Here is a 228,847-nt window from a genome sequence, read left to right as displayed (position 1 = left end):
GAGGAAGGCCTTGAACTTGATTTCGGCGTTACAGAGCACGTCCGGATTCGGCGTGCGGCCGGCCGAGTATTCGCGCAGGAATTCGGCGAACACGCGGTCCTTGTATTCGGCGGCGAAGTTGACCGCTTCGACGTCGATGCCGATCAGATCGGCCACCGAGACGACATCGATCCAGTCCTGCCGCGTCGAGCAGTACTCGCCGTCGTCGTCGTCTTCCCAGTTCTTCATGAAAAGGCCGACGACATCGTAACCTTGCTCTTTGAGCAGCCATGCGGTAACCGACGAATCGACGCCGCCCGACATGCCTACTACGACTTTCTGCTTGCTCATGGGTTGCCTGACTTGCTTGATCGGGTGGGCCCGACCGAATGCGTATGCACGAAGTCGAGCGGGAAACGCTGGCCTGCGAGGTAATCGTCGATACAGCGCATCACGAGCGGCGTGCGGTGCCGCTCGGGGCACGCGCGCAACTCGTCGGCGCTCATCCACAATGTGCGGACGATATCGGGATCGAGCGCGCGGTTGGCCTCGGCCTCCCCGGCGCTGCCGCAATACGTGAAGCGCAAATAGGTGACGCCCGCTGAGGCCGGGCGCTCGAAATGCGTCATATAGACGCCCACCAGCGCCTCGGGCGTGAACGGATGCGCCGATTCTTCGAGCGTTTCGCGCACGACCGCCTCGGCGAGCGTTTCACCCGCCTCCAGATGGCCGGCGGGCTGGTTGAGACGCAGCCCGTCGTCGGTGTGCTCCTCGACGAGGAGAAAACGTCCCTCGCGCTCGACAATGGCGGCCACGGTGACGTGCGCAGCCCAAGTTTCCGGATTCATGGGGCGGTATTTTACCGTCTATGGCGGCTGGCTGCCCGGAAGCGGGCGAGTCGGCCGTGGCCGCGCTCCGTGCGCCGGGCTGGGGGGCGAGGGGCGCGCCGCCCGGCCACGCCCCCCCGGATTGTCCCTGATTTCTGTCAACCCCCCGGTTTCGGTTACAGTGCTGTGGTAGCCGTTGCAATTGCAAGCCGGCGTGCCTCGTCGGCAGCTCTGTCGTAACAACAGGAAGGCCGAGGAGGAGTCAAAGATGCACATCGGAGTGCCAGCCGAGACGCGAGCGCACGAAACACGCGTTGCCGCCACCCCCGAGACGGTGAAGAAATACGTGTCGCAGGGCCACCGGGTCACGATCCAGAGCGGTGCCGGAACCGGCGCCAGCTTTCCTGACGAAGCTTTCAGCGCAGTCGGCGCGGAGATCGTCGATGCAGCCACCGCATTCGACGCCGAGCTTGTTCTCAAAGTCCAATCGCCTACTGACGCCGAACTGCCGCATCTGAAACGCGGCGCGGTGCTGGTCGGCATGCTCGATCCTTTCAATGCCGACAACGCCGCGAAGCTCGCTTCTGCTGGCGTGACCGCCTTCGCGCTCGAAGCCGCGCCGCGCACGACGCGTGCGCAAAGTCTCGACGTGCTGTCGTCGCAGGCCAATATTGCCGGCTACAAGGCCGTGTTGCTTGCCGCGGACCTCTACCCGCGCTTCATGCCGATGCTGATGACGGCCGCGGGCACTGTAAAGGCGGCGCGGGTGCTGATTCTCGGCGCGGGCGTGGCGGGCTTGCAGGCGATTGCGACCGCCAAGCGCCTGGGCGCAGTGATCGAGGCCTCAGACGTCCGTCCGGCGGTAAAAGAGCAGATCGAGTCGCTCGGCGCGAAGTTTCTCGACGTGCCGTACGAAACCGATGAGGAGCGCGAGGCCGCGCAAGGTGTGGGTGGTTATGCACGGCCAATGCCGCCTTCCTGGCTCACGCGCCAGTCAGCGCTGGTCCACGAACGGGCCAAACAGGCCGATATCGTCATCTCGACCGCGCTGATTCCGGGCCGCCCCGCACCGACGCTGATCTCGGTCGACACCGTGCAGGCCATGAAACCGGGCTCCGTGCTGATCGATCTGGCCGCGGGCCGTGGCCCCGAGTACGAAGGCCGGCGCGGCGGCAACTGTCCGCTGACCGAGGCCGACAAGATCGTGACGAAAAACGGCGTGCAGATCGTGGGCTTCACGAACCTGGCGTCGATGGTGGCCGCCGACGCCTCCTCGCTCTACGCCCGCAACCTGCTCGACTTCCTGAAGCTGATCATCAACAAGGAAGGCGCACTCAACATCGATCTCGCGGACGACATCGTCGCGGCCACGCTGCTGGCCCGCGACGGCGAAGTCACGCGCAAGGCTTAGCAACTACGTTGCATGGGACCAGAGTAACGCGCTAAAGCGCGAACTCTGGTCGACAAGGGAGAAAGGCAATGGAAGTCATCAACCATACGGTGATCAACCTGATCATCTTCATCCTGGCGATTTACGTCGGCTACCACGTGGTCTGGAACGTGACGCCTGCACTGCACACGCCGCTGATGGCCGTGACCAACGCGATCTCGGCGATTGTCATCGTGGGCGCGATGCTGGCTGCGGGTCTCACCGTGGGCGACACGGGCAAGTTCTTCGGCACGCTGGCTGTGGCACTGGCTGCGGTCAACGTGTTCGGCGGATTCCTCGTCACCAGGCGAATGCTGGAGATGTTCAAGAAGAAAGAGCCGAAGAAGCTTCCCGCAGCGGCAAAGGAGAAGGCGCAATGAGTCTGAACCTGGTTACGCTGCTTTATCTCGTTGCTTCGGTCTGCTTCATCCAGGCGCTCAAGGGGCTGTCGAACCCGAAGACCGCGCGCATCGGCAACACGTTCGGCATGGCCGGGATGGCGATAGCGATCCTCACCACCATCGCGCTGATCCTCAAGCAGGCCGCAGGTTTGGGCTCGAATCTCGGGCTTGGCCTCGGACTGCTGTTCGCGGCACTGGTGGTCGGCGGCGCGATCGGGGCATTTGTCGCCGCGCGCGTCGAGATGACCAAGATGCCCGAACTGGTTGCGGCCATGCACTCGCTGATCGGTCTAGCGGCGGTGTGTATTGCCTACGCGGTGGTGTCGGAGCCGTCGGCGTTCGGCCTTGTCGATCCGGACAATCCGATCCCGGGTTTCCTGCCGTACGGCAACCGCATTGAGCTCTTTATCGGCACGTTCGTCGGCGCCATCACGTTCTCCGGTTCGGTGATCGCATTCGGCAAGCTCTCGGGCAAATACAAGTTCCGCCTGTTTCAGGGCGCGCCGGTGGTCTATGCAGGACAGCACCTGATCAACCTGTTCCTCGCGCTCGGGATGCTCGGCTTCGGCGTGATCTTCTTTCTCACGCAAGCGTGGCTGCCGTTCATCATCATGACGCTGATCGCGTTCGCGCTCGGGGTACTGATCATCATCCCGATCGGCGGCGCGGATATGCCGGTGGTCGTGTCGATGCTCAATTCGTACTCGGGCTGGGCGGCGGCGGGCATTGGCTTCTCGCTGAACAATCCGATGCTGATCATCGCCGGTTCGCTGGTGGGTTCGTCCGGTGCGATCCTCTCGTACATCATGTGCCACGCGATGAACCGCTCGTTCTTCAACGTGCTGCTGGGCGGCTTCGGTGCGGAACCCGGTGCGGCCGCTGCGGGCGGCGCGCAGGAGCAGCGGCCGGTCAAGTCGGGCTCAGCCGAAGATGCGTCGTTCATGCTCGGCAATGCGGAAACCGTGGTGATCGTGCCGGGCTATGGTCTGGCCGTGGCGCGGGCGCAGCATGCATTGAAGGAGCTCACCGACAAGCTGACGGAGAAAGGAATCGACGTGCGCTACGCGATTCACCCGGTGGCAGGGCGCATGCCGGGGCACATGAACGTGCTACTGGCCGAAGCCGAGGTGTCCTACGACATGGTCTACGAGATGGATGACATCAACAGCGAATTCGGTCAGGTGGACGTGGTGCTGGTGCTCGGCGCGAACGACGTGGTGAATCCGGCGGCGAAGACCGATCCGAAGTCACCGATTGCCGGCATGCCGATCATCGAGGCGTACAAGGCGCGCACGGTGATCGTCAACAAGCGTTCGATGGCGGCCGGCTACGCGGGTCTCGACAACGATCTCTTCTACATGGACAAGACCATGATGGTCTTCGGCGATGCGAAGAAGGTCATCGAGGATATGGTGAAGTCGGTGGAGTGAGGGGTTGGGGCCGCGGTGCGCGGCCCCGAAGTGGCCCAGAATTCACCGCTGTTTCACTTCGACGTGCCTTAGAAAATCCGCGAGCCGTCTGCCCTCCATATCGGGGAACGGCTCGAGCACCAGCAACTCGCGAATCTCTTCGACGTCGAAATTGCGGAAGTCTCCGCGCAATTCACACCACGCGCCGATGGTCCAGCGCGCACCCCAATACACCAGTCCGAGCGGCCAGACGCGCCGCTCCGTTTGCGCGCCTTTACGATCCCGATACGCAAAGCTCACGACCCGTTTGCCGTCGATGGCGAGATGCAGTGCATCGACCTTCTCTGCAAACTCGCCCTTGATATGAAACGACGGCGCGAAGATCGGTAGCCGGTCGAGGGTCGCGCGCTTGTCGGCGGGCATTGTCGAAGCGATCTTCGCCAGCGCGCCGCGCGCACCTTTTGCGAAGCTCGCGCCGCCCCAGGTTTCGAGCATGCGTGCGCCGGCGGCGAGCGCCGCGAGTTCGTCGACGGTGAAGGTGAGCGGCGGCAGGCTCGCCGAGCGGTTCAAGCGGTAGCCGATACCCGCTTCCCCCTCGATCGGCACGCCCGATAACTGCAGATCACGCACATCCCGGTAGACGGTGCGGGGCGAGATATGCAGCCAGTCGGCGAGTTGTTGCGCGGTCGTCAGACGCCGGCCGCGGAGCAGCTCGGCGATCTGGAACAGGCGGTCGGCACGGCGCGTCATCGTGGGCGTCTGGTTGAGGGGAGCAGGGCGGTCCCGCGATCATAGCGCTGCAGGATGCCCATGGGCGCTGCATGGGCACTGTGGGCGCCAGATCGCGCGTCGGCTAATCCGTCAGGCATTCTTCGGCGAATGCAGTCCGATGCGATTGCCTTCGGTATCGGTGAAGAAGCCGATATAGCCGATATCCTGCGGCAGCTCGATGACGGGCCCTTGCACCTTGCCGCCGGCCTTCTCGACACGTGCCAGCACGGCATCGACATTCGGCTGCGCGTTCAGATAGACCACCACGCCGTCGGTGGAAGGCTTGGCCGTGGGGCTGTGGATGACACAGCCGCCGGTGGCCGGCTCGGTGTACTGAAAAATCCCGATCGGCTGATCGCCTACATTCTCGCGCCGCAGCTCGGTGGCGAGCACGGTCTCGTAGAAGCGCACGGCGCGTTCGAAGTCGGTGGACGGAATTTCGAACCAGGAAATGATGTGGGTTGCGGCTGCTGACATGACACTCTCCTTGGGGCGGTGGGTAGGTCCAAGTCGCCTGGCATGGCGCGGGGGCGGCCCGGGGTGGTTCTTGTGACGCGCCGGATGGCGTGATCAGGAGTGTGCGGTGGCGCTACTGACAACGTTCTGTCAGTAGCCTTCGATTTTTCCGGATGTCCTTGACATGCAACCATAAGGTTGCATAATGAAGCACACCACAACGCCATCTGCATGGACACCGTATTCAAGGCGCTCGCCGATCCCACCCGCCGCCAGTTGCTCGACCTGCTCCACGCGCGGAACGGGCAGACGCTCGGTGATCTATGCGAGGGCCTGGCCATGAGCCGTCAGGCGGTCAGCAAACATCTGGCGCTGCTGGAGACGGCCAATCTGGTTGCGACGCTCTGGCACGGTCGCGAGAAATTGCATTACCTGAATCCGGTGCCGATTCATGAAATCAGCGAGCGTTGGATCGGCAAGTTCGAGCGCACACGCCTTGCCGCGCTCGCGGAACTCAAGCGGACGCTTGAGCGCGATGGCATGGGACCAGAGTAACGAGCTTTGCATGGGACCAGAGTAACGCGCTGAAGCGCGAACTCTGATCGACAGCTGAAGCGCGAACTCTGGTCGACAGGAGACGATCATGACTAACCCGGCCGCAAGCACGTTTGTTTATGTCACGTTCATTCGCACGACCCCCGAGCGCCTGTGGACGGCGCTGACTGACCCGCAGTTCACGAGGCAATACTGGTTCGGCGTGCATGCGGACAGTGACTGGAAGGCCGGCTCGCCATGGCAACTGGTCTTCGCCGATGGCCGGATTGCCGATACCGGCGAGATCGTCGAGGCTGATCCGCCAAGGCGCCTTGTCATCAAATGGCGCAACGAGTTTCGGCCTGAGCTGAAAGCCGAAGGCTACTCGCGCTGCACGATGTACCTCGAACCGCTCGGCGGCGTCGTCAAGCTGACCATCACCCATGTGATGGATCAACCGGAGTCGAAGCTTATCGAAGCCGTTTCCGGTGGCTGGCCGCACATCCTCTCCAATCTCAAGACGCTGCTCGAAACGGGTGAGGTGTTGCCGGAACCGAAAGCGTAAGAACGCCGCCAGGCGGCGTAGAACGCTTGTGCGGACGGGGCCGGCGGCGAATCGCGCCTGATTGGCCTGTGCAATGAAAAAGGCTGCGGACATGACATCCGCAGCCTCTCAATCAGTTGACGTACAACCCGCTTATATCAAGCCGCTGGCGTATCGTTCGCCGGACGTTGCCTGACGCTGCCGGCGATCAGATCGAAGCGGAACAGCCGGCATTCGAGCGCGCCGTTGAACAAGGGCGTCTTGGTTGACTCACGCAGCCGCAATTGACCGGGCAGCTTGCGATCCGAGGTCAGGATGAACGCGTGCCAGCCGGTGAAACGCTGCTTGAGCGCATCGCCGAGCGACTTGAAGAATTCGCTGTCCGGCGCCTCTTCCTGAGCACGGCGAAAACTGTCGTCTTCACGGTTCTCACGCGTCTCGCGGAGTTCGCCGCGCGCGTTGCGGCCGCGCACTTCGATCCGCTCGCCGTACGGCGGGTTGGCGACGAGGATGCCCGGCTCCGACGACGGCGGCGCCATGCCGCGTGCGTCTACCTGCTTAAGCGAGACCGACGGCAAACCCGCGCGCTCGAAGTTGGCGCGTGCCTTGATGAGCATGTCGCCGGAAATGTCGCTGCCGAAAATCTGCAGATCGGCACGCGACGCATGTGCTGCGTGCTTCGCATCCAAAGCAGCCGCTTTCAGCGTCTGCCACGTTTTGGCTTCGTATTGCTTGAGCTTCTCGAAGCCGAACCGACGCTCCGCACCCGGCGCGATATTCAACGCCACTTGCGCGGCTTCCGCGAGGAACGTGCCGCTGCCGCACATCGGATCGTACAAGGGCGTACCGGCTGTCCAGCCGGTCAGGCGCAGGATGCCCGCCGCGAGGTTCTCGCGCAGCGGCGCTGCACCCTTGTCGAGACGCCAGCCGCGCTTGAAGAGCGGCTCGCCCGAGGTGTCGAGGTACAGCGTGCAATCGGTGGCGGTGAGGAAGACAAATACGCGCACGTCCGGCGCGCTGGTGTCGATGTTGGGACGGTCGCCGCTCACTTCGCGCAGACGGTCGCAGATCGCGTCCTTGACGCGCAGCGTGGCAAATTCGAGGCTGCGCAGCGGCGACTTGATGGCCGTGACGTCGACGCGCAGGGTCTCACGCGCGGAGAACCATTGTTCCCAACGCTGCTCGAGCGCGAGTGCATAGATATCCTGCTCGCTGCGATACGGCCGGTGGGCGATTTTCAGCAGCACACGGCTGGCAATGCGCGAATGCAGGTTGGCCGCCATGCCGGCAGCCCAGCCGCCGCGGAAATGCACCCCACCCGGGACCTGCGCGCCCGCGGTGAACGGCGCACCATTCAGGTGGCGCGCGGCGATTTCGGCGAGTTCGGCCGCCAGCGCGGCTTCCAGGCCGCGAGGGCAGGGGATGAAAAAATCGAAGGACATTGAAGTTGCCGGGAGGCGTTGAATAAGGCGCTATTGTACGCGGTCGGGCTGTGTCGGCCGGGCATTCACCGGCCACACCAGATCCAGCGGTCGCTGGAACGCCCGCCGCCAGATTGCCCCGCGCAACGAGCGCACATAGTTACGCCGCAGGTCGCGCGAGCGCACGGCCATATGAAACGCGAGCGCGAAACTGACGGCGACGTTCAGGATGGCCATGCTGCATACGCCCGCTATCGCCCACCAGAACTCCGGCAAATCCAGTGCCCCTTTGCCGAGCACGCCGAGCGCCACACCGATCGACCCCGCGCTCAGCGTCACGTGCCGGACCTCGAAGGTGAAGGCGAGCGCAGTCAGGACGGCGGGCACGAGGCCGAGCATCAGGCCGAGGGTGATATTGCCCACCACACCGGCCACGTTCGAGCGGCAGAATCTCGCGAGACGCGCGGCGCCGGCCGGCCCGAGCGTCATGCGCAAGCGGCGGTTGTACGTGAGCGCATCGGCGACCCGGTGCAGGACGAACCAGTTGTCGGCCCAGCCGGCGAGCAGGCTCGACGACCACAGCAGCACGCCGGTCAGCGCCGCATAAAACGGCGTGGGCCCGATCAGCGAGAACGAATGCAATGTCGCGTGAGCTTTCTCCGGCGAAATGATGTTCGCGTGAAATATCATATGCCACAGCAACTGCACGCTCAGACACACCGGGAAGACCAGCATCACGTTGCCGAACACGGCCGCGGCCTGGGTGCGGATCAGCGCGACCACCGAGCTTACGAAACTGTCCACGCCTTCGGGCGTACCGGCGCCGTCGAGCTCACGGGCGATCGTCGGTGCCGTCATGGCCGGCTGTTTGGTGGCGAGCGAGAAATGCAGGAAGTGCATCAGCAGAAAACTGGCCGCATAGTTGATGCCGGCGAGCAGGCCCTCCAGCATCGACTGCAGATGCGCGCCGGTGATCGCGAACTTCAGGCACACCGTCACCACGGTGACGAGGCCTCCGCCCGCGGCCATACGCAGCATTTTCAGATACTCGGCGCGATCTCGCGCAATATAGTGCTCGCCGGTATCGGCGCTGTATTCGACCACCTTGCGCGCCAGCAGGGAGAAGTTGCTGCGCATCAGGTGCGCGACGCTCTGGCTAGCATGGTTGGCGCTCACCAGTTCGGCGACGAGACGCGAGCTGGCGTGCAGATCGTCGGACGCCATCCACGCGTCCAGCAGATGCTCGGCGCGCTGGATACGCATGCGCATACGTTCGACCTGAAACACGATGTCGACGCTCACGCCGTTGCGGTACAGATGGCTAAAGACGTTATCGGTGGCAATGCGGCATTCGTCGAGCAGCACGCGCAGATAGTTGACCTCGTGCAGCAGCTTGCCCGGCTCCGCACCTTCCTCTTCCACCTGATGGGCCGCCTCAACGGCCAGCATCGCGCGCGTGAGACGGTAGAACGGCTGCTTCTCCATGGCCATGCGCACGTCGGCGTCGCCCAGACGACTGCGCACCGTTTGCGACAGTCCGGTTGAGCTGATCTGGCAAGTCAGGTTATGCAGAGCTGCGAGCAGATCGAGCGAGAAGGGCACACCCTCGCGCGGGTTGCCGGTGTCCAGCTCATAAGTGAACAGATCGCGAATGCGGGCGAGCAGATCGGTGGGCAGCGCGGCGATCCAATCAGCATCTTGCGCGGCGGTGAACATCAGCGTGAAGATCGCCGACAGGTCGCGGCGGTTCGGAGCGGGCGGAATCAGTGAGGATTCCAGACGCTCGAACAGCGCGCCGAAAAAGGCCGAATGCACCGGCATGCCGGCGTCGCACAGCAGCGAGATGCCGTCGCTCTCGCGCAGCAGCGCACGCAAAATACCCGCCACGTTCGCCTTCCACGCCGGGTTGCGGTCCAGCACATGCAGCAGATAGCGCAGGCGCGTGTGCTCGGGCAGCCGGCGTGCCTCGTCGGCGAGCGGCTCCTGCGTCACGGCCTGGACGGTCCCACCGCGATGGATCCAGTGCGCCAGTTCGATCAGCCATTCGCTGCGTTCTGCATACGGCGCGTGCTGATCGGCGATGGCCAGCAACGCGTCGAGCTGGTGCCCGCTATTGCATGACGCGCGCCATTTCTTTACGAAGGTTTTGAGGGAACGAAACATGGAGTGTTCAATGCGTGACGAGTCGCGATCCTTGGGATTGAAGCACTCAGGATCGCTAAACAGAAAGGATCCGGCAAGCTGGCCGGATGGGATAGGTCGCTACAGCGCCCCGCGTTAGGCTCGCGACGCGGAAGCAGGTTCGTTGACGTCAAGAGGTACTGCTGCAGATGTCGCAGCAGAGAGTGCGGCAGACGCTCGATGCGCGTCCGCCGCAGCCATGCTGACAGATCAGCTGTTCGCGCCAGTACGCATGCTGGTCAGTCCAAGCGCAAGACTGGCAGCAAGACCGCCGGCACCGTCGAGCGCGGCGCTCGGACCGCCCGGCAGTGGACAAGGGATCGTCGCCGGAGACATCCGCGCCGGCGCGCCGGCAGCGGCTTTCGCAGACGCGCCAGTGGGCACTCGAGGCGCGGCAGCGGCCATCGCCTCTATGCCGGCGGCGATCTGCGTGGAGATCTGCTGCACGGCCTGGCGATGGCCGTCGACCAGCGCGTCATAGCCTGCCGTCACCGGTTCGGTGATGGTGCTGCGGCACGTCATGATGGTCTCGCTGCGCACCGCACGCACGCTCCAGACGGCGTCGATCAATGCATGGGAGCCTGGCCACGACTCGAAGCGTTGCACGTTGACGGTGACCCGGTACACCGGCGTGCCTTCCGGATACGCGGTGCCGTACACGTCGATCGTGCCCAACTGCTGCGTGAGATCGGACGACAACGCGCGGCGGATCTCGTCGCCCGGCAGCGAAGCCCAGCGTTCCTGCTCGAGGATCTGCACCTGGGTCGAACCCGCCTGTACTACGAGCTGATTTTTCGCGACCTGCGACGGCACGTCGACCGGCGACACTTCGATCAGCAGCGCCGAGGCGGCGGCGCTGCGCGTGGTAGCGGGCGCAGCGTCGGCGCCCAGGGTGTAGAAGTGGCTCGGCGGCGACGACGAGCACGCCGCGAGCATCAGCAGTCCGGCACATGCGGCGAGGCACGCGGCGGCGCGGGCAAGCCCACGCGGCGAACGGGGGAGCCGGGCAAACATCATGGTTTATCTCCTGGTTTTCCGCGTAACAGCGATTCCGGATGGCGCTCCAGATAGTCCGACAGCGCATTCAGCGATTGCAGCGTGCGGGTCAGTTCCTGCAGCGCCTGATGCACGTCCGATTGCAGCGGCGAGTCCTGCTGCAGCGTCGCCTGAGCCGAGCCGAAGGTCTGCTTGGCGGCCGCCAGCGTGTCGCGTGCCTGCGGCACCACCTCGTTGTTCAGGCGCGTGAACAACTGATCGGCGTTCTTCAGCGAGCTGTTCAGGTTGGCCCCGATCTGGTCGAACGGAACCTGATCGAGTTTCTTCGCGATATCGGCCACCTGCAATTGCAACTCGTCGAGCGTGTTCGGGATCGTCGGCAGCTCGAGCGGATCGCTGTGGACATCGACCGAGGCAGGCGCCGCCTTCGGGAAGATATCGAGCGCGACATACAACTGGCTCGTAATCAGATTGCCTGTGCGCAACTGGCCGCGCAATCCATTCTTGACGAGGCGTTCCAGCAGATCCTGCCCGGCTACGCTGCCCGGCTCCGGTGCCGAGTCGCGGAAACGCTTGCCGAGGCGGTCGGGGTACAGGTTCATCGTCACCGGCATCGTGAAGTTGCGGGTCTTCGGATCGTAGTCGATGCCGATGTTGGTCACCTGGCCCAGCACGATGCCGCGGAAATCGACCGGTGCTCCGACCGACAGCCCACGCAGCGACTGGTTGAAGTTCATCACCACGCGCAGCGGCACGCCGTCGGGTTCGCGCATCGCGTCGGTTTCATCCGAGCCGAGGCGGAAGGTCATGTTTTGCGGCGCCTGCGCACCGACCGGCTGCCCCGGCGGCGACTGGAACGACAGACCGCCCACCAGCACCGTGGCGAGCGACTGCGTGTTCAGTTTGAAGCCGCTCGAATCGAGCCGCAGATCGACGCCGCTCGCATGCCACCAACGCGTGTTGACGCCGACATACTGGTCGTAAGGCGCGGCGACGAACACCTGCATAGTCACTCCGGTGCCGTCCTTGTCGAGCGAGAAGCCCACGACCTGGCCGACCTGCACGCGGCGGTAGAAGATCGGCGAACCGATATCGATCGAGCCGAGCGAATCGCCATGCAGCGTGAAGCGGTGACCCTTCTGGTCGCCGGTAATGGGCGGCGGTGTTTCGAGCCCGACGAAATCCTTCTGCGTATCCTGCGAATGACCGGCATCGACGCCAATGTACGCACCCGACAGCAGCGTGGTGAGGCCGGTGACGCCGCTTGCGCCAACGCGCGGACGCACCACCCAGAAGCGCGTGTCCTTGACGGCGAAGTTTTCGGCTTCCTTGGTCAACTGGACCTGGATCAGGACGTGCGAGAGATCCTTCGACAGCGTGACGTTCTTCACGAGGCCGATATTGACGTCCTTGTACTTGACCTGGGTCTTGCCGGGTTCGAGCCCTTCGGCATTGCTGAAGCTGATACTGATTTCCGGTCCCTTTTCGGTGACCGATTTGATCACGAGCGCGATGCCGATCAGCGCGGCGATCAGCGGGATCACCCAGACGAGCGACGGCAACCAGTGGCTGCGCGGTTCGATCTCGGGATCGGGCAGGTTGGGCGGCAGCGTGGGTCCGTTCGAATCGTTGCGCGGCGCGCTGGGGGCGGGCGTCGGTCCTTGCGGGCTAGTCATGTTTGGGGTCCTGAGATTGTTGGATGCTGGCTTGCGTGCCTTCTTGCGGGCCTGTCACGCGCTTCGTCTTCTTTTTTACACTGTTGTCCGCGCCATCCACGGTGTCCCAGATGAGCCGTGGGTCGAACTGCATCGACGCGATCATGGTCAGAATCACCACCGAGCCGAACGCAATGGCGCCAGGGCCGGCTGTGATCACCGCGATTGACTTGAAGCGCACCAGCGCGACCGTCAGCGTGACGACGAACACGTCGAGCATTGACCAGCGCCCGATCCGCTCGACCATGCGGTACAGCATGGTGCGCTGCATCGGGCGCCAGCGCGAGCGGCGCTGGGCCGTGACGGTGAGGAGCACGAGCACGCTCAACTTGAGCATCGGCACCATGATGCTGGCGATAAACACAATGACCGCGAGCGGCCAGTCGCCCGAGGTCCAGAAGTAGACGACGCCGCTCATGATCGTGTCGTCTTCCGAGCCGAGCAGCGAGGAGGTGTGCATCACCGGCAACAGATTCGCCGGAATATACAGCAACGCAGCCGCAAGCAGTAGCGCCCAGGTGCGCATCAGGCTGTCCGGATTGCGCCGGTGCAACCTCGCGCCGCAGCGCGAGCAGTGCTGGGGGGTGATGGAACGGATGCGCGGTTCGACGCGGCCGCAGGCGTGACAGGAAACCAGGCCCGCGCGTAACGCGGTGACGTATTTCATCGTGCAGTCATCCCTGGTGGGGTACGGAGGGCTGGCCTGCGGTGTTCGTGAGCGTCGCGTTGACCGCTGCCGCCGCGCTGTCGGCGGTCGTGCGCGGCATCGGCCGGGCGCGCCGTGCGGTCAGCTCGTCGGCGATGTCCCACAAGGTGCGCGGGTCGAACATGAGCACCACCGCGAACATCAAGGTCAGCGCGCCGAATGCGAAGAGCGCCGCCTCGGGGATCACGCGAGCAAGGCTCACCATCTTCACGATGGTGATCAGCACGCCGAGCATAAACACCTCGATCATGCCCCATGGCCGCACGAACTGGATGGCCCGCAGCACCTGGTTGAAGGCTGGCGGCACATAGCCTGAACGGATCGGGATCAGCACGTAGAGCAGCGCAACGAGTTCGGTCAACGGGAACAGCGTGGTCGCGCAAAACACCATTACCGCGACGATCTGCATATCCTGGTCCCAAAGGGCGACGAGCGCGCCGAACAGGGTGGTTTGCGAGGTGATGCCATTGGCATCGAGTTCGAGAATCGGATAGCCCTGGGCGATCAGAAAGGTGAACAATGCGGCCAGCGTCATGGCGCTGATGCCGTCCAGCCGCCGCGACGCGCTCCGATACAGGGTCGCACCGCAACGTGGGCAGCGCGCCACGGAGCGGCTGCCGAGCAGGCGCGGCTTCTGGAAAAGGGTGTCGCACTCGTGGCACGCGATCAGGTTGTCATGTTCCATGCGGCTGAAGGGCAAAACGACGTGAGCGGGGGCGTGCAACGCAAGCTTGCACGGTGGGGACTGGCGAAAGCCTGGAGCAATAGTACCAAAGGCATCCTCCATGCGTGCTTTGCTCGGCGCGAGAAGCCCGTCAGACAAGCGTACCGCTTCCTTAAGATTTCCGACAGGTATCGGACATTTTCGGGCCCTAATTGTTCAATCGCTTTTATAGCGCCTGCTTGAGCGCGTGGGACGCTTCGCTGAACTACGCCTGCCGGCTTTTTCGGCTTGGGGTAGCATGGCGGCCTTGGCGTGTGTCGCGGCAGGCCGGCGATTCCGGCTGCAGCGACCCTACGCAATTCGCATATGGGACGACCCGCCTGCTTTGGACTGGATTGTCATCCGCTTGCGCCGCTAACCTTTCAGCTTGCGTTGACCTGTCATGGCAATCAAATCCACCTTCGGCGCTCGCGAGTCCTACACGCGAACAGCCATTGCATTTCACTGGCTGATCGCGCTCCTGATCGTGTGCGGCTTCGGGCTTGGCTGGGTGATGACCGATATCCCCGGCTTTACGCCTGCCAAGCTGCGCTATTTCTCCTGGCATAAATGGATCGGCGTGACGGTGTTCGCGCTGTCGGTGCTGCGCATCCTCTGGCGCGCCACCCACGGCGCCCCCCCGTTGCCTCGCCGCATGGCGTCGTGGCAACGCACCGCCGCGCATCTGACGCACCTGTTGCTCTACGTGCTGATGATTGCGATTCCTGTGTCCGGTTATCTTTACAGTTCCGCAGCCAATGTGCCGGTGGTGTACCTGGGCCTCGTGCCGCTGCCGCGCCTGATCGCACCCGATCCCGTTCTCAAGGTAGTGCTGAAGAATATCCACATCACGCTCAACTACACGCTACTCGTACTGTTCGTGTTGCACGTGGCCGCGGCGCTCAAGCATCAATGGCTGGACCGCGACGGTCTGCTGTCGCGCATGATCCCTTTCATCAAATAAGGAATAAACGACATGAAGGTTTCGTTTTATCGCTACATGCTGGCGGCGTTCGCTGCCGCGTCGCTGAGCGCGGCGGGCAGCGCGCTCGCTCAGGTCGATGTCTCGAAGAGCACGATTACCGCGACCTCGAAGCAGATGAACGTGCCGGTGGACGGCAAGTTCAACAAGTTCACCGCGCAGGTCTCCTTCGACCCGGCGAAACCGGCCGAAGGCAGCGCGCAGTTCAGCGTCGACGTGGGCAGCTATGATCTGGGTGACGACAGTTACAACGAGCAGGTGCGCGGCAAGGACTGGTTCGACGCGAAGACTTTCCCGCAGGCGACCTTCGTCTCGAGCGCGATCGCACCGGCGGGTGGCAACCAGTTCAAGGTGACCGGCAAGCTGACCATCAAGGGCAAGTCGCAGACGGTGGTGGTGCCTGTCACCGTGACCCAGCAGGGCGCCACCCAGGCCTTCGACGGTTCGCTGCCGATCAAGCGCACGCAGTTCGATATCGGCACCGGCGAGTGGAAAGACACCTCGGTGGTGGCCGACGACGTGGTCATCAAGTTTCATATCGTTGCAGCACATAAGTGACGTGACGCGTACTGCGGTGACACCTGCCGCAGCCGCACTGCGAACCCGCCGCGCGCCTCGCGCGCTGTGCTTTCCTGAAAGGAGCATGCCTTGAAAAAAACTCTGCTGATCGCTGCTGCCGCCCTGACGGCCTCTGTCTCGTTCAGTGCTGTGGCGGCTGACACGTATATGCTCGACCCGACTCACACCTATCCGAGCTTCGAGGCGGATCACTTCGGCGGCCTGTCGGTGTGGCGCGGCAAGTTCACGAAAAGCTCCGGCATGGTGACGCTCGACCGCGCGGCAAAAACCGGCACGGTCGACGTGACGGTCGACCCGGCTTCGGTCCAGACCGGCAACCCCAAGCTCGACGAGCATCTGCAATCCAACGAATTCTTCGACGTCACGAAATATCCTTCGGTAACCTACAAAGGCACGGACATCAAGTTTGACGGCGACAAGCCGGTCGAAGTAATCGGTAGCCTCACGATGCATGGCGTCACCAAGCCGCTGAATCTGACGATCGACACGTTCAAGTGCATGCAGCATCCGGTGCTTAAGCGCGAAGTGTGCGGCGTGGAAGCGAGCGCCCATTTCAACCGCGCGGATTACGGCATGGACTTCGGCAGCAGGTATGGTTTCAGCATGGACACCAAGCTGGATATACAGGCGGAAGGCATCAAGCAGTAAGAGGCGCTGGCGGCGCTGTCGTGCCATTGCAGAAGAAACCGCTTCGTTCGCTATGCGACGAAGCGGTTTTTTTAAAACGATAATTTCGCGCGCAACGGAGATCTGCATGAACGTAACGACGTCTGCAAGCCTGGCGGCGAGCCGCCCGGATTCCTGGCGCGTGGTGGTTGCCGCGTCGATCGGCAACGCGCTCGAATGGTTCGATCTGGTTGTCTACGGCTTTTTCGCGGTCGTGATCGCGAAGCTGTTCTTTCCCACCGGCAACGACACCGTTTCGTTGCTTCTGACGCTCGGCACTTTCGGGGTGTCGTTCTTCATGCGGCCACTCGGCGCCATATTGATTGGCGCCTACGCGGACCGTGCCGGGCGCAAGGCAGCGCTCACATTGTCAATCCTGCTGATGATGAGCGGCACGCTGATCATCGCCATCCTTCCCTCGTACCAGACCATCGGCCTCGCGGCGCCGCTGATCCTCGTGGCGGCGCGCCTGATGCAGGGCTTTTCCGCGGGTGGTGAGTTCGGCAGTGCGACGGCTTTTCTCGCCGAGCACGAGCCCGACCGCCGTGGGTTCTTCGCGAGCTGGCAGGTGGCAAGCCAAGGGCTGACCACGCTGCTGGCGGCAGTATTCGGCGTGGTGCTGACGGGCAAGCTGTCGGCTGAGCAGATGGCTTCATGGGGCTGGCGCGTGCCGTTTTTCTTCGGTCTGCTGATTGGGCCCGTGGCGTGGTACATCCGGACGCGCCTCGATGAGACGCCGGAATTCCTGGCTGCGGAGCCCACCGCCACACCGCTGCGCGACACTTTTACGAGTCAGAAGCTGCGTTTGCTGATTGCGATGGGCGTTGTGGTGCTCGGTACCGTGTCCACCTACCTCGTGCTGTTCATGCCGACTTACGGTGTGAAGCAACTAGGCTTGGCGCCTTCGGTCGCGTTTGCCGCGATCGCCTTGACCGGCGTGATTCAGATGCTGTTTGCGCCGCTAGTCGGGCGTCTGTCGGACCGGCATGGCCGCACGCGGATCATGCTCGTGTCGGCGGTCCTGCTGCTGGTGTTGATCTATCCGGCGTTCGTCTACCTGGTCGCTCATCCGAGCTTCGGGACCCTGATCGTCGTGCAGATCGTGCTTGGCTTCCTGATGACCGGTTATTTCGGCGCGTTGCCGGGTTTGCTGTCGGAGATTTTCCCGGTGCAAACACGCACAACCGGCATGTCACTCGCCTACAACATTGCGGTGACGATCTTCGGCGGGTTTGGCCCGTTCATCATCACGTGGCTGATCGGCGCCACGGGGTCGAAGGTCGCGCCCAGTTTCTACATGATGTTCGCCGCGGTGGTGAGCCTCGCTGCCTTGATTGCCGCGCGGCGTAAGCTTGGGTTTAGTTGAAGGGTTGAAGGACGCGTTCAGCGGCGGTAAACGAAAAAGGCCGGTTCGACTGAACCGGCCTTTGCATTTACGACTGGCAGTGCTTTGTTGACAATCCGCAACTGCTTCGAACCTCAGACCTGCGCGCCCGCGTTCGGGTCGTTCGGATCGTGGCGTTCCTTCTTGTCCTTCACCAGATCTTCGCGTTTCACGCCGAGCCACATTGCCAGCGCTGCCGCAACGAACACCGACGAATAGATACCGAACAAAATACCGACGGTCAGTGCCAATGCGAAGTAGTGCAGCGTCGGACCGCCGAACAGGAACATCGACAGCACCATCATCTGCGTACAGCCGTGGGTGATGATGGTCCGCGACATCGTGCTGGTAATCGCGTGGTTGATGACTTCGATGACCGTCATCTTGCGTTCGCGGCGGAAGGTTTCGCGAATCCGGTCGAAGATAACCACGGATTCGTTCACCGAGTAACCGAGCACCGCGAGCACGGCGGCCAGCACCGAGAGCGAGAACTCCCACTGGAAGAACGCGAAGAAGCCGAGAATGATCACCACGTCGTGCAGGTTGGCGATCACACCGGCGACGGCGTACTTCCATTCGAAGCGGAACGACAGATAGATCACGATGCCGGCCACCACGCAGGCAAGCGCGAGCAGGCCGTTGGTGACGAGTTCCTTGCCGACCTGCGGGCCGACGAACTCGACGCGTTGCAACTGCACCTGGGCATCTTCACCCTTCAGCGCGCCCATCACCTGATCGCTCTGCTGAGCGGAGGTCAGGCCGGCCTTGACCGGCAGACGGATCAGCACATCGCGCGAGGTGCCGAAATTCTGCACCTGGGCGTCCGGGTAACCGAGCTTGGCGAGCGTGCCGCGCACCGGCTCGAGGGGCACGGTGCCCGGATACTGGACTTCGATGACCGTACCGCCGGTGAACTCCACCGACAGATGCAGCCCGCGATGCAGCAGGAAAAACACAGCAGCGATAAACGTCAGCAGCGAGATCGCGTTGAACACCAACGCGCGCTGCATGAGCGGCAAATCTTTGCGAATGCGGAAAAATTCCATGGTCTTGTTCTCCGGGACTCAGCGGGATGAACCCGGTTTCTGCGGCGTGTTGCTGTTGCGGCGGCGCACCGTCGGCTTGCCGGCGGCGGCGCGAGTCTGGGCTGCGGCCTTCGGCTTGGCAGAGGCCGCGGCGACGGCGCGTGCCGTGTCCGTAGCGGCATCTTCGCTGCCAAGATACGCAGCAGCGCCTGCAGCCTCGACCGCTGCCGGCCTCCAGACCTGGCCAATCGCCAGCGACTTCAGCTTCTTCTTGCCGCCGTACCAGAGGTTCACGAGACCGCGCGAGAAGAACACCGCGGAGAACATCGAGGTCAGGATGCCGATACAGTGCACGATCGCGAATCCGCGGACCGGACCCGAGCCGAAGGCGAGCAGCGCCAGACCGGCGATCAGCGTGGTCACGTTCGAGTCGAGAATGGTTGCCCATGCATGCGCGTAGCCGTTCTGGATGGCCAGTTGGGCGGGCGCACCGTTACGCAGCTCTTCACGCACCCGCTCGTTGATCAGCACGTTCGCGTCAATGGCCATACCGAGCGCCAGTGCGATAGCGGCAATACCCGGCAAGGTCAGCGTGGCCTGCAGCATGGACAGCACGGCGACCAGCAGCAGCAGGTTGACCGACAGGCCGATCATCGAGATCACGCCGAACAGCATGTAGTACGCGATCATGAAGACGGCGATGGCGGTAAAGCCCCAGATCACCGAGTGGAAGCCCTTCTTGATGTTATCGGCGCCAAGGCTCGGGCCGATCGTGCGTTCTTCGATGATGTCCATCGGCGCCGCCAGCGAACCGGCGCGCAGCAGCAAGGCGAGGTCGGCGGCGGCTTGCGGCGTCGGCTGGCCGGTGATCTGGAAGCGGTCACCCAGTTCCGACTGGATCGTCGCGACCGTCAGCACCTGGCCCTTGCCCTTTTCGAACAGCACCATCGCCATCGGCTTGCCGATGTTGTCGCGCGACACGCTCGCCACGGCCCGGCCACCGGCCGAATCGAGACGGATGTTGACCGACGGACGTTGATGTTCGTCAAAGCCCGCCGACGCGTCGATGATGCGGTCGCCGGTGAAGATCACCTGTTTGCGCAACAGCACCGGTACCTGGTTGCCTTCGGTGAACAGTTCGTCACCCGGCGGCACCGGATCGCCCGGGTTCGGATGGAGGTTCACCGGATCCGCCAGACGCGCTTCGAGCGTCGCCGTGCGGCCGATGATGTCCTTCGCCTTCGCCGTGTCCTGCACGCCCGGCAATTCGACCACGATGCGGTCGGAGCCTTGCTGCTGGATCACCGGTTCGGCCACACCCAGTTCGTTGACCCGGTTATGCAGCGTTGTGATGTTCTGCTTGAGCGCCGCATCTTCGACGGTTCTCTGCACCGCCGGCGTGAACGTGCCGACCAGTTGCATGGTGCCGTCAGGCGCCGTCTGGGTCGCCCACTGGAGTTCGCTGATGCTGCGCGAGAGCTGCTTGCTCGCCGCGTCCGCCGTGTCCTTGTCGGCGAAATTGATCACCACGGTCTGGTTGACGCGGTTCACGCCGCCATCACGGATGTTGTTGTCGCGCAGCAAGGTGCGCGCGTCCGAGGCGTCGGAATCGAGCTTCTTGTTCAGCGCGCCTGCCATGTCCACCTGCAGCAGGAAGTGCACACCGCCACGCAGGTCGAGGCCGAGGTACATCGGCAGTGCGTGCAGGGCGGTCAGCCAGCGCGGTGACGCGCTTTGCAGGTTCAGGGCGACAACGAAGTTAGGATCGGTCGGGTCGCTGTTCAGCGTCTTCGACAGCAGGTCCTTCACGCGCAACTGCGTGTCGGTATCCGACAGACGCACGCGAATGTTCGCGTTGCTCGACGAGTTGTCGAACGTCACGTCGGAGGCGGTGATCTGATTGGCAGCCAGTGCGGCTTCGATTTGCGACAGTGTCGACGAATCGAGCTTGACCGTTGCCTTGCCGCTCAACACCTGCACCGCCGGCGCTTCGCCGAAGAAATTGGGCAATGTGTAGATGAGGCCGATGGCAAGCGCCACGACCATCACGACATATTTCCAGAGGGGGTAACGATTCATGGAGTGGTCCAACGGGAAGGTTGGCTTGGAAGCGATGCGTCCGGCGATGAGCGCGGGAGCCGCAGCGTACCTGTTGGCATGGATGACATGGCAGGCATTCTGGCTTCAGTTCCGCGAGGCCGCGCCGGACGCGAGAGAGCAGGCCTTACAGCGACTTGATCGTGCCCTTCGGGAGAATCGTCGTGACCGACGCCTTTTGCACGGTGATTTCCGTGCCTTCAGCGATTTCGACGCCGACATACGCGTCGCTAACCTTGGTCACCTTGCCGACGATGCCGCCGTTCGTGACCACTTCGTCGCCCTTCGCCATGGCGGAGAGCATGTTGCGGTGTTCTTTCTGGCGCTTCATTTGCGGGCGAATCATGATGAAGTACAGCACGCCGAACATCAGGATCAGCGGCAGGAAGCTCATCAGGCTCGATTCTGCACCACCTGAGCCTTGAGCGAAGGCGTTGGAAATGAACGACACGTTGGTCTCTCCGTTATAACGATCAAAAAAATCAGCCGATTATTCTACCACCGGCATTTGGTACGACGGCACGGCAAATGGGCTTTCCGATCAAGCTGTTAAAGCTTATTTGGGTGGTGTCGTAACGTAATTGTAATATTAAGGCTGTTGCACCGACGGTTTCTTCGGGGGAATCCGTCAGCGGGCGCTATTGTGCGCCTTCCTCGGGGCTTGTTTGTGCCCTTATCTTTGGTTGAGCACAGGCCTTCGGCGAAGCCCTTTCTGCGGGGCTATGGTAGGAACCCTCTAGGCGGCCTGCTCAACACCTCTTGCCCGGTTCTCGTGGAAGCGTTTGCGGAAGGCTTCGAACCCGTGCGCCTCGATGGACTCGCGGATTTCGCCCATCAGTTCGAGGTAGTAGTGCAGATTGTGAATCGTGTTGAGCTGCGCGCCAAGAATTTCGCCGACCCGATGCAGATGATGCAGGTAGCCGCGAGTGAAATTTCGGCAGGTGTAGCAGCCGCAAGTTTCGTCGAGCGGGCGCAGCGAGTTCTTGTGCGTCGCATTGCGGATCTTGATGTCGCCAAAGCGCGTGAACAGCCAGCCGTTGCGGGCGTTACGGGTCGGCATCACGCAGTCGAACATGTCGACGCCGGCCGCGACGCCGGCCACCAGATCTTCCGGCGTGCCCACGCCCATCAGGTAGTGAGGCTTGTCGGCTGGGAGCTTCGGACCGATGTGGTTGAGCACGCGCATCATGTCTTCCTTGGGCTCGCCGACCGACAAGCCGCCGATGGCGAGGCCGTGGAAGTCCATCTCCGCCAAACCGGCCAGCGATTCGTCGCGCAGGTCTTCGAACATGCCGCCCTGGACGATCCCGAACAGCGCGTTCGGGTTGCCGAGGCCGTTGAATTCGTTGATGGAACGCTGGGCCCAGCGCATCGACATGCGCATCGAGTCGGCGGCGTCCTTGTGCGAAGTGGGCACGTTGTTGGTCGCGTACGGCGTGCATTCGTCGAACTGCATGACGATGTCAGAGTTCAGCACCTTCTGGATCTGCATGGACACTTCAGGCGACAGGAACAGCTTGTCGCCGTTGATCGGCGATGCGAATGTGACGCCATCCTCGGTGATCTTGCGCAGATCGCCGAGCGAAAACACCTGAAAGCCGCCGGAGTCCGTGAGGATGGGTTTATTCCAGCCCATGAAACGGTGCAAGCCGCCGTGTGCGCCGATCGTCTCCAGCCCTGGACGCAGCCACAGGTGGAAGGTGTTGCCGAGGATGATCTGCGCGTGCATTTCCTCGAGCTCGCGCGGCTGAACCGCCTTCACTGTGCCGTAAGTGCCCACCGGCATGAAGATCGGCGTTTCGACCACGCCGTGATTCAGCGTCAGGCGACCGCGACGCGCCTGGCCGTCGGTGGTGAGTAGCTCGAATTTGAGGCCATTGGCGGGGCGTTCGGCGGTGTTGTCACCGTGATTGGCGCAAGTTGGGCAGGCCGCGCCTGCGGCGCTTGTATCGTGGGTATGACCGTCGGTCATGGAGACTCCTGTGCCACCGGAGAACAGTCCGGCGCAAATGAAATGCCGCCACGCGAGCCGCGGCGGCGGGGTAAAGAAAATAAGGACGTCAGGTCTTAGCCGTCGTTGCGCGTCAGCAGCATGGCGTCGCCATAGCTAAAGAAGCGGTAGCGCTCCTCGATCGCGTGCCGGTAAGCAGCGCGGATCGTCTCGATGCCCGCAAACGCCGACACCAGCATAAGCAATGTCGACTTCGGCAAATGGAAATTCGTCACCAGCCGGTCTACCACGCGGAACTTGTACCCGGGCGTGATGAAAATATCAGTCTCGGCGCTGGTCGCTGCGAGCGGCCGGCCGGCGGCCTCCGCGTCGCGGGCGGCGGCTTCGAGCGCGCGCATCGAGGTCGTGCCCACCGCGATCACGCGATTGCCACGCGCCTTCGTTGCCGCGATCCGGTCCACCAGCGTTTGCGGCAACTGATACCACTCGCTATGCATCTTGTGCTCGGAGAGCTTTTCCACCCGCACCGGCTGGAACGTGCCCGCGCCGACATGCAGCGTCAGCGTCGCGCGCTCCACGCCCCGTTCGTCGAGACGGGCGAGCAGCGCGTCGTCGAAGTGCAAGCCCGCGGTTGGCGCGGCCACCGCGCCCGGATTCTGCGCGAACACCGTCTGGTAGCGGTTTTCGTCGGTCGCGTCGGGGTCGTGCTCGATGTAGGGCGGCAGCGGCAGGCGGCCGAACTGCTCGATTAGCGTCAGGCAGTCTTCTGGAAAGTGCAGCGTATAGAACGGCTCGACGCGCTCGCCGACCGTCACGTCGAACGCGTCGGCGAGGCGCAGCGTCGTACCGGGCGCGGGGCTCTTGCTGGCGCGAATCTGCGCGAGCGCCGTGCGCTCGCCGGTCAGCCGCTCGACCAGCACCTCGATCTTGCCACCACTGGCCTTTTGGCCGAGGAAGCGCGCCCTCAGGACTTTGGTATCGTTGAACACCAGCAGATCGCCCGGCACGATGCATTCGGGCAGTTCCGCAAAGCGGCGGTCGGTGAGACGCGCGGGCGTAGCGAGGTTGTCCACTTCGAGCAGACGGCTCGCGCTGCGTTCTGGCAACGCGGTTTGCGCGATCAACTCGGGCGGCAGGTCGAAATCGAAATCGGAAAGCGTGAACATGCGGACTGGCTGGCTGCTGGACGTAAAACGAAACGGAATTGGGCCGAAGCCGGGCGGAATTGCACCGAAGCCTCACGGCGGGCGGCTATGATTGCGGGACGCCGCAGCGGCGCCTCATGGCTGGTTATAGCCGGTGCGCTGCGAGGCCGCGAAACCTTTGAAAGCCGATATTGTACTTGCGAAGCAACCCATGCCTTTGTCCGACCGCCGTTTGCCCTCTGCTACTGACGAAGTGAGCGCCGAGCCGAAGCGCCCCGCCGCCCGCGGCAAAGGGGGCGAACTGCTCAATTCCGGGCCGGGACAAGAAGCCAAATCGGCTAAGGTGACTAAAGCGGGCGAGGTGGGCAAGACACCGAAGACATCAAAAACGCCGAAGACCTCCAGGGCAGCAGATAAGGCTGCGCCGGCGCTCACCAAAACCGCGGACAAGCTCGCCAAACTCGGCCTCACGAGCGACATCAATCTGGTCCTGCATCTTCCGATGCGCTACGAGGACGAGACCTCGCTCACGCCGATCGCACATCTGCTGCCGGGCGGCATCGCGCAGACCGAAGGCGTGGTGTTCGACAACGAAATAGCCTATCGTCCGCGCCGTCAGTTGCTGGTCAAACTGCGTGACGAAGACGGCGACGAACTGGTGCTGCGCTTTCTGAATTTCTACGGCTCGCAGGTCAAGCAGATGGCGATCGGCGCGCGGCTTCGCGTGCGTGGCGATGTCCGCGGCGGCTTCTTCGGAATGGAGATGGTCCATCCGGCGGTGCGCGTCGTCGATGACGACACGCCCCTGCCGCAGGCGCTGACGCCCGTCTATCCGAGCACGGCCGGCGTGAGCCAGGCGTATCTGCGCAAAGCGATCGATAACGCGCTCTCGCGCACGGCATTGCCGGAATTGCTGCCGGAACCGGTCGCCAAGGCGTATCTGGAGCCGCTCGGCGTGCCGCCGCTGATGCAGGCGGTGCGCATGCTGCATCATCCGGGCGTGGATTCCGACGAAACCGCGCTGATGGACGGCACGCACCCGGCATGGGTGCGGATCAAGTTCGAGGAACTGCTCGCGCAACAGATGTCGCTCAAGCGCGCGCACGATGAGCGCCGCACCCGCGCAGCGCCGAGCATGTCGCGGCGCACAGCGGACGATCCCGCCTCGTTGGTGGCGCGTCTTCTGAAAGCGCTGCCGTTTTCGCTGACCCGTGCCCAGGAGCGCGTAGGCGGGGAAATTGCCCTGGATCTGACCCAGCCGCATCCGATGCAGCGCCTGCTGCAGGGCGATGTGGGTAGCGGCAAGACCATCGTCGCCGCGCTCGCCGCGGCGCAGGCCATCGACGCGGGCTATCAGGCCGCCCTGATGGCGCCCACCGAAATCCTCGCGGAACAGCACGCGCGCAAGCTGCGCGGCTGGCTGGAACCGCTCGGCGTGAGCGTCGCGTGGCTGGCGGGTAGTCTAAAGACGAAAGAAAAGCGCGCCGCAATCGAAGCCGCGGCGCTCGGCACCGCGCAACTGGTGATCGGCACGCACGCGATTATCCAGGATGCGGTGGAATTCGCGCGACTTGGGCTCGTGATCGTCGACGAACAGCACCGGTTCGGCGTCGCCCAGCGGCTCGCGCTGCGCGCGAAGGCGCAGAACGCGGCGGACGGCGCGAGCGATTTCCAGCCGCATCAATTGATGATGTCTGCCACGCCAATCCCGCGCACGCTGGCGATGACCTACTACGCAGATCTCGACGTCTCGACCATCGACGAACTGCCGCCCGGCCGCACGCCGATTCTGACCAAGCTTGTGTCCGACGCGCGCCGCGAGGAGGTGATCGGTCGCGTGCGCGAGGCGGCGCTGACGGGGCGTCAGGTCTACTGGGTATGTCCGCTGATCGAAGAGAGCGAGACGCTGCAACTCCAGACCGCCGTCGAAACCTACGAAACGCTAATCGCCGCGTTGCCCGAGCTGAACGTGGGTCTCGTGCACGGGCGGCTTGCTCCCGCCGAAAAAGCGGCGGTGATGGACGCGTTCACCCGCAACGAAGTGCAGTTGCTGGTCGCGACCACGGTGATCGAGGTGGGCGTGGATGTGCCGAACGCGTCGTTGATGGTGATCGAGCATGCGGAGCGCTTCGGCCTCGCGCAATTGCACCAGTTGCGCGGCCGGGTCGGACGGGGCAGTGCGGCGTCGGTTTGCGTGCTGCTCTACACCGGGCCACTGTCAATCACGGCTCGCGCCCGCCTGCAAACCATGCGCGAAACCACTGACGGCTTCGAAATTGCGCGCCGCGACCTCGAAATCCGCGGTCCCGGCGAGTTTCTCGGCGCGCGCCAGTCTGGCGCCGCCATGCTGCGGTTCGCCGACCTCGAGCAGGACGGCTGGTTGATCGAGCCGGCGCGCGAGGCGGCGGCGCACCTGCTGCAGGCACATCCGGATGTCGTGACCCAGCATCTGGCCCGATGGCTCGGTGCCCGCGAGCAATATCTGAAAGCCTGAAGATCTGAAGCAAGGCCTTGGTGACGGCGTCAATTGGAGCAAAGTTACGTTCGTAACCGTTTGCGGGCATTCCCTGTGCTGGGGGTGGTTGGCGAATTGGCCCCATAGGTGTATAACAGAAACCTATCGAATTCATCGCACTGATTGGTCCCCAATGACGCTCACTGAATTGAAATATATCGTCGCGGTTGCTCGCGAGCGGCATTTTGGCCGCGCGGCCGAGGCGTGTTTCGTCAGCCAGCCGACGCTGTCGGTGGCGATCAAGAAGCTTGAAGACGAACTGAATGTGCAGATTTTCGAGCGTGGTACGAGCGAAGTCAGCGTCACGCCGATCGGCGAGCAGATCGTCACGCAGGCGCAGCGGGTGTTGGAGCAGACGCTGGCTATCAAGGAAATCGCCAAGCAGGGCAAAGACCCGCTGGTTGGGCCGCTGCGGCTGGGCGTCATCTATACGATTGGACCGTACCTGCTGCCCACGCTGGTCAAGCAGATGATCAAGCGTGTCCCGCAAATGCCGCTGATGCTGCAGGAGAATTACACGCTCAAGCTGATCGAATTGCTCAAGCAGGGCGAAATCGACGTCGCGATCATGGCGCTGCCGTTCCCGGAAACGGGGCTGATGCTGCGCCCGCTTTACGACGAGCCGTTTGTCGTTGCGCTGCCGTCTGGTCATGCCTGGGAGCATCGCTCGAAGATCGATCCGGACGATCTGAAGCAGGAAACCATGCTGCTGCTCGGCAGCGGCCACTGCTTCCGCGATCACGTGCTGGGCGTGTGTCCTGAGCTTATGCGCTTCTCGCAGAATGCAGACGGCATCCAGAAGACCTTCGAAGGCTCGTCGCTGGAGACGATCCGCCATATGGTGGCGAGCGGCGTTGGTATCACGGTTCTGCCACGCATGTCGGTGCAGGAGGTGAAGCCGCACGCGGGTGGCGTCGATTCGGGGCTGCTTAGCTATGTGGCCTTCGACGAACCGGTGCCGGATCGCCGCGTCGTGCTGGCCTGGCGCAAGAGCTTCACGCGCATGCCCGCCATCGAGGCCATCTGCGATGCCATCAACGCCTGCGAATTGCCCGGCGTGAACAAGCTCGATCTGCCCGTCGCGGTGAACTGAGCGCGCCTTTAGAGGCAAGGCCGGCGCTGCCATGCGCGCCGGTCGGTAGTACCTGGGGTCAATAGCCTCGGCCCCTATCGAATAGATAAAATTAATCAAATATTAATTTTCGATAGCATTGTTATAGTCTCCTCCATGGATCAACCGATCCGACAAAACACGGAGGAAGTCATGAACCAGCCACAACCGCAGCAACCCCAGCAGGTTTCTTCCCAACGCGCCGTGCCGGCCCATCCGCTTGCAGCGTCGATGAACGGGATGCGGACCGCTGCGTTTTCGTTGCTGGTCGACCGCGCGCTCAGCGCTTAGGCCGTCGTTCGATCGCACTCTTTCCGAATCACCTTCCGCACAAAAAACCAACTCACCAGGAATACACGATGTCTGAAAGCAAACTCACTACAGCCGCCGGCTCGCCCGTCGCTGACAACCAGAATTCGATGACTGCCGGCGTCCGCGGCCCGGTGGTGTTGCAAGACGTATGGTTGCTCGAAAAGCTCGCGCACTTCGACCGTGAAGTGATTCCGGAGCGCCGCGTGCACGCCAAGGGTTCAGGCGCTTTCGGTACGCTGAAGGTGACGCAGGACATTTCGCGCTACACAAAGGCCAAAGTGTTTGCCGAAGGGGGCAAGGAAACACCGCTGTTCATGCGCTTTTCGACCGTCGCCGGGGAGCGTGGCGCTGCCGACGCGGAACGCGATGTGCGTGGCTTTTCGATCAAGTTCTACACGGAAGAGGGTAACTGGGACATCGTCGGCAACAACACGCCGGTGTTCTTCATCCGCGATCCGCTCAAGTTCCCGGACTTCATCCACACGCAAAAGCGCGATCCGTACACGAACCTGCGCAGCAACGTGGCGGCGTGGGACTTCTGGTCGCGTCATCCGGAATCGCTGCATCAGGTGACGATTTTGATGAGCGATCGCGGCATTCCGCAGAACTACCGGCAAATGCACGGCTTCGGCTCGCACACGTTCTCGTTCATCAACGCGAAGGATGAGCGCTTCTGGGTCAAGTTCCACTTCAAGTCGATGCAAGGCATCGAGAACTACACCGACGCCGAAGCAGCCCAGGTGGTTGCGCAAGACCGCGAAAGCGCGCAGCGCGATCTGGTCGACAACATCGATAGCGGCAACTTCCCGAAGTGGCGCTTCTGCATTCAGGTGATGCCGGAAGCGGATGCGGCCAAGTATCGCTACAACCCGTTCGATATCACCAAGGTGTGGCCGTACAAAGACTATCCGTTGATCGACGTCGGCACGATTGAACTGAATCGCAACGCGCAGAACTATTTCGCCGATGTCGAGCAGGCAGCCTTTACGCCAGCCAACGTGGTGCCGGGCATCGGCTTCTCGCCGGACCGTCTGTTGCAAGGGCGTCTGTTCTCGTACGGCGACACGCAGCGTTATCGCCTCGGGATCAACCATCATCAGATTCCGGTGAACGCCTCGCGCGTGCAGCGTCAGCATTCGTTCCATCGTGATGGGGGCATGCGCACGGACGGCAATCTGGGCGCGACGGTGAACTATGAGCCGAATCGCTTCGGCGACTTCGCGCAGGATCGCAACGCAGCCGAGCCGCCGCTCGCAGCAGGCGCCGTGGACCGTTACGACCATCGTGAAGACGAGGACTACTACAGCCAGCCGGCCGCGTTGTTCCGGCTGTTCGATGCGGCGCAACGCGAACGCTTCTTCGGCAACATCGCACGCCATATCAACGGCGTGCCGCAGGAGATCCTCGCGCGTCAGCTCGAGCATTTCCGCCGGATCGATCCGGCGTACGCAGAAGGCGTGGTCGCCGCGTTGGCGACGCTCAATGAGAAGGCGAAGTAAGTATCAAACGAAGTGCCACCATGCCGGCTTATGAGGTTGGCGGTGCAGCAGCTCAGGCGGCTAAAACAGACCGCCTGAGCCTCATCCGATAGTGATGGCGAGCGCGTGTGCGTCTTGCCGGTTCGAAGACGAAGCGAAGGAGAACGATCATGGTCCATATGTTGAGTATCGGCGGCGCACGGATCGCACGTGACGCACGCATGGTGTTCGGCGGCAACTTCTCGCGCAAGCTGGTTGGTCTCGCCATCCTGACGAGCGGCTACGCAGTGATAGCGTCGCACGCGCTGCAACACCTGTCAGGCCACTAGGACGGACTGGCGAAACGCTATTTCTGCACTTTTCATACGGAGATTGTCATGTCACTACATTCCACCCGCAATACTCTGCCAGAAGAGATTCGACGCAAGTCCGTGGATCTGCTTGGCCAGTCGCTCGCGACCGCGATCGACGTGCAGCGGCAAGCAAAGCAGGCACACTGGAACGTGAAGGGTCCCAATTTCATCGCGCTGCATCTGCTGTTCGACGAGGTTCACACAGCCGCTATCGAATGGGCCGATCTGTTCACGGAGATTTCCCGGGCAGTAGACGATTATCTGTGGAAGGTCGAAGCCCATAACTACGCAAAGTAGCGTGCGTGGGCGCACACCGGGGCCGCGCCCTCGTTGTGCGTGGCCAACCTCAGGTTGCTGACGGTCTGGCGTTAGTGTGCAATGCGGCTCGCGGCCAGCGGTCGCATAAAGTTCGCGTATTTGTACGATAAACTGGCGGACGTTCGCAGGTTCATGGTTTGCGCGCATTAGCGTGTCAAGCTCTGCCTGCTGCTTCACATCACTCTTCAAAGGAGTCGTCATGGCCAAGAAAGAAACCGTACAACACGTTAACATCGGTATCAGCGACAAGGATCGGAAGAAGATTGCAGACGGCCTGTCGCATCTGCTTGCCGACACGTACACGCTGTACCTGAAGACCCATAACTTCCACTGGAACGTCACGGGGCCGATGTTCAACACGCTGCACCTGATGTTCGAAACGCAGTACAACGAGCTGGCGCTGGCTGTCGATTCGATCGCTGAGCGTATCCGTGCGTTGGGTGTGCATGCGCCGGGCAGCTACAAGGAGTTTGCGAAGCTGTCGTCGATCCCGGAAGCGGACGGCGTGCCCGCAGCAGAAGAAATGATTCGCCAACTGGTGGAAGGCCAGGAAGCCGTGGTGCGCACCGCGCGCGGCATTTTCCCGGCCACCGAAGCCGCCAACGACGAGCCGACTGCCGACCTGCTGACGCAACGCATGCAGACGCACGAAAAGACGGCGTGGATGCTGCGTTCGATGCTGGCTTAAGCTCACGCAGCAGTATGATGCAGTGCCGGGCCTCCCTGAATGGGAGGCTTTGTTTTTTGTGGGCCAGACTTTGGGACTGGCGCGGCGCGCGACCGTGCTGCGCGCTTGCGCGGCCCTCCTCGCGCGCATACCTTAAAATGGCGTCACCGCCCGCACTTGACGACGCCTGCCCATGTTCGCCCGACTCCCTCTGTTTCTGCGCCTCGTCCGCATGGACAAGCCGATCGGCAGCCTGCTGCTGCTTTGGCCGACGCTCAACGCGCTGTGGATTGCGTCGGATGGACATCCTTCGCTGTCGCTGCTCGTTATCTTCACGCTTGGCACGTTCCTGATGCGCTCGGCCGGCTGCGCTGTCAACGACTACGCCGACCGCGATTTCGACCGCTACGTGAAGCGCACCGCGAATCGGCCTATCACGTCGGGCAAAATCAAGGCGTGGGAAGCGCTGGTGCTCGCCGCGGCGCTAGCACTGGTGTCGTTTCTGCTGATTTTGCCGCTTAATACGCTGACGAAAGAGCTGTCGGTGGCGGCGCTGTTCGTCGCGGGGTCGTATCCGTTCACCAAGCGTTTCTTTGCGATTCCGCAGGCGTATCTGGGGATCGCCTTCGGTTTCGGCATTCCGATGGCCTTCGCCGCCGTGCAGGGACATGTGCCGATGCTCGCGTGGCTGATGCTGCTCGCCAATGTGTTCTGGTCGGTGGCGTACGACACGGAATATGCCATGGTCGACCGCGATGACGACATCAAGATCGGCATCCGCACTTCGGCGCTGACCTTCGGCCGCTACGACGTCTTTGCGATCATGCTGTGCTACGCGTTCACGCTGGGCATCTACATTCGCGTCGGCCTGACGCTCGGGTTTGGCCCGCTGTATTGGCTGGGCTGGGCAGTGGCCGCAGGCTGCTCGATCTACCACTACACGCTCATCCGTAATCGCGAACGCATGCCGTGTTTCGCCGCCTTCCGCCATAACAACTGGCTGGGCGGGGCGTTGTTTGCGGGGATTGCGGCGCATTACGCGGCTGCGTCGTTCTGAGCGCCCCAAGCCTGACGCTTTGCGCCAAGCCCTCGTAGAAGGCAATCCGCAAGGGGACTTCCTGCGGATCGCCAAAAGTGCGGGCGGCCCGGCGTTTTCTTAAGAGGCCGGCGCAGCGCCTCGCAGGTTTAGGCCCGCCTTACTGCTTGCCGAACTCCTCGCCCATTTCCTTCGCCCGGGCATCGGCCGCCAGCACGCCACGCACGATCGCATCCTTGATGCCGCTCGCGTCGAACGAGGCGAGTGCGGCCGCCGTCGTGCCGCCCTTCGACGTCACGCGTTCGCGCAACACGCCCGGCGGCTCGTCGGATTGCGCGGCCAGTTGCGCCGCGCCGGTGAAGGTCGCGACGGCCAGCGCGCGACCCTGCGCTTCGTCCATGCCGAGCTGGCGTGCGGCCTCCTGCAGGGCCTCGACGAAGTAGAACACGTAGGCTGGTCCGCTACCCGAGATGGCGGTCACGGCGTCGATCTTTGCTTCGTCGTCGAACCAGACGGTCTCGCCCACGGCGCCCAGCACCTGGGTGGCAAGCGCACGGTCTGCTGCGTCGACACTGCCCGTCGCCGTCAGACCGGCCACGCCCATGCCGATCAGCGCAGGGGTATTCGGCATCACACGCACGATCCGTTGATGACCGTTGAGCCAACGCGACAGGTCGGCGGTGCGAATGCCGGCGACGATGCTGATTACCACCTGCTTGTCACCCAGATGCGGCGCCAGTCCTTCTGCTACCACCTTGAGGACCTGCGGCTTCACGGCCAGCACGATTGCGTCGAACGGCGCGAGGGCGGCATCCGCCCCGGCGCCGGTGCGCACGCCGAACTGCTGCTCGTTGCGCTTGCGGGCGTCTTCGTTGGGGTCGATTGCGTAAAGGTCGGCCGGCGCGACACCGTGCTTGATCAGGCCGCCGATGATTGCAGCGGCCATGTTGCCGCCGCCGATGAAGGCAATTTTCATGATGTTCCGGGAGAAGTCAGTTGGAGTAGTCGCGGTTGCCGAAAATCGCCGTGCCGATGCGCACGATGGTCGCGCCTTCGAGCACCGCGGCTTCGAGATCGCTCGACATGCCCATCGACAGCGTGTCCAGCGCGAATCCGTCGGCGCAGAGGCGCTCGAACAGTTCACGTAGCTGGCGATGTGGCGCGCGTTGTTCTTCGATGGTGTCAGCCGGCTCGGGAATCGACATGAGACCGCGCAGGCGCAGTTGCGGCAGAGCGGCGATGGCATGCGCCGCCTCGGCAGCTTCAGTCGGCGTCACACCGGCTTTCGATGCCTCGCCGCTCACGTTCACCTGCAGACACACGTTGAGCGGCGGCAAATGTGCGGGACGCTGTTCGGCGAGCCGTTGCGCAATCTTCAGGCGATCGACCGAATGCACCCAATCGAAATTTTCCGCAACCGGGCGAGTCTTGTTCGACTGCAGCGGCCCGATGAAATGCCATTCGAGCGACGCGCGCAAATCGGCCAAGGCTTCGATCTTCGTCAACGACTCCTGCACATAGTTCTCGCCGAACATACGCTGGCCGGCCGCATGCGCGGCACGGACATCTTCAGCGGGAAACGTCTTCGAGACCGCGAGGAGGGCGACCGAGCGTGGCTCGCGTCCGGTGAGTTGCTCGGCGAGGACAATACGCTGCGACACCGCGTGGAGGTTGTGTACGAGATCGGGCATGAGACGTCAGAAGAAATCTGCACAGGGGCGATGTACTGGATTATACGGACCCCTGCCGTGCCGCCTGATTGCTCATGCGTACAGCATATGCTCGACGAGTTCGATCCAGTGCGCCACCGGCGTCGACGTGCCGCTTTGCAGGTGCGCAATGCAGCCGACGTTGGCCGATACGATGACCTGCGGTTCCTGCGCCCGCAGCTTTTCGAGCTTCTGATCGCGCAACGCATATGAGAGCGTAGGCTGTGTCAGCGAATACGTTCCGGCCGAGCCACAGCACATATGGCTGTCGGCCGGCAGCCGCACCTCAATGCCGAGCGCGGCCAGCACGTGCTCGACCTGGCCGCGCAACTGCTGACCGTGCTGCAGCGTGCAGGGCGGATGGAACGCCACCGTATGGACGGCGCGGCGGCGCGTTACGGCGACGAGCGCCTCCTCGAACTCCGGCAGGATCTCGGAGATGTCGCGCGTCAGCCCGACAATGCGCTGCGCCTTCTCGGCGTAGACCGGATCGTTACGCAGCAGGTGCGCGTATTCCTTGACCGTGGCGCCACAGCCTGATGCGTTCATCACGATCGCTTCGACGCCCTGTTCAACGTACGGCCACCACGCGTCGATGTTGGCGCGGATATCGTTGAGCGCTTCGTCGTTGTAGCCCAGATGCAGGCGGATCGCGCCGCAACAGCCGGCCTCGGATGCGACGATCGTCTCGACTCCGAGCGCATCGAGCACGCGAGCGGTGGCGATGTTGACGTTCGGCATCATCGACGGCTGCACGCAACCGGCGAGCATCAGCATCTTGCGCTCGTGTTTCGCGACGGGCCATTCGAGCGGGCGCTGGCGCGCCGGCACCTTGTCGCGCAGCTTTTTCGGCAAGAACGCGCGCACGTGCTGGCCTAGGCGCATCGCAGGCGTGAACAGCGCGCTGTTCGGCACAAAGCTCGCCAGCACGCGGCGCAGCAGCCGTTGACCGAAGGGACGGTCAACCTTTTCTTCGGTGATCTTGCGGCCGATTTCCACCAGCCGCCCATACTGCACGCCCGATGGGCAGGTAGTTTCGCAATTGCGGCAGGTGAGGCAGCGGTCCAGATGGGTCTGGGTGCTGCGCGTCACCTCCGCGCCTTCGACCATCTGCTTGATCAGATAGATGCGCCCGCGCGGGCCGTCAAGCTCGTCGCCGAGCAACTGGTAGGTCGGGCAGGTGGCGGTACAGAAGCCGCAGTGCACGCATTTGCGCAGAATGGCGTCGGCTTCGGCGCCGTCGGCGGTGTGGCGAATGAATTCCGCGAGGTTGGTTTGCATCGCGCCGCTCAGAAGTCGGGGTACAGCCGGCCGCGATTGAAGATGCGGGCTGGGTCAAAAGCGGCCTTCAGGCCACGATGGATTTTCATCAGCGGTGCAGGCAACGGGGTAAACACGCCGGTACTGCGGTCATAGCCCTGGCCCGTGCGGAAGATGGTTGCGTGACCGCCAGCCTGTTTGGCGCTGATGCGCACGGTTTGCGCGTCGGTGTCGGTGATCCACCAGCGTTGGCCGCCGCCCCATTCCATCAACTGGGCGCCCGGCAGTTGCAGCGGTTCGGTGATCGACGGCAGCGCGAGGCGCCACAGGGCGTTCTTGGGTCCAATGGCCGCGAAGAACGGGTCGGTCTGCTCGCGCAAGCCGGCCCAGAAACGTTCGGCTTCGACAGCGTCGACCACCTCGCCGCCAAGCGACGAGCGCGCCGATTTGACGGCGGCTTCGGCGCCGCCGAGGCGCACCGCGAGCGTGCCGTGGCGCCACGCGCTCGCCGTGATCGGCAGCGGGCGGCCGCCCCATTCGTTGAGCTTGCGGACCGCATCGGTGCCGTTCATGTCGAATTTGAGCGTGGCTTCGGCCTTCGGGAACGGCAGCACCTTCACCGACAACTCGAGGACCAGACCGAGGGTGCCGAGCGAACCGGCCAACAGACGCGAGACGTCGTAGCCGGCCACGTTTTTCACCACCTGGCCGCCAAAGTGGAGCACCTGCCCGTGGCCGTTCATGATGACCGCGCCGAGCACGAAGTCGCGCGCAGCCCCGGCGGACGGGCGGCGCGGACCGGCGATACCGGCCGCGATGCAGCCGCCGAGGGTGGCGCTGGGGCCGAAATGGGGCGGCTCGAAGGCGAGCATCTGGGCATGGTCGGCCAGCGCGGCCTCGATTTCCAGCAGCGGTGTACCGGCGCGTGCGGTAATGACCAGTTCGGCTGGATCATAGGCGATGATGCCGCGATGCGCGCGCGTGTCGAGGATGTCTCCCTCCAGCGTCTGCCCGTACCAGTCCTTGGTGCCGCCGCCGCGAATGCGTAACGGGCGGCCTTCGGCGGTGGCCGAACGGATGCGTTCGGACCATACGGCGACGATGTCGTCCTCTTCCATGGTGTCCTGCTTCGTTGTGTTTCGCTTGATTGTACCTGGCAGGGGCGTGCTGACAACCCGGAGCGGACCCGCATCGGGTTGGTGGGTGGTAGGGCGGTTTTGAGGGGGCGGCGGTCTTTTGAATGCAGGCGCCGCCCGAAGGTGCCAAAAGCGGGCTAAAACCGCGGCAAGTCCGGATGCGGCAGCAAACCGCCGCGCACATGCATCTTGCCGTACTCGGCGCAGCGCGCCCGCGTCGGGATGCCTTTGTCCGGGTTCAGCAGGCCGGGTGGGTCGAAAGCCCGCTTGACGGCGTGAAACGCATCGCGTTCTTCGGGCGAGAACTGCACGCACATGGAATTGATCTTTTCGATGCCGACACCGTGCTCGCCCGTCACCGTGCCGCCCAATTCGACGCAGGTCTCAAGGATGTCGGAGCCGAACGCCTCCGCCCGGTGCCACTCGTCCAGATCGTTACCGTTGAAGAGGATCAGCGGGTGCATGTTGCCGTCGCCGGCATGGAAAACGTTGATACAGCGCAACTGATACTTCTTTTCCATCGCCTCGATGCGCGCGAGCAGCGGCCCGATACTGCGGCGCGGCACCGTGCCGTCCATGCAGTAGTAATCCGGTGAGATGCGGCCCGCGGCCGGGAACGCGTTCTTGCGTCCGGACCAGAACCGAAGGCGTTCGCTTTCGGAGCGCGAGATCTGAATGCGCGTCGCTCCGTGCTCGCGCAGCACGGCTGTCATGCGGACGATTTCATCGGCCACTTCCTCGGGCGTGCCGTCCGATTCGCATAACAGGATGGCTGCGGCGTCGAGGTCGTAACCGGCGTTGACGAACTCCTCGACGGCGCGCGTCGCGGGCTTGTCCATCATCTCCAGGCCGGCCGGAATGATGCCCGCGGCGATGATGCCGGCGACCGCATCGCCGCCTTTCACGACATCGTCGAAGCTCGCCATCACGACCTGCGCGGTCTGCGGCTTGGGGATCAGCTTGACGGTCACTTCGGTGACGATCGCAAACATGCCCTCGCTGCCAATCAGCACCGCCAGCAGGTCGAGCCCCGGCGCGTCGGGCGCCAGCGAGCCGAATTCGACCACCTCGCCTTCCATCGTAACGGCCCGCACCCGTAGCACGTTATGCACGGTCAGGCCGTACTTCAGGCAGTGCACGCCGCCGGAATTTTCCGACACGTTGCCGCCGATCGTGCAGGCAATCTGCGACGAAGGATCGGGGGCGTAGTAGAGCCCGTAGGGTGCGGCCGCTTCTGAGATCGCGAGGTTTCGCACGCCAGGTTGAACCGTTGCGGTACGGGCATACGAGTCCACTTCGACGATTTTTCTGAAGCGCGCCAGCGACACCACCACGCCGTGACGGATTGGCATGGCGCCGCCTGACAGGCCCGTGCCGGCGCCGCGCGGCACGATCGGCACGTCGAGCCGGTGGCAGATCTGCACGATGCGCTGCACCTGCGATTCGGTTTCCGGCAAGGCAACCGCCAGGGGCAGCCGGCGATAGGCGGCGAGACCGTCGCACTCGTAGGCGACCGTGTCTTCCTCCCGGTATAGCAGGCAATGGTTTGGCAGCACGGCCATCAGTGCCTGCACGACCTCGCGTTGGCGCTGCGCGAGCACTTCAGCCGACAATTCGGCGGGGGCATTCATTGTTCCTCTCCTCCTACTCCGTCCGTTGCGCCGGGTGCGCGGTCTTGCCGCGCGAGGTGATACAGGCATCGGTCAGCGGGCGCGGCCTAAGCTGCCCACGAGAAAATCTTGCCGGGGTTCATCAGATTGCGCGGGTCGAGCGCGTGTTTGATCGAGCGCATTGTGTCGACGGCGACTTCGCCATGTTCTTCCAGCAGGAAGCCCATCTTATGCAAGCCGACGCCGTGTTCGCCGGTGCAGGTACCGTCCATCCGCAGCGCGCGCTGCACGATGCGCTGGTTGAGACGCTCGGCTTCCACGAGTTCTTCCGGCTTGGCCGGGTCGATCAGGATCGCGACGTGGAAATTGCCGTCACCCACATGGCCAACGATCGGGCAGGGCAGCGGCGAGGCGAGCAGATCCTGTTCGGTCTCGACCACGCATTCCGCGAGCCGCGAGATCGGCACACACACGTCAGTGGTCACTGCACGGCAGCCCGGCTTCAGTTGCAGCATCGCGAAATAGGCGTTGTGCCGCGCGTTCCAAAGACGGCTGCGATCTTCCGGACGGGTGGCCCATTCGAAGCCTTCCCCTGAGTTCTGCGCGGTGATCTCCTGCACCGTTTCAGCCTGTTCCTTCACGCCGGCTTCGGTGCCGTGGAACTCGAAGAACAGCGTGGGGGCTTCACGCAACGTGAGGTTGGAATGGCGGTTGATGGAACGGATGGCGAGCGAATCAACAAACTCCACGCGCGCAATCGGTACGCCCATCTGAATGGTCTCGATGACGGCGCGCACTGCGTCGCCCATCGACGGAAACGTGCACACCGCCGCCGAGACGGCCTCCGGTTGCGGATAGAGCCGCAAGGTGATTTCGGTGATGACGCCAAGGGTGCCTTCGGAGCCTACAAAGAGGCGCGTCAGGTCATAGCCCGCCGACGACTTGCGGGCCCGTGTGCCGGTCTTGATGACGCGGCCGTCCGCCAGCACGACGGTGAGGCCGAGCACGTTCTCGCGCATCGTGCCGTAGCGTACGGCGTTGGTGCCCGAGGCGCGCGTCGCCGACATGCCGCCGATGCTCGCATCCGCACCAGGGTCGATCGGGAAGAAGAGGCCCGTGTCGCGTAGCGCTTCGTTCAGTTGCTTGCGTGAGATGCCCGGTTCGACGGTGACGGTGAGGTCTTCCGCGTTGATCGACAATACCTGGTTCATCTCGGACAGATCGATCGACACGCCGCCCTGTACCGCCAGCAGATGGCCTTCCAGCGACGAGCCGTTGCCATAAGGAATGATCGGCACATCGTGTTGCCCGCAGAGTCTGACGATGGTCTGCACGTCTTCCGTATTGCGCGCGAAAACCACGGCGTCAGGCAATTGCGGATCGAACGGCGATTCGTCGCGGCCATGGTGGGCGCGCACGGCTTCGGCGATCGAGACGCGCTCACCGAAGGCGGACTTGAGCGAGGTGAGCAACTCGGCGGGGAAGGGACGGCGCAACGGGGCCGGCGGCGCGGGATGATTCACACGTGTCTCCTGATGACGGGCTTGGCGTCTGTAGTTTCCAATCCATTTTACGCCGATCGTCCGGCGGCCGGCGCCTGGCCGGACGGCCGATCCTATAATGTCGGCGTTACGGGCAGACGCGGGGCAAACGAGCGGCGGACGAGCGGCGGACGCACGATCGCGCGGCAGACGCGCGATGGGCGCGGCTGGCACGGCGCAGTCGCACCCGACACTGAAAGGAAGGCACATATCATGGGCAATCGCTTGAACAAGATCGCCACCCGCACCGGCGACGACGGCACCACGGGCCTCGGCGACGGCCGCCGGGTGCGCAAGGACGATGCGCGGATCGCGGCGATCGGCGAGGTGGACGAGCTCAACTCGAATCTCGGCGTGCTGCTGTGCGAAACCTTGCCGGACAATGTGCGCGCGGCGCTCACCGCAATCCAGCACGACCTGTTCGATCTGGGCGGCGAGCTGTGCATTCCCGGCCACACGATGATTGCCGACAAGCATCTCGGCCAGCTCGACGGCTGGCTCGCCGAATACAACGCGACGCTGCCGCCGCTCAAGGAGTTCATTTTGCCCGGCGGCTCGCGGGCAGCCGCGCTTGCGCATGTGTGCCGGACGGTGTGCCGTCGGGCCGAACGGGCCATCGTGGCGCTTGGCCAGACCGAGACCATCAACGCGGCGCCGCGTCAATACGTCAACCGCCTGTCGGATCTGCTGTTTGTGCTGGCGCGCGTGCTCAATCGTGCGGACGGCGGTACAGACGTGCTCTGGCAGCACGAGCGCGGCGCGAAGTAAGGCGTCCGCCCAGCCGAAGCGTCGCCGCGTCAGCCGACGGCCAAGGTGACCGGCTTGCCGATCCGGCTCATCATCTCGACCAGTGTGTCGATAGTGAACTTGGCGGTTTTCTTGTTGACCACGTCGGATACCCGCGGGCGCGACACCATCAGGATCTCGGCCGCTTCGGCCTGCTTCAGATGGTGCTCGTCGATCCAGCTGGACAATTCGGTCATCAACTGTTCCTTCAAGAGCCGCGTGTCGTTGATCTGTTTCTGCGACGCCGCGTGCAGCCGCGCCGCTTCCTCAGCGGGAAATCCCAGGTCCAGGAACAGGTTGTCTCCCGGCTTCGTTACGTGACGGATTTTGGTGTCGATCGTCATTGCTATGCCTTTCTATCGTTGACTATGGCGCGATACCGCGCCTCTGCAATCTCACAGTCATGCCGGCTGGTGGCCTGCGTCTTTTTCTGGAAGCAGTGCAGTACATAAATGGCTTCCACGAACTTCGCCACGTACATCACCCGGTAGGCGCCGGTACTGTCCTTGAGGCGGATTTCACGCGTACCTGGGCCGACCGCCGCAAACGGTTTCCAGTCGTCCGGATCCAGACTTGCCTGGATTTTTCCCAGCTGAAAGCCGGCTTGCCGACGTGGCTCCTCGGGAAACGCCAGCAGATCGTCATAGCTGGAACCCACCCAGCGGATTTCTTTGTCTTGCCCCATGAGTACCTTGCACGTATAAAATTTTATACCAGACTTCCAGGGAAGGCAATATGCCTCCTATCCCGCCATGGGCAAGTACGGTACAGGGGCACGACACGGGCCACCATTCGTCCGTTCGGCTAACTAAACGATTCGCCGCGACGACCCGTGAGGACAAAAAAAAAAAAGCCCGGCTCACTGAGCCGGGCTTGCGTTGCTGCCAAAGGCTATCGCACAGCGTTACCGCTTAATTCCCGCTGCCACGCGCCACGCGGCGATGCTTGACGGCTTCGGCCAAACCTTCCAGCACGGCGATGCTTTCGTCCCACCCAATGCAGGCATCGGTCACGCTCTGGCCGTAGGTCAGCTCGCAGCCTTCCTTCAGATCCTGGCGGCCGGCGACGAGGTGCGACTCCACCATCACGCCGATAATCCGCTCGTCGCCGCCGGCAATCTGGCGGCCAATGTCCGCACATACCGGAATCTGGTTCTCGTGCTTCTTCGAGCTATTGGCATGGCTCGCATCGATCATCAGGCGTGCCGCGAGGCCCGCCTTGCCGATGTCGGCGCAAGCCGCGTTGACGCTCTCCGCATCGTAGTTCGGCGTTTTACCGCCGCGCAAAATGATGTGGCAGTCCTCATTGCCGGCCGTCGAGACGATCGCCGAGTGGCCGCCCTTCGTCACCGACAGGAAATGGTGCGGCTGCGACGCGGCCTTGATGGCATCGACGGCGATCTTCACGTTGCCGTCCGTGCCATTCTTGAAGCCTACCGGGCACGACAGTCCCGAAGCCAGTTCGCGGTGCACCTGCGACTCCGTCGTGCGTGCGCCGATTGCGCCCCACGAGATCAGGTCAGCGATGTATTGCGGGCTGATCATATCGAGGTATTCAGTGCCCGCCGGCAGGCCGAGTTCGTTGATGCGCAACAGCAGTTCGCGCGCGGTGCGCAGGCCTTCGTTGATCTTGAAGCTGTTATCCATGTGCGGGTCGTTGATGAGACCCTTCCAACCCACCGTCGTGCGCGGCTTTTCGAAGTACACCCGCATCACGATTTCGAGTTCGCCCGCGAAGCGCTTGCGCTGCTCGACGAGGCGTCCCGCGTATTCGACCGCCGCCTTGGTATCGTGGATCGAACACGGCCCGATGATCACGATCAACCGGTCTTCCATGCCGTGCAGGATACGGTGCATCGATTGGCGCGAATGGTAGATCAGGTCCGACACCGCTTCTTCACAGGCGAATTCGCGGATCAGGTGGGCAGGCGGCGTGAGTTCTTTCAATTCTCGAATACGGACATCGTCGGTGTTATGCGGGGGCATGGTGGTTCTCCAGGATTCGGTTCGTAGCGTGTGTTCGGTGTTCGCTCAGGGCGAAAAAAAACCGCCAGACTCGCTGGCGGTTTTTCGGGAATTTCGGGTGCCTTACGTGCACTAACACCCCTCTCGATCCGCCAGCGGTCTGAGATGCCAGAAAAAGTAAAAATAAAACTTGGCGGACATGGCGAAAGTAAGGTCGCTGGTGAAAAAGGGTGACTGACTTTATAACCCGGGCAGTCTCAGTTGACAACCAGGGGTCGGTAAAAATGCGGATAATCCGCATACTTCGTGAAAAACATGCACGAAGTATGCGTCAAGGTGGTAATCAGGCCGTGCCACCGACCGTCATCTTCTCGATGCGCAGCGTCGGCTGGCCGACGCCCACCGGCACGCTTTGGCCTTCCTTGCCGCATACGCCGACGCCCGAATCGAGCGACATATCGTTACCGATCATGGTGACGTACTTGAGCGATTCCGGGCCACTGCCGATCAGCGTCGCACCCTTGACCGGGTAGGTGACCTTGCCGTTTTCGATCATGTAGGCCTCGGAGGCCGAGAACACGAACTTGCCGTTGGTGATGTCCACCTGGCCGCCGCCGAAGTTCACCGCGTACAGGCCGTTCTTGACCGACGCGATGATTTCCTGCGGATCCTTGTCACCGTTCAGCATGTAGGTGTTGGTCATGCGCGGCATCGGCAGGGCGGCGTACGATTCGCGGCGCGCGTTGCCGGTCACCGGCATCTTCATCAGACGGGCGTTCAGCGTGTCCTGGATGTAGCCCTTCAGGATGCCGTCCTCGATCAGCGTGGTGCACTGGGTCGGGTTGCCTTCGTCGTCGATATTCAGCGAGCCGCGGCGGTTCGGCAGTGTGCCGTCGTCGACCACGGTGACGCCCTTGGCGGCAACCTGCTCGCCGATGCGTCCGGCGAATGCCGACGAGCCCTTGCGGTTGAAGTCGCCTTCGAGGCCGTGGCCGATCGCTTCGTGCAGCAGCACGCCGGGCCAGCCCGGTCCGAGCACGACCGTCATCGCGCCAGCCGGGGCCGGGCGGGCGTCGAGGTTGACCAGCGCGGCATGCACGGCGTCGTCGACGTACTTCGACAGCACGTCGTCAGTGAAATAGCCGTAATCGAAGCGGCCACCGCCGCCGCCGCTGCCGATTTCGCGGCGGCCGTTCTGCTCGGCGATCACCGTGACGGACACGCGCACGAGCGGCCGGATGTCGGCGGCCATCGCGCCGTCGCTGCGCGCAACCAGCACCACGTCGTATTCGCCGGCGAGGCCCGCCATCACCTGGGTGATGCGCGGATCGCGGCTGCGTGCCATCTGTTCGACGCGCTCGAGCAGCTTGACCTTGGCCGTCGCGTCGAGCGAGTGCAGCGGGTCGGACGGCAGATACAGGTCGCGCCCGGCAACGCCGGTCAGCGAAGAGGCCACCTTGATCTTCTGCTTGCCGCCGCCGGCCTTGGCGATGGAGCGGGTGGAGAGCGCCGCCTGGCGGATGGCTTCAGGCGACAGATCGTCCGAGTAGGCAAACGCGGTCCGGTCACCGGACACGGCGCGCACGCCGACCCCTTGATCGATGCTGAAGCTGCCTGATTTCACGATGCCCTCTTCAAGGCTCCACGCTTCGCTACGGGTGGCCTGGAAGTACAGGTCCGCGTAGTCGATGCGGTGCGTGAAGATTTCGGCGAGCGTGCGGGTGAGCACGGCTTCGTCGAGGCCGTAAGGCGTGAGGAGCACGTCCTTGGCGGTGGCGAGATTGCGGATACCGGGTTCGATGATATTCATGCGAGGTATGTTCTGCTCGATACAAAGGGGTTCGGTTGGCGCACGCGCATCCCATACATGGGTGGGCGGCGTCGTACTTTCAATGTCAGGTTCAGCTTTAGCTCGTTAGCACGCGGTGGCGCCACGCCGGCAGGCTTTGGCGGACCTCGTCGATGCGTGCGCGCTCCAGATTCCCGGCGACGACGCCGGCGCCTTCATCTCGGACCGCGACGATCTCGCCCCACGGGTCGATCAGCATGCTGTGTCCCCACGTGCGGCGGCCGTTCTCGTGCTTGCCGCCTTGCGCCGCGGCGAGCACATAGCACTGGTTCTCGACGGCGCGGGCACGCAGCAGCATTTCCCAGTGCGCGCGGCCAGTCGTATAGGTGAAGGCCGAGGGCACTACGATCAGCGCGCAATCGCCCATGCGGCGATACAGCTCCGGAAAGCGCAAATCGTAGCAGACCGACAGGCCGATCCGTCCGAACGGCGCGTCGAAGGTGCGAACCTCCTCGCCGGGGCGAATGGTGCGGGCCTCGTCGAACGATTCGTCACCTTTTTCGAAATTGAACAGGTGGATCTTGTCGTAGCGGGCCGCCTCCTCGCCCTGCGGGTTGAATACCAGCGTGGTATTGAGGACACGGGTGGCTTCCGGCGCGGTCAGCGGCAATGTGCCGCCGATCACCCAGACGCGGTGGCGGCGGGCGGCGTCCGCCAGAAAACGCTGGATCGGGCCGTCGCCGTAGGGTTCGCGCACACTGAGTTTGTCCGTGTCCTTGAAGCCCATGAAACAGAAGTATTCGGGCAGCAGGACGAGTTGCGCACCGTCGGCCGCGGCCTCGGCGATCAGGCGTTCCGCCTCGGCCAGGTTGCGCTCGCGGTCCGGCGTGCTCACCATTTGCAGGGCGGCGACGCGGAAGGACGGATCAGGGAATGTTGAGTGGGCGTGGTGTTCGCTCATGAGCGTTTCGAAAGACTCCCGGCAGTGAGCAGGCTGGCGCGAACTTGCAAGCGCCGCCTGCGTCGATCAAGGCTATACCGCTGCCGGTCCGGCACCGTGAGCGCGGTCAGACGGCACTCACTACGGGGCTCAATACTGGGGTCACTGCGCTTCCACGGTCGAAGCCGGCAGGTCCATCTTACCGCGATCGCTGCGGACCCGCTCGACATGCGGTTTCGACCATGAACCGGTGATGGCGTAGTCCAGCGCGAACGCCTTCGAAATCGACTTCGACAGCGCGAAATCGGCGACCAGCGCGGCCAAGCCGATCAGCGGATTGATCACGGTGGCGGCGACTACACCCGCGCCGGCGCTGATTGTCGGCACGATATGCACGTGCAGATCCTGAGTTTCCTGCGCGAGGTCGACTGAGCCGGTCATCTGGGCGCGGGCGGGCGCAGTGACCATCTGGAAATTCTCGGTGCGGCCGATGCCGTCGGTGATCTGTCCGGTGCCCTTCACGCTTTCGAACGGCAGGCCCTCGCCGATCACGTCGCGGAAATTCAGCGTCGCAAAGCGTGCGAGGCTTTGCAGGCTCAGCACGCCTAGCAGCTTGGCGACGGCCGGATCGACCTTGAGGATCTGGCCGTGCTCCAGGTCGACCGCCAGATTGCCGTTCAGCGTCGGATAGTCGATATGGGTGGGACCGCCGAGCCAGACCACCTTGCCCGACAGCGTCCCGCTGCCACCCTTGAGCGTGCGCGGCTTGCCGGCCCGCTCGAGCAGGGCGCCGGCATCCTTGATGTCGAGCTTGAAATCGAACACGGTGCGCTTTTGCAGCTCTTCGTCGGCGCTGGCGCCGAGTTGCGTCGCGGTGCGCCAGTTCGCGGTCGCGGTCAGCGTGGCGTCCGGGTTACTGATATTGAGCTTGTCCAGTTGCCAGACCGGCACGCCGTCTTCCTCGGAGTTATGCGCATCGACTTCCAGGCTGCCTATATTGTGGTCGCGCACGATCAGCTCGTTCACCACCAAATCGATTGACGGCATGTTCTGCGCCGGCGCCGACATCGCCTGGCCGAGCAGATCGTTTTCCGTGGCCGACGGAATCACCAGCCGGGCGAGGCGGGCCTGCAGCGTGCCCGGTGAGCCCTTGACCGGGCCAGGCAGCCACGCGATGTGCCCGGAAACCTGATTCGAGGCGATATTGGCCTGCCAGTTGCCGTTGTCACGCGACGCGCCGACGATCACGCTTTCCCAGTGGCGCTTGAGCAGCGTCAGGGTGCCGATGTGCACGGCAAAGCGGTTCGGCAGGAACTGCGTTAGCGTGGGGTTGGGCGCGCTTGCCGCCGATGCCGCTCCCACGGGCGCAGCGGCGGCTTCCTTGCTGCGCATCTGGTTGACGAATGCGCGCCATTGGTCGGCGTCGAAGGCGTCGATGTCGACCGCGGCGATCACCCCTTCGGTCGGCAGCTCGGCCGGCTTGTTGACGCCCACTGCGCCGACCACCACCGCCGGCGGCTGGCCCGGCGTGTGGCGCAGCAGATACGTCGCGGCGATCGGGCCAAACTGCAGATCGGCCCGCTGCAGGCCGGGGTCGCCTTCCGCGGCGGCTGGCTTGAAGCTGAAGTGCAGCGGCATCGGCGTGCCGACCGGCTTGTTGAACGGCGCGGGGAAGTCGAGCGCGAGGCTGCTCAGGTCGGAGTTCGCGGTGACGTCGGGCAGGCGACCTTTGACGCCGTTCACGCTCAGATCGTATGGCGCGCTGCCGCTCATGCGCGTGAGCACCTGCGCGGCGGGGCCGTGCAGATTCAAACCGCGCGCGGCGTCGACGGCAATGTGGCCGTTCAGATCGAGCGCGTAGGTGCCGTTGTTCTGCACGCCACCCTTGGCGTGGAGGTCGCCGCCGAGGAACTGGCCGTTCAGCCGGTCGAATTGCGCGGTGTGTTCGGTGAAGCGAACCTTGCCATTGAGTTGCGACAACGGCGGCACGTTTTCTATGCTCAGGCGGTTGTTCTGGAAGCCCAGTGCGCCCTCGACGGCGATATGCGGCTTCGGCGTGCGCGGCACGGTCAGCTTGAGCGCGAGTGACGCGGGTCCTTCGGCTTGCACCTTCTCGCCAACGTGCTTCGACAAGCCGCCGAGCGCACTCCCATTGACGTAGTCGATCATATCGGCGAGCGGGCCGTGACCGTCGCCGTTGATCACGAGGGGCGAGGCCTTGGTCCCCAGGTCGTCGATCTTGCCGCCGACCTTGGTGAGCGCGATGCGCTTGTAGTGAGCGCGATCGACGTCGAAGCGCAGCACGTTCTCCTTCAGCTCGAAGGTGCCGTCGATTCCGTCCAGCGCCGGCCACACGTTCGGCGTCACACCGTCTTTCATCACGCGCGGCGGAAACGGCGACGGGTCGAACTTGCCGCCCTTGAACGGCGCGACGATATGGAACACGCCGGCAGTCGGATCGCGCGAGTAGGGGAATTTGGTGAGGTCGCCGTGCACCTCGATCACCGCGCCACGCGACATGCCGGCCTGCAGCCCGTGACCGAGGTAATTGCGCAGCTTCTCGCTGATGCTGGTGGGCAGGTAGCGGACGATGCGCGTAACCTGGGCGTGATCGAACTGTGCCTTCAGGTCAAGCAAGCCGCGTCCATGGCCCGGATTACTGTAGTTGGCCGTGACCATCGCGGCGGTGTCCGCGTTGGCCACACGCAGTTCCGGGACGGTGATCGCAAACGCCTTATGCAGTTCGCCCGGTGCCGTCGTCGGCTTGACCGTCCAGTTACCGCGGCCCTGCAGGCGGTCGAACTTGAGGCGCGGATCGTCGAACACACCCGGCAGCGTGACTGCCACATTGTTGGTGTCGATGGTCATCGAGCCGTGGGTTTCGTCGGCATCGACGCTGCCCCACAGGTTTTCGACGCCAGGCAAGCCTGCCCGCGGGTGGCCGAGGGGGGTGAGTCCCGGTGGCGGCTCCTGGGCCGCCACGCTGATGCCCTGCAGGTCCGCCTTGAAGCGGTAGCGCACGATCGGTTCGGCGCCGTTCGCGCTATGTTCGACGGCCGCTTCGCCGGAGCTCGGCGTGGCCCGCTCGACCTCGATCAGGTAGTTCGACACCATCCCGCGCGGATTGAAGCGCACCAACTGGTTGAGCAGGCGCCCCGATAGCGGTAGAGCGCGGCTGAATTCGGCGAGGATCCCCAGGTCGACGTGGTCGCCGCCTACGCTGATCAACTGGCCGTGCTGCAGGGACGCCCTGCGGTAATGGGCGGTCAGCGTCGTCAGGGCTAGCGTCCGGGTGAGCGGTGTGCCGTCGTCGAGCGGCGGCTGACCAAGCTCGGCGTGCAGGTGGTTCAGTTGCAGCGTGTAGTCGCCAGATTCCGCCACCTCGACTTTCCACGAGAAGCTCGCAACCGGCACGTCGAGGCGCGGCTGGGTCGGACGTACGCGCATCGAGACATTGGTGCCGGCCAGCTCGCCGCTCGCCGATTTCATCCGGCCTTGGGCAAACTCGATCCAGATGGCGTTGTCAATCCGGCCCGCGAAGGTCTCGATCGGGAAATCCATGTATTGGGCGAGGGCGGGCAGGTCGACCGGGCCGGTGGACACGTAGGCCTGACCGGTCCAGTTGATCGGCTTGCCGATGTCCGACAGACGCGCGTGTTTGAAGTGGGCGCGGAAATCGAGCGGGCCGTGCAGCACCTTGCCGTCCGGCGGGGCCTGTAGCGCCAGATGGTGGTCGTCGCCGTCATTTAGGATGGCGAGGCGAATGTTCTGCAGCGCCAGTTCCGGCGCGTTATGACTCGCGTCCATCCAACGCAGGGTGCCGCCGCGCAGCACGATGGCCTGTTGACGCAGCAGCCACGTGGTGAAGGTGTCGTTGCCCGTATGCCTGCTCGGCATCGTGACGCCCGCGACCGAGAGCGAGCCGTCGCCGCGACGCCCGATCAGCACGTCGGGCTGATCGACGATCAGGCTCGAGAGGATCGGCTTGAGTCGCCATAGCGAGCTCCACGAAACCGTGGCGGTGGCGTGCGGAATGTTCAGCCCGACCTTGCCCTCACGGTCGCGAATGGTCAGATTGGTGACGTCGATGCCGGGTTGGAAACCGGTCCAGTGCGGCGCCAGTTTGCCGATGGTGAGCTGCGCGTGGATTTTCTCGGAGACCAGCGCTTCGATGCGCGGCCGGAACGCGTCGACCCGCGGCAGCAAGCCGTAGCGCAGTCCCATGAAGAGGACCGCCGCGATGAAATAGATGACGAGCGCAATTGCCGCCAGCACCCTCAAGGTGTGACGCAGCACCACGTGGTGGTCGCCGCTCACTGGCCTGACTTGTCCGGGTTCGTGTGGCGCGGCGGATTCGTTTCGCTCGGACATGCTGCGGCGGGGGTGGGCGTATGGTAGTTTTGCGGTCTGACGACGAAATGTAACACACGGGCCAGCCTCGACGAATATCCGTCAAGGCCTGTATTTACGGCGCCTCGCGACCTCAGCGACGCGGCACATGGCCCGGTGATGAGACGAATGAAGCAACCAGCGATCCAGACCTCTGATGACTGACGCCACACTCTTGAGTTCCAGCTTTTCACACTATGCGGCGCGCGCGCTGGCGGCACGTCCTGAACTCGCTGAGCGTATCGCGGCGCTGGCGGCGGAGCCGTTGACGCGCGAGTCGATCGAGGCCCGCTTCGATGAATTGTGCGCGGCGCAGGCCGGTGGTGCTGGCGGCCCAAGTGTTGCGTTGACCGAGGACGGCCTCAAGCGGGCGCTGCGCCAGTTGCGCACCGAGGTGTTTTGCGCCGTGATGGAGCGCGACCTGGCCGGCCGTGCGGACGTCGCCGAAGTGACCGGCGCGATGACCGATCTGGCTGAAACGACCATCCAGCGGCCGCTGGCGGTGTTGTCCGCCGATCTCGAAGTGTTGTACGGCGAGCCGCGCGGCCCAGAGGGCGAACGGCTGACGCTCGGCGTGGTCGGCATGGGCAAGCTGGGTGGACGCGAGCTGAACGTCTCGTCGGATATCGACCTGATCTTCATTTATGAAGAGGACGGCGAGACCGCCGGCGGTCAGCGTTCGCCGATTGCGACTCAGGATTTTTTTACCCGGCTGGGCAAACGGCTGATCGCGGCGCTTGCCGAAGTGACCGCCGACGGCTACGTCTTCCGCGTCGACATGCGGCTGCGGCCGAACGGCGATTCGGGACCGCTCGTGTGTAGTCTTGGCATGCTCGAAGAGTATTTTTACGTGCAGGGCCGTGAGTGGGAACGCTACGCCTGGATCAAGGGGCGGCTCGTGTCCGAAGGCGGCAGCGATGCCGCGCGCCGGCTGTCGAAGCAGCTCGATGCGATCGTCACGCCGTTCATCTACCGCCGCTATCTCGACTTCGGCGTGATCAGCGCGATCCGCGCGTTGCATCTGCAGATTCGCCAGGAGGCACAGCGCCGCGCATCGATGCGGCCTGACAAGGCCGACGACATCAAGCTCGGCCGCGGCGGCATTCGCGAGATCGAATTCAGCGCGCAGGTGTTCCAGTTGATTCGTGGCGGTCAGGATGCGGGTTTCCGCGTGCGGCCGACGCTCGCCGTGCTGCGTCACGCCGCGGCGCACGGCCTGATCGCGCCGACCGTGTGCGTGAAGCTCTCGCAGGCCTATCGTTTTTTGCGCGAACTCGAACACCGCTTGCAATATCGCAATGACGCGCAGACCCACGCGATGCCGGTCGACCCGGAAGAGCGTGCGGCGCTGGCGTATGCCATGGGCTTCGACGACTACGCGGCATTGATGGCCAAGCTCGATGCGCACCGCGAACTGGTCGAACAGCAGTTCGACCAGATCTTTGCCGACAAGGTGACCGGCCGCGACGGCTGCGGCGCGCCGGAAGACGGTGCGGCCGTGTGGGTATGGAGCAGCGCGCTGGCCGACGATAGCGCGGACGTTGCCCTGCAGGCGCGCCTCGTCGAGTTAGGCATTGCCGAGCCAGCTGAATTGCTCGCGCGACTGCGCGCGCTTTGGCAGTCGTCGCGCTACGCGGGGCTCGCCGAGCGTAGCCGGCAGCGCTTCGACATCGTTGCGCAGCGCGCTCTCGAAGCCGCGCGCACGCTGGAGCCGCCCGCGCGGCGCGGCGACACGGTGGCACGTTTCTTCGATCTGCTCGAAGCCGTGAGTCGGCGCGGCGCCTATCTGGCGTTGCTCACCGAGTATCCGCAGGCGCTGCACCGGGTGCTCTCAGTGCTGGGCGCTTCGCACTGGGCGGCCGGCTATCTGATCCGCCATCCTCAACTGCTCGACGAACTGCTCGATGACGAGGCGATCGCGAGCCCGTTCGACTGGGCCGAGTTCAAGCGCACCCTGCGCTTGCGCCTGGCCGCGGCCGACGGCGTCGAACAGCAGATGGATCTGTTGCGCCACGCCCACCAGGCCGAGGTATTCCGCATTCTGTTGATCGATCTGGCGGGCAAGCTGAGCGTCGAACATGTGAGCGACCGGCTCTCGGAACTCGCGGATGCCGTGCTCGATGTCACGCTCGAAGCGGTCTGGAATCAGTTGGCCAGACGTCACCGCGAGGTGCCGCGCTTTGCGGTCATCGCGTACGGGAAACTGGGCGGCAAGGAGCTGGGCTACGCGTCAGACCTCGACCTGATCTTCCTCTACGACGACCCGGACGAAAATGCGGCGGAGATCTACGCCATGTACACCCGGCGCCTGATCACCTGTCTGACGATGGCGACGGGCGCGGGCACGCTGTTCGACGTCGATCTGCGGCTGCGGCCAAACGGCGAATCGGGCCTGCTCGTCACGGATCTGGATGCGTTCAGGCGTTACCAACTGCGCGAGGGCGACGCGGCCAACACAGCGTGGGTCTGGGAACACCAGGCGCTGTCGCGGGCGCGCTATTGCGCGGGTGATGCCGAGATCGGCGCGAAGTTCGAGGCGATCCGCGTACAGGTGCTGACGACCCCGCGCGAGGCTGAACCGCTCGCGCGCGAGATCGTCGAGATGCGTGAGCGCGTGTGGGCCGGGCATCCCAACCGGACCCAGCTGTTCGATTTGAAGCACGATCGCGGCGGGATGGTGGATATCGAGTTCACCGTTCAGTACTGGGTGCTGCTGCACGCGGCGCGTGATCCGGAATTGATCCGCAACACCGGTAATATCGCGTTGCTGCGCGAGGTGTCGCGCTTCGGGATGATGAGCGAGGAGGAGGCCGAGACGGTTGGCGCCGCGTATCGCACTTACCGCAAGCTGCAGCACAAGCTGAGGCTCGACGGGATGGAGAAGGCGCGCGTCGAGCCGGCAGCCGTCGAGGCGGAGCGCCAGGCGGTGCTGGCGTTGTGGCAGCGGGTGTTTGGGTAGCGGTTTGGCTGGCGCAGGGCTTAAGACACCCAGGACTTTGAGCGTGCTGCACGGCCTTGCTCTATGAATACGGGTAAGGGGCCGCTCTGATGTTGGGACGGCCCGCAGACCCTGTACTGGCTTCCTTCTACGCTGCGAGCATTTCCTTGGCGTGCTTGCGCGTCGTGGCGGTGATCTCCAGGCCGCCGAGCATGCGCGCCACTTCTTCGATCCGGCTCGCCTTGTCGAGCGACGTGACGCTGCTGACCGTCCCGCCTTTGCCGTTCGTGGCCTTCGCCACCTGGAAGTGATGGTCGCCGCGCGCGGCGACCTGCGGCAAATGCGTCACGCACAGCACCTGGCGGGCCCGCCCGAGCTGATGCAGCAATCGTCCGACCACTTCCGCAACGCCACCGCCAATTCCGGTATCGACTTCGTCGAAGATCAGGGTGGGCGTCGGGCTGGCGGCGCTGGCGATCACGGCGAGCGCAAGGCTGATCCGCGCCAGTTCGCCGCCCGAAGCGACCTTTGCGAGCGGCCGCAGCGGCACGCCAGCATGGCCCGCAACCCGGAACTCCACCTGTTCCAGCCCGTGCGCGCCACCTTCCGGTAATGCCACGAGAGCGACTTCGAAGCTACCGCCTTTCATCGACAGTTCCTGCATGCCCGTGGTGACCGCTGAGCCGAGTGCCTTGGCGGCCTTGGCGCGCGCCTTCGAGAGTTGCCTGGCCTCGGCGAGATAGGCTTCCTTCGCTTTGGCTTCGGCAGCGTGCAGGGCGTCCAGATCCGCGGCGGCGTCGAGAGCGGCCAGTTGCGCGCGACGTGCGGCGTGTTCCTCGGGCAGCGTTTGCGGCTGCAAACGGAATTTGCGTGCGGCCGAATGGAGTGCGTCGACGCGCTTCTCGATCTGGGCGAGGCGCTCGGGGTCGAGCTCCAGCCGCTGCGCATAGTGGCTCAGCGAATACGCGGCTTCCTGCAACTGGATCTCGGCGGGTTCGAGTGCGGCGAGGGCGTCGTTCAGCGCCGGATCGATTTCCGCGAGATCGCGCAGTCTGGAGACGATCGACGCGAGATGCGTGATCATCGCCTCGTCCGATTCGGACAGCGCGGCAAGCGCACCTTGCACGCCTTCGATCAGATTAGCCGAATGCGACAGGCGGTTGTGTTCGGCGTTGACCTCTTCCCATTCGCCCGGCTGCGGGGCGAGCTTGTCGAGCTCGGCCAACTGCCATGCGAGGCGTTCGCGCTCGAGTTGCAGCTCGCGGTCACGAGATTTGGCGAGTTCGACCGCTTGCATCTTCTCCCGCCAGTTGCGCCAGGCGCGGCCCACGGCGCCTGCCTTGTCGATCAGCCCGGCATGGGTGTCGAACAGCTCGCGCTGGGCGTCCGGGCGCATCAGCAACCGGTGCGCATGCTGCCCGTGAATGTCGACCAGCATTTCGCCGACTTCGCGCAATTGCGCGAGCGTCGCCGCGGTGCCGTTGATGAAGGCACGCGAGCGGCCGTTCGCGTCGACCACGCGCCGCAGCATGACGGTGCTGCCGTGCGGGTCGTCGGCCGCTGCAGCGCCTGGCGAGGCGAGCGCCTGCTCGTCGAGCCACTGCTCGAGTTGCGCGTGGGTTTCGAATTCCGCGGTGATATCGGCACGGGCCTCGCCGGTGCGCACGACGCTTGCGTCGGCACGGGCGCCGAGCGCCAATGCCAGAGCGTCGATCAGGATCGACTTGCCGGCGCCTGTTTCACCTGAAAAAACCGTAAAGCCGCTATCGAATTCAAGATCGAGCGCGGCGACGATGACGAAGTCGCGTATCGAGAGGTGGCGAAGCATGGAGGTCGTCTGGTGGGCGTGGGTTACCGGCTGGGGCGATCCGCTCAGGGCTTGATGTCGTCTTCGTGCGACGGGTATTCGTTCCAGTGAAGTTTCTTGCGTAGGGTCGCGTAATAGCTATAGCCGACCGGATGCAGCAACGGCACGGTATGGCGCGAGCGGCGAACCTCGATAGTGTCGTTGTGTTCGAGTGCGGTGAACGACTGCATGTCGAAATTGACGTTCACGTCTCGTCCCGCGACGATCTGGATGCTGACCTTCGAGTCGTCCGGCAGCACGATAGGCCGGTTCGACAGCGCGTGCGGCGCGATCGGCACCAGCACGATGCCTTGCAACTGCGGATGCAGGATCGGCCCCGCCGATGACAGCGAATAGGCGGTCGAGCCGGTCGGCGTGGCGACGATCAGGCCGTCCGAGCGCTGGTTGTACATGAAGCGGCCGTCAACCGAGACGTGCAGTTCTGCCATCCCCGAGAAGCCGCTGCGGTTCACCACCACGTCGTTGAACGCGAGCGCGTGGTAAATCGGGCTGCCGTCGCGCATGATGCGCGCCTCGAGCAGCGTGCGTTCCTCGCGCTCGAAGTGGCCGCCAAGCATCTGCGGAACGATGACCTGCATGTCGGAAATCGGGATGTCGGTGATAAAGCCGACGCGCCCATGGTTGATGCCGATCAGCGGCGTGCGGTACGGCGCGAGCTGGCGGCCGATGCCGAGCATCGTGCCGTCGCCGCCGAGCACCACGGCGACGTCGGCGCGCGCGCCGATCTCCGCTGGACGCAGGGCCGGGTATTCGGTGATGCCGATCTCCGCAGCGGTGTCCGCTTCGAATACCACCTCGAAGCCGCGCTTCGCGATGCACGAGGCGAGCGCGGTCAGCGGCTCACCGATGCCTGGCGTATTGTTGCGCCCGACTAGCGCGACGGTCTTGAACTGGCTGGTAACTTGCATGCCGGCATTACACCATAGGTGGGGGCTGAAAAGAACCGTCCGCGGCCATACGGGCGGCCGACGCGGGGCGGGTGCGAAACGTGCTGCCGAGGATTATCGTTAGAATGGTTAAGTCATGATGACAGGGGGCGCCGGGTGCCTCGACGAACCAACGGACACGGGTCTCCGCGAGGCGCTGAGTCGCCGGCCGGATTCGCGGGCAGAGCTCGACGGAACCCAGGCAGATATTGACGGAACCCAGGCAGATATTGTTAGCGCTCGCGGTTGTTGCGTCATTAAGCTAAAATTTTCCGTCATGCTAGATCCCCGCGCACAAACCCTCCTCAAAACGCTGATCGAGCGCTACATCGCCGAAGGTCAGCCGGTCGGTTCGCGCACGTTGTCCCGCTATTCCGGCCTGGAATTGAGCCCGGCGACGATCCGCAATGTGATGTCCGATCTGGAGGAGCTGGGGCTCGTGATCAGCCCACACACCTCGGCGGGCCGCATTCCCACGCCGCGTGGCTACCGCCTCTTCGTCGACACGATGCTCACCGTCGAATCCGCCGCCGACGAAGAAGCCGTCACCCGTACTGTCAAGACCACCCTGCAGGCGGGCGAGCCGCAGAAGATCGTGGCGGCAGCGGCGAGCGTGCTGTCCAACCTGTCGCAGTTCGCCGGCGTGGTGCTGACGCCGCGGCGCAGCCATGTGTTCAAGCAGATCGAGTTCATGCGCCTGTCCGACAAGCGCATCCTGCTTATCATCGTCACGCCCGAGGGCGACGTACAGAACCGCATCATGGCGACGCAGCGCGACTTTTCGCCGTCGCAACTGGTGGAGGCGTCCAACTACATCAACGCCCACTTCGCCGGCCTGTCGTTCGACGAGGTGCGCCGGCGCCTGCGCGAAGAGATCGACGAACTGCGCGGCGATATGACCACCCTCATGCACGCTGCCGTCACCGCCAGCACCGACGAAACCGACGCCGGCGAGACCGTGCTGATATCCGGCGAGCGCAATCTGCTCGAAGTGGCCGACCTGTCCTCCGACATGGCGCGGCTGCGCAAGCTGTTTGATGTATTCGACCAAAAGACCAGCCTCCTTCAGTTGCTCGACGTGTCGAGTCACGCCCAAGGCGTGCAGATTTTCATTGGCGGCGAGTCGAACCTCGTGCCGATCGAAGAAATGAGCGTGGTGACCGCGCCATACGAAGTGAACGGCAAGATCGTTGGTACGCTCGGCGTGATCGGACCCACGCGGATGGCCTACAACCGTGTGATCCCGATCGTCGATATTACGGCGCGTCTGCTTTCGCTGACGCTTAGCCAGCAGTAACAACTGCACGTGGCTAAACGCGGCGGCCTGTGCCGCTGCCTGCAACCGGCCTCCCGGCCAACGCCCGAACTCATGCCGGTAATGATGCGGCGCGGCGCGGCGCTTGCCAATCGGCCGAATGGCCAGGTATGCGCGGCGGATCGCGCCGCTATAATGAGTTCCACCTGAAACGTTTTCCGCCGTAAGCGGCTAACCCTGTTGCCTATGCGTTTCGACCTCGAGCGGCCGTCTCAGCCCGCCACAGCCCACCGTGTGGCGGTGTTGCTGATCAATCTGGGCACGCCCGACGCACCAACGCCGAAGGCCGTGCGGCGCTATCTCGCGCAGTTTCTGTCCGACCCACGGGTGGTCGAGATTCCCGCCATCGCCTGGCAGGTCATCTTGCGGGTCCTGATCCTGCCTTTCCGCGGGCGCTCGTCGGCCAGGAAATATGCAGCCGTGTGGACGCCGGAAGGCTCGCCTTTGCGTGTGTTCACGGAGAAGCAGGTAGAAGGGCTGCGGCATCTCCTGCAGGTGAACGACTACACGGTGCTCGTGGACTACGCGATGCGCTATGGCATGCCGGGCATCCCGGACATGCTGAATCAGCTCAAGCTGGCCGGTGCCGAACGGGTGCTCCTCGTACCGATGTATCCGCAATACTCGTCGTCGACCACCGCTACGGCCTTCGACGCCGCATTTTCCGCGCTCAGGCGCATGCGCAACCAGCTCGAAATCCGCACCATCCGGCAATATGCCGACCATCCCGCGTATATCGCGGCGTTGGCTGCGCAGGTACACCACTACTGGCACGCTCATGGGCGTCCGGATTTCGCGGCGGGCGACAAGCTGGTGCTGAGCTTCCACGGCGTTCCCAAGCGCACGCTGGATCTGGGCGATCCCTATCACGACCAGTGTCAGCAAACCGGGGCGCTGCTGATGCAGGCGCTTGAACTGACATCGGTCGAATGCCGCGTTACGTTTCAATCGCGCTTCGGCAAGGCCGAATGGCTGCAGCCCTACACCGCGCCGACGCTCAAGGAACTGGGCGCGGCAGGCGTGCGCCGGGCCGACGTGTTCTGTCCGGGTTTCACGGCCGATTGCCTCGAAACAATCGAGGAAATCGGCATGGAGGTCCGCGATGAATTCGTCCACGCCGGCGGCAAGGAGTTTCACCGGATTCCTTGCTTGAACGCCTCGCAAGCGTGGATTGCCGCGCTTGGTGAGATCGTCGCGCAGAATCTGCAGGGCTGGCCGGTTCAGACGGCATCCGTGCAGGGCGTGGTGGAAGCGTGAGACATTGTTGCAACGCGCTTGGGGCGCCAGACTGACCGATGAACTACAAGATTTTCACCGAACCCGGTGCGCGTCTGCGCATCGACAAATGGCTGTGGGCCGCACGCTTCTTCAAGACGCGCTCGCTCGCGGCGGACGCGGTCGATAAAGGCCATGTGCGCATCGGCGGGGCCACGGTCAAGCCGGCCAAGGAAGTGCGGGTCGGCGACCTCGTTGAGATCGAGATTGAAAGGATAATCTGGCAGGTCGAGGTGCTAGGCGTCTGCGACGTGCGCGGGCCGGCTAGCGTGGCGCAGACGCTTTATGCGGAGACTGAGGACAGCAAGGTGAAGCGGCAGGAGGAGCAGGAGCGGCGCAAAACGTATCGCGAGCCGGCCGCCGCTTTGCACGGGCGTCCGACCAAGCGCGACCGGCGCATTATCGACAAATTTTCAGGTGGGGATTAAACAGCTGTTCCATCGTGGCGTGCACACCGCCATACTCCGTCGTGCTGTCGTTCACGGCCCCCGACATGCAGATGGTCGTGGTTCCCGCGACGAGCACCAAGGCGACCACGGCTATTGCGAAGGTCAGTTTCACGGTACGCCCCCGGAAGGATGCTGAACGAACACTCAGTTAGTTAATTGAGGTGGTATATATCGGGTTAGGGTAAACGTGCCTTTCCCGATGAATGTCTGCAGTTTAGGTCAGTCCTCGACCCCGCTCAATCTCATTCTGATGAAGTCAGGGTAATGGTTGTAACCAGGCATTTCTCCCGCACTGCTGCGGTGCAGAAAGGTCGTTTTGACCGCTTGAAATGGTGGTTTAGGTCCCCACCTTAAGCAGCGATGAACGGTGGCTCATGTGGTGTTTTTGCAACGCTCTTGCGAGCGCCATAAAGCCACAATGCGGCCGTCCTTGGCTTTAACTTTTTAACGACTTTCAGCGACATGGAAAACACGCAAGAGAACCCGACGAGCCAGAACCCCACGCCCGCCGAAGAAGCCGCGCGCCAGGCCGCCGAGGCCACCGCGGTTCAGCCCGACGCTAACCCGGCTGAAGGTGCGCCGGGCGCCGCCGCGCCGGCAGGCGTCGAAGCCGCCTTGGCTGAAGCGCAGGCCAAGATCGCCGAGCTGCAGGAGAGCTTCCTGCGTGCGAAGGCCGAGACCGAAAACGTGCGCCGCCGCGCGCAGGAAGACGTCTCCAAGGCCCATAAGTTTGCGATCGAAAGCTTTGCCGAGCACCTCTTGCCAGTGGTCGACAGTCTCGAGGCGGCCGTTGCGCACTCGTCCGACGACCTGCAGAAGGTCCGCGAAGGCGTCGAGCTGACGCTGCGTCAGTTGAACGGTGCGCTCGAGAAGGGTCGCGTCGTTGCGATCAATCCGCCGGCCGGCGAGAAGTTCGACCCACATCGTCACCAGGCCATCTCGATGGTGCCTGCCGAGCAGGAGCCGAACACGATCGTCTCCGTGCTGCAAAAGGGCTTTGTGATTGCCGATCGCGTGCTACGTCCGGCGCTCGTCACTGTCGCGCAGGCGAAGTAAGCGCCGGGTCTCACTGAAGAGCCTCCCGGGCCGACGCCGTCACCATGGCTAACCTTCCCGTCGACGCCACGGCTTTTGCCGTGTTCGAGATGCAGGAGTTGAGCGCGGAGTCGTTCGACGCCGGACTCGAAGCGGCCGGCGACGAGCTCGCTGTGGTGTTCTTCTGGGGGCTGGACTGTTTTAACTGTGAGATAGCGAAGAAGGCGATGCTGGCGCAGCCCGAGGCGATTCGCGCCCTCGGCCTTAAGTGGTTTCACAGCAACGTCTACGAGCATCGCGAACTGGGCCGCCGGTTCATGCTGCACGGCGTGCCGACGTGGTTTTTCTTTTACCGTGGCAAACGGCTTGGCCGGGCGACCGGCTGGCACGGCCTCGGGCAGTTCGAGGCAGCGGTGGCGGCCGCGCGGGAGAAGATACTGGCGAGGGCGGCCAGCAGCGCAACGGTCAACAGCGGGATCACCGGCGACTCCGGCAATCCCGAAGCGGCAGGCGATTGAAAAAAATTAAAGACCGCATTGCATTCAAGGTCTTGAAAACGATGCGGACGCACTTATGTTGAGTGCAGGTATGAATTGAAGGCGGGTTGCCTTGCCGCCAGATGGGCACAAGGCACCCTACCGCAGCGATCAAAGTCAGGAGATTAGTAAAAATGGGCAAAATCATCGGCATCGACCTCGGCACGACCAACTCGTGCGTGGCGATCATGGAAGGCAATTCGGTCAAGGTGATCGAGAACTCGGAAGGTGCGCGCACCACGCCGTCGATCATCGCTTACATGGAAGACGGCGAAATTCTGGTCGGCGCGCCTGCGAAGCGTCAGTCGGTCACGAACCCGCGCAACACGCTGTACGCGGTCAAGCGCCTGATCGGCCGCCGCTTTGAAGAAAAAGAAGTGCAGAAAGACATCGCTCTGATGCCGTACAAGATCGTCAAGGCCGACAACGGTGACGCCTGGGTCGAAGTGCGCGATCAGAAGCTAGCTCCGCCGCAAATCTCGGCTGAAGTCCTGCGCAAGATGAAGAAGACCGCTGAAGACTACCTCGGCGAGCCGGTCACCGAAGCGGTGATCACGGTTCCCGCGTACTTCAACGACAGCCAGCGTCAGGCTACCAAGGACGCCGGCCGCATCGCCGGTCTGGAAGTCAAGCGCATCATCAACGAACCGACCGCCGCCGCGCTCGCGTTCGGCCTCGACAAGGCAGAAAAGGGCGACCGCAAGATTGCCGTGTATGACCTGGGCGGCGGTACGTTTGACGTGTCGATCATCGAAATCGCCGACGTTGACGGCGAAATGCAGTTCGAAGTGCTCTCGACGAACGGCGATACGTTCCTCGGCGGTGAAGACTTCGACCAGCGCATCATCGATTACATCATCGGCGAGTTCAAGAAAGAGCAGGGCGTCGACCTGTCGAAGGACGTGCTCGCGCTGCAACGCCTGAAGGAATCGGCTGAAAAGGCGAAGATCGAACTGTCGTCGAGCCAGCAGACTGAAATCAACCTGCCGTACATCACGGCAGACGCGTCGGGTCCGAAGCACTTGAACCTGAAAATTACGCGTGCAAAGCTCGAAGCGTTGGTGGAAGAACTGATCGAACGCACCATCGAGCCGTGCCGTCTGGCTATCAAAGACGCAGGCGTGAAGGTTGGCGAAATCGACGACGTGATTCTCGTCGGCGGTATGACGCGTATGCCGAAGGTGCAGGACAAGGTCAAGGAATTCTTCGGCAAGGAACCGCGCCGTGACGTGAACCCGGACGAAGCCGTGGCCGTGGGCGCCGCGATCCAGGGCCAGGTTCTGTCGGGCGACCGCAAGGATGTGCTGCTGCTCGACGTGACCCCGCTGTCGCTCGGCATCGAAACGCTCGGCGGCGTGATGACGAAGATGATCAACAAGAACACCACGATCCCGACGAAGCACGCGCAAGTGTATTCGACGGCGGACGACAACCAGGGCGCCGTCACGATCAAGGTGTTCCAGGGCGAACGCGAAATGGCAGCCGGCAACAAGCTGCTGGGCGAGTTCAACCTCGAAGGCATTCCGCCGGCACCGCGCGGCGTGCCGCAGATCGAAGTGAGCTTCGACATCGACGCGAACGGTATTCTGCACGTCGGCGCCAAGGACAAGGCAACCGGCAAGGAAAACCGCATCACCATCAAGGCGAACTCGGGCCTGTCGGAAGGCGAAATCGAAAAGATGGTGAAGGACGCGGAAGCGAACGCGGAAGAAGATCACAAGCTGCGTGAACTGGCCGATGCCCGCAACCAGGGCGACGCGCTGGTCCACAGCACGAAGAAGGCGCTCACCGAATACGGCGACAAGCTGGAAGCGGCTGAGAAGGAAAAGATCGAAGCAGCGCTGAAGGACCTCGAAGAGACGCTGAAGAGCGGTTCGAGCGACAAGGCGGCGATCGAAGCCAAGATTGAAGTGGTCGCAACGGCGTCGCAGAAGCTCGGCGAAAAGATGTACGCCGACATGCAGGCTGCGCAAGGTGCAGCAGGCGCAGCGGCCGGTGCCGCGGGTGCAGCACCGGGCGGTGCCTCGGCCGGTGGCGCGAGCCAGCCGGAAGACGACGTGGTCGACGCTGAGTTCAAGGAAGTCAAGAAGGACTAAAGCCAGGTCGCAATTTGACCGTAAAGCCGCACACAGCAGTGTGTGCGGCTCGGCTGCAAAACGGTCTGCGCCCGTCTCCGGGAGCATGAACCTGCAAAGCGGTTATCGCGCCTGGTGAGCCTTTTGGGCTCTCCGGGCACATTTGTTTTATGGAGGGCGTTGCTCAGATCCTGTAAACGAGGGGTGAGCAGCGGCCGGACGAGTCGTGAGACTCCAGCATTCAAGAGGAGCCGCCGTGCCTTGCTGCGCGGAGGGCGTTGAACCGATATGGCGAAACGGGATTACTACGAGGTTCTGGGCGTCGCAAAGAACGCGAGCGACGACGAAATCAAGAAGGCTTATCGCAAGCTTGCGATGAAGCATCACCCCGACCGCAATCCGGGCAACAAGGATGCGGAAGAGCATTTCAAAGAGGTGAAGGAAGCCTATGAAATGCTGTCGGACTCGCAGAAGCGTGCAGCGTACGACCAGTACGGCCACGCTGGTGTCGACCCGAACATGGGCGGTGCCGGCGCGCAGGGATTCGGCGGGTTTGCCGATGCATTCGGCGATATTTTCGGCGACATCTTCGGCCAGGCGGCCGGTGGCGCCGCACGCGGCGGCGGCCGTGCCGGCCCGCAGGTATATCGCGGGGCCGATCTGCGCTACAGCATGGAAATCACGCTGGAACAGGCCGCGCACGGTTACGACACGCAGATCCGCGTGCCGAGCTGGGTGTCGTGTGAAATCTGTCACGGTTCGGGCGCGAAGCCTGGCACCAAGCCCGAAACCTGCCCGACCTGTAACGGCTCGGGTTCGGTGCGGATGTCGCAGGGCTTTTTCAGCATCCAGCAGACCTGCCCGAAGTGTCATGGCACTGGCAGCCACATTCCCGATCCCTGCTTGCACTGCCACGGCGCGGGCAAGGTGAAGGAAACCAAGACGCTGGAAGTCAAGATTCCGGCGGGCATAGACGACGGCATGCGGATCCGCTCGGCCGGCAACGGTGAGCCGGGCATCAACGGCGGTCCGTCAGGTGACCTGTACGTCGAGATTCATATCAAGCAGCACTCGGTGTTCGAGCGCGACGGCGACGACCTGCATTGCCAGATGCCGATTCCGTTCACCACGGCAGCACTCGGTGGCGAGATCGAAGTGCCTACTTTGGCGGGTCGTGCGAGCTTCACTGTCCCGGAAGGCACCCAGTCGGGCAAGACGTTCCGTCTGCGCGGCAAGGGCATCAAGGGACTGCGTTCGAGCACTGCCGGCGATCTGTACGTGCATGTTCAGGTCGAGACGCCGGTCAAGCTCACCGAACCGCAGCGCGAGTTGCTGCAGCAGTTCGAGAAGTCGCTGGTCGAGGGCGGTGCGCGTCATAGTCCGCAAAGCAAGAGCTGGTTCGATCGCGTGAAGAGCTTCTTCGATTAATGGCAGTCTGAAGTTGGTGGTAGATAGGATGGTGGATGATCGCGGCGCCGTGTTCGCATTGCTCGACGATTGCGACGCGACGGCGGCGCGCCGCTCGAGCCGCCTGTACACGCAGTTTGTGCACGAAAGGATCTGCTCCGACGCGGCGCAGTTCGATGCGGTGTGCGAGGCGGTAAGCGGCGATCTGCGTCGCGGGCTGCATGCTGTTGTGCTGGGCGATTTTGAGTTCGGCCGTCAGCTTGTACTGGAGCGTGGGGTTGGGGCGTCTCCACTGCGCATTCCCCAAGGGGCCGCGCTTCCGTCTTGCAGCCAGCAATCTACCCAGTTTGATCAAACGCAGCGCGGCGATGCCACGCTGCGTTTTTTATTGTTCGAACAGTGCGCGAAGCTTTCTCGTGACGAAGCCGATGCGTGGCTGATGCAACGAGACGGCGGCGCGGCACAACCGTCGGTGGCAGGTACGGCTGGTGTGCGCGCGAGCGTCGATCCGGCGCAATTCGAAGCGGCGATTGGCGCGATTCATGATGCGCTTCGTATTGGCGATTCATATCAGGTCAACTACACCTACCGGCTCGGGTTCGACGTGTTCGGCACGCCGGCTGCGCTATACCGGCGTTTGCGGGCACGGCAGCCCGTGCCGTACGGCGCGTTGATCGCGTTGCCGGGCGACCGCTGGGTGCTGTCGTGCTCGCCGGAATTGTTTGTCGAGAAAGGGGGGACGACGTTGCGCGCGCGGCCGATGAAGGGCACTGCGCCGCGGACGCCGGACGATCCCGTTGCCGACCGCCAGGGAGCGGAGTTTCTTGCCAACGACCCCAAGAACCGCGCCGAAAACGTCATGATCGTCGATCTGCTGCGCAACGATCTGTCGCGCGTCGCCGAAACCGGCTCGGTCAAGGTGCCGGCTCTGTTCTCGGTCGAGCCTTACGCGTCCGTCTGGCAGATGACGTCGACCGTGGAGGCGCGGTTACGCGCGCGGACGTCGTTCGCCGATGTACTGCGTGCGCTGTTCCCGTGTGGATCGATCACCGGCGCGCCGAAGCATCGGACCATGCAATTGATCGAGACGCTCGAAAGCACACCGCGCGGCCTGTACACCGGCGCGATCGGCTGGCTCGATGCGAGCTGGGTGGGCCGCAGTGCGGTGCCTGTTTCAGCCGCGGCCAGCGCGGCTACTTCGGCCATCGCAGACGCCGCAGACCCGTCAGGCACCTCAGGCACCTCAGCCACCTCAGCCACCTCAGCCACCTCAGCCACGCCGGATGCCTCAACCGCCCCAAGTCCTTCAACCCCCGCCCACGACGCTTGTGGTGATTTCTGCCTGTCCGTCGCGATCCGCACGTTGACGCTCGAAGCGCCCGCCACGGGCGAGCACACGCGTCACGGCAGCATGGGTGTCGGCGCAGGAATCGTGCTGGACAGCGTCGCCGCCGACGAATATGCGGAGTGCCAATTGAAAGCCCGTTTCCTGACCGAAGCCGATCCCGGTTTCGAGCTATTCGAGACCATGTACGCGACGCGCGAGGCCGGCGTGCGGCATCTTGCGCGCCACCTCGGGCGGCTCGCAGCGAGCGCCGCGTGGTTCGGTTTCAGATTCGATGAAGCTGCATTGCGTGCGTGTATCGATGCACAGTGCGATTCATTGCAGGCGGAGACGCCGCATCGCGTCAGGCTCGCTCTCGACAAAAGCGGCGCGGTGCAGATCGGCGCGGCGCTGCTGACACCGTTGCCGGACGGCGAAGTCGGTCTGCTGCTCGCACCGGATCACGGGTTCGCCGCGACCGAGGCGAGCGATGCGCTGCTACATCACAAAACCACCCGCCGGGCAGACTACGATCGTGGCTGGCGCAGCGCGGAGGCGCTCGGCGCCTTCGACACGCTGTTTTTCAACGAGCGCGGTGAGTTGACGGAAGGCGGTCGCTCGAACGTATTCGTCAAGCTGGCTGGACGGTGGTGGACCCCGCCGTTGTCGTCGGGCGTGCTGCCTGGCGTGATGCGAGGTTTGCTGCTGGAAGATAAGGTATTAAGTGCCGCAGAGCGCGTGCTGACGCGGGAAGACGTATTGAATGCTGATGCACTTCTCGTCTGCAACGCCTTACGGGGCGCCGTGCCGGCGCGTCTTCTGGGATGAGGCTGGTGGCCGCCACGCCTCCCGTTCGGCCCCGCCTAGTTGGGCGTAAGGCGAGATAGCGGCGAAAAGGGCGGTTTAGCCGCGGCCGAGGCGCAGCAAGCGCAGCACCCAGTCAGTCAGACGTGCATACAAGATGGGTTCCCGCAGATCAGGCGAGGTCGCAACAGCGTGATCGCGGATTTCCGCGACGTTGATCAGGCAAAAGGGGCTCATGGACGTCTCTCTTCGGTTTGCGGCAGGGCCGCATAGATGGATCGAAGAAGATAGACGTCCGGACTTTCTACGGAAATCGGACGGGTCCCAAAGCAGAAAGCGGCGCGCTAACAAGAACGCTCATACCCTGCCGTGGAACTGACCCGTCCCGCGCAGGCGACCGTTCCGGCCGCCCGGCCACACACCCGAAACACTCACATCAGAACGTGTGTTCCGCCCCCGGGAACGAGCTGTCTTTCACCGCACGCACATACGCCTCGACTGCCGCAAAAATACTCGGTTGGCCCTGCATAAAGTCCTTCACGAAGCGCGGCCGCTTGCCGGGGAAAATCCCAAGCATGTCGTGCAGCACGAGCACTTGTCCCGAACAATCCACGCCCGCGCCGATGCCGATGGTCGGGATCCGCAACTGCTTGGTGACTTCGGCGCCGAGCACCATCGGGATCGCTTCTATCACGATCAATTGGGCGCCCGCGTCCTGCACGGCGCGCGCGTCGCGCAGCAACTGGCTTGCGCCTGCTTCCGTCTTGCCCTGCACCTTGAAGCCGCCAAACGCATGCACCGATTGTGGCGTGAGACCCACGTGCGCGCACACCGGCACCGCCCGCTCAACCAGAAAGCGCACCGTATCGGCGAGCCATTCGCCGCCTTCCAGCTTGATCATCTGGGCGCCCGCGCGCATCAACTCCACGGAGCTGGCGAAGGCGGCCTCGGGCGTGCCATAGGTGCCGAACGGCAGATCGGCGATGACCAGCGCCGAGGGGCGTGCCCGTGCTACGCAGGCGGTGTGATAGGCGATCTCCGTGAGGGTGACCGGCAGCGTCGTCGTCTGACCTTGCAGCACGTTACCGAGCGAGTCGCCGATCAGCAGCACGTCGACGCCGGCGCGGTCCAGCAGCGCAGCGAAGCTCGCGTCGTAACAGGTGAGCATGGCGATCTTCTCGCCTGCATCGCGCATTGCCTGCAGTTTCGGGACGGTAATGGCGTTCCGGCTCGTTTCCTGCAAATAGCTCATGGGGTATTCCGTTGGAAAAAGAGGAGGGCGCCGTCGCTCAGAGCGACGTGCCTTTGACAAAGAACTCCTTGCGCCCGCGCATCGTTTCGATGCGTTCGACGAGCAGTGCAAGGTCCGCGTCCGAGTCGAGCGGGTTCAGATGTTCTGCATTGACCGTCAGCACCGGCGTGCGGTCGTAGTGATAGAAGAATTCGTTATACGCGTTGCACAGGGAGTGCAGGTACGCGTCGGAGATCTGCAATTCCATCGGCACGGCGCGCTTCTGGATGCGTGCGAACAGCACCTCCGGACTGGCTTGCAGGTACACAACAAAATCGGGTGCCGGCGCGGCGCCAGGACTTCCAGTGGTGCTGCCCTTCAAAGCTTGCGCATCGATCCGTGCAGAAAGCGTGCGGTACAGCTGCCACTCGTCTTCGGGCAGCGTCAGCCGCGCGAAGATCTCGTTTTTCTGCGTCATGAAATCGGCGATCAGCGGCGTGCCCGCGGCATGAAGCGCGGCGACTTCCTGCGCCTGTTGAGCACGCTGTAGCGCGAAGTGCAGTTGCGCGGGCAGCGCGTAACGGGCGGTGTCGCGATAGAAACGTTCGAGAAACGGGTTGTCTTGCGGCCGTTCGAACAGCGGATGCATCGACCATCGTTCAGCAAGGCGTCGCGCAAGCGAAGTCTTGCCTACACCGATCGGCCCTTCAATCGCGATATAGCGGAACGGCGGGCGTAACTGCGGCGCCGTGACCGTCAGCGGAGTGGCGCTCATGAGCAACGGCCTTTGGTTGTCTTCGCGGTCTCATTGCTGCCGCCGCCCAGCGCGCTGAGCACCGGGCATTGGCAGGGCGACTTCATCTTTTCGATGCGCTGATCGGCGACGGCGGCGAGGAAGGCGTCGGCGCGGCCATGCAGGGGAATTGTCAAATCCGGATCGAGCTCAGTCAGCGGCACCAGCGCAAAGGCGCGCTCGGTGAGTCGCGGATGCGGCACGATCAGATCGGGTTCGTCGATCAAGTGATCGCCGTACAGCAGGATGTCGAGATCGAGCGTGCGAGGTGCGTTGCGAAACGGCCGCTCCCGGCCGAAGTGCAATTCGATCTTGTGGCACAGCGCCAGAAGATGCCTGACCGGCAATGTCGTTTCGAGCTTCACGACACAGTTGTAGTAATCGTCACCACCGGCGTCGATCGGGGCGGTGCGATACAGGCTCGACTTGGCGAGCACGGTGATGGTGTGCTGTTGTGCCAGGCACACCACCGCGTCTTTCAGGGTCTGGCGCGCATCCCCGAGATTCGCGCCGAGGCCGAGATAAGCAACCGTCATGGCATAACTTCCTGCGACTATCGTTCGACGGCCAGCAGCCTGGCCGCGTCAGTCTTCGTGCGAGCCGCCTTGGCTCACGTCGTCTGCTGCGCGGTCGACTGTCGTGCCGCCCTCCATTCCCTCGCCCGGTTTGCGGTTCCTGGCGCCACTGCTGCGCCTCCGTCGTTTTTTGGGGCTCCGGTCCTTCCCGCCTTGCGTGAGCAACAGTTCGCGCGCGGCAGCGTCTCCTTCGATGAACTCCGTCCACCACGTACCGACCGACTCATCGAGTTCGCCCGATTCGCAGCGCAACAGGAGGAAATCATACCCCGCTCTAAATCTTTGGTGTTCCATCAGCTTCAGCGCGCTGCGGCCCGAGCGTTTTTCAAGGCGCAACTGCAGGCCCCAGATCTCGCGCATGTCCGACGAGAAACGCTTGTGGATGGCGAGTTTCTCGGTTTGCATATCGAGCACTTCGTCCATCGCGCGGTGCAGCGCGGGCACGGGGTACTCGCCCTGCGCCTCGAATGCCTGCCAGCGCTGCTGCACGTCGTGCCACAGCAACGTGGCGAACAGGAAGCCCGGCGAGACCGGCTTGCCGGCGCGCACGCGGTTATCCGTGTTGGTCAGCGCGAGCGTAATGAATTTCTCGCCGTGCGGCTGCTCGAGCACCACGTCGAGCAGCGGCAGCAGGCCGTGATGCAGGCCTTCCTGGCGCAGACGCTTCAGGCAGGCGAGCGCGTGGCCCGACAGCATCAGCTTGAGCATTTCGTCGAACAGACGCGCGGCCGGCACATTGTTGATGAGATCGGCCATCTCCTTGATCGGCGCGCGCGTGGCGTCTTCGATCTCGAAGTCGAGCTTGGCGGCAAAACGCACCACGCGCAGCATGCGCACCGGGTCTTCGCGGTAGCGCGTGGCCGGATCGCCGATCATTCGCAACAGGCGGGCACGCATGTCGGCCATGCCGTTGTGGTAGTCCAGCACGGTCTGCGTGGCCGGATCGTAGTACATCGCGTTGATCGTAAAGTCGCGGCGGGTGGCGTCTTCGTGCTGCTCGCCCCAGACGTTGTCGCGCAGCACGCGGCCGCTGGCGTCGACGGCGTGGGTGCGACGGTCGAGCTCGTCGCGCTTCAGGCGCCGCGGCGGCTCGGCGTCGGCCGCGGGCGGATCGACGAGGGCGCGGAACGTCGAGGTTTCGATGATTTCCTGGCCGAACTGCACGTGCACGATCTGGAAGCGCCGGCCGATGATGCGCGCGCGGCGAAACAGCTTCTGCACCTGGTCGGGGGTGGCGTCGGTGGCGACGTCGAAGTCTTTCGGCGCGATGCCGAGCAGCAGATCGCGCACGGCGCCGCCGACGATAAACGCCCGGTGGCCCGCCTGCTGTAGACCTTCGGTGACGCGAATGGCGTTCCGCGAGATCAGTGCGGGGTTGATGCCGTGCACGTCCGCTGGAATGATCACCGGCATGTCCGTAACCGGCACATCCGCGACCGGCATGTCTGGATCGCGCACAGCCTTGCCGGTGTCGCGCGCCGTCTTGCGGCGTGGTTTGGCGGCAGCGGCGTCGTCATGGCCGGCTCTCACCGGTGCGCGAGCGGCTTCATCTGCCTCGGATGGTGCGGTATCGTCAGCGGGTGCCGGATCCTGTCCGAACAGTTTGCGGATAAATTTTTTGATCACGTGGGTTGAAAGAGTTCGAGGATGCGCCAGCCGTTTGCCTGCGCGTGAGCGCGTAGCGTGTCGTCCGGGTTGGTCGCGATCGGGTCAGTGACCTTTTGGAGCAGCGGGATGTCGTTGTGCGAATCGCTGTAGAAATAGCTGCGCTCGAAATCCGACCATGTCTTGCCGAGCGAAGTGAGCCATGCTTCGGTACGGACTATCTTGCCTTCCTTGTAGCTGGGCGTGCCGGTGGGACGGCCGGTGTAGTCGGAGTGCGGCTGACCGTCCACGGTTTCAGCTTCGCAGGCGATCAGCTTCTCGACACCGAACACGGCGGCGATCGGGCCGGTGATGAACTCGTTGGTGGCGGTGACCATGCAGCACAGGTCGCCGGCGTCGCGGTGCTGGCGTACCAGCTCGAGCGCGGCCGGCACGATGGCGGGCTTGATCACCTCGTGCATGTACATCTGGTGGTACTCGGCGAGTTGCGCGCGCGAATACTTCGAGAGCGGCGTCAGCATGGCAACGAGATAGGCGTGGATGTCCAGCTTGCCGGCCTTGTAGTCGGCAAAGAAGCGATCGTTTTCACGCGCGAAATTTTCGGCGTCGACCATGCCGTGCTTCACCATGAAGCGGCCCCATTCGTGGTCGCTGTCGGTGGGGATGAGGGTGTGGTCGAGGTCGAAGAGAGCGAGATTAGCCATGGGGGCCTATTTTACTTGAAGCGGGTGAAACGGTTGCCGTTCTGAGTTCTTCGCTGCCTGCAGGGGATGCCAGCATGGTGCGCAACAGCGTCAAGGTGACCGCCCGTTTCTGTTCGAGCGAGAAGCGGTCGAGTGCGTCCAGCAAGCCCATCAGGCTCGGCATGTCGCGCCGGTAGCGCGTGAGCAGGTAAGCCGGCACGTCGTCGTCAAGCGCGATGCCGCGTTCACGGGCGGCGTGCTTGAGCACGGCGGCCTTGCCTTCGTCCGGCAGCGGCGCGAGGTGGAACACGAGACCCCAGCCGAGGCGCGTGCGCAGGTCTTCACGAACCGCCAGCCCGATCGGCGCGGCATTGCCTGCCGCCACCAAAGCGCAGGTCGGATGCGCACGCACTTCGTTGAAGAGGTTAAACGCGGCGATTTGCTGGGCGCCGGACAGGCCGTCGCAGTCGTCGATGGCGTACAGCGCGACGCGCGGGTCGAAGGCAAAGGCGGCGAGACTGCTTTGCGGGCTCACAAAGCGGGCGTGCCCGGGCTGCGCCTCGTGGATCAGCGCCTGCAGCAGATGGGTGCGGCCGCTGCCGCTTTCGCCCCACACGTAGAAGGTCCGGTCGGCCACCGGGCCGGCGGCGAGCGCGCTTTCCAGCTCGCGCAGCCTTGTCACCAGCTCGGCGTTGGCGCCGGCGAAGAAATTGTCGAATGTCGATGGCGGCGGGGTGCCGAGATCGAGCGTCAGTTGACGAAGCACAGTAGTAGAAGCCGAAAATGGGAGCTGCCAGGAGTCAGTGCACTCATGGTCAATTACTTGTAAAGCGTGCTCGACAGATAGCCTTGCCGCAATTCGCGCAGGGCTACCGAGAGGATCGCGCTGACGGGGAGCGCGAGCAGCACGCCGAAAAAGCCGAATAGTTGACCGAACGCGAGCAGGGCGAAGATCACGGCGAGCGGGTGCATGCCGATTCGTTCGCCGACGAGGCGTGGCGTCAGGAAGAAACTCTCGAGAATCTGCCCGACCCCGTAAATAATGGCGACGGCGCCGAAGCCGTACCAGTCGCCGAACTGCAGCAGCGCGGCGAGCAGGGCCAGCGCGAGGCCCGTGGCATAGCCGATGTATGGAATGAACACGGCCACGCCGGTAAAGATGCCGACCGGCAGCGCGATCTCGAAGCCGGCGATGGTCAGCGCGATGGCGTAAAACACGGCGAGCACGCCCATCACGAGTAACTGGCCGCGCAGGTATTGCGACAGCATCCGGTCCATATCACGAGCGAGCTGCAGGGTCTTGTCGAGCCAGCGGCGCGGCACGAAACCCTCGAGGCGCGCGAGCATCCGGTTCCAGTCGTATAGCAGATAGAACAGCACGAGCGGCACCATCACGACGTTGCCGATCAGGGTCATCATCACATTGCCGCTTGTGCGGATCGAGGTCCAGGCGTAGAGCGCGACGGTTTGCGCGCTGCCTTCGAGCTGACCGGTGACGAGGTCGCGAATGCTGGCGAAATCGAGCGAATCGGCGAGGCCCAGCATCGCGAGCTTGGGCTGCAGCCACGCGCTGACGTGCGCGAACAGCACGGGCACTTGCTGCTTGAGTTGCGGCCCTTCTTTCTGGATCACCACCAGCACGAGCAGGATCATGATCGTCAGGGCGAGGGTGAACAGCAGCATCATCAGAAGGGCGGCGAGGCTGCGCGGCACGCGCCGCTTCACCATCCACGCAACGCCCGGTTGCAGGATGTAGGCGAGGATTGCGCCGAGCAGGAACGGTGTGAGCACCGGACTGAGCAGCCAGAGCAGGATGCCGAGGACCAGCGCAATGGCGACCCAGATGAAGGCCTGGCGCTGATACGGCGTAAGAATCGACGAGTTTTGCTGCAAAATGAGTGTCCCAGATGGTTGGCGCAGGTGAAAGTCCAGCCAACCGGCCGGCATCGGGTAAAATCGCATTTTACCGACCTTCGAGCTCTTCCCCATGAATCAACCGAAATCCGCCCAGCATTCAACCGATTCGGCCCAAGGTCTGTCGTATCGCGACGCCGGCGTGGACATCGACGCGGGCGACGCCCTTGTCGACGCAATCAAGCCCTTTGCCAAAAAGACGTTGCGCGACGGTGTGCTGGGTGGCATCGGCGGGTTTGGCGCGCTCTTCGAGGTGCCGAAGAAATACCGCGAACCGGTGCTCGTTTCGGGCACGGACGGCGTCGGCACCAAGCTGAAGCTGGCCTTTCATCTGAACAAGCACGACACGGTGGGCCAGGATCTGGTGGCGATGAGCGTCAACGACATCCTGGTGCAAGGTGCCGAGCCGCTGTTCTTCCTCGATTACTTTGCTTGCGGCAAGCTCGACGTCGGCACGGCCTCGACGGTCGTGAAGGGCATCGCGCAGGGCTGCGAGCTGGCTGGCTGCGCGCTGATTGGCGGCGAGACGGCTGAAATGCCGGGTATGTACCCTGACGGCGAATATGATCTGGCCGGTTTTGCGGTGGGCGCGGTCGAGAAGAGCAAGATTATCGACGGTAGCACGATTACCCCGGGTGATGTTGTGTTGGGGCTGGCTTCGAGCGGGATTCATTCGAATGGGTTCTCGCTGGTGCGCAAGATTATTGAGCGGGCGCAGCCGGATTTGAACGCGGACTTTGATGGCCGCTCGCTGGCTGATGCTTTGATGGCGCCTACGCATATTTACGTTAAGCCTTTGCTTTCGCTGATGGAGCAGATCTCCGTGAAGGGGATGGCGCATATCACCGGCGGTGGGCTTGTTGAAAATATTCCGCGCGTTTTGCGGGCTGGCTTGACGGCTGAGCTTGATCATCGGGCCTGGCCGCTGCCGCCGTTGTTCTCGTGGTTGCAGAAGCATGGTGGTGTTGCTGACGCTGAAATGCATCGGGTGTTTAATTGCGGGATTGGCATGGCCGTGATTGTGGCTGCTGAAGATGCTGATAAGGCTATTGGCTTGTTGGCTGCCGCCGGGGAACAGGTCTGGAAGATCGGGGCTGTGCGGGATTCTCGTGATGGTGAGGCGCAGACTGTAGTGGTTTGAGGCGGGTTCTTTTTTTGGCTCGCGGCGCGGGGTGGTTTTGCTTGTGCCGTTGGGCTGTGGTTTTTATGAAAGGCTGTCTGGCGTTTTTCGCCAGATGGCCTTTTTGTTTTTATTGCCCATTCGGTCTTGTTTGCCTGCGGCGCCTCGCTTTGTTTGGTGTGCCTACGGTGTTGGCCTTTCCTTGCATTCTTAGTGGTCTATCTAGGTTCGCCCCTGTGCGGGGCGGCACCTACTTTTCTTTGCCGGCCGCAGAGAAAAGTAGGCAAAAGAAAGCGGGCTCACACCGTTAGCTCGTAGGGGTCCATCTCTGTCGTGAATCGGGAATGGCCCGAGACGAGACGTGTCCTCGCACCACACTCGTCAGTGACAAAGCATTCATCCGCTCCAGCGTCGCGCTTCGCGCCCCGCCGTCGGGCATAACGCTTTCTGCGAATTATGTAGGATTTCTAAGGTTATCGGGGGGCTCTTATTTGATAGCGGAACTGTTAGAGGTTCCCGCTTTGTTTGGTAAGTCGCCTCGGAGGCTCATTGCCCGCCAGCCTCGATTTTCGAGGCATCCCTCCGCCTTCCCAGGCATACCCATCCGCGACGCACGCAGTGCGGAGTGGGGTGGATGAGCCCTGTGTCGCTAACGCGGGAAATGCGAGTGACCGTCTCGTCTCGGACCACTCCGGGTTGGTTCAAGTGGTGGACACCTACAGGCTGGCGGTTTGAGCCCGCTTTCTTTTGCCTACTTTTCTTTGCGGCCGGCAAAGAAAAGTAGGTGCCGCCCCGCACAGGGGCGAAGCTAATAGACCGATAACAATGCAAGGAAAGGCCAACACCGTAGGCACACCAAACAAAGCGAGGCGCCGCAGGCAAACAGACCACTAAGAATGCAAGGAAAGGCCAGCACCGCAGGCACACCAAACAATACGAGGCGCCGCAGGCAAAAACTCCGCCTGAAGGGCAAAAAAAATCACCCCCCAATAACCTCTTCAACAGCCCGCAACGCCAATTCAGTAGCATCCCCCGCACAACAATCAACAACAACCCTCTCGGGCATGCTCCGCAACCACGTAAGCTGCCGCTTGCACAACTGCCTCGTAGCAAAAATTCCCTTATCCCGCATGGTCGAGAAATCGACAACCCCATCGAGATATTCCCAAACCTGCCGATACCCCACACACCGCATCGACGGCAACCCGGCACGCAAATCCCCGCGCGCCCGCAGTCGCTCAACCTCTTCCACGAATCCAGCCGCGAGCATGGCATCAAACCGCGCCGCAATCCGTGCATGCAACACGCCGCGATCCGAAGGCTCCAGCGCCACCGGTACAAACCGCCACGGCAACGCCGCTTCGTCGGTGCGTGCCGGCGCGGCCAATAGCGCCGACATCGGCTGCCCCGTCAACATGAACACCTCCAGCGCCCGCTGAATCCGCTGCGAGTCATTCGGAGCCAGCCGCGCAGCCGTCGCCGCATCAACAGCAGCAAGCCGCGCATGCAGAGCCGGCCAGCCGTCCCGCAACCCATCCGCATCGAGCGCCGCGCGGATCTCAGGATCGGCCGACGGCAGGTCGCTCAGGCCCTGCGTGAGCGCCTTGTAGTACAGCATCGTCCCGCCGACCAGCAATGGCACCCGTCCCCGCGTGGAAATCTCGCTTACCAACCGCAAGGTGTCCGTGCGGAATTCGGCCGCCGAGTAGGCATCGGCAGGGTCGACAATATCGATGAGATGGTGCCGCACCCGCGCCTGTTCTTCCACAGTCGGCTTGGCCGTGCCGATGTCCATCTCGCGATATACCAGCGCCGAATCCACGCTAATGATTTCGACCGGCCTGCGCGCGGCAAGCGCGAGCGCCGCCGCAGTCTTGCCCGAGGCAGTCGGGCCCAGCAGACAGGCAATCGGGGTGGCAGTACGTTGCGTCATGGTCGGCTTGTCCGCGGCGCGGGTGGCGCTGATGGCACGAGTGGCCGCGGCGGTACCCTGGCGATGCGCGTGATCATTGACCACGCATGAACAGTCGGTCGAGGTCGGAGAGCGTCAGTTGATACCACGTCGGCCGCCCGTGATTGCACTGGTCCGCGCGTTCGGTCGCTTCCATCTGGCGCAGCAGGGCGTTCATTTCGTCCAGCGTCAGACGCCGGTTCGCGCGCACTGCGTGGTGGCAGGCCAGCGTGCCGAGCAGTTCGTGCTGCCGTTCGGTCAGCACCCGCGAGCCGCCGTATGCGTGCAGATCGGTCAGCACCGCGCGGGCCAGCGCCTGCAGGTCGGCGTCCTTGAGCAGCGCCGGCACGGCGCGAATCGCCAGCGTAGTCGGGGACAGCACCGCAAGGTCGAAGCCGAGTGCGTCGAGCGTCTCACGTTCTTCCTCCACCGTGCCGATCTCGACCGGGTCGGCCGGCATCGACAGCGGAATCAGCAACGGTTGCACCGCAATCGCCCGATCGGCCAGCGCATTCTTGAACTGCTCGTACAGAATCCGCTCGTGCGCCGCGTGCATGTCGACAATCACCAAGCCTTGCGCGTTCTGCGCCAGCACATAGATGCCGTGAATCTGGCCGAGCGCGAAACCGAGCGGTTGTTCGTCCGTGCCATGAAACGGCGGGTTGGCCGACGCCGACCCAGGCGGGGCGAAGAACGATGGCGCCTCAGCGGCGGAATCGCGCGCCTCCAGCGTGGTTGTGCCCTGTGCCGTGCCGATGCCGCTATCCTTGCGGCCGAATAGCGCGTCGTAGAGCGCCAGCGGTTGCGCGACCGGCAGCGTGCCTTGCGTCATGCGTGCCTGACGCAGCCAGGTATTGCCCGCCTGGTTGCCGCCAAAACCACCGCCGCCGTTCCCGCCAACACCCGCCAAGCCGCCGGCGAATGCGCCATCACCCGCGCTTGCGCCACCCATGCCGCCAATGCCCCCAATACCGCCGAGCGGCGTGGCCGCGAACGACGACGGGTTGCCCGGGACGGGCTCGAGGTGCGCCGCGTGGCCGCCTGCCGTGGTTTCCGGGGAGGCGCCGGCGTGTCTCGCCAGTGCCCGCTGCACGGCATGGAAGACAAACTGATGGATCGAGCGCGAATCGCGGAAACGCACCTCGATCTTCGACGGGTGCACGTTGACGTCGACGCCCTCGGGCGGCAGATCGAGAAACAGCACATACGACGGATAGCGCTCGCCGTGCAGTACGTCCTCGTAAGCGGCGCGTACGGCATGCGTCAGCAGCTTGTCGCGCACGAAGCGCCCGTTGACGAAGAAATACTGCTGGTCGGCCCGGCCTCGGCTCGCGGTCGGCAGGCCGGCGCAGCCATACACCGCCAGCGGGCCGGCCGATTCGTCGAGTGGCAGATGGGCGGTGGCAAAGGTCTCGCCCATGATCTTGGCGACGCGGGTGGCCGGATCCGACGCGTTCCAGTGCTCGACCGCGCGGCCGTTATGCAGCACCGAAATCGCTACGTCCGGCCGCGCCAGCGCGGCGCGGCGGATCATCTCGAGGCAGTGCCCGAGTTCGGTCTGCTCGCTCTTCAGGAATTTACGGCGCGCGGGCGTGTTGAAGTACAGCTCGCGCACTTCGATCGTCGTCCCCTGCGTGCCGGCTGCCGGGCTCAGCACGCCGGTTTGCGCCTCGATACGCACCGCATGGCGCGCGTCGGTGGTGCGGCTCGTGATGAACATCTCCGACACCGAAGCAATCGACGCCAGCGCCTCGCCGCGAAACCCGAGCGTGCCGACCGCTTCGAGCTCGGCGAGCGAGCGGATCTTGCTGGTGGCGTGGCGCATCAGGGCAAGCGTGAGTTCGGCCTCGGGGATGCCGCAACCGTCGTCGGTGATCGAGATACGTTTGACCCCGCCCTCGTCGAGCAGGATCCGCAGCGTTTGCGCGCCGGCGTCCAGCGCGTTCTCCAGCAACTCCTTAACGACCGAGGCCGGCCGTTCGACCACCTCGCCGGCGGCGATCTGGCTGATCAGCAGGTCGGGCAGGGGCTGGATGGCCCGCAATGGACGTAGGGCAGGCGCCACAGGCTGGCTGGTGGCGTCGACAGGCGGTTCGGAGAATTCGGACATGGCGAAATTATAGCGACTCGCGGCGAACCGGCTGGTGAGCGGCTGTGTGTCGCGCGCGGCGCACGTCCTCCGTGCGCTCAACTCGCGCCGGGTGGGCGCCCATGGATGCAGATTTTTTATCGCAGCCGGGCACTTTCGGTATCATGGCGCGGTCAATTTCGACGCCTTCGGGCGCTCGAATTGTTGCCCATTTCACCATGCCATGACGGCCCGCCAGTTCGGCCGTTCACGCCATTCGCTCAATAAGGGACGCTTTTGGACACGCTTCTGCAGTTCGTGAATCTTGTTTTGCATATCGACAAGTTTCTTGGGGTATTCATTCAACAGTATGGCGTGTGGGTCTACGCGGTGCTGTTTCTGATCGTGTTTTGCGAAACCGGGCTGGTCGTGCTGCCGTTTCTGCCGGGCGACTCGCTGCTGTTCATCGGCGGCGCGTTTTGCGCGAGCGGCGAAATGAATCTCGGTCTGCTGATCCTGCTGCTGCTCGTGGCCGCGGTTGGGGGCAATACGCTCAACTATCTGATCGGCAAGGCGATCGGGCCCAAGGTGTTCAGTACGCATATTCCGGTGCTCGAGCGCTTCCTCGATCGCGAAGCGCTGCAGAAGACCCACAACTTCTACGAAAAGCACGGTGGCAAGACCATCGTGCTGGCGCGTTTTATCCCGGTGGTGCGCACGTTCGCGCCGTTCGTCGCCGGCGCTTCGCAGATGACCGTCAGCCGCTTCCAGCTGTTCAACTTCGTGGGCGCGCTGTTCTGGGTGCTGCTGCTGGTGCTGCTGGGCTACTTCTTCGGCAACATCCCGTTCATTCGCCAGTACCTGAACGTGATCGTACTGGTCGGTATCGGCGCGGCAATCGTGCCGCTGCTGCTCGGCGCCTTGTGGAAGATGCTGCGCAAGCCGGCTGCTGCCAAGCCTGGACCTGGCAGCAGCCGGTAAGCCTGGCTAGCAACCGTCTGGGATAGGCTTGCTCAAACCCAGGCAGACAAAAACGGCGCAGCGAAATTTTCGCTGCGCCGTTTTTTTGTGTTCGAGGATCAGCTGGCTCGATGGTCTCGCCTGGCTGCAGCGTATCGCTGTGCGTCGCCGGCCTCTGCCCAGGGTGATGCGTGCGCTTGCTAGTTCGCAGCGCGTCGCACCAGCGGCGTTTCCGGAGTCGGAAAGCCCGCTTCGCGAAAGGTCTCGATGACGGCGCGGTTGGTGTCGAAATAGACCTGCCAATAGTTGTCGGTATGCGCGTAGGGACGCACACACAGCAAAGGTCCCTCCGGCGTGAACGACAGAACTTCGATATCCGGCGCCGGGCTATCCGCGACGTTAGGAATCTTGACGACGGCGGCTCGCAGCCGGTTGGCCGCGTCGATCGGGTCCACTCCGTTGGCGATCTTCGCTGTCAGTTCGACGCGGCGCACCGGCAGCGTGCTGTAGTTCGAGATCGTGTCGGAGAAGATCTTGTTGTTGCCGACGATCGTCGTGACATTGTCCGGCGTGATGATCGTGGTGCCGAACAGGCCCAGTTCCTGGACGGTGCCGGTCACGCCGCCGGCCATCACGTAGTCGCCGACCTTGAAGGGGCGCAGCACCTGCATGAAGATGCCGGCTGCGAAGTGAGCGAGCAGACCGCCCCAAGCGGTGCCGATGGCGAGACCGAGGCCCGCGAGCAGCGCGGCGAACGAGGTGGTCTGGACTCCGAAGACCTGCAGGATCGCGAGGATCAGCAGCAGGTTCAGCAACGCACCGAGGATCGAGCCGAGGTAGTGCGCGAGGGTGGGGTCGACCCGACCGTTACGCGAGAGCAGCTTGCGCAGCAGACCGGTGATCACCCCGATCACCCAGCGGCCGATAATCCATAGGACGATCGCGCCGAGGACTTTGGTGCCGAGGTCGAAGCCTCGCGTCATGAGGAAGATGCGTACGGTTTCGAGATTCAAGATGGCCTCGCTCAAGTCGGTTGCGTGTGACTGATGACGAACTGCTTCGATTCAACACAGCGGCTGCAATGCCTGACGGCGGGCGCGATCTCTCCCTCTCGGTCTTCGCAAGTTATAGGTGACGGCTCGCGCGTGTGCAAGGACCATTCCAGAACCTATGCAAAATGGTTGACGGCTATTAACGGAGTGGCTGATTCGCGCTATTGTTTTCGCGCTAGTTTGATTTAACGATTTGATGAGGCAGACCATGGTCCCGAATAGAGACATTCATTTCATCCCGGCAAAACTCACGGCATTGCGACCCACTCAGATGACGGTGGGCTATCGTGAGGTGGCGCTCAAGCGCGCGCATTGGAAGACGCTGAACAAGAAGCAGCGCAGCGCCGCGATCGATGCACACTCGTTTCCTGCGGTGCTGGGGCCGGAGGACCGTTACTACATCGTCGACCATCACCACCTTGGGCGGGCGCTACTCGAAGAGGGTGTCAAGGAAGTCAAGATCATGGTGCTGAAAGACCTGTCGTGGCTCGATTACACGATCTTTTGGCGCATGATGGAACACAACCAGTGGGTCCATCCGTTTGGCGCAGACGGCTCGCGTTACGACTATGAACACTTGCCGAAAGTGGTCACCGAAATGAGCGACGATCCTTATCGCAGTCTCGCCGGCGAACTGCGCAACGCAGGCGGCTATGCGAAGGATGCGACGCCGTTCAGCGAGTTTCTGTGGGCTGACTTCTTGCGGCCACGGGTGTCCGTGAGCAAGATTACGAAGAGTTTTGCGAAAGCGCTCGACCAGGCGAAGACTCTCGCGCATACACCGGAGGCACGTTACCTGCCTGGCTGGTCGGGGATAATCAAGGCGACTTAACGAAGGGCCGGCGGCATAGCGCCGCCGCCGCATATGCGGGAGGGGAAGCGGTGACGTGTCGATGCCGTGGATGACTCAATGGCGGGTCGTCACATCGGCAGATGCGACTCGCTGTACGGGGAGGTGCGGATCACCAGCGCGTGGCTGGCTCTGGCCTTTTCCATGCGGATGCGCAAACACCGCGCGCAGTAAAGCGCGAGCGCGCAGACGAGGGTATAAGCGCAGGCGCGCTCGACGAACGCGTCAGGTGTGCTGAATTTTCCATAGCGGCTCAGCGCATCCGCGAACACGCAAAAGGTCAGCGTGGCATCGAACACCAAGGCCGTCGCTGCCAGCAGCAGGTAGGTATAGCCACCGTTTAACGCGAGATCGGGCCTGGCGAGGTTGCACAAATGGCAAGCGATCAGCAGCGAGGCAAGAATCGCGAGGTTCGTGGCCAGGTCGAACAGAAAGTTACTCATGATGTCGGAATGAAAGCGCGGGTGTTTTGGTTTCGCTCGTGCGTGTTTCAGCAGACTTGGTGCAACACGCAGTTAGCGATCCGGCGCGATCATCACATGTCTTTGCGTCTCAATAAATGAGAATGTTCGGACTCCGATTGAGTGTATTGAAGGATGGTTGTAGGTGTTTGTGCTGGCGAATCAGGGTAGTCGGACTGGAGGGTTCCCGTATTCTGTCGGCGCGGCGATGCTGGCGGGGTGGCTTGGGTGATTCGACCGCTAGAGGAACCCAGTGGATCGGATGAAGTTCGGATCGATTCCGGACCGATGTGAGGCAAGGGTGTGAGTAGTGCGCCTAATAAGCTTCGTTAAACTACCGAACGAAGCTTCGATCGCGTGCGTGATGGATCGGATCGTTCGGGAAGTCATGTTCAACGACGGGGCGTGGCCGGCTACTGACCGCTCGAGACGGCTCGTGTTCGACCTGAAGGGCCGCTTGTGCAAATGCCTGCACGCGCGCCTGGAAAGAAAAAGGGCTTACATGCATTCGCATGTAAGCCCTTTAAATCTTTGGTAGGCCGTACGGGATTCGAACCTGTGACCAACGGATTAAAAGTCCGCTGCTCTACCAGCTGAGCTAACGACCCAAAAGAGAAGCGGGATTATAGCGATAAGCTGTGAATATTGTCAACCCTATTCACCCTATTCACTTGGCATTCCACAAAACGAAAAGCCCAAGGCATCGACTGCCCTGGGCTTTCCGGCGAGAGGCGCGCGTGGCGTTTCATCCGACACTACGCGTTTGCTGCAACCTGCGAAACTACTTGATTTGCGACAACTTGCTTTGTGCCGACTGTGCGACGTCCGAGCTGCCGTATTGCGCGACGATCTGCTCGAGGGTCTTCTTGGCCGCAGCCTTTTGACCTTGTTCGAGCTGATTGTTGGCAATCGCAAGCATCGCTTCCGGCGCACGCGGATGCTGCGGGTAGTTCTTCACAACGCCTTCCCAGGTTGCCGTCGAACCCTTGTAGTCGCGCAGTGCATACAGCGCGTTGCCGAGCCAGTACTGCGCGGTCGGCTGATAGGGGCTCTGCGGATACTTGGCGATGAAGCTGCGGAACGAAGCCGCCGCGTTCTTGAAGTCGCCGTTGCGGAACTGTGTTGAGGCCGCATTGAACGCATCCGTCTCACCAGGCTGCACCGTGCCTTCTACACCGTCGACCGTCTGCTGCTGCGGCTCGAACTTCTTGAGCCGCGTATCCAGATCGGTGTAGTAGTCTTTCTGCTGCTTCTGCAGCGTGGCAAGCTGGTTCGCCATGTCCTCGTTCTGCCCGCGCAGCGTCGCGACCTGCTGGTTCAGCTGGTCGAGGCGGTTGGACTGATCGAGGATGGTCCGCTGCGCGGCCGACAGTTGGGTCGACAAGCTATCGGTCTTGGTACGCAGATCGAGAATCGCCTGACGGGCCTGGTCGTCGTCGAACATGCCGGCGTGAGCCGGCACGGCCATCAAGGCCGAGCCCGCCACGCAGGCGGCTGCAGCAAAGCGCAGCCAGGAGAAACGTTGCGTCATACGGCTCATCACCTATTACTGTTGGTAGACGAGATCGGCGCGGCGGTTTTGTGCCCACGACGCTTCGTCATGACCGTCGGCCATCGGCTTTTCCTTGCCCAGGCTCACGGCTTCCATTTGCGAATCCGGCACGCCAAGCAGCGACAGCGCGCGACGCACAGCTTCAGCACGTTTCTGGCCGAGTGCCAGGTTGTACTCGCTCGTGCCGCGTTCGTCGGTGTTGCCCTGGATCAGCACGTGACGTTCCGGATGTGCCTTCAGGTAACGTGCGTGTTGTGCCAGCAGCGACTGGTATTCGTCCTTGACCGAGTAGCTGTCGAAGTCGAAGTAGACACTTCGCTTGGCAAGCGGGCTGTTCGGATCGTTCAGCTCGTCGACGTTCACCTGTGCGACTGCATTCGGGTTCGGTTGGGTGGCAACTGCACCGCCCTTGTTAGCATTTTCGTCGAGCTTGACGCCCGAGTGACATGCGGCGAGTGCACCGACCAGCAATGCGGCAAATACGATACGAAGTTTAGACATCATTGTTACTCTCCTTGTGTGTTATTGCATAAACGTTATTGCATAAACGGGCCCCAGGACGGCTCGCGAACGATGCCGCCCTGAACGGACAGGACCTGCCGAGTGCGACCATCGGTCGATACTGCGGCCAACACGCCACGGCCGTTCACCTGTGTGGCGTAAAGAATGTACTGACCATTCGCCGCGAAGCTCGGCGATTCGTCATGTGTTGTATCGGTCAAACCGGTAGCAGAACCGGACTGCAGGTCCTGAATGTACAGCTTGAACGCGCCGCCCACACGTGAGATGTAGGCCAGTTCCTTGCCGTCTGGGCTCACGCGCGGGCTGGTGTTGTAGTTGCCCGTGAACGTGACGCGCTGAGCTGCACCGGCGCTTTCGCCCTGCGCCGGCATCTTGTAGATCTGCGGTTGACCGCCGCGGTCGCTGGTGAAATAGATCCACTGTCCGTCAGGAGAGTAGTTCGGTTCGGTGTCGATCGAGGTGCCTTGAGTCAACCGGCGCAAACCGCTGCCGTCAGCGTTGACGGCGAAAATCTGCGTGTTGCCGGTGCGCGAAAGCGCCACTGCCAGCGTGCGTCCATCCGGCGACCAGGCGGGCGCGCTGTTGTTGCCCTTCTGGTCCGATACGACGATGCGACGGCCGGTGGGCAGATCGTGGATGTAGACGATCGGCTTCTTCTTTTCGAACGATACGTAAGCGACCTTCGTGCCGTCAGGCGACCAGGCCGGCGAGATGATCGGCTCGGGGCTCGACAACGCGATGTGCGCGTCCTGGCCATCCGAATCGGAAATCTGCAACTGGTACCGGTTGCCGGTCTTGATGACATAAGACAAACGGGTGGCGAAGACGCCGCGATCGCCCAGCAGTTTGGCGTAGATGTAATCGGCCACCTTGTGCGCGCTCATCCGCAAGCCGCTTTCGGGGCTGACCAGCACGAGGCCGCCGAGGCTTTCGCCCTTGACCGTATCGTACAGCTTGAAGCGCACTTCGTACTGGCCGTTGGGCAGACGGTTCACGCTGCCGGACACGAACGCGTTGGCGCCTTTGGCCTTCCAGCTGCCGAGGTCCACCGAATCGGTTTCCGACACGGGCGTGCTGCCGGCGTCGATGTTCGTGAATTTCCCGCTACGCTGCAGATCCTGACGCACGATTGTGCTGACCTGTTGCGGAGAGTTCGCTTCATTGGCGAAATTCGCCGTTGCGATGGGGAATTGGGTGGACCCGACGCCCGTGACGAGGACGTTGAGTTGCGCGTGCGCAGCGCCGCCGGCCGCAATCAGGCACGACGCTACCAAAGTCCGCAGGCCTAGCTTGGTCATCAAACTCATGCTGTATGGATTCCCAAAAAATCAGATTTCTAACACTCTATGACAGCAGACAGACCCGGAAACGTTCAATTCGTTCCCGGGGCCGCCGCGCTGGGCGGGAGGCCCCGGCGTCGCTGTCAACCGGCTGGTCGCAAAGTAATCAAGAAGCTTCCAGGTGCTTTACCGTCTGTGTCGACAGGCATCGGATCGGTGAGCTGAACGGCCCGAAGCGCGGCGTCGTCCCACTGCTGGTTGCCACTGCTGCGCGTGACCGTCGCGCTCAACAGCGTGCCGGAAGGCGAGCAATGGACCGAAACTACGGTTTCCAGACCTTGCGTGTCGCCAGACCACACGATCTTCGGGCGCACCATTCGCCTGACCTTGTCTGCATACCCCGGCGACGTCGACGTGCCGCCCGAGCCACTACCTGTGCCGCTCTTGGCCAGACCGTTGCCCGTTGAGCCTTCGCCGCCCGCCAGACCCTGCATCTGCGCAAGCCGCGCCCGACGCTCCTGATCGAGCTTCTTCGCTTGCGCCGCATCTGCCGCTGCTTTCGCGGCCTTCACCGCCTTCTGCGCATCAGCCTTCTTCTGCGCGTCAGCCTGCGCCTGCTTTTGCTGGTCTTCGAGTTGCTGTTGCTTTAACTGATCCTGCTTTTGCTGCTCAGCCAGTTGCTGCTGCTTGAGCTTGTCAGCCTGCTGCTGTTGCTGCTTCAGCTTCGCTGCCGCGGCTTTCTGGGCGGCCAGTTGCGCAGCCTGGTCGGCTGCCAGTTGCTGCTGGCGCTTTGCCTCGGCTTCCTGCTGGGCCTGCAACTGTTGCTGCCGTTGTTGCTCGGCGAGCTGCGCCTGACGTGCGGCTTCCTGTTGCTGACGCTTCTTTTCCTGCAGCGCAATATCAGCTTGCTCGTCAGGCAACGGTGGAGGCGGGGCTACCCGCACCGGGGGAGGTGGGGGCGGCTGCGGCGTTGTCACGTCAGGTACGTCCGTCCACAATTCGGCTTCGGCGCCTGCGGGCGTGCTGTTCTGCCATTGAATGCCGTGGTACAGGAAGAATCCGAGCAGCACGTGCATCACCAGCGCGAGCGCAAAGGCTCGCCAGGTGCCGCGTTCACGCGGTGGCTGGAGCGGGCGGGCGGAATTCTTGCGGATCATTGTGATTTGACGAGCAAGCCAACGCGCTTGACGCCGCGAGCCTTCAGGTCGGACATCACGTTCATCACGGCTTCGTACTTCACCGTCTTGTCAGCGGCGATTACCACCGGTTGATCCGGATGCGACTGCTCGCGGTCGGTGACGAAGCTGTCCAGATCCTGCCGCGTCATGCTTTCCTGCTGCATGGCGCCATTGTCGTCTTTATATTTGACGTTCATGTTGCCATCTGCGCGGATATTGACCACGACCGGCGGTGTTTGCTGTTGCGGCGAGGCACCGCCGACGGTGGGCAGATTGACGATCGACGGTGCGACGAGCGGCGCGGTCACCATGAAGATCACGAGCAGCACGAGCATCACGTCGATATACGGCACGACGTTGATATCGGCCATCGCGCGGCGCGAACGGCCGCCACGCATACTGGAAGAGCGACTTGAGGAACCGGCCATCGTGGACTCCTTAGTGCGCCTGACGCTGCAGGATGTTCGAGAATTCTTCGATGAAGGTCTCGAAGCGGATCGCCAGACGGTCGATGTCGTGCGCGTAACGGTTGTAGGCGACCACTGCCGGAATGGCGGCGAACAGGCCGATTGCCGTCGCGGTCAGCGCTTCGGCGATGCCGGGCGCGACGTTGGCGAGCGTGGCTTGCTGGACGTTAGCGAGGCCGCGAAACGCGTTCATGATCCCCCACACGGTGCCGAACAGACCGATGTACGGGCTGACCGAACCTACCGAGGCGAGGAACGCAAGATTGGCCTCAAGCACGTCCATTTCACGCTGGAACGCTGCGCGCATGGCGCGGCGTGCACCGTCGAGGATCAGGCCCGGGTCGTTGAGACGCTTTTCCTTACCCTTCAGGAATTCGCGCATGCCGGATTCGAAAATCCGTTCGAGTGCGCCGATCGTATGGCGGTTGTTCGCCGCGCTTTGATAGAGCGCCTGCAGGTCGCCGCCGGACCAGAAATCGCGTTCGAAGCGTTCAGTTTGCGCGCGTGCACGGCGGATCGCAAACCACTTGCGGAAGATAAAAGTCCACGACAGCAGCGACAGCAGCAGCAACAGTGCCATCACTGCCTGGGCCAGCAGGCTCGCATTAAGAACGAGAGAAATGATCGACAGATCTTGTGTAGTGTTCATATAGGTTCGCTGTAACGTCCCGAAAGGGGGCGTCCGGCTGCAAGGTCCGTCGAAGCTTGCCGTGGGGAAACCGGAAGCATCGGCAAACCGCGGGCCGAACCATGCTTTGTGTTGCTTGATCGATACGAGTTCACTGGCCCCGTAACAACGATGTTCAGGCGTTGTCCGTTGACACGCGGGGTGCAGTAACCTTCGGCCCGCGCCGCAATGCGGCGAGAACCGGTGCCGGAATGGCGGCAGGACGCAGCGCTACCCGGTCGACACAGCCGACCCGAATGGTCCCGGTAGCAAGCAGCGTGCCGTCGCGCCAGGCCTCCTGGGAGAAATCGACCGACGCGCGGCCAATTCGTTCAGGGCGGCTGACAATTTTGATGAGATCGTCAAGCCTGGCGGGCGCACGATAATCGACCGCGGTGCTGCGCACGATGAACAGAACACCCGTTTCTTCCGCGAGACGATCCTGTTCAATGCCGCACGCGCGGAGCCACTCGGTGCGCGCCCGTTCGAAAAACTTCAGATAGTTCGCGTAGAACACAATGCCGCCGGCATCGGTATCTTCGTAGTACACGCGAACGGGCCAGGTGAAGCCGATTTCGGCGCCGGATTCTCTGGGGGACATATTCATGCCGCGCATTTTACCGGAACGCACACGCCGACGTGATTTTGAGGGGTGGCGCTCCGGGCGAAAGCGTTCAACCGCGATGCACCGACAGCCCAGCGAACGACTGCGCAACCGGCATCAGTTCGATCGTGTTGACGTTGACGTGTGCCGGGCGCGTTGCAGTCCAGTAGATCGCGTCGGCGATGTCCTCGGCCGTCAGCGGCTGCACGTTCTGATAGACGTTCGCCGCTTTCTCATCGTCGCCGCGAAAGCGCACGTTCGAAAACTCCGTGCCGCCGCACAGGCCCGGCTCGACATCAGTCACACGCAGCGGCGTGCCGGCCAGATCGGCGCGCAGGTTCAGGCTGAACTGGCGCACGAATGCCTTGGTGGCGCCGTACACGTTGCCGCCCGCGTATGGCCAGTTGGCGGCCGCTGAGCCGAGATTGAAGACATGGCCGCGCTGACGCTCGACCATACCCGGCAGCAGCGCATGGGTGACCTGCACGAGCCCCGTGCAGTTGGTATCGATCATGGTCTGCCAGTCATCGAGGTTCGCCCGCTGCGCCGGCTCAAGACCGAGCGCGAGGCCTGCGTTATTGACCAGCACGTCGATGGCGGCGAATGCTTCCGGCAGCGTGGCGGGCACGGCCGCGACGGCCGCGCGGTCACGCACGTCGAGTTCGAAGGGCAGAAGGGCCTCGCCCAGTTCGTCGGCAAGCGCCTGCAAACGATCCTTGCGGCGCGCGGTGGCGACGACGCGATGGCCGCCCTTGACGAAAGTACGGGCGATGGCGGCGCCGAATCCGGCGGACGCTCCGGTAACGAAGACGATCATTGCGGGTTCCTGGTGGGGAGAGAGGAAAGGTGCCAAGCCTACTTCCAATGCGGCGCTGCGGCAAGAATGACCTTGGTCCCAGCGAACTACCTTTAGGCGTGCGGAAGTGCCGGAGGTGGCTGATGAGCGGACCGTGGCCGGATGGTACGCGTCGGCATGAGCGGCGGGCGTGTCGGCGGCTGCCGCTTGCGCGACGCTTTCATCGGACGTTTGCCACCGGGTGGTGAGTATGCCTACGTCTGATGAAATCGCGGCGGCGGGAACATGGCGAGTGGCGCCGACGCTTGTGGCAACGGCTTTCGCCGCGCGGGCGGGCCGGGCGGCGACCCGGTTGCCTATTCGAGGCGCTTCCAATACACTAACGCGCTCATCCCTGCGTGACTGGCGATAGAACCAAACAGGTTCAAGGTGGAGCGACCCACCGTGAAGCGCAGGGTGCCGTTTTGCCGTTCGCCTGGGCAGCCGTGATCCGCGCGCATTCATCTGCGCCGCCGGTGGCTGTCCTGCCTCGCGTGTGCGGCTTATCTTCATCCGCCACGTCAGGGCTGGCCCGGCCGCCAGCAGCGCCGCGTACCTACTACGCTTTCTGCACGAAATTCGGCGCACGATCCGGTCAACCTGAATACACTCAACGGAACCCGTATGTTTGACAGAGCCCAAAGCACCATCGCCAACGTCGATCCTGAACTCTGGAAGGCGATTGAGCAGGAAAATCGCCGTCAGGAAGACCACATCGAACTGATCGCGTCGGAAAACTACACGAGCCCGGCCGTCATGGCGGCACAAGGCTCGCAGCTCACCAACAAGTACGCGGAAGGTTATCCGGGCAAGCGCTACTACGGCGGCTGCGAATACGTGGACATCGTCGAGCAGCTCGCGATCGACCGCGTGAAGGAACTCTTCGGCGCTGAAGCGGCAAACGTGCAGCCGAACTCGGGTTCGCAAGCGAATCAGGGCGTATTCTTCGCCATGCTCAAGCCGGGCGACACGATCATGGGCATGAGCCTCGCCCACGGCGGTCACCTGACGCACGGCTCGCCCGTGAACATGTCGGGCAAGTGGTTCAACGTCGTCAGCTATGGCCTGAACGAAGCGGAAGACATCGACTACGACGCGGCTGAAAAGCTGGCTCAGGAACACAAGCCGAAGCTGATCGTGGCGGGCGCGTCGGCCTTCGCGCTGCGCATCGACTTCGAGCGTCTGTCGAAGATTGCGAAGTCGGTCGGTGCTTACTTCATGGTCGACATGGCGCACTACGCGGGTCTCGTCGCCGCCGGCGTTTATCCGAACCCGGTGCCGCACTCCGACTTCGTGACCACTACGACCCACAAGAGCCTGCGCGGTCCGCGCGGCGGCGTAATCCTGATGAAGGCCGAGTTCGAGAAGCAGATCAACTCGGCCATCTTCCCGGGCATCCAGGGTGGTCCGCTGATGCACGTGATCGCCGGCAAGGCCGTTGCGTTCAAGGAAGCGCTCTCGCCGGAATTCAAGGAATACCAGCAAAAGGTCGTGGACAACGCCCGTGTGCTGGCAGAAACGCTCGTCAAGCGCGGTCTGCGCATCGTCTCGGGCCGTACCGAAAGCCACGTGATGCTGGTCGACCTGCGTGCGAAGCACATCACCGGTAAGGCCGCTGAAGCGGCGCTTGGCGCGGCGCACATCACGGTCAACAAGAACGCGATTCCGAACGATCCGGAAAAGCCGTTCGTCACGAGCGGTGTGCGTTTGGGCTCGCCCGCCATGACCACGCGCGGTTTCGGCGTGAAGGAAGCGGAGCAGGTAGGTAACCTGATCGCCGACGTGCTGGACAACCCGGAAGATGCCGCCACGATCGAACGCGTGCGTGCGCAGGTTTCCGAGTTGACCAAGCGCTTCCCGGTCTACAAGTAAGCGACGATGCGCTGCCCCTTCTGCCGGCACGACGATACGCAGGTCGTGGACTCCCGCGTATCCGAGGACGGCGCCGCGATTCGCCGGCGCCGCCGCTGTCCGGCCTGCGACAAACGTTTTACGACGTATGAGCGGGTCGAGCTGGCGTTGCCGTCGGTCGTCAAGAAGGATGGCAGCCGCACCGAATTCGATCGCCGCAAAATCGTTGCGAGCATGCAACTGGCGCTGAGAAAGCGTCCGGTTGCTGCGGACGCGATCGACGCGGCTGTCGCCCGCATCGAATATCAATTGCTGGGCAGTGGCGAGCGCGAGGTGCGCAGCGAGCGCCTCGGCGAACTCGTGATGAACGAGCTGCGCGAGCTCGACACGATTGCCTACGTCCGCTTCGCCTCTGTGTACCGTCGTTTTGAAGACGTGTCTGAATTCGAAGACGTCATCGAAGAATTTCGGCGCGCGGCCACGCCTCCCAAGCCGCCCCGCAAGCGCTGAATGTTCTCGTAATCGCATCGATATTCCCTTTCTGTATCCGTCACACCGACATTGTTGCGGGTGATGTCCCACGCTCGCCACCTGGCCATTCGGCCGATTGTTGACGCACTTCCGTCTGGGTAAATTGTTTGCATTCTTTCGAAGCTAAGGAATGCAGATGAAGCAGGATGCCGATTTACCGCGCGTGTGCTACCGCGGTTTCACGTTGATCGAAACGCTTGTCGTAGTTGCCGTTCTGGGGATGATCGCGGTAATGGCGACGCCGTCGTTCGTTGCCTGGCACGTGCGCGACCAGGTCGATGCGCGAGCCCGGGCGCTGCTTTCAACGCTGTCCTACGCGCGCAGCGAGGCAGTCCGGCGAGGCGTGCGCGTGACCGTGTGCCGGGTCGATGCGGCGCGCCGCTGTCTTGCCTCGGGGCAGGCTTGCCGTGTTGGGGTGGCGGACTGGTCGTGCGGTTGGGCGGTGATGGTCGAGCGCAGCGGGATGCCCACGCCCACAGTGTTGCGCGCGCAGACCGAACTCGCGGCAGTGAGTATTGCCGGCACACAGACGAACCTCACCTTTACGCCGCCCGCGGGGCAGTTGATCGGCAGCTTTCGCAGCTTCGACATTGCGCCGCAATTCCCATCACGGGCCACACAAGGCCAACCTTGGCGGCGCTGCATACGTATCGCTGCGGGTGGACGGCCGCGCATCGCGGATGGCGCTTGTGGAGCGACGTCATGAAAAGCATACGAGTCAGCAGGTCATGCGGCGCATCGTTGATCGAGGTCATGCTCGCGGTCGCGCTGACCGCAGTGACGGCTCTCGGCCTGATCGCCTCGCAGTTGTGGATTGCGCGTGAGGCTCGCGCCGCAGCGCTGCGCGAACACGCGGTATTCGTGGCCGATGCCGTCGCCGAAGCCTCGCGCGTGCCGACGGGCGGCGACGCTGCCGTGCGGCAATGGAGCGCCCGCGCGGCGAGTCTATTGCCACAGGGCGATGCGTCGACCAGCCAGCATGGCGGCGGGGTCTCATTCGCTCGCGTGACGTGGTCGGCCGTGGCCGCTTTGCGAACGCCGGGCGAGGTGATCGACAAGCCCGAATCGTGCGGCGATCTCGCGGTTGCCGCTGGCCTCGCGTGCGTTGCCCTGGCGTTCGTGAAATGAAGCAGCGTACGTTTCTTCCGCTGGGGCATACGCTCGTCGAACTGGTCATTGCCGTGGCGCTGGGGCTCGTTGTCACCACTGGTGCCGTCTCCCTGTACCGTTCGCAACGCGCGGCGTTCGGCCGTGCTGGCGACGCGATCCAGATTCGCGAAGCCGGCCTGACGGCGCTCACATTGATCGGCCAGCAAATTCAGATGACCGGCTTTGTGCCGGCGGACCTGCCTCAGCCACAACAGAAGCCCACCCTGTTCGGATGCTCTGCCGCGAGGCCCACAGGGGCCGACGACAACCTTGCCTGCGAAGCGCTGACGAGTCGATCGGACGGGGTCGCGATTCGTTACGTCGGCGATAACGTGTCCACATGGCCGTCGTCCACGGGGCAGTCGACCGATTGTCTGGGCCAGGCCGTGAGCGCTGGGCATACGGCCTTCGGTGTGGGACGCGTGTTGATCGTCAATCGCTTCTACGCGAAGCTCAGCGCCTCGACGGGCGAGTCTGAGCTGTATTGCGACGGCAATGGTAAATCCGGTTCTGCGCAGCCGTTGGTGGAGGGCATTGAGCGACTGCGGGTCAAATACTGGCTAACCGGCGCGCAGACTGCGCTCGATGCATCGGCGCTCGCGCCGGGCCAATGGGCGGATATCGTCGCAGTGGACTTGTGCGTGCTGGTGCGCGGCGCGCCTCAGGGGCGGCGCTCGCGCTACGTCGACTGCGACGGGGTGAATGTCACAGGAACCGACATGCGCGTGCGGCAGGCATTCTGGCGGCGTGTGGCAATCCGCAACAACGAGATGAGCACGTCTTGAAGACCGAGCCCGCCCCGCGCACCCGTGGCGCCGCCTTACCGATCGTTCTGTTGATTTCTTCGATGATGCTGATCACTTCCGCCGCGTGGTTCGAAACCTCCCTGGCGGCGGCGCGCGCATCGGCCAATCTCCGCGACGCGCTGCAGGCCTTCCATGCCGCCGATTCGGCACTGACCTTGTGCGCTCGAGCCGTCGCAGCCGGTACGGCACCGGTCACAACCGCAGTCGCTACCGAGCCAACCGGATGGAAACTTGAACAGACATTCGCATCCGGCGCCTTCGCGCCCGTCGCATCGTGGCCAGGTTCCGCCTCGGCGCCCCATGCCTGGCAGAAGCCTGGCGCCTGAGCATGCGTCCGGAGGTCAGAGCCTATCTGCTGACGGCGCGCGGCTTCGGCCGCACCCTGGAGTCGCAGGCCTGGGTGCAACTGGAACTGGTCGTGGATGGCGACAAGACCGAACAGCACTGGCGGCGGGTCACCGCCCGGCCGTTTTGAGGGCCCACCGACATGAAGTCTCATGCATCGGCGTTCACGCTGCTTGAATTGATCATTGCGTTGGCGATCGGCGCAATACTGGTGGTGTACGCGGTCCCTTCGTATCGCAGTCATGTGGCGCGTTCGCACCGGATCGACGCGGCGTCGGCGCTCTATCGCGCGACCCAGTTTATCGAAGCGGGTGCCCCGGGGGAGGTCAGTTCACTGCCAACGGGACTTGATCAGGCGCCGCCGTTCGGCACACCCGTCTACGGCTTGCGCGCGCTACCCGCTGACGAAGCGAACGGCGGCTATGCAGTGGAAGCGCGGCCTTTAGAGGCCGGGCCGATGCGCGACGATCCCTGCGGCACCTTCATCCTGGACGCGACCGGCTTGCGTACCAATCGCACAGCGGACGGCGCCGCGGGGCGCGATTCAGACATGTGCTGGAACACGCGTTAGACGGCGTCAGACTCAATGACAGAGTCCAGCGTCACCAGACCCAGTCACGTCACTCAGTAGCCGCTATCCTGCTTCGCCGCCTCGCCCTTCGTCCGGCCCGACTCATCCTTCATCTGCTTCCAGATGCGGTAGGCTTCCCATGCGGCGAGTCCGAGACTGCCCCATTTCAGCGCCGGCTTGGCGGTGGCCGCAACGGTGGCCCGTAACGGTTTGGCGAGCAGCATCGAAACGATCGAGCTGATCAGCGGATATTCCTTCAGCAGCGCGCCGACCCCCGCAGTCGCGCCGCGGGCCTTGTTCCAGCGCATGCCGCCGACAAAGCCAGGCACGATAAACTTGAGCCAGCTGAAGTGCGTGACCGCCTGACGCAATTCAACGGTGGCTTGCGCGAGCTCCATGCGCTCGACATCCGCGCGCACCATCAGCAATTCCTTGCGCAGTGCGCGCAGATGCGGCGCGCTCAGGTCTCGAGAGGGCGGGCGCTTGTTGCGGAAGGCGGTATCGGGGCGGCTAGAACTCATGGTGTCGGGCGCAAGAGGTGGTCGGGAGGGCAAGCGGCGCTAGCGGCTGTGCCCGGGCCTGTGTCACTGTTTGCGAAATATCTCGCGGTCCTTCTCGAACTCAGCCAAGGTGGCTTCGAACACCATAGGCGCACTGTGCAAACCACTGCGCGCCTTGACCGCGCAAACCAGTGCCGCAATCGCGTAGACCGCCGTGATGCCGGCCAGCGACTGCCACCGGTAGGTATCCCAAAAGACGATGGCGACCAGCGCCGTCAGCGCGATCAATGCCATGGTGGCGAGCATCATCGCCGCGAGTCCGAGAAACAGCACGCCGAACAGGCGGTCTTTTTCCTCGGCCAGTTCGATTCCCACCAGTTCGAGCCGCGTTTGCAGGATCGAAAAGACGGAACTGAGGATGCGGCGCAAGGGACTGTGATCCGCGCGCTGCGATTGATTGTCGATCGTCATGGCTTGGGCGCGTTGCGCGTGAGATGCGCCAGAAGAAGCAGACCGGTCGGGCACGCACCGGTCAACCCGTGTCAGCGGCGAGCCGGAAAAACGGCCCGGCAACGCCAGCTGTTTTTACTTGCGATTGATCAGCAGGCCGACCACTACGCCGACACCTGCGGCAATGCCGATCGACGCCCAAGGATGCTCGTGCACGTAGTCATCCGTTGCCCGGGCAGCCTTTTTGCCTTTCTCGACTACGACGACCTGAACATCCGCAGCCTTCTCCTTGGCCTGTTTCAGGCGCGAGAGCGCCGTTTCACGCAGTTCGGAAGCGCGTTCGCCGGTGGCGCTCGCGGCCTGTTTCAGCAGGTCCTCAGCGTCCGCGAGGACGGTTTTGATATCCGACATCAATCTCTCCTTGTTGACTTCCGACATTTACAGCTCCCATCTTGTATGGCATGCGTGAATCGTAACCAAAGAAACGTCACGTGGCGAGCGCAGCAGGTACGCGCAAACGTTCGCACGATCCGTTCCCGGGCAATTCGCTGCCGGTTAGAGAGGCTCTCTTCCCCATCAGTCGCATGGCAAACCCAACCCTGATCATGATGGAGTTGATCTGTCCCGCAAAGTTTCCTCCATTCCAATGAAAATTACAAAAACTCATAAAGTTGTGACGCGATGTTGGTTCGTGGTGTACTCGCGCTCCCGTATGCTCTAAATTTTGGGGGTTCCGCAGGCGCCAGCCTGAACGGACCTTCCGAACATACAAAGAAAGGAGCTGCATCATGAGTCTACGTCTTGGCGACACCGCACCGGATTTCGAACAGGAGTCGAGCATTGGCCGCATCAAGTTCCACGAATGGCTGGGCGATAGCTGGGGCGTGTTGTTCTCTCATCCGGCGGACTTCACGCCCGTGTGCACGACCGAGCTTGGCCTGACGGCAAAACTTGCCAGCGAGTTCGAAAAGCGCAATGTCAAGACGATCGCCCTGTCGGTGGACAGCGCGGAGTCGCACAAGGAATGGATCAAGGACATCAACGAGACGCAAGCCGCGAGCGTCGGCTTTCCGATTCTTGCCGATGGCGACCGCAAGGTCTCGGAGTTGTACGACATGATTCATCCGAACGCGAACGAGACCTTCACGGTCCGCTCGCTCTTCGTCATCGACCCGAAGAAGAAGGTACGTCTGACCATTACGTACCCGGCCAGCACCGGCCGCAACTTCGACGAAGTACTGCGCGTAATCGACTCGCTCCAGCTCACCGATAACTACCAGGTCGCGACGCCCGGCAACTGGAAGCAGGGCGATGACGTGGTGATCGTGCCGTCGCTGAAGGACGAGGAAGTGATCAAGCAGAAATTCCCGAAGGGCTACAAGGCGCTGCGTCCGTATCTGCGCCTCACGCCGCAGCCGAACAAGTAAGCGAAAGCAGCAAGCCGAAGCGCTGCCGCAATGCAAAAGGCCAACCGCGTGGGTTGGCCTTTTCCTTTCATCGTTCCGGTACGTCAGGAATTCAGCAGTTCAGCACTGAAGCCGCGCAGCAAAACAACCCCGCAGCGCCTTGACGGCCTGCGGGGTTAAGTTTTTGCGGAATCAGAAAAACGCCTGAATGCCGGTTTGCGCACGTCCGAGAATCAGCGCGTGAATGTCGTGCGTGCCTTCGTACGTGTTGACGACCTCGAGGTTTACGAGGTGCCGCGCAATCCCGAACTCGTCCGAGATACCGTTGCCGCCGAGCATATCGCGGGCAAGCCGGGCGATCTCGAGCGACTTGCCGCATGAGTTGCGCTTCATGATCGAGGTGATTTCGACCGCGGCGGTGCCTTCGTCTTTCATACGGCCGAGGCGCAGCACGCCTTGCAGCCCGAGGGTGATTTCGGTCTGCATGTCGGCGAGCTTCTTCTGGATCAACTGGTTGGCGGCGAGCGGGCGGCCAAACTGCTTACGGTCGAGCACGTATTGACGCGCCGTATGCCAGCACGCCTCGGCCGCGCCGAGCGCGCCCCACGCAATGCCATAGCGCGCCGAGTTCAGACAGGTGAACGGGCCTTTGAGGCCGCTCACCTTCGGCAGCATGTTCTCTTCCGGCACAAACACTTCGTCCATCACGATTTCGCCGGTGATCGAGGCGCGCAGGCCCACCTTGCTGTGAATCGTCGGCGCGGACAGGCCTTTCCAGCCCTTTTCCAGAATGAAGCCGCGAATCGCGTCCTTGCCGTTTTCCTCGAGCTTGGCCCAGACGACGAACACGTCGGCGATAGGCGAGTTGGTGATCCACATCTTCGCGCCCGACAGCGAAAAGCCGCCGTTGACCTTCTTCGCCCGCGTGACCATGCTGCCCGGGTCGGAGCCATGATTCGGTTCGGTCAGACCGAAGCAGCCGATCCACTCGCCGGTGGCGAGCTTCGGCAGGTACTTCTCTTTTTGCGCATCCGAACCGAATTCGTAGATCGGCACCATGACCAGCGACGACTGCACGGACATCATCGACCGGTAGCCCGAATCGACGCGTTCCACTTCGCGCGCGATCAGCCCGTAGGCCACGTAGTTCAGACCGGGTCCGCCGTACTGCTCAGGGATCGTCGGCCCTAGCAGGCCGAGTTCGCCCATTTCGCGGAAGATCTCGATGTCGGTCTTCTCATGCCGGAACGCCTCGAGCACGCGCGGTTGCAGCCGGTCTTGCGAGTAGGCCGCGGCGGCGTCGCGCACCATGCGCTCATCTTCGGTGAGTTGCTGATCGAGCAACAACGGGTCTTCCCAGTGAAACTGCGCGGCGTCGGCCATGATGCGTATCTCCTGAATCGAATCGGGTGTGACGTAAAACTCTTGACTTGAGTTCCGCTATGCGAAACAATGTTTTGCAAATGAGACTCGAGTGTAGCACCCCATGACGCCTGCATCTACTCCCCTCGAACCCCTGGATGAACGCAAATTCGTCGTTGCGCTGGCGCGTGGTCTTGATCTGCTGCGCGCCTTCCGGCCCGGCGAGACGATGCTCGGCAACCGCGATTTCGTCGAACGCACGGGCCTGCCGAAGGCCACCGTCAATCGTCTGGCTTACACGCTGACGGTGCTCGGATACCTGCGCCTCGACGAGACGCTAGGCAAATATGCGCTCGATGCGGGGGTGCTGTCACTCGGCTTCGCGCTGCTCTCGGGCACCGATACGCTCGAGCTCGCGCGGCCGCATATGCGCACTTTCGCGCGCGAGGTGGGGGCGGCGGTATCGCTGGGATGCCGCGACGGGCTCGATATGATTTATCTGGACACAATCCGCAGCGAGACCGCGCTCACGCTCGGCCTTGCGTCGGGCTCGAAGCTGTCCATGCTCACGAGTTCGATGGGGCGCGCGTATCTCGCGGTGCAACCGCTCGACATGCGTGCTGCCTTGATGGCCGAGTTGAAGAAGGCGGCCGGCAAGGAGGGCGCCGCGCTGGTGGCGGACGCAGAGAAGGAGATCGCGGCGTTCGCGCTGGAACGGTGCTGCTATTCGTTTCGCGACTGGAACGACGACGTGAACGCGGTCGCGGTGCCGTTTCGCGAGCCGCGCGAAGGGCGGTGGCTCGTGCTCAGTTGCAGCGGGCCGGCGTCATCGATGGGGGAGGATGTGTTCCGCGAAAGCGTCGGGCCTCGTCTGAAGGCGCTGGCGCGGCGCCTTGGCGACACAGGTTGAGCCGCGGTTGACTGACTGGTTGAAGGGCGGCGAACCCCGCCACACGTTTCAGACCGCGCCGTTGTGGCTATGCACCGCAAACAGCGGCCCCTGCACGAAACGCACGTCGTACTGCTGCAGCAAGTCGAACTGTGATTCGCTCTCGACCCGGTTGAAGATCAACGGTATCCGCAGCCGGTTCGCATAACCCACTAGCGGCTTCACCATGGCGTCGCGCAACGCGAGACCCGCATCCATCTTGATGAAGTCGAGCCGCGCCATGTCGGAGACCGAGAGGATCTGACCGGCGTTCGGCAGATTCCCCGCCACCTTGAACCCATAGCGCTGATAACTCTTCGTCAGATAGCCGAGGAAGGTGCGGTGCGCGACCGCGGCCGCCGGCAACTCGATGACGATGCGCGACGGATTGAGCCCGAACGACACCAGCACGGTCGAGAAGTGCCGGCCATGGTCGTACTTCACGCTCTTCAGCAAGCGTTCGTGGACCCGCAGGAACAACAGCCCGTGGCGTTGCGCGCCAAAAAAATTGAAGGCATGCAGCGCGCGCGACATGCGGTCCAGCGCGACCAGTTGCGGGTCGTCCTCGATCCGCTCGAACGGGTCGAACGGTTCGCCGTCGAGGCGCAGCGTCACCGCCTGAAAACCCAGTTCATCGCCGAAACGATCGACGCTCTCCGGTGCGGAGGACAGCGACTGGGCAAGCGCATGCACACTGATGTCAAAGATCGGCTCGTAGGCGCTGGCGAGTTCAAGCCCGTCGAAGCGGGCCAGCGCGGTGTCGTGATAGATGCCTTCACCCAACGTCAGGTGCTGGCCGAGAAACGGATGGTCGGCAGCACGGGCGACGAGTTCGGGAACGGTCTGCGGGATCATGTGGTTGTGGTGGCGCGTCGTGCGCATCGAAAGGCGGGCTTGGACCGCATTTATCGATGGTAGCAGTCCGCACCGCCGCCATATGAACAAAATGCTGATAACCATATCGGGGTTCCTACGGATGATTCAGGGTTAACGTTAATTTCACTATTCGTAATTCGTTTTACCATTCGTAAATCGCAGAATGGCTGCGGTGGCGGATTCGTTTGCGCCACTAGCGGCCACCAGTGGCCACTAAAGAATCCAGTCAGGATGAGGAGACGCCCCGATGAACACCCAACCAGGGTCTGCCAATGTGATCGAAGTCGAGCGCGTGCTCGGCGAGACGCATCACCCGGCCTTTCAGTGGATGCTGCTCGTGCTGTGCGGCTTGTGTCTGGTGATCGACGGCTTTGACGCGCAAGCGATGGGCTATGTCGCGCCGAGCGTGATCCGCGAATGGCATGTGTCGAAGGGCGCGCTCGGGCCGGTGTTCAGCGCGAGCCTGTTTGGCATGCTGCTGGGTGCGCTCGGCTTGTCGGTGCTGGCCGATCGGATCGGCCGGCGCCCGGTGCTGATCGGCTCGACGCTGTTCTTCGCGTTAGCGATGCTGGCGACGCCGCTGGTGACGACGATTCCCGCGCTGCTCACGCTGCGTTTCATCACGGGCCTCGGGCTCGGCTGCATCATGCCGAACGCAATGGCGCTGGTCGGCGAGTTCTCGAGCGCCGCGCACCGCGTGAAGCGGATGATGCTGGTCTCCTGCGGCTTCACGCTCGGCGCGGCGCTAGGCGGCTTCATCAGCGCGGCGCTGATTCCTTCTTACGGCTGGCGCGCGGTGTTCTGGGTGGGTGGCACCGTGCCGTTGCTGCTCGCGTTCGCCATGCTGGCCGCGCTGCCGGAATCGCTGCAGTTTCTCGTGCTCAAAGGCCGCGAGGCGCGCGCGTTGCGCTGGCTTGCCCGCTTCGATCCGCGTCTTCCGATTCATGCCGGTACGCGCCTCGTCGTGCGCGAAAAGGACAATGGCGGCGCGCCGGTGGCCGAGTTGTTCCGCGCCGGGCGCGGGCCCGTTACGCTGATCCTGTGGGCCATCAGCTTCATGAACCTGATCGACCTGTATTTCCTGTCGAACTGGCTGCCCACCGTGATGCGCGATGCCGGCTATACGGCTGCCACGGCGGTGATCGTCGGCACCGTCCTGCAAACCGGCGGGGTGGTGGGCACGCTGCTGCTCGGCTGGTTTATCGAACGCTTTGGCTTTGTGCGCGTGCTGTTCGTGTGCTTCGCGGGCGCTGCATTGACGGTCGGCATGATCGGCACTGTTGCCCACGCGCTGCCCTGGCTGCTGATTGTGGTGTTCGCCGGCGGTTTCTGCGTGGTCGGTGGCCAGCCCGCCGTCAATGCACTTGCCGGACACTTTTACCCGACCACGCTGCGCTCGACCGGCATTGGCTGGAGTCTCGGCATCGGCCGGATCGGCTCGGTGATCGGTCCGCTCGTCGGCGGTCAACTGATTGCGCTCAACTGGTCGAACGCATCGCTCTTTCACGCGGCTGCTGTGCCGGTGCTGTGCTCGGCGCTGCTGGTGATCGCGCTGGCCGGCGCGACCCGGCAACGTGGCGAGTCCAAGCCGCAGACGGCCTGAACACGGCCTGAGAATGACCTGAGTTTCAACGGAGAATCTGGATGGACAAGAGTACTCGCAACCCCGCGAGCCTGGCGGCTGGCGGCAGCGCAGACAACCCCACTGGCAACCCCGCGCGGCCCGATATCGAGCCGGGCTATCAGTCGGGCTTTGCCAACGAGTTCGCAACCGAAGCGCTGCCGGGCGCGCTGCCGCAAGGCCGCAACTCGCCGCAGCGCGCTGCGTACGGGCTGTACGCGGAGCAGCTGTCGGGCACGGCCTTCACCGCGCCGCGCAGCCACAATCGCCGCTCCTGGCTCTACCGGATCCGTCCGGCGGCGGTGCATCAGCCGTTCACGGCGCTGCCGTCACATCGTCTGGTGGCGAACTTCCATGATGTGCCGCCAACCCCGCCGAACCAGTTGCGCTGGGATCCGCTGCCGATGCCCGCCGAGCCGACCGATTTCATCGACGGCTGGGTGACCATGGCCGGCAACGGTTCGGCCGAAGCCATGAATGGCTGCGCGATCCATCTGTATGCCGCCAACCGTTCGATGCAGGACCGCTTTTTCTACAGCGCGGACGGCGAACTGCTGATCGTGCCGCAGGAAGGCCGCCTGAACATCGCAACCGAGTTCGGGCGGATCGACGTGGACCCGTTCGAGATCGTGGTAATCCCGCGTGGCGTTCGTTTTGCCGTGACGCTGCCCGACGGCGCCGCGCGCGGCTATATCTGCGAGAACTTCGGCGCCTTGCTGCGGCTGCCCGACCTCGGGCCGATCGGCTCGAACGGGCTCGCCAATCCGCGCGACTTCTTGACGCCGCATGCCGCCTATGAAGACCGCGAAGGCGCGTTCGAACTGGTCGCGAAGCTCAACGGCAATCTGTGGCGCGCGGACATCGGCCATTCGCCGCTGGACGTGGTCGCGTGGCACGGCAACTACGCGCCGTACAAATACGACCTGCGCCGCTTCAATACGATCGGCTCGATCAGTTTCGATCATCCCGATCCGTCCATCTTCCTCGTGCTGCACTCGCCAAGCGACACGCCGGGCGTCGACACGATCGACTTCGTGATCTTCCCGCCGCGCTGGCTCGCCGCCGAAGATACCTTCCGGCCGCCCTGGTTCCACCGCAACGTGGCGAGCGAATTCATGGGGCTGGTGCACGGCGTGTATGACGCGAAGGCCGAGGGTTTTGTGCCCGGTGGCGCAAGCCTGCACAACTGCATGTCAGGCCACGGCCCGGACGCGGATACCTTCGAGAAGGCGTCGCACAGCGACACCTCTAAGCCGCACAGGGTCGGCGACACGATGGCCTTCATGTTCGAAACCCGCACGCTGATCAAACCGACCCGCTTCGCGCTGGAAACGGCGCAATTGCAGGCGCATTACTACGAGTGCTGGCAAGGCCTCAAGAAACACTTCAACCCGGAGCAACGATGAACGCATCGAGCGATCTTCTGGCGACGCTCGACGCGTCGCGCAAAAGCTGGATCGAAGCAGCGAACGATCCCGCCTGTGATTTTTCGATCCAGAACCTGCCGTTCGGCATTTTCAGTGACGCGCGTAGTAGTGTGCGGCGCGCGGGTGTGGCGATCGGCGACAGCATTGTCGACCTTGCGGTTCTGCAGGCGAGCGGCCTGCTGCGTCTACCTGGCACAGGCACAGGCCTAAACGCACGCGTGGCAGCAAGCGAACAGGTCTTCTCTCGCGACACGCTCAACGATTTCATCGCCCTCGGGCGCGATGCCTGGCGCAGCGTGCGGATCCAGTTGAGCGGTCTGCTTTCCCGCGAAACCTCCACACTGCGCGATGACGTCGCGCTGCGGGAACGTACGCTGGTGCCGCAGGCAAGCGCCACGCTGCACCTGCCGGTGCAGATTCCCGGCTACACCGATTTCTATTCGTCGAAGGAACATGCGACGAACGTCGGCTCAATGTTCCGTGATCCTAAGAATGCGTTGCTGCCGAACTGGTCCGAGATGCCGATTGGCTACAACGGCCGGGCGTCGTCGGTGGTGGTGAGCGGCACGCCCGTGCGGCGGCCGAACGGCCAGCTCAAGCTGCCTGACCAGGAACGCCCGGTGTTCGGCGCGTGCCGCAAGCTGGATATCGAACTGGAGACCGGCTTTGTCGTCGGGCGCGGCAATGCGCTCGGCGAGCCGATTGCCTGTGCCGATGCCGAGGCGCATATCTTCGGCATGGTGCTGCTCAACGACTGGAGCGCGCGCGATATCCAGCAGTGGGAGTACGTGCCGCTCGGGCCGTTCAACGCAAAGACCTTCGCGACGACGATCTCGCCGTGGATTGTCACGCTCGATGCCCTGGAGCCGTTCCGCGTCGCGCAACCGGTGCAGGAGCCGCAGCCGCTCGAGTATCTGCGGCACGACGGAGCGCATGCGTTCGACATTGCGCTCGAAGTCAAGCTACGCCCGCAGCGCGCGCAACAGGCGACGACTATCTCACGCACCAATTTCCGCCACATGTACTGGACGATGGCGCAGCAGCTTACGCACCACACAGCGTCCGGCTGCAATACGCGGGTGGGCGACCTGATGGGTTCGGGGACGATCAGCGGCCCGGCTGAAGATTCGTACGGCAGCCTGCTGGAGCTGACATGGAACGGCAAGAATCCGCTGGAACTGAAGGAAGGCGGAACGCGTGCCTTCATCGAGGACGGCGATGAACTGACACTTGCCGGATGGTGCCAGGGCGAGGGCTATCGGGTCGGGTTCGGCATGTGCGTCGGGGAGATTCTTCCGGCGCAGCGCTAAAGTAGGCGCGCTGGCAGCGTCAATGCGAGGCTTAGCCGGTGACGGCGACACCTTGCGTGCGGCGCCCCAGTTGCACCGACCACAGCGTCAAACCGAGCGCCGCCGCGGCCGCCGCGACGCCGACCCACGGCAGCGTGGTGAGCGGCGCGCCCGCGCCGATTGCCATGCCGCCCAGCCATGCGCCGGTGGCGTTGCCGAGGTTGAACGCACCCTGATTGAGCGTGGAGGCGAGGTTCGGCGCATGGCTTGCGCGATCGACAATCAGCATTTGCAGCGGCGGCACGATCGCAAAGGCGAGCACGCCCCACATGAAGATCGTGATCATTGCGGGCACGGGCGAGTGCATGGTGCCGGCAAAGATGGTGAGGATTGCGACGATAGCGAGCAGAAAAGCGACCAGCGACCGCATCAGACGCCAGTCGGCCAGCTTGCCGCCGAGCGTGCTGCCCACAGTCAGGCCGAGGCCGAACAGCAGCAGCACCAGCGTCACGGCATGCGGCGTGAAACCGGTGACGTCTTCGAGGATCGGCGTGATGTAGGTGAAGGTGGAGAAGAGGCTGGTGGACGCCAGCACGCTGATGCCGAGCACCATCAACACCTGCGGATTCTTCAGCACGGTGAACTCGTGCACGAGACTGGCCTTCTGCATCTCGATCTTCGCGGGCAGGCACGCCGCCAGCGCCGCTGCCGCCAGCACGCCGATGACGGTGACAGCCCAGAACGTGGCGCGCCAGCCGACTGCCTGACCGAGCGCGGTGCCAAGCGGCACGCCAAGCACATTGGCAAGCGTGAGGCCGGTAAACATCAGGGCGATTGCCTGCGCGCGCCGGTTCGGCGCCACGAGGCCTGCCGCCACGACCGAGCCGATCCCGAAGAACGCGCCGTGGCAAAACGCCGTGACGATGCGTGCGATCATCAGTACGCCATAGTTCGGCGCGACCGCACAGAGCAGATTGCCGACGATAAACACACCGATCAGGCTCATCAGCGCCTTCTTGCGCGGCATGTTCGCCACCGCGATTGCGACGATCGGCGCGCCGATCGTGACGCCCAGCGCGTAAGCCGACACCAGCATGCCGGCCGCGGGAATCGAGACGGCCAGATCGCGAGCCACATCGGGCAGCAAACCCATGATGACGAATTCACTGGTACCGATTCCAAACGCGGCTACGGCAAGGGCAAGCAGAGGCAAAGGCATGATGGGGGAGATCGGTACGAAGTCCGCGCGATGGGCGCGTGGCCGGCGCGCGTTTCGGAACGAGAGCGCGGGCGCCAGCAGGGCAAGCAAGTAAGGGATTGTACCTAAGCCGAAACTGCGTTGCTGGAGACTGTTCAGGGTGTTGTTTTTCGCTGAACAAAACGCCGCGCACCTGCCACGCCTTCAGCGAAGACCGCCTCATAGCCGCCCGCGCCCTCGCGGCGCAACGCTTCCGCCAGGCCGTCGAGCGGGCTGTTTTCGAGCGCGGAACGGCGGTCTGCCAGCAGGGCGGCCTGTGGAAACCGGGCGAGCTCGTTGGCGAGCTGCTCGGCCGCCGCGCGCACAGTACCCTGCGGCACGACCCGGTTGGCGAGTCCGAACGCAAGGGCTTCCTGCGCGTCGAGCGCGCGGCCGGTGAGTATCAGGTCCAGCGCGCGGGACAGGCCGATCAGTCGCGGCAGCCGGATCGTGCCGCCGTCGATCAACGGAATGCCGATCCGCCGGCAGAAGACGCCGAGGACCGCATCCTCCTCGACCACCCTCAGGTCGCACATCGCGGCCAGTTCGAGACCACCCGCCACTGCGAAGCCGGCTATCGCGGCGATCACCGGCTTGGTGAACGGCATGCGCGTCGGACCCATCGGACCCGGGCCGCTGCCGTCGGCGTGCAGTTCGTTGCGGCGAGCCTCGTCGGTGAGCGCGGTAAGATCGGCGCCCGCGCAGAAGGTGCCGCCCGCGCCGAACAGTACGGCCGCGTGCCAGCGAGGCTCCGCTTCGAAGCGCCGGAACGCCGCAGAGAGCGCATCGGCAGTCGGACGGTCGACTGCGTTACGGCACGCCGGCCGTTCGAGCACGATCGTCGCTACGGTTTCGCTTGCTTCAATTCTCACGTGCTCGCCAAAATGTTCGGCTGTCATTGCCGTCTCCGAGGCTGTCCAAAGTCGCCAGGTATTTTGTATGCACGCTATGCGCGTCGATTAATGCGCGGTGCTGTCACATATACTTCACGACGGGACCGTAGCGTAAGCGCTTTTTTAGCATGCCGGCTTCTAACACCGGCACATCGAGTCTGCACTAGTTACTGCCCATGTCATCACCCACGCCGACTCTCGAATCGCCTTTGGCGGAGCCCATCTGGATCGTGCCGCTGCACGAGCATCCGTGGTACGACCACGTTCGTCTGAAGCGCGTCTTCATTGCCGACGGCACGCGTCATCAGGTCGTGCTGGTCGACGCCCGCAAACTGCTCGACTGCGCGAATCGCGACAATACCGACTACGTCCTGAAACCCGTCAATGAGTGGCATACGGGTAAGGTACGCGGCATTCGCGAGTTTCTCGATCCGGCCAACCCGCGCATCCCGCAGATGCCGTATGTGACGGTCTCGAAACGCCGTGGGCCCGGCCTGATGGGTTGGCTGGGACTCGAACACGAGGGCGTGGTGGCGTTCCGCAACGGCCAGCATCGCGCACGCTATCTGGCCGATGCCGGAGCGCGCTGGTTTCCAGTTGAAGTCCACGAGCGCGAAGTGGCCTTGCTGCGTGAAGTCTGCGGTGCGGTCGACGATGCGCGGACCGCAATTCGTCAGACAATGGGCGGCGGGGCGCCCTAGCCGCTGGGTTGCCTTTTGGTTGTTTGCTGGTCGCTTCCAGCCCGGCTGATTTCCTGACCTCTAGCCGCGCACCGACACCACGTTGCGCGGCGTACCGTCGTGCCACGCAGCCACATTGCCAAGCGTGGTCTGAGCGATCTCGTTCATCGCCTCGCGGGTAAAGAACGCCTGGTGCGCGGTGACGATCACGTTCGGGAACATCAGGAGGCGCGCCAGCACGTCGTCCTGCAGCGGCCGGTTTGAATGGTCTTCGAAGAACAGGCCGCCTTCTTCTTCGTAGACGTCGAGCCCCAAGTTGCCGAGCTGACCGCTCTTGAGTGCGCCGATCAGCGCATTGCTTTCGACCAGCCCGCCGCGTCCCGTATTGATCAGCATCGCGCCGCGCTTCATTTTGGCGAGCGCGCGCTCGTCGATCAGATGGTACGTGTCCGGCACTAGCGGACAATGCAGGCTGACGACGTCGCTTTCGGCGAGCAGCGTATCAAGCGGGACGTAGCGTGCGCCGAGCGAGAGGAGATCCTCCGCGGGCGTGCCGGGATCGTAGGCGAGGACGTGCATGCCGAATCCCGCCATGATGCGGCCGAACACACGGCCGATCATCCCGGTACCGATCACGCCCACCGTCCTGCCGTGCAGATCGAAGCCGAGCAACCCGTTGAGCGAAAAGTCCCCTTCGCGTGTGCGCGCGGCCGCCCTCGGCAGGCGGCGGTTCAGCGCGAGGATCAGCCCCACTGCATGTTCAGCCACCGCGTGCGGCGAATACGCCGGCACGCGCACCACAGTCACGCCCAGCCGCTGGGCGGCGGCCAGATCGACGTGATTGAAGCCGGCCGATCGCAGTGCGATCAGGCGCGTGCCGCCCGCGTGCAGCCGCTCGAGAACGGCAGCGTCCGCGCAGTCGTTGACGAACGGGCAGACCACCTCGAAGCCGTCCGCCAGGACTGCAGTTTCGGCGTCGAGGTGCGATTCCTGAAAGTGCAGGTCGTAACGGTAAGCCCCGTTTGCTTCGTTAAACGTCTCGCTGTCGTACTGACGGCTACTGAACAGGATCATGCGCATGAGGTGCTCCACGGACGGTATGCCGATAGTTTAAGCGTCCCGTGCTGCAATATTGAAGCGCTGACGCCGCTGCACGTTCTGCGAGCGTGGGCACGAACCCCGGACGGCGAGCCGTGCGAAGGTCGCGCGCATCCTCGGTATCCGTGCAATGTTCCCGTACACAACGGCTCTTATGGCGAGCGCCCGCCCTGGCGCGCGATCGAAAAGCTACTCAGCAACGACAACTACGATTGACGGGCGACGTCGCCGTGAACAGCCTTGGAGCGAAGTGGGATTCTCGTCGTCTTGGCGTCGCGGTGAGTATCGTCGGCATGCGCGATGCGCAGAGTGTCTGCCTCCTCTATCGAGCATATCGTCGGCGATTTGTGCAATGGGGGTGAGTTGCTTGGGTAAGGCGCTGCATCTGTTGTGATAGCGATGGGATGTGGGACGAAGCCTTGCTCTCCGACACGCAGGAATTCCTTGGTTTTGCGGCGGTGCGGACGAATTCGCTTTTTGGGGCGCTTTCGCGTGTGGGCGTTGATACGCTGTTTCCGGGGGCGAGATCTCACGTGGGGCTAGGCGATGTCGGTATAGCCAAAAAACTTGCACAATCGGGCGGATCGGTGAATGATCGTCCGGCGGCCTCGTCAGCGTCACAGTTGGCGAGGCCGCTTGCACCTCAAGCAGCTTGACTTCCTCCGTACCGACCATGCCAACTACTTCTACACCCGTGCCTTGCCCGGACGTCGAATCGCTCGACGCCATCCTCCCCGAAGAACCGTTGCTGATGATGGGCGCCGGCCCCGTTCCGATTCCCGCTGCCGTCGCCAAGGCCAATACCGTGGTGATCAATCACCTTGGTAACACGATGGTGAAGGTGATCGGGCAGGTGAAGACCATGGCGCGCTACGTATTCCAGACGCACTCCAAGTGGGTGCTGGGGGTGGCGGGCCCGGGTTCGGCCGCGATGGAAATGGCCATCTCCAATCTGGCCTGGACGGGCACGCGCGTGCTCAGCATCAAGAACGGCTTTTTCAGCGAGCGGATGGCGGAGATGGGACGGCGCGTGGGCGCCGAGGTGACGACGCTCGACGTGGCGGATCGCGCAGTGGCGAGTCTCGACCAGGTGGCCGAGGCGATCCGTCGCGAGCGGCCGGAGATCGTCACGATCGTGCAGGGCGAGACCTCGAACACGGTGGTGAACCATCATCTGAAAGACATCGCGGCGCTTGCCAAGGCCGCCGGCGCGCTGGTGATCGTCGACGCAGTGTGCACGTTAAGCACGATGCCGCTCGAGATGGACGCGTGGGGTATCGACGCGGTGATTACTGGCGGCCAGAAAGGGCTGTCGTCGATCCCCGGCGTCTCCCTGATTGCATTCTCAGACGCAGCGTGGGAGCGGGTGAAGGGCCGCACAGCGCCGAACGCGCACTGGTGTCTGGACGCGTCGCTCGCGGAGAATTTCTGGCACAACGCGGGCTATCACTACACCGCGCCGGTGTCGGGCGTGCTGGCCCTGCACGAGGCTTTACGCCTCGTGTGCGCGGAGACGCTTGAGAAGCGCTTTGCGCGGCATCTGAAATGTTCGGTGGCGCTGCAGGAAGGCATCATGGCGCTGGGTCTTCAACTCTATACACCGCAGGAGTACAGACTGAACTCGGTGGTCGGCATCGAGGTCCCGCAGGGCCTCAGCCCCGGCGATATCTGCGGCCACATCTCCAGGCATCATCAGGTGGAAATTTCAGGGTCGTTCGGCTTGCCGATCGTGCGGATCGGGCAGATGGGCGAGCAATGCCGTGAGCACAACCTGTTCCGGACGCTGCACGCGCTGGGCCGGACCGTGCTGGATCTGGGGGTGGCCGTCGACCTGCCCGCGGGTGTGGCGGCGTTGGAAAAGTCCCTGTCGGGCGGTGCCCGTGGCGTGACGGCGCGCTAGTTTTGCGTGGCCGTGCGAGTCAGCAGCGTGGGCTGACTCGCTGACTCGCGGGTTCGCCGCGCTTCGTGGCTGATTTTGGCCGTTCGGTCCTGCCCGCGCTTTTGCCCTATTTTTTGCGTCTGATTGCTGCAGATGCCGTCACTTTTTTGGAATAGAGCCTCGGTCTGCGACTGCAGGTCACGTGCCCAGGCCGCCTTTCCTTACCATTATTACAACTGAAAGGTGATGTAAATAAAAGGCTAACAGGGCAACGGTGATTTCTCATGTGAGGTGTCACGCCCCGCCTGTAAAGGGGGTACGAAATGAGCAATACCATCTACGACGAGCGTCTCGAGTTATTGCGGACGATCTCCGCCGACGTCCTCGGCATCGATCAGCTTGAGCAGACTGGCAAGCTGACGAAGGACCTGCGCATTATCCACGTCGAGGATCTGGCCCATGCGCTCGAGGCCGCCTACGACGCAGGACTGATGGTGGGGCATCGCGTGGCCCGTGGTGGCAACGACGACGCCCGGTCAGTCGGCGAGGTTCTCTTTCCTTGAGCGGCGACAGGCCGGTCGCAACGCCGGCCTAATAGCCCGTCAAGTCGCTGCGGGCGCGTTCGGCACGCGAGCGTTACGCAGATACATCATGGTCGACAGCGCCACCGCAGCCGCGGCGGCCGCGGCCGCAAACAGGAACACCGACCCGTAGCCGAATTCACCGGCAATATAGCCCGCGAGCGGTCCGGTAATCCCCAGCGACAGATCGAGAAATACCGAGTACGCCGACAACGCCGCGCCGCGGCTGGCCGGCGGCACGAGTCCGACCGCTTCGACGCCGAGCGCCGGAAACACCAGTGCAAAGCCGAAGCCGGTCAACGCGGCGCCGGCAAGAGCAAAGTGAGGCTCGGGCGCGAGCCAGAGCATCAGCAAGCCCACGCATTCAAGCGAAAACGACGCAATAGCCACCCGAAAGCCGCCATACGTCTTGATCGTATTGGCGAACAGCAGGCGTGCGCCGATAAACAGCGTGCCGAACACGGTCAGTGAGAGGGCCGCATTCGGCCAATGCCGCGCGGCGTAGAACAGCGTGATGAAAGTGGCGATCGAGCCGAAGCCGGCCGAGCCGAGCGCGAGGCCAATGCCATGCGGCAGCACCCGCATGAACACGCTGCGATACGACATCCGCTCGCCGTGCACGACAGGCACGGGTGCGATGTGCCGCGCGAGATAGTAGCCGAGGGCCGCCAGCACGATCACCACGATGCCGAGCGCCGCATAGCCGATCAAATGCGCAATCGCCACGCCGAGCGGCGCACCGATCGCCAGCGCGCCGTAGGTGGCAATGCCGTTCCACGAGATCACGCGCGCGTTGTGCGACACGCCTACGCGGCCGATCCCCCACAGAATCGCCCCAGTCCCGCACAGGCTTTCGCCGAAACCGAGCACCAGCCGGCTCAACACCAGCAGCGCCAGGCTGAGCCCCGCCCAGTGTCCGCATAACACGGCGATCAGCAGCATCACACCGCTCGTGCCGCAGCCGATCAGCCCGATTGCCACGGTCCGTTTCGGGCCGAGCGTGTCGGCCGAGCGGCCCGCCAGGGCGCGTGAGGCGAGGGTCGCCAGGTACTGCACGCTGATCGCCGCCCCGGCGATGATCGCGCTGAAGCCGAGATCGTCGTGGACGTAGCCTGGCAGCACCGCCAGCGGAATCCCGATGGTCAGGTAGCAAATAAACGTGAAAAAAACGACCGGAATGATCTGCAGGGTCGTCGCAAATTCGCTGCGCGGTATGGCTGAGTGAGCGGACATGGGGAAAACGATACTTGAAAACGGCGGGAAGCCGTGATTTTCCCATGGAACCGATTCCCTTGCAGGGATTGCTCAATATTATTCGCGGCAGAAATACAGTGTCGGATCGATATAAAGGGTGGATTTCGACGCGATTCCGTCCCTTGGACTCACCGGGAGCTTGAGCGAGATGGCCGAAATAGCGTATTTAGATGGAAAAGTCATCGATTTAACGTCCTCGATATAAGCGTCATACGCGCCAAACTCATCTCTTTATCGTCCCAACGATATGTCCCGCATGCGCCTCTCGCTATGGGTTGCAGATATTGACGGTGATAGCGTTCGAATCGTCACTGCAGCATTGTCCCCACGGACAGAGAACAACCGAAGAGTACGAGACATGACCCAGCCGATTCGCTTCTACCACCGCAACGCGATCCGCGAGATCACGAATGCGCCCGTCACCCGCACCGTGTTGCAATACCTGCGTGAAGATGCGCACTGCACCGGCACCAAGGAAGGGTGCGCCGAAGGCGACTGCGGCGCGTGCACCGTCGTGGTCGGCGAGCGCGACGAAGCAGGCGGTGTCAACTTCAAGGCGGTTAACGCCTGCATCCAGTTCCTGCCTACTCTGGACGGCAAGGCCCTCTTCACGGTCGAGGACCTGCGCCAGCCCGACGGCTCGCTGCATCCGGTGCAGGAGGCGATGGTCGAATGCCACGGCTCGCAGTGCGGGTTCTGCACGCCGGGCTTCGTGATGTCGATGTGGTCGCTGTACGAAAAGCATGGCCACGAACATAGCTGTGCCAACAAGACGGTGCCCTCGCGCGACGACATCAGCAACGCGCTGACCGGCAACCTGTGCCGTTGCACCGGCTATCGGCCGATCGTCGACGCGGCTGTGCGCATGTTCGAAGCGCCGGCTCCGAAGGCGCCCGTGGACCTAGCCGCGCTGTCGGCAAAGCTCGCCACGCTCAAACGCGGCGAGACCTTCCACTACGAATTCGCCGGCCAGCAGTTCGACGCGCCGCGCACGGTCGCAGCGCTTGCTCAGATCAAGGCCGCCCAACCGGCCACGCGTATCCTCGCCGGCAGCACCGACATCGGCCTGTGGGTCACCAAGCAGATGCGCGAGCTGGGCAACATCGTCTATGTCGGGCAGATCGAAGCCTTGCAGCGCATCGAGGTCTCCAGCGACTGGATTGAGATCGGCGCGGGCGTGAGCGTCGAGGCGGCCTACGAAGAGCTCGCGAAGCACTATCCGGAACTCACCGAGATGTGGAAACGTTTCGCCTCGCTGCCGATTCGCAACGCCGGCACGCTCGGCGGCAACATTGCGAATGGCTCGCCGATCGGCGACTCGATGCCTGGCCTGATCGCACTCGGCGCGCACGTGGTGGTGCGTGGCGGCGAGATCGAACGTGAAATGCCGCTCGAAGACCTGTACCTCGCGTACCAGAAGAAGGACATGGCCGAGCATGAGTTTGTCGTCGGCCTGAAGGTGCCGACCCGCACCGGCGTGCGCCAGAACCTGCAGTTCCGCACTTACAAGCTCTCCAAGCGCTTCGATTCGGACATCTCGGCGGTCTGCGCGGCGTTCTCGTTCATTGCCGACGGCGACACAATCCGCGAACCGCGCATTGCCTTCGGCGGTATGGCCGCGACCTCAAAACGTGCCACGTACGCCGAAGCCGTGCTGCGCGACGCCGAATGGCACGAAGCCACCGCGCAGGCGGCAATGATCGCGCTGGGCAACGACTACGCGCCGCTCTCCGACATGCGCGCCACCAGCAACTACCGTCTCGACGCGGCGAAGAACACGTTGTATCGCTTCTGGCTCGAAACCCGTCCGCACAATCCGCTGCCCAAATCCGCGCTTGATGTACGCGCAGTGGAACCCGCCGGCGCGAACGCCTGAACCCGTCACGGATACGGAGAATTACCAGAATGAATCAGCAAGCAGAACCGTTCCTGAAAGACGTTCAGGACATCGACGATCGCATTGACAATTTCACCCAGGTGCATATCTCGCGGCCGCATGAATCCGCGCATCTGCATGTGAGCGGTCGCGCCACCTACACCGACGACATCCCGGTGCTCGCCGGCACGCTGCACGCCGCGCTGGGCCTGTCGTCGAAAGCGCACGCGAAGATCGTCTCGATGTCGCTCGACAAGGTGCGTGCGACCCCGGGCGTGGTCGCCGTCTTCACGGCGCAGGACATTCCTGGCGTGAACGATGTGGGCCCGATCATTCATGGCGACGATCCGATCCTTGCGGACGGTGTGGTGCAGTATGTCGGTCAGCCGATGTTCATTGTCGTGGCGATTTCGCATGAAGTGGCCCGGCTTGCCGCGCGCCGCGGCGACGTTGTCTACGAAGAACTGCCGGCGATCCTCACCGCGCAACAGGCACGCGCCGCGAATCAGCACGTACTGCCGCCCATGAAGCTCGCCCGCGGCGATGCCGGCGCGAAGATCGCGCGTGCGACGCACCACGACTCAGGCGAAATGCTGCTCGGCGGTCAGGAGCAGTTCTATCTGGAAGGCCAGATTTCGTATGCGGTGCCGAAGGACGATGACGGCATGCACGTCTACTGTTCGACCCAGCACCCGACCGAAATGCAGCACCTGGTAGCGCACGCCCTGCACGTGCCGTCGCACAACGTGCTGGTGGAATGCCGCCGGATGGGCGGCGGCTTCGGCGGCAAGGAATCGCAATCTGGCCTGTTCGCCTGCTGTGCCGCGATTGCCGCGTGGAAGCTGCTGTGTCCGGTGAAGCTGCGTCCGGACCGCGACGACGACATGATGGTCACGGGCAAGCGCCACGATTTCCACTATACGTATGAAGTCGGCTACGACGACAAGGGCGTGATCGACGGCGTGAGCGTGGACATGACCTCGCGCTGCGGCTTTTCCGCCGACCTGTCCGGTCCCGTGATGACGCGTGCGCTGTGCCACTTCGACAACGCGTACTGGCTGTCAGACGTGACGATCGACGGCTTCTGCGGCAAGACCAACACGCAGTCGAACACCGCGTTCCGCGGCTTCGGCGGCCCCCAAGGTGCGTTCGCGATCGAATACATCATGGACAACATCGCGCGCTCGCTGGGCGAAGATTCGCTCGACGTGCGCCGCCGCAATCTGTACGGCAAGACCGAGCGGAATCAGACGCCGTACGGGCAGGTGGTCGAAGACAACGTAATCCACGAACTGATCGACGAGCTGGAAGCGACGAGCGATTACCGTGCGCGTCGCGCTGAGATCCAGGAGTTCAACGCGAACAACGAAGTGCTGAAGAAGGGCATGGCGCTCACGCCGGTGAAGTTCGGCATCGCGTTCAACGTGACCCACTTCAACCAGGCCGGCGCGCTGGTGCACATCTATACCGACGGCTCGGTGCTGGTGAACCACGGCGGCACGGAGATGGGCCAGGGGCTCAACACGAAGGTCGCCCAGGTCGTCGCGCACGAACTCGGCATCAGCTTTAACCGCGTGCGCGTCACGGCAACCGACACCAGCAAGGTGGCGAATACGTCAGCGACGGCCGCCTCGACCGGCTCCGATCTGAACGGCAAGGCTGCGCAGGACGCCGCGCGCCAGTTGCGCGAGCGCCTCGCCGCTTTTGCCGCGGTTCATTACGGCGCGGGTGGGGTGAGCGCCGCAAGCGTGCGCTTTGGTCACGACCGCGTGGCGGTGGGCGACGCCGTCGTGCCGTTCGAAGAGATCATCGCGAAGGCGTATCTCGCCCGCGTGCAGTTGTGGTCGGACGGCTTCTACGCGACGCCCAAGCTGTACTGGGATCAGTCGAAGCTCCAGGGTCGGCCGTTCTACTACTACTCGTATGGCGCAGCGGTGTCGGAAGTCGTGATCGACACGCTGACCGGCGAAATGCGCGTGCTGCGCGCCGATGCGCTGCACGACGTGGGCGATTCGCTGAATCCGGCGCTCGATGTCGGCCAGGTGGAAGGGGCCTTTATCCAGGGCATGGGCTGGCTGACGACCGAAGAGCTGTGGTGGAACCCCGGCGGCAAGCTGATGACGCATGCACCGTCCACCTACAAGATTCCGACCGTCAACGATACGCCGCCGGATTTCCGCGTGAGGCTCTTCAAGAACCGGAATGCGGAGGACAGCATTCACCGCTCGAAGGCCACCGGCGAGCCGCCGCTGCTGCTGCCGTTCTCGGTGTTCTTCGCGGTCCGTGACGCGGTGGCGAGCGTGGGTGACTACAAGGTCAATCCGCCGCTGAACGCGCCCGCGACGAGCGAAGAGATCCTGAAGGCCGTCGTGGCCGTGCGTGCCGCCACCGCCGCACCCCGTCAATAACCGAAGCGCTACCGGAATGCTCGCGATGGACTTGCCTTCTTTCGTTCAGATCGGCCGGCGCAGCAGCCATGCTGTGTCGCGCCCGACACCAATGCACATCGTGCTGTTCGGCGCTGGCCACGTCGGGCATGCGCTTATCACCTTGCTGGGGAGCCTGCCGTGCGTCGTGCAGTGGGTCGACGAGCGTGACGAACTGTTCCCTGACGAAGTCCCCGCCAACGTGCAGGTCGAGGCCACCGACACGCCCGACGCAATCGTCGACACCGCACCGGCCGGCGCGTACTTCCTCGTCATGACACACAATCACGCGCTCGATTTTTCGCTCGCCGCGCGCATCATGCGGCGGCGCGATTTCACCTACTTCGGCATGATCGGCTCGAAGACCAAGCGCGTGAAGTTCGAGCGGCGGCTGCTCGAGCGCGGCGTGGATCCGGAACGGCTGGAGGAGATGACTTGTCCGATCGGCGTGGGCGGCATCGTCGACAAGGCGCCGCAGTCGATCGCGGTGGCCGTGTGCGCCGAGTTGTTGCAGGTGCGCTCGCGGCAGACGGTGCGGCCCGTGGCGGCGCTGATATCGCGTGAGGTTTGCGTGAGCGTTTGAATGGGCGTTTGAGCGGACGTCCGCATGGGCGTTTGCTCGAAAGCTTGATCGGAGTTGACGCGGCTCCGTCCGTGGCGTGCTTACGCCGAAACTTTCTCCACCGCGGCAGCCCGCTTCACCCGCCGTGTCTTCTGCGCCACCAGCCGTTCCGATACCTGCGACATCAACGTTCGCAACCAGCCAACATCGCTCGGGCGGTCCGGCTGCGGGTGCCACAACTGATAGCACTTGATGCGCGGAAACGGAATCGGCACGTCGACCACCGCGAGCGGCAGGATGTTCGCGTAGTGCGTCGCAAAGCGGCGCGTCGTCGTGAAGATCAGATCCGATTGCAGCAGCGTTTGCGGCACGAGGCCGAAGTAGGGCAACGTCGTCACGATGCGCCGCTCGGCGCGGGCCCGCGCAAAGCCGGTATCGATCGCACCGCCGCTGGCGCCGCTGTAGGGCGTCGGCGCAAGATGCGGGGCCGCCAGGTAGGTTTCCCGCGTCATCGGAGCCTGCGCGAGCGGATGGTCCGCACGCATCAGACACACCACGGTATCCGCGAACAGATCGCTTTTCTCAAAGCGCGTATCGGGCTTCGGCCAGTTGCCGATCACGAGATCCAGTTCACCGGCATCGAGCGCGGCCGAGTGGTCGAGCGTAGGGGTCAGCGATTCGATTTCCAGACGCGCGTGCGGCGCCGCCTCGCGGAATTGCGCGATCACGGTCGGCATGAAGAAATCGTTCAGATAGTCGGGCGCTGCGACCCGAAAGGTGCGGCGCGAGCGGCCCGCATCAAAGTCGCCGTGGGGCGTCGCGACAAAATCGACTTCGCGCAGCACCTGTTGCGCGGATGGCAGCAGCGATGCGCCGTATTCCGTGGGCACCATGCCGGATTTGCCGCGCACGAGGATCGGGTCGTTCAGCGTCTCGCGCAGCTTGCGCAGCGCGGTGCTGATCGCGGGCTGGGTCTGGTTCAGGCGCAGCGCGGTCTGCGTGACGCTGCGCTCGACGAGCAGCGTACGCAGCACGCGCACGAGCCAGATATCGAGGGAAGTGGCAGTGTCGTCCATGGATCAGGTGCGCGGATCAGACTCAGGAGGTGCCTTGTTCGGAGCCCCCACCCGGGCGGCTCGCGAAGCGGGGCGTGAAGTCTATAACCTTAGGCCCGTTTGGCGTGCGCCCGCCATAGCAGGCGCGGTATGGCCGGAATCACACGCCGGACAGGGGCATGCGCGGGCAGCGTGGCCCTAACACGCCGCTTCGATGCACTGCGAGCGGGCTAACATCCAGCTTTCAGCTTGCCAGACGGATCAGTCCTTTGGTCTTCAGCTCTTCAGCCCGGACGGCAGCGAACTGATCCGCTTCACTTCCTTCGACTCCAGCCAGTTCGGCGTGCGCGCACAGTACAGCACCATCGGCAGCGCGTCTTCGCCCCAGAACAACTGATCGTTGAGCCAGAAGGTCGGCACACCGAACACACCCAGCGCGATCGCATCGGCCGTGTTGCGGCGCAATTGCGCCTTGACCTCTTCATGCTGGATCAGCTCGGGGCCGTCCGGAAAACCGACCCGTTCGCACAACTCGGCAAAGTTTTCGTCGCTCGACGGGTCGCGCCCCTCGCGCCAGATAAAGCGAAAGATCTCCCGCACGCAGTTGATGTCCGCCTTGGCCGCGACGGCGAGCAACAAAGCCTTAGTCGAATCGAACGGATGGGCCGGCGGCATCTTGAACGGAATGCCAAGCTGATCCGCGCGAAACAGCGCGTGACGGTACATGAACACGCGCTTGGCGGGCACGCCGTAAGAGGCGCGCTGGCCCCAATGCTGATACAGATCGCTCAGTACAACCGGCGTGACGCCGAACGGAAAGCCCGGCCATTTGTCATGTTGCTCGAGCAACAGGTATGTGAACGGCGAGACGAAGTCGTAAAACCACAACGGTTGCGTGGCGTCGATGCCATCGGTCATAAATGTCTCCCGGATTGCTCGGATCTGGATGGAGCGGTAGCTGATGCGGGGCTGCTGCGCGTCGGTCAGGCGCGTCTTTCACACGCGTCTGCTAAACCATCCAGTTTGTCGTGATCTTACGCGGAGCCGGAGCCCTGTGCAGTACCGGATCGTCCTCAGCGCTTGCTGAAATGCGCTGATATCAGGCGCCCCGGAATCGTTGCCGGCTTGTTAAGCGACTGTTGCGTGGCGGCTTCGCCGCACCTTCGTTCCTGTCATGCGGCGTGATGCGTTGTGGTGGACGGCTCGTCCGGGGCAGCGAGGTCCTGCGGACTTTCTGCCTGCACCGACGGACGTGCCTCCTCCACGGGATGTTCACCCCCGTGCGTCAGCCGATCGCGCACGAAGCCGATATGCTCGCGCAGCACATAAAACTGGTCAGCGTAGGCGAGCGGCATTTTCAGTCCGTTGACCGATTCCTCGATCACATCGAGCTGTTCGATCAGCGACTGGCGCTCCTCGGCCGAGGTGTCGCTGAGCGCGCTGCGTTCGATGGCGATCAGCGCGCCATACCAGCGGTAGATCCGCGATTTCACGCGCCACGCATACAGCGCCGGCACCAACCGCAGCGCCGGCACCAGCAGCACGATCAGCGGCACCACGACCACCAGCAGGCGGTCGGCGAGGCTCGCGAGCCAGAACGGCAGGATCCGGTACAGGAAACTCTTGCCGGACTTGTAGTAGCGTGCGGCGTCGTCGCTGATCGGAAAGTCGTGCGCGAGCGGCGCCGGGAACTCGCCCGCATGCTGCATCACGTTGGCCTTGCCGTGTACTTCGCGGGCCGCTTCGATCAGCAGATCGGAGAGCGCCGGATGCAGCGAGTCGCGTGCCACCAGTTCCTCGGTCGGCGCGACCATCTGGATCGGCGCCGGCGGCAGGTTCTTGCCGAGATCGAAGGCGCCCATCGGCAGCTGGATCTGCGTCAGGTACGGAAAGCGCCGGGCATACGCTTCGGCCTGGGTGAAATTGTAGAACTGCACGTTGGGCGTGCGGTAAAGCTTGCCCATCACCGGCGGCTGCGCGGAATCGCCGGTCAGGAAGGCCGCATCGACCTGGCCCGAAACCAGCGCCTTAGCGGCATCGTCACCGGATAGCGGCAGCAGTTTGGTGCTGCCGCCCGGTTCGATGCCGTTGGCCTTCAGGAGCGCCAACGCCAGCTCGCGCGTGCCGCTGCCCTCAGCGCCGATCGCAAGGCGCAGGCCTTTGAATTCGGACAGCCGCGTGACGGTGGGGCCGTGATAGAAGATGGCGAGCGGCACATAGGCCACGCTGCCGAGCGACATCAGGCCGGCCGGCACCGGGCCAGGCGCCACGCCATCCTGCACGAAGCCCACGTCGACCTTGCTGTTCGGGTTGGCGAGGCGCTGGAGGTTGTCGGCGGAGCCCTCCGAGGGCAGCACCTTGAGCGTGATGCGATTGCGCGCGAGAATCGCCTTGTATTTCTGCGCGGCATTCCAGAACGAACTGCCTTCGGGACCGGTGGTGATCGTCAGGGTATCGGGCGGAGCAGGCTGGATCAGGCGCACGGCGACCCAGATGGCGGCGGCGCTGATCAACAGGATCGGACCGAACGACACTGCCAGATCGCGCCAGGATATCGCCACGAAACGGGCGACGAGGCGGGCAGGTTTGCGGCCGGTGGGAGGCTTCATTGGATTGGCGTGACGGCTACGGTCGTTCGGTGAATGGAGTGGACTCAGGCCGGCGGCAGACCGCGTTGCGGCGCGCGGCGGCGGCCCGGTTTGCCCGACGGGGCACCGCTTGGCCCTCTGGGAGGCGGGGCTGCCGCGCCAGGCGGCGTACTCGCGCCGATGGTACATGAGATTGATGCCGCGGCGGCAGGTACGGCGCGGGTGCGGTTCCACAAACCCGTAACAAAACGTGAATCAGGGGGCCAAGGCGCGAATCGAGTGTGGGCCGGACGCATCGGGTGGCCGGTGTCCTTCGCTAAACCCTTTGCGCTTCTGGCGCGTGTAGATTAAATTGTGCATCGCTGCCGCGATTCAACGTTTGCGCAGCGCGACCCGGCGCGACAAAGTAGAACCGGGCGCGTTGGCGGACTTCGCGGCTCGCCGGCTGGTGCATCGCAATGCGATGGCCCAGCCCAGCATCTCTCGCCTCTCGCACCCGTGTCGAAGCCCCAATCGGCCGTGGCCCAGCCGCGCGTATGCGCGCGCCGCGACGGCCGCCCGAAGTCGTAACGAAGCCGCTTGTTAGATGCGGTCATAACCGAAGTAAACAGGAGAAATCATGAAATCGGTCGATTTTCTGAAGGCGCTGGGTGGTGTGGTGGCGGTGGTTATCGCGTGCAACACGTACGCACAGTCAAGCGATGCAATGGCTAGCGGTGCAATGGCCGCTCCGAGCGCCAAGGCGATGAAGAAAGAGAACCGCCAACTGGGTCGCAAAGTACGCGGCGCGCTGGCCAAGGCTCAGGGTATCGACGTGTCGAGCATCTCTGTGCGTGCTCGCGGTGGCGCGGTGACACTGACGGGTTCGGTGCCTGACCAAAGCCAGATCGACAAGGCCGGCGACGTCGCCAAGGGTGTCGACGGCGTGACGTCGGTGTCGAACAAGCTGACGGTGGTGCTGCCGAACGGTGGCGGTAACTAACTGACGGATGCCGCGCGCATCATCGTCGCGGCCGGGCTGACCGGCCGTGGCGCGCGTGCCGCACTACCCGGCGCCGGTCTGCAGACGAGCGAGACTCCTGCGGACCCGGGCTCCGGCGTCCTGAAGATGACAAGCTACTGAGCGCGTCCGTGCTCCCAGGAAAACGCCGGGCCGCCCCAAGTTTTCTTGCTCCCCCTCGGGGGGGCCTGGTGCGGAGCGCCAGGTAAGGGGGCTCAGTATGCCCAAAGCGGGCCCCGGCAATGCGCCGGGGCCCGCTTTGTTTCTGGGCAGCCTCGACGCTGCGGATGGCGCCACGAGGCTGGCCGACGCGAGCTATACGCGTAGTGCGTTGTGACACACAAATTTCCCAGGTTCAGGCGTACTGTGAAGGCTGAGAACCGGAGTGAACCCGGGGGAACCGAAATGGACACGACCTTTCAGCGCTATGCGGACCTGCCGATCGGCGATCGGGCAGCCTTCGAACTGGTATGCGCACGGCACGGCTTCGCGCCGGCGCACTTTGAAATCACCGGGTCGCCCGATCCGGACGATATCGATCATCTCCGCCGGATCGTGACGGTGCGGCGCGGCCGCTGGGCGCAGTCTTATCGTGCCGACGACGCCGGCTATTGGGTGCGGCAGTTCGAAGCCGACTTGACCTGCCGGTTCTTCAAATAGCGGTCTGCGCGGGCTGGCCGCGCCGGCGGCCTGTACGGTGCGGTTTGCGCAGGCGCCCAGCCTGCGCGTCAGGACATCACCAGCTTCACGCCGACCAGCGTTAGCGTGGCGGCGAGGACATTGCGCAGCAGCGCGTCGGGTGCGCGGGCGGACAGGTAGCTGCCAATCGCGATGCCCGGCAGCGAGCCCACCAGCAAAGACAGCAGCATCGACCAGTCGATCGAGCCGAGCAGCCAATGGCCGGCACCGGCGAGCAGCGTGAGCGGCACGGCATGGGCGATGTCCGAGCCGACGATACGCGTGGTCGGCAGCCGCGGGTACAGCAGCAACAGCACCGTCACGCCGATCGCCCCCGCGCCCACCGAAGTCAGCGACACCAATACCCCCAGCACCGCGCCGGTCAGCACGGTCAGGCCGAGCGTGCGGCCCTGGGTGAGCGAGCTTTGACGGCCCGCCCCAAGCTTGGCGAGCTGCGGCCGGAACACCAGCGCCAACGACGTAATCAGCAAGGCTGCGCCGAGCACGATCTGGATCAACCGGCCCGCGCCCGGCGTATCCATTCCGTAGCGGTGCAACAGGATCAGCGTCACGGTTGCGGCGGGGACGCTGCCGGCGGCAAGCCGCATGGTCACCTGCCAGTCCACCGAACCCTTCAGGCCGTGCACCAGCGTGCCGGTCGCCTTGGTGGTGGCGGCGTACAGCAGATCGGTGCCGACGGCGGTGGCGGGGTGGACCTTGAACAGCAGGACCAGGATAGGCGTCATCAGCGAGCCGCCGCCGACGCCCGTCAGTCCGACGAGGAAGCCGACGAACAGGCCGGAAAAGGAATACAGGGGTTCGATATGGGGGAGTGCCATGGAGCGGACCGCGGTCGGTCGTATGGGGTTGCGAACCGCATCCTTGACCTCGGCGCGTCCCAAGGCCTACCTGGGATCAGCGGCGCGAGCTGGCGCGGCAAAGGCGCTATTGTCGCAAAAACTGGCGAGTTCGCGTGTCAGGCGCGTCAACGGGCTGCGGGAACAAGCGCCCAGTGCGGCGAAGCGGTGCGCCTTCGCCCGCGACCGGTAAAGTTTGCCCGCGGAATCCATCTGTCCGACGCCGATCGCTTTTCCGAACTGTCAACGTAAGTACTACTTCACATCATGGTCTCACTGCCTGCAAGATTTCGCATCGCCATAGCACCGAAGAAGGGGGGCTTTCCTCTCGCGCCCGAGGGCACACCAACTGTATCTCAAAGGCTTGGCCTGTCGCCCGGGTATACCCGGACACGATACGTTGGACCCTTCAGGACCTGCGAAAAAACGTCGATATCCTGGAGATGCGGCTCAGAGTCCTGTTCGGAAATTGGCGAACCCGGACGGCGTGTCGCAAGGAATTCCGAGGTGAAGTATGGAAAAAAAATTGTTTGTAGCGATGGCAGCCGCTCTGATGTCCTCTACGAGCTTGCTGCATTCGGATCCTGTCCGTGCCGATGATCTTCAATCGGCGTACGACGACGCCACCGTTGATGCGTCCCTCGATCGCGGCGAAGAGCGCATCACGGCTGATGCAGACAACCGGACGCACCTGAAAGACCTGCGCTACGCGTATTTCATCGGCTATAACGCGCGGGCGAGGGAAGACTCAAAACCGTATGCTACGTTGGATGACGAGGTGAGGCATCCGTCGAAGCAGGTTTTCACCCAGGTCATGCCTGCGCCGCAGAAGCCGGAACCAGCGCACTTCACGCCAACGAAACGGGCTTCTGCGCCAGCCACGCCGCTAAGGCAGGTTTCTGCGCCAGCCACGCCGCCGAAGCGCGTTAATGTGCAAGCCACGCCACTAAGGGAGGTTTCCGCGCCAGTTATGCCGCTAAAGCGGGTTTCTGCACGAATCACTCCGCCGAAGCAGGATTCCGTACGAGTCGCGCCGCTGAAGCAGGTTTCCGTACGAGTCACGCCGCCGAAGCAGGCTTCCTTACAAGTCGCGTCGCTGAAGCAGCCTTCCTTACAAGTCGCACCGCTGAAGCAGGTTTCCGCGCCAGTCATGCCGCTGAAGCGGGTCTCTGCGCGAGTCACGCCGCCCAAGCAGATTTCCGCACAAGTCCCGCTACCCAGGCAAGTTTCCGCAGACGTCGCGCCGCCCAAGCAAGTCCCTGAGCAAGTCATGGCGCCGCTACCGGAAGGAAGCCAAAGTCATGACGATGCGCAGGCGGCGGAGATCCAGAAGCCACAGGTCGCTCAACGCGCACTGCCAGTCCAACCGCAGCAGCGGCAGGCCTCTGAGGAACCACCGTATTTACCGGTCCAGCCGGTGCAGAACCAGCAATCTCAGCAATACGCGGCGGCGCCGGCCTATCGCCAGATGCCGGCAGAGTCCCAGGAGCCTGAGTACGGGCAGGCCTACGCGCCGCCGCCCCCTCCTCGACCCGCTCAGGCTACCCAGTACGCGCCGGCGCAGTACCCTCCCGGTTACGCGCAGTCCACCTACGTACCGCGGCCGCCCGCACAAGCCACGGCGCAACCGGTCATCATCGTCGCCCGCCCCCCTGCCTATCCGGCGTATAGCCAGCCTTACACGCCGCCTGAATATCGGCGCCCATATCCCCCCGGTTATGGCAATCCGGTGCAGCCAGCCGGGTATCAGGGGTGGGAGTAGGCGGCCTTACCCGCATGCTTCTCGAAGTGTAAAAGCTCACATACGTCACGGGCCGCTGAAAAGCGGCCCTTTGCATCCATGAAGCTGCCTTCATGACGCGATCCCCCATCGGGGTGATATCTGCTCATAAGGCCTCCATGCAAAATGAAAATTCGTCCAACCGTTGGAATGAGCGCGACTGAGAGCGACCGACTCGGGGCCCGCAACTCACGGTGGTCGATCACTGCATGCATGGATCACCCTCAGGAGCGCGGACATGAGCAAGAAAGTTGCCGAGATTATTGTGGACACACTCGCCGCGGCAGGCGTCAAGCACTGCTACGGAATCGTAGGCGACACGCTGAATCTCATCGCTCATCACATCAACGAGAGCGACATCGAGTGGGTCCATGTGCGCCACGAGGAGGCGGGCGCGTTCGCTGCCGAAGGCGAAGCCATGTTGACCGGCAACCTGACGGCCGTTGCGGGAAGCTGCGGCCCCGGCAGTCTTCACTTCATTAACGGCCTGGTGGACGCCAACCGTAATCGGGCGCCGGTCATTCTGATCGCAACCCAGGTGGCGAGCGAGGAAATCGGCTTTAACTTTCCGCAGGAAGTCGACTTCAAGGCGATCTACGGGTCGTGCAGCGTGTTCTGCGACATGATCATCACGCCGGAGCAAGCCCGGCGCAAAACGGTGATTGCCTGTCAGACCGCTATTGCAAAGGGTGGCGTGGCCGTGCTGATCGTGCCAGTCGATATCGCCCATGCCAGTGCGAGCGATGACGTCCCGTATTCGGTCCACACGAACGTGCCCCTCGTCCGGCCAAATGACGCAGACCTCGACCGTGTCGCTGAAATTCTTAATTCAGGCGACAGGATCGCAATCTATGGCGGGTCAGGATGTCGCGGCGCCCATGCGGAAATCCTCGCGGTAGCCGAGCAACTCAGGGCGCCTATTGCCCACACGTCCCGCGCCAAGGACGTGCTTGAGCACGACAATCCGTACAACGTCGGCATGACCGGCATTATCGGAGGGGAGGCCGGCTATTTGGCGGTATCCGAATGCGATACCTTGCTGATGCTAGGCGCCGACTTCGCGTGGCGGCAGTTCTACCCGGAGAAGGCCAAGATCGTTCAGATCGACCTCGCACCCGACCATCTCGGCCGCCGTCATCCGGTCACGCTAGGGCTGGTTGGAGATATCAAGTCCACCATGGCGGCGTTGCTGCCACGCCTTAAACCGCGTACGTCAACCGAGTTCCGCGACAAGCTCGTCGCGCGGCATGCCGATGCGCTCGAAACCCACCGGTCGAAGGCCGTGGCGTCCGATCGCGGGACGATTCCTCCCATTTATCTGACCGAGTTGATCAACCGGCACGCCGCGAGCGATGCCATCTTCTGCGCCGACGACGGGACGCCCACTGTGTGGCTTTATCGGCATATCCAGACGAATGGACAACGCCGGGTGTTTTCGAGTCTGCTGCACGGCACGATGGCAGCGGCCCTGCCTATGTCATTGGGGCTGCAGAAGTGCCAGCCTGGACGCCAGGTGATTTCCATGTCCGGCGATGGTGGTCTCGCCATGCTGTTCGGTGAACTGATGACGGCAGTGCAGGAGAAGTTGCCCATCAAGGTGGTTGTGTTCGATAACGGCAAGCTGGGATTTATCGACATCGAGCAGAAGTCCGAAGGCATGCTGCCACTCTATACAGGTCTGCAAAACCCGGACTTCGGTAAGGTCGCCGAGGTGATTGGATTCTGGGGGCGCACGGTGTCGAAATCCGATGAACTCGAAGAGGCCGTCATCACCTGGTTGAACCAGCCTGGGCCCGCGCTTCTGAACGTCAAGGTAGACACAATGACGCTCGTGATGCCGCCCAAGATCGAGTGGGGGTCTGCGTACGGAATGGTCCTGTATTCAGCAAAAGCGATGCTGCAAGGACAGTCCGCTGATGTGTTCGCGATGATCCGCGAGAATATGTAGGACTTCTGCGCAATGAGGAGGCGAGACCATGGACATGGGACACATGGGCCGCAGTGCGGACGATCAACGGTGGCTGCAAATGCTGGCCTCGCTTGCTCCAATGTCATTGCTTTTGGCCGTTAAGGATGCCGAAGTCCGTTGGGCTTCGGCGGTATCGGATTACAAACCTCGGAACTCCATACGAAACTCCGTATGCGTTGAGATACTGGAGCGTCTTTCACCCACCTCTATCGTGGTTTCCTGGGCCGACGCGACTTCAGGCAGATATGGCGAGCAGACCTGGACTTTGCGCTCAGCCCGCCGCAAGGGTGTCTGTTCATTGAGTGGCGAACCTTTTACGCAGGGCACCCCGGTCTATCGCCCGAACGTGCGGCGAGGCAGTGCGACCAACACCAATCAGTCGATTTCGGCCGCTGCGATCGCACGCCTGGAAAGAGGGGAACCTGCTCGCCCAATCGCGGATGCAGTGCGTGCCAGGCAGCCTGGTTGAGCGCGATTGAATGGACTTGTTGGTGGATCGCGTGTGGCACCCATTTCCGCCGGTCGCCACACGCATTACCGGACTGTAATTAGCCTGAGTCCTGATCGACCTTGGCTTAATGCTTCTTCGTAGTTGCTGACGAAGCCGGCGTCACCCGGATGGGCGGCGCGCCCGTGGGCGAAGTGGCCGGAGCGGACTTCTTGTCCTGCTTCGGTTTCTTGACTTCCCGATTGCTGCGCATTTGACCTTTTGCCATGACAGGACTCCCTTTTGCGTGTGTGCCCGGCGAAATGTCCGAGCCTCCACTCAGTGTGCGCTGAATTGTCCGCGCTGTCTCGCAACATTTGCGCCAGGAGCCGGATAACGCGGATGTAGTGTCGTGGACGCAACCAATATATATCGTGCCGCGTCGTCCCGCCTTAAGGCTTCTGCTCTTCCGACTCTTCCGCCGGCTTCTCGGGGAGCGGTTGGTCAAGGCCGGGCTCGACAGGCGTGGGAATGGCGTCGCCAATCGGTATCGATAGCGGCGGCGCAGGTTCGTCAGCGGGCGGATTTGACGCTTGGTCTGTGTCGCGGGGCGGGCTCGTCATGTTGATCTCCCTAACAGGAGTGGAGGTATAGAGCAGGCAGCAATCGCTGTTCCACCATCCTCAGCAATATGACAAACGTAACCTAAGCCCGGCCGCCCAAACCCTGCCACACCTTGGTCGGCCGACCCCCCGGCTATTCCTCTTTCTGCGCAACCTGCAATTCACCCCACATCACAAGGATCTTCTGAATGCTTCGCGCATAAGCGTCGCGCAGCCTCGGGGATTCCGAGTGGTACGCACCGATCGCGCGCCAGGTGTTGCCGTATTTCACCATCTTCTGCTTGAGGAGCCATGCCGCCACGTACACGTTGATGCAAGGATCGGTGAGGGCGCGGTGGGGGACGCCCTGGCGGGCTAGATCGCCGAAATGGATCGAGTTGATCTGCAACTGGCCGACATCGATCGAGCCGTTCGCGTTGCGGTTGATGGCGCTCGCGTCGCCCTTCGATTCGAACCATGCGACGGCGCGCAGCACGGAAGGATTGACCCCCTGGTACGCGGCGGCCTGATTAAAGCAATCGTCCGCATACGCGGCGCCGCAGAACAGCGACAGGACGAGGGCTGCGAACGCATGCCGCACGGCATGGCTCGCATAGGTGGCGTGACGGCGTACAGCCGTCACGGCGACAGGTTTTTCGTTCGACACGGCTTGGACCTCCGCGTACTGGCGATGAGTGATGGAGCCCGGTGCGGCGTGGGCGTTGTGCAGATACTCGGGAATGACGGTTAGTGCTGACGTGCTGAAGCGCTGGCGTTACTTGGCCAGCGCAAGATCGAGCTGCTTTTCGATGTCGCCGAGGTACGCATGCGATGCGTCCGACACGACGAGACGCGCGACCGGCTGCATCCATTTTTGGCTCTGGGCGCGGGCCTTCTTTTTTCGGCTCGACGGCTTGGCCGGCGGTTCGTCGTCGTCGTCGGTTGCCGGCGGCAGCATGGAGAGGGTCGGCAGCGGCGGATACACCTTGTCCGCCGCTGCGGGCGCCGGTGGTATGGCCGCCACGGTTACGGCTGCCCCAGGTTGTGCCGCGCTGCCCGGCTGGCCTGCAAATGCAGACGTAGCCAGCAGCAGGCTCGTTGCCAGTACGGCCAGTACGCTTAGGCGATACATAAACTCGGCTTCCTTATTGCGTTGGCTTGATCGATACGCTGTACGGCTGGCTCGGGCCGGCCGTCAGGTTATCGAGGCTCAGCCGTACCGCATGTTGCGCAGGCACGCCTCTCCAGATGGCCTGGTTGAGGTAGGAGAAGTCCTGCCCAAGCGCAGTCACGAGAATGGTCGTCGGTTGTTTTTGCGCTGCAGCAAGCGCGCCCGCTTTGGCGAGCACGGCAGTCAGTTGCGGATCGCGCGCGCCGAGTGCATCCGGCGGGATCGTGAAGCTCATGATCTCGTTGCTGACCGGCGGCTTCTGCGGCTGCGTCGCGGTCACCGCGGGCACCTGCGCGCATCCGGCCAACGTGAGAAGGGCCACGAAAAACAAAAGCTGCTTCACAAAAGGCTCCCCTAAGTGTCGTCGACGCTATGAATGCGTTTTCGGCAGACTGAAGAGGGAACTTGATATGCAAGACGCAAACGTTTGGCAAAAAAGAAAACGTATCTCAAGATCGGCTGCGCGGCGGGGGCAACGGCTTGCCAGCGTCAGTCCAGAAGTAAAGTTGCCCTGTGCGGCCGCGCGGGCGAGCGGACATTTTTACCCGGCGGACAGATCGCAAACATCAGACAATAGTGGCGTAGTCATTGCGCCCGCAACGTTTTTAACGCAACTTCGACCGGAGGAGACGTGAACGACACCGTAAAAGAGCTGGCGGCCAAGCTCATCAGAAATTTTGACGACGTCGAGTTGAATGCCGAAGTCCGGACCCCGCTCTACGAAACGCTGTGTACCCGGCTCGCGTCGGGGACGGCGGCACAGAAGCTTGGCGCCTCGATCGATATCGTCGCGCCGGGCAAGCGCTCATGCCCCTATCACTTTCATTACGCGCAGGAGGAGATGTTCGTGATCCTCGATGGCGAAGGCACCTTGCGGGTGGCCGGGGAGCTACTGCCGATCCGCGGCGGTGACGTCATTTTCATTCCCCCCGGTCCGCAATATCCGCATCAGATCATCAACTCATCCACGGCGCCGTTGAAGTATCTGTCCATTAGCACGCGCGACGATCCGGAGGTGGTTGAGTATCCGGATTCCGGCAAGTACCAGGCAATTGTGCGCGGCGCGAGCTCAGCCCGCGCGTTCGTCGGAATCCAGCGCAAGGAAAATTCGCTCGATTACTGGGACGCCGAGCCTTGAGCAGTGCGGATCGTTGAACGCGCAACCATCGCGCGTCGAGCCAACCTTGCGTGGGAATATTGATCACGCCAACACGATACGGGGATCGCCTATAGAATGCGCCGTCCGTGCCATCCCGGCGCAGCCAGGCAGACGCGTGATCTTCCGCCAAAGGAGTGCGGCTTGAATCTGAAACATACAGTTAGAAAGGCGCGGCCAACGGATCTGCCGATGGTCTACAAGGGCGAGCTCAATTACATCCAGACCATCGAGCCCGAGCACGAAGCGCGCTGGAAGGATGCGATGCATGGCCATCTGCGGCAGTGGACCTCTGCGCTCGATCGCATGTTCGTCGTGGAGCAAGACGGCGTGCCGGTGGGCTATTGCTTCTGGGAGGTGATGGACGGCGCAGCGTGTCTCGCCTCGATTTACGTGATGACCGAGTTGCGTCAACGGGGTCTGGGCCGGGTGCTGCTCGATGAATACATCAGCGACGCGCGTGCGCGAGGCTTTGCGAAACTGACGTTGAACGTGTTCCATGGCAACCCGGCTTGCTTCCTTTACGAGTCAGCAGGTTTTCAATGCGTAAGGGAAGGGGCGGAGTACCGTGACTACGAATATCCGGATGTCGTTTCAACGAAGGCTGCACCTTAACGCGCGCTTACAAAGGGTGTGTCTGGCACAGCGCCGCAGCGCCTTGCCCGGCCGCAGGTCGCTCCGAGCCCGACCTCTATGGGATAGATGCAAGCGCCTCGCGACGAGGAATAGAATGGTGACCCCGCGTTAAGGAAACCATCCATGTCCCTCTCGCACGAAGCCAATCCTCTACTCGAAGATTGGCAAACACCTTACGGCTTACCGCCGTTCGATCGTATTCTCCCCGAGCATTTCTCACCCGCCTTCGACGTCGCGATGCTTGAGCATCAGCGCGAAATCGACGCCATTGCGACTGTCGCTGAAGCGCCGAGCTTCGATAATTGCGTGGCGGCGCTCGATGCGTGCGGCCAGTTGCTGGGCCGCATCGAAATGCTGTTCTACAACCTGTCATCTAGCGAGACCTCGCCCGCGTTGCAGGCGATCGAGCGCGAGTTGTCGCCGCGTCTGGCGGCGCATTCGAGCGCGATCTATCAGAACGAAGGCTTGTTTGCGCGACTCCACGCTCTCTACGAAAAACGCAATGATCTCGGCCTGACGACCGAGCAACTGCGTTTGCTGGAACGTCTGCATCTGGACTTCGAGCGGGCCGGCGCCAAGCTCGCGAAGCAGGACAAAGCGCGTTTCGCGGCGATCGTCGAGGAGCTGGCCGCGCTATCCACGCAGTTCTCCCAGAACGTGCTCGCCGACGAGTCGTCTTTTGCCTTGACGCTGGCTACGGCTGACAAGCGTGCCGGCCTGCCGTCGTTCGTTCTGGACGCGGCATTGCAGGCGGCGCGTGAACGCGGTTTGCCGGAAGGCACCTACGTGATCACGCTGTCGCCGTCGCTGGCGGAGCCGTTTCTGACGTTCTCCGAGCGGCGCGAGCTGCGCGAGCAGGTCTGGCGCGCGCGCCGCGCACGCGGTGCCCACGCAGGCGAGCACGACAACCGTCCGCTGGCTGCGCGGATCGTGGGGCTGCGCCAGGAGCAGGCGGCGCTGTTGGGCTACGCGACCTATGCCGACTACAAGCTGGCCGATCGCATGGCGCCTTCCGTTGCGGCTGTCGATGAACTGCTGCAGCGTGCCTGGAAGCCTGCCATCAACAAGGCAAAACATGACCGTGAGCGCTTAAATGCGCTGGCCGCCGAACTCGGCCAGCCGACGCCGATTGCTGCATGGGACTGGCGCTATCTGTCGGAGAAGGTACGCCAAAAAAGCTTTGCCATCGACGATGCGCAGGTCAAGCCGTATTTCTCGCTCGACGCCATGCAGGCCGCGATGTTCGATTGCGCCTCGCGGCTCTTCGGCGTGCGTTTCAACGAACGTCACGGCATTCCGCTCTATCACCCCGACGCTCGTTTGTGGGAAGTGATGGACTCCGAAGGAAAAATGATCGGCGTGTTCATCGCCGACAACTTCGCGCGGCAGACCAAGCGCAGTGGTGCGTGGATGAGCATCTTGCGTTCGCAGTCGGGCCGCAACGGCGGCACGTTGCCGATCGTGTTGAACAACAATAACTTCGCGAAGGGCTCGCCGACGCTCTTGAGCTTCGACGATATCCGCACGCTGTTTCACGAGTTCGGTCACGGGCTGCATGGCCTGATGTCGAACGTGCGCTATGAGCGGCTGGCGGGCACCAACGTGCTCGCAGACTTCGTGGAACTGCCGTCGCAACTGTTCGAGAACTGGGCGCGGGAGCGTGAAGTATTGTTGCGCCATGCGCGTCACGTAGAAACCGGCGAACCGATTCCGGCTGCGCTGCTCGAGCGCCTGCAGGCGGCGAGCCGCTTCAATCAGGCCTTTACGACCGTGCAGTATGTGGGGCCGGCCCTGATCGATATGGCTTTGCACGCACGCAGCGACAACGCGCCCGTGGATATCGCGCAGTTCGAAGCGGAACAGGCTGTCCGGCTCGGCGTGCCAGAAGATATCGGCATGCGTCATTACCTGTCGCATTTCCAGCATCTGTTCTCAGGCGACAGCTACGCGGCCGGTTACTACGTTTACATGTGGGCGGAGGTGCTGGAGGCAGATGGTTACGCCACCTTCGAGGAGGCCGGCGATCCGTTCGACCGCGCCACCGCCGAGCGTCTGCTGAAATGGATCTACAGCGTGGGCAATTCGATCGATCCGGCCACGGCCTTCAAGACGTTCCGCGGGCGCGATGCGTCGGTCGAGCCAATGCTGGAAAAACGCGGCTTGCTGGAAACGTCCGCCCTGGACTGATTCAGCGCGTGGTATGAGCCTGGAACTGTCGGGTGCATCTGCCAAGTGCGCCCGACAGCCGTCACGGCCGCAGCTATAGTCACACTCGCACGGCGAAATTTGTCGTGTCCAAATCCATATCCATTTGCCTCTTATATAGTGCGGCTCATGTGCGATTGTTGGCATGGCGAGCAAAGATATGTTTCGGCGCTTGACGAAGCGTCGGTCTTTCCCGCCAAGCCATGAGCGATCGGGACGTGCCGAATGCCCCCGAACGCCCAGTTACCGCCAAAAGCCCCGCTGCACGGCACTTTCCCCGCTGTGGCGAGACGAATTCGGCGGCCGGAAAGGCGCCGGATCGGCGCGTCCGACCTCACCCGAATCCCGGCCGTTATGTCAAGGTCTGGAGGCGTATTCTGGTAAACACGCCTATACTCACGGTCTCGCGGCCTAGAAGTTGGTCAGCGCTACCCACGCTCTGTCTTTCATTTCATCAAGCAACGCATCAGATATGTCTACAACGCCGAAGATCATCTACACCCTTACCGACGAAGCGCCGGCTCTGGCGACTTACTCGCTGCTCCCGATTGTGAAGGCTTTCACGCGCTCATCGGACGTCGCCGTCGAAACGCGCGACATCTCGCTGGCCGGCCGCATCATCGCCGCGTTCCCTGATTATCTGACTGCGGAACAAAAAGGGTCCGACGATCTCGCCGAACTCGGTGCGCTGACCACCCGCCCGGAAGCGAACATCATCAAGCTGCCGAACATCAGCGCGTCGGTGCCGCAACTGAAGGCCGCGATCGCCGAACTGCGCGACCAGGGCTACAAGCTGCCGTCCTATCCGGATGTCGCGACGACCGACGAAGAGAAAGACGTCAAGGCTCGCTACGACAAGATCAAGGGCAGCGCGGTGAACCCGGTGCTGCGCGAAGGTAATTCGGATCGCCGCGCGCCGCTGTCGGTCAAGAACTACGCCCGCAAGCATCCGCACAAAATGGGTGCGTGGAGCGCGGAGTCGAAGTCGCACGTGGCGCACATGAGCGGCGGCGATTTCTACGGCAGCGAAAAATCCGCGTTGATCGGCGCAGCCGGCAACGTGAAGATCGAACTGACGGCCGCTGACGGCACGAAGACCGTCCTGAAAGAAAAGACGGCAGTGAAGGCCGGCGAAATCATCGACGCGTCGGTGCTGAGCAAGAAGGCGCTGAGCAGCTTTATCGAAGCGCAGATCGCCGATGCGAAGGCCAACAACGTGCTGTTCTCGGTGCACCTGAAGGCCACCATGATGAAGGTCTCGGACCCGATCATCTTCGGTATCGTGGTCTCGGTGTTCTACAAGGACGTGCTGGCGAAGCATGCGGATGCGCTGGCAAAGGTCGGCTTCAATCCGAACAACGGTATCGGCGACCTGTATGCACGCCTGAAGGATCTGCCGGCCGAGACGCGCGAAGCAATCGAAGCCGACATCAAGGCCGAATACGAGCAGCGCCCGCATCTGGCGATGGTCAACTCGGACAAGGGCATCACGAGCTTGCACGTGCCGAGCGACGTGATCGTCGACGCGTCGATGCCCGCCATGATCCGCGAGTCCGGCAAGATGTGGGGCGCCGACGGCGCGCTGCACGATGCCAAGGCGGTGATTCCCGACCGTTGCTATGCAGGCGTTTATCAGGCTGTGATCGAAGACTGCAAGAAGCACGGCGCGTTCGATCCGGTCACGATGGGCAGCGTGCCCAACGTCGGCCTGATGGCGCAAGCCGCAGAAGAATACGGTTCACACGACAAGACGTTCCAGATCAAGGCGAACGGCGTGGTCCGCGTGACCGATGAAGCCGGCAAGGTTCTGCTCGAGCAGAACGTCGAAGAAGGCGACATCTGGCGTATGTGCCAGACCAAGGATGCGCCGGTACAGGACTGGGTCAAGCTGGCCGTGAACCGTGCCCGCGCAACCAACACGCCAGCGGTGTTCTGGCTGGATGCCGCTCGTGCGCACGACGCCCAGATCATCAAGAAGGTCGAGCAGTACCTGCAGGACCACGATACGAGCGGTCTGGATATCCGCATCATGACGCCGGTCGAAGCGACGAAGTTCTCGATTGAACGCATTCGTGCAGGCAAGGACACGATCTCGGTCACCGGCAACGTGCTGCGCGACTACCTGACCGACCTGTTCCCGATCATGGAACTGGGCACGAGCGCGAAGATGCTGTCGATCGTTCCGCTGATGGAAGGTGGCGGCTTGTTCGAAACGGGTGCGGGCGGTTCGGCGCCGAAGCACGTTCAGCAGCTCGTCGAAGAAGGCTTCCTGCGTTGGGACTCACTGGGTGAATTCCTGGCACTGGCTGCCTCGCTCGAACATCTGAGCAACGCGTATCACAACCCGAAGGCGCAGGTTCTGGCCAAGACACTGGATCAGGCAACGGGCAAGTTCCTCGACAACGACAAGTCGCCGGCACGCAAGGTTGGCGGTATCGACAACCGTGGCAGCCATTTCTACCTCGCGCTGTACTGGGCTGAAGCACTGGCCGCTCAAACCGAAGACGCTGCGTTGCAGGCGCAGTTCGCCGGTGTGGCAAAGGCGCTGGCCGAGAACGAAGCGAAGATCGTTGAAGAACTGGCTGCAGCGCAAGGCAAGCCGGCCGATATCGGCGGTTACTACCGTCCGAATGTCGACCTGACGAGCAAGGCCATGCGTCCGAGCGCCACGCTCAACAAGATCGTGGACGCGATTGCATAAGCTTTAAATCAGCAGGGCACGCAGCGGGCGGGCTGCGCGGTAGCGTCATTCATGACGTGCCGTGCAGCCCGCCCGCTGCGCTTTTGCGAGCTTGAAGACCGCGCCCTCAGATATGAACGATTTCCCAATCGGCGATCTTCTCGGGAATTTCAAGCGTCGAAGTATCGGATTCGGACAAGTGCGGGCAGCAAACGCCCCGTGCGAGGTCGTCAGCGGCCTGCTGAGGGCTGGCAAATGCGCCAAGCGTCTCGTTACCGAACGATGCTTCCCAGCCGTCCTTGCCGGGCAAAATGTAGAACGATCCTTCCGTCGAGCCAAAGCGAAAGCCTTCCATTTTTTCTCTCCCGATCATCGTAAATAAAGCGATTCCGTGGCTGACCTGCGTACGAGACGCGGGTCGGTTCACAAGCAGCCGTTGCGGATCGGTTGCGGTATGTCGCTTGATCCAGCCGCTCAGAACGCCAGCTCATGTAAAAGAGTCTACGCCGGCAAGCGGCCGCAGAAGCGCTAGTAGTGGGATCGTTAGGATAAAAAATATCATTCAAAAACAATGATTTGTGTGCTTTGTTCCGGATCGTGGAATGTGGGACGGCATGGTGAAACGGGTGCTTTGTGCCATGCACCACGATTTTTTGTAGTGCAATGGATCGTTCCACATTGTGAAATTTCCCGATATTTGGTCGTCTACTGCGGCGGGGCGTTAGGGGCGTTGGGATCCGCCGTCTCAATGAGCCACGTTTTTAGCGTCCTGGCCCCGGCCTGTAGCTCGGCCGTCCGCGGATGCACGAGGTAATAACCGCTTGCCAGCGGGAGCGCCAGATCGAAGGGTTCGATCAGCGAGCCGGCCGCTACCTCAGCCTTGATCAGCAGCGCACTGGTGAGCACGACGCCTTGCTCGCGCACGGCGGCTTCGACGGCAATCAATGACTGATCCACGTGGAGCCCACCGATGCCCTCGATCTGCGCCTCTGTGAGCGTGCTGAACTGTTTGAGCCACGCGGTCCAGTGCGGATGCAAGGTGTTGTGCAGCAGCGTGGCGCGTTGCAGATCGTCGGGGCGCTTCAGCTTCAATCGCTTTGCGTAGGCCGGGCTGCAATAGATCCGCGCCGAGTCGGCGTACAGCAGATGGACCGAGAGCGCCGGATCGACGCCGTTGAAATAGCGGATGGCCAGGTCTACCGCATCCAGTTCGAAGTCGACGAACGCGGTCGATGTGCTCAGATTCAGCGCAATCCCCGGATGCGCGATCAGGAAGTCCGCCATGCGCGGCGCAAACCATTTGGCGGCGAGGCTCGGCGGCATCGACAGCCGCACTCCTGTGGAACGCCCTTCGCGCACGCGCCGGCTCGCCTCGACGATCTGGGCGATGGCCGGCTGGATCTGCGCGAAGTAGGCGCGGCCCTCGGACGTGGGCGTGACCTGGCGGATCTGCCGTACGAATAGCGGTATTCCCAGCCACTCTTCCAGCTTTTGAATCTGCTGGCCGACCGCGCCGGGAGTCACGCTCAGCTCCTTGGCAGCTGAAGTAAAGCTGCCAAGGCGCATGGCCGACTCTAGTGCTATCAAGGCTTTCAGGGGAGGAATGGCACGCATGGAAGAGTTTTTCTATCCTATCGGCGAAATTTAATCATTTGTACCGCATCGGCGGCGTCGCGACAATCCGGGCATTGAAATGTCCTCCGAGGCCCTCGCCATGAATCCCGCCTATCTCGCCTTCGCCTTGCTCGGCCTTATCTGGGGCAGCAATTTTCTGTTCATGAAAGAGGCCAGCGTGTGGATTTCGCCGGCCCAGATCGTGTTTCTGCGCGTGCTGTTCGGCTTCGTTCCGATTCTCGCGTTCGCGCTGGCGACACGGGCGCTCAAGTGGCGCCATCTGCGGCATGCGCATCACTTCATCGTGATGTCCTTGCTGGCGACCACCGTCTATTACTACGCCTTCGCGAAGGGCGCGGCGCTGCTTTTGTCGAGCGTGGCGGGCATGTTGAGCGGGGCAATTCCGCTCTTCTCATTCCTGTGCGTCTGGGCGCTATTGCGCGACGAACGTCCCAGCGGCCGGATGATTGCGGGCGTGCTGTGCGGCTTTCTCGGCGTGTCGCTGATTGCGCATCCGTGGACGGGTGCGGCCTCAGGCGTCAATCTGCAAGGCGTGCTGTACATGGTCGCGGGTTCGCTGAGCGTGGGTTGCTCGTTCGCTTATGCGCGCCGCTTTCTCACGGGCCTGGAGCTTTCGCCGTTGGCGCTTTCCACCTGGCAGATCGGCTTTGCGCTGCTGACGATCAGCTGCGTGACGGACTTTCAGGGCATCACCCGGATCGCCCCTCATATGGGTGCGCTCGCCGGACTGGTGTTGGGGCTGGGACTGTTCGGGACGGGTGTCGCTTACATGCTCTATTACTTCATCGTTCAGCGGCTCGGCGCGCTCGCGGCATCGAGCGTGACCTATATTCCGCCCGTCGTTGCGTTGCTGATGGGTTTGGTGTTTGCCGGCGAGCCGCTTAAACCGCTTCATCTGTTAGCCATGGCCTGCATACTGGGCGGTGTTTATCTGCTGCAAAGCGGACGGCAACCGAAACCGGCGCAAGCGCATATGAGGCGCTCGGCCAAGCCGCTCCAGGCGGATGCCCGGCTCTAGTCCGTAGTACACCTGCACGCGATCGCGCGCATGCGCGGCGCAGCGGCGTCGGATCGCCCGCCGCATGCAGATGCGCCGCACGGTGTATGCAGATCAGCCTGCAGCGCCATAGAACACATCCAAAGTTGGAAACGCCGCTTTGCCGCGCAAACAGTCCCACAGGTAGATAGCGAAGCCGAGATCGCCCGTCCACAACGAGTAGCGCAATTGTCCATGCGCCGCCTCATCAGCCTCGGTCTGTGCGATGCCATGCATCGCGAAAGCCTGGGCGCGCTTGAGCCACTTGATATCGCCTGTGCGCTGATATAGCACCAGAAAAGCGTAACCATTCCCGCCCGTGCCGTGACACAGATTGGATCCCTTGGTGAGCGGACCCGCAGCCCAGATTGCCTCGCCTCCCGCGAGCAGCAGCGGATCCAGCTCGTGGCTCGGCAAATGCGCCAGACAGACGACGAACCCCGGCGCGCCGTGACACAACTGCATGAGCATCTTTGGCTCGCGGCCCTCAGGTGGAGTAAGAAACGCGCGCCAGTTCGCCATGCCGTCCTCGAGGGTCACGGTACGTTGCAGCGTGTTGACAATACGGCCTTCCCATTCGCTCCAACTGGATGCGTCGAGCAGATGTCGGCTGCGTATCAACGGCAACGCGTTGCCGACGAAACCGTGTACGCCGTCGAGAAAGGTGTACTGCCCGCCGTACAGATCCTGAGTCCAATAGTGACAGCCGTGTTCTTCCGACCACTTCAGTTCGGACGCGAGCTGACTGGCCGTCTGGCGAAACAGATCGGCCCAGCGTTCGTCATGGGTGCGTTCATGAAGAAACGAAGCGGCCAGCAGTGTGCCGGGTGAACCCCACATGAGTTCACGGGTGGGGTTGTCGATATTATTGGCGATGAGTTCGGCGAGCCGATCGGCAAGCGCTTTGCTAGGAGTTTGTCCGAACTCGAGCATCAGCCACGGTGTTTCGCCCATCATCCAGGCGCTGAAGAAGCCGTTGTCATTTTCTTCGAGCCAGGCGCGATTCATCGCACGTAACGACGTGGCATGTGCCAACGGATCGCGCTGAAGTTTGACGGCACCGACGGCTTCGAGGTAGCCGAGCGCCCAGGCAACGCCGCATGCGCCATGGTAGAGCGGTGTCAGCGGCGAGCGTGGATTATCTTCTCCGCCCCCGTCGTTTGGATGCACAGGCCACAGCCCATCCGCGTTCATCTGCGCCTCGGTCTGGCTGACGATCCGCGCAATGAACTGCCGCACCCGGGTCTCATCCCATTCGAGTGATTGCAGTGGTTCATGACGGGCCGGATCGAAAAGCATGCATACCTCGCGTTGGAATGGGGGAGTGGGTACAGCGTAAGTAAGGGCATCGTTCGACGTTATGCGCGACGAATCGATCGTTGCATTGCGAGCTTGATGACTTCGCAAATCCGCTTGCACAACGCGTAATGCTGTCCGATCATCTAGCCCTTGTGTCGCTGGCCGATCCCGATGATGCCTCAGGACGCAGGCGTTGTCGAAAGGCACTTTAGACGAATTGTTCCGGGCATGGTGACGATGTCGCCGCATACAGAACACAGGAGACGAGAGATGACCTACACGCTCTATTACTCGCCAGGTGCGGCAAGCATGGCCGTTCACTGGATGCTGATCGAGGCACAAATTCCCTTCGAGACACGCCTCGTCGACATCGACACGGGAGCGCAGCACAGCGCCGAGTATCTGCGCCTGAATCCGGCTGGACGTGTGCCGACGCTGATCGTCGACGGCGTGCCGCGCCACGAGTGCGCCGCCTTGTTGATGCTGCTGGCCGAGCGTCATCCTGCTGCCGGCCTTGCGCCGGTACCTGGCTCCTCCGATCGCGCAGAGTGGCTCGAGTTGATGGTGTTCTTTGCCAACACGGTGCTGCCGGCGATGCGCGACTGGTTTTACGCCGATAGCGACGGCGATCCTGCAGGCGCGCAAGCGGTTCAGGCGCTTGCGACGCGCCGGATCGAAGACGCATGGGACCGCCTCGGTGCACTGCTTGCCGACGGCCGTCCTTACCTCGTGGGCGGAAAACTCAGCACCGCAGATTTTCTCGCGGTGATGCTCATGCGCTGGACGCGCAACATGCCTCGCAAGGCAACCAACCGGGAGAGCCTGATGCCCTATATCAGCCGCTTGCGCGCGTTGCCGTCGTTTATCGAACTCAATGCAAGAGAAGGACTAAGCGACTGGAGCAATCCGGCAAGCTAAGGTCAGCGGCATGTCTCGCGCGCTGCATTCATCCCGCTGTGCCGGTCACGCTGTAGCCATCCTCTAACCGGTCAGGCCTGACTCGCGGTAACCTTGCGGCGCCTCGTTCCTCTGGAAGCGCGCATGAAACCAACAAAGTCTTTCCTGGTCATTACAATCGCAGTTGCATTGCTCGCTTCATCCGCTGCCTCACAGGCGTCGGAAGGGCCACCCATCGCCCCGGTGCGTCCCGTTACGGATACCTACTTCGGTACGTCGGTCGTAGACAACTACCGTTACATGGAGAACCTGAAGGACCCAGAAGTCCAGCGCTGGATGAAAGCGCAGGCGCGCTACACGCGCAAGGTGCTCGATGCGATTCCCGGTCGTGCGGCACTGGCGCAGCGCATCCTTGCTCTAGGCGGCAAGGATCTGCATCGCGATCAATTTACCCGCCGCGGCGAGCGCCTCTTTTACGAAGTGATGGAGCCGGGCGCCAATCTGCCCAAGCTTGCGTATCGCGACGGCATCGATGGTGAGGAGCACATTCTGGTGGACCCGGCGAAGCTGGCCAAAGACAGCGGGCATCATTTCGCGCTCGACTGGTTTTCGCCCTCGTGGGACGGCCGTTACGTGGCCTATGGAGTCTCGGAAGGCGGCTCCGAACAAAGCGTCTTGCATATCGTCGATCTGAACACCGGTCTGCAACTCGCCGAAAGCATCGACCGCACGAGTGACTGCGTCGTCTCCTGGCGCAACGACAACCGCTCGTTCTTCTACCTGCGCTATCCGAAGGCCGGCCCCGATACGCCGCCGTCGCAGACCGAGTACAACGCGGTGACGTTTGTCCACGTGCTCGGCCAGAACCCTGACGGCAATGCAGATGAGGCGGTGTTCGGCAAGGGCGTGTCCGCCAGCCTCGATGTACCGGAGGGGCAGGGCACTTACGTGCTGCTTTCGCCTGACTCGCCATACGCGGTGGCTGTCGCGAACCGCAACATGGACAATGCGCCCAATACGTTTTACGTCGTGCCGCTCGCGCAGATCAACGGCGCGCAGACACCGTGGCAAAAAATCGCCGCGCCTGCAGATGGCGTGACGGATGTGCGTCTGCATGGCGACCGGCTTTACTTCATGTCGGAAAAGGGCGCGTCACGTTTTCAGATCCTCTCGACGCCGCTTGATCATCCCGATGTCGCACAGGCCGTGGTTATCGTGCCGGAAGGCGCGAATGTGATCGACTCGTTCGATCTCGCCAGCGACGCCATCTACATCGGCGAGCGTGCGGGTGCGAGCTTCCAGCTTCAGCGGGTCTCGTTCGACGGCAAGGAGAGCGAAGCAATCGGTTTGCCGTTTGCAGGCACCGTTGCCAGTTTGACGACAGATCCGCGACAGCCTGGCGTCATGTTCAACCTGCAGGGCTGGGTCAACGCGCCGCGCGAGCTCGCCTACGATCCGAACACCCACGTTGCGACCGATACCGGCCTGATCCCGCCGGCGAAGACGGAGTCCGACGCGATCGAGGCGCACGACGAATTCGCCATCAGTTACGACGGCACGCGCATTCCGGTGTCGATCATCGCGCAGAAGGGCGTGACGCGTGACGGTTCGCATCCGGCCATGGTGGTCGGCTACGGCAGCTATGGCACCTCCATGGATCCGTACTACGACGCGACGTGGCAAGCGTGGCTCGCGCATGGCGGCATCATCGCGGTGGCGCATACGCGCGGCGGCGGCGAGTACGGCGATGCGTGGCACCGCGCCGGTCAGAAGCTCACCAAGATCAACACGATGCTCGATTTCAACGCCGCCGCGCAATACCTGATCGACCAGCACTACACACAATCGAAGTACCTGGCTGCGAACAGTGCCAGCGCCGGCGGCATCGTGATGGGCGGCGCGCTGGAGATTGATCCGGGGCTGTTCCACGTGATCCTCGATGACGTCGGCGATTCCGACACCCTGCGCGACGAAACGGAGCCCAACGGGCCGCCGAACGTGCCGGAGTTCGGGTCGACCTCGACGCAAAGCGGCTTTCACGGCCTGTACTCGATGAGCGCCTATGCCCACGTTCATGACGGCACGCCCTATCCGGCTGTGATGTTTACCACCGGCGCCAACGATCCGCGCGTGGCGTCGTGGCACATGCTGAAGATGGCGGCGCGCGTGCAGGCGGCGACGAGCAGCGGGCGTCCGGTGCTGTTGCGGATCGACTATGACGCGGGCCATGGGATCGGCTCCAGCCTGTCGCAAGCCGCACAGGAACTCGCCGATGAGTGGTCGTTCGCGCTGTGGCAGATGGGCGAGCCTGGCTTTCAGCCGAAGCCGTAGCACCGATAGCTCGTTCAACGGGCGTGGCCGCTTGCTCACGTCCGCGATTTTTTGATTCTCTAGTCGTCGGGCCGCAAGTCGCGGTAATCTTGCGGCGCCTCATTCCTTTGGAAGCTCGAATGAAATCAAACAAGTCTTTTACGGCCGTAACATTTGCTGTTGCCTTGCTTGCCGCCGCCTCCGCGGCGCAGGCTGCTGATGGTCCGCCGGTAGCGCCCGTGCGCCCGGTAACGGATACCTACTTCGGTACACCGGTAGTCGACAATTACCGTTACATGGAAAACCTGAAGGACCCGGAAGTCCAGAGCTGGATGAAAGCGCAGGCGGGTTACACGCGCAAGGTGCTCGATGCGATTCCCGGACGCGCCGCGCTGGCGAAGAGCATCGACGCGCTGATGGGTAACGACCTGCATCGCAGCGACTTCGTGCGTCGCGGCGAGCGCATTTTCTACGAAGTGATGGACCCGGGCGCCAACCTGCCCAAGCTTGCCTATCGCGACGGCGTGAGCGGCGAGGAACACGTTCTGGTTGACCCGGCGAAGCTCGCTAAAGACAGCGCGCATCACGTCGCGCTTGACTGGTATTCGCCTTCCTGGGATGGAAGATACGTCGCGTATGGCATCTCCGAAGGCGGCTCGGAAAAGAGCGTGCTGCACGTGATCGATCTGCAGACCGGCAGCGATCTCGCCGAGACCATCGACCGCACGTCCGACTGCGTCGTCTCCTGGCGCAATGACAACCACTCGTTCTTCTATCTGCGCTATCCGAAACCGGGTCCCGACACGCCGCTGTCGAAGACCGAGTACAACGCGGTGACCTATATCCACGTGCTCGGCCAGAACACCAACGGTGATGGCGACGAGGCCGTGTTTGGCCGCGGCGTGTCGCCGAAGCTCGATGTGGCCGAAGGCCAGGGGACCTATGTGCTGCTGGCGCCGGATTCGCCGTATGCAGTCGCGGTGGTGAATCACAACATGGACAACAACCCCAACATCTTCTACGTCGCGCGGCTCGACCAGATCCATGGTGCGGATACCCCCTGGAAAAAAATCGCGGACACGGATGATGGCGTGACCGATGTGCAACTGCACGGCGATCGCCTGTATCTGCTGACTGAGAAGGGTGCCTCGCGCTTCCAGATTCTGTCGTTACCGGCGGCGCATCCGGATCTCGCGCTGGCCGACGTGGTCGTGCCGCAAGGCCCGAACGTGATCGACGCGTTCACGCTGGGTAGCGACGCGATGTATATCGGTGAGCGTGCAGGTGCGAGCTTTGAGCTGAAACGCGTATCGTTCGACGGCAGCGCAACCCAGACGATCGATTTGCCTTTTGCGGGCAGGGTGACAGACCTGACGGCCGATCCGCGCGAGCCGGGCGCGATGTTCAACCTGCAGGGCTGGGTCAAGGCGCCGCGCGAATTCGCTTACGATCCGAAGAACAACGCGGCGACCGATACCGGCCTGATTCCGCCTTCGAAGACGGAATCGGACGATGTCGAAGCGCACGACGAGTTCGCCACCAGCTATGACGGCACGCGTATTCCGGTCTCGATCATCGCGAAGAAGGGCGTGAAGCGCGACCGCTCGCATCCGACCATTGTGTTCGGCTACGGCAGCTATGGGCTGTCGATGGATCCGGTGTACCGTCCGCAATGGCAAGCGTGGATCGCGCATGGCGGCATCGTCGCGGTGTCGCATATGCGCGGCGGTGGCGAGTACGGCGATGCATGGCACCGTGCTGGGCAGAAGCTTACCAAGATCAACACGATGCTCGACTTCAATGCAAGCGCGCAGTACATGATCGACCAGCACTACACGCAGTCGAAGTACTTGGCGGCGAACAGTGCCAGTGCCGGCGGTATTGTGATGGGCGGTGCGATGGAGATCAACCCGGCTCTCTTCCACGTGGTGATGGACGATGTGGGCGTGTCCGATGCGCTGCGCTTTGAGACGGAGCCGAATGGGCCGCCTAACGTGCCTGAAATGGGTTCGACCTCGGATGAGGCGGGTTTTCACGGTCTCTATGCAATGAGCGCTTATGCACACATTCATGACGGCACGCCGTATCCCGCGATCATCTTTACGACGGGCGCCAACGATCCGCGCGTATCGTCGTGGCACATGCTGAAGATGGCCGCGCGCATGCAGGCGGCGACCAGCAGCGGACGGCCGGTGCTGTTGCGCATCGACTACGACGCGGGCCATGGGATGGGTTCGAGCGTCTCGCAGCGCGCCAACATGTTGGCTGACGAGTGGTCGTTCGCACTGTGGCAGATGGGTGAGCCGGGCTTCCAGCCGAAGCATTAAGCTGGCGGGCGACTGGGCGTCGGAGGGTCGACGCCCAGTCCAGTCAGTCAGACATTCAGACAGCGTCTTAGGCGCTAACGCTTACCCGCTTCGGCGTCACCACCGACACTACGAACGTCACCACAATATTCGCTGCCAGCGCAATCAGGCCGATATACAGCGGATACGTCGTATCGCCCAGATGCAGCGCGAACACCGGCTTCAGGCCTTGCGAAATCGCCAGCCCCGTACCTAGCACGATCCCTACCAGCCAGCCGAGGAACAGACCCGACGTATTCAACCTGCGCGTGTACAACGAGAACACGATGGCCGGGAAAATCTGCAGAATCCACACGCCACCGAGCAACTGCAGATCGATCGCGTACTGCGTGGGCAGGAACACGATGAACAGCAGCGCGCCGAACTTCACCGCCAGCGAGACGATCTTCGCCGTCGATGCTTCGGAAGCGGAGGACATATTCGGCGAGACGATCGGGCGCCACAGATTGCGCGTGAACAGATTGGCCGCGCCAATCGACATGATGGCTGCCGGCACCAGCGCGCTTATCGCAATCGCCGCCGCCGCGAAGCCGACGAACCACGAAGGGAACAGCGTGCCGAACAGCGCCGGCACGACATCCGAAGCCGACTTCACTTGCACACCCGCAGCAATCGCCATATAGCCGAGCAGTGCGATCAGGCCGAGCAGCAGCGTGTACGCCGGCAGGAAGATGGCGTTCTTGCGCACGGTCGCCGCGGACGACGACGACAGCACCGCCGTCATCGTATGCGGATACATGAACGCCGCCAGCGCCGAGCCGAGCGCGAGCGATGCATACGCCGTGAACTGGGTCGGCTTGAGGATGATGCCGGTGGCGCCACCCTTGGCCTTGAAGTACGTATCGGCTGCGTCGAATACATGCGCATAGCCGCCGAGCTTGGCCGGAATCAGCCACACTGCCGCAATCACGACAATGTAGATCATGATGTCCTTGACGAAGGCGATCATCGCCGGCGCTCGCAGACCGCTGGTGTACGTATAGAGCGCGAGGATCACAAAGGCGACGATCAACGGCAGTTCGCCATCCACGCCAAGGCCCTTGATCACCACCTGCATGCCCACCAGTTGCAGCGCGATATACGGCATCGTCGCGACAATGCCGGTCAGCGCCACCGCAGCCGGGAACCACTTGCCGCCGTACTCGCCCTGCACATAGTCGGCTGCCGTGATGTGATTCTTCGCCTTCGCGACCTGCCACAGCTTGGGCATCACCGCGAACACGAACGGATACACGATGATCGTATAGGGCAGCGCAAAGAAGCCGTACGCACCCACCGAATACACCAGCGCCGGCACGGCGATCACGGTATAGGCGGTGTAGAAATCGCCGCCCACCAGGAACCACGAAATGACTACGCCGAATTGCCGGCCGCCAAGGCCCCACTCATGCAATTGCGTAAGGTCGCCCGCTTTCCAGCGCGCAGCAAAAAAGCCCACCACCGTGACCAGCAGGAAGAAGAAAATGAAAACGGCCATTGCGACCGGGTTGACTGGAATCGATCCGCTCATTTGAGACCCCGGTACACGACGTAGATCAGCAGCGACGTGAGCGGAACCCACAGGAACTGATACCAGTAAAAGAACGGAAACCCGGCGAACGAAGGACGCGTGTCGTTATAGAACGGCAACCACAACAGCGCGATGTACGGAATCAGCAAGAGCAGCCATAGCCAGGATCGGCCGGCCGGATGAGTCGTCTCCAAGAGTTTCTCCATATGTATTATTGAAACTGAATACGCGATGCCGCAGACGTGACCCTCGCCGGCGCCTGAAAGGCCGGCTCAGGAAATCTCCTGTTTATTGATAGGAAGATAGGTCGTGTCCGGATGCGCAGCAACGCGCTGTACGACGTGGCATAGGACGGAATGCGTGCTATGCCTTGGGCGTGTAGTATTCGCTTTCGGCCGTACCCTTACAAGCGCACAACTACGTAAGCAAGCTACGTAAAAGTACGTAGGCTATCCATCGGTCCTTTCGTCGATGAAACTCAAAGCGAAGATATTCCTGCTCGCCATCGTGCCGTTTCTGGCGGCGATTGCCGGTATCGAAATCGGTGTCCGCCAGGAGGCAACGGCGCTCGCCGGCACGCAGCACGCGACGATGCAGGCGGCGTATCTGGCGAGCAAGGAAATCGAACTCAAGCACTACGTCGAACTGGCGACGAGCGCGATCGAGCCGCTTTACGACGCCTCACGCGACAACGCGCGAGACGACGCAATGTTGCGCAGCCGCGCGCTTGCCGCGCTTGAGAAGATGGATTTCGGTAAGGACGGCTATTTCTTCGTCTACGACATGCATGGCCGCTCGCTGATGCATCCGCGCGAGCCCGATCTGGTCGGCCGCGATCTGTGGACGATGCGCGACCCGCAAGGCGCGTTGGTGATCCAGCAGTTGATCGCCGCGGCAGCGCGAGGCGGCGGCTATGTGCGCTACGTGTGGCATCGGCCGTCGACGGGCAAGCTCGCGCCGAAGCTCGGTTATGTCGTGCCGCTCGAACGCTGGGGCTGGCTGGTCGGCACCGGGATTTATCTGGATGACGTCGACACGACGCTGGCGAACATCGATCAGCGTGCGTCAGCCAATATCGAGCGCACGATGATGTGGATCGACGCCATTGCGCTGACCGGGCTCGGCGTGATCGCGCTGTGCGCGCTGGTGCTGAACGTCAGCGAGTCACGCAGCGCCGACGTGAAATTGAAGCGCCTCGCGCAGCAAGTGGTCGAGTCGCAAGAAAAGGAGCGGGCGCGGCTGTCGCGCGAATTGCATGATGGCATCAGCCAGATGATGGTGTCGGTGAAGCTTCTGCTGGAGTCGGCGCTGATGCGCTTCGAACGCGGCGAGGCGCGCGTGCCGGCGGCGGAGGCCGCGCTGTCCACGAGTCTTGCGCGCCTGTCTGACACGCTGCGCGAAGTACGCCGCATCTCGCACGCGCTGCGGCCGGCGATGCTCGATGACCTGGGGCTCGCCGCCGCGCTCCAGCAACTCACGCGCGAATTGAGCGAGCAGGCCGGGATCGAAATCGGCTTCACGCAGATTGCCCATACCCATGCCACATTGTTGCCCGATGCCGTCAACACGGTTGTGTTCCGGATTGCCCAGGAAGCGCTGACGAATATCGTGCGGCATGCCCAGGCATCGCGCGCGTCGGTTTCGCTTGACGTATCTTCCAACGCCGTCACCTTGTCGATCGCCGATAATGGCCGCGGCTTCGACGTGGAGCGGGCGCTTGCCGATCCGCGTGCCGGTGTGGGCCTGCGTAACATGCGCGAGCGAGTCGATTCGTTGGGCGGCAGCCTGACGCTGGCGTCGCAGCCGGGTCACACAAATGTGACGGCGCATGTGCCAGTCGGAGCACGTTCATCTGGTTCGGATATTTTGTAGGAAAGCTAACTATGAACGACGTCCCATCCCCTGTGGCCCGCCTGATTCTGGTCGACGATCATCCGTTGGTGCGCGACGGCTTGCGTGCACGGCTTGAAGCGGTGCCGAATCTCGAAGTGGTCGGTGAGGCCGGCGACGCGGATGAAGCACTGGCGCTCGCTGCCGAACTAAGCCCCGATCTGGCGCTGATGGATATCGGCATGAGCGGGATGAACGGTATCGCGCTCGCGGGTGTGTTCCATGAGCACTTTCCGGCAATCCGGGTGCTGATGCTTTCGATGCACGACAACATCGAATATTTGACGCAAGCGGTACGGGCCGGGGCGAGTGGCTATGTGCTAAAGGATTCGCCCGCGACAGAAATCGTTCAGGCGATTGCCGCAGTGCTCGATGGACGGACGTTTTTTAGTGCGGGGCTTGGGGCGAGAATGATTCAGGCTTCCGCAATGCGGACACCGGTTGAGCAACTGACGCCGCGAGAGCGGGATATTCTCGATGCGCTTGCGGAAGGGCTTTCCAGTAAACAGATTGCACAACGTAATGGCTTGTCGGTGCGAACGGTGGAGACGCACCGGCTCAATATGAAGCGCAAACTCGATATCGAAGGGCAGGCGGAGTTGATCAAGTTCGCCGTGGAAAATCGGCGAAAGAGCTGAATCAGCGTTGGTCCGATTTATTCGTCATGTCAATGCTTCGCCTGCGTGCCGTCGATTCGTGAAACCCTTGTGACAAAACAACACAAATATAGACGAACGATCCACAGATCGGTCACGTCATTACGCTTACGATCCGTCATTGCCGGTTCCAAACCTCGCGCGAAACGCGCCGTGTCTTCCTGAGGAGACGGGTGAAGTCGCGCCCGCGCCTGCTGTGCGACCGGTTAGATCACATGTGCAGGTAATTAGGCATCCATATAGAGAAAATTCGATGTTTCCGCAACTATTAAAGGATGGGATGTGAGTCGGAATCTGTCATCCAGGAGCCTCGCCTACACGGCTCGCGAAATCCGGCAGGGTGTGCCGCTCAGCTATGTCAGCGAAAAGTTGTCGCACGCCATCATCGATACGCACGCGGCCGGCGTGGCTCACCCGGAATCGCGCAAGCGCCTCGCCCACGTGATGTATTCGCAAACCAAAGCGTTTCTAGCGTTGCATAACGTGCTGGCTGCAGCCGATACCCCCGGTCTGCCGGAACTACTGCTGGAGATGGACCGGCACGAGTTGCATAGCTGGATCGCCACGGTCGTCACGCATGGGGACGTGCTGGGAACCGGCGAGGTCTGAAGACGTCTCAGATAAGGCGGCTAAACAAACGGTCGCATTCCCGTTTGACCACGCCGTAACACTCGCAGGCGTGGGCTTCGAGTGCGCGCCTGTCGAGCACCTCGATGATGCCGTGCCGGTATCGGATGATGGCTTCGCTCTGCAGCCTGGCAGCGGCTTCGGCGACGCCCGCGCGCCGCACACCCAGCATGTTCGCAATCAATTCCTGCGTCATGCGAATCTCATTCGTGTCGATCCGGTCGAGCGTCAGCAGCAGCCAGCGCCAGAATTGCTGCGCAATCGAATGGTGGCGGTTGCAGACGGCGGTCTGCGCAATCTGGGTAATCAGCGTTTGCGTGTAGCGCAGAAACAGATGCTGGACCGGGCCCCCGCGCGCAAATTCCTGACGCACGATATCACCGCTCAGTTTGTAAGCTTCGCCCGCGCTTTGCACAATGGCGCGGCTCGGTATGGTTTCGCCGCCCATGAACATGGCGATGCCGAGCAGACCGTCTTTGCCGACCACCGCGATTTCTGCCGACGCGCCATTTTCCATGACGTGCAGCATGGACACGACCGCCGTGGTCGGCAGGTAGATATGGCTCAGACGATCCCCCGACTCGTAGACGACATGCCCCAAGGGCAGCGAAACGGGTGACAGGTGCGGGGTGAGACGCTCACGCTCGTCGGCAGGCAGGGCCGCCAGCAACTGATTGGCCTCGGGCTTGTGCTGACCCACCTGGGCGGATTGCACTTCTTCACCCACTCGCGAGCTACGGGCGACCCGTTGCGCGAGAAGCAGGTGCTGCGCTATCAGATGATCGCGACTCTTTTCCGGCAGCAGGCTCAGCACGGCCGAGCGCAGGTCGGCATAGCCGAGCACGTCGAGCAGCTTTAGCTTGGTCAGCGTGCCGAGGTCGCTCTTGCCGGTCCGCCAGGCGGATATCTGCGCGCGCGTCAGACCGAGACCGTCCGCCAGTTGGGCGTCGCTACCGAACTGGCCCTTCGCTTTTACTTCATCGAATAGGGCGTTCCAATCATTCATGGTGTTCGATAGTTAGAATGGTGTCAAATTCACTTGACGCGCGCTGAGCCGAATGAAAGAATGAAAAACCAGCTGAATCTGTCAAATTTATTCGACATTTATAACATAGCTGCGCAAATCTCGCGGCGACGCGATAGGGCTCACCATTTTCAATAGGCGCCTGCGCCACCGCGGCGTGCCATATGAGCGAATTCTCCTCCATCCGTCTGCCCATCGCATTACATTCCCATGCGCCGGAAGTCCACGCTTCCGAAGCACTGGATGACGAGCAATTTGCAGTCCAGCAGGTCGCGTTTATCAAAGTACTGTTCGGCTACGTCGCCTATCTGCGCGGGTGCTCGCGTGAAACGCCGGTTGCCGATGCTTTCCTTTCCACCTTCGTGAATCTTCTGGAGACGCTCGAGGCAAACGGGCCCGGCGAGGCACACGGGTGCGCCACGAAACTCCAGCAGATCATTCCCGTCATCTTTCCAGGTTCGACGGTTGCAGCCGTGTTCGCCTCCAATGGCGCCATTCAGGTGGTTGACGCCGCCAGCGCGGAGAAGTCGGGAGAACCCGCTTCGTAATTGCGTGCTGAACGCGAGCGAGGTCGCGCGCCGCGGCGAGTGCTCTGCTTGATTTGATACGGAGTGCGAAGATTGTGCGTTTGATGTCTCTCTCGGTCCTGGAGATTATTTCGACTTCCGCAAAGCTGTATTTCGCACCCGCGTCGTCAAATAAATTTGACGCTGTCCGTGCTGCTAGTGCTGCTAGAGCGAATGAACCACGCTCAGTCACCCAGATGTAAACATCCGTAATCGATTCTGTAACTCTAATAATATGCACCGGTTCTAGACTGCTGCTGGTTCAGAAGGCACGGATGCATTTCTGAACGGGCAAGCGTTCTCCCCGTCATTGGGCGCGTTATCCGGATTGACCTATGTGGCCGGCCGTCCCGCCAATCTCTCGCGTAGCGTTGGTTCTTTCGCCAGCAATCGGTGACTCACTGCTGATGATGACGATTGCGCGAAACCTGCAAAAAAACGGTATCGCAGTAACGGTATTCGGCAGGCAGATACATTCATTGCGCGACTGGTTTCCGGACGTCGAAACGCAAGACGATCTGGATGCCGGAGATCTCGCGGCAAAGCTATCCGGTTTCGACCGGGTCATCCAGATGCATCGAAACAAGCCGTTTGCCGGCCTTGAATACGCTCATCCGCGAGTGATTCTGCTCGATCACATTTGCCGGGTCCGGTCTTCGCACTCAATGGCGGACCGGCTCGCACGCTTCTGTCAGGATGAATTTGGTTTGGTGAGTGCGCACAAGAGTAACGGCATGACGGCGCCGGCAGGGCTGCACCACAGGAAGTACCCGCTTCGCGTAGCGATTCATCCGACTGCCAGCACGGTCGACAAGTGCTGGCTGCCTGCGCGGTTCATCCGGCTTGCCATCAAACTGCGCGAACTGGGGTTCAGTCCGGGATTCGTCGTTGCACCGCAGGAGCGTGCGGACTGGATTCACATCGAACGTCTCGGCCTGGCGCTGCCCGATCTGGGTTCGCTCGACAATGTTGCCAAGTGGGTCTTCGAGTCCGGCTGGTTTATCGGCAACGACTCAGGGATCGGACACCTGGCGTCAAGCCTGCATATTCCCACCCTGTCATTGTTCATGCGCCGCGGCATCGCCCATACATGGCGGCCAGACTGGGGGGCGGGGCAGGTGCTGATCGGCAGCACCTATCTGCCAACAGGGTTCCTGAAAGAGCGTTACTGGAAATACATGTTGTCCGTCAGGCAAGTCTCCCGCGCGTTCGATGAGATGCGCGCCAATCCAAGCTTCGCATGACCCCCCCCACGCATCCTCAAGCAGCTGGCCCGGACCCGTTCCGGGCCAGCTGCATTCCTCCTTGCACCGATTCCATGAACTCATCATGCCAGGCCGTTTTTCTCCATACCGGCTATAGAACCGCCGGGACGTGGCTATGGTCATGCTTTCGCAAGCTCGACAACGTCACCGCCTACTACGAGCCGTTGCACGAAATGCTGGCGACGATCGATCCGGAGAAGCTGGCGAGCAGCACCGCCAACAGCTGGCGTTCGGGCCATCCCACGCTCGACGCCCCGTACTTTGCAGAGTTCGCTCATCTGCTTGGACCGGGGGCGCGCGGCATTCCCGGCTATGACCCAGTCTTTTCGATCGACCGCCTCGACGGACAAACGCCGGAAGCCGCCGATCAACTCGAGGCCTATGTTCGCGGGCTAATGCGCACCGCGCACGAACAGGGCCGCGCGCCGGTCCTCAAGTTCTGCCGGTCGCTAGGCCGGCTGCAGTGGTTCCGCGCCACCTTTCCCGACGCCGTGCATATCGTCGTCGAGAAAAATCCGATTTCGCAATGGCAGTCCTGCTGGCAGCTTTACGCCGCGCATCGCAATCCGCACTTTGTCGCCGTGCCGTTTGTGGTGCTGGCGTTGAACCGGCACGTGCCGCTCGTCCAGCAGACGATGGACGCGCTGGGTGTGGTGCTGCCGCCCCAGACTGACGGCGCGGACATGCAGACGGTCGAGGCGTGTCTGGCCGTCTATAAAGCACACGTTGCGGCGATTACGCCGCTAGAGGCGTATCGGGCCTTTCTCGCGCACTGGCTGTTGACGTTAAGAGACGCGGCGACGCACGCCAATGCGATTTTCGACTGCGACCTGGCGGGCCATTCACCCGCGTATATCGAGGGCGCCGAACAGTGGATCAGCGATCTCACCGGCCTCAAGCCGTCGTTCGGCAGCGCGCGCCGCGAAGAGCGGACCGAACGCGATCATGGTTTCGATGCCGTCGAAGGGTTGCAGGTCCATCTTGAAGCTTTGAATTTTGCGCGGACCCTTGCGAGTAGCGGGAGCGTCGCGGCGGATGCACTGGTGCTCTGGACCAGCAAGCTGGCTCAGGCCACCCAGGTGATGGCGTTCGGCGCGGCGGCGAACTGGCCGCAGCCGCAGGTGTCCGCAGGCCGCGCAACCCGGATGCTGGATGTCGCGCTGATCGACGGTTCCGGCGTTGATGAGATACTGCTCAGTGAACTCGCGTCGACCCGCGCAGCGCTGGCCGAGGTCAGGAGCGAGCTTGCACGGCTGCAGCGCTCGCCGCTGTTGCGGCTGATCAAACGCGTACGCAAGCTGCGTGCGCCGAAGCTGTTACGCCGCATGCGCCGCGACGGCAAGCCGCGCGGGAGGGCCGACTATCCAACTTGAGAGAGCGCGCAATGATAGAACGTCACATGGTGTCGACCGCATTCGAGATCCCCGGATACACGGTAGAGAGGTCGCTTGGTATCGCACGGGGGATCATCGTCCGCTCGCGCTCGGTGGTCGGTTCGATAGGCGCGTCGCTGCAGACGATCTTCGGCGGAAACATCTCGCTCTATACATCCCTGTGCGAGCGCGCACGAGAAGACGCCTATGAGCGGATGGTGGCGCAGGCGGCCGGATTTGGCGGCAACGGCATTGTGGGGATGCGTTACGACGCGACCGAAATTGCCCCGGGCGTGACCGAAGTGCTGTGCTATGGGACGGCGGTTTATGTGAGGGTGGGTGCCTGAAAAACGGCATGAAATGCCCGAACTCAGGTTGCCCCACCCGGTATCAGACGCGGCTTGGTCAGCGTGTACGTAATCTGTTTGAAGATCGTGCTGAGGCTGGCGGTACCGCCCGTCGCATTGGAGCAGGTGTCCGAGTAGAAGTAGGCAGTGCTGGTCGCGATCGACGCCATCGTGGCGCATGGCGACGCATTGTCCGAACCGTCGCTGCATGTCGCGGACGCCGACTCGCCGCCGATATAGGCGACCGTGTAGATGAGCGTCCCCGAGGCCTTCGCTACGCCCGCATCGGTGACGGCCGCCTTGCATTCCTGGTTATAGGTATTGCTAAAGGTGCTGCCCAGCTGTTTCTGGCTCGAACTCGCGTCGCCATCGCTTAGCAGTACGATGACATTTTGCCCCGGGGGACTCTGCGAAGCCGACAAAGTGCTCAAGGCGCTCTGCGCCTGGGTGATCGCATCGCCGTAGAATGTGCCGAGACCACCAATCGCGGAAAGACCGCTGCAACTGCCGCCGCCCAGTGCCTGCACCACGCCGGAGCTGGTATTCGCTGCGCCGGTGCTGGTCAGAAAGGCCGAAGCGGGCGAGGCGATCTCATACCCGCCCAGCGTCGAGCTGGCACCCGAAGGGACGGCGGAATAACTGCTGGCCGTTTGGGGTTGGGTCTTCGAGCACGAGAAATTGTAGGTGGACGTCATAGGCGGGAACACCAACAGGCCGACGTTATCCCCGGCGTTGCTCAGGCCCGTCAGCAGCTGGAGGGCGCCAGCCTTGGCGCAAGCTTCGCGGGTCTGCGCGACGCCCTTGGAGTTCTTGCAGTTGCTGTCCGTCGTATTCATCGACGCGGTCGTGTCGAGAATGATCATTACGTTGTATTGAGCCGCCTGGGTGCCGCCGCCGGCGGCCGCCTTCGAGGTCGCCGTGATCGTGGATGAGTTGATGCCGATTGCCCGGGCGAAGAACGTCGGCACGCTGGCCTGTTGTGTGACCTCAATGCCGTTGTAGTGCGAGACCGCCTGCGCAAAAGGCAAGGTCACGCTCGCCAGCTGGAGCCCCTGAATCGACGTACTGGTGACCGTGACGTTGCCCGGCAGCGTGTTGCTCGTGCTAGTGCTTTGCCCCGCCGCGTAATTTTGGGCATCAGCCGATGCGGTCGTCCAGCTCTGGCCCCACAGATCGGTCGCACCGGCTAGCGCGGCCGCGTCAGTTGCGGCTTGCAGGCGCCGCTGGCTGAACATGAGGTAGCCAACATCGACGGCGATGGCCGTGAACGCCAGCAGCGCGATCAGCGACAGGGCGACGATGACGGAGACGGAGCCGCGTTGTCCAGCGCGCGCGTGGCGCCGTGCAAGAGTCTTGTTCATGATGGTCCTCCGGCGAGGCGAATGGTTTGTTGTTGTATTCATTGCACGCGCTCCACCATCGTCGAGTTCAACGAGGCGGGCATGCTGACCAGCCCCGCCAACTTGCCCTTGAAGAGCGGAGAAAACGAGCTGTAGGTGACGGTGACCGTCGCCGGGGAGTTCGCGGCGGCCGACAGGTCGGTCGCGCAATCCGAATCGCTCGTGCACTGCGTCCCGTTGACGTAGGTGGTGATCGAAAGATTGCCCGTGGCCAGGTAAGCGGCCGATGTCACCACCTGGGTCTTCGTCGACGTGTACGGGGTGGCTGTGCCGCGCTGCGATGCGAAGTAGCGTGCGGCTGACGATGCGGCGTTTGTCACCATCACGTAGTTCGCCATGAGCCAGCCGAATTGCGCAATGCCGAGCACGATGACGAGCAGCGGGGGCGCGAGAAGTGCGAATTCGACAGCGGCAATGCCGCTTTGTCGATGCCGCAGCGTCGCCTTGCGTGAGCGTGCCGGCACAGCCGCGGCTAGCCGGGTTGAGGTCCACTTCCTGATACGTACTGTGCCGGTGTTCATTGCACGAGCTCCGACATGGTTGCACTCAACGACGACGGCATCATCGACTTGAGGCTGTATAAGGCGCCCTTGTACGGCGCGGCAAACGCATAGCTGAGCGACACGCTCGCCTGGGTTCCCGTCGCGGGCGGCTGGGTTTCCGTGCCGAGCGCGCTGGCGCAGGTGGAATCGCTTGTACAGGTGGTGCCGCCAATCTGTACGGTGATCGCCAACGTGTTCTTCAGGATAGAGGTCGCAGCGTGCACGGCCGCCGTGGTATCGCTGTAGGGTGTGGCATAGCCGCGTTCTGAAGCGAGCAGACGCGCGCCCACCGAAGCAGCTTGCGTGAGCAGCAGGTAGTTGTTCATCAACCAGCCGAACTGGACCGCGCCGAACAGCACGAGGAACAAGACCGGCAAGACGAGCGCGAACTCAACCACTGCCGCACCGCTTTGACGTTCACGTTTCATAGGTCCTCCGTGTCTTTTCGTGCCGTTTGATCGGGTATGCGAAATAGCTATAGCGCTTCAGGATCCCGCCATGCCAGGCAGCAGAATCCGATAGATGTGAATGAACGCCGGTCCAAGCAACACCAGGAGAAGTGCAGGAAAGATGCAGAACATCAGCGGGAACAGCAGCTTCGTTCCGATCTTGGCGGCCTGCTCTTCGGCGCGCATGCGACGCCGGGTGCGCAGCGTGTCGGACAGGACGCGGAGCGACGCGCCGATACCCGTACCGAAGCGCTCGGACTGAATCAGCAGCGTGCAGAACGTGTCGATGTCCTCGACGCCCGTGCGCAGCGAGAAGTTGCGCAGTGCCTTGTCTTTGGTAAAGCCCGAGCGCATCTCTAGCAACATCAGATCAAGTTCGCTCGCCACGACTGGGCTGTTGATACGGATTTCTCCAGACACCTTCATCAGCGCGGCGTCGAGACCTAAACCCGCTTCGACGCACACGGTCAGCAAGTCGACGGAATCGGGAAAGTCCTCAAACAGCTTGCGTTTGCGCCACGCGATCCGGCGCGCCAACACGAGGCTCGGCAGGTAATAGCCAAAGCCGCCCAACGTGAACAGCACCACGGAGAATTCGTAGGTGTCTTGTGCTACCGAGGTGTGAAGCAGCCAGAGCATGGATGAAAGCGGCAATACGATTGCGAGTGCGGTCTTGGCGGCGAAATAGACGGGCGCGGCACCCGGCGTGCGCCAGCCTGCGTTCATCAGCCGCACACGCAGTGACGAGCGTTCCCAGCCCTCCTTCGGAATCGATAGCTTCGAAATGGGCCGCGAGATATCCGCGAGCTTTTCGAGCCAATCGCTGCCTGACGGCTCGTCGCGCTCGGGCGTCGCGGATGTGGGCGTCGCATTGACACCACCGGCCTGCTCGATCCGTTGGCGCATGTCGCGCGGCGCAAAGGCATGCATCACGAAGAAAGCCGCGCCGCACACGACGGCGAACACGCCGAACAGCAGCAACATGTGCATCGTATCTGGCGTTTGCATGGTGTCCCCGCTTTCAATGTTAAGTACTGCGTTTTAGTCCGCACGTGTGCTAAACACGCATCTTGATGATGTGACGCATCCACAACAGGCCGAACATCATTGAGCCGAGCACGGCATAAAGCAGGTTCAGGCCGGTCGGGTCTTGCCACAGCACGTCGAGGAAGCCTGGATTCAGGACCATCATGATGGCGGCGGTGCCGAAGGGCAGCAGCCCCAGTATCCATGCTGACAGCTTGCCCTCCGCTGACAACACGCGAACCTTGTCGAACAGCTTGAAGCGCTCAAGAATCAATGCGCTGATGCTGTCGAGCAGTTCGGCCAGATTGCCGCCGGTTTCACGCTGGATCAGCACGGCGATTACCAGGTAGCGCAGGTCGCGAATGGGTACTCGAGTGGCGAGATTCAGCAATGCGTCGTTAAGCGAGATGCCATAGTTGATTTCATCGAAGGTGATGCGGAACTCACTACTCATCGGCTCGGCGAATTCAGTACCGACCATGCCGATTGCGCCGGTGAACGCATTCCCCGAGCGCAGGGCGCGAGCGAGCATGTCACACACGTTCGGGAACTGGCGATCCAGCTTGCGCAGCCGACTGGCGCGGCGGCGGCGGATATACAGCAGCGGCATTACGGCGCTCAGCAATGCTGCCGCGAGCGCGAAGATGAGCGGCACGCCGGCGAACAGCAGAATCGCGAACACCACGGGCGGGATGATGGCGCAGGTGCCCACCAGCCGCCCGACCGTCCATGCGACACCGGACTGCTGCAGGTAGAGGTCGAGCGCGTGTACGCGCGGCAGGTACATCAAGCCCTTGTCGAGCAGCGACGACTCGCTCAGCAGACGATCCTTGAGGATCGAGATGCGTGCACTGTCGAGTTGCCCGCCGGCAGACACGGCGCGAATCCGCGATTCGATCCGCCGGGCTGCGGGCCCGTGACGGCTGTTCCACCATTCGTACACGCCTTCGATTGACAGCACGATGGCGGCGAACAGCAAAACGATGGATGCATAGAAGATCGGGGCCATGCCAGTCTCCAGACACTAAGGGTGCGGGCGCTATTGCCGCCCGCGCGATTCAGGCGGTTTCGAATTGCCGCGCCGGGTCGTAAATGCGTTCCGGCAGGACCACGCCGAACGCGTGCAAGCGCTCGGAGAATTTCGGCCGCACCCCCGTCGCGCAGAAATGCCCCTGCACGTTGCCTTTCGAATCGACGCCGGAGCGGCGGAACGTGAAGATTTCCTGCATGTTGATCATGTCGCCCTCCATGCCGGTCAGCTCCGAGATGCTGATGATCTTGCGGCGCCCATCGGTGAGGCGAGTGGCTTGCACGACCACCGAGATCGCCGACGCGATCTGCTGGCGCATCGTCTTGGTCGGCAACGACAGGCCGCCCATGCTGATCATGTTTTCGAGGCGCGTGAGGGCGTCGCGCGGCGAGTTCGCGTGGATCGTGGCGAGCGAGCCTTCGTGACCGGTGTTCATGGCGTTGAGCATGTCGAGGGCTTCATCGCCGCGCACTTCGCCGAGGATGATCCGGTCGGGCCGCATGCGCAGCGCGTTGCGCACCAACGTGCGCTGGGTGATCTCGCCGCGACCTTCGATATTCGGCGGACGTGTTTCCAGCCGCAGCACATGTTCCTGGCGCAGTTGCAGCTCTGCGGCATCTTCGATTGTGACGATGCGTTCATCGGCGGGAATGAAACCGGACAGGATGTTGAGAAGCGTGGTCTTGCCGCTGCCGGTGCCGCCTGAGACCAGAATGTTGACCTTGGCGCGGGCGAGACCGTCGAGCACCTCAGCCATCGGAGGAGTCAGCGTCTTTAGTTCGATCAGGTCCGACACCTGCAGTGGGGTGACCGCGAAACGCCGGATCGACAGCAGGGGCCCGTCGACTGCCGACGGCGGAATGATGGCGTTGACCCGCGAGCCGTCGGGCAGGCGCGCGTCGACCATTGGGCACGATTCATCGATGCGCCGCCCGACGCGCGAGACGATCTTCTCGATCACCTTCATCAGGTGGGCGTCGTCGTAAAACGTCACTTCGGTCGGCTCGAGGCGGCCCCGCCGCTCGACGTAGGTGTGGCGGTAAGTGTTGACCAGAATGTCGGAGACGGTCGGGTCGCGCAGCAGCAGTTCGAGAGGACCGAAGCCGAACATTTCGTCATGTACGTCGACCACGAGTTGCTTGCGCTCCAGATCGTTGGCCGGCGCCTTCTGGTCGTCGAGGATACGGCCGATCAGCGCGGCGATTTCCTGGCGCACCTGGTCGGGCGGCAAGCGCGAAAGGCGTTCCAGTTCCACGCGTTCGAGCACGGCCAGATGGATCTCACGTTTGAGCTTCTGGTAGGCGGCCCGCATCATGCTGCCCTGGGCGCCGCTCATCTCGGAGCGCTCGACGAAGGGCTGGACACGTTGGGCGGTGATCTGCTCACGAAGCGACATGATGATTCCCCTGTTGGTCTTATTGCATTTCAAGTTTCGGCGTCGGCTGACGGCCGAGCATTCGCGCGAACAGCGAATCGCTCTTTGACCGTTCAGACCTGGCCGTCGAAGCGGGGCCGGCGATGTTGTCCGCCAGCGTCTGCAAGCTACGCGACACGCCACTCCTGCGGCCTGTCTTCGAGATCGGCACGCCCTGGTTGATGGCTTCGGACACGGCCGCGACGTCGTCCGGAATCACCTGATAGGGGCGCATGCCGAGCACCTGTTCCATGGCGGCACGAGCCCGCTCTTCGTGACGCGAGTAGCGGTTGAGCAGCAGCCGCGTGCGTTCCGATGCATAGCCGAGCGAGCCGAGAATTTCCAGCAGCCGTCGGCCCGCGCGCACGTGCGGCATGGTGGCCTGCAGGACGATGTGGATCTGGTTGCTGCGGTCGAGCGCCAGCATTGAGATCGGATTGATGGTCTGGCCGAGGTCGAAGATCACGAAGTCGTAGCGGGGCGCGGCGATGCCGAGAATCCATTCGAGCCGGTCTTCCTTGATCTCGGCCGCCTTCACCGGATCGCCGGCGCCGGCCAGGATATGAAACGTGTCGCTAACGTGCAGCACGCTGGCGTCGAAGAATGCGATGTCCATCCGGTCGATCTGCGAACACAGTTGCGGCAGCGTCGACGGTGGCGTCTCTCCTGTCACGAGGAAGGCGGCGTCGGCGAACAACTGGTTGAGGTCGATCATCAGCACGCGTTTTTGCCGCGTGCTGGCGATCATCTCGGCGATATTAGCGGCGATGAAGCTGGTACCCACGCCGCCCTTGCACGACACGAACGAGACGATCTCGGTGGTATGCGTGTTGGTTTTCAGGCGCTGGGCTTCGAGGCGCACGAGTGCGTCGCCGAGCGCGCGGCGCTCCAGTGGCCAGTTGAGCACGTCGCGAAAGCCGGCGCGCATCGCGGCGATCAAGGTTTCCGGCGAGGCATCGGGCGTGAGCAGAATGCATGCGAGATGCTTGTGCTTTTGACACAACTGCGCCACCACAGGCAGCTCTGCGTCCTGCATCGACGTCGCATCGACGATCAGTACATCGAAGGCATCGAGACTGTCGCCACGCTCAACCAGCAGCGAAGGACTGTCTGCGGCGCGAGTGGTGCGGTAGTCGCCGCATTCGCCTAGCACGTGCACGACCTGGGACAGGCGTGCCGCGTCTTTCGAGGTGATGAGAATGTCGATCATGATCGTCTGCGCCACGCTGTCTGGGGTTATTGGCCGCTGCCACTGCCGCTGCTGCCGCTGCTTACGCCGATCACAAACGGATTGGCGTTAGTGGAGGGTTGCGAGAACGACTTGTCGTACTGGGTCATCGCAGAGGCAGCCGATTTGCCGTCGATGCCGTCGGGCGACGCGGTGTGCTCGGCGGCCAGCGGATCGATGATCTGCGCCTGGGTGGCGGCCTTTTCGGCCTCGCCGAAGTGAGCATCCCAGATCGGCGAGCTGGACATGCAGCCGCCGAGTGCGGCGAACACCGGCACGATGAGCGCGGCGCGGGCGGCGAAGAGGATGGTTGCGAGTTTCATGGGATTCCCCTTTACATCACATCAGTGAGCGAGCGCGGCGTTGCTGCTGCCGGCGTTGGCAAGGTCCTGCGGCGCAGCGAGTGCGGTCTGCGCCACAACGTGCTTATCCGGTACCACGGTGGCCGCCGAACTGCCCGGTGGCGGGTCGGCCGGTGCGTGTGCCGGCTGCGTCGCCGCAGCGGGCGTTGCCACTGTGGGAGCCTGCGGCGCCGCGGGCACCGGGGGCGCCGCTTCGGTCGTGCTGACCGGCGTTTGCGGTGCCGGAGCGGCGGGCGTTACGTTCGTTGGAGCGGCCGCCGGCGCCGGCGCCGGCACGGGTGCGCTGCCAGCCGCAGGTGTGCCATCCGTGTGCGCCGCTGCGCGGCCTTCCATGTTGCCGGTCGCGTAGACGTCGACGTCCTTGGGCTGCGTGAAGCTGTCGGTCGGCAGCGGCACGTTCGCGGTGCGTTGCGGCCGGACCAGATGCGGCGTGATGATGAACACCAGCTCCGTACGGTCCTGCTGGAACGACGTGCTGCGAAACAGCGCGCCGAGCACGGGCACCTCGCCGATACCTGGCAGCGCCTTCAGCGCGCCGCTGATGTTGTTGCTGATGAGCCCGCCGATCGCGAAGGTCTCGCCGTCGCTCATCTGCACGGTGGTCGATGCACGGCGCGTGGTAATGAGCGGCAGGATCGTTGCGCCGCTCACATTGGTGGCGGTGAGCGTCACGCCGGTGGGCGAGAGTTCGGACACTTCAGGTGCGACCCTCAGGTTGATGCGGCCGTTGCTCATTACTGTGGGGGTGAATTTGAGGCCGACACCGAAGTCCTCCTGTTGCAGCACGATCGACGTGGCGCCCGTGCTGCTGCTCTGCGGTACCGGGATGAACACTTCGCCGCCGGCGAGGAAGGTGGCTTCCTGACCGCTGATCGTCACCAGATTCGGTTCGGCGAGAATCTTCACGAGGTTGTCGGTCTTTTGCGCATCCACCGCCACCTGGAACGGCAGCTTGTTATTCTTGTTCACCGCAATACCGCTCGACACGCCTGCGAGCAGGCTGCTCACCAGCGCACCGGTCCATGAGCCGAAGCCGCCCTGGATGTTGAGCGCCGAGCCCAGCTGGTTGATCAGCGTCTTGTCGACTTCGGCCACTTTCACTTCGAGCATGACCTGCTGCGGCGAATCGACCGTCAGCATATTGAGCACGCCGCCGGATTTGCCCAGGCCTGCGTTGGCACCTGTGCCGTCTGCGCTGGTATGGCTGCTGTAGACGGTTGCGATCTCAACCGCTTCCTGGGCTGCCTGTGCGCTAGACACATGGCCCGCCAGCACGAGATTGTCGGCTGCGGTGGAGACGCGAATGCCGCGTTCTTCCGGCATCAGTTGCGTGAGCGACGCTTGCAGGCCGCCCGAATCCACATTGACGACTACATCGATGATCTGGCATGCGCCGCTGCGTCCCTGCACGATCATATTGGTCGTGCCGACCGATTCGCCCAGCACATAGAGGGTTTGCGGCGAGACCATGGTGGCCTGCGCGACCGCGGGATTGCCGAGCGTGCGATTGCGCACTGGTTCGTCGACCGGCACCAGCGTCGATTTGCCCACCGACACGAACACGGTGCTTTCGCCGCGGATCGAGCCGGTGCAGTTCGGTCCATGCAGCGGGGCGGTGGCGGCAGCTGCGCCTGCGGCGCTGGCGGGAGCGGGCGCCATGCTGATGGTCATCTGCAGCGGTTGGCGGCTCGTCGGAAGCGGGGCGGTCGCGCTCGCCTTGGCCGGCGCGCCGTCGTCCGGGGCCCCTGCGACTGCGGCCTGTCCGAGCAACAGTCCCGCGCTCAGCCACGCGACGCATGCCGCGCGGCTCGCTCTGGTGCGTCGCGGCGCCTGGCCGGACGAGAAATCAGGTTTCGTAGTCATTTTTGTCGTGCCCCCGTTACTGGATGCTGTAGATCGCGGTCGTTGTTTGGTGTGGTTGTTCGTGCGGGTTGCGGTTGGCACGCACGGCTTCAGGCCGTTGCGGCGTGGTCCCCGTACCCGTCAAAAGCATTCCTGACTGCCGCTTACGCCGGAGAGCACGCCAATGCAGTCACGCTTGACCGGCGCGCGGCTGACATACTTCACGCGTGTCGGTTGCGGTGCCGCGACCGGAGCGGAAGCCGGCACGGGGGCCGAAGCACCGAGCAGGGTCAGCTTGGTGGCGCCGGCGGTGGCGAGGGTGTCGGCATCCACCTGATTGCGCAGCACGAGCGAGAGCGTGCCCACGCTGCGGGCCAGATCCAGCTTCTCCGCCTGATCGGGCGTGACCTCGAGCGTGACGGCGTTGACCACCTTCGGCGCGGTGTCGTCGCGATTGACCTGTTGGGCCACCGCCAGCACGAGGATCTTTTCGAGGACGGTCTTCGAAATGCTTTGCTGCGTGTCGCTCTTGTTGTACTGATCCTGCTGGGTATTGACAATCACGTCGACATAGTTGCCTGGCAGTGCGAAGCCCGCCACGCCGACTACGTCGTTCACGCGTACCGTAATGGCCCGATGGCCTTCGCCAATCACCGCGGACAGACCGCCTTTGGTGCCGACCGGCGCGAGCTTCGATTCGAGTACCGGTTCGCCGCGCTGCAGGCTGGTTCGCAGCACGCGTCCGTCGAGCGACTTGGGGTCGGTGAAAGCACCGGGCGGGATGCTATTGGTCGGCCAGCTGACGGTGTGAATCATGGCACCGCTGATCGGTTCGCCGAGGTTGAGGTCGTCGGTTGCGACGGCGACCTGGGTCACCGCGCCCGACGAGGTTTGCACCAACCATCGGGAGGCGAACACCACGGCGGCCAATCCCGCCAGCATGGCGACCGCCAGCATGATGAATGCGCGACTGTTCTTCATGACGTGACTCCTCGTAAAGCGGGTGAAACTCGACGGTCGTCCGGCGTTGTAGCGCCTGTGTGACGTCCGGCCAGCGTGTCGGTAAAGACGGTGGTGGTGATGGCGGCGGGGCCATCGTTACCACTGCCTGCTTGGTGTTCGTGATGCCCGGTACCGATCTCCGACCGGTGCCGCTTTTGATTCAAATCCGGCCGGCGATCTGCCCGGCTGGCGCAGTGCAACTTGCTCATGCGACGGTCGTGAACAACACGCCCAGGGTTCCTGCTGCAATCGCGACGCCGTAGGGCAGCGAGCCAACCGACTCGAGCGGAGCCGGTTCACCTGCCGCGGAACTCGGGCCGGGTTGCGTTGCGCTCGTCATCAGGCACTGCAGGTTGGTGAAGAGATGTCCGACCCGCCTGCGCCGTGCGGCCACCGCCAGCGACCAGATGCCGCCGATGACGAAGGTGGCGAGCGCGATACGGAAGGCCATGGACGCCCCCACCCACGCGCCCACCATCATCAGTAACTTGACGTCTCCCGCCGCCATGCCGCGCACCAGATAAAACGGCAGCAGTAGCGCGAAGCCAGTGAGTGCACCTGCGAGCCAGGTGGCGCTGCCCGCGAGTGGGCCGTGCAACCAGCCTTGAACCAGCAGGGCGGCGACCAGCCCCGCCAGGATGATCGGGTTGGGGATGCGGCGGCTCACGATGTCCGTGCTCGCCGTGACGATTACCAGCAGCGCGACGCATGCCGGAATCGGGTAAGGGAGAAGCGGGAAGCCTGGCATCATGAGCCTCGTGAATGAATGGGTTCAGGCGGGTTCAAACCGACGCTGCAATGTCGCTGAACACCGAATTCAGGTTGGTGCCGAGTGAGCTGACGGAACCGATAATCACGAGGGCAATCAGCGCAGCGATCAGGCCGTACTCGATGGCAGTGACGCCGTCTTCGTCGCGGATAAATGCTTGCGCTGCACTGCCGGCGCGGAACCAACCGGTACGCGCGACGGGCTTCGACTGGGCGATTCTGAAAACGAAACGGGCTGTGTTCACGATTGACTCCTGGTTGCTGGGCCGGCGCGGCCACCAATCAAAGGAAACAGGCGGGACGGACGACGCTAGGCATAGGGTCGTCCGCCGCCGGAAGGCTCAAACCGAAGCGGCGACGTCGCTGAACACGAGGTTCAGGTGCGTACCCAAGGTCGTCACCGAACCGATGATGATGAGGGCGATCAGCGCTGCGATCAGGCCGTACTCGATGGCGGTGACGCCGTCTTCATCGCGGAGGAAACGCTTTGCGTGGATGAGGATGTTTTGCATGACAATCTCCAAGAGGACTACTACGGATGTAACCCTGCGCCGAAATTGGCGTCAGGAAGGCACTGCGGGTACAGCGAAAGAATCCGGATTGGCTTAGCTAATCTCGCGCGGCGGATCTGTATCGTCAGATACGGAGAGCCGTTGGCAAGCGGCATTGCAATCGAGGGGAGTCGAGGTGCGGGCTTCGTGGTAGCCCGGCCATGCGGGCAACGAAACAAACACATCGCTGCCGGCTTGCTCGCCGTGAAGCTTCGACGAGGCTGCGACAGGCTTCCAGTTCAACGGCTCGCGTTGAAGGCGGTTGGTCTTCCGCGTGAATGCATCGTTGTTCATTTTGTTTCCCCGCTTCGGTTGCTTATGTATGGCACTGGGGGTGGTCAGATCCCCTGTCTGCGGTGCCCGGTCTGTTTCTGGACAGTACCTGTTCGACTTCCGCGCTCATCCCTATGCAAGGGGTGGGCCAGCTCGCGCAAAACCGCGAAAACATTGGGGGTGCCCGGTGTTCCAGGCGCGCGGCGGGTCGTCCGTGCCCGGGTTGTCGCAACCTTGAGACGAATCGAGGGGGGAGGCTGTCCGTCCAACGTCGTTGGAACCCCCGTGGCGCCTGCATTGCGGCTTTCGACCAGGGACTTTCCATGAGTTCGCCACGACGACGATTTCACGAAAAACGACGGGATTTCAAATGGCCCAACTGGACAAGATGTCTCAAGGTTGAGGCAAATCGTGAGCGTCGAGCCCGCGAGCGCATGGATTTCGCCCATCCAGAGGGGTGAGGGGTGTCAGCCATCGTCCACTACGCTAACGCGGGGCTTGAAAGTTAGATTGTTTTCCTACAACAATGAACCCAACGCAGGCGCGCGATACGCCAGATCGTATGCTTAGGAATCGAAACAAAATCAAAAGTGACCGGATGGGCCGGATTGTTTTCCGGCGCATAAATAAGGCGGGGATGATGGATATCTTTCTTCGGGGATTGGGCCGCACCGAGCGCCGCGTTGGTGACTGGGTGACACGCGAGCGGATGGTCGTGTATAGCGTGGCGGCACTCCTCGTTCACGCAACGATCCTGGGTTTGTGGGCCTGGAGTAGCGCGGGCTTTACTTCGAACAGCAGTTATCGGCCCGGAACAGACTTCTCGGTATTCTGGGTCGCCTCTCACGTTATGTTGCATGGCGTGCCTGCACAGGTCTACGACTACCTCGCATTTGGCAAGCTCGAGCAACTCCTGCTGAGTGGGTATCAGCACGGCGGCTTTCTGCCGTGGCTTTATCCACCCATGTTCCTGCTGCTCGTTACGCCGCTCGGGCTGTTGCCGTTCTGGCTGGCGTTCTTTACTTTCGTAGGTGCAAGTGTGGCTGTCTTCGTGGCTGGCGTGTTGCGCGTGTCGGGTCTCGGTCACGCGCTGGGCAAGGCGAAGCTGGCCCGACTCGTGGTGGCGGCATCTCCTTGCGTGTTCGTGTGTGCGACCTTTGGACAGAACTCGCTGCTGACGGCGGCGCTGGCGGCGTTCGCGGTGGGCTGGGTCGAGCGCAAGCCGGTTCTCGCTGGCATCTGCATTGGTTTGCTGGCCGCAAAGCCGCAGATGGCGCTGCTGTTCCCGCTGGTGTTGATTGCGGCGCAGGCATGGCGCGTGATAGCGGTCGCCGCGGTGACGGCGGTTCTGTTCACGGTACTGAGCCTGCTGGTGTGCGGACCACAGTCGCTGCATCTGTTTCTCGCTAGCGCCGACCTTGCGCGCGATATCACGCTTGAGCATGGTTACCGTTTCTGGCTGGCTTCTCCTACGCCGTTCGCCGCGTTCCGGCTTGCCGCCATGGATCTGACGCTGGCCTATATCGCGCAAGCCTGTGTGGCACTCGTCGCGGCTGCTGCTGCCTGCTATGTGTGGCAGCGCACACACGAGACCGGGTCACGCGCGGCGGTTCTGGCAGTGGCGACATTGATCGCCAATCCCTACGTTTGGCACTACGAGCTGGCATGGCTCGGGATCGCGCTGGCATGCATGGCCGCGACGGGACTGCAGCGCGGATGGGCCCGCGGTGAGCAGACGATACTCGTGCTTGCCTGGATCCTGCCGCTGTACGAATTCTTCAACCGCGTCGCTGAATGGCCACAGGTTGGGCCGATCATCCTGCTGCTGATGCTCCTGATGATCCTGCAGCGCGTGCGCACCGACACTGGAAGCGTGCAATGAATCCGATCTCATCGAATCCTCCGCATACGGTGCGACGCTCGCCACTGACCTCGTTCGAGGCCGCCCATGTCCGGCGCGGGCAACACTGGCTCAACGGCGAGCGTCTGCGTACTTATTCGCTAGTGGCACTGGTCTGTTACGGAGTGTTCCTGCTTGTCTACCTGTATCGGACCGAGTGGCAGCACCGGCCCGATTTCGGCCCGCTGGCGATGGACTTTCTGCCGTTCTGGAGCGCATCGTTCCTGGCCTTGCATCACCACGCAATCGACGCGTACAACGTTGTCGCGCTGACCGCCGTGGAAACGGACGCAATCGCTCGCGACCCTGGCGTCTTGCCCTGGCTCTATCCGCCCACCTTCCTGCTGGCGGTGTATCCACTGGCGCTGCTGCCGTTCAAATTTGCTGCAGTGGTGTTTCTGGGCGGTACGCTGGCGCTCTTTGTCAGGGTCATGTGCGCGATCGTTCCGGGCAGGCAAACGGTTCTGCTCGTGCTTGCGTTTCCGGGGGCGGCCCTGGTGCTCGTGTCTGGGCAGAATGGTCTTCTGACCGCCTCCATCGCGGGAATTGGTCTGGTGTTGTTGCGGCGTCAACCCGTGCTCGCCGGCATCTGTTTGGGATTGCTATGCATCAAGCCACATCTGGCCGTGCTGTTTCCGCTTGCGTTGTTGTGTTCGCGGTCCTGGCGCGTGCTTGCTGCGATGGCGGCGACGGCAGCGGTCCTGCTTGTGGTGTCCGTACTGGCGTTCGGCACGGGGACGCTGGCGGCCTTTCTGCACAACGCGGGCATGATTGCCGGTTTCGTCGAGTCAGGCCGTGCGGCGCTTGCACGGATCCCGACCGTGTTCGCGCTGGCAACGCTAGCGCACGTTCCTGCCGCATGGGCCTATACAGCACAGGGCGCAGCCGCATTGATTGGCGCAGCGGCAGTGTGCAACGCATGGGGCCGCGAGTGTTCCTATGAGCTGCGCGCCGCAGTGTTGATCTGCGCGAGTCTGCTCGTCAGCCCCTATCTGTTCGACTACGACCTCACCTGGTTAGGCATGCTGATCGCATGGTGCGTGCGGCACGGACTCGCCCGCGGCTGGAAGCGCTATGAGCGCGAGTGGCTGGTGGGGCTGTGGTTTGTGCCCATTGCGGGCGTCTTCGTGGTGATGCAACTGAAATTTCAATTCATGCCGCTCGTGGTTGCGGCGACGCTCTGGATGTTGATGCGGCGGATCGCGCAGGAGCGGCGGGAACCCGCGGTGCTGGAAGGCGGTGACGTGCAATCCGAGCCGTCGCTCGTACCGTTTCAAGGATTGCAGCGTTAAGTGCCAGTAAAAACAATTGATTTAACGGGGAAGGGGGGCATCATGTCCACACATAACACTAGAAATCTGATTTCGCTGGTTGTGCCGTTCTACAACGAAGGCGAAGCCGTCGATCATTTCTTTGCACAGATCGTGCCGGTGCTGGAAGCGATCGAAGGGATTCGCTTCGAGATCGTCTGCGTGAACGACGGCAGCAGCGATACAACGCTCGACAAGCTGATCGCAGCCAGCGCGAAAGACGCGCGGGTGCGGGTGGTGGACCTCACGCGCAACTTCGGCAAGGAGGCGGCGCTGACGGCGGGCCTCGACGAGGCGCTCGGCGACGCGGTGATCCCGATCGACGCTGATCTGCAGGATCCGCCCAGCCTGATTCCTGTGATGATCGAACACTGGCGCGCAGGCGCCGAAGTGGTCGCGGCAAAACGGACTAACCGCGCATGCGATTCGTTTGCCAAGCGCACTGCGGCCGCGCTGTACTACCGCGTCCACAATGCGCTGTCCGATCTGAAGGTACCGGAGAACGTCGGTGACTTCCGGCTGATGGACCGCCAGGTGGTCAACGCGCTGAAGCGCCTGCCGGAGCGGCGCCGCTTCATGAAGGGGCTGTTCGCGTGGGTGGGCTATCGCACCGTGATCGTCGAGTATCAACGTGAAGCACGCAGCGCCGGTCATTCGAAATTCTCGGGATGGCGGCTGTGGAATTTCGCGCTCGAAGGCATCACAAGCTTCAGCACGGTGCCGCTGCGGTGCTGGACGTATATTGGCCTCGCGATCGCCGCGTTGTCTTTCGTCTATGGTGGCTTCATGATCGGGCGCACGCTGCTGCTCGGCAATCCGGTACCGGGCTATGCGTCGCTGCTGTGCGTGTTGCTCTTCATGGGCGGCATCGAGCTGATCGGGATCGGTGTGATCGGCGAATACATTGGGCGCATCTACTACGAGTCAAAAGAGCGGCCGGTATATCTCGTGCGGCGCCGCTATCAGGCCCGCAGCAAGGTGAGCGCGCTGCCGGTGCGTGAAAACGTGGCGGGTGCAGCTGCGTCACTGCGCTTCGAGCATGCGCGCAAGCGGATTGCGCCGCGTATGCGTGTGGCTGGGCGATAGGGGGCAGCGGCTTGCTTCCTGGTGTTGCGCGGCATACACTGAAATCTGATGTGGAGATGGCATTCCTCCAAAACCGCCCCTAGGGGCTAATGATGCCTACAGGCCTGGACTCGGGCACTGTGGGCATACTTCGACTCGCTTCGCTTCCCGCAAGCGTGCGCCATTGCCAAGCAGGCACCCCTCCCAGTCCGATTCGCCGTACCGACCACGTTTGCCCGCTTCGTAGATTGCGGTCGAATGCGTGGCCGTGCACGCAGGGAGAGGGTAGGCATGGCCTTTCACAGCATCCTTTTCGAAACGCCGCAGGACGGTCCAAAACGCGATGACGCGCTGGAACCGGATTTCTTTGGCGATCTCAACCTCGATCAGATTGTCTCGGCCGTCACACTCGGCCGAAATAACTACAACCTGAAGCCGTTCTTTTATGCCGAGTTATCGCGCGAGGAAGCGATCGCATACCGCCATGAGGTCATGCAAGACCTCGACAACGCGGACGTACTCGACAGTATCGAAGCCTTCGCTCAAGGTATGCGCAAAGTGCGTGAATACCTTGCTCAAGCGGAGAAGCTCTACTATCGGCTCCAGAAAACCTGGTGGTTCATGGAAGCCGTGGCGGTCTACGGCGAAACGCTTCTGAACTTCGATCGCGCGTTGCCGGCGGCCTCGCCGCGGTCGAAAGGGCTGCGTGGATTCCAGCTCTATCTGGCCGGGTACGTCGCGTCGGAGCGCTTCCGGTTGCTGATACATGAGGCTGCCGAAATCAGGAGACGCCTCTCGGCGATCCGATATTGCGTGCGCATCAAGGGCAGCGCGGTGACGGTGCAAGACTACGACGGGGAAGCCGACTACAGCGCCGAAGTGCTGGGCATCTTCGAGCGATTCAAGCAGAGTGCTGTCAAGGACCACCGCGTTGAGCTGCGCGACTGGCTGGAAATGAACCACGTCGAGGCACATGTACTCGATTTCGTTGCGCAACTGCATCCGCAGGTGTTCACGGAGGCCGTAACGTTTTGCTCGAATCACGCCAACTATCTCGATGCCACGATCCAGACATTCGACCGTGAAGTCCAGTTCTATCTTGCCTACCGCGACTACATAGGCGTCTGCAAAGCGGCGGGCCTGAACTTTTGCTACCCGCGTGTCTCGTCCGGCAGTAAAGCAGTGCATGGCAATGAGACGTTCGATCTGGCGCTCGCGCACAAGCTCGTGACCGAACACCGGCAGGTCGTATGCAACGACTTTCGTCTCGATGGCGAAGAGCGTCTCATCGTCGTATCGGGTCCCAACAACGGTGGCAAGACGACCTTTGCGCGTCTGTTCGGCCAACTGCACTATCTGGCAAAGGTTGGCTGTCCTATCCCCGGTCGAAGCGCTGCACTCTTTCTCTACGACCGGCTTTTCACGCATTTCGAGCACGAAGAAAATACGAAAGACTTGCGCGGCGAGCTGCAAGACGACCTGATGCGGGTCCATCAGATCGTGGCGAACGCAAGCTCGCGCAGCGTCGTCATCATGAACGAGATATTCAGTTCAACGACGCTGACGGATGCACTTTTCCTGAGCAAGAAGATCATCGGTGAGATATTGGAACGCGGCGCATTGTGCGTTTGCGTGACTTTCATCGATGAGCTTGCGAATCTGGGTGCGCAGGCGGTGAGCATGGCGAGCGAAATCAAGCCTGGAGATCCGGCTTCCCGCACGTATCGGGTAAGGAGGAGGGCGGCCGACGGTCGCGCTTATGCGGCGTCGATTGCCGAGCACTACGGCCTGAGCTATGACCGTCTGAAGGAGCGGCTTGGGCTATGAAGGCACATCTCCTGTACAAAGACCGCGATTTGAACTTGCACCGCGAGCCTGGCTGGAACGAGGAAGCGCTGGTGCGGGACCTTGGGCTGAACACGCTATATCAGTCAATGGCCAGCGGGGACGCGTTTATTCTCGAGATCGTCAGGCGTGTCGTTGTGGTGAGCTCAGTCGAGCCGGACGAAATCGCCTGGCGCCAGGCGATCCTCAACGACTGCATCATCAACGAAGCCGTGGTGCGGCAGCTCCACGCCATCGCGCTCGAAGCGATCGAAATCGAAAAGAAGAGCTACTACAGCTTCTTTACCGCGTCGCCCAGTTCGGTGTTGCATGGTTCCCGGGAGTTGATCCAGCAATTCGTTGGCGTGCTGAAGAAACTGAGGAGTCTGGCTGACCTGCAAACAGCGAGCTTTCAGTCGGAAGGATTTGTGCGGTTTTTCTCGATGATCCAGGGCGAGTTGACGGACGACTATTTCTCGACGATCCAGCGCTGTCTCAAGGAGCTTAAGTTCAACGGAGGCGTGTTGATCAGCGCGGGCCTGGGCAGCGGTAACAAGGGAACCCAGTACATTTTGCGCAAACCCCGCGATAAGGATCCTAACTTTCTGAAGCGTCTGCTCGTGAAACGGCCGCCTTCGCTGACGTTTCGTATTGCTGATCGCGATGAGAACGGCGCCCGGGCGCTGGCGGATCTGGAGGCGCGCGGCATCAATCTCGTTGCCAACGCGCTTGCGCAATCGGTCGACCACATACTCAGCTTCTTCACGATGCTGCGTACCGAACTCGCCTTTTACATCGGTTGCATCAACTTGCATGCTGACTTGAAGCGGCGCTGCCTCCGCGTGTGCGTTCCCGTTCCACTGCCACGCAACGACAGGCAACTGGCTTGTGACGGTTTGTATGACGCGAGTCTGGCGCTGCGTATGGAGCACGCGCCAGTCGGCAATGACGTACGCGGGGACGGCATGGAGCTGCTCATCATCACTGGTGCCAATCAGGGCGGCAAGTCGACGTTCCTGTGCGCTGTCGGGTTGGCGCAGGTCATGATGCAATGCGGGATGTTCGTTGCGGCTGAGTCGTTCTCCGCGAACGTGTGCGACGGAATCTATACGCACTATAAACGCGAAGAAGATGCGTCGATGCAAAGCGGCAAGCTCGACGAGGAACTCCGGCGCATGAGTGAGATCGTTGAGCGCATCCAGGAACACTCGCTGCTATTGAGTAATGAGTCGTTCGCCGCCACCAACGAGCGCGAGGGGTCCGAGATCGCGCGACAGATCATCGCGGCATTGCTGGAAAAGCACGTAAAGATCGTGTTCGTGACGCATCTGTACACGCTGGCTCACGCACTATACGAGCGAAGAACGCAAGACATGATGTTCCTGAGAGCGCAGCGAGAGCCTGACGGCGAGCGCACCTTTAAGCTGACCGAGGCCGAGCCTCTTCAAACCAGTTATGGGGAAGACTTGTACAGGCAGATATTTTTGTCGCAGCGAGGCGGTCAAACGGACGTTGCGTCTGCCCCAGTGCCCGATTGCCTGGCGAAAGCCGGGTAGCGCGCGAGGCGGGAAACTGCGATGGCGCTATATTGCACCGCACAAAGAAACATCGCGACACCCATGAACTAGAATGAATCAAGCGGCGACCATTGCGCGGCGGAGGTGCACCATGAACGGCTATCAACTCACTTTTTATACCGAGAAGAACCGTAAGCACGGCCATCAGACGGTATGCGAGTGGCTGCTGCATGAGGTCCCCAAACTGGGCATTCGTGGCGCAACCGTCATCAATTGCGCTGAGGGCATCGGCCACGCCGGTGCGCATCATGCTGCGCATGTGCTCAAGCTCACCGATCAGCCGGTACAGATCATCCTTGCCGTCACTGAAGAAGAGGCCGAGCGGTTACTGGATCTCGTGCGCACCGAACAGGTACACGTCTTTTATATGCGCTTTCCCATTGAGTTCGGTCTGATTGGCGAGGACATCCCGCACAAGCCATCAAAGCACTTTTCCCTCTTCGGTCGCTCGACAGGATAAGTGGCAATACTGACTTTGCATGCGCCGGAGCGTCTCCTATACTCGAAACTGACTTTTGTGGAGATGGCATTCCTCCCTAACCGCCGCTAGTGGTCTTCGCGGCTAATGATGCCTACAGGGTCCCCGGGCGCTTCGGGGCCGGTAGGCATTTTTCAGCCGGCTCGCCATTTCGAGCTTCTCGGGGCATATCGTTGCCTACAAGAATGCAAAAACATGAGATGCGCAAGCGAGTCGCCGTGCAGCTATCGTTGCCGCTCCCGTTCGCACGCTTTGCCGGGTTTTCCCTTGGCGGCTCGCGCGTGCTCTGAGACGCCGCATACCCTGGTTCGGCCGCCTTCCGTTTTCACGGAGGCGGGATGAGCGCGCGCGACGTTGCACTCCAGATCGCCCAGGTGGTGACCGTCATTGCGCTGTCACCGCTTCTGCAGGGCGTCATTCTCCAGTGGGAGGAGCGCGTGCAGCGCGCACGCGGTCCGGGCATCTTCCAACCGTATCGCGACTTGTGGAAGCTTTTCCACAAGCAGCTCGTCGTACCGAACACCGCCTCCTGGATTTACTGGACTGCACCGGTCGTCGCCTTCACCTGCATGCTCACGGTACCGATCCTTATCCCGGTGCTCACCGACTTCCCCCTGCCGCTTTCCGATATGGGCGACATCCTTGGCGGCGGCCTGATCCTCACGCTGGGGTCGTTTGCGGTGGTGTTGGCGGGGCTGGACTCGGGTAGTGCCTATGGCGGCATCGGATCGAGCCGCTCGGTGATGCTCGGCATTCTCGCGGAGCCGACGCTGATCCTCGTGCTGGTCGGCATCACGCTGCTCGCAAAGGCCATGTTGCCGTTCGTCGTGAACCACCTGCTGGTGGCGCAGCCTTCCGTCTACTGGAGTCCGGCGCACCTGTTGCTCGTTTTCGCCTTTTTCGTCCTGCTCCTCGTCGAAACGGACCGCCTGCCGATTCACTCGAGTACGCATATCGAGGTGTACATGATCGAGGAGGCACGGATTCTCGAGTATTCCGGACCGCTGCTTGCGTTGCTCAAATGGGCGTCGATGATGAAGCAGTTCATTCTCTACACCATCTTTTGCAACGTGCTGACGTTGCCATGGGGGCTGTCACAGAAGGGGACTGCGCTCGGTGCACTCGGTGCCGCGGTGGGGCTTTTCCTGCGCATGCTGCTGGTCGCGCTCGTGGTTGTGCTCGTCGAAACGGCGCAATCGAGGTTGCGCTTCTTCCGGTATCAGGAGCCGCTTGCCGCTTCGTTCATGCTGGCGGTGCTTGCGATCGCCGCCAACCAGCTTCGGTGACACGAGATGCTGCTCGCCCACCTGAGTCCGCTCGCCGCGTCCCTGTTCAGCCTGCTGTCGATCGGCAGTCTCCTGCTGGCGTTCGTGATGCTGGGCTCGCGCTGGCTGAAGGACTATCTGCTCGCGTTCATGGCCGAGTCGTGGCTGATTGCAGCGCTCTCAGGCGCGGTGGGCTACTACGGCAATTATCACGAGCTGTATCTGATTGCACTGCTGACCGCATTCTTTCGCGGCCTGGTGCTGCCGTATCTCATCTGGCGAATCATCATCAGGCTCGCGGTCGAGCGGGAATTGCACGTGATCCTTCAGCCGAGTTCAAGCCTGGTTCTGGGTGCGCTGCTGGTGCTGTTCGCCTTTGTCGTGTCGAACCATCTGGGCAACGCGCTGGGTCTCGGCGGTACCGTTGTCGTGCTGGCACTCACGGTAATGCTTTCGATGAAACTCATCGGCTTTCTGATGCTGGCGGTCCGTCATGAGGCGATCAGCCAGGTGCTTGGCCTGCTGATTCTGGAGAACGGCATTTTTCTCGGTTCCCAGATACTCGTACCTGGCATGCCCATGCTGATCGAACTGGTGTTGCTGTTCGATCTCCTCGTCATCGTTGTGAGCTTTGGGGTATTGGTCCGTTACCTGGTGGCGCACGTCGGCAGTACGAGCAGCCGTGAACTCAGACGGCTGGTGGGGTAGCCATGATCGAAACGTGGAGCGTCACGATCGTTGCTGCGCCGCTTGTGGTCGCCGCGATTTGCGCTGTCAGCCGGCACGCGCGCATCGCTGAGTACGCGAATCTGGCCGCTTCGGTCGTCTGCGTGGTTGCGGCAATTTCACTGGCGTGTATCGTCAGGAATCCACATCGATTTATGCACGGCTACGTGATGGTGGATGCGCTGGCCGCCTGGACGCTGCTCTGTACCGCGCTGGTATATTGCCTCGCCTCTATCTACGCGGTGGGCTACATGCGCCTGCTCGCCGAGGAGCGGCCGCGGCTGCCGAACTTCTATGCGCTCTTTGCGCTTTTTGCGGCGACGATGGTCTGCGGGCCGATCATGAACAATATCGGCGTCTACTGGATTGCGATTGAATTGACCACGCTCGTCAGCACTTTCCTCGTGGGTTTCGAGCGCGGTCAGGCGGCGATCGAAGCGGCGTGGAAGTACATCATCGTGGTGTCCGCAGGGATCAGTCTCGCACTGCTTGGAACGGTGCTTTTCTATTGGGCCGGCAGTCTGGTCATTGGTCCCACTTACGACATGACGTGGGACGTGCTGCGCCGGGCGGCTCCCAGCATGAATCCCGCGTTGACCCAAATGGCGTTCCTGCTTGTGCTGGTGGGCTACGGCACGAAGGCCGGGCTGGCGCCGATGCACACCTGGCTGCCGGACGCGCACAGCGAAGGGCCCGCACCGGTGTCCGCGATGCTCTCCGGCGCGCTGCTGAATACGGCGATGCTGGGCGTTGCACGCTTCCTGACGATCGAAGACGCCGCCGGTACGTCATTGCTGCCGCGTACCGTGCTCGTTGCATTCGGCGCCTTTTCGCTGTTTGTCGCCGCGCTCTTTATCGTCCGTCAGCAGGGCATCAAACGATTGATGGCGTATTCCAGCGTCGAGCACATGGGCGTGCTGGCGCTTGGCTTCGGATTTGGCGGTCCGCTCGCCATTGCTGCCGTGCTGTATCACATGCTGAACCATTCACTAGGCAAGTCGCTCATGTTCTTCGGCGCTGGAAATGTGATGCGCGTGTTCGGCACCACGCAGATGGATGAAATTCGCGGCGTATGGGATCGCTTTCCGGTCAGCGGCGCGCTGTGGCTGGCCGGCGCGGTGGCGATGACTGGCGCACCGCCATTTGGCCTCTTTCTGAGTGAGTTGACCTTGATGCGCGCTGGTATGGCAAGCGCGAATGTCTGGGCCGTCATCGTTATGTTGTTGTTGCTGATCGTCATCTTCATAGGCTTTCTCAACCACTTCAGGGCCATGTATTGGGAGTCCGGACCATTGGGGCAGGCTAAGGCGGCAGAGCGGGCGATCGACGTGAACGTCTGGATGACACTGCCGATGTGGCTTGCGCTGGTACCGGTGTTAGTCCTGGGACTGTGGTGGCCGCAGGACCTGTGGCGCTTCTTCGAAACGGTGGCAGCCGATCTGGGAGGGGCCGTGCGATGAACAACTGCGTGCTCAGGAACGTTGCACCGGGCGAGCTCGGTGCGGCGGCGGACCATCTGCTTTCCGCTGGTGGGCGCCTGCAGGCCGTGTACGCCTGGTTTCCGAAGCCGGACGCGCCGCAATTACGCTATATCGCGACGCTGCCCGGCCGACGGGCGTTCGAGAGTTGGCGCGTGGAAGCTGGCACGCAGCCGGTGCCGAGTCTGGCCGGCAAGTGTCCGCTGCTCGGCTGGTATGAACGTGAGGCGATGGAGATGAGCGGCGTCGCGTTTGCCGGTCATCCGGAACCTGAGCGGCTGGTGACGGCCTTTTTCCCGTCGATGGAGCGTGGCCCGCTCGAACCAGCTGAGGCGACGCATGCAAGCGTTGCGGCTTCGCTCGCGGCGCCGACGCTGCCCCAGGTCTCCGGAAAGCACGTCCAGCTATTGCCGTTCGGTCCTGTGCGAGCCGACGTCGTCGAGTCGGCGCAATTCATCTTCTACTACGTTGGCGAAGGCATTCTGCACTACCACCCGAATCTGTTTCTCAAGCATCGCGGGATGGAAAAGCAGTTCGAGGGGATGGACCTTGAAGCCGGTGCCTTGCTCGCTGAGCGCGTGTCGGGTGTGGATAGCGTCGCGCACGCGCTTGCGTATGTCCAGGCGATCGAGGACGCTACGGATTGCGTCGTGCCGCCCCGCGCACGGTGGCTGCGTGTCATCGCAGCGGAACTCGAGCGCATCTACAACCATTTGCACTATCTCGGCCACTTGTGCCACACAACCACGCTGAAGGTTGGCGAGGCGCAGGGCAAGCTTCTGGAGGAGCGCGCCAAGCAAATGAACGCGCTGGCGTCGGGCAGCCGGTTTTTGCGCAGTATTGTCTGGCCGGGCGGAGTGCGTCGCGATCTCGACGTCGTCGCAATCGCCCAGAGCGTGACGATCCTCGACCGCGATCTGCAACGGTATGTCGATCTCATCGAGCGGACCACCAGCCATCTCGACCGGCTCATTGCCACGGCGCCGCTCAGTCAACAGATTGCCTACGATCAAGGGGCGACTGGCCCCGTCGAACGGGCCTCCGGTATCGACCGCGACCTCAGACGGGATCGCCCGTATGCCGCTTATGATGAATTGCCACCTGCTGTCGCGACCCGCAGCGAAGGTGATGCGTACGCCAGGATGATGGTGCGCATCGCAGAGCTAAGGGCGAGCTTCGGACTGCTAGATGATGCGCTTGCTCGCGGCATCCCCGCCGGTCCATTGCTCGAACCTTGCCCGCGCGCGCCGAATTCAGAAGGACTCGGATGGGCGGAGTCACCGCGCGGCACGGTGATATATGCGCTGCACCTGGACGATCGCTCACGCATTTTACGAGCGAAGATCAAGTCCCCTTCGTTTTCGAACTGGCGGGTTTTTCCCTTCACCGTACACGACAGCAACATGATGGACTATGCGATCAACGAGGCGAGTTTCGGCTTGACCATTGCGGGTTGCGCGCGATAGCACGGAGGAACGATGTCTCTATGGACCTGGTTTGGGCTGACGAACGGCAATGTGAGCACCGAGTGGCCGCTCAAGGGCGACGCGCATGGCCAGCAGGGTGTGCTCGGCATGCCACGATATGACCCGGCCAAATGTCAGGATGCCTGTGACGCCTGCGCTCAGGCGTGCGTGACTCATGCCATCACGTTTGCTCCCGGCAGCGGCGCGCAGGTTCGTGCGGAGGTGGATTGGGGGCGCTGCATCGTCTGCCAGCGCTGCACGGAGGTGTGCCCCACCGGAGCGTTTTCTCCCTCCGCGGAGTGGGCGGTAGGCGTCACCGGGCGGGACGATCTGGTGTGGGCTGAAGCGCCTGCATCGGGCGCCGCTAGCGTGGCGGCTGGCGGAACCGGGCGAGCGCCGCGCCCGTTTCGTCGCAGTCTGCACATTCGCCATGTCGACGCGGGGTCGTGCAATGGCTGCGAATCGGAACTTCAGGCGTTGAACAATCCGTTCTACAACCTGCACCGGCTTGGCATCTTCTTTACCGCGTCGCCGCGTTTTGCCGACGTCCTGCTTGTCACCGGCCCGGTGACGCAGGCGATGCGCGGCCCGCTGCTGGCAACCTATGAGGCCATGCCGGATCCGAAGTGGGTCATCGCGACCGGCACATGCGCGGTCTCCGGCGGCGTCACGGGCGGCAATTACGCCTCTGGCAACGGGCTCGATGGCGTGTTGCCGGTTGACGTTTACCTGCCTGGCTGTCCGCCGAATCCCGCGGCAATCATGCACGCGCTGCTACTGATTCTCGGCCGCACCGAGCAGCGGATACGAGGAGGACGGCTTGAGCGTTGACCTGATTCTGGCCGCGAGTGTCCTATGGCTCGCCGGTGCCGTGCTGTCGCCGTTGGCCGCTTTGCGTGGGCTAGTCCGCTATCTGCTGAGCGCGGGTTGCACGTTGTGCGTCCTCGCGTGCCTGGCCGCGCTACCGACGGCGACGGAACGTGTCGAATTGCCGCTCGCACTCGCATCCCATGCAGTCGCGTTCGAGCTCGAACCGTCGGCCCTATGGCTGCTCGGCTTTGGCCTCGTACCGGCTATCTTCGCCTGCTGGCTGGGTTCGCCTCTGGCTGGCCGGTCGCGCGCCTGGGAGGCTGGCGCGGCGCTGAGCCTGCTTGGCGCACTGGGTATGTTCGGCTTGCAGGATGGCATGTCGATGCTCATCGCCTGGGAAGTCATGAGCCTGGGCGGGGCGCTCATGCTCGCAGGCGAGCGTGCGGGCGCCGCGGATGGCAAACCGCTCCTGTTCATGCTCGGGCTGCTGGAAGTGGGTGCCATTGCGCTGGTCTTCGCGATTCTGCTGCTGGATCGCAGCTCGGCGGATATTGGCTTCGATGCGTTCGGCTCGCACGCGTCGCGCCTATCCCCGCAGGCATCCTGGATGATTGGGATCGCACTGCTGGTGGGTTTCGGCGCAAAGTTGGGCCTCATTCCATTCTATGAGTGGTTTCCACGCGCCTATGCCTGCGGAAGCGGTGCGACGGGTGTGCTGTTTTCCGGCGTGGTGCTGAACGCGGCCTATTTCGCGTTGAGCCGCGGCTGGAATGGCTGGCTTGGCGTCGCCAGCGATAGCGCCACCGCGTTTGGCCTGGGCGGGGTGGCGGTGGCGATCGGTGTCGTGAGTGCTGTGCTGGCCATCCTGTTCGCGTTCCAGCAGGATGACTGGCGAACGCTGCTCAGTTACTCATCTGCGGAGAACGCGTCGATCGCGGTCGCCATGCTTGGCGTGACACAACTGTTTCGCAGCGACCATTTGAGCGAACTCGCGGGTCTCGCCTGGACGGTCGCCTTGCTGCATCTCGCTGGCCATTCACTTGCCAAAGGGGCGCTTTTCCTGGCGGCCGACGGAATCCATGCGTCGACAGGCAGCTACGACATCGTGCCACGCGGATGGATCAGGAAGGGCGGCTTCATGCTGGGCCTGGGCGCGCTCTTCGCAACGATGAGTCTTGCGTCTGTTCCACCGCAAGCGGGGTTCGTGAGCGAATGGTATGTCTTTCAAGCGGTATTTCAGGGGTTTCATTTGTCTGCGTTTACCGGGCGCCTTGTGCTGGTATTGGCTGGGGCAGGTCTCGCACTTGCGGCGGCCGTGGCACTCGCAACGTTCGTCAAACTGTTCGGCCTGGGACTGCTCGGCATGCCTGATCTCGACTACCAGCAGCCTGTGCCACGGCGCAACGCAGTAGCCGTTGGCGTGCTGGGTCTCTGTGTGCTGGCGGTGGCGGTGGGTGCGCCGCTTTGGCTCAACGCGCTGGTCAGCGGGGCTCAGGTGCTGTTCCGGGCCAACAGTCCCGAGGCGATGGTCGACGGATGGCTGCTCGTGCCGCTCACCGATAAGTTCGCATTTATCTCACCGTCGAAGCTCGTCATTGTGATGCCGTTGCTGGCGCTTCTGCCACTCATGGTCCTGTGGTTCGCAAAGACGCGCCCGGTGCGGCGCACGGCGGTATGGTTTGGCGGCATGACGACGGATGGCCATGAAGCGAGCACGACGCCGTTGACGTTTTCCAATGCCATGCGCACGTTCTACAGTTTCGTCTATCAGCCGACAATGACCACTGAACGCGAGCATGAGCAACGCGAATACTTTATCAAGCGACTGGTGTTCTCCGAGGGCGTGACGGACCTGTTCGGGCGGCATCTGTTCGAGCCGGTGACGCGCATCGTGATTGGGTGCGCCGAGCGGTTACGCGCGCTGCAGTCAGGCAATCTGAATTTCTATCTTGCGCTCATTGGCGGACTGCTTGTGGCGATACTCGCGTTGACGCTGGTGTAGGGGTTGCGCGCATCTCGTTGCTTGAACCGTTATCCTAAGCGTTATACAACCGCCTACATAACGACGCATCAAATGCGATCTGCTCGACCATTTAGTGGCGCTCACTCTCGCGCACCGCAAGACTTCTCGATACACTTGATCACTGACCTTTAACAGAGCGCCCCCAGTTCATTTGGGAGCGGTCATCATCAGGAGATCAAGAATGCGAACCAGTGCCCGGAATCACTTTGAGGGTGAAGTCGTTGAAGTCAAGCATGGTACTGTCAACGACGAGATCACGCTGCGGACCAAGGACGGTCTCGACATCGTGGCAATCATCACGCATGGCAGCGCCACGTCGCTTGGGCTGGCTCAAGGCAAGCCGGCATTCGCGCTAGTGAAGGCGTCGTCGGTGATCGTGATGGTGGATGTCACCAGCAGCCAGGTGTCGGCGCGCAACTGCATCGCCGGGAAGGTAACGGCCGTGACCAAAGGCGCAGTGAATGCCGAGATCACGATTGCTGGGGCCAGCGGTGCGCAGATCGCGGCCATCATCACCAATGAAAGCGCAGACCGGCTCGGCCTCGCCAGTGGCAAAGCCGCTACCGCCATTTTCAAGGCATCGAGCGTGATCGTAGGCGTCGATCAGTAAGCGGGCTTTGCCGAGGACCGCTATCGCGAAGCACCTTTATCGTCACTTGATGGCAAAGGTGCGCACGTAACTGGTCCCGCTTGCGGGGCTCGCGCGGTCCACCGCATACAGCTCATGGTGTATGGCGTCGATCGCGACGCCGCGGGCATCCTGGAAGTCGTTGGCGAGCACGCTGATCGTGCCGTCCGGTGCGATCTCGCAGAGACCGGTTTTGTTGCACTTCGTATAGAGTCGCCCCTCAGCATCCACCGCCATCAAATCGGGGCTGTCGATTCGTGCGGCCACCGTGGACGTCACCATTCCGTTCGAACTCAAAAGATCGCTCAGACTCGCCTTCACAATGTTGTTGTTGGCCTGATCCGATACGAACACGCTCCCCCCTGATACGGCGACACCGACCGGTTTGCCGAGCCCCGTTAGCAGGTCGCGCTCGCTAGCGGCGTGGGTTGCCACGTCGTACGTCACCAGACTCAGCCCACCCTGCGGCGGATTGCTGCCAGTCTTGATAAACCACGTGGACAGCAGTTGGCCAGGGGCGAGTTCGACCAGTCCCAGCCTGCGCCGGGCCGGATTGGTACCGACCAGTGCGGACACTGTGCCGTTGCCGGTGACTTCGAATATCGCGCTGGCCGTGCCAAAGCCGAAGCGCTCGACGAGCAACGCGCCCGAGCGCGCGAAGCTCAGCTGGCTGAGACTCTTGCCTTGGCCCGCTTCGAGCGGGATCGAAGCGTAGGGCGTGAAAGCACCGCCGGTCGAAGCGAGCACGCTGTTGGTGCGGTCATCGGTAATGAACACTGCGCCGTCGGCCGGTCGTACCGCAATCCCGTTCGGCAATGCATCGACCGCGGTCTTTTGCGGTTGGACGGCGGCTTCTGGCGTGCTGCAGCCAATCAACGCCGCAGCGAGGCTCCAGGTTGCGAAAGCCGCTGCGACTCTGCGCAGAACAACATGCGATACGGGCATGCTTCCTCCAGACGGGATTCAGGCTGACTCAACGGGGGACCAGAAGGTGGTGTTGCGTACGGTCGCAGGGCAGGTAGCCCCCGCCACGCCATGGATTCGTAATATACACACAACCGGCGGACGGCATCCTCGCTGGGCAGCGGGTATGACGCAATAGGCGGTGCTTTACCGCGCTGCGGCCGGCGTGCAAAACGCCCACCGCTATATCCGATGGTATATTACGATTTTGCCCTTCCATGATGTCGCGCGGGATGTGTCCCCGAGCCGAAACGGAATTCCGCCCATGTTGAACACCAGCCACGCCGAACAACCCAAGGCGAACGTAAAGGTGGTGAAGCTGTATGAGAAGCTGGCTAGCCGGATCGAAGATCAGGTCCGCAGCGGCGTTTTCCGCCCAGGCGAGCGCATTCCTTCGGTCAGGCAGTCCAGCCAGCAGCATCGGTTGAGCATCAAGACCGTGCTTCACGCCTACCTCCTGCTCGAAAGTAAGGGCGTCATCCAGAGCCGTCCCAAGTCGGGCTATTTCGTGCAGCCTGGACGACTGCCTGGCGCACCTGCCGCAAGCGAATTGCGTCCGTCGCGGCCGATTGCCGTGTCGGCACAGGTCGACGTCAGCCGCCTCGTTCTCTCCACGCTGCGCTCGATTCGAGGCGACGATGCGGTACCGTTGGGTTCGCCTTATCCTGACCCGTCGATGTTCCCTGTACAAAAGATCAACACGTACGGCTATTCCTTTGCGCGTCGCAATCCGCCCGGTGGTACGGGCGATGAATTACCGCCGGGCAATCCGGAACTGATCAGGCAGATCGCACGGCGCTACCTCGAAAACGGCCAGTCGGTCGATCCGAACGAGATCATCGTTACCATTGGCGCGACGGAAGCGATCAATCTGTGTCTGCAGGCGGTCGCGAAACCGGGTGACACGATTGCGGTTGAGTCACCCACTTTTTACGCGATGCTGCATGCAATCGAGCGGATGGGCATGCGGGCGATCGAGGTGGTGACGCACCCCGAGGAAGGCATGGACATTGACGCGCTGAAGCAGATACTCGCGCGCGAGCAGATTGCTGCGTGCATGGTGATGCCGAACTTCCAAAACCCGCTGGGCTTTTGCATGCCTGAAGCAAACAAGCAGCGGTTGGTGGATCTCCTCGCGCGTCACGATGTCCCAATCATTGAAAACGACGTGTATCACGAGCTATATTTTGGCGCGGTGCATCCCGGTTCGCTGAAGGCGCTCGACAAGAAAGGACTCGTGTTGCATTGCTCGTCGTTTTCGAAAAGCCTCTCCACCGGACACCGGATTGGCTGGGCTATTCCCGGGCGTTACAGGGACCAGGTCGAGAAGCTCAAGTTTCTCAACACGCTGACCACGCCGTCTATTCCGCAACGGGCCATCGCCGAGTATCTGAAGAACGATCGCTACGAGAATCATCTGCGCCGCTTGCGCAAGGTGTATCAGCAGAACGCGAATCTGATGCGGGCCATGATCGAGCGATACTTTCCCGAGGGCACACGTACGTCGCGTCCGATGGGTGGGTATGTGCTGTGGGTAGAACTGCCGCCCGAGGTCGACTCGCTCAGACTGTATGAACTCGCGCTTGAAAAGCGGATTACGGTGGGGCCGGGATATATGTTTTCGACGTCCAATGCCTACGGCAACTTTATCCGTCTGAACTACAGTTATGCGTGGTCGTCGTCGATAGAGAAGGCGTTGATCACGCTCGGTAAGCTGAGCGCCATGCTAATGCGCGAGGCTCGCTGACGCCCGGTCGCCGGCGTTGCTGTTCAGATCAGAGCGGCAGAAACAGATTGATTCCCGGTGACGCTTGCGGCGCATAGACAACCGGCGGCGCCTTGTACCCATAGCCTTGATTGCCGTAATCGTGGCCATGGCGATGATCGTCATGCCCGTATGACTGCCGTGGTGCGGGATGTCCCTGGCTATGCTGCTGGCCTCCTCCGTGACGATTGTCTTCGGCTCGCAGTGGGGACGTTGCGAGGAGGCAGGCGAAAATCACATCCCTGATGCGGGGCCGGTAACCACTGCTCTAACAAACGAAAAGCTTCTGACGTCTGGACGGCACAGGCGCATGCCGGTTCGTGCCTCATAAGCCCGGATTGAACGAACGGTAGGGCAGGGCGCGGCGCAGCGCAATGATTAGCAGCATGGGCAGCAAGACGGCGCCCCACTGCCCGATCGACGGCTTGAATACGGCGAGAAACGACGGGATCGGCAAGAGCCACACGAGGCCAAGCATCAGGCACTCAACATGAGTCAATGCGCCTTGGGTCCTGCCGTCAACGCACAGGAAGATGATCGGCAAGATCAACCACGTCAGATCATAGTAAACAAGGTAGGGCTGGGCGAGCAATGTCGTGACTATGAGCGCTGCGGAACGCACTTCGATGCGGACCCTTCGTGCCCACAGGATCGCGGTCACCAATACTGCGGGCACAACGATCGCAGCATGGATTGCGTAGGCTATCGACAAACTGGCGCCCATTCGTCGTGCGAGCGCAAAGGCAGTCGGCATCGCACTCCAGATGCCCCCCTCGCCGTTTTGCACAACGACGGTGTTGAACCACGAAAGCATGTCAAAGAACCTGAGCCAGAGCGGTAGTCCAAATACAAGTGCGCTCACCGTACAGAACAAACCCGCTGTCACTGCCATCGCACCGAGTGCCCGGAAATGTCGGCCACAAAGAAACATCAACGGAAAAAGCACTGCCAATTGCGGTTTAATCGCCAGCAAACCGGCGCACGCTCCGGCCAGGATCGGGCGACGCTCCAGCAGTCCGAGCGCGCCAGCGGCGAGAGCCAACGTCAGGAGCGAGTTTTGGCCACATAAAGTGGCAACCCAGATGCCTGGAAAGGCCGCGACCGATACCCACGGCAATGCGCCCGCTCTCACCGCCGGCGCGCACACAAGCAGGCAACACGCGATACCGAGGCACACAAACAATGAATACGACGCAAGGTACGGCAGCAGCGCCAGAGGATAGATCAATAGCTGAAACGTCGGCGGATAAACCCACGGCGCATAGACTTGCCCCAGTGGCGTGTCGGGGAGCAATTTGGCTTCTACGGCGAGCAACTGCTGCGGATTGAAAGCCTGGATGGCGCCGTTATGCAGAGAGACGTAAGAGGCACTCCAGTACACCCGGAAATCGAGGCCGAGTGGTGGCACGCCGCGCAGATGCAATCCCCAGTGACCGATCGCCCAGGCGCCGAGAAGAACGAGTTGACAGATCAGTAGCGCAAGACTGTAGACCACCACTCGTTTGCGAGTCAGCCACGGTTGGCGAACCGGAAGCACCTTGCTCACTGCCTCGTCGGTCGCTATTTGCATAGTGGTCTCGGCGGATTTTTGGGGCAGTCTGCCACAACCTAAACGCACTCGACAAGGTTGGCATTGCCGAAAAGTAGGACTGCCTTCAAACCTGTATCGCCTCTTCGACAAAAAAAGAGCCGAGGCAAAACTGCCTCGGCTCCCGCATCACCCTCATCCATCCTTGCAACAGACCCTGCCGCCCCTCAATGCTTGAGACAGGTGTCGGCGTTCTTCCAGGTGCAGGTATCAAGGCCGGTGTGGATCACTGGCGGCACCGTCTTGCCTTCCGCGAGGTCACGCATCACCATCGCTGACCTGTAGCCCATTTCCTCCGGCCGCTGCCCGACAAGCACATTCACCTTATGCTCCTTGAGGGCCTGCAGTTCGGGTCCGAGCGTGTCGGCCGAGACGATCACGAACTTGCCGCTGTTGATCTTGTCCATGATCGGCGCGACGACCTGCGAATAGGCCTGCGGAGCAAACAGCGGCCAGCCGCCTTCGAGCACGAAGGCATCGAGACCGGTGGCATTGGCAGTCAGCGTGTCCTGCATCATCTGGTTCGCCTTCGCTGCGTCATCGTTCACATAGAGCGGGCAGGCGCTGATCTCCTTCCAGCCGTTTTCTCCCGTGAGCTTCTCCGTTCCCTTCTTGCCGGAGAGCGTGTCGCGGGTGCCTGCAGCGCGCTGGTTGATGTTCTCCGCCGCGGGATTGCCCATCACGAGACAGATATTGCCGCCCTTCGGCATCAGCAACTTCAACTGCTCACCGAGCTTGACGCCCAGTTCGTAGTTGTCGGTGCCGACGTAGGTCTTGCGCAGCGAGGCGTCCTTCGGCAACAAGTCGGCATCCGAGGTGATGATCGGGATCGTCACATTGCGGCGGCGCAACTCTTCGGCCACGGCCGGGGCGTTCGCTGGCGAGATTGCCATGCTCGCCACGCCCTTGGTCAAGAGGTCGTCGATGATCTGCACTTCGGCGCTTTCGTCGGCGGCCGTCGCGGGGCCGGTGTAGTAGCAGGTATAGCCTTGCTTGTTGAGCTCCTTGTTGGCCCGGTCGCATCCCTGATGCATGAGGTCGAAGTAGGGGTTGTCGAGCCCCTTCACCACCAGCGCCAGGGTCTTATCGGCTGCGAAGGCGGGAGAGGTCAGCATGGCAAACCCTCCGATCGCAGCAAGACACATCAACAGTTTCTTCATTGTCGCCTCCTGTGTGGACCGGCTCTTAGTCCGGTCCCATACAAAGTATCGGCGCCGGCTTTGCAGCGCCATGTCTGCTCGCACAATTTTCGTAATAATCGCAAGGAAAGGCCGTGTCCGAGCTTGAACCCTCCCGCGGAGCCTCGCGTTTCCCGTGCACACTTGCGTCCGGCAGTTCCGCGTCCTGTCCGGTCGCACCCCAGGCACCGGCCGTATCGCAGCCGGTGCGTCCGAAGCCATTTCATTCGCCTTGCCGCTCGCCGCCGAGCCGGTTGAAAAGCACGGCGACGATGATGAAGGCACCCACGACCGTCCCCTGCCAGAACGAGTCGACGCCGAGCAGGATCAGGCTGTTACGGATGACTTCGATGAGCGCCGCGCCCACGACGGTCCCGAAGGCGCTGCCGATACCGCCCATGAGACTGGTGCCGCCGATCACAGTCGCGGCGATCACGCGCAATTCATCGCCCGTGCCCAAGCCCGTGGTCACCGCGCCGAGCCAGCCCACTTCGAGGATCGCCGCGACGCCCGCCATGAGGCCGGCAAGCACGTAGACAGAGCAGATGATGCGACGCACCGGCACGCCAGTGAGTCTCGCTGCATGGCGATTGCCGCCGACCGCGAAGACGTAGCGGCCCCAGCGCGTCCAGGCAAAGGCGAACCAGAACAGCACGGCGAGGACAATCAGGAACCACACCGGATTGGCGACGCCGAAGGTCTTGCCGCCGCCGAGCGCAAGGAGCTTGCTGCCGTCGGGACCGAAATCGAAAATGGTCCGGCTGCCGGAGAACACCAGCGCGAGGCTACGGCCGACGCTCAGCATGCCGAGCGTCACGACGAAAGGCTGCATGTCGAGATAGGCGATGAGCACGCCGTTGACGAGGCCGACAATCCCTGCGGTCAGGAGCCCCATGCCAATGCCGGCCCAGATCGGGTAGCCGGCATTCATGACCACCGAGAGGACGATACCGGAGAGGCCAATGGTCGAGCCGACCGAAATATCGATGCCGCCCGTGACGATCACGGCCATCATGCCGAGCGCGACGATGGCGACGAAGGCGAAGTTGCGCGTGACGTTGAAAAGGTTTTGCTGCGTCGCAAACGTGGAGGTGACGAACGAAAGCACGATGCAGGCGATGATCGTGGCGAGCACCACCCAGAACACCTGGCTTGCCATCAGCCCTGTCCAGCGCGTATGCGTCCTCGCGGCTTGCGGGTTATCCAGCAATGCCGACATTGGCGTGGGCTGTTCCTGCGGATCATTCAATTTCGGACTCCCATACGACTCAGGTTCAGGCGGTGGCGATAGCTCCGGTGATGAGAGCGGTGACTTCTTCCGGCGACGACGCTTCGGTCTTCTTGTCCGCAACCTTGTGTCCACGCCGCATGACGATCACGCGGTCGGCGACGGTGAAAACGTCAGGCATGCGGTGGCTGACGAGAATGACCGCGATGCCATGTTCGGACAGCCGCTTGATGAGCGCGAGCACCTCCGCCACCTGGCGCACGCTGATCGCTGCCGTCGGCTCATCCATGATGACGAGGCGCGCTTCGGAGAGGCGTGTGCGAGCGATCGCGACGGCCTGTCGCTGACCACCTGACATCTGCCTGACGAGATCGAGCGGGCGCGTCTCGGATTTGAGTTCTTTGAAGAGCTCGCCGGCGCGCCGGTACATGGTCGCGTGATCGAGAATGCGGATGGGCCAAATGCCGAGCCGTGGCTCACGTCCGAGGAAGACGTTTGCAGCCGCCGTAAGGTTGTCGCAAAGCGCGAGGTCCTGATAGACGACTTCGATCCCGCGGGCACGGGCGTCAACCGGCTTGCTGAAATGCACCGCCTTGCCGTCGATGAGGATTTCGCCGTGCGACGGCAGAAAATTACCGGCGATTACTTTGACCAGCGTCGATTTACCGGCACCGTTGTCCCCCATCAGTCCAACCACCTGACCTGGCTCCAGACTTAAGGTGACGTCGTTCAGGGCTCGAATGGCCCCGAAGTGTTTGGAAACATCTCTGAGCTCCAGAAGACTCATGGATTGTCGCGCTCGCTCCCGTAGGGCCGCCCGTTTCTTCGGCCGGGCGGCCGGTAGATATGCTAAGTAGCATTTTTTTATAGCACATACTTACCTTTTGGCAAGCAAGCTTCCTGCGTTACCGGGTTTACCTGCGGCCCGATGAGCCGCGGCACGTGTCGTGATCAGGGTCGTCACGGGTTTGCCGCGATTGAAGCCGCTACTTTGTGTTGCCCGCGCGCATGAAACGCAGCGCGAAGCGCACGAGCCTCGGCATCGTCTCGGGGCGCAGCAGACGACGGTCGTAGCCCGAGAAGCGCCGCTCGTTTTCCTCGAGGCACAGCGTCACCAGTTCGCGCACGCTGATCTCGACGGCGGACACTGCTTGCGCGCCGTTCACCGTAAAGTTGTTATCGTGGTGGTGCTCGTTGCCGTCAGCATCGAGCGTGCGCACAAGCCTCATCCGCTCCCAGCCGAGAAACACCCACGCGGCGGCGACTTTCAGCCTGAAGCCAATGCGTCGCCACCAGGACAGCTGCGTGCGATGCCACGCCACCCAGTTGGCGAACAGCAGGATATGGCGGCATTCCTCCTGCATGACCGGCTCGAACGTGTCGATCAACTCAGGCGGGAACAGTCCCGAGCGATGCGCGACTTCGAAGAGGCCGAAGGCGAAGAAACTGTCGATGCACTCGCTGTAACCTGTCACGAGGTAGGCCCACTCGGTGTTCCTGGGATGGACGTAGGGCGCTTCGCTCAGGAGCGAAATGCCGTATGCGGCCACCATCCGCGAGAGCACCTCCTTATGGCGGTTCTCCTCCCATGCATTTAGTGCGATCGCTTCGCGTATGTCAGGTTCGTTGACCGTCGCGGCGTACGCTGCCATGCGCAGCCGTGCCTTGCCTTCGGTCTGCACGGCGATGTCCCATATCTTTAGGGAAACAATCCGCTCGAGCGCGTCGGGCTCGAGTTTTGGCCACTCGAGCACCGACGGACGGTACGGGTTGAAGGTCTCGCGAAACATTCGGCACATCTCGCGGCGATGCGCATCGGAGCCCGGCTTCAGCGGGCCCGTAACGTTGCTCGTCCAATAGCGGGCGTTGCGGTCCGAGACGTCGAGGGTTGCCGGGTCGGGTCTGTGCTGCGGCAGCACCGGCGCGGCAAAGTCTTGAATCAGCCGTTCGACGGCGAAGCTGTCAAAGGTCGGGTCACTCATTCTGGAGACTCCCAGGGTGAATGGGTCACCACGGATTCTGACATTTCTTTCGCCGGCTTGCCTCGAAGCGGTACATTGGCGTCTGGGCCCGTCGCCAATCACTTGCTGGTGGGTTACTGCGAGCATTGACAGGCCCTGTCTGTCATTCGCGTCTGGGGATTTCCCTGGTCCGGCCAGGGCGTTTCTTAGACCGCTTCCCGCACCGCCCGCAGGAACTGTTGGGTCCGTTCATGCTGAGGTGCGGCGAAGAACTGCTGCGGCGGTCCTTGCTCGATAATCTTCCCTTGCGAAAAGAAACATACGCGGTCCGCGAACTCGCGTGCAAAGCCCATCTGGTGCGTGACCATCAGCATCGTCAGGTTGTGCTCGCTGCCCAGACGCCGGATCACGTTGAGCACCTCGCCGCACAACTCGGGATCGAGCGCGGAGGTCACTTCGTCGAACAGCATCACCTTCGGCCGCATGGCCAGGGCCCGCGCAATCGCGACACGCTGCTGTTGGCCTCCCGACAGTTGCGACGGATAGTGATTGCATTTGTCTTCCAGCCCCACCAGCGACAGCAAATCGCGGGCACGGTCCGTCGCTTCCTTGCGTGACAGGCCTAGCACGCGCATCGGCGCTTCGATCGTGTTGGCCAGCGCGGTCATGTGCGGGAACAGGTTGAAGCTCTGGAACACCATGCCAATCTTGCTGCGCACGCGCCGCAGATGCCGCACGGAAGCCGGCACCAGCACGCCGTTCTTGCGCATATGCGTGAGTGGTTCGCCATCCACTTCGATCATGCCGTCCGTGAGCGGATCGAGTGTCATCAGCACGCGCAGTAGCGTCGATTTGCCGGAGCCGCTCGGCCCGATGATCGCGACCTTCTCGTTGGAGGCGACCTCCAGATCGAGCGCGTCGAGCACCGTTAGCGCTCCATAGCGCTTGGTCACGCCGGCGAACCGGACCATGGGCGCGTCGGCCTGCGGGACGGCGGCCTGGCTCAATACGTCTGCGGGATCTCGCTTCATCTCTGTCTCCATCACGGGGGCATCCGGGTACAGCGGGGTGGATGTTTCGGTATCGGTCTTCATGGCAGCCTCAGCTTGAATTCGAGGCGCCGCACGAGTTGCGCGAACGTCACGCTGATCACGAGGAAAAACAGCCCGGCCATCGTGATGGGCTCCAGGTAGCGGAACGTTTCCGAGCCGATGTTTTTGGCTTGCTGCATCAGTTCGACGACGGTGATCGCCGAAAGGACCGGCGTGTCCTTGAACATGGCGACGAGGTAATTACCGAGCGCCGGAATCACCGAGCGGATCGCTTGCGGCAGGATGACGCCGCTATAGGTGCGCCACGGCGACAGCGACAAGGCGCAGGCGGCTTCCCACTGGCCGCGCGCCACGCCATTGAGTCCGGCCCGGTAGACCTCGGAGGTGTAGCACGCATAGTGCAAAGCGATGCCCACCGTGCCAGCCATGAGCGCCGACATGGTGATGCCATAGACCGGCAGTACATAGAACAGTACGTACACCTGAATCAGCAGCGGCGTGCTGCGGATAAATTCAACGATGAAACCCACCCCACGCGAAAGCGGTTTGATAGGGCTGCGCCGCAGGATCGCGAGCACGAGGCCGAGCACCAGCGCGATCGCGAAGCCCACCATGGTGATGAGAATCGTGTACAGCGACGCGCGCAGCAGCTCCGGCAGGATATGCGCGGCGTAGTGCAGATCGAAGAAGCTGTTCATCGGACGGCCCTCTGGGTAATGCCATGACTCACGCGCCGCTCGAAATGACGCATCAGCGTGACGAGAATCTGCGCCAGCACGAAATAGATGACGAGCGTCAGCGCAAAGATCTGCGCGGTCTTGAAGGTGGCTTCGTCGAGTTGCCGCGCGCGAAAGGTCAGGTCGGACAGCGTGATCAGCGAAACGAGCGAGGTGCCCTTGAGCAGCTCGATCATCAGATTGGTGGCGGGCGGCAGGGCGTTGATCATGGCCTGCGGCAGGATGATGCGCCGCATCCGCGTGATGGGCGACAGGTTCAGCGCGAGCGCGGCTTCGAATTGTCCGCCTGGCACCGAGCGCAATGCGCCGCGCAGAATTTCCGAGCCGTACGCGCCGTAGTGCAACCCGAGGCCGACAATTGCCACCGTGAACGGCGCGAGTTCGATATGGAACGGCGGCAGCGGCAGCACGAAGAAGAACCAGAACAGTTGCACGAGCAACGAAGTGCCGCGAAACACTTCGACGTACACGTTGCCGATCCAGCGCAGCGGCGCCCACGGTGCTACTTTCGCGGCGGTCGCGACAAAGGCCATCACGATCGCGAGCAGCGTACTGCAAGCGGCAATCTCGATCGTCACGAGGGTGCCCTGCAGCAACAGGGGAAACAGTTCACGCATGGCGGTTCCTCGCTTGCATGAGGTGGCGCACCGGATAGCGCGCCATTTTCAGAGTGGACTTCCTGTGGACCTGCTCACCTACTTGCCGCAGATCTCCGCTGCGGTTTTGTTGGTGAGGTTCGTTTTGTCGAAGCCGAACGGCGCTACGGTCTTCAGATGGTCCGGCGTGCCGAGCCATGCGTGCAACTGCTTGTCGACCGCGTCGCGCAGATCGGTGTCTTCCGGACGGAACGCCAGTGCCCCGTAGCCGGTATGTTTCGGATCGTCGGTGAAATCGGTAATCGCTTCCACTTGCGCTGCATCTTTTGCCGCGAGCCCCTTCATCGTCAGCGCAGTGCCGGCGGCCGCGTCGGCGCGGCGAGCGCGCACGGCCTGCAATTGCGCTGTCGTATCGGGCACCTGCAACAACTGAGCTTCCTTCACGCCGGCGTCGTGCGAATAACCCATTTCAACCGCACCTGCCATCACAGCAAGTTTCGTGTCCGGTTGTTTCCCGACGTCAGCATAGCTATGCAGATGCTTGGGATTGCCATTCAATACCAGCAGGGTGTCCTGGATCTGATATTGCGGATCGGCGAAGGCGACTTGCCCGCAACGTTCCGGCGTGATGTACATGCCGGCGGCGATCACGTCGAAGCGGCCTGCGCGCAGGCCCGGAATCAGCGAGCCCCATTCGGTCAGCACGCCGTCCACTTTCTTTACGCCGAGTTTGGCGAAAATCTTGCGCGCGATTTCCGGCGATTCGCCGGTGACCTGTCCGTCCGGCGTCGTATAGGCGAAAGGCGCTTCGTTCGCGTAGCCGATGCGAACTTCGCCGGTCCGCTGGATGCGCTGCAACGTCGTTTCCGCCGACGCATACTGCGTATGCATCATCATGCTCGCCGCCGCGAGGCAGAGGGCTCCCAGCATTCCTGATGTGCGCTTCGCTTTCATATCGATCCCGTATTGGTTCAATTGGTGCGTTTGGTGGCGAGTGAATGTGGCGGCGCATCATGCCTCGGGTGTCCTAGGGTTGATCCCAGGATCCGGCGCAATGCCCGCAGGCGCTGCCGGACACGTAGCGCGGCAGACACCCTGAATGCAGGATACAAAGCCATTTTTTTGTTCTGATTGCTCTAGGACAATAATTTTTCGCCGCCATTTAGTCGCACTATAAGTGGGCAATTTAATGCGCAGACAAGTGCACGAAGTCGCGGAGGCGAAGGTGATCGAGCAGTGGCGAGAAGCCGTGCGGGCGGTGCACGGGGTGGAATCCAAGTACAAGCGGCTGGTGAAGGCCATTGCGGGCGACATTGAAACGTCGGCGTTGCGCGCGGGCGCGCGCCTGCCGCCGCAGCGCGATGTGGCGGCCGAACTGGCGATCAGCGTGCAAACCGTGACCAACGCCTACAAGGAGCTGGAACGGCAAGGCCTGATCCGCTGCGAGGTGGGCCGCGGCAGCTTCGTGGCGGCGCGCGTGACCGAGACAATGTCGAATTACATGCTCGATACCGCGGAGCGCTCCGTGGTCGATTTTTCGATCGCCCGCATTATTCACACGCCTGAGCACGACGCGATGTGGCGCAAGGTGTGCGCGACGCTCGCCACGCTTGAAGACCAGCCGTGGATTCGCGCGTTCCGGCCGATCGCCGGCTTCGAGCATCACCGGCAGGCGGCCGTGGCATGGCTCGCGTCGCTGGGCATGCCGGCTTCGACCGATTCGCTGCTGGTGACCAACGGCGCGGCGCACGGCATTTTTCTGGCGCTGGCTTCGCTGGTCGGCCCGGGCGATACGGTGCTTTGCGAAAGCCTGACGGACCATGGCGTGATCGGCTCGGCCAATGTGCTGGGATTTACGCTCAAGGGCCTCGAGATCGACGAATACGGCATTCACCCGGAGCATTTCGAGGAGATGTGCGATAGCGAGCGTGTGACAGCACTGGTCTGCACGCCGACGCTCAACAATCCCACGGTCGCGCTGATGCCCGACTCGCGGCGCCGCGCGATTGCCCGCATCGCCGAGCGCTACGGCGTCTATGTGATCGAGGACGACGTCTACGGGCCGTTGCCCGCCAAGGCCGCCACGCCCATTTCGAGCCTGATTCCCGAGCTGTCGTTCTACTGCACGAGCATGACGAAATCGGTGCTGGCAGGGCTGCGCATTGGCTATCTGACGACGCCGCGCCGGCTCGCGCTGCGCGCGGAAAGCGTGCTGCGGGTCAATAGCTGGATGGCGACCTCGCCAATGGCCGAGGTCGCGACACGCTGGATTGCCGACGGCACGGCCGCGCGGCTGGTGCAGATTCAGCGCGAGCGCCTCGCGCGCCGTCAGGCGGTGCTCAAGCAGATTCTCGGTGCTTATGTGCTCGGCTCGCATCCGCACGCATTGTCCGCGTGGCTGCGCGTGCCCGACCACTGGCAGGCGGATCGGCTGGTGCGCGAGCTGCGTAACCGCGACATTGCGGTGACATCGCCCGATCCGTTTCTGGTGCGCGGCGCGGATCGGCCTAATGCGGTGCGGGTGTGCGTCGGTGCCGAAGTCAGTGAAGAAGCCTATAAAACGGCGCTCGAAACGATGCGCGAGGTCTTCGAGCAATATCCGCAAGTGCACGATTTCGCCTGAGATCACGGAGGTGATCGCATGGCGCGGGTACGTCGTGTACTCGAAATGAACTAGGACAATAGAAATCAATTTTTAGAACATTAGACTGGGTCCCATTGAAATCCATGCCGACACCATGTCCGATCTTTCGCTCGCCGATGTCTACCATGCGCGCCGCCGACTCGAAGGGCGCGTGTGCCGCACGCCGCTGGTCGAATCGCCGGCATTGTCGGCGGTGGCCCACACACCGGTCTTCCTGAAGCTCGAAACGGTGCAGCCGACTGGCAGCTTCAAGCTGCGCGGCGCCACCAATGCACTCGCCGCGCTGGCGGAGCAGGGCTGCAGGCAGGTCGTGACCGCGTCGACCGGCAATCATGGCCGCGCCGTCGCGCATGCCGCGCGTGCGCTCGGCATCGAAGCGACGGTCTGCATGTCGGCGCTCGTGCCGGCTAACAAGGTGGAGGCGGTGCGCGCGCTTGGCGCGCAGGTCTGCATCGTCGGGAAAAGCCAGGACGAAGCGGAGCACGAAGCATTGCGGCTCGTGCGCGAAGAGGGCTTCGCTTATGTGCCGCCGTTCGACGATCTGCGCGTGATCGCGGGGCAGGCGACCATCGGGCTCGAAATCGTCGAGGTATTGCCCGATGTCGCCAACATCGTCGTACCGCTATCGGGTGGCGGTTTATTCGCGGGCGTGGCGTTTGCCGCCAAGTGTGTGAATCCTGCCATCGGCATGACCGGCGTCACGATGGAACGCGGTGCCGCGATGCATGCGAGTCTCGCCGCTGGCCGCCCCGTGCTGGTCGATGAAGTCGCGACGCTCGCCGATTCGCTCGGCGGCGGCATCGGCCTCGAAAACCGCCACACCTTTGCGCTCACGCGCGACCTCATCGACGAAGCGGTGTTGCTCGACGAAGCGTCGATTGCGCGCGGCATCGTGCATGCGTACCGGCAGGAGCGGCTCGTTGTCGAAGGTGCGGCGGCGGTCGGCATGGCGGCTGTCCTCGACGGCGTGCTGCCTGCCGAACGGCTGCGGCGCGGCCCGCTCGTGCTCGTCGTGAGCGGCGCGAACATCAATATCGACCAGCATCGCCGCATCGTTGCTGCGGCGTGATTTCCGGACCTGCCTATGACCTCCATTTCCATTCTCGGCGAAGCGCAGCTTCGCGAACTCGTGCCGCTGGATCTGGCCGCGATCGACCAGGTGGAGGCTGCGTTTCTCGCGCTCGCCACCGAAGCGGTTGCGATGCCGCCAATCCTGCGTCTCGACCTGCCCGAACAGCACGGCGAGGTCGATGTGAAGACGGCTTACCTGCCGCGCTTCGACGGCTTTGCGATCAAGGTGAGCACGGGCTTCTTCAACAATCCCGCGCTGGGCTTGCCGAGTCTGAACGGCTTGATGCTGGTGTTGTCGGCGAAGACCGGGCTGACCGAGGCCGTGCTGCTCGACAACGGCTACCTGACGGCAGTGCGCACCGCAGCCGCGGGTGCGGTGGCCGCGCGTTGGCTCGCCAAACACGACACACCGCATGTCGCGGTGATCGGCGCAGGCGAGCAGGCGCGTTTGCAATTGCAGGCGCTGACGCTGGTGCGGCGCGTGGAGCGGGTCTCGGTATGGGCGCGCAACCGGGCGAGCGCCGAACGCTTTGCCACGGAGATGACGGCGACGCTCGGCGTGCGTTGCGAGATCGCGCGCAACGTGCATCACGCGCTGGTTGAAGCGGATCTCGCGATCACGACAACACCGAGCCGCACGCCGCTCATCGAAGCCGCGGATCTGCATCCGGGCTTGCACATCACGGCGATGGGCTCGGACGCCGAGCACAAGAACGAGATCGCGCCGGCCGCTTTGGCGGCGGCACGCTATATCTGCGACCGCGTGCAGCAGACGCGTGTGCTGGGCGAACTGCATCACGCGCTCGAAGCCGGCGTGGTGTCGGCGCAGACGGTCTTTGCCGAGCTGGGCCAGGTCATCGCAGGGCGGGCTGTGGGCCGCACGCATGCAAGCGACGTGACGATCTGCGATCTGACCGGCACCGGCGCGCAGGACACGGCGATCGCGACGCTAGCGCTCGCGCGGGTGCGTGAGGCTGGCGCAGGAACGATTTTCCGCAACGAAGTGAAGTGCTGAGAGAGGGGACGATGTCAGGAACAACTGAACTTGAACGGAACACCACTGCCACGGCTGCTGCTACTGCTACTGCCGTGTCGCCAACCGTGCGTCTGCCATTTTCGCGCGCCGAATACGACGCACGCATTGCGAAAACGCGCCGCGCGATGCAGGCGGCGCATCTCGATCTGCTGATCGTGTCAGATCCGACCAACATGGCGTGGCTGACCGGCTACGACGGTTGGTCGTTCTATGTGCACCAGTGCGTGCTGTTGGCCATGGACGGCGAGCCGGTCTGGTTTGGCCGCGGTCAGGATGCGAACGGTGCGCGCCGCACGGTGTTCATGCAGCACGAGCAGATTGTTGGCTATCCGGATCATTACGTGCAGTCCACCGAGCGGCATCCGATGGATTACCTCGCGCGCGAAGTGATCGAAGCGCGCGGCTGGCAGGCGTGCCGGATCGGCGTCGAAATGGACAACTACTATTTCAGCGCGGCAGCTTATGGGTCGCTGATGCGCAATCTGCCCAATGCGCAATGGCAGGATGCGACCGCGCTCGTCAACTGGCAGCGCGCGGTGAAATCGCCGCGTGAAATTGAGTATATGCGCGTCGCGGCGCGTATCGTCGAGAAGATGCATGCGCGCATTGTCGAGCGTATCGAACCGGGTATGCGCAAGAACGATCTGGTGGCGGATATCTACGCGACCGGCATCACAGGTGTCGAGGGGTATGGCGGCGACTATCCGGCCATCGTGCCGCTGTTGCCGACCGGCGCCGATGCCGCTGCACCCCATCTGACGTGGGACGACACGCCATTCCAGCGTAACGCCGGCACCTTCTTCGAAATCGCCGGTTGCTTTAAGCGCTACCACTGCCCGCAATCGCGCACGGTGTACCTCGGCAAGCCGCCGCAGCATTTCATCGAGGCGGAACGTGCCGTCGTGGAAGGGATCGAAGCGGGGCTTGCCGCCGCGAAGCCCGGCAATACCTGCGAAGACATTGCCAGTGCATTCTTTGCAGTACTGCGTAAATCGGGCATCGAGAAAAACAGCCGTTGCGGCTATCCGATCGGCGCCAGTTATCCGCCCGACTGGGGCGAGCGCACCATGAGCCTGCGTCCGGGCGACCGGACCGTGCTGGAACCCGGCATGACGTTCCATTTCATGCCGGGCCTGTGGCTCGACGATTGGGGACTCGAAATCACCGAAAGCATCCTGATTACCGAGGCCGGCGTTGAGACCTTCTGCAACACGCCGCGCAAATTGTTCGTGAAGGAGTAGGGCGTATGCGGGCATCTCCGATTCAGCCGACGGTCGATTTCAATGCCGACGGCGAACAGCATGGCTTTCTGAAGCTGCCGCATTCGCACGATGGGTCGGCATGGGGCGCGGTGATGATTCCGGTCACCGTGATCCGCCGGGGCGAAGGGCCGACCGCGCTGTTGACCGGCGGCAATCACGGCGACGAATATGAAGGGCCGATTGCGTTATCCAGACTCGCGTCGACGTTGAAGGCGTCGGAGGTGAACGGGCGGGTGATCATCGTGCCGTTCATGAATTATCCTGCGTTTCGGGCGGGCAGCCGCACTTCGCCGATCGATCGCGGCAACCTGAACCGGAGTTTTCCGGGCAAGCCCGACGGCACAGTGACCGAGAAAATCGCCGACTACTTCCAGCGCTATCTGTTGCCGCTGGCGGACTATGTGCTCGATCTGCACGCAGGTGGCCGCACGCTCGACTTTGTGCCGTTCGCGGCGATTCATCTGCTGCCTGATGCGCAGCAGCAGGGACGCTGCGAAGCGGCGATGCGTGCGTTCGGTGCACCGTATTCTATGCGCATGCTCGAACTGGACAGCGTCGGCCTGTTCGATACGGCCGTGGAAGAGGCGGGCAAGGTGTTTGTCTCGACGGAACTGGGCGGCGGCGGCACGGCGACAGTCGAGAGTGTTGCAGTGGCCTTGCGCGGCGTGCTCGGTTTCCTCGCGCATGCGGGCGTTCTCGCGGCGCGCGAGCACGGCGGCGGCGAGACATCCGGTGATACCGCGCGCACGACGACGTTGCTCGACATGCCCGACGGCACCTGCTTTACGACCAGCGAGCACGATGGCCTGCTCGAGCTCTGCAAGGATCTCGGCGACACGGTGAAGAGCGGCGAGGTGATTGCCCGCATCTACGATGCGTCGCGCACCGGCGTGGCGCCGGTCGAATATCGCGCGCGCCGCAGCGGTTTGCTGGCAGCGCGGCACTTTCCGGGGCTGGTGCAGATTGGCGATACGGTGGCGGTGGTGGCCGACGTGGTTGAGCGCGGCATTCCCGTGGCAACGAATGCGGCGACCAGTGTGCCAGTCACCGCGCCGGTCAGCTTCTAATCAGGCCCATGAAACTCGACCGCTACGATCTCGCCATTCTGCGCATCCTTGCGCAAGACGGACGCATCACGAAGTCGCGTCTTGCCGAACAAATCAATCTGTCGATTTCGCCGGCATGGGAGCGCGTGCGGCGTCTGGAAGAAAGCGGCGTGATCCGCGGCTATCACGCAGATGTCGACTGGTTGCGTGCCTTCAGGGGCAGCCGTGTGATCGTCGAGGTGACGCTCGCACGGCACACGGCGCACGACATGCACCGCTTCGAAGAGCGAATCGCCGCGGCGCCCGAAGTCGTGCAATGCCACGCAACGGGCGGCGGCGTCGACTATGTGATGCAGGTGATGTCGCGCGACATCGACCACTATCAGCGCTTCATCGATTCGTTGTTGACCGACGAACTGGGCATCGAAAAGTACTTCACCTATATCGTGACCAAGGTCGTTAAAAGCATGCCGGAAGGGCTGCCCGCATGGGTGGACGATGCGGTTGCCGGGAGCGACTGATGCCGTCCGGTATCGCGCCAGAAAATTCCCGTGGCGAAGGCGTGGAAATCAGAAAAACCCGCATCCCGCAGGCCCCAAAGCAGAAAATTCGCGCCAGCGCGACACGTACAGTGACAGACATACGTTGAATACAGGAGGTCGTCATGTTGCTGGGTCATCCCGTTCTATTCAAATCGTTGTGCTATGTCGGCGGACGCTGGGTGCATAGCGCCACAGCCTCGACCGTGGCCGTGCATAACCCGGCCGATCAGGAAGTGCTCGGCCATGTGCCGATGCTCGACGCCGCACAGATCGAGGAAGCCGTCGACGCCGCTCATCACGCATTCACGTCGTGGCGTTGGCTGCCGGTCGCTAAACGTGCGGCGTTGCTGCTGCGCTGGCACGAACTGATCCTGCGCCATCAGAACGACCTCGCTGCGATTCTCTCGCTGGAGCAAGGCAAGCCGTTGGCCGAGGCGCGCGGCGAAATCGCCTATGGCGCGAGCTTTGTCGAATGGTTCGCGCACGAAGCGCGGCGTCTTAACGGCCGCACGATTCCCTCGCATATCGACGGTGCACAGCTCGGCACGATCGTCGAACCGGTCGGTGTGGCGGCGTTGATTACGCCGTGGAATTTTCCTTCCGCGATGATCACGCGTAAAGCGGCGGCCGCGCTTGCCGCTGGCTGCACGGTCGTCGTGAAGCCCGCACACGAGACGCCGTTTTCGGCGTTGGCGCTGGCCCAACTCGCGGAAGAGGCGGGAATGCCCGCAGGCGTATTCAATGTCGTGCTCGGCGAGCCGCAGATGGCGATGGAAACGCTCGTGCGCGATACGCGTGTGCGCGCGGTGAGTTTTACCGGATCGACGCGCGTCGGTGCCTTGGTGATGCAGACGGTGGCGCATGCCGGCATCAAGAAAACGGCCCTTGAATTAGGGGGTAATGCACCGTTTATTGTCACCGCAGATGCGGATCTCGAGCAGGCCGTGCGGGTTGCCGTGGCGGCGAAGTTTCAGACCTCGGGACAGGACTGCTGTGCAGCGAACCGGATTCTTGTCGCGCGCCCGCTGTATGAGCGCTTTGTCGAGCAGTACAGCAACGCGGTACGTGAGTTGCAGGTCGGTGCGGCGTTCGAGGCTGGCAGTGACGTCGGTCCGCTGATGCATCAGGCCGCTTTCGACGCGACAGTGGCACGCGTCGAAGACGCCCGCGACAAGGGCGCATGCATCACCGTAGGCGGCGCGCCGCATGCGCGCGGCGGCTGGTTTTTCGAGCCGACCGTGGTCGCGGATGCAACGCCCGGCATGCGTATCTACGACGAGGAAAACTTCGCACCCATCTCGGCCGTGTCGCCATTCGATACGCTCGATGAAGCCATCACGCGCGCCAACGACACCGAATACGGTCTCGCCGCATACCTCTGCGCGACGGACCTGAACACCGTGTTCCAGGTGATCCGGCGCCTGGAGTTCGCGATGGTCTCCGTGAACGGTGCGAAGTTTACCGGCGCGCCGATTCCATTCGGCGGCGTCAAGGCCTCGGGGCTAGGCCGTGAAGGCGGCTTCGAAGGCTTCGAACCGTTCGTCGAAACCCGCTACTTCTGCCTCGGTCAACTGGGGTTGCCCGTGACCGAAAGCATGCCCGCTACTCACCGCGCGTCTGCACCCGCAGCGGCCTAAAGCAACCCTTTTACTCATCGTTCAAACGACGGAGCAACCCATGACCCAACTCGATCAACTATTCCAGGCCGACCGCGCGCATTTCATGCACCCGTCCACTCACGCCCACGACCACGCCAGCGGCGCGCTGCCGGGCCGCATCGTGACGGGCGCCAAGGGCATCCGCATCGAGGATCACCAGGGCAAGTCGTATATCGACGCGTTTGCCGGCCTCTATTGCGTGAACATCGGCTATGGCCGCACCGAGGTGGCCGATGCAATCTACGAGCAGGCGAAGAAACTCGCCTACTACCACACGTACGTGGGGCATTCGACCGACACCATCATCGAACTGTCGTCGCGCATCATCGACTGGGCGCCGGCCGGGATGAAGAAGGTGTACTACGGCATGTCCGGATCGGATGCGAACGAAACGCAGATCAAGCTCGTCTGGTACTACAACAACGTTAAGGGCCGGCCGAACAAGAAGAAGATCATCTCGCGCCAGCGCGGCTATCACGGCTCGGGCATCGTCACCGGAAGTCTCACGGGCTTGCCGAGTTTTCATCAGTACTTCGATCTGCCGCTCGAACGCGTCAAGCACACGGTTTGCCCGCACTGGTACCGCCAGGCGCCCGCTGGCATGAACGAAGCGCAGTTCGTCGCGTATTGCGTAGACGAGCTGGAAAAGCTGATCGCGCAGGAAGGCGCCGATACGATCGCGGCCTTTATCGGCGAGCCGGTGATGGGCACCGGCGGTATTCTGCCGCCACCGGTGGGTTACTGGCCGGCGATCCAGCAGGTGTTGAAGAAGCACGACATCCTGCTGATCAGCGACGAAGTGGTGTGCGGCTTCGGCCGTCTGGGCTCGAAGATGGGCGCGCAGCACTATGGCATCCAGCCGGATCTGATCACGGTCGCGAAGGGACTCACCAGCGCTTACGCGCCGCTTTCTGGCGTGATTGTTAGTGAAGGGGTGTGGGACGTGATCGACGAGGCCTCGCAGGAGTTCGGCGCGATGGGCCACGGTTGGACTTATTCAGGTCACCCGATCTGCGCGGCTGCCGCACTCGCGAACCTCGACATTCTCGAGCGCGAAAACCTCACGCAGAACGCGGCGCAAAGCGGCGCCTATCTGCTTGAGCAATTGCAAGCGGCATTCGACGGCCACCCGCTCGTCGGCGAAGTCCGCGGGGCCGGCATGCTGGCAGCGATCGAGTTCATGGCCGACAAGGACGAACGCCGTGCCTTCGATCCGACCTTGAAGGTGGGGCCGCGCGTCTCGGCGGCTGCCATGCAGCGCGGCCTGATTGCGCGCGCCATGCCGCATGGCGATATCCTCGGCTTCGCGCCGCCGCTCGTCACCAGCCGCGCGGACGTGGACGAAATCGTGCGTCTGGCCCGCGGCGCAATCGACGAAGTGGCGTCTCAAGTGCTCACGCAACCGGCTTCTGCATAGTCGCGGGGTACACCGCAGCGTGCCTGAAAGGTGCGCTGCGTTTTCCTCAGAGTGGTGGCCGCGTCGAACCGTTGTTCACCGGTTCAGCGAACGGTCGTCGCCTGCGTCGCCGCCGTGACGTGGGTATGAATCGGCTGTAGGCGCTGGACGCGGGCGGCGGTGATTGATCGCTACAAAGACCCCCATCAGGAGAACGAAGCCGACCAGCAGCAACAGGGTGTTGATCAGCACGCGCTCGTAACCGAGTTCGCTGACATTAATGAACGGATAAGGATAAAAATCCGTTTCGCTGCCGCGCCAAAGCGTCATGAACAGATAGCAAAGCGGGTAGGCCAGCCAGAAGAGGCAATCGCGCAATAGCAGATGAAAGCGCGGAACGAATAGCAGCCAGTACAGTGCGCACAGCAACGGTATGACCGTATGCAGCAATTCGTTGAGCAGCTCGCGGTATCCCGATGGCGTCCACACATGGCGCAACAGGCCGTTATAAGCGAGTCCGACGAACACAATGTAAACGACGACAGCGGTGAGCACCGGCGGCTTGCGGAAAAATCGCCCGGGTGCGGAGCGGGCTCGCATGGCGACGCACGTAAAACTGACCGCGACGGCGAATATGGTGAGGTTCGTCAGATAGCTGCTCAGTCGTTCGATACCTTCGATTAATCCCAAGCCGCGAAACAGCATTCTGCTGATCGTGATGTCGGTCTGAGCGACGAAGGCCAACCACGCAAGCACCGCGATCAGCGATGCCATCGACAAGGACGCGATACTCGGCGTAGGGAGCGGCAATTCGGATTGATGCCGCACAGGATGAGTGGAGCGATTTGGCATACCCGGAGTCCGATTGGGATAAACCGAGTATAAGCCTGTCCGCTTCGAGGCGCAGATGGGCGCCTTGCCGTTACTGAGCGCGCTGGACGTCCGCTGCGCCTGTACCTGGTTTCACGCTACCGTCGGACTGCGGAACCTCCACCGGCTTGACTTCGACAGGGGCGGTGCCATCTTTTTTCAAGCCGAGTTGATCGGCGGTCTTGGGCGACACGTCGACAATTCGATTCTGGACGTAGGGGCCGCGATCGCGGATTTCGACCACCGCGCTGCTGCCGTTGTTCAGATTGGTGACCTTCGCTTTGGTGCCGAGCGGCAGGGTCTTGCTCGCGGCGGCATTGGATTGCGGATCCATGGGCGTACCGTCGGCCATCTTTTTCGAGTAAAACTGATGGCCGTAGTAAGAGACCTTGCCCTTGCGTGTCTTGCCGGTGCGGTCAAGATGGGGAGGGTGCGCTGGCTTCGGGCTCGCCTGCGTGGCATCGGCGGTTGCCTGCGTTGAATCGGCAGATGCCTGCTTTTGTGCGGGAAGCGCCGCGCTCAGGTAGCACGAGAGAACCATAACCAGAAGCGTTCGGACCTTGGATCTTCGACTGTGAAGGCGCAACAGCCGATTCATCATGGTATGAAGATCACTTTCCATTTGGCACTCCTCTTCACTCTGCCTCAAGCAGTGGGCACCAGATTCAGTGACGATCTACCCAGTATAGGTGAATGGCGGCGTGTCGCCGGTTGCACGCATCCGACTTGTGAAAATGTGAACTTCAAAGCAAAGATAAGTGGGTCGGACAAAGGCCGCCGCTGAAGCTGAAGGATATCCGTGCGATACGGATTCGTCTGCGGAATGTGCATTCGCTTCGCGGCGGGCACGGGCGCGTCACTGATACATCCCGTTTGGCAGGCGACCATGATATGGCGTGTTGCGGCAGTGTCCCCACGGCCCAAGCCAGTATCCGGGCGGGCAGGCATAGCTCGAAACGGGAGCCGCGGGCGCCGCATAGACAACTGGCGATTGAACAATAACGGGACCTGCATAGCGGCATTGGCCCCAGGCATTCCGCCATCCTCCCGGACCGCAGCCTTGCGCCGCTTGCGCGTTGCCGATAGAAAAGGCCAACGCTGTCGTGGCCAGTACGAGTGAAGCAATATATTTGCAGTTCATGATGCGCTCCTGTCGCCTTTGTGTGTGTGATGCTCTTGCTGACAGGAGGCATTGTGCGTGGCGACACTTAGCGAAGAATGAGCGTACCTCCTAGGTCCTCGGCGGAGCCTCGTTCTTCGCTGCCGAGTTACCTGCTTCAGGTCGATGGCGCGAACCGGAATTTCCAGTGGATGCTGCACGGACAATCGGGTTCTGCTTCGGCGCGTGTTGACCGTGCTGGGCAGACTGATGGGGCTGATTGTTGAGCGCCATCTGATGCGGCGGCGGATGACCGTGGCCGGTTGTGCCCTTCACACGCACTTGCTGCGGGCGATGAGCGTCATCAAGGTGGTGACCATATTCGTGGCGCGCGTCACGCATCGCCGGAGGCCCCAGTCGCGGCGGCGCCACTGAACGCAGGTTCGCGCGGCGGTGAAACACCTCGACGCGCCGGTCGCCATGGCCATAAAAGTGCCGTTGACGCCGGCCGTCTGGCCCCGTGACCCAGATGTAGGTGTTGCCCCCGACAAATACGACATCGCTGGTCGCGGCAGCCGAGATATAGACGTCGTTCGGTTCCGGGAGAACCTGTTCGACCACAACCGGCCTCACGACCACGGGCGGACGAGAGGCCGGCGGGTTGCTAACGACCACGCTGCCTCGGGCAGGCTGTGGAGCGGGTTGAACGGCGACCGGTCGTGGGCCACTTGTCACGCAACCGGACAAGCAGAACGCAGTCGTAATTCCGGCGATAGATGCAGCCCATTTTGTATGTGTCAAACTGTGCCCCGCGTTCCTGGCTGGATATTGTGTCGAGATATCGGCCGATTGAAAGGAATCTTTAATCCGGCGCGACGTCGTTTGTCGACCCAACCCTTCAAGCCTTAGCTTTCCGTGCCGTTAGCACGATGAACGAAACCATAAAACGGCCCGGCCGAGCGTCCTCGTAGAATGCAGACCACCGACAGTATTCAAAGGGTTGAAGCTTTGGCCATGCACGACCAAAGAGTGTTTTCCCATGGTTGACACGTCCATACGCGGGAATCCGGCCGACAGCACCGCCCCGGCCGCGCCGACGATCGAAGCCCAGCTGCAGGCGGTGCGGGACGGCGGCCGGCCGTGGGCTGGGACATGGGCCTGGTATCGGGCGGGCGAGCAGTTGCACCTTGCCGGGCAAGGTGACGCGTCGCTCGACTTGCCGCAAAACGTCGCCGAAGAGGGGCTTGCGCGAATCTGCGCCCGGCGCGGGTGGCTGCGCTGGGCTACGGGCTGCGGCGAGAGCGTGCTCGGCTGGCTAATTGCGCCCGCCGAATTCGCCGGCGATGAATCGCTGCGCGAATTTGCCCGAAGTTTGGGAGAGCGCGCGCAGACCGACGCGCTCGCGCGTGCCCAGAACACGCAGCGCGTGCTGTATGAGATTGCCTATCTGGCGAGTTCCGTGCCCGATCGTGCAGAGTTTCTCCGCGGCGTGCACGAGCGGCTCGGTACGCTGATCGATGCCGAGAACTTCTACCTGGCGCTGTACGACCGCAAAAGCGGCAAGATCACCTATCCGTACTATGTCGACGTAATCGACACGGACGTCATCGAGGCGGAAAACTACGACATTCTCGACCCCGAGCGCCCGTCGATGACGGCCCGGGTGTTGATGACCGGGCAGCCGCTGTTCGTCGATGCCGCGATGATCAGCGCCGGAGTGGCTTCGGGTATCTTCCATCCCATCGGCGATTATCCCGAGTTCTGGATGGGCGCACCGCTGAAGAATGCCGCAGACGAGGTTTTCGGCATGCTGGCGATGCAGGTTTACGATGTCTCGCGGATCTATAGCGCTGAGGACCGCGAGCTTTTCCTCGTGGTGGCGCGGCACGTGGCAATGGCACTGGACCGGATCCTGCACCGCGCCGATCTGGAAGAGCAGGTCGCGCGGCGCACGTCTGAGCTGTCGCGAGTCAATGCAGCGTTGCGCGAAGGTATCGCCGAGCGCGAGCGTGCTGAACACCTGCAAGCGACGCTCTTCCAGATTGCGGAGCTTTCCAGCCGCACCGGCGACATGGTTGAGTTCTTTCGCAGCCTGCATCACATTGTCGGCAAGCTGATCTATGCGCGCAATTTTTATATCGCGCTCTTCGATACTGAAACGCAGGCCGTTTCCTTTCCTTATTACGTCGACGAGCACCTTGACGAGCCGCCGCCGCCGCGACTTGGCCGACGTGGCCTCACGGAATATGTGATTCGCCAGCGCCGCCCCTGCCTCATTGATGCGGACGGTGCCTTGCGCCTGATAGATGACGGCGAGATCGATACGAGAAGCCAGAATGTGCGCCTATGCTCGTGGCTCGGCGTACCGCTATTCGATGGCGATGACGTGCGCGGGATGCTTGCCGTACAAAGCTATGCGCCACTCGTGCGCTACTCGCAGCGCGATCAGGAATTGCTGACGTTCGTCTCCCACCATATCGATACCGCGCTTTCGCGCCGGCGCGCCGCCGACGCGCTGCACGCGGCAAACGCAGAGCTCGAATCTCGCGTGCAGATTCGTACACGGGAGCTCGACAACGCCAACGCTCGCCTTGTGCATGAGAATTCGCATGACTCGCTAACAGGACTGCCTAACCGGAGCCACCTGCTACAACGGCTGCAGACAGCGTGGAGCGCCTATTGCGAAAGCGGCAGCCAGGTGACGGTCATGTTCATCGACCTTGATCGCTTCAAGATCGTCAACGACAGCCTCGGCCATCACTGCGGAGACCTGCTGCTGGTCCAGGCGGCTGAGCGCCTGCGCGGCTGCCTGCGTTCGACTGATCTGCTGGCGCGTCTTGGCGGCGACGAGTTTGCTGTGCTCTCGCCGAATGCCGCATTATGTGATGCCGTTGCCATTGCGGAACGCATCCTCGCGGCATTCGATCTGCCGTTCGATATCGACGAACACGTGGTGTTTTCATCGTGCAGTATCGGCATTGTGAATGCCGACAGCCAATACCATAGCAAGCCGGCCGATCTCCTGCGTGACGCCGATATCGCGATGTATCGCGTGAAGAACGCGGGCCGCGACAGCTTCGTGGTGTTCAACCATGAGTTGCGACGCGAGGTGCTGGATCAGGTGGAGCGGGAAGGTGCGCTACGTAACGCGCTCAAACGCGACGACGAACTGCTGCCGTTCTTCCAGCCCATCGTCGACGTTGCAACGGGTGAGGTGGTCGCGCTCGAAGCGCTGATTCGCTGGCGGCAGTGTGACGGGCGCATTGTCGGCCCAGGCGAGTTTTTGCCGGGGGTAGAGGGCTTGCGGTTGATAGGGCGCCTCGACCTGTACATGCTTACGCGCATCGCCGTCATTCTCTCGGAGCCAGAGCGCGCGAACTGGCCGCCCGTCCACGTGAACTGTTCGAGCTTTAGCATCACGCGGCCTGAGTTCGCCGGCGAGGTGCTCGCGCTTTTGCAGCGGTACGGCGTGGCGCCCTCACGTGTGTGCCTCGAACTGACGGAAGGCGCGCTCGTGGCGGAACCGGAGATTGCGCGAACCACGATGCAGCATCTCGCGGACAACGGCATGTCGGTGGTGCTCGATGACTTCGGGGCGGGTTTTTCGTCGTTGAGTTACGTGCATCAGTACCGTTTCAGCGGCCTGAAGATCGACAAGTCGTTTATTCTCGAACTCACCACCAGCCCGCGCAGCCGGGCAATCGTCAGGGCGATTGTGCGCATGGCGGAATCACTCGGTCTGACGCTCGTCGCAGAGGGCGTCGAGGATGCCGGGACGCTCGCCATGTTACGGGATATGGGCGCCGCCCAGGCGCAGGGGTATTTCTTCGACAAGCCGATGCCGCTCGAAGCGCTTCTGCGCTTGCCGCACTGGCAGCGACTGGCGACCCAGGTTTCGGAAACGTGAACTGCCTGGCAGGTCGAACGATCTAGATCGACGACTGGCATTCAAGTACGAACTACAGGTGCGTGCATCACACGCACCTGTAGTTCGTATGCTCAGCCAACCAACCAACCAACCAACCAACCAACCAACCAACCAACCAACCAACCAACCAACCAACCAACCAACCAACCAACCAACCAACCAACCAACCAACGCAGCGACGCGACGCTACGCGCTCACAAAAGCAATATCAGACGGGCTGCCGACCGCAACGTAGGTCCCGGTAGAGCGAAGCTTGCCACTGGCCTTGTCGACGGAAAAGATCGCGATGTGGTCGCTGCGTTGATTCAGCGAATACATGAAGCGACCCGACGGATCGAATTTGATTACGCGCGGATAGTCGCCACCGGTCGGAACTTCCGCGACGCGTTGCAGATGGCCGTTTGCGGCGACGCTGAACTGCACGATCGTGTCGTGTAACCGGTTCGCAACATAGATGAAGCGGCCGTCATGTGAAAACACGAGTTCCGACGCGAAGCTCGTGCCTTGATATCCGTCCGGCAGCGTCGAGACCGACTGCAACCGCGTCAATGTGCCATGCGTGTCGTCGTATGCGTAGCAGACAAGCGTCGACGCTTCCTCGGTGACCTCATACAGAAAGCGGCCATTCGGATGAAATGCGATGTGTCGCGGTCCGGCGCCAGCGGACGCCGCGACGAACGGCGGGTCGTTCGGTGACAGTGCGCCGGTCGCTTCGTCGAACTTCCAGATATACGTGCGATCGACACCGAGATCGGTCGAGATTGCAAACAGACCGTCGGGCGAGGGCACAATCGTATGCGCATGCGGGCCGTCGTGGTCGCTGATGGCAAAGCTGCCGGGCACACCTTCCGCTGCGTGCTGCGGACCAGCCGGTGCCTGCGGCTGCTGAACGGAGCAGGCCTCGCCTAGCGTGCCGTTGTCCGCAACCGGAAAGACCGCGACACTGCCGCTGTTGTAGTTCGCGACCATCAGGAAACGGCCGTTTGGATGCAGGCTCAGATAGACCGGACCGGCGCCTTGCGAGTTGACCGTGTTGACTAGCTGCAACGCGCCAGTGCCGCTTTCGATCGCATAAGCGCTGACCGAACCGTTCGACGTGCCGTTGTAGTTCTTGACCTCGCTCACAGCGAACAGGAAGCGTTGTTGCCGGTCGACGATGAGGCTGCTTGGATTCTCGATGCCACGCAGCGGCTCGAGTGCCTCGAGCTTGCCGCTATTCCGGTCAACCTGGAAGCGATGGATGCCTAGGCCATTGGGCGTGTAAGTGCCGACGTACGCAAATAACGGCTTGCCGGTATCGGCAGCGGCCGTAGCACTTTTGCTCGCGGCCTGCGCCGGACGAGTCGCAGCGAGCGAACCGATTGCCGAAGCGGCAGCCAGTGCGCTCACGCCTTTTAGCCAGACGCGTCGCGCCTGCGAACCAGGTACTTCGAGATTCCGGACATTACTCATTGTCTGCCTCCTTGATAATGACCGACGGTCTTCGGATGAACCGGAACGCGACGAAACGGATGACTCTCGCGCACGCGGTCCGCAACTCTTGATCGGCGTTTAGCGCTGTAGCTCGGTGCATGTCTGTCTGATATACCGGACAGCCGTCCGACTCGGCGGATGAAGCGAAGTGTTCCACGGAAAATAAATCGGTGCAATGGGGTTGGCGCGGCACATCGTCCACGACGCCTGTTAGTCATTGTTTCCCGTCATGCAAAACACATCGGGAACTGAACACCGAGTGGGCAAAGTTAGCAGCCCTTATGGGTCATCTCGCAGCAGCTTCTAAAGCACGCGACGCCGCGCGCGCCTTGATCCGCGGACAGATCTCTCTGATTTGGCGTTGCAAGTCGCTTAAGCCCCCGAAAGAGGGATCGATGCGAGACCACGTCTCGTGGCGTTCGACACCACGCGGCGCCGAGGGTACGCTGCATTGGAAGTCGTGGCGCGGGCAGCGACGGACAGCGCCGCGGTAGCGCCCGCATCTCCCGGAGGACATATGAGCGAAGCAGATCAAGGCGCCGCGCGCGTGCGCGAGCTGAGTCATTTCATAGACGGTCAACGCGCCGCTGGCGCGAGCGGACAGTTCGCCGACGTATACGATCCGGCGCTGGGCCGAGTGACGGCCCGAGTGCCGGTCGCAAGCACAGCTGAAGTTGCTGCCGCCGTCGCGGCTGCGCAAGCCGCGTTTCCGGCCTGGAGCGAAACCGCGCCGTTGACGCGCGCTCGATTGATGTTCAAGTTCAAGGAGCTGCTTGACGCGCATACCGACGAACTCGCCGAGCTCATTACCCGCGACCACGGCAAGCTGTTTTCGGACGCGAAGGGCGAGGTGGTGCGTGGCATCGAAATCGTCGAATTCGCGTGCGGCATTCCCCAGTTGCTCAAGACCGAATTCACCGATCAGATCAGCGGTGGCATCGACAACTGGAATCTACGGCAGCCGCTCGGCGTAGCTGCTGGCGTCACGCCGTTCAATTTCCCGATGGTGGTGCCGTGCTGGATGTTCGTGATGGCAGCCGCGTGCGGCAACACGTTCATACTCAAGCCCTCGGAGCGCACGCCGTCGGCATCGATCCGGCTGGCCGAGCTATTTATCGAGGCGGGCTTTCCCAAAGGCGTCTTCAATGTCGTGCATGGCAGCAAGGCTGTCGTCGATGCGCTGATCGAGCACCCCGATGTGGTCGCGATGTCTGTCGTCGCCTCGACGCCGGTGGCCGAATACATCTACAGCGAAACCGCAAAGCGCGGCAAGCGCGTGCAGGCGTTAGGCAGTGCGAAGAACCATCTGGTCGTCATGCCCGACGCAGATCTCGATCAAGCGGTCAATGCGTTGATCGCCTCGTCGTATGGTTCGGCTGGCGAGCGCTGCATGGCGACCTCGGTCGCGGTGGCGGTAGGGCGTATTGGCGATGAATTGGTCGAGCGTCTCGCGCCACGCGTGCGCTCGCTGAAGATCGGCGGCGGCATGGAGCCCGATCTGGACATGGGGCCGCTCATCAGCGACGCGCATCGCACCAAGGTGTTGGGCTATATCGAGGCGGGCGTCGCGGCAGGTGCCAAGCTCGTCGTCGATGGTCGCGGCCGTACCGTGCCCGGTCACGAAGAAGGCTTCTTTCTCGGCGGCTCGCTCTTTGACGACGTGAAGCCCGATATGCGCATCTATCGGGAAGAGATTTTCGGGCCGGTGCTGTCGGTTGTGCGCGTACCGGATCTCGCGAGTGCGATAGCGCTCGTCAACGCGCACGAACTGGGCAACTGCGTATCGCTTTTCACATCCGACGGCGGCGCGGCGCGCACATTCTCCCGGCAGATTCACATCGGCATGGTGGGCATCAACATACCGAGTCCGGTGCCGCCGGCGTGGCATTCATTCGGGGGCTGGAAGCGATCGCTGTTCGGCGATCACCACACGTACGGCGAGGAAGCCGTGCGCTTTTACACGAACTACAAGAGCGTCATGCAGCGCTGGCCCGACAGCATCGCCAAAGGTGCGGAATTCACGATGTCCGTGGGCGGGTGAGGTGCCCGGTCAGATATCTGTATCAGTTTGCGCGTAATTGAGGAAGTATCCCGTGAACATCGTCAGCCCCAGGAACGCGAATGCCTCAGTCAGGTGCTCATCGCTCCAGCTGGCTTGTTGAGCGGCCTTCCACGTGGCGTCGGTGACGTTTCCTGAATTGGCAGCCGCTTCCCTGACCACGAGGGTCAGCGCGTCGATCCTGGCGTCACCCGTCGTTGTGCCTGTGCGCAGCGCGACGATCTGCGTTTCGGTCCAACCGTTCATGCCGGCAAATCGACTGGCGATACCCATCATGTAGTCGTTCCCGACCGCCGCCGCAGTGGCGAGATTTAGCGCCCAGCTCACCTTGGAATCCAGGGTGCCGTGCTCGGCGGTCACGGCGCGCAGCGATGTATACGCCGCCAGCACCGCCGGAGAATGCGCCATTTGGGCATGCAGGTTCAGGGGACGTCCCGTAGGCGAAGACTGGGCAATCTTTTGCAGAAGCGGGCGCGACGCATTGGGCGCGCCCTCGACTGTATGGGTAGGAATCCTGCTCATGGGTATTGTATTAGCTCGTTCGTGATTTTGATGAATGCACTTCGTTCAGGTGCCTGCCGGGATCGCGAAGTTCGCTTTGGCCCATGCAGCAAACTTCGTCGGCGGTTGGCCGGCGACTTTGTTGGCGAGCGCGATCGCGTCGCGGGAATCCGAGCCGAGATACGTGTGCGCTTCGAAGTAGGCGAGCATCGCCGCGATGCCGTCGGCATGCGGAAACCAGCCTGCAAAAACCTCGCGCGGGACTTGCTTGAAGGAGAGCGCGTTTTCTTGTTGATTCAGGGTAGCGATGATCTCATTGAAGCTCAGGAAATCGCCGACCAGCGCCAAATGTTCGCCGTGCCCCGCGAGTTTCGGCTGCGCGAACGCGCCGACCACGAGGCGACCGAGTTCAGTGATGTCGCCCATATGGATGACGCGTCGCTCGGGATCAAGCGGCAGGGCCCAACCCGCGGTGCCATCCGCTTGTGTCTGCGGGGCCATTAGGCCGATCAGGTTTTGGTAATAGAACGGCGCGATCACGAACGTGTGGTACGCAAATCCAGCTGCGCTCACGATGGGTTCGATCTTCGCCTTGGCCGTGAAGTGCGGGACATCGATCGTGCCGCCGCTGATCGTCTCCACATTGGGAAGCGTCGACCAGATGAAGTGCTGTACGCCGGCGTCTTTCGCCGCGTTGACGGCCGCGAGCGCTTGCTTGGGCTCGTCTGCTTGTGCTTCCGAGGAATTGGTCACCAGGAAAACTCCGTGGGCTTCGGCAAATGCGGCTTTGAGCGTTTCCGGACGATTGAAATCCGCCAGCACGACTTCGTCGCCCAGCTTCGGATGCCTCTCCGGATTGCGCGTCAACGCGCGCACTTTGAATTGACCGCTCGCCTGCAGCGCACGCACAACGGCACCACCTTGCTGGCCGGTTGCGCCCACGACGGCGACGAGCTTCTGTGTGTTCGACATGGTTGTTCTCCAAGGGTCCTTTGTTAGGGCGGTGCTGGCTCACGCAGCGAGCGCGGCGGCCCGAACGAAATTACTGCTTCAGTGCTTCGGCCGAGATGAGCAGCCTGGTCTTGTGACACCTGAAGTATGGGTATTAAAGGCACTTCACACTAGATGGTAAAATCGGATTTGATTAATCCATTTATGGAGAAATGGCATGCTCGATCTGAATGATCTGGCGATGTTCGTCCAGGTCGTGCGTGCCGGCAGTTTCTCCGAGGCGGCGCGGCGTCTGCAGATGCCGGCAAATACGCTGAGCCGTCGCATCGATCAGCTCGAAGGGCAACTCGGCACACGTCTGCTGCATCGCTCGACTCGCAAACTCGCGCCGAGCACGGAAGGTCAGGCGCTGTTCGAGCGCTATGCGCCGGCGCTTGACCAGATCCTCGAGATTGGGCGACTCCATGCAGATGAGCAGGCACCGTCCGGCTCGGTTCGCATCACCGCGATGGCCGGTCTGTTCGAGTTCTTCCGCATGGAGTGGTTGGTCGAGTTCTACGCGCGCTATCCACACATCAGCGTCGACTTCCTGCTCGACGATACGCCTTCCGATCTGATTGCCGAGCGCATCGATCTGGCCTTGCGCATGGGCGTCGAGACCCGTAGCGGCCTTAAGGTACGTAGGCTGGCGCCGAGTGCAATGTTCCTTGCGGCGAGTCCGGCCTATCTGGAGCGGCGCGCTGCACCACGCACGCTGCGTGAACTGGCCCAACACGACTGTCTGACGATTTCCAATCGCCAGGGTCGCAACACATGGCGTCTGCAGGGGCCGCGGGGTAGTCAGGAAGTGTCGATCAACAGCCGCTTCGCGGTTAACGACATGCGAGTGCTGGCGCAGGCTTGTATAGCTGGACTGGGCATTGCGCTGCTGCCGCAGTTGATGGCTGAGCCAATCATCGCGCAAGGGAAACTGGTACGCGTGCTGCCGACCTATCGGCGCGCAAGCACCGGTCTCGGCCTGCAGCTCGTCTACACGAGCCGTCCACCGGTGCCGCCTGCAGTAGCGGTCTTCGCTGAATTTCTCGCGGAGAAACTGGGTGAAGCGATGACAGACCCCTCACAGATCCATGCCCGCCGATAAGCTCGTCACCTTACCCAGGGCCGGCAAGTGGTTAAACTAGAGCCACTCGTCCCTTCGAACCTAACCTGGCTATGTCCCTGTCAGTTGAGTTGCAGACCTTCATATCGCGCTCCGCCTGGTCGGCTAATTTGACACAGGAGCAACTCGCTCGCGTCCAGCAGGATGCGTTTCAACGGTCGTACTCTGCCGGCGCCCTGATTTGTCACCGCGGAACCCCTGCGGATCAATGGATAGGCGTGATCCAAGGGTTAGTGAAAGTCGATACGGTCTCTAAGGATGGGCGGGCCACAACTTTCGCCGGCGTGCCGGCGGGTTGCTGGTTCGGGGAGGGAGCCGTACTAAAAGATGAGCCTCGCCCATACTCGGTGGTAGCGCTGCGCGACAGCGAAGTCGTATTGATTCCACGCAGCACATTTGAATGGCTGCTTGATAATAGCCATTCGTTCAGCCGATTTGTCATCGATCAACTCAATGCCCGGTGCGGATACTACGTAGGTCTGGTTGGAAACCTCCGTTTGCATAAAGCGTCCGCAAGAGTCGCTTTCTGTCTCTCAGAACTGTTCAATCCGCAGCTCTATAACGCTACCGATCTGACGCTGGGTCTTTCGCAAGAAGAAATTGGCCGCTTATCGGGCCTCTCCAGGCAGAACACGAACCGCGCGCTTCACGAGCTCGCTGATGCGGGGCTTTTAACGATCGAATATGGCTCAGTCCGCATTCTGGACGTAACCGGGCTTCGAGATTTTGCGCACTCCGAAGATTGATGGCGTCGCGGGTGCAAGCCGAGTCGCAATGGTACGCGTCGTTGCACCCGCGAGGCGTGGCTATGCCTGGGACAGCTTCGTAATGGCCTCACGGCTGCCAGCCTGCGTTCGAAGTCGAAATTTCTGAATTTTTCCTGTGCCTGTCTTGGGCAAGACGCCGTAGACGATCCTCACAGGACATTTATAGTGAGCGAGCCGCTCCCGACAGAAAGTAATCAGCTCCCGTTCGGAGGGTGCCGCGACACCTTGCTTCAATTCGACAAATGCGCAAGGCACTTCACCCCACCTCGCATCGGGCTGCGCCACCACTGCCGCAATGAGTACTGCCGGGTGTTGGTGCAATACATCCTCCACCTCGACCGACGAAATATTCTCGCCACCGGAAATGATGACGTCTTTGGAGCGATCGGTGATCTGAATGTATCCGTCCGGGTGCACCACGGCAATGTCGCCAGTGTGGAACCAGCCACCCTCGAAGGCGTTTCGGGTAGCGTCCTCGTTCTTCAGATAGCCTTTCATTATTACGTTTCCGCGCAGCAGTACCTCTCCCTCGGTCTTTCCGTCCGCCGGAACTGGCTCAAGAGTGGCGTGAGTTGCTACTCGCATGGCTTCTAGTCCGCAAGCCCGATGACCTTGCCGTGCCTTCAGGCGTGCCTGCTCCTCGTTGGCCAACGCATGCCAGTTTGCCTGGATGAAGCAACTGACCGGCGTGCCGGAGGCTTCGGTGATGCCGTATACGTGTTCAACGTCGAATCCCAGCTCGCTGACAGACTTCAATACGGTTGCCGGGGGCGGCGAACCCGCCGTGCGCACGCGAACCGCGCGAGGCAACGCGCTACGCTCGCTGGCAGGCGCGTCGGCCAGGGCGGCCAGGACGATGGGCGCCGCGCAGAAATGGTCGACACCGTGCTCCCGGATGGCTCTAAATATTCCTGCGGCATTGACTTTGCGCAGACAGACATGGGTGCCACCCGCTGCCGTCACTGCCCAGGTGAAGCACCATCCGTTGGCGTGGAACATCGGGAGGGTCCAGAGATACACTGGCCCACGCGGCACGCCCCAGTCAATCAACTGGAGCATGCTCATCAGGTGAACCCCGCGGTGACTGGCCACGACCCCTTTCGGGTCGGAGGTCGTGCCGGACGTATAGTTCAACGCGATCGCTTCCCATTCGTCCTCGGGCCATACGCCTTCGAAGTCGGGGTCCCCCTCTCCGAGCAATTGCTCATAGTCGAGCTCACCCACTGATGCCCCCGGCGGCGCTTCCAGGTCGGCAATGTCAATCACGAGTGGCCTGTCTGGAATGTGCTCGAGCGCTTCGGCAGCAAGGGCGGCGAATTCACGATCCACGAAAAGAACCTTGGCGTCCCCATGAAGCAGGATGAACCGGATGCCGTCAGCATCCAGCCTGCAATTGATCGTGTTGAGCACAGCGCCGCTCAGCGGCACCCCAAAATGAGCCTCCACCAAGGCGGGCGTATTCGGCGCAATGATCGATACGGTGTCGCCGCGCTTGATACCACGCCGGACGAGCGCGCTGGCCAGCCGTCGGCAACGGCTGCGCGTCGCGCCCCAAGTCTGGCGCATCGCGCCATGCACGATAGCAATCCGATCGGGAAACAAGTTCGCGCATCGATCCAGTGAGTGCAACGGTGTCAGCGGCACATGGTTGGCTTCGTTTTGATCGAGTCCGCGCTCGTAGATTGGGGTGGGCATGTTTTGTCTCCTCCTCGGATATGAAAGTGTCCCGGATACAAGCGTTGCCTCGGTGCAACTTGTGAAGCGGAACGCTCAAACCTTGCGGTACCCCATCCAATCTAAACGTTGCGTTGGCCTGGAACTGTCCCGAACAAGACACTCTTCAGGTTCGCAAGGGACGATCGGTCACCGGATGTCGATTGTCATGTTCGAGACAACATGTCCGTTTCCCCGCGGCTAATCTTGCTCACGAAAGCAATGCTTCCGTGCAGAAGAGTTGCTTGGGTTTGCCGACCTTGGAGACAGATGGAGTGACAGATGAAGAGAAGTGAAACACCACCGGCGATGGATGCCGATGCGCTGCGCAAGGCCATCGAATGGGCCATCGTCTCGCGTCGCAGCGTCAGGGCGTTTCTGCCCACACCAGTTCCTCGAGAGACGGTGGAATCGATATTGGACGTAGCGCGGTTCGCTGCCACGGGAGTCAACATTCAGCCCTGGCGCGTGCACGTTGTCACGGGGCACGCCAAAGACCGCATCTGTGCGTCGATCCAGCGGGTTAATGACCATTCGGCCCTGGACGAGACATGCATGGACGAGTGGGACTACTACCCGCGCGAATGGATATCGCCATACCTTGAAAGAAAACGCGCTGTGGGTTGGAAGCTATATGGGTTGCTTGGAATCGAAAAAGGCGACAAGGAACGAATGCAGGCTCAGCACAGCCGCAACTATCAATTCTTTGACGCGCCCGTCGGCCTGTTCTTCACAATCGACCGCGTCATGCAGCAAGGAAGCCTGCTCGACTACGGCATGTTCCTGCAAAACATCATGATCGCCGCCCGTGCTCATGGCTTGAGCACATGCCCGCAAGCGGCATTTATGAAGTACCACAAAGTAATTGCCGAGCAACTTCGCTTGGAAGCAAGTGAGAGGTTCGTCGTCGGCATGAGTCTTGGATTTGCGGATGCCTCATGCGTCGAGAACACCCTCGTCACGGAAAGAGCAGAGGTTGGCTCGTTCACAACGTTCTATTCGGATTAGCGGCGCGTCATAGGAAAGGAAAGCGGACATGCAGATCAGAGACAACGTTTTTGTAGTGACTGGGGCCGGTTCCGGCCTGGGAGCGGCCACGGCGAAGATGATCGTCGCGCGGGGTGGCAAGGTGGTCCTGGCGGACGTCAACCTCGAAGCAGGAGAGGCCATCGCCGCACAGCTAGAGCCGAATGCCCGGTTCGTTGCCACCGACGTCGCCAGTGAACACAGCGCGAGGGCAGCTCTTGCGGCGGCCATGGAAATGGGGGGCCTCCGGGGACTCGTCAATTGCGCAGGCGTTGCTCCCGCCGAAAAGGTCATTGGCCGTGAAGGAACCCATAAGCTGGACTCGTTCGCTCGAACGATCAATATCAATCTGGTCGGTAGTTTCAACATGACCCGCATTGCGGCGGAGATGATGAGCGCCTGTCCGCCAGAGCCCTCCGGCGAGCGCGGCGTCATCATCTGCACGGCCTCGGTGGCCGCGTTTGAAGGACAGGTGGGGCAGGCGGCCTACGCCGCTTCCAAGGGCGGCGTTGTCGCGATGACGTTGCCACTCGCGCGGGAACTCTCGCGCTACGGCATCCGGGTCATGACCGTTGCTCCAGGCATCATGGAAACCCCCATGCTGCTCGGCATGCCCGCCGAAGTGCAGGAGGCGCTCGGCAAAACGGTGCCGTTTCCAGCCCGGATGGGCAAGCCGGCGGAATATGCCGCGCTGGTGGAGCACATCCTCCTGAATGAATACCTGAACGGCGAGGTCATCCGCCTCGACGGCGCCATCCGTATGGCCGCCAAATAAACCGCATCCATCTTTTCAGCGAATCAGCCATGTCCAAAGATCCCGTAGTTATCGTCTCTGTCGCCCGTACGCCCATTGGCAGCTTCCAGGGGAGTCTCTCCAGTTGCACAGCGCCGCATCTCGGCGCCGTTGCGGTAAAGGCCGCTATCCAGCGAGCCGGTGTTAGCGCCGAGCAGGTGCAGGAACTCATCCTGGGATGTGTGCTGTCCGCCGGCCTCGGCCAGGCCCCGGCGCGCCAGGCGGCAATCACCGCCGGGTTGCCCGTATCCGTACCGTGCTCCACGGTCAACAAAGTGTGCGGTTCCGGCATGAAAGCGGCCATGCTGGCCCATGATCTACTGATGGCCGGCAGCAACGAGGTGATTGTCGCGGGTGGCATGGAGTCCATGACTAACGCTCCCTACTTCATCCCGAAGGCACGAGGGGGCTTCCGCCTTGGTCACGGACAGATCCTCGACCACATGTCCTTCGACGGTCTGGAAGATGCTTATTTCGATCGCGGCCGTCAAATGGGCACTTTCGCTGAAGAGTGCGCCGAGACTTACGGCTTTTCTCGGGAGGATCAGGATGCCTACGCAATAAAGTCAACCACACGAGCCCAAGCCGCCATTCGGTCCGGTGCCTTCGCGTGGGAAGTCACCCCCGTGATGACCTCCAGCAAAAAAGGCGAAGTTCTGGTGGAGCACGACGAGCAGCCGGGCAAAGCCAAACTGGACAAGATCACCAGTCTGAAACCCGCTTTCAAGACCGATGGCACGGTTACGGCGGCCAACTCCAGTTCGATTTCCGATGGTGCTGCCGCGCTGGTGCTGATGCGTCTTTCAAGTGCCGAGAGACTTGGGATCAAGCCTCTGGCCGCTATCGTTGGGCACGCCAGCCACGCTCAAGAGCCGAGACTGTTTACCACCGCTCCCGCGGGTGCGATAGAGAAACTACTGTCCAGGATTGGATGGGCGACGTCCAGCGTGGATTTGTGGGAAATCAACGAGGCATTTGCGGTTGCGGTGATGGCCGCCATGCGAGACATGGCGCTCGATCACGAGAAGGTCAACATACACGGCGGCGCCTGCGCCATCGGTCATCCCATCGGCGCGTCCGGAGCGCGCATTTTGGTCACCTTGCTTGCAGCTCTCAGATTAACGGCCGGACGCCGCGGAGTTGCTAGCCTTTGTATAGGCGGTGGCGAAGCCACTGCCATGGCCATCGAGATGATTTGATTTTTCCGCAACCGGCGCGCGAATAGTCATCTTGTACCCTGAACCTTGTCACGCCCTGCCGTGTGGCTCTTCACATGATCGATGAAGGCGCGCAGCTTCGGCGTGATTTGCCGGCGGCCTGGATAGAAGAGAAACACGCCTGGTATCACCGGCGCGAACGGCTCCAGCACGTGCTCCAGGCTCCCCGCTCTCAGTCCGTCAGCGACCATCGGCTCAGGTAGCTGCGCAAGGCCTATCCCTTCGACTGCTGCGCCCAGCATGGTGGGAAAATCATGGGCGATGAGAGGGCCCGATACGGCGATCTCAATCGCGCGGCCGTCGTCGTTGAACGACCATAGCGCGAGCGCGCCGCTGGAGCGCCGCCATCGCAAGCATGCGTGCTGGCGCAGATCGTCCGTGTGTTCAGGCCGGCTGCACCCTGCGAAGTAGGCGGGGCTGCCGACGACGATGAGACGAAACGGTGGCGTCAACGGTATGGCGACCATGTCGGCTTCGACGAACTGGCCCAGCCGGATACCGGCGTCGAATCCTTCCGCTGCAAGATCGATCAGCTCCTTGCTTGCGGCGATCTCCAATTCGATCTCTGGATACGCCTGGCAGAACGATGCAATGAGTGGTTCCAGCAGGATTGGCACCACCGCGCGTGGCACTGAAAGACGCAGCAATCCGGCGGGCCGCTGGCCGAGCCCGCGCGCAACCTCACTAGCGGCGACTAGCTCCTCGAAGGCAGGCTTTGCTTGCGAAAGAAACCGTTCGCCAGCCTCGGTCAGGCCGACACTACGCGTGGTGCGTATGAAAAGCGCTGCGCCAATGCGCGCTTCGAGTAGACGCACCGTCTGGCTGACGGCCGACGGCGTCACTCCGAGTTCCGCGGCTGCCCGGCGAAAACTGCGATGCTGGGCAACGCTCAGGAACACCTCCACGCCATCGAGCGCGCCCTGTCTGACCGTGAAGTTCTGCTTCATAGCCCGTCAACGTTGTGATGAAGAGTCGCTCGCGAGAGGCCATGGTACACCTACGCCTGCAGATGAGGCGTGTCGGGACATGTCGCGGTAGAGTCTTAGCTTCTCCCTCGTCCGTCCCTGAACAACGATGCGAGCTCCAAACAACCTTAACGCCTTGCGCGCCTTCGAAGCCGTTGCCAGGCACTTGAGCTATACGGCCGCGGCTGCCGAGCTCAATGTGACGCCCGCCGCGATTGGGCAGCTCATTCGCGGTCTCGAGAGCTACCTCGATATCGAACTCTTTCATCGTTCCAGTTCGGGGCCATCGCGGCTAGCGCTAACCGATGCCGCACGGGTCGCACTGCCGGACCTGCAGGGCGGTTTCGATCTGCTGTCGAGCGCAGTGGAAAGACTGAAGGCAAGCAAATCTCGCATCATTTTTACGGCGACGGTCCCGCCAGCGTTTGCGGACAAGTGGCTGCTCTGGCGCGTTGAACGATTTCAGCGCAGGCATCCTTACTACGATCTGCGTATCGATACCAGCGGACACCTCGTCGATTTCACCGCCGAGCGAATCGACGTTGGCATCAGATATGGCGCGGGTGTCTGGCCCGGCCTCATTTCCACATTTCTGCTGCGTGACGAATTCTTTCCGGTGTGCAGCCCGACCCTGCTAAAGGGGCGAAACGCACTCAAGAAACCTGCGGATCTGCGACATCACCCACTCATTCATGACATATCCATGAGCGGGTTTGGCGTCTTTCCGACATGGCGATCCTGGTTATTGCATGCAGGCTACGGGGATCTCGTCGACACGGACCGCGGGCTGCAACTCAACGATTCTGCGATGGCACTTCAAACCGCCCTATCCGGCAATGGCGTTGCGCTCGGCAGGACGACGCTGGTTGAGCGGGATCTGGCCGAAGGTAGCCTCGTCAGACCGTTCGACGAGGTGCAGAGTTGCGAGTTGGCCTATTACCTGGTACATCGAAAGGAAGGCAGCCAGCGAGCACCAGTGCTTGCCTTCAAAGAGTGGCTGCTGGAGGAGGCGGGCGTACGCTAAGGCCGAGGCGCCGCGAAAAATATACGCGCCGCTGCCGTAAGCGGTGCAGGCGCGGCGCGCGAGCGCCGATGGTGAGAGAATCTTCGAAGCTCAAGAAGAAGGAGGGCGGATGGTCTCCCTGAATGGCGGCGTCTTTCGTGAAAGCGCATTCTCAAATTAGACGGCGTCTGCTGCGCCTCGCGGCCTCGCTTCCATTTCTTCCGGGTCTCGGTCTGCTCCGGCTGACGCTCGCCAAGGCGGCTGCGGAGCCGATTTCGCGTGTGCGGCCCAGCGACCCCGGCTGGCCGTCGGAAGCGCAGTGGGACCGGCTTCGAGAAGAGGTCGGCGACGCGCTCGTCAAAGTCAGCTCGCCGCTGGAAGGCTGTGTAGGCACGCCCGACAGCCTCATTTGCCGGCAATCGCTAACGGCGGTCAAGAATCCCTATTTTCTGCGCGACGAAGTCGGTCTCACGCAGTCGCTCGGCTGGGTCGGCGCCTGGACGTCGCAGCCCAGCGTCTATGCGGTGGCCGCCCGCAACGCGAACGACGTCGCAGCGGCGGTCAACTTCGCCCGCGAGAACCGTTTGCGGCTCGTCGTGAAAGGAGGCGGGCACAGCTTTCAGGGCACATCCAGCGCGCCGGATTCCCTGCTGATCTGGACGCGCTACATGACCGGCATCACGGTCCACGATGCCTTCGTCGGCGCGGGCTGCGAAGGTCGCGTGAAGCCGGTGCGCGCGGTGAGCGTCGGGGCGGGGGCAGTCTGGGCGCATGTCTACGAGGCTGTTACGATGCGCGCGGGCGGCTATGTGCAGGGCGGAGGATGCATGACGGTCGGCGTAGCGGGCCTCGTGCAGAGCGGTGGTTTTGGCAGCTTTTCGAAGGTGTTCGGAACCGCTGCGGCGAGCCTTGTCGAAGCCGAAGTCGTCACCGCCGAAGGCGTCGTGCGGATCGCGAACGCCTGCACGAACCCCGAGTTGTACTGGGGACTCAAGGGCGGCGGCGGTGACAGCCTGGGCGTGGTCACGCGGCTGACGCTGCGCGTCCACGAACTGCCTGAAACCTTCGGTGGGGTGAACCTGACGGTCAAGGCGACGTCTGCGGCGGCGTTCCATAGGCTGATCCGCCTGATGATGGATTTCTACAGCCATAGTCTGCTAAATCCGCATTGGGGCGAGCAGATCCACCTGCGTTACGACCACGTGCTCGAGATCGGCATGGTGTTCCAGGGGCTCGATCGGAGCCAGGCGAAGGCGATCTGGCAGCCGTTTCTCGACACGCTCGCCGCCGCTCCGGACGATTTCAAAGTCGATTCGTCTCCGTTCAGCTTCCTGGCGGCGCCCGCCAGGAACTTCTGGGCGCCTACGCTGGTGAAGCGCCTTCTCGGCGTCATCCGTGTCGACGACCGGCCGGGCGCCCCGAAGGACAACATATTCTGGGCGGGGGACCAGGGCGACGCGGGCGCGGTCTGGCAGGCCTTCCAGTCAGCCTGGCTTCCCGCGGACCTGCTGCACGAGGACCGCCGCCAGGCGCTCGCCGATGCGCTCTTTGAGGCGACGCGCCATTGGCAGGTAGATCTGCAGATGAGCAAGGGCCTGGCCGGTGCGCCCGAGGAGGCGCTCGCCGCTGTCAGGGACACGGCAACCCACCCGGCCGCCCTCGACGCCTTTGCGCTCGCGATCATCGCGGCGCCTGGGCCGCCTGCGTATCCGGGCGTCCCCGGTCACGAACCGGACGTCGTGGCCGCGCGCAAGCATGCGCAGGCCGTCGGACGCGCCATGGACGCGTTGCGCAGGCTCGTTCCCGACGCGGGCTCGTACGTGGCGGAGAGCGACTTCTTCCTTGCCGATTGGCAGCGCGCTTTTTGGGGCTCGAATTACGCGAGGCTGCAGGCGGTCAAGGCGCAATACGATCCCGACGGACTTTTCTTCGTCCATCACGGGGTGGGCAGCGAGCGCTGGAGTGCCGACGGGTTCACGAGGCTGGACTGAGGCATGCGCGAACTGGACGAGCCCGATGCCGGAAAATGCGCGAGAATCGCGAGGTCTTCGTCTCCGGAGGCCGATCCTGGTCCCAAAGGGCCGCGGTACTTAAAGCGAAACATGAAACGACTGTTCCTCGCTGCGCTCGCAGCTACCTCTTTTGTGACTTGCGTTCATGCGCAAAGCAACGAGTCGGGCCCGCTCCTCACGCCCTCGGGTCAACTGGAATTCGTGCGCGCCGACCACGATTTCGTCGGCATGCTCGATAAGCAAATCTTCGATCGCTTCAGCGCGAGCACGCTCACGCATTTCGATGACATCGGCAACGCAAATGACAGCGTGATACGCACGCTCGTGCAGACTGATGCGGGCCCGGTGCTGTACGACTTTCGCCAACATCCGCCACTCGTGCAACGCTCGGGTATGCGCATGGCGGTCAAGCGCGTGTTCTGGCAAAGCGATGAAGTGGTGATGCAAAGCTCGCAAGGCTGGTTCCGATTCAAACGCGGCGCGCTAACGAAGCTGCAGTCGTCTACGACGACGTACCATTGATTAAGCGCGTGCGGCTCGCGTGGCGGCCTCGACCTGGCCCACACCAACATTAGGGACAGTTTTTTCCTCGACGTGATTGCGCTTGGCCCGTTGTCGGATTGGCAACTCGCGGCGGCGCGGGTTAACCTACCGTTTCACATCATTAGTTTGCGAGATGAAAGTAACTGGGCCAGATAGGTAAGAGGGAGGAGGCAAGATGACCGAGGAAAAAGAACAGGATTCAAGGCCATTTTCACAGGTGACTGGATTTGTCCAATTATTCCAGCTTTTTGGACGCTCTTCTGCCGGTCTCTTGCTTCTGGAAGCTGGCTGGACTGTTATTCTGGTTTTGGTCACCAAGCTTACCGGAGAGGAAGAGCCGCCAGAGATCGCCGGAGTTCCCCTCACCGCGTGGTGGGTTGCCGGAGGTATTGTTATCGCGTTCGTCTGGGTAATTTATAGCGGCCTATACATTTACTTGCTGGCGCCGCTTCTGCCGCCCATAAAATTCATATTGAATTTTATGGTTAACATGGCACTTCCCCTGGCCTGCATTCTGGATTTCATTACAAAACCGCTTGTAAATTATCGGCGCCGGCGGCAAATAACGCGGTGGATTGAAATAACGAGGAATAACTGGATTGATAGAAATATCCCCAAGGATATCGACCAGGGCGACACTTCTATAGGCCAAAAAATCGATCGGGCGCATTACGGCGAAGAATTCGACAAGAAATTCAGCCGGGAGACATTAAACACGTTGGCGGGAGATGCGGTCTCTACTCAGCCCGATCCTTTTCTGCGTCTCGTTCTTCGGCTCGGCGAGCGGTTTCTCACCCGCATCCATGCCAAGGTTCGCATCGGCCTCGCCCCCACGACGATACTGTCCTCGGATCGAAACCCCATACGATATCCGTCCACGCAGCAATACCGGTCCGCAATTGCGGACCTGGTCGTGCGCCTCGCCCCCGTCGTGGAACTGCGGGATATCAGCTTCCGCTCGCTGCCGACTGTTTTCCCCGTTGAGACACATGATCAAGCCTGGCGCCAGTTCAGGAAATTCAGTCTGGACGCCCTACTGTGGAGCCGTCTTGATGACAGTAATGATCGAGCTAGTGTTGTTTATGTTCTCGGGCAACGTACCCTGGAAATCCGGGAAGAGCCGGACTATAGAAGTACACTTTTCCCTGATGATCTTGATTTTACAAAAGATTTCGCAATTATCGGCTGTCGGGTTGAGGATTCGCTCGATATGCAAGTTGTCCTGATAACGGCACTGATTAAAGCATTGAGGACGCGTAGCGATGCCACTCGCTCTCGTAGTACCTCGAAAACGCCGTGGGAAATTCCGCTGTACCGCATCCACAAGTCCGAGCGGCTCAACATCGAAAGAATTCTAAGACACCTGGCGTTCGAGGTATTACCGTTGCTTCCGGATAGACAGCTAGAAGCCGGCTCCCCACCGCAGGCAAAAGCGTTGCTCGTAGAGATCGTCAGCATGTGGTGCGGCAGCAAGCTGCAGTCCTTGGGCCCCTTTCCCGATGACGATAAACGCCGGAACTACGAAAACTCGCGCTTCACGGGCCAGCTGCTTGCTGTTCTTGAAAAGTGCACAAGACTCATGCCCTGGCGAGCTGAGCATTTCTATCGCCTGGCGGCGATCTGTTGCTTGAGACAAGACACCCGTGCACTCGATCTATATCGAATAGCGGGAACGTTAGACCGTATGTCGGATCACGTTGATCCGGTGATTTGCACAGTTCTGGCAGACATGGCGCTAAGGGATTCACTTTACAAGAATAACGATATCAAGCTGGCTGTTTTCTGCACCTGGGCGATTCGTGCGATTTACTCCGGGTACTCCCGAGCGATACGGGAAAGGATTGAAAAAGTCCGAAATGAAACCTTTAGCCCACATATTGCGATATCAATATTAGATCGGATTCTCGATGAAAACATCGGCTAACGGCGCGCCATCTGGCCAATTCCGCACGTCCCTGCTGCCTGGTTGCGAACGTATTTGAAGGCCTCTGCGCGCTCGCTGTCACTATCCCTTGAAAGGTAGCGTGCTGGAGAAAGCGTCCATTTCCATCGCGCGCGCGGCCAGTCGGGCAAGCTTGGGAAAGGCAGCCGGATGAACGACGTCGGGCATAAACGCCAATGATGCGGATTGCCAGCTGATCACGACCATCACATCGGCTTGAGACAGCGCATCGCCCACGAGCCAGCCATTACCGGCCCTCGACTCGAGCATCTGAAATCCCGCCAACGCCTGCTCGCGCAGCGATGCGACGATCTTGGCGATCTGATGCTCGGGCGGCCGGATTGACTCGTCATACATATCGCTGAGCTTTCCATAGATCGCGGAAGCGATGCCGATGAACTGCAATGCATCGCGTCGATGCACGCCGGCGGGCGCGAGCAATGCGCGTTCTGCTCCGACTTCTTCATGCAGATATTCGATGATGCCTGCGCTATCGTAGAGAACCGTGCCGTCGTCGAGCGCGAGCGCCGGCACCTTCACCATCGGGCTGAACGGACGGATAAGGTCCTGCTGCTCATAGGCGTGATAGGGCAGATGCTCGAACGGTATGCCGAGCAGCTTTAGCGTGATTCCGACCCGACGGGTATAGCCGGAAAACCATGGACCGATAAGCTTCATTGTGGACTCCTCGAAATTGACTGTGTGGGGACTCGCGATCGTTTAGAACGCTTCCTTGAAAGGGCGCAGATCGAGCTCGTGCGTCCACGCCGAACGGTGCTGCCGGTGAAGCGACCAGAATGCGTCGGCGATGGCGTCGATATCGAGCAGTCCATCGGGGCCCTTCTGCTTGACATGCTCTGTGAAGCGCGTATGCACCCGTTCTCCGTCGATACCACCGTCGATCACGACGTGGGCGACGTGCAGGCCGAGCGGGCCGAATTCGCGGGCCATGCTTTGAGCGAGCATGCGCAAGCCGGCTTTGCTTGACGCGAAGTGGGCAAAGTTTGGCATGCCTCGAAGCGCACCCGTCGCCCCGCTGAAAAGAATCGACCCGCGGCCGAGGGGCGCAAAGCGCCGTGCGGCCTCGCGACCCACGAGGAATCCGCCAAAACAGTTAAGCCGCCAGAACGATTCGAAGACATCCGCTTCCATCGTCCGCAGATCCAGAGGCTGGTTGTTGCCCGCGTTGTAGGCGATGAGATCGGCACTGCCGCCGTGTTCGTCTGCCTGCATCGCGACGTCGAACAACCGGATCACATCCGCTTCGCGGGTCACGTCCATGACGACCGTGCTCGCCGACCCGCCGGCCTCGACAATGCCCTCGCGCACCTGTTCGAGCTTCGCTTCAGTGCGCCCCGCGATGACGACATGACGCCCCTCTGCCGCGAATCGGCGAGCCAGGCCCGCGCCCAGCCCTTGCTCCGGTCCCACTCCGATGACTACCGCTTTCGGGCGATCCGAGATCGGCGTTTCTTCATTAGCAAACATGGATGTTTTCCTTTCCTAAATGAACTTCGGCGCGCCGGAGAAGGTGGTACGAATGAACCCCTGGTTGGTTCGACGCGCCGGTGAAGTTCGTCAACGATTGCAATGGACGAACATTACCGGACACGCACAGCGGGATAAATCGTTGCTACGATTCCACATTGTTTCTTGGGTGAAACAATCGAGCAGGCGGTACGGGACAGCGAGGAGTCAGACCGTGGACAAGTTTCAGGCCATGCAGGCGTTCATTCGAGTGGTGGAAAGCGGGACCTTCACCAAGGCTGCGCAGGTGCTCGACTTACCGAAGACGGCCGTCAGCCGCCTGATTGCGTCACTCGAAGTCGAACTGGGCACAAAGCTGCTCAACCGTACAACGCGCAAGGTCTCGATGACAGCGGATGGCGCCGCGTACTATGAGCGCGCACTGCAGCTGATGAGCGATCTCGCGGAGCTTGAGGGCACGATGTCGCGCGCGAAGACCAACCCGCGAGGACGCTTGCGCGTCGATCTGCCCGTGCCACTAGGTTTGTCGGTGATACTTCCCGCGTTACCGGCGTTCGTCGAGCGTTATCCGGATATCGAGCTCGAGTTCGGGATCAGCGATCGTCCTGTTGACCTCATTGCAGAGAATGTGGACTGTGTCGTGCGCGCGGGGGAAATCTTCGATCAATCGCTCGTCGCGCGACAGATCGGCGCCGTCAGACAAATCCTGTGCGCGACGCCTGCGTACCTGGACAAGCACGGGCGGCCTGCGCATCCTTCGGACCTTGAGCATGGACACGTCGTCATCCGAACCATCGCCTCGCGAACCAATCGACCCTTTCCGATCGTGGTGACGAAAGAT

Annotated in this window: 209 protein-coding genes, 1 tRNA gene, 2 pseudogenes and 3 riboswitches (2 of these 215 only partly in view); of the genes and pseudogenes, 103 read left to right on the top strand and 109 right to left on the bottom strand. The window is 62.4% G+C overall.

Features of this window, described 5'->3' with window-relative positions:
• A protein-coding gene (mnmA, locus tag P3T40_RS06460; protein WP_429266852.1) for a tRNA 2-thiouridine(34) synthase MnmA crosses the window boundary here: on the bottom strand, window positions 1-330 show its 5' portion. It extends 816 nt beyond the left edge of the window; the window shows 330 of its 1,146 coding nt (coding positions 1-330); it begins with the start codon at window positions 328-330; its stop codon lies beyond the left edge, outside the window.
• Entirely contained in the window at window positions 327-827 is a 501-nt protein-coding gene (locus P3T40_RS06455) for an NUDIX hydrolase (protein WP_429266851.1), read from the bottom strand. Before P3T40_RS06455 ends, mnmA begins: the two co-directional genes overlap by 4 nt.
• 247 nt (window positions 828-1,074) lie before the next feature.
• Here P3T40_RS06455 and P3T40_RS06450 point away from each other — a divergent pair, with 247 nt between their 5' ends.
• From P3T40_RS06450 to P3T40_RS06440, 3 genes are all read left to right on the top strand, one after another.
• A complete protein-coding gene (locus tag P3T40_RS06450; protein ID WP_429266850.1) occupies window positions 1,075-2,217 on the top strand; it encodes a Re/Si-specific NAD(P)(+) transhydrogenase subunit alpha in 1,143 nt (380 codons plus the stop codon).
• A 68-nt stretch (window positions 2,218-2,285) separates the two neighbouring features.
• Window positions 2,286-2,615, top strand: coding sequence for an NAD(P) transhydrogenase subunit alpha (locus tag P3T40_RS06445; RefSeq protein WP_429266849.1), 330 nt, complete (start codon window positions 2,286-2,288; stop codon window positions 2,613-2,615).
• Entirely contained in the window at window positions 2,612-4,066 is a 1,455-nt protein-coding gene (locus tag P3T40_RS06440) for an NAD(P)(+) transhydrogenase (Re/Si-specific) subunit beta (protein ID WP_429266848.1), read from the top strand. Before P3T40_RS06445 ends, P3T40_RS06440 begins: the two co-directional genes overlap by 4 nt.
• A gap of 42 nt (window positions 4,067-4,108) precedes the next feature.
• Here P3T40_RS06440 and P3T40_RS06435 read toward each other — a convergent pair.
• Window positions 4,109-4,801: pseudogene (locus P3T40_RS06435) on the bottom strand (helix-turn-helix transcriptional regulator); the annotation flags it as partial.
• 105 nt (window positions 4,802-4,906) lie between these two features.
• A complete protein-coding gene (locus P3T40_RS06430) occupies window positions 4,907-5,293 on the bottom strand; it encodes a VOC family protein (protein ID WP_429266847.1) in 387 nt (128 codons plus the stop codon).
• A gap of 210 nt (window positions 5,294-5,503) precedes the next feature.
• Here P3T40_RS06430 and P3T40_RS06425 point away from each other — a divergent pair, with 210 nt between their 5' ends.
• Both P3T40_RS06425 and P3T40_RS06420 read left to right on the top strand, forming a co-directional pair.
• On the top strand, window positions 5,504-5,827 hold the full coding sequence (locus P3T40_RS06425) for an ArsR/SmtB family transcription factor (RefSeq protein ID WP_429266846.1): 324 nt from the start codon (window positions 5,504-5,506) through the stop codon (window positions 5,825-5,827).
• A gap of 88 nt (window positions 5,828-5,915) precedes the next feature.
• Window positions 5,916-6,371, top strand: coding sequence for an SRPBCC family protein (locus P3T40_RS06420; protein ID WP_429266845.1), 456 nt, complete (start codon window positions 5,916-5,918; stop codon window positions 6,369-6,371).
• Between the two features lie 137 nt (window positions 6,372-6,508).
• On the opposite strand, the gene P3T40_RS06415 is transcribed toward P3T40_RS06420, so the two are convergent.
• The 6 genes and pseudogenes from P3T40_RS06415 to P3T40_RS06390 form a co-directional block, all read right to left on the bottom strand.
• Window positions 6,509-7,792, bottom strand: a complete 1,284-nt coding sequence (locus P3T40_RS06415; RefSeq protein ID WP_429266844.1) for a THUMP domain-containing class I SAM-dependent RNA methyltransferase — start codon at window positions 7,790-7,792, stop codon at window positions 6,509-6,511.
• Between the two features lie 30 nt (window positions 7,793-7,822).
• Entirely contained in the window at window positions 7,823-9,934 is a 2,112-nt protein-coding gene (locus P3T40_RS06410) for a site-specific recombinase (RefSeq protein ID WP_429266843.1), read from the bottom strand.
• 318 nt (window positions 9,935-10,252) lie between these two features.
• Window positions 10,253-10,969 (bottom strand): annotated as a pseudogene (locus P3T40_RS06405) (PqiC family protein); the annotation flags it as partial.
• A complete protein-coding gene (locus P3T40_RS06400) occupies window positions 10,966-12,624 on the bottom strand; it encodes an intermembrane transport protein PqiB (protein ID WP_429266842.1) in 1,659 nt (552 codons plus the stop codon). The pseudogene P3T40_RS06405 and the gene P3T40_RS06400, both read right to left, overlap by 4 nt.
• Window positions 12,617-13,330 carry a paraquat-inducible protein A gene (locus P3T40_RS06395; RefSeq protein WP_429266841.1) on the bottom strand — a complete coding sequence of 238 codons (714 nt, stop codon included), beginning with the start codon at window positions 13,328-13,330 and terminating at the stop codon, window positions 12,617-12,619. The genes P3T40_RS06400 and P3T40_RS06395 overlap by 8 nt, the downstream gene beginning before the upstream one ends.
• A gap of 7 nt (window positions 13,331-13,337) precedes the next feature.
• A complete protein-coding gene (locus tag P3T40_RS06390) occupies window positions 13,338-14,054 on the bottom strand; it encodes a paraquat-inducible protein A (RefSeq protein ID WP_429266840.1) in 717 nt (238 codons plus the stop codon).
• Window positions 14,055-14,475: 421 nt separating this feature from the next.
• Between P3T40_RS06390 and P3T40_RS06385 the strand changes: the two genes are divergently transcribed.
• The 4 genes from P3T40_RS06385 (at window position 14,476) to P3T40_RS06370 (ending at window position 17,665) form a co-directional block, all read left to right on the top strand.
• On the top strand, window positions 14,476-15,036 hold the full coding sequence (locus P3T40_RS06385; RefSeq protein WP_429266839.1) for a cytochrome b: 561 nt from the start codon (window positions 14,476-14,478) through the stop codon (window positions 15,034-15,036).
• Window positions 15,037-15,048: 12 nt separating this feature from the next.
• Window positions 15,049-15,612, top strand: coding sequence for a YceI family protein (locus tag P3T40_RS06380; RefSeq protein WP_429266838.1), 564 nt, complete (start codon window positions 15,049-15,051; stop codon window positions 15,610-15,612).
• 102 nt (window positions 15,613-15,714) lie between these two features.
• Window positions 15,715-16,281 carry a YceI family protein gene (locus tag P3T40_RS06375; RefSeq protein ID WP_429266990.1) on the top strand — a complete coding sequence of 189 codons (567 nt, stop codon included), beginning with the start codon at window positions 15,715-15,717 and terminating at the stop codon, window positions 16,279-16,281.
• A gap of 106 nt (window positions 16,282-16,387) precedes the next feature.
• A complete protein-coding gene (locus tag P3T40_RS06370) occupies window positions 16,388-17,665 on the top strand; it encodes an MFS transporter (protein ID WP_429266837.1) in 1,278 nt (425 codons plus the stop codon).
• Between the two features lie 113 nt (window positions 17,666-17,778).
• Here P3T40_RS06370 and secF read toward each other — a convergent pair whose 3' ends face one another.
• From secF to queA, 5 genes are all read right to left on the bottom strand, one after another.
• Window positions 17,779-18,729, bottom strand: coding sequence for a protein translocase subunit SecF (gene secF, locus P3T40_RS06365; RefSeq protein ID WP_429266836.1), 951 nt, complete (start codon window positions 18,727-18,729; stop codon window positions 17,779-17,781).
• Between the two features lie 18 nt (window positions 18,730-18,747).
• A complete protein-coding gene (gene secD / locus P3T40_RS06360; RefSeq protein ID WP_429266835.1) occupies window positions 18,748-20,787 on the bottom strand; it encodes a protein translocase subunit SecD in 2,040 nt (679 codons plus the stop codon).
• A gap of 145 nt (window positions 20,788-20,932) precedes the next feature.
• On the bottom strand, window positions 20,933-21,256 hold the full coding sequence (gene yajC / locus P3T40_RS06355; protein WP_074302395.1) for a preprotein translocase subunit YajC: 324 nt from the start codon (window positions 21,254-21,256) through the stop codon (window positions 20,933-20,935).
• 285 nt (window positions 21,257-21,541) lie between these two features.
• A complete protein-coding gene (gene tgt, locus P3T40_RS06350; protein WP_429266834.1) occupies window positions 21,542-22,777 on the bottom strand; it encodes a tRNA guanosine(34) transglycosylase Tgt in 1,236 nt (411 codons plus the stop codon).
• 95 nt (window positions 22,778-22,872) lie between these two features.
• Window positions 22,873-23,922, bottom strand: coding sequence for a tRNA preQ1(34) S-adenosylmethionine ribosyltransferase-isomerase QueA (gene queA / locus P3T40_RS06345; RefSeq protein ID WP_429266833.1), 1,050 nt, complete (start codon window positions 23,920-23,922; stop codon window positions 22,873-22,875).
• Between the two features lie 190 nt (window positions 23,923-24,112).
• Between queA and recG the strand changes: the two genes are divergently transcribed.
• The 8 genes from recG (at window position 24,113) to ubiA (ending at window position 31,712) form a co-directional block, all read left to right on the top strand.
• A complete protein-coding gene (gene recG / locus P3T40_RS06340) occupies window positions 24,113-26,395 on the top strand; it encodes an ATP-dependent DNA helicase RecG (protein ID WP_429266832.1) in 2,283 nt (760 codons plus the stop codon).
• Between the two features lie 154 nt (window positions 26,396-26,549).
• Window positions 26,550-27,509: a LysR substrate-binding domain-containing protein gene (locus tag P3T40_RS06335; protein WP_429266831.1), complete on the top strand. Its 960-nt coding sequence runs from the start codon at window positions 26,550-26,552 to the stop codon at window positions 27,507-27,509.
• A gap of 171 nt (window positions 27,510-27,680) precedes the next feature.
• Entirely contained in the window at window positions 27,681-27,818 is a 138-nt protein-coding gene (locus P3T40_RS06330) for a hypothetical protein (RefSeq protein ID WP_429266830.1), read from the top strand.
• 68 nt (window positions 27,819-27,886) lie between these two features.
• Window positions 27,887-29,338: a catalase gene (locus P3T40_RS06325; protein ID WP_429266829.1), complete on the top strand. Its 1,452-nt coding sequence runs from the start codon at window positions 27,887-27,889 to the stop codon at window positions 29,336-29,338.
• A 149-nt stretch (window positions 29,339-29,487) separates the two neighbouring features.
• Entirely contained in the window at window positions 29,488-29,646 is a 159-nt protein-coding gene (locus tag P3T40_RS06320) for a hypothetical protein (protein ID WP_429266828.1), read from the top strand.
• A gap of 48 nt (window positions 29,647-29,694) precedes the next feature.
• Window positions 29,695-29,967 (top strand): ferritin-like domain-containing protein, encoded by a 273-nt coding sequence (locus tag P3T40_RS06315; RefSeq protein ID WP_429266827.1) that lies wholly within the window; start codon window positions 29,695-29,697, stop codon window positions 29,965-29,967.
• 220 nt (window positions 29,968-30,187) lie between these two features.
• The gene (locus tag P3T40_RS06310) at window positions 30,188-30,676 is read left to right on the top strand and encodes a Dps family protein (protein ID WP_074302390.1); all 489 of its coding nucleotides are present in this window, start codon (window positions 30,188-30,190) and stop codon (window positions 30,674-30,676) included.
• Window positions 30,677-30,848: 172 nt separating this feature from the next.
• Window positions 30,849-31,712 (top strand): 4-hydroxybenzoate octaprenyltransferase, encoded by an 864-nt coding sequence (gene ubiA / locus P3T40_RS06305; protein ID WP_429266826.1) that lies wholly within the window; start codon window positions 30,849-30,851, stop codon window positions 31,710-31,712.
• 139 nt (window positions 31,713-31,851) lie between these two features.
• Here the strand turns inward: ubiA and proC are convergent, their stop codons facing one another.
• From proC to P3T40_RS06275, 6 genes are all read right to left on the bottom strand, one after another.
• Window positions 31,852-32,667 carry a pyrroline-5-carboxylate reductase gene (proC, locus tag P3T40_RS06300; protein WP_429266825.1) on the bottom strand — a complete coding sequence of 272 codons (816 nt, stop codon included), beginning with the start codon at window positions 32,665-32,667 and terminating at the stop codon, window positions 31,852-31,854.
• Window positions 32,668-32,683: 16 nt separating this feature from the next.
• On the bottom strand, window positions 32,684-33,382 hold the full coding sequence (locus P3T40_RS06295) for a YggS family pyridoxal phosphate-dependent enzyme (RefSeq protein ID WP_429266824.1): 699 nt from the start codon (window positions 33,380-33,382) through the stop codon (window positions 32,684-32,686).
• A gap of 72 nt (window positions 33,383-33,454) precedes the next feature.
• Window positions 33,455-34,681, bottom strand: coding sequence for a glycolate oxidase subunit GlcF (gene glcF / locus P3T40_RS06290; RefSeq protein WP_429266823.1), 1,227 nt, complete (start codon window positions 34,679-34,681; stop codon window positions 33,455-33,457).
• Window positions 34,682-34,689: 8 nt separating this feature from the next.
• Entirely contained in the window at window positions 34,690-35,778 is a 1,089-nt protein-coding gene (gene glcE / locus P3T40_RS06285; RefSeq protein ID WP_429266822.1) for a glycolate oxidase subunit GlcE, read from the bottom strand.
• Window positions 35,779-35,933: 155 nt separating this feature from the next.
• Window positions 35,934-37,427, bottom strand: a complete 1,494-nt coding sequence (locus P3T40_RS06280) for an FAD-linked oxidase C-terminal domain-containing protein (RefSeq protein WP_429266821.1) — start codon at window positions 37,425-37,427, stop codon at window positions 35,934-35,936.
• 86 nt (window positions 37,428-37,513) lie between these two features.
• A complete protein-coding gene (locus P3T40_RS06275; protein ID WP_429266820.1) occupies window positions 37,514-38,929 on the bottom strand; it encodes an FAD-binding oxidoreductase in 1,416 nt (471 codons plus the stop codon).
• A gap of 231 nt (window positions 38,930-39,160) precedes the next feature.
• Between P3T40_RS06275 and P3T40_RS06270 the strand changes: the two genes are divergently transcribed.
• Window positions 39,161-39,715, top strand: a complete 555-nt coding sequence (locus tag P3T40_RS06270) for a cob(I)yrinic acid a,c-diamide adenosyltransferase (RefSeq protein WP_429266989.1) — start codon at window positions 39,161-39,163, stop codon at window positions 39,713-39,715.
• A 29-nt stretch (window positions 39,716-39,744) separates the two neighbouring features.
• On the opposite strand, the gene P3T40_RS06265 is transcribed toward P3T40_RS06270, so the two are convergent.
• The 6 genes from P3T40_RS06265 to P3T40_RS06240 all read right to left on the bottom strand — a co-directional run bounded on the left by P3T40_RS06265 (window position 39,745) and on the right by P3T40_RS06240 (window position 48,797).
• On the bottom strand, window positions 39,745-40,077 hold the full coding sequence (locus tag P3T40_RS06265; protein ID WP_429266819.1) for a helix-turn-helix domain-containing protein: 333 nt from the start codon (window positions 40,075-40,077) through the stop codon (window positions 39,745-39,747).
• 2 nt (window positions 40,078-40,079) lie between these two features.
• Complete coding sequence (locus P3T40_RS06260) at window positions 40,080-40,418, bottom strand: type II toxin-antitoxin system RelE/ParE family toxin (RefSeq protein ID WP_429266818.1); 339 nt, start codon at window positions 40,416-40,418, stop codon at window positions 40,080-40,082.
• A gap of 226 nt (window positions 40,419-40,644) precedes the next feature.
• A complete protein-coding gene (gene aroG / locus P3T40_RS06255) occupies window positions 40,645-41,718 on the bottom strand; it encodes a 3-deoxy-7-phosphoheptulonate synthase AroG (RefSeq protein WP_429266817.1) in 1,074 nt (357 codons plus the stop codon).
• Between the two features lie 322 nt (window positions 41,719-42,040).
• The gene (gene tldD / locus P3T40_RS06250; protein ID WP_429266816.1) at window positions 42,041-43,507 is read right to left on the bottom strand and encodes a metalloprotease TldD; all 1,467 of its coding nucleotides are present in this window, start codon (window positions 43,505-43,507) and stop codon (window positions 42,041-42,043) included.
• Between the two features lie 97 nt (window positions 43,508-43,604).
• Window positions 43,605-44,447, bottom strand: a complete 843-nt coding sequence (locus P3T40_RS06245; protein WP_429266815.1) for a carbon-nitrogen hydrolase family protein — start codon at window positions 44,445-44,447, stop codon at window positions 43,605-43,607.
• Window positions 44,448-44,588: 141 nt separating this feature from the next.
• A complete protein-coding gene (locus P3T40_RS06240) occupies window positions 44,589-48,797 on the bottom strand; it encodes a YhdP family protein (protein ID WP_429266814.1) in 4,209 nt (1,402 codons plus the stop codon).
• Window positions 48,798-48,972: 175 nt separating this feature from the next.
• Between P3T40_RS06240 and glnE the strand changes: the two genes are divergently transcribed.
• A complete protein-coding gene (gene glnE, locus P3T40_RS06235) occupies window positions 48,973-51,774 on the top strand; it encodes a bifunctional [glutamate--ammonia ligase]-adenylyl-L-tyrosine phosphorylase/[glutamate--ammonia-ligase] adenylyltransferase (protein ID WP_429266813.1) in 2,802 nt (933 codons plus the stop codon).
• 127 nt (window positions 51,775-51,901) lie between these two features.
• Here the strand turns inward: glnE and recN are convergent, their stop codons facing one another.
• Both recN and P3T40_RS06225 read right to left on the bottom strand, forming a co-directional pair.
• The gene (gene recN / locus P3T40_RS06230) at window positions 51,902-53,581 is read right to left on the bottom strand and encodes a DNA repair protein RecN (protein WP_429266812.1); all 1,680 of its coding nucleotides are present in this window, start codon (window positions 53,579-53,581) and stop codon (window positions 51,902-51,904) included.
• 44 nt (window positions 53,582-53,625) lie between these two features.
• Window positions 53,626-54,528: an NAD kinase gene (locus tag P3T40_RS06225; protein WP_429266811.1), complete on the bottom strand. Its 903-nt coding sequence runs from the start codon at window positions 54,526-54,528 to the stop codon at window positions 53,626-53,628.
• Between the two features lie 295 nt (window positions 54,529-54,823).
• On the opposite strand from P3T40_RS06225, the gene hrcA reads away from it, so the two are divergent.
• The 8 genes from hrcA (at window position 54,824) to P3T40_RS06185 (ending at window position 64,790) form a co-directional block, all read left to right on the top strand.
• Entirely contained in the window at window positions 54,824-55,843 is a 1,020-nt protein-coding gene (gene hrcA, locus P3T40_RS06220; RefSeq protein WP_429266810.1) for a heat-inducible transcriptional repressor HrcA, read from the top strand.
• A gap of 204 nt (window positions 55,844-56,047) precedes the next feature.
• A complete protein-coding gene (gene hemH / locus P3T40_RS06215) occupies window positions 56,048-57,118 on the top strand; it encodes a ferrochelatase (protein ID WP_429266809.1) in 1,071 nt (356 codons plus the stop codon).
• Window positions 57,119-57,156: 38 nt separating this feature from the next.
• Window positions 57,157-57,564 (top strand): RNA-binding S4 domain-containing protein, encoded by a 408-nt coding sequence (locus P3T40_RS06210; protein WP_429266808.1) that lies wholly within the window; start codon window positions 57,157-57,159, stop codon window positions 57,562-57,564.
• A 483-nt stretch (window positions 57,565-58,047) separates the two neighbouring features.
• Window positions 58,048-58,641 carry a nucleotide exchange factor GrpE gene (grpE, locus tag P3T40_RS06205; protein WP_429266807.1) on the top strand — a complete coding sequence of 198 codons (594 nt, stop codon included), beginning with the start codon at window positions 58,048-58,050 and terminating at the stop codon, window positions 58,639-58,641.
• 44 nt (window positions 58,642-58,685) lie between these two features.
• Entirely contained in the window at window positions 58,686-59,138 is a 453-nt protein-coding gene (locus tag P3T40_RS06200; RefSeq protein ID WP_429266806.1) for a thioredoxin family protein, read from the top strand.
• A gap of 152 nt (window positions 59,139-59,290) precedes the next feature.
• Window positions 59,291-61,252 carry a molecular chaperone DnaK gene (dnaK, locus tag P3T40_RS06195; RefSeq protein ID WP_429266805.1) on the top strand — a complete coding sequence of 654 codons (1,962 nt, stop codon included), beginning with the start codon at window positions 59,291-59,293 and terminating at the stop codon, window positions 61,250-61,252.
• A 267-nt stretch (window positions 61,253-61,519) separates the two neighbouring features.
• Window positions 61,520-62,659 carry a molecular chaperone DnaJ gene (gene dnaJ / locus P3T40_RS06190; RefSeq protein ID WP_429266804.1) on the top strand — a complete coding sequence of 380 codons (1,140 nt, stop codon included), beginning with the start codon at window positions 61,520-61,522 and terminating at the stop codon, window positions 62,657-62,659.
• Window positions 62,660-62,687: 28 nt separating this feature from the next.
• The gene (locus P3T40_RS06185) at window positions 62,688-64,790 is read left to right on the top strand and encodes a chorismate-binding protein (protein WP_429266803.1); all 2,103 of its coding nucleotides are present in this window, start codon (window positions 62,688-62,690) and stop codon (window positions 64,788-64,790) included.
• Window positions 64,791-64,865: 75 nt separating this feature from the next.
• Here the strand turns inward: P3T40_RS06185 and P3T40_RS06180 are convergent, their stop codons facing one another.
• The 8 genes from P3T40_RS06180 to P3T40_RS06145 form a co-directional block, all read right to left on the bottom strand.
• Window positions 64,866-65,003, bottom strand: coding sequence for a hypothetical protein (locus tag P3T40_RS06180; protein ID WP_429266802.1), 138 nt, complete (start codon window positions 65,001-65,003; stop codon window positions 64,866-64,868).
• Between the two features lie 199 nt (window positions 65,004-65,202).
• The gene (panB, locus tag P3T40_RS06175) at window positions 65,203-66,018 is read right to left on the bottom strand and encodes a 3-methyl-2-oxobutanoate hydroxymethyltransferase (RefSeq protein ID WP_429266801.1); all 816 of its coding nucleotides are present in this window, start codon (window positions 66,016-66,018) and stop codon (window positions 65,203-65,205) included.
• A 37-nt stretch (window positions 66,019-66,055) separates the two neighbouring features.
• On the bottom strand, window positions 66,056-66,772 hold the full coding sequence (locus P3T40_RS06170; protein ID WP_429266800.1) for a deoxynucleoside kinase: 717 nt from the start codon (window positions 66,770-66,772) through the stop codon (window positions 66,056-66,058).
• Complete coding sequence (gene folK, locus P3T40_RS06165) at window positions 66,769-67,326, bottom strand: 2-amino-4-hydroxy-6-hydroxymethyldihydropteridine diphosphokinase (protein WP_429266799.1); 558 nt, start codon at window positions 67,324-67,326, stop codon at window positions 66,769-66,771. Before folK ends, P3T40_RS06170 begins: the two co-directional genes overlap by 4 nt.
• Window positions 67,327-67,374: 48 nt before the next feature.
• The gene (gene pcnB, locus P3T40_RS06160) at window positions 67,375-68,991 is read right to left on the bottom strand and encodes a polynucleotide adenylyltransferase PcnB (RefSeq protein ID WP_429266798.1); all 1,617 of its coding nucleotides are present in this window, start codon (window positions 68,989-68,991) and stop codon (window positions 67,375-67,377) included.
• Window positions 68,988-69,674, bottom strand: coding sequence for an HAD family hydrolase (locus P3T40_RS06155; RefSeq protein WP_429266797.1), 687 nt, complete (start codon window positions 69,672-69,674; stop codon window positions 68,988-68,990). The genes pcnB and P3T40_RS06155 overlap by 4 nt, the downstream gene beginning before the upstream one ends.
• Window positions 69,667-70,419, bottom strand: coding sequence for a DnaA regulatory inactivator Hda (gene hda, locus P3T40_RS06150; protein WP_429266796.1), 753 nt, complete (start codon window positions 70,417-70,419; stop codon window positions 69,667-69,669). The genes P3T40_RS06155 and hda overlap by 8 nt, the downstream gene beginning before the upstream one ends.
• A 53-nt stretch (window positions 70,420-70,472) precedes the next feature.
• The gene (locus P3T40_RS06145; RefSeq protein ID WP_429266795.1) at window positions 70,473-71,546 is read right to left on the bottom strand and encodes an AI-2E family transporter; all 1,074 of its coding nucleotides are present in this window, start codon (window positions 71,544-71,546) and stop codon (window positions 70,473-70,475) included.
• 94 nt (window positions 71,547-71,640) lie between these two features.
• On the opposite strand from P3T40_RS06145, the gene purM reads away from it, so the two are divergent.
• On the top strand, window positions 71,641-72,708 hold the full coding sequence (purM, locus tag P3T40_RS06140; protein WP_429266794.1) for a phosphoribosylformylglycinamidine cyclo-ligase: 1,068 nt from the start codon (window positions 71,641-71,643) through the stop codon (window positions 72,706-72,708).
• Between the two features lie 958 nt (window positions 72,709-73,666).
• Here purM and miaA read toward each other — a convergent pair.
• Together miaA and mutL are read right to left on the bottom strand one after the other, a co-directional pair.
• Window positions 73,667-74,620 (bottom strand): tRNA (adenosine(37)-N6)-dimethylallyltransferase MiaA, encoded by a 954-nt coding sequence (miaA, locus tag P3T40_RS06135; protein WP_429266793.1) that lies wholly within the window; start codon window positions 74,618-74,620, stop codon window positions 73,667-73,669.
• Between the two features lie 73 nt (window positions 74,621-74,693).
• A complete protein-coding gene (gene mutL, locus P3T40_RS06130; protein WP_429266792.1) occupies window positions 74,694-76,748 on the bottom strand; it encodes a DNA mismatch repair endonuclease MutL in 2,055 nt (684 codons plus the stop codon).
• A 255-nt stretch (window positions 76,749-77,003) separates the two neighbouring features.
• On the opposite strand from mutL, the gene P3T40_RS06125 reads away from it, so the two are divergent.
• A complete protein-coding gene (locus tag P3T40_RS06125; protein WP_429266791.1) occupies window positions 77,004-77,687 on the top strand; it encodes a VTT domain-containing protein in 684 nt (227 codons plus the stop codon).
• Window positions 77,688-77,866: 179 nt separating this feature from the next.
• On the opposite strand, the gene P3T40_RS06120 is transcribed toward P3T40_RS06125, so the two are convergent.
• Window positions 77,867-78,679: a mechanosensitive ion channel family protein gene (locus P3T40_RS06120; protein ID WP_429266790.1), complete on the bottom strand. Its 813-nt coding sequence runs from the start codon at window positions 78,677-78,679 to the stop codon at window positions 77,867-77,869.
• A 247-nt stretch (window positions 78,680-78,926) separates the two neighbouring features.
• Here P3T40_RS06120 and P3T40_RS06115 point away from each other — a divergent pair, with 247 nt between their 5' ends.
• On the top strand, window positions 78,927-79,550 hold the full coding sequence (locus P3T40_RS06115; RefSeq protein WP_429266789.1) for a ParB-like protein: 624 nt from the start codon (window positions 78,927-78,929) through the stop codon (window positions 79,548-79,550).
• 89 nt (window positions 79,551-79,639) lie between these two features.
• On the opposite strand, the gene P3T40_RS06110 is transcribed toward P3T40_RS06115, so the two are convergent.
• The 10 genes from P3T40_RS06110 to ydfG form a co-directional block, all read right to left on the bottom strand.
• The gene (locus tag P3T40_RS06110) at window positions 79,640-80,011 is read right to left on the bottom strand and encodes a hypothetical protein (RefSeq protein WP_429266788.1); all 372 of its coding nucleotides are present in this window, start codon (window positions 80,009-80,011) and stop codon (window positions 79,640-79,642) included.
• 550 nt (window positions 80,012-80,561) lie between these two features.
• Window positions 80,562-80,637, bottom strand: a tRNA-Lys gene (locus tag P3T40_RS06105).
• Window positions 80,638-80,810: 173 nt separating this feature from the next.
• Window positions 80,811-81,560, bottom strand: coding sequence for a tol-pal system protein YbgF (gene ybgF, locus P3T40_RS06100; protein WP_429266787.1), 750 nt, complete (start codon window positions 81,558-81,560; stop codon window positions 80,811-80,813).
• A gap of 15 nt (window positions 81,561-81,575) precedes the next feature.
• Window positions 81,576-82,085 (bottom strand): peptidoglycan-associated lipoprotein Pal, encoded by a 510-nt coding sequence (gene pal, locus P3T40_RS06095; protein WP_429266786.1) that lies wholly within the window; start codon window positions 82,083-82,085, stop codon window positions 81,576-81,578.
• Window positions 82,086-82,117: 32 nt separating this feature from the next.
• Entirely contained in the window at window positions 82,118-83,410 is a 1,293-nt protein-coding gene (gene tolB, locus P3T40_RS06090; protein WP_429266785.1) for a Tol-Pal system beta propeller repeat protein TolB, read from the bottom strand.
• A gap of 116 nt (window positions 83,411-83,526) precedes the next feature.
• Window positions 83,527-84,540 carry a cell envelope integrity protein TolA gene (tolA, locus tag P3T40_RS06085; RefSeq protein ID WP_429266784.1) on the bottom strand — a complete coding sequence of 338 codons (1,014 nt, stop codon included), beginning with the start codon at window positions 84,538-84,540 and terminating at the stop codon, window positions 83,527-83,529.
• Window positions 84,537-84,989, bottom strand: a complete 453-nt coding sequence (gene tolR / locus P3T40_RS06080; RefSeq protein ID WP_429266783.1) for a protein TolR — start codon at window positions 84,987-84,989, stop codon at window positions 84,537-84,539. The genes tolA and tolR overlap by 4 nt, the downstream gene beginning before the upstream one ends.
• A gap of 10 nt (window positions 84,990-84,999) precedes the next feature.
• A complete protein-coding gene (gene tolQ, locus P3T40_RS06075) occupies window positions 85,000-85,677 on the bottom strand; it encodes a protein TolQ (RefSeq protein ID WP_074265790.1) in 678 nt (225 codons plus the stop codon).
• Between the two features lie 154 nt (window positions 85,678-85,831).
• On the bottom strand, window positions 85,832-86,311 hold the full coding sequence (ybgC, locus tag P3T40_RS06070; protein WP_429266782.1) for a tol-pal system-associated acyl-CoA thioesterase: 480 nt from the start codon (window positions 86,309-86,311) through the stop codon (window positions 85,832-85,834).
• Window positions 86,312-86,369: 58 nt separating this feature from the next.
• Complete coding sequence (gene ydfG, locus P3T40_RS06065) at window positions 86,370-87,116, bottom strand: bifunctional NADP-dependent 3-hydroxy acid dehydrogenase/3-hydroxypropionate dehydrogenase YdfG (protein WP_429266781.1); 747 nt, start codon at window positions 87,114-87,116, stop codon at window positions 86,370-86,372.
• Window positions 87,117-87,483: 367 nt separating this feature from the next.
• A riboswitch (ZMP/ZTP riboswitch) is annotated at window positions 87,484-87,583 on the top strand.
• A gap of 175 nt (window positions 87,584-87,758) precedes the next feature.
• Here ydfG and glyA point away from each other — a divergent pair.
• From glyA to P3T40_RS06025, 8 genes are all read left to right on the top strand, one after another.
• Complete coding sequence (gene glyA, locus P3T40_RS06060; RefSeq protein WP_429266780.1) at window positions 87,759-89,006, top strand: serine hydroxymethyltransferase; 1,248 nt, start codon at window positions 87,759-87,761, stop codon at window positions 89,004-89,006.
• Window positions 89,007-89,012: 6 nt separating this feature from the next.
• A complete protein-coding gene (gene nrdR / locus P3T40_RS06055) occupies window positions 89,013-89,495 on the top strand; it encodes a transcriptional regulator NrdR (RefSeq protein WP_331599304.1) in 483 nt (160 codons plus the stop codon).
• A 157-nt stretch (window positions 89,496-89,652) separates the two neighbouring features.
• On the top strand, window positions 89,653-90,222 hold the full coding sequence (locus P3T40_RS06050) for a GspH/FimT family pseudopilin (RefSeq protein ID WP_429266779.1): 570 nt from the start codon (window positions 89,653-89,655) through the stop codon (window positions 90,220-90,222).
• The gene (locus tag P3T40_RS06045; protein WP_429266778.1) at window positions 90,219-90,644 is read left to right on the top strand and encodes a type IV pilus modification PilV family protein; all 426 of its coding nucleotides are present in this window, start codon (window positions 90,219-90,221) and stop codon (window positions 90,642-90,644) included. Before P3T40_RS06050 ends, P3T40_RS06045 begins: the two co-directional genes overlap by 4 nt.
• On the top strand, window positions 90,641-91,450 hold the full coding sequence (locus tag P3T40_RS06040) for a PilW family protein (protein ID WP_429266777.1): 810 nt from the start codon (window positions 90,641-90,643) through the stop codon (window positions 91,448-91,450). Before P3T40_RS06045 ends, P3T40_RS06040 begins: the two co-directional genes overlap by 4 nt.
• Entirely contained in the window at window positions 91,447-91,797 is a 351-nt protein-coding gene (locus P3T40_RS06035) for a pilus assembly PilX family protein (RefSeq protein WP_429266776.1), read from the top strand. The genes P3T40_RS06040 and P3T40_RS06035 overlap by 4 nt, the downstream gene beginning before the upstream one ends.
• A gap of 2 nt (window positions 91,798-91,799) precedes the next feature.
• On the top strand, window positions 91,800-91,946 hold the full coding sequence (locus P3T40_RS06030) for a hypothetical protein (protein WP_429266775.1): 147 nt from the start codon (window positions 91,800-91,802) through the stop codon (window positions 91,944-91,946).
• Window positions 91,947-91,958: 12 nt separating this feature from the next.
• A complete protein-coding gene (locus tag P3T40_RS06025) occupies window positions 91,959-92,387 on the top strand; it encodes a type IV pilin protein (RefSeq protein ID WP_429266774.1) in 429 nt (142 codons plus the stop codon).
• Window positions 92,388-92,440: 53 nt separating this feature from the next.
• Here P3T40_RS06025 and P3T40_RS06020 read toward each other — a convergent pair whose 3' ends face one another.
• From P3T40_RS06020 to P3T40_RS06010, 3 genes are all read right to left on the bottom strand, one after another.
• Window positions 92,441-92,908, bottom strand: coding sequence for a DUF3318 domain-containing protein (locus P3T40_RS06020; protein ID WP_429266773.1), 468 nt, complete (start codon window positions 92,906-92,908; stop codon window positions 92,441-92,443).
• Between the two features lie 63 nt (window positions 92,909-92,971).
• Entirely contained in the window at window positions 92,972-93,358 is a 387-nt protein-coding gene (locus P3T40_RS06015; RefSeq protein ID WP_429266772.1) for a phage holin family protein, read from the bottom strand.
• 114 nt (window positions 93,359-93,472) lie between these two features.
• Window positions 93,473-93,775 carry a DUF883 family protein gene (locus tag P3T40_RS06010; RefSeq protein ID WP_117335984.1) on the bottom strand — a complete coding sequence of 101 codons (303 nt, stop codon included), beginning with the start codon at window positions 93,773-93,775 and terminating at the stop codon, window positions 93,473-93,475.
• A gap of 350 nt (window positions 93,776-94,125) precedes the next feature.
• Between P3T40_RS06010 and P3T40_RS06005 the strand changes: the two genes are divergently transcribed.
• Window positions 94,126-94,764: a peroxiredoxin gene (locus tag P3T40_RS06005; RefSeq protein ID WP_429266771.1), complete on the top strand. Its 639-nt coding sequence runs from the start codon at window positions 94,126-94,128 to the stop codon at window positions 94,762-94,764.
• Between the two features lie 171 nt (window positions 94,765-94,935).
• Here the strand turns inward: P3T40_RS06005 and P3T40_RS06000 are convergent, their stop codons facing one another.
• On the bottom strand, window positions 94,936-96,126 hold the full coding sequence (locus P3T40_RS06000; protein WP_429266770.1) for an acyl-CoA dehydrogenase: 1,191 nt from the start codon (window positions 96,124-96,126) through the stop codon (window positions 94,936-94,938).
• A gap of 103 nt (window positions 96,127-96,229) precedes the next feature.
• Between P3T40_RS06000 and P3T40_RS05995 the strand changes: the two genes are divergently transcribed.
• Window positions 96,230-97,015: an IclR family transcriptional regulator gene (locus tag P3T40_RS05995; RefSeq protein WP_429266769.1), complete on the top strand. Its 786-nt coding sequence runs from the start codon at window positions 96,230-96,232 to the stop codon at window positions 97,013-97,015.
• A 48-nt stretch (window positions 97,016-97,063) separates the two neighbouring features.
• Here the strand turns inward: P3T40_RS05995 and P3T40_RS05990 are convergent, their stop codons facing one another.
• Window positions 97,064-97,888, bottom strand: coding sequence for an EAL domain-containing protein (locus P3T40_RS05990; RefSeq protein ID WP_429266768.1), 825 nt, complete (start codon window positions 97,886-97,888; stop codon window positions 97,064-97,066).
• 268 nt (window positions 97,889-98,156) lie between these two features.
• On the opposite strand from P3T40_RS05990, the gene P3T40_RS05985 reads away from it, so the two are divergent.
• The 3 genes from P3T40_RS05985 to fahA are packed head-to-tail and all read left to right on the top strand — an operon-like array spanning window position 98,157 to window position 102,267.
• Window positions 98,157-99,512 carry an MFS transporter gene (locus P3T40_RS05985; protein WP_429266767.1) on the top strand — a complete coding sequence of 452 codons (1,356 nt, stop codon included), beginning with the start codon at window positions 98,157-98,159 and terminating at the stop codon, window positions 99,510-99,512.
• 41 nt (window positions 99,513-99,553) lie between these two features.
• Complete coding sequence (gene hmgA / locus P3T40_RS05980) at window positions 99,554-100,936, top strand: homogentisate 1,2-dioxygenase (protein ID WP_429266766.1); 1,383 nt, start codon at window positions 99,554-99,556, stop codon at window positions 100,934-100,936.
• Complete coding sequence (gene fahA / locus P3T40_RS05975; RefSeq protein WP_429266765.1) at window positions 100,933-102,267, top strand: fumarylacetoacetase; 1,335 nt, start codon at window positions 100,933-100,935, stop codon at window positions 102,265-102,267. Before hmgA ends, fahA begins: the two co-directional genes overlap by 4 nt.
• A gap of 31 nt (window positions 102,268-102,298) precedes the next feature.
• Here fahA and P3T40_RS05970 read toward each other — a convergent pair whose 3' ends face one another.
• Window positions 102,299-103,465 (bottom strand): MFS transporter, encoded by a 1,167-nt coding sequence (locus P3T40_RS05970; RefSeq protein WP_429266764.1) that lies wholly within the window; start codon window positions 103,463-103,465, stop codon window positions 102,299-102,301.
• Window positions 103,466-103,599: 134 nt separating this feature from the next.
• On the bottom strand, window positions 103,600-104,382 hold the full coding sequence (locus P3T40_RS05965; RefSeq protein WP_429266763.1) for a crotonase/enoyl-CoA hydratase family protein: 783 nt from the start codon (window positions 104,380-104,382) through the stop codon (window positions 103,600-103,602).
• A 170-nt stretch (window positions 104,383-104,552) separates the two neighbouring features.
• On the opposite strand from P3T40_RS05965, the gene P3T40_RS05960 reads away from it, so the two are divergent.
• The gene (locus P3T40_RS05960; protein ID WP_429266762.1) at window positions 104,553-105,077 is read left to right on the top strand and encodes a plasmid fertility inhibition factor family protein; all 525 of its coding nucleotides are present in this window, start codon (window positions 104,553-104,555) and stop codon (window positions 105,075-105,077) included.
• A gap of 60 nt (window positions 105,078-105,137) precedes the next feature.
• Here P3T40_RS05960 and P3T40_RS05955 read toward each other — a convergent pair whose 3' ends face one another.
• On the bottom strand, window positions 105,138-106,136 hold the full coding sequence (locus P3T40_RS05955) for a 2-hydroxyacid dehydrogenase (RefSeq protein WP_429266761.1): 999 nt from the start codon (window positions 106,134-106,136) through the stop codon (window positions 105,138-105,140).
• A gap of 691 nt (window positions 106,137-106,827) precedes the next feature.
• Between P3T40_RS05955 and P3T40_RS05950 the strand changes: the two genes are divergently transcribed.
• Entirely contained in the window at window positions 106,828-108,054 is a 1,227-nt protein-coding gene (locus tag P3T40_RS05950) for a pyridoxal-phosphate-dependent aminotransferase family protein (RefSeq protein WP_429266760.1), read from the top strand.
• A 302-nt stretch (window positions 108,055-108,356) separates the two neighbouring features.
• Window positions 108,357-108,596, top strand: coding sequence for a DUF6900 domain-containing protein (locus P3T40_RS05945; protein WP_429266759.1), 240 nt, complete (start codon window positions 108,357-108,359; stop codon window positions 108,594-108,596).
• A 39-nt stretch (window positions 108,597-108,635) separates the two neighbouring features.
• Here P3T40_RS05945 and P3T40_RS05940 read toward each other — a convergent pair whose 3' ends face one another.
• The gene (locus P3T40_RS05940; RefSeq protein ID WP_429266758.1) at window positions 108,636-109,847 is read right to left on the bottom strand and encodes an MFS transporter; all 1,212 of its coding nucleotides are present in this window, start codon (window positions 109,845-109,847) and stop codon (window positions 108,636-108,638) included.
• Between the two features lie 379 nt (window positions 109,848-110,226).
• Between P3T40_RS05940 and xdhA the strand changes: the two genes are divergently transcribed.
• Genes xdhA through xdhC form a run of 3 tightly spaced genes read left to right on the top strand, consistent with a single transcriptional unit; the run spans window position 110,227 to window position 114,753 of the window.
• Entirely contained in the window at window positions 110,227-111,744 is a 1,518-nt protein-coding gene (gene xdhA, locus P3T40_RS05935; RefSeq protein WP_429266757.1) for a xanthine dehydrogenase small subunit, read from the top strand.
• Between the two features lie 29 nt (window positions 111,745-111,773).
• Complete coding sequence (gene xdhB, locus P3T40_RS05930; RefSeq protein ID WP_429266756.1) at window positions 111,774-114,152, top strand: xanthine dehydrogenase molybdopterin binding subunit; 2,379 nt, start codon at window positions 111,774-111,776, stop codon at window positions 114,150-114,152.
• Between the two features lie 16 nt (window positions 114,153-114,168).
• Entirely contained in the window at window positions 114,169-114,753 is a 585-nt protein-coding gene (xdhC, locus tag P3T40_RS05925; protein ID WP_429266755.1) for a xanthine dehydrogenase accessory protein XdhC, read from the top strand.
• Between the two features lie 80 nt (window positions 114,754-114,833).
• Here the strand turns inward: xdhC and P3T40_RS05920 are convergent, their stop codons facing one another.
• The 3 genes from P3T40_RS05920 to P3T40_RS05910 form a co-directional block, all read right to left on the bottom strand.
• Window positions 114,834-115,808, bottom strand: a complete 975-nt coding sequence (locus tag P3T40_RS05920) for a LysR substrate-binding domain-containing protein (RefSeq protein ID WP_429266754.1) — start codon at window positions 115,806-115,808, stop codon at window positions 114,834-114,836.
• 255 nt (window positions 115,809-116,063) lie between these two features.
• Window positions 116,064-116,705 (bottom strand): 2-hydroxychromene-2-carboxylate isomerase, encoded by a 642-nt coding sequence (locus tag P3T40_RS05915; protein ID WP_429266753.1) that lies wholly within the window; start codon window positions 116,703-116,705, stop codon window positions 116,064-116,066.
• Between the two features lie 254 nt (window positions 116,706-116,959).
• Window positions 116,960-118,396, bottom strand: a complete 1,437-nt coding sequence (locus tag P3T40_RS05910; RefSeq protein ID WP_429266752.1) for a TAXI family TRAP transporter solute-binding subunit — start codon at window positions 118,394-118,396, stop codon at window positions 116,960-116,962.
• Window positions 118,397-118,994: 598 nt separating this feature from the next.
• Between P3T40_RS05910 and P3T40_RS05905 the strand changes: the two genes are divergently transcribed.
• Together P3T40_RS05905 and P3T40_RS05900 are read left to right on the top strand one after the other, a co-directional pair.
• On the top strand, window positions 118,995-119,357 hold the full coding sequence (locus P3T40_RS05905; RefSeq protein WP_429266751.1) for a BON domain-containing protein: 363 nt from the start codon (window positions 118,995-118,997) through the stop codon (window positions 119,355-119,357).
• A 423-nt stretch (window positions 119,358-119,780) separates the two neighbouring features.
• Window positions 119,781-120,035, top strand: coding sequence for a hypothetical protein (locus P3T40_RS05900; protein WP_429266750.1), 255 nt, complete (start codon window positions 119,781-119,783; stop codon window positions 120,033-120,035).
• A gap of 68 nt (window positions 120,036-120,103) precedes the next feature.
• Here P3T40_RS05900 and P3T40_RS05895 read toward each other — a convergent pair whose 3' ends face one another.
• On the bottom strand, window positions 120,104-120,892 hold the full coding sequence (locus P3T40_RS05895) for a sulfite exporter TauE/SafE family protein (RefSeq protein WP_429266749.1): 789 nt from the start codon (window positions 120,890-120,892) through the stop codon (window positions 120,104-120,106).
• A 532-nt stretch (window positions 120,893-121,424) separates the two neighbouring features.
• On the opposite strand from P3T40_RS05895, the gene P3T40_RS05890 reads away from it, so the two are divergent.
• The 3 genes from P3T40_RS05890 (at window position 121,425) to P3T40_RS05880 (ending at window position 125,128) form a co-directional block, all read left to right on the top strand.
• Complete coding sequence (locus P3T40_RS05890) at window positions 121,425-122,672, top strand: hypothetical protein (RefSeq protein ID WP_429266748.1); 1,248 nt, start codon at window positions 121,425-121,427, stop codon at window positions 122,670-122,672.
• A 256-nt stretch (window positions 122,673-122,928) separates the two neighbouring features.
• Window positions 122,929-124,638, top strand: coding sequence for a thiamine pyrophosphate-dependent enzyme (locus P3T40_RS05885; RefSeq protein WP_429266747.1), 1,710 nt, complete (start codon window positions 122,929-122,931; stop codon window positions 124,636-124,638).
• 28 nt (window positions 124,639-124,666) lie between these two features.
• Window positions 124,667-125,128, top strand: coding sequence for a DUF3331 domain-containing protein (locus P3T40_RS05880; protein WP_429266746.1), 462 nt, complete (start codon window positions 124,667-124,669; stop codon window positions 125,126-125,128).
• A 106-nt stretch (window positions 125,129-125,234) separates the two neighbouring features.
• Here P3T40_RS05880 and P3T40_RS05875 read toward each other — a convergent pair whose 3' ends face one another.
• From P3T40_RS05875 to P3T40_RS05855, 5 genes are all read right to left on the bottom strand, one after another.
• Window positions 125,235-125,375: a hypothetical protein gene (locus tag P3T40_RS05875; RefSeq protein ID WP_429266745.1), complete on the bottom strand. Its 141-nt coding sequence runs from the start codon at window positions 125,373-125,375 to the stop codon at window positions 125,235-125,237.
• 163 nt (window positions 125,376-125,538) lie between these two features.
• A complete protein-coding gene (locus P3T40_RS05870; RefSeq protein ID WP_429266744.1) occupies window positions 125,539-125,709 on the bottom strand; it encodes a hypothetical protein in 171 nt (56 codons plus the stop codon).
• A gap of 133 nt (window positions 125,710-125,842) precedes the next feature.
• Window positions 125,843-126,289: a lytic transglycosylase domain-containing protein gene (locus P3T40_RS05865; protein WP_429266988.1), complete on the bottom strand. Its 447-nt coding sequence runs from the start codon at window positions 126,287-126,289 to the stop codon at window positions 125,843-125,845.
• Between the two features lie 174 nt (window positions 126,290-126,463).
• Complete coding sequence (locus tag P3T40_RS05860) at window positions 126,464-126,820, bottom strand: hypothetical protein (RefSeq protein WP_429266743.1); 357 nt, start codon at window positions 126,818-126,820, stop codon at window positions 126,464-126,466.
• A 13-nt stretch (window positions 126,821-126,833) separates the two neighbouring features.
• Complete coding sequence (locus P3T40_RS05855; RefSeq protein WP_429266742.1) at window positions 126,834-127,202, bottom strand: hypothetical protein; 369 nt, start codon at window positions 127,200-127,202, stop codon at window positions 126,834-126,836.
• Between the two features lie 288 nt (window positions 127,203-127,490).
• Between P3T40_RS05855 and P3T40_RS05850 the strand changes: the two genes are divergently transcribed.
• The 4 genes from P3T40_RS05850 (at window position 127,491) to P3T40_RS05835 (ending at window position 133,557) form a co-directional block, all read left to right on the top strand.
• Window positions 127,491-127,997, top strand: a complete 507-nt coding sequence (locus tag P3T40_RS05850) for a cupin domain-containing protein (RefSeq protein WP_429266741.1) — start codon at window positions 127,491-127,493, stop codon at window positions 127,995-127,997.
• Between the two features lie 162 nt (window positions 127,998-128,159).
• Window positions 128,160-128,630, top strand: a complete 471-nt coding sequence (locus P3T40_RS05845) for an N-acetyltransferase family protein (RefSeq protein WP_429266740.1) — start codon at window positions 128,160-128,162, stop codon at window positions 128,628-128,630.
• Window positions 128,631-128,774: 144 nt separating this feature from the next.
• On the top strand, window positions 128,775-130,838 hold the full coding sequence (locus tag P3T40_RS05840) for a M3 family metallopeptidase (protein WP_429266739.1): 2,064 nt from the start codon (window positions 128,775-128,777) through the stop codon (window positions 130,836-130,838).
• Window positions 130,839-131,328: 490 nt separating this feature from the next.
• Window positions 131,329-133,557: an NADP-dependent isocitrate dehydrogenase gene (locus P3T40_RS05835; RefSeq protein ID WP_429266738.1), complete on the top strand. Its 2,229-nt coding sequence runs from the start codon at window positions 131,329-131,331 to the stop codon at window positions 133,555-133,557.
• Window positions 133,558-133,663: 106 nt separating this feature from the next.
• Here P3T40_RS05835 and P3T40_RS05830 read toward each other — a convergent pair whose 3' ends face one another.
• Together P3T40_RS05830 and P3T40_RS05825 are read right to left on the bottom strand one after the other, a co-directional pair.
• Window positions 133,664-133,891 carry a hypothetical protein gene (locus P3T40_RS05830; protein WP_429266737.1) on the bottom strand — a complete coding sequence of 76 codons (228 nt, stop codon included), beginning with the start codon at window positions 133,889-133,891 and terminating at the stop codon, window positions 133,664-133,666.
• Window positions 133,892-134,241: 350 nt separating this feature from the next.
• Window positions 134,242-135,150, bottom strand: a complete 909-nt coding sequence (locus P3T40_RS05825) for a LysR substrate-binding domain-containing protein (RefSeq protein WP_429266736.1) — start codon at window positions 135,148-135,150, stop codon at window positions 134,242-134,244.
• A 100-nt stretch (window positions 135,151-135,250) separates the two neighbouring features.
• Between P3T40_RS05825 and P3T40_RS05820 the strand changes: the two genes are divergently transcribed.
• Entirely contained in the window at window positions 135,251-136,189 is a 939-nt protein-coding gene (locus P3T40_RS05820; protein ID WP_429266987.1) for a DMT family transporter, read from the top strand.
• 93 nt (window positions 136,190-136,282) lie between these two features.
• On the opposite strand, the gene P3T40_RS05815 is transcribed toward P3T40_RS05820, so the two are convergent.
• Window positions 136,283-137,506, bottom strand: coding sequence for a lanthionine synthetase C family protein (locus tag P3T40_RS05815; protein WP_429266735.1), 1,224 nt, complete (start codon window positions 137,504-137,506; stop codon window positions 136,283-136,285).
• Between the two features lie 270 nt (window positions 137,507-137,776).
• Between P3T40_RS05815 and P3T40_RS05810 the strand changes: the two genes are divergently transcribed.
• The 3 genes from P3T40_RS05810 (at window position 137,777) to P3T40_RS05800 (ending at window position 143,040) form a co-directional block, all read left to right on the top strand.
• On the top strand, window positions 137,777-138,424 hold the full coding sequence (locus P3T40_RS05810) for a glutathione S-transferase family protein (protein WP_429266734.1): 648 nt from the start codon (window positions 137,777-137,779) through the stop codon (window positions 138,422-138,424).
• Between the two features lie 123 nt (window positions 138,425-138,547).
• Complete coding sequence (locus P3T40_RS05805; RefSeq protein ID WP_429266733.1) at window positions 138,548-140,734, top strand: prolyl oligopeptidase family serine peptidase; 2,187 nt, start codon at window positions 138,548-138,550, stop codon at window positions 140,732-140,734.
• 119 nt (window positions 140,735-140,853) lie between these two features.
• The gene (locus P3T40_RS05800) at window positions 140,854-143,040 is read left to right on the top strand and encodes a prolyl oligopeptidase family serine peptidase (RefSeq protein ID WP_429266732.1); all 2,187 of its coding nucleotides are present in this window, start codon (window positions 140,854-140,856) and stop codon (window positions 143,038-143,040) included.
• Between the two features lie 67 nt (window positions 143,041-143,107).
• On the opposite strand, the gene mctP is transcribed toward P3T40_RS05800, so the two are convergent.
• Window positions 143,108-144,589: a monocarboxylate uptake permease MctP gene (gene mctP, locus P3T40_RS05795; RefSeq protein ID WP_429266731.1), complete on the bottom strand. Its 1,482-nt coding sequence runs from the start codon at window positions 144,587-144,589 to the stop codon at window positions 143,108-143,110.
• On the bottom strand, window positions 144,586-144,783 hold the full coding sequence (locus P3T40_RS05790) for a DUF3311 domain-containing protein (RefSeq protein WP_429266730.1): 198 nt from the start codon (window positions 144,781-144,783) through the stop codon (window positions 144,586-144,588). The genes mctP and P3T40_RS05790 overlap by 4 nt, the downstream gene beginning before the upstream one ends.
• Before the next feature lie 277 nt (window positions 144,784-145,060).
• Between P3T40_RS05790 and P3T40_RS05785 the strand changes: the two genes are divergently transcribed.
• From P3T40_RS05785 to P3T40_RS05775, 3 genes are all read left to right on the top strand, one after another.
• Window positions 145,061-146,461, top strand: a complete 1,401-nt coding sequence (locus tag P3T40_RS05785; RefSeq protein ID WP_429266729.1) for a cache domain-containing protein — start codon at window positions 145,061-145,063, stop codon at window positions 146,459-146,461.
• Between the two features lie 11 nt (window positions 146,462-146,472).
• Window positions 146,473-147,117 (top strand): response regulator, encoded by a 645-nt coding sequence (locus P3T40_RS05780; RefSeq protein ID WP_429266728.1) that lies wholly within the window; start codon window positions 146,473-146,475, stop codon window positions 147,115-147,117.
• A 300-nt stretch (window positions 147,118-147,417) separates the two neighbouring features.
• On the top strand, window positions 147,418-147,744 hold the full coding sequence (locus tag P3T40_RS05775) for a hypothetical protein (RefSeq protein ID WP_429266727.1): 327 nt from the start codon (window positions 147,418-147,420) through the stop codon (window positions 147,742-147,744).
• A 7-nt stretch (window positions 147,745-147,751) separates the two neighbouring features.
• On the opposite strand, the gene P3T40_RS05770 is transcribed toward P3T40_RS05775, so the two are convergent.
• Entirely contained in the window at window positions 147,752-148,768 is a 1,017-nt protein-coding gene (locus P3T40_RS05770) for a Crp/Fnr family transcriptional regulator (RefSeq protein ID WP_429266726.1), read from the bottom strand.
• Between the two features lie 182 nt (window positions 148,769-148,950).
• Between P3T40_RS05770 and P3T40_RS05765 the strand changes: the two genes are divergently transcribed.
• The 4 genes from P3T40_RS05765 (at window position 148,951) to P3T40_RS05750 (ending at window position 152,337) form a co-directional block, all read left to right on the top strand.
• A complete protein-coding gene (locus P3T40_RS05765; RefSeq protein WP_429266725.1) occupies window positions 148,951-149,334 on the top strand; it encodes a hypothetical protein in 384 nt (127 codons plus the stop codon).
• A 353-nt stretch (window positions 149,335-149,687) separates the two neighbouring features.
• The gene (locus P3T40_RS05760; RefSeq protein WP_429266724.1) at window positions 149,688-150,596 is read left to right on the top strand and encodes a glycosyltransferase family 9 protein; all 909 of its coding nucleotides are present in this window, start codon (window positions 149,688-149,690) and stop codon (window positions 150,594-150,596) included.
• A 74-nt stretch (window positions 150,597-150,670) separates the two neighbouring features.
• Window positions 150,671-151,990 carry a hypothetical protein gene (locus P3T40_RS05755; RefSeq protein ID WP_429266723.1) on the top strand — a complete coding sequence of 440 codons (1,320 nt, stop codon included), beginning with the start codon at window positions 150,671-150,673 and terminating at the stop codon, window positions 151,988-151,990.
• An 11-nt stretch (window positions 151,991-152,001) separates the two neighbouring features.
• Complete coding sequence (locus P3T40_RS05750) at window positions 152,002-152,337, top strand: YbjQ family protein (protein ID WP_429266722.1); 336 nt, start codon at window positions 152,002-152,004, stop codon at window positions 152,335-152,337.
• 23 nt (window positions 152,338-152,360) lie between these two features.
• On the opposite strand, the gene P3T40_RS05745 is transcribed toward P3T40_RS05750, so the two are convergent.
• The 14 genes from P3T40_RS05745 to P3T40_RS05680 all read right to left on the bottom strand — a co-directional run bounded on the left by P3T40_RS05745 (window position 152,361) and on the right by P3T40_RS05680 (window position 164,245).
• Window positions 152,361-153,698, bottom strand: a complete 1,338-nt coding sequence (locus tag P3T40_RS05745) for a pilus assembly protein TadG-related protein (protein WP_429266721.1) — start codon at window positions 153,696-153,698, stop codon at window positions 152,361-152,363.
• A 38-nt stretch (window positions 153,699-153,736) separates the two neighbouring features.
• Complete coding sequence (locus P3T40_RS05740) at window positions 153,737-154,258, bottom strand: TadE/TadG family type IV pilus assembly protein (RefSeq protein WP_429266720.1); 522 nt, start codon at window positions 154,256-154,258, stop codon at window positions 153,737-153,739.
• Entirely contained in the window at window positions 154,255-154,707 is a 453-nt protein-coding gene (locus tag P3T40_RS05735) for a TadE/TadG family type IV pilus assembly protein (RefSeq protein WP_429266719.1), read from the bottom strand. Before P3T40_RS05735 ends, P3T40_RS05740 begins: the two co-directional genes overlap by 4 nt.
• A gap of 57 nt (window positions 154,708-154,764) precedes the next feature.
• Complete coding sequence (locus tag P3T40_RS05730; protein ID WP_429266718.1) at window positions 154,765-155,736, bottom strand: type II secretion system F family protein; 972 nt, start codon at window positions 155,734-155,736, stop codon at window positions 154,765-154,767.
• A 49-nt stretch (window positions 155,737-155,785) separates the two neighbouring features.
• Window positions 155,786-156,763: a type II secretion system F family protein gene (locus P3T40_RS05725; RefSeq protein ID WP_429266717.1), complete on the bottom strand. Its 978-nt coding sequence runs from the start codon at window positions 156,761-156,763 to the stop codon at window positions 155,786-155,788.
• A gap of 49 nt (window positions 156,764-156,812) precedes the next feature.
• Window positions 156,813-158,180 (bottom strand): CpaF family protein, encoded by a 1,368-nt coding sequence (locus P3T40_RS05720; RefSeq protein WP_429266716.1) that lies wholly within the window; start codon window positions 158,178-158,180, stop codon window positions 156,813-156,815.
• A gap of 19 nt (window positions 158,181-158,199) precedes the next feature.
• Window positions 158,200-159,408: an AAA family ATPase gene (locus P3T40_RS05715; RefSeq protein ID WP_429266715.1), complete on the bottom strand. Its 1,209-nt coding sequence runs from the start codon at window positions 159,406-159,408 to the stop codon at window positions 158,200-158,202.
• Between the two features lie 26 nt (window positions 159,409-159,434).
• Complete coding sequence (locus P3T40_RS05710; protein WP_429266714.1) at window positions 159,435-159,749, bottom strand: hypothetical protein; 315 nt, start codon at window positions 159,747-159,749, stop codon at window positions 159,435-159,437.
• A 21-nt stretch (window positions 159,750-159,770) separates the two neighbouring features.
• Window positions 159,771-161,651, bottom strand: a complete 1,881-nt coding sequence (locus tag P3T40_RS05705; RefSeq protein WP_429266713.1) for a type II and III secretion system protein family protein — start codon at window positions 161,649-161,651, stop codon at window positions 159,771-159,773.
• Between the two features lie 120 nt (window positions 161,652-161,771).
• Window positions 161,772-162,611, bottom strand: coding sequence for a Flp pilus assembly protein CpaB (gene cpaB, locus P3T40_RS05700; RefSeq protein WP_429266712.1), 840 nt, complete (start codon window positions 162,609-162,611; stop codon window positions 161,772-161,774).
• A gap of 226 nt (window positions 162,612-162,837) precedes the next feature.
• Complete coding sequence (locus P3T40_RS05695; protein ID WP_429266711.1) at window positions 162,838-163,383, bottom strand: A24 family peptidase; 546 nt, start codon at window positions 163,381-163,383, stop codon at window positions 162,838-162,840.
• Window positions 163,384-163,414: 31 nt separating this feature from the next.
• Entirely contained in the window at window positions 163,415-163,552 is a 138-nt protein-coding gene (locus P3T40_RS05690; RefSeq protein ID WP_429266986.1) for a Flp family type IVb pilin, read from the bottom strand.
• 189 nt (window positions 163,553-163,741) lie between these two features.
• A complete protein-coding gene (locus P3T40_RS05685; RefSeq protein WP_429266710.1) occupies window positions 163,742-163,912 on the bottom strand; it encodes a Flp family type IVb pilin in 171 nt (56 codons plus the stop codon).
• A gap of 93 nt (window positions 163,913-164,005) precedes the next feature.
• Window positions 164,006-164,245 carry a hypothetical protein gene (locus P3T40_RS05680; RefSeq protein WP_429266709.1) on the bottom strand — a complete coding sequence of 80 codons (240 nt, stop codon included), beginning with the start codon at window positions 164,243-164,245 and terminating at the stop codon, window positions 164,006-164,008.
• Between the two features lie 619 nt (window positions 164,246-164,864).
• Between P3T40_RS05680 and P3T40_RS05675 the strand changes: the two genes are divergently transcribed.
• The 13 genes from P3T40_RS05675 to P3T40_RS05615 all read left to right on the top strand — a co-directional run bounded on the left by P3T40_RS05675 (window position 164,865) and on the right by P3T40_RS05615 (window position 180,756).
• Complete coding sequence (locus P3T40_RS05675) at window positions 164,865-166,106, top strand: glycosyltransferase family 87 protein (protein ID WP_429266708.1); 1,242 nt, start codon at window positions 164,865-164,867, stop codon at window positions 166,104-166,106.
• Window positions 166,103-167,416: a glycosyltransferase family 87 protein gene (locus P3T40_RS05670; protein WP_429266707.1), complete on the top strand. Its 1,314-nt coding sequence runs from the start codon at window positions 166,103-166,105 to the stop codon at window positions 167,414-167,416. The genes P3T40_RS05675 and P3T40_RS05670 overlap by 4 nt, the downstream gene beginning before the upstream one ends.
• A 42-nt stretch (window positions 167,417-167,458) precedes the next feature.
• Window positions 167,459-168,520 carry a glycosyltransferase gene (locus P3T40_RS05665; protein WP_429266706.1) on the top strand — a complete coding sequence of 354 codons (1,062 nt, stop codon included), beginning with the start codon at window positions 167,459-167,461 and terminating at the stop codon, window positions 168,518-168,520.
• A gap of 43 nt (window positions 168,521-168,563) precedes the next feature.
• A riboswitch (Fluoride riboswitch) is annotated at window positions 168,564-168,626 on the top strand.
• Between the two features lie 164 nt (window positions 168,627-168,790).
• A complete protein-coding gene (locus P3T40_RS05660) occupies window positions 168,791-170,326 on the top strand; it encodes a MutS-related protein (RefSeq protein WP_429266705.1) in 1,536 nt (511 codons plus the stop codon).
• Window positions 170,323-171,879: a MutS-related protein gene (locus tag P3T40_RS05655; protein WP_429266704.1), complete on the top strand. Its 1,557-nt coding sequence runs from the start codon at window positions 170,323-170,325 to the stop codon at window positions 171,877-171,879. Before P3T40_RS05660 ends, P3T40_RS05655 begins: the two co-directional genes overlap by 4 nt.
• 112 nt (window positions 171,880-171,991) lie before the next feature.
• Window positions 171,992-172,360 carry a DUF190 domain-containing protein gene (locus tag P3T40_RS05650; RefSeq protein WP_429266703.1) on the top strand — a complete coding sequence of 123 codons (369 nt, stop codon included), beginning with the start codon at window positions 171,992-171,994 and terminating at the stop codon, window positions 172,358-172,360.
• Between the two features lie 50 nt (window positions 172,361-172,410).
• Window positions 172,411-172,482: riboswitch (Fluoride riboswitch) on the top strand.
• A gap of 234 nt (window positions 172,483-172,716) precedes the next feature.
• Window positions 172,717-173,664 (top strand): respiratory chain complex I subunit 1 family protein, encoded by a 948-nt coding sequence (locus P3T40_RS05645; protein ID WP_429266702.1) that lies wholly within the window; start codon window positions 172,717-172,719, stop codon window positions 173,662-173,664.
• A 6-nt stretch (window positions 173,665-173,670) separates the two neighbouring features.
• The gene (locus P3T40_RS05640; RefSeq protein WP_429266701.1) at window positions 173,671-174,351 is read left to right on the top strand and encodes a hydrogenase; all 681 of its coding nucleotides are present in this window, start codon (window positions 173,671-173,673) and stop codon (window positions 174,349-174,351) included.
• A 2-nt stretch (window positions 174,352-174,353) separates the two neighbouring features.
• Window positions 174,354-175,829, top strand: a complete 1,476-nt coding sequence (locus P3T40_RS05635; RefSeq protein WP_429266700.1) for a hydrogenase 4 subunit F — start codon at window positions 174,354-174,356, stop codon at window positions 175,827-175,829.
• On the top strand, window positions 175,826-177,313 hold the full coding sequence (locus P3T40_RS05630) for an NADH-quinone oxidoreductase subunit C (protein ID WP_429266699.1): 1,488 nt from the start codon (window positions 175,826-175,828) through the stop codon (window positions 177,311-177,313). The genes P3T40_RS05635 and P3T40_RS05630 overlap by 4 nt, the downstream gene beginning before the upstream one ends.
• A 12-nt stretch (window positions 177,314-177,325) precedes the next feature.
• On the top strand, window positions 177,326-178,144 hold the full coding sequence (gene nuoB / locus P3T40_RS05625; RefSeq protein WP_429266698.1) for an NADH-quinone oxidoreductase subunit NuoB: 819 nt from the start codon (window positions 177,326-177,328) through the stop codon (window positions 178,142-178,144).
• Window positions 178,134-180,125, top strand: coding sequence for a proton-conducting transporter membrane subunit (locus P3T40_RS05620; RefSeq protein WP_429266697.1), 1,992 nt, complete (start codon window positions 178,134-178,136; stop codon window positions 180,123-180,125). Before nuoB ends, P3T40_RS05620 begins: the two co-directional genes overlap by 11 nt.
• Before the next feature lie 202 nt (window positions 180,126-180,327).
• Window positions 180,328-180,756: a TOBE domain-containing protein gene (locus tag P3T40_RS05615; protein ID WP_429266696.1), complete on the top strand. Its 429-nt coding sequence runs from the start codon at window positions 180,328-180,330 to the stop codon at window positions 180,754-180,756.
• A 42-nt stretch (window positions 180,757-180,798) separates the two neighbouring features.
• On the opposite strand, the gene P3T40_RS05610 is transcribed toward P3T40_RS05615, so the two are convergent.
• Complete coding sequence (locus tag P3T40_RS05610; RefSeq protein WP_429266695.1) at window positions 180,799-181,719, bottom strand: hypothetical protein; 921 nt, start codon at window positions 181,717-181,719, stop codon at window positions 180,799-180,801.
• A 331-nt stretch (window positions 181,720-182,050) separates the two neighbouring features.
• On the opposite strand from P3T40_RS05610, the gene P3T40_RS05605 reads away from it, so the two are divergent.
• A complete protein-coding gene (locus P3T40_RS05605; RefSeq protein WP_429266985.1) occupies window positions 182,051-183,484 on the top strand; it encodes a PLP-dependent aminotransferase family protein in 1,434 nt (477 codons plus the stop codon).
• Window positions 183,485-183,827: 343 nt separating this feature from the next.
• On the opposite strand, the gene P3T40_RS05600 is transcribed toward P3T40_RS05605, so the two are convergent.
• From P3T40_RS05600 to ehuB, 9 genes are all read right to left on the bottom strand, one after another.
• Complete coding sequence (locus P3T40_RS05600) at window positions 183,828-185,072, bottom strand: glycosyltransferase family 87 protein (RefSeq protein WP_429266694.1); 1,245 nt, start codon at window positions 185,070-185,072, stop codon at window positions 183,828-183,830.
• A gap of 185 nt (window positions 185,073-185,257) precedes the next feature.
• Window positions 185,258-186,250: a sugar-binding protein gene (locus P3T40_RS05595; RefSeq protein ID WP_429266693.1), complete on the bottom strand. Its 993-nt coding sequence runs from the start codon at window positions 186,248-186,250 to the stop codon at window positions 185,258-185,260.
• 241 nt (window positions 186,251-186,491) lie between these two features.
• Entirely contained in the window at window positions 186,492-187,517 is a 1,026-nt protein-coding gene (locus P3T40_RS05590; RefSeq protein WP_429266692.1) for an ABC transporter permease, read from the bottom strand.
• A 25-nt stretch (window positions 187,518-187,542) separates the two neighbouring features.
• Window positions 187,543-188,283 carry an ATP-binding cassette domain-containing protein gene (locus P3T40_RS05585; RefSeq protein WP_429266691.1) on the bottom strand — a complete coding sequence of 247 codons (741 nt, stop codon included), beginning with the start codon at window positions 188,281-188,283 and terminating at the stop codon, window positions 187,543-187,545.
• Window positions 188,284-188,482: 199 nt separating this feature from the next.
• Entirely contained in the window at window positions 188,483-189,478 is a 996-nt protein-coding gene (locus tag P3T40_RS05580) for a ferritin-like domain-containing protein (RefSeq protein WP_429266690.1), read from the bottom strand.
• A 185-nt stretch (window positions 189,479-189,663) separates the two neighbouring features.
• On the bottom strand, window positions 189,664-190,500 hold the full coding sequence (gene ehuA / locus P3T40_RS05575) for an ectoine/hydroxyectoine ABC transporter ATP-binding protein EhuA (protein WP_429266984.1): 837 nt from the start codon (window positions 190,498-190,500) through the stop codon (window positions 189,664-189,666).
• A gap of 47 nt (window positions 190,501-190,547) precedes the next feature.
• Complete coding sequence (ehuD, locus tag P3T40_RS05570; RefSeq protein WP_429266689.1) at window positions 190,548-191,207, bottom strand: ectoine/hydroxyectoine ABC transporter permease subunit EhuD; 660 nt, start codon at window positions 191,205-191,207, stop codon at window positions 190,548-190,550.
• Window positions 191,204-191,863, bottom strand: coding sequence for an ectoine/hydroxyectoine ABC transporter permease subunit EhuC (gene ehuC, locus P3T40_RS05565; RefSeq protein ID WP_429266688.1), 660 nt, complete (start codon window positions 191,861-191,863; stop codon window positions 191,204-191,206). The genes ehuD and ehuC overlap by 4 nt, the downstream gene beginning before the upstream one ends.
• Window positions 191,864-191,941: 78 nt before the next feature.
• Window positions 191,942-192,796 (bottom strand): ectoine/hydroxyectoine ABC transporter substrate-binding protein EhuB, encoded by an 855-nt coding sequence (ehuB, locus tag P3T40_RS05560; protein WP_429266687.1) that lies wholly within the window; start codon window positions 192,794-192,796, stop codon window positions 191,942-191,944.
• 235 nt (window positions 192,797-193,031) lie between these two features.
• Here ehuB and P3T40_RS05555 point away from each other — a divergent pair, with 235 nt between their 5' ends.
• The 8 genes from P3T40_RS05555 (at window position 193,032) to P3T40_RS05520 (ending at window position 202,518) form a co-directional block, all read left to right on the top strand.
• On the top strand, window positions 193,032-194,465 hold the full coding sequence (locus tag P3T40_RS05555; RefSeq protein ID WP_429266686.1) for a PLP-dependent aminotransferase family protein: 1,434 nt from the start codon (window positions 193,032-193,034) through the stop codon (window positions 194,463-194,465).
• Window positions 194,466-194,580: 115 nt separating this feature from the next.
• On the top strand, window positions 194,581-195,555 hold the full coding sequence (eutB, locus tag P3T40_RS05550; RefSeq protein WP_429266685.1) for a hydroxyectoine utilization dehydratase EutB: 975 nt from the start codon (window positions 194,581-194,583) through the stop codon (window positions 195,553-195,555).
• A 15-nt stretch (window positions 195,556-195,570) separates the two neighbouring features.
• Entirely contained in the window at window positions 195,571-196,572 is a 1,002-nt protein-coding gene (locus tag P3T40_RS05545; RefSeq protein ID WP_429266684.1) for a cyclodeaminase, read from the top strand.
• 11 nt (window positions 196,573-196,583) lie between these two features.
• Window positions 196,584-197,834 (top strand): ectoine hydrolase DoeA, encoded by a 1,251-nt coding sequence (gene doeA / locus P3T40_RS05540; RefSeq protein WP_429266683.1) that lies wholly within the window; start codon window positions 196,584-196,586, stop codon window positions 197,832-197,834.
• A 5-nt stretch (window positions 197,835-197,839) separates the two neighbouring features.
• Entirely contained in the window at window positions 197,840-198,922 is a 1,083-nt protein-coding gene (doeB, locus tag P3T40_RS05535) for a N(2)-acetyl-L-2,4-diaminobutanoate deacetylase DoeB (RefSeq protein WP_429266682.1), read from the top strand.
• 8 nt (window positions 198,923-198,930) lie between these two features.
• Entirely contained in the window at window positions 198,931-199,422 is a 492-nt protein-coding gene (locus P3T40_RS05530) for an Lrp/AsnC family transcriptional regulator (protein ID WP_429266681.1), read from the top strand.
• Window positions 199,423-199,565: 143 nt separating this feature from the next.
• Window positions 199,566-201,080 carry an NAD-dependent succinate-semialdehyde dehydrogenase gene (locus P3T40_RS05525; RefSeq protein ID WP_429266680.1) on the top strand — a complete coding sequence of 505 codons (1,515 nt, stop codon included), beginning with the start codon at window positions 199,566-199,568 and terminating at the stop codon, window positions 201,078-201,080.
• A 40-nt stretch (window positions 201,081-201,120) separates the two neighbouring features.
• Complete coding sequence (locus P3T40_RS05520) at window positions 201,121-202,518, top strand: aspartate aminotransferase family protein (protein ID WP_429266679.1); 1,398 nt, start codon at window positions 201,121-201,123, stop codon at window positions 202,516-202,518.
• A 75-nt stretch (window positions 202,519-202,593) separates the two neighbouring features.
• On the opposite strand, the gene P3T40_RS05515 is transcribed toward P3T40_RS05520, so the two are convergent.
• The 4 genes from P3T40_RS05515 to P3T40_RS05500 form a co-directional block, all read right to left on the bottom strand.
• The gene (locus P3T40_RS05515; RefSeq protein ID WP_429266678.1) at window positions 202,594-203,349 is read right to left on the bottom strand and encodes a Pr6Pr family membrane protein; all 756 of its coding nucleotides are present in this window, start codon (window positions 203,347-203,349) and stop codon (window positions 202,594-202,596) included.
• 70 nt (window positions 203,350-203,419) lie between these two features.
• Window positions 203,420-204,016 (bottom strand): septal ring lytic transglycosylase RlpA family protein, encoded by a 597-nt coding sequence (locus P3T40_RS05510; protein WP_429266677.1) that lies wholly within the window; start codon window positions 204,014-204,016, stop codon window positions 203,420-203,422.
• A 207-nt stretch (window positions 204,017-204,223) separates the two neighbouring features.
• A complete protein-coding gene (locus P3T40_RS05505; RefSeq protein ID WP_429266676.1) occupies window positions 204,224-204,508 on the bottom strand; it encodes a GCG_CRPN prefix-to-repeats domain-containing protein in 285 nt (94 codons plus the stop codon).
• A 90-nt stretch (window positions 204,509-204,598) separates the two neighbouring features.
• Complete coding sequence (locus P3T40_RS05500; protein ID WP_429266675.1) at window positions 204,599-205,141, bottom strand: hypothetical protein; 543 nt, start codon at window positions 205,139-205,141, stop codon at window positions 204,599-204,601.
• Between the two features lie 364 nt (window positions 205,142-205,505).
• On the opposite strand from P3T40_RS05500, the gene P3T40_RS05495 reads away from it, so the two are divergent.
• Entirely contained in the window at window positions 205,506-208,373 is a 2,868-nt protein-coding gene (locus P3T40_RS05495; protein WP_429266674.1) for a bifunctional diguanylate cyclase/phosphodiesterase, read from the top strand.
• A 207-nt stretch (window positions 208,374-208,580) separates the two neighbouring features.
• Here P3T40_RS05495 and P3T40_RS05490 read toward each other — a convergent pair whose 3' ends face one another.
• The gene (locus P3T40_RS05490) at window positions 208,581-209,846 is read right to left on the bottom strand and encodes a lactonase family protein (protein WP_429266673.1); all 1,266 of its coding nucleotides are present in this window, start codon (window positions 209,844-209,846) and stop codon (window positions 208,581-208,583) included.
• A 538-nt stretch (window positions 209,847-210,384) separates the two neighbouring features.
• Between P3T40_RS05490 and P3T40_RS05485 the strand changes: the two genes are divergently transcribed.
• Entirely contained in the window at window positions 210,385-211,908 is a 1,524-nt protein-coding gene (locus P3T40_RS05485; protein WP_429266672.1) for a CoA-acylating methylmalonate-semialdehyde dehydrogenase, read from the top strand.
• 9 nt (window positions 211,909-211,917) lie between these two features.
• Here the strand turns inward: P3T40_RS05485 and P3T40_RS05480 are convergent, their stop codons facing one another.
• Entirely contained in the window at window positions 211,918-212,448 is a 531-nt protein-coding gene (locus P3T40_RS05480) for a carboxymuconolactone decarboxylase family protein (protein ID WP_429266671.1), read from the bottom strand.
• A gap of 45 nt (window positions 212,449-212,493) precedes the next feature.
• A complete protein-coding gene (locus P3T40_RS05475; protein ID WP_429266670.1) occupies window positions 212,494-213,399 on the bottom strand; it encodes an NmrA/HSCARG family protein in 906 nt (301 codons plus the stop codon).
• 196 nt (window positions 213,400-213,595) lie between these two features.
• Here P3T40_RS05475 and P3T40_RS05470 point away from each other — a divergent pair, with 196 nt between their 5' ends.
• Window positions 213,596-214,519 carry a LysR family transcriptional regulator gene (locus tag P3T40_RS05470; RefSeq protein WP_429266669.1) on the top strand — a complete coding sequence of 308 codons (924 nt, stop codon included), beginning with the start codon at window positions 213,596-213,598 and terminating at the stop codon, window positions 214,517-214,519.
• 71 nt (window positions 214,520-214,590) lie between these two features.
• The gene (locus P3T40_RS05465; RefSeq protein WP_429266668.1) at window positions 214,591-215,283 is read left to right on the top strand and encodes a Crp/Fnr family transcriptional regulator; all 693 of its coding nucleotides are present in this window, start codon (window positions 214,591-214,593) and stop codon (window positions 215,281-215,283) included.
• Window positions 215,284-215,343: 60 nt separating this feature from the next.
• Here the strand turns inward: P3T40_RS05465 and P3T40_RS05460 are convergent, their stop codons facing one another.
• Window positions 215,344-216,999: an AMP-binding protein gene (locus tag P3T40_RS05460; RefSeq protein WP_429266667.1), complete on the bottom strand. Its 1,656-nt coding sequence runs from the start codon at window positions 216,997-216,999 to the stop codon at window positions 215,344-215,346.
• A gap of 300 nt (window positions 217,000-217,299) precedes the next feature.
• Between P3T40_RS05460 and P3T40_RS05455 the strand changes: the two genes are divergently transcribed.
• From P3T40_RS05455 to P3T40_RS05445, 3 genes are read left to right on the top strand one after another with little or no spacing between them, the layout of a single operon-like run.
• Entirely contained in the window at window positions 217,300-218,025 is a 726-nt protein-coding gene (locus tag P3T40_RS05455) for a nitroreductase (RefSeq protein WP_429266666.1), read from the top strand.
• Window positions 218,026-218,053: 28 nt separating this feature from the next.
• Window positions 218,054-218,818, top strand: a complete 765-nt coding sequence (locus tag P3T40_RS05450; RefSeq protein ID WP_429266665.1) for an SDR family NAD(P)-dependent oxidoreductase — start codon at window positions 218,054-218,056, stop codon at window positions 218,816-218,818.
• Between the two features lie 29 nt (window positions 218,819-218,847).
• Window positions 218,848-220,035 (top strand): acetyl-CoA C-acyltransferase, encoded by a 1,188-nt coding sequence (locus P3T40_RS05445; protein WP_429266664.1) that lies wholly within the window; start codon window positions 218,848-218,850, stop codon window positions 220,033-220,035.
• A 26-nt stretch (window positions 220,036-220,061) separates the two neighbouring features.
• On the opposite strand, the gene P3T40_RS05440 is transcribed toward P3T40_RS05445, so the two are convergent.
• Window positions 220,062-221,000: a LysR family transcriptional regulator gene (locus P3T40_RS05440; protein WP_429266663.1), complete on the bottom strand. Its 939-nt coding sequence runs from the start codon at window positions 220,998-221,000 to the stop codon at window positions 220,062-220,064.
• A gap of 127 nt (window positions 221,001-221,127) precedes the next feature.
• On the opposite strand from P3T40_RS05440, the gene P3T40_RS05435 reads away from it, so the two are divergent.
• The 4 genes from P3T40_RS05435 (at window position 221,128) to P3T40_RS05420 (ending at window position 226,500) form a co-directional block, all read left to right on the top strand.
• The gene (locus P3T40_RS05435; protein WP_429266662.1) at window positions 221,128-222,042 is read left to right on the top strand and encodes a LysR substrate-binding domain-containing protein; all 915 of its coding nucleotides are present in this window, start codon (window positions 221,128-221,130) and stop codon (window positions 222,040-222,042) included.
• 122 nt (window positions 222,043-222,164) lie between these two features.
• Window positions 222,165-224,012, top strand: a complete 1,848-nt coding sequence (locus P3T40_RS05430; RefSeq protein WP_429266661.1) for an FAD-binding oxidoreductase — start codon at window positions 222,165-222,167, stop codon at window positions 224,010-224,012.
• A 111-nt stretch (window positions 224,013-224,123) separates the two neighbouring features.
• On the top strand, window positions 224,124-224,555 hold the full coding sequence (locus P3T40_RS05425) for a hypothetical protein (protein ID WP_429266660.1): 432 nt from the start codon (window positions 224,124-224,126) through the stop codon (window positions 224,553-224,555).
• 196 nt (window positions 224,556-224,751) lie between these two features.
• Entirely contained in the window at window positions 224,752-226,500 is a 1,749-nt protein-coding gene (locus tag P3T40_RS05420; protein WP_429266659.1) for a hypothetical protein, read from the top strand.
• Window positions 226,501-226,581: 81 nt separating this feature from the next.
• On the opposite strand, the gene P3T40_RS05415 is transcribed toward P3T40_RS05420, so the two are convergent.
• Both P3T40_RS05415 and P3T40_RS05410 read right to left on the bottom strand, forming a co-directional pair.
• Entirely contained in the window at window positions 226,582-227,196 is a 615-nt protein-coding gene (locus P3T40_RS05415) for a glutathione S-transferase family protein (protein WP_429266658.1), read from the bottom strand.
• Window positions 227,197-227,238: 42 nt separating this feature from the next.
• Window positions 227,239-228,006 carry an SDR family NAD(P)-dependent oxidoreductase gene (locus tag P3T40_RS05410; RefSeq protein ID WP_429266657.1) on the bottom strand — a complete coding sequence of 256 codons (768 nt, stop codon included), beginning with the start codon at window positions 228,004-228,006 and terminating at the stop codon, window positions 227,239-227,241.
• 214 nt (window positions 228,007-228,220) lie between these two features.
• Between P3T40_RS05410 and P3T40_RS05405 the strand changes: the two genes are divergently transcribed.
• Window positions 228,221-228,847 carry the 5' portion of a LysR substrate-binding domain-containing protein gene (locus tag P3T40_RS05405; RefSeq protein ID WP_429266656.1) on the top strand. 306 nt of this gene lie beyond the right edge of the window, so only the first 627 of its 933 coding nucleotides appear in the window; its start codon is at window positions 228,221-228,223; the stop codon falls past the right edge of the window.

Source organism: Paraburkholderia sp. EB58 (assembly GCF_050436665.1).
GTDB lineage: Bacteria > Pseudomonadota > Gammaproteobacteria > Burkholderiales > Burkholderiaceae > Paraburkholderia.
Note: the sequence above shows the minus strand (reverse complement) of the source record. Positions and strands in the feature narration are given on the sequence as shown.

Excerpts from the sequence above, each read along its gene's own strand:
- P3T40_RS05950 (WP_429266760.1), top strand. The coding sequence starts at position 106,828 with ATGCCAACTACTTCTACACCCGTGCCTTGCCCGGACGTCGAATCGCTC.
- P3T40_RS06010 (WP_117335984.1), bottom strand. The coding sequence starts at position 93,775 with ATGTCGGAAGTCAACAAGGAGAGATTGATGTCGGATATCAAAACCGTC.
- P3T40_RS05760 (WP_429266724.1), top strand. The coding sequence starts at position 149,688 with ATGTGGCCGGCCGTCCCGCCAATCTCTCGCGTAGCGTTGGTTCTTTCG.
- P3T40_RS05985 (WP_429266767.1), top strand. The coding sequence starts at position 98,157 with ATGAACACCCAACCAGGGTCTGCCAATGTGATCGAAGTCGAGCGCGTG.
- P3T40_RS05635 (WP_429266700.1), top strand. The coding sequence starts at position 174,354 with ATGATCGAAACGTGGAGCGTCACGATCGTTGCTGCGCCGCTTGTGGTC.
- P3T40_RS05530 (WP_429266681.1), top strand. The coding sequence starts at position 198,931 with ATGAAACTCGACCGCTACGATCTCGCCATTCTGCGCATCCTTGCGCAA.
- P3T40_RS05770 (WP_429266726.1), bottom strand. The coding sequence starts at position 148,768 with ATGAATGATTGGAACGCCCTATTCGATGAAGTAAAAGCGAAGGGCCAG.
- P3T40_RS05685 (WP_429266710.1), bottom strand. The coding sequence starts at position 163,912 with ATGCAAAACATCCTCATCCACGCAAAGCGTTTCCTCCGCGATGAAGAC.
- panB (WP_429266801.1), bottom strand. The coding sequence starts at position 66,018 with ATGAGCTATTTGCAGGAAACGAGCCGGAACGCCATTACCGTCCCGAAA.
- hemH (WP_429266809.1), top strand. The coding sequence starts at position 56,048 with ATGCGTTTCGACCTCGAGCGGCCGTCTCAGCCCGCCACAGCCCACCGT.
- P3T40_RS05475 (WP_429266670.1), bottom strand. The coding sequence starts at position 213,399 with ATGTCGAACACACAGAAGCTCGTCGCCGTCGTGGGCGCAACCGGCCAG.
- P3T40_RS05675 (WP_429266708.1), top strand. The coding sequence starts at position 164,865 with ATGGATATCTTTCTTCGGGGATTGGGCCGCACCGAGCGCCGCGTTGGT.
- P3T40_RS06155 (WP_429266797.1), bottom strand. The coding sequence starts at position 69,674 with ATGGCTAATCTCGCTCTCTTCGACCTCGACCACACCCTCATCCCCACC.
- P3T40_RS06410 (WP_429266843.1), bottom strand. The coding sequence starts at position 9,934 with ATGTTTCGTTCCCTCAAAACCTTCGTAAAGAAATGGCGCGCGTCATGC.
- P3T40_RS06270 (WP_429266989.1), top strand. The coding sequence starts at position 39,161 with ATGGGCAATCGCTTGAACAAGATCGCCACCCGCACCGGCGACGACGGC.
- P3T40_RS05830 (WP_429266737.1), bottom strand. The coding sequence starts at position 133,891 with ATGGAAGGCTTTCGCTTTGGCTCGACGGAAGGATCGTTCTACATTTTG.
- P3T40_RS05755 (WP_429266723.1), top strand. The coding sequence starts at position 150,671 with ATGAACTCATCATGCCAGGCCGTTTTTCTCCATACCGGCTATAGAACC.
- P3T40_RS06110 (WP_429266788.1), bottom strand. The coding sequence starts at position 80,011 with ATGAGTAACTTTCTGTTCGACCTGGCCACGAACCTCGCGATTCTTGCC.
- P3T40_RS06260 (WP_429266818.1), bottom strand. The coding sequence starts at position 40,418 with ATGGGGCAAGACAAAGAAATCCGCTGGGTGGGTTCCAGCTATGACGAT.
- recN (WP_429266812.1), bottom strand. The coding sequence starts at position 53,581 with ATGCTTCGCCACCTCTCGATACGCGACTTCGTCATCGTCGCCGCGCTC.
- P3T40_RS05880 (WP_429266746.1), top strand. The coding sequence starts at position 124,667 with ATGGACATGGGACACATGGGCCGCAGTGCGGACGATCAACGGTGGCTG.
- P3T40_RS05435 (WP_429266662.1), top strand. The coding sequence starts at position 221,128 with ATGCGAGCTCCAAACAACCTTAACGCCTTGCGCGCCTTCGAAGCCGTT.
- P3T40_RS06315 (WP_429266827.1), top strand. The coding sequence starts at position 29,695 with ATGTCACTACATTCCACCCGCAATACTCTGCCAGAAGAGATTCGACGC.
- P3T40_RS05905 (WP_429266751.1), top strand. The coding sequence starts at position 118,995 with ATGAAATCGGTCGATTTTCTGAAGGCGCTGGGTGGTGTGGTGGCGGTG.
- P3T40_RS06310 (WP_074302390.1), top strand. The coding sequence starts at position 30,188 with ATGGCCAAGAAAGAAACCGTACAACACGTTAACATCGGTATCAGCGAC.
- P3T40_RS06020 (WP_429266773.1), bottom strand. The coding sequence starts at position 92,908 with ATGAGTTCTAGCCGCCCCGATACCGCCTTCCGCAACAAGCGCCCGCCC.
- P3T40_RS06240 (WP_429266814.1), bottom strand. The coding sequence starts at position 48,797 with ATGTCCGAGCGAAACGAATCCGCCGCGCCACACGAACCCGGACAAGTC.
- P3T40_RS05585 (WP_429266691.1), bottom strand. The coding sequence starts at position 188,283 with ATGAGTCTTCTGGAGCTCAGAGATGTTTCCAAACACTTCGGGGCCATT.
- glyA (WP_429266780.1), top strand. The coding sequence starts at position 87,759 with ATGTTTGACAGAGCCCAAAGCACCATCGCCAACGTCGATCCTGAACTC.
- P3T40_RS06390 (WP_429266840.1), bottom strand. The coding sequence starts at position 14,054 with ATGGAACATGACAACCTGATCGCGTGCCACGAGTGCGACACCCTTTTC.
- P3T40_RS05480 (WP_429266671.1), bottom strand. The coding sequence starts at position 212,448 with ATGAGCAGGATTCCTACCCATACAGTCGAGGGCGCGCCCAATGCGTCG.
- P3T40_RS05465 (WP_429266668.1), top strand. The coding sequence starts at position 214,591 with ATGTCCCTGTCAGTTGAGTTGCAGACCTTCATATCGCGCTCCGCCTGG.
- pal (WP_429266786.1), bottom strand. The coding sequence starts at position 82,085 with ATGATGTCTAAACTTCGTATCGTATTTGCCGCATTGCTGGTCGGTGCA.
- P3T40_RS06265 (WP_429266819.1), bottom strand. The coding sequence starts at position 40,077 with ATGACGATCGACACCAAAATCCGTCACGTAACGAAGCCGGGAGACAAC.
- P3T40_RS05900 (WP_429266750.1), top strand. The coding sequence starts at position 119,781 with ATGGACACGACCTTTCAGCGCTATGCGGACCTGCCGATCGGCGATCGG.
- P3T40_RS05485 (WP_429266672.1), top strand. The coding sequence starts at position 210,385 with ATGAGCGAAGCAGATCAAGGCGCCGCGCGCGTGCGCGAGCTGAGTCAT.
- P3T40_RS05810 (WP_429266734.1), top strand. The coding sequence starts at position 137,777 with ATGACCTACACGCTCTATTACTCGCCAGGTGCGGCAAGCATGGCCGTT.
- tolB (WP_429266785.1), bottom strand. The coding sequence starts at position 83,410 with ATGAGTTTGATGACCAAGCTAGGCCTGCGGACTTTGGTAGCGTCGTGC.
- P3T40_RS05455 (WP_429266666.1), top strand. The coding sequence starts at position 217,300 with ATGAAGAGAAGTGAAACACCACCGGCGATGGATGCCGATGCGCTGCGC.
- doeB (WP_429266682.1), top strand. The coding sequence starts at position 197,840 with ATGCGGGCATCTCCGATTCAGCCGACGGTCGATTTCAATGCCGACGGC.
- P3T40_RS06420 (WP_429266845.1), top strand. The coding sequence starts at position 5,916 with ATGACTAACCCGGCCGCAAGCACGTTTGTTTATGTCACGTTCATTCGC.
- P3T40_RS05545 (WP_429266684.1), top strand. The coding sequence starts at position 195,571 with ATGACCTCCATTTCCATTCTCGGCGAAGCGCAGCTTCGCGAACTCGTG.
- P3T40_RS05840 (WP_429266739.1), top strand. The coding sequence starts at position 128,775 with ATGTCCCTCTCGCACGAAGCCAATCCTCTACTCGAAGATTGGCAAACA.
- P3T40_RS06455 (WP_429266851.1), bottom strand. The coding sequence starts at position 827 with ATGAATCCGGAAACTTGGGCTGCGCACGTCACCGTGGCCGCCATTGTC.
- P3T40_RS05720 (WP_429266716.1), bottom strand. The coding sequence starts at position 158,180 with ATGTCGCTTCGTGAGCAGATCACCGCCCAACGTGTCCAGCCCTTCGTC.
- tolR (WP_429266783.1), bottom strand. The coding sequence starts at position 84,989 with ATGGCCGGTTCCTCAAGTCGCTCTTCCAGTATGCGTGGCGGCCGTTCG.
- P3T40_RS05745 (WP_429266721.1), bottom strand. The coding sequence starts at position 153,698 with ATGAACAAGACTCTTGCACGGCGCCACGCGCGCGCTGGACAACGCGGC.
- P3T40_RS06320 (WP_429266828.1), top strand. The coding sequence starts at position 29,488 with ATGGTCCATATGTTGAGTATCGGCGGCGCACGGATCGCACGTGACGCA.
- P3T40_RS05835 (WP_429266738.1), top strand. The coding sequence starts at position 131,329 with ATGTCTACAACGCCGAAGATCATCTACACCCTTACCGACGAAGCGCCG.
- P3T40_RS05610 (WP_429266695.1), bottom strand. The coding sequence starts at position 181,719 with ATGCCCGTATCGCATGTTGTTCTGCGCAGAGTCGCAGCGGCTTTCGCA.
- P3T40_RS05725 (WP_429266717.1), bottom strand. The coding sequence starts at position 156,763 with ATGGCCCCGATCTTCTATGCATCCATCGTTTTGCTGTTCGCCGCCATC.
- P3T40_RS05420 (WP_429266659.1), top strand. The coding sequence starts at position 224,752 with ATGACCGAGGAAAAAGAACAGGATTCAAGGCCATTTTCACAGGTGACT.
- P3T40_RS05885 (WP_429266747.1), top strand. The coding sequence starts at position 122,929 with ATGAGCAAGAAAGTTGCCGAGATTATTGTGGACACACTCGCCGCGGCA.
- P3T40_RS05450 (WP_429266665.1), top strand. The coding sequence starts at position 218,054 with ATGCAGATCAGAGACAACGTTTTTGTAGTGACTGGGGCCGGTTCCGGC.
- P3T40_RS06005 (WP_429266771.1), top strand. The coding sequence starts at position 94,126 with ATGAGTCTACGTCTTGGCGACACCGCACCGGATTTCGAACAGGAGTCG.
- P3T40_RS05860 (WP_429266743.1), bottom strand. The coding sequence starts at position 126,820 with ATGTATCGCCTAAGCGTACTGGCCGTACTGGCAACGAGCCTGCTGCTG.
- P3T40_RS05735 (WP_429266719.1), bottom strand. The coding sequence starts at position 154,707 with ATGAAACGTGAACGTCAAAGCGGTGCGGCAGTGGTTGAGTTCGCGCTC.
- ydfG (WP_429266781.1), bottom strand. The coding sequence starts at position 87,116 with ATGATCGTCTTCGTTACCGGAGCGTCCGCCGGATTCGGCGCCGCCATC.
- P3T40_RS05600 (WP_429266694.1), bottom strand. The coding sequence starts at position 185,072 with ATGCAAATAGCGACCGACGAGGCAGTGAGCAAGGTGCTTCCGGTTCGC.
- P3T40_RS05695 (WP_429266711.1), bottom strand. The coding sequence starts at position 163,383 with ATGATGCCAGGCTTCCCGCTTCTCCCTTACCCGATTCCGGCATGCGTC.
- P3T40_RS06025 (WP_429266774.1), top strand. The coding sequence starts at position 91,959 with ATGAAGTCTCATGCATCGGCGTTCACGCTGCTTGAATTGATCATTGCG.
- fahA (WP_429266765.1), top strand. The coding sequence starts at position 100,933 with ATGAACGCATCGAGCGATCTTCTGGCGACGCTCGACGCGTCGCGCAAA.
- P3T40_RS05490 (WP_429266673.1), bottom strand. The coding sequence starts at position 209,846 with ATGAGTAATGTCCGGAATCTCGAAGTACCTGGTTCGCAGGCGCGACGC.
- eutB (WP_429266685.1), top strand. The coding sequence starts at position 194,581 with ATGTCCGATCTTTCGCTCGCCGATGTCTACCATGCGCGCCGCCGACTC.
- P3T40_RS05655 (WP_429266704.1), top strand. The coding sequence starts at position 170,323 with ATGAAGGCACATCTCCTGTACAAAGACCGCGATTTGAACTTGCACCGC.
- P3T40_RS05875 (WP_429266745.1), bottom strand. The coding sequence starts at position 125,375 with ATGGCAAAAGGTCAAATGCGCAGCAATCGGGAAGTCAAGAAACCGAAG.
- P3T40_RS06225 (WP_429266811.1), bottom strand. The coding sequence starts at position 54,528 with ATGCAAGTTACCAGCCAGTTCAAGACCGTCGCGCTAGTCGGGCGCAAC.
- proC (WP_429266825.1), bottom strand. The coding sequence starts at position 32,667 with ATGAAAATTGCCTTCATCGGCGGCGGCAACATGGCCGCTGCAATCATC.
- P3T40_RS05460 (WP_429266667.1), bottom strand. The coding sequence starts at position 216,999 with ATGCCCACCCCAATCTACGAGCGCGGACTCGATCAAAACGAAGCCAAC.
- P3T40_RS06015 (WP_429266772.1), bottom strand. The coding sequence starts at position 93,358 with ATGACGATCGACAATCAATCGCAGCGCGCGGATCACAGTCCCTTGCGC.
- P3T40_RS06400 (WP_429266842.1), bottom strand. The coding sequence starts at position 12,624 with ATGACTAGCCCGCAAGGACCGACGCCCGCCCCCAGCGCGCCGCGCAAC.
- P3T40_RS05895 (WP_429266749.1), bottom strand. The coding sequence starts at position 120,892 with ATGGCACTCCCCCATATCGAACCCCTGTATTCCTTTTCCGGCCTGTTC.
- P3T40_RS06245 (WP_429266815.1), bottom strand. The coding sequence starts at position 44,447 with ATGAGCGAACACCACGCCCACTCAACATTCCCTGATCCGTCCTTCCGC.
- P3T40_RS05495 (WP_429266674.1), top strand. The coding sequence starts at position 205,506 with ATGGTTGACACGTCCATACGCGGGAATCCGGCCGACAGCACCGCCCCG.
- P3T40_RS06170 (WP_429266800.1), bottom strand. The coding sequence starts at position 66,772 with ATGAGCGCCACTCCGCTGACGGTCACGGCGCCGCAGTTACGCCCGCCG.
- P3T40_RS05955 (WP_429266761.1), bottom strand. The coding sequence starts at position 106,136 with ATGCGCATGATCCTGTTCAGTAGCCGTCAGTACGACAGCGAGACGTTT.
- P3T40_RS06040 (WP_429266777.1), top strand. The coding sequence starts at position 90,641 with ATGAAGCAGCGTACGTTTCTTCCGCTGGGGCATACGCTCGTCGAACTG.
- hmgA (WP_429266766.1), top strand. The coding sequence starts at position 99,554 with ATGGACAAGAGTACTCGCAACCCCGCGAGCCTGGCGGCTGGCGGCAGC.
- P3T40_RS06370 (WP_429266837.1), top strand. The coding sequence starts at position 16,388 with ATGAACGTAACGACGTCTGCAAGCCTGGCGGCGAGCCGCCCGGATTCC.
- P3T40_RS05750 (WP_429266722.1), top strand. The coding sequence starts at position 152,002 with ATGATAGAACGTCACATGGTGTCGACCGCATTCGAGATCCCCGGATAC.
- P3T40_RS05960 (WP_429266762.1), top strand. The coding sequence starts at position 104,553 with ATGTCATCACCCACGCCGACTCTCGAATCGCCTTTGGCGGAGCCCATC.
- P3T40_RS05740 (WP_429266720.1), bottom strand. The coding sequence starts at position 154,258 with ATGAACACCGGCACAGTACGTATCAGGAAGTGGACCTCAACCCGGCTA.
- P3T40_RS05430 (WP_429266661.1), top strand. The coding sequence starts at position 222,165 with ATGGCGGCGTCTTTCGTGAAAGCGCATTCTCAAATTAGACGGCGTCTG.
- P3T40_RS05515 (WP_429266678.1), bottom strand. The coding sequence starts at position 203,349 with ATGCCAAATCGCTCCACTCATCCTGTGCGGCATCAATCCGAATTGCCG.
- P3T40_RS05730 (WP_429266718.1), bottom strand. The coding sequence starts at position 155,736 with ATGCAAACGCCAGATACGATGCACATGTTGCTGCTGTTCGGCGTGTTC.
- nuoB (WP_429266698.1), top strand. The coding sequence starts at position 177,326 with ATGTCTCTATGGACCTGGTTTGGGCTGACGAACGGCAATGTGAGCACC.
- P3T40_RS05970 (WP_429266764.1), bottom strand. The coding sequence starts at position 103,465 with ATGCCTTTGCCTCTGCTTGCCCTTGCCGTAGCCGCGTTTGGAATCGGT.
- doeA (WP_429266683.1), top strand. The coding sequence starts at position 196,584 with ATGTCAGGAACAACTGAACTTGAACGGAACACCACTGCCACGGCTGCT.
- P3T40_RS05425 (WP_429266660.1), top strand. The coding sequence starts at position 224,124 with ATGAAACGACTGTTCCTCGCTGCGCTCGCAGCTACCTCTTTTGTGACT.
- P3T40_RS06450 (WP_429266850.1), top strand. The coding sequence starts at position 1,075 with ATGCACATCGGAGTGCCAGCCGAGACGCGAGCGCACGAAACACGCGTT.
- P3T40_RS05945 (WP_429266759.1), top strand. The coding sequence starts at position 108,357 with ATGAGCAATACCATCTACGACGAGCGTCTCGAGTTATTGCGGACGATC.
- cpaB (WP_429266712.1), bottom strand. The coding sequence starts at position 162,611 with ATGAAGAACAGTCGCGCATTCATCATGCTGGCGGTCGCCATGCTGGCG.
- P3T40_RS05765 (WP_429266725.1), top strand. The coding sequence starts at position 148,951 with ATGAGCGAATTCTCCTCCATCCGTCTGCCCATCGCATTACATTCCCAT.
- P3T40_RS05520 (WP_429266679.1), top strand. The coding sequence starts at position 201,121 with ATGACCCAACTCGATCAACTATTCCAGGCCGACCGCGCGCATTTCATG.
- P3T40_RS06185 (WP_429266803.1), top strand. The coding sequence starts at position 62,688 with ATGGTGGATGATCGCGGCGCCGTGTTCGCATTGCTCGACGATTGCGAC.
- secF (WP_429266836.1), bottom strand. The coding sequence starts at position 18,729 with ATGGAATTTTTCCGCATTCGCAAAGATTTGCCGCTCATGCAGCGCGCG.
- P3T40_RS05990 (WP_429266768.1), bottom strand. The coding sequence starts at position 97,888 with ATGATCCCGCAGACCGTTCCCGAACTCGTCGCCCGTGCTGCCGACCAT.
- P3T40_RS05940 (WP_429266758.1), bottom strand. The coding sequence starts at position 109,847 with ATGTCCGCTCACTCAGCCATACCGCGCAGCGAATTTGCGACGACCCTG.
- P3T40_RS06430 (WP_429266847.1), bottom strand. The coding sequence starts at position 5,293 with ATGTCAGCAGCCGCAACCCACATCATTTCCTGGTTCGAAATTCCGTCC.
- P3T40_RS06425 (WP_429266846.1), top strand. The coding sequence starts at position 5,504 with ATGGACACCGTATTCAAGGCGCTCGCCGATCCCACCCGCCGCCAGTTG.
- glnE (WP_429266813.1), top strand. The coding sequence starts at position 48,973 with ATGACTGACGCCACACTCTTGAGTTCCAGCTTTTCACACTATGCGGCG.
- folK (WP_429266799.1), bottom strand. The coding sequence starts at position 67,326 with ATGACGGTTGCTTATCTCGGCCTCGGCGCGAATCTCGGGGATGCGCGC.
- P3T40_RS06380 (WP_429266838.1), top strand. The coding sequence starts at position 15,049 with ATGAAGGTTTCGTTTTATCGCTACATGCTGGCGGCGTTCGCTGCCGCG.
- queA (WP_429266833.1), bottom strand. The coding sequence starts at position 23,922 with ATGTTCACGCTTTCCGATTTCGATTTCGACCTGCCGCCCGAGTTGATC.
- P3T40_RS05595 (WP_429266693.1), bottom strand. The coding sequence starts at position 186,250 with ATGAAGAAACTGTTGATGTGTCTTGCTGCGATCGGAGGGTTTGCCATG.
- P3T40_RS06335 (WP_429266831.1), top strand. The coding sequence starts at position 26,550 with ATGACGCTCACTGAATTGAAATATATCGTCGCGGTTGCTCGCGAGCGG.
- P3T40_RS05660 (WP_429266705.1), top strand. The coding sequence starts at position 168,791 with ATGGCCTTTCACAGCATCCTTTTCGAAACGCCGCAGGACGGTCCAAAA.
- grpE (WP_429266807.1), top strand. The coding sequence starts at position 58,048 with ATGGAAAACACGCAAGAGAACCCGACGAGCCAGAACCCCACGCCCGCC.
- tgt (WP_429266834.1), bottom strand. The coding sequence starts at position 22,777 with ATGACCGACGGTCATACCCACGATACAAGCGCCGCAGGCGCGGCCTGC.
- ehuB (WP_429266687.1), bottom strand. The coding sequence starts at position 192,796 with ATGAAAGCGAAGCGCACATCAGGAATGCTGGGAGCCCTCTGCCTCGCG.
- P3T40_RS06445 (WP_429266849.1), top strand. The coding sequence starts at position 2,286 with ATGGAAGTCATCAACCATACGGTGATCAACCTGATCATCTTCATCCTG.
- miaA (WP_429266793.1), bottom strand. The coding sequence starts at position 74,620 with ATGACGCAACGTACTGCCACCCCGATTGCCTGTCTGCTGGGCCCGACT.
- glcE (WP_429266822.1), bottom strand. The coding sequence starts at position 35,778 with ATGGAAGAGGACGACATCGTCGCCGTATGGTCCGAACGCATCCGTTCG.
- P3T40_RS05505 (WP_429266676.1), bottom strand. The coding sequence starts at position 204,508 with ATGAACTGCAAATATATTGCTTCACTCGTACTGGCCACGACAGCGTTG.
- tolQ (WP_074265790.1), bottom strand. The coding sequence starts at position 85,677 with ATGAACACTACACAAGATCTGTCGATCATTTCTCTCGTTCTTAATGCG.
- P3T40_RS05645 (WP_429266702.1), top strand. The coding sequence starts at position 172,717 with ATGAGCGCGCGCGACGTTGCACTCCAGATCGCCCAGGTGGTGACCGTC.
- P3T40_RS06440 (WP_429266848.1), top strand. The coding sequence starts at position 2,612 with ATGAGTCTGAACCTGGTTACGCTGCTTTATCTCGTTGCTTCGGTCTGC.
- P3T40_RS06280 (WP_429266821.1), bottom strand. The coding sequence starts at position 37,427 with ATGAATGCCCCCGCCGAATTGTCGGCTGAAGTGCTCGCGCAGCGCCAA.
- recG (WP_429266832.1), top strand. The coding sequence starts at position 24,113 with ATGCCTTTGTCCGACCGCCGTTTGCCCTCTGCTACTGACGAAGTGAGC.
- dnaJ (WP_429266804.1), top strand. The coding sequence starts at position 61,520 with ATGGCGAAACGGGATTACTACGAGGTTCTGGGCGTCGCAAAGAACGCG.
- P3T40_RS05670 (WP_429266707.1), top strand. The coding sequence starts at position 166,103 with ATGAATCCGATCTCATCGAATCCTCCGCATACGGTGCGACGCTCGCCA.
- P3T40_RS05800 (WP_429266732.1), top strand. The coding sequence starts at position 140,854 with ATGAAATCAAACAAGTCTTTTACGGCCGTAACATTTGCTGTTGCCTTG.
- dnaK (WP_429266805.1), top strand. The coding sequence starts at position 59,291 with ATGGGCAAAATCATCGGCATCGACCTCGGCACGACCAACTCGTGCGTG.
- tldD (WP_429266816.1), bottom strand. The coding sequence starts at position 43,507 with ATGAATATCATCGAACCCGGTATCCGCAATCTCGCCACCGCCAAGGAC.
- xdhB (WP_429266756.1), top strand. The coding sequence starts at position 111,774 with ATGAATCAGCAAGCAGAACCGTTCCTGAAAGACGTTCAGGACATCGAC.
- P3T40_RS05650 (WP_429266703.1), top strand. The coding sequence starts at position 171,992 with ATGAACGGCTATCAACTCACTTTTTATACCGAGAAGAACCGTAAGCAC.
- ubiA (WP_429266826.1), top strand. The coding sequence starts at position 30,849 with ATGTTCGCCCGACTCCCTCTGTTTCTGCGCCTCGTCCGCATGGACAAG.
- P3T40_RS05910 (WP_429266752.1), bottom strand. The coding sequence starts at position 118,396 with ATGAAGCCTCCCACCGGCCGCAAACCTGCCCGCCTCGTCGCCCGTTTC.
- P3T40_RS05705 (WP_429266713.1), bottom strand. The coding sequence starts at position 161,651 with ATGACTACGAAACCTGATTTCTCGTCCGGCCAGGCGCCGCGACGCACC.
- P3T40_RS05815 (WP_429266735.1), bottom strand. The coding sequence starts at position 137,506 with ATGCTTTTCGATCCGGCCCGTCATGAACCACTGCAATCACTCGAATGG.
- P3T40_RS05805 (WP_429266733.1), top strand. The coding sequence starts at position 138,548 with ATGAAACCAACAAAGTCTTTCCTGGTCATTACAATCGCAGTTGCATTG.
- P3T40_RS06200 (WP_429266806.1), top strand. The coding sequence starts at position 58,686 with ATGGCTAACCTTCCCGTCGACGCCACGGCTTTTGCCGTGTTCGAGATG.
- glcF (WP_429266823.1), bottom strand. The coding sequence starts at position 34,681 with ATGCAAACCAACCTCGCGGAATTCATTCGCCACACCGCCGACGGCGCC.
- P3T40_RS05785 (WP_429266729.1), top strand. The coding sequence starts at position 145,061 with ATGAAACTCAAAGCGAAGATATTCCTGCTCGCCATCGTGCCGTTTCTG.
- P3T40_RS05715 (WP_429266715.1), bottom strand. The coding sequence starts at position 159,408 with ATGATCGACATTCTCATCACCTCGAAAGACGCGGCACGCCTGTCCCAG.
- P3T40_RS05415 (WP_429266658.1), bottom strand. The coding sequence starts at position 227,196 with ATGAAGCTTATCGGTCCATGGTTTTCCGGCTATACCCGTCGGGTCGGA.
- ehuD (WP_429266689.1), bottom strand. The coding sequence starts at position 191,207 with ATGAACAGCTTCTTCGATCTGCACTACGCCGCGCATATCCTGCCGGAG.
- P3T40_RS06395 (WP_429266841.1), bottom strand. The coding sequence starts at position 13,330 with ATGAAATACGTCACCGCGTTACGCGCGGGCCTGGTTTCCTGTCACGCC.
- mutL (WP_429266792.1), bottom strand. The coding sequence starts at position 76,748 with ATGTCCGAATTCTCCGAACCGCCTGTCGACGCCACCAGCCAGCCTGTG.
- P3T40_RS05445 (WP_429266664.1), top strand. The coding sequence starts at position 218,848 with ATGTCCAAAGATCCCGTAGTTATCGTCTCTGTCGCCCGTACGCCCATT.
- ybgC (WP_429266782.1), bottom strand. The coding sequence starts at position 86,311 with ATGCGCGGCATGAATATGTCCCCCAGAGAATCCGGCGCCGAAATCGGC.
- xdhA (WP_429266757.1), top strand. The coding sequence starts at position 110,227 with ATGACCCAGCCGATTCGCTTCTACCACCGCAACGCGATCCGCGAGATC.
- P3T40_RS05965 (WP_429266763.1), bottom strand. The coding sequence starts at position 104,382 with ATGACAGCCGAACATTTTGGCGAGCACGTGAGAATTGAAGCAAGCGAA.
- P3T40_RS05580 (WP_429266690.1), bottom strand. The coding sequence starts at position 189,478 with ATGAGTGACCCGACCTTTGACAGCTTCGCCGTCGAACGGCTGATTCAA.
- ybgF (WP_429266787.1), bottom strand. The coding sequence starts at position 81,560 with ATGACGCAACGTTTCTCCTGGCTGCGCTTTGCTGCAGCCGCCTGCGTG.
- tolA (WP_429266784.1), bottom strand. The coding sequence starts at position 84,540 with ATGATCCGCAAGAATTCCGCCCGCCCGCTCCAGCCACCGCGTGAACGC.
- P3T40_RS06045 (WP_429266778.1), top strand. The coding sequence starts at position 90,219 with ATGAAAAGCATACGAGTCAGCAGGTCATGCGGCGCATCGTTGATCGAG.
- xdhC (WP_429266755.1), top strand. The coding sequence starts at position 114,169 with ATGCTCGCGATGGACTTGCCTTCTTTCGTTCAGATCGGCCGGCGCAGC.
- P3T40_RS06115 (WP_429266789.1), top strand. The coding sequence starts at position 78,927 with ATGGTCCCGAATAGAGACATTCATTTCATCCCGGCAAAACTCACGGCA.
- P3T40_RS05665 (WP_429266706.1), top strand. The coding sequence starts at position 167,459 with ATGTCCACACATAACACTAGAAATCTGATTTCGCTGGTTGTGCCGTTC.
- ehuA (WP_429266984.1), bottom strand. The coding sequence starts at position 190,500 with ATGGAGACAGAGATGAAGCGAGATCCCGCAGACGTATTGAGCCAGGCC.
- P3T40_RS05780 (WP_429266728.1), top strand. The coding sequence starts at position 146,473 with ATGAACGACGTCCCATCCCCTGTGGCCCGCCTGATTCTGGTCGACGAT.
- purM (WP_429266794.1), top strand. The coding sequence starts at position 71,641 with ATGAATCAACCGAAATCCGCCCAGCATTCAACCGATTCGGCCCAAGGT.
- P3T40_RS05615 (WP_429266696.1), top strand. The coding sequence starts at position 180,328 with ATGCGAACCAGTGCCCGGAATCACTTTGAGGGTGAAGTCGTTGAAGTC.
- P3T40_RS05555 (WP_429266686.1), top strand. The coding sequence starts at position 193,032 with ATGCGCAGACAAGTGCACGAAGTCGCGGAGGCGAAGGTGATCGAGCAG.
- P3T40_RS05440 (WP_429266663.1), bottom strand. The coding sequence starts at position 221,000 with ATGAAGCAGAACTTCACGGTCAGACAGGGCGCGCTCGATGGCGTGGAG.
- P3T40_RS05825 (WP_429266736.1), bottom strand. The coding sequence starts at position 135,150 with ATGCGTGCCATTCCTCCCCTGAAAGCCTTGATAGCACTAGAGTCGGCC.
- aroG (WP_429266817.1), bottom strand. The coding sequence starts at position 41,718 with ATGCCCCCGCATAACACCGACGATGTCCGTATTCGAGAATTGAAAGAA.
- P3T40_RS05820 (WP_429266987.1), top strand. The coding sequence starts at position 135,251 with ATGAATCCCGCCTATCTCGCCTTCGCCTTGCTCGGCCTTATCTGGGGC.
- mctP (WP_429266731.1), bottom strand. The coding sequence starts at position 144,589 with ATGAGCGGATCGATTCCAGTCAACCCGGTCGCAATGGCCGTTTTCATT.
- P3T40_RS05640 (WP_429266701.1), top strand. The coding sequence starts at position 173,671 with ATGCTGCTCGCCCACCTGAGTCCGCTCGCCGCGTCCCTGTTCAGCCTG.
- P3T40_RS06385 (WP_429266839.1), top strand. The coding sequence starts at position 14,476 with ATGGCAATCAAATCCACCTTCGGCGCTCGCGAGTCCTACACGCGAACA.
- P3T40_RS06000 (WP_429266770.1), bottom strand. The coding sequence starts at position 96,126 with ATGGCCGACGCCGCGCAGTTTCACTGGGAAGACCCGTTGTTGCTCGAT.
- secD (WP_429266835.1), bottom strand. The coding sequence starts at position 20,787 with ATGAATCGTTACCCCCTCTGGAAATATGTCGTGATGGTCGTGGCGCTT.
- hrcA (WP_429266810.1), top strand. The coding sequence starts at position 54,824 with ATGCTAGATCCCCGCGCACAAACCCTCCTCAAAACGCTGATCGAGCGC.
- P3T40_RS06210 (WP_429266808.1), top strand. The coding sequence starts at position 57,157 with ATGAACTACAAGATTTTCACCGAACCCGGTGCGCGTCTGCGCATCGAC.
- ehuC (WP_429266688.1), bottom strand. The coding sequence starts at position 191,863 with ATGCGTGAACTGTTTCCCCTGTTGCTGCAGGGCACCCTCGTGACGATC.
- P3T40_RS06415 (WP_429266844.1), bottom strand. The coding sequence starts at position 7,792 with ATGTCCTTCGATTTTTTCATCCCCTGCCCTCGCGGCCTGGAAGCCGCG.
- P3T40_RS06180 (WP_429266802.1), bottom strand. The coding sequence starts at position 65,003 with ATGAGCCCCTTTTGCCTGATCAACGTCGCGGAAATCCGCGATCACGCT.
- P3T40_RS06050 (WP_429266779.1), top strand. The coding sequence starts at position 89,653 with ATGAAGCAGGATGCCGATTTACCGCGCGTGTGCTACCGCGGTTTCACG.
- P3T40_RS06330 (WP_429266830.1), top strand. The coding sequence starts at position 27,681 with ATGAACCAGCCACAACCGCAGCAACCCCAGCAGGTTTCTTCCCAACGC.
- nrdR (WP_331599304.1), top strand. The coding sequence starts at position 89,013 with ATGCGCTGCCCCTTCTGCCGGCACGACGATACGCAGGTCGTGGACTCC.
- P3T40_RS05710 (WP_429266714.1), bottom strand. The coding sequence starts at position 159,749 with ATGAAACTCGCAACCATCCTCTTCGCCGCCCGCGCCGCGCTCATCGTG.
- P3T40_RS06030 (WP_429266775.1), top strand. The coding sequence starts at position 91,800 with ATGCGTCCGGAGGTCAGAGCCTATCTGCTGACGGCGCGCGGCTTCGGC.
- P3T40_RS05680 (WP_429266709.1), bottom strand. The coding sequence starts at position 164,245 with ATGAACAACGATGCATTCACGCGGAAGACCAACCGCCTTCAACGCGAG.
- P3T40_RS05870 (WP_429266744.1), bottom strand. The coding sequence starts at position 125,709 with ATGACGAGCCCGCCCCGCGACACAGACCAAGCGTCAAATCCGCCCGCT.
- P3T40_RS05410 (WP_429266657.1), bottom strand. The coding sequence starts at position 228,006 with ATGTTTGCTAATGAAGAAACGCCGATCTCGGATCGCCCGAAAGCGGTA.
- P3T40_RS05630 (WP_429266699.1), top strand. The coding sequence starts at position 175,826 with ATGAACAACTGCGTGCTCAGGAACGTTGCACCGGGCGAGCTCGGTGCG.
- P3T40_RS06295 (WP_429266824.1), bottom strand. The coding sequence starts at position 33,382 with ATGCCCGATCTCGTACACAACCTCCACGCGGTGTCGCAGCGTATTGTC.
- P3T40_RS05920 (WP_429266754.1), bottom strand. The coding sequence starts at position 115,808 with ATGGACGACACTGCCACTTCCCTCGATATCTGGCTCGTGCGCGTGCTG.
- P3T40_RS06325 (WP_429266829.1), top strand. The coding sequence starts at position 27,887 with ATGTCTGAAAGCAAACTCACTACAGCCGCCGGCTCGCCCGTCGCTGAC.
- P3T40_RS05525 (WP_429266680.1), top strand. The coding sequence starts at position 199,566 with ATGTTGCTGGGTCATCCCGTTCTATTCAAATCGTTGTGCTATGTCGGC.
- P3T40_RS05470 (WP_429266669.1), top strand. The coding sequence starts at position 213,596 with ATGCTCGATCTGAATGATCTGGCGATGTTCGTCCAGGTCGTGCGTGCC.
- P3T40_RS05915 (WP_429266753.1), bottom strand. The coding sequence starts at position 116,705 with ATGACCGATGGCATCGACGCCACGCAACCGTTGTGGTTTTACGACTTC.
- P3T40_RS05890 (WP_429266748.1), top strand. The coding sequence starts at position 121,425 with ATGGAAAAAAAATTGTTTGTAGCGATGGCAGCCGCTCTGATGTCCTCT.
- P3T40_RS05995 (WP_429266769.1), top strand. The coding sequence starts at position 96,230 with ATGACGCCTGCATCTACTCCCCTCGAACCCCTGGATGAACGCAAATTC.